Source organism: Devosia ginsengisoli, from assembly GCF_007859655.1.
Lineage (GTDB): Bacteria > Pseudomonadota > Alphaproteobacteria > Rhizobiales > Devosiaceae > Devosia > Devosia ginsengisoli.
The window spans coordinates 564,596-793,394 of sequence record NZ_CP042304.1; the positions used below are offsets into that span (position 1 = coordinate 564,596).

General features: G+C 63.7%; 217 protein-coding genes, 2 tRNA genes, 2 pseudogenes and 1 riboswitch (2 of these 222 cut by a window edge). Of the genes and pseudogenes, 114 read left to right on the top strand and 107 right to left on the bottom strand.

The window, feature by feature from the left end; translation table 11 throughout:
* The 9 genes from FPZ08_RS02785 to FPZ08_RS02825 form a co-directional block, all read right to left on the bottom strand.
* On the bottom strand, positions 1-361 hold the 5' portion of the coding sequence (locus tag FPZ08_RS02785) for an energy-coupling factor ABC transporter ATP-binding protein (protein ID WP_146288571.1). It extends 461 nt beyond the left edge of the window; the window shows 361 of its 822 coding nt (coding positions 1-361); the start codon lies at positions 359-361; its stop codon lies beyond the left edge, outside the window.
* Positions 362-1,108, bottom strand: a complete 747-nt coding sequence (gene cbiQ, locus FPZ08_RS02790; protein ID WP_146288572.1) for a cobalt ECF transporter T component CbiQ — start codon at positions 1,106-1,108, stop codon at positions 362-364.
* Positions 1,095-1,415, bottom strand: a complete 321-nt coding sequence (locus tag FPZ08_RS02795; RefSeq protein ID WP_146288573.1) for an energy-coupling factor ABC transporter substrate-binding protein — start codon at positions 1,413-1,415, stop codon at positions 1,095-1,097. Before FPZ08_RS02795 ends, cbiQ begins: the two co-directional genes overlap by 14 nt.
* A 3-nt stretch (positions 1,416-1,418) precedes the next feature.
* Positions 1,419-2,090 carry an energy-coupling factor ABC transporter permease gene (locus FPZ08_RS02800; protein WP_146288574.1) on the bottom strand — a complete coding sequence of 224 codons (672 nt, stop codon included), beginning with the start codon at positions 2,088-2,090 and terminating at the stop codon, positions 1,419-1,421.
* Between the two features lie 145 nt (positions 2,091-2,235).
* Positions 2,236-2,814 (bottom strand): hypothetical protein, encoded by a 579-nt coding sequence (locus tag FPZ08_RS02805; RefSeq protein ID WP_146288575.1) that lies wholly within the window; start codon positions 2,812-2,814, stop codon positions 2,236-2,238.
* A complete protein-coding gene (locus FPZ08_RS02810) occupies positions 2,811-3,350 on the bottom strand; it encodes a hypothetical protein (RefSeq protein ID WP_146288576.1) in 540 nt (179 codons plus the stop codon). The genes FPZ08_RS02805 and FPZ08_RS02810 overlap by 4 nt, the downstream gene beginning before the upstream one ends.
* Positions 3,351-3,354: 4 nt before the next feature.
* Positions 3,355-4,041 carry a HupE/UreJ family protein gene (locus FPZ08_RS02815; RefSeq protein WP_246132788.1) on the bottom strand — a complete coding sequence of 229 codons (687 nt, stop codon included), beginning with the start codon at positions 4,039-4,041 and terminating at the stop codon, positions 3,355-3,357.
* A gap of 328 nt (positions 4,042-4,369) precedes the next feature.
* Positions 4,370-4,888, bottom strand: coding sequence for an iron-responsive transcriptional regulator RirA (rirA, locus tag FPZ08_RS02820; protein ID WP_146288578.1), 519 nt, complete (start codon positions 4,886-4,888; stop codon positions 4,370-4,372).
* 29 nt (positions 4,889-4,917) lie between these two features.
* A complete protein-coding gene (locus tag FPZ08_RS02825; protein WP_186767184.1) occupies positions 4,918-5,550 on the bottom strand; it encodes a HupE/UreJ family protein in 633 nt (210 codons plus the stop codon).
* 209 nt (positions 5,551-5,759) lie between these two features.
* On the opposite strand from FPZ08_RS02825, the gene FPZ08_RS02830 reads away from it, so the two are divergent.
* The 11 genes from FPZ08_RS02830 to FPZ08_RS02880 all read left to right on the top strand — a co-directional run bounded on the left by FPZ08_RS02830 (position 5,760) and on the right by FPZ08_RS02880 (position 16,783).
* Positions 5,760-6,269 carry a hypothetical protein gene (locus tag FPZ08_RS02830; RefSeq protein WP_210246850.1) on the top strand — a complete coding sequence of 170 codons (510 nt, stop codon included), beginning with the start codon at positions 5,760-5,762 and terminating at the stop codon, positions 6,267-6,269.
* A gap of 128 nt (positions 6,270-6,397) precedes the next feature.
* A complete protein-coding gene (locus tag FPZ08_RS02835; RefSeq protein ID WP_146288580.1) occupies positions 6,398-7,009 on the top strand; it encodes an alpha/beta hydrolase in 612 nt (203 codons plus the stop codon).
* A 185-nt stretch (positions 7,010-7,194) separates the two neighbouring features.
* Complete coding sequence (locus tag FPZ08_RS02840; protein WP_146288581.1) at positions 7,195-8,100, top strand: helix-turn-helix domain-containing protein; 906 nt, start codon at positions 7,195-7,197, stop codon at positions 8,098-8,100.
* A gap of 148 nt (positions 8,101-8,248) precedes the next feature.
* Positions 8,249-9,310, top strand: a complete 1,062-nt coding sequence (locus tag FPZ08_RS02845; RefSeq protein ID WP_146288582.1) for a maleylacetate reductase — start codon at positions 8,249-8,251, stop codon at positions 9,308-9,310.
* Between the two features lie 38 nt (positions 9,311-9,348).
* Positions 9,349-10,677 carry an ABC transporter substrate-binding protein gene (locus FPZ08_RS02850; protein WP_146288583.1) on the top strand — a complete coding sequence of 443 codons (1,329 nt, stop codon included), beginning with the start codon at positions 9,349-9,351 and terminating at the stop codon, positions 10,675-10,677.
* An 84-nt stretch (positions 10,678-10,761) separates the two neighbouring features.
* Positions 10,762-11,487: an ABC transporter ATP-binding protein gene (locus tag FPZ08_RS02855; RefSeq protein WP_146288584.1), complete on the top strand. Its 726-nt coding sequence runs from the start codon at positions 10,762-10,764 to the stop codon at positions 11,485-11,487.
* Positions 11,484-12,188 (top strand): ABC transporter ATP-binding protein, encoded by a 705-nt coding sequence (locus tag FPZ08_RS02860; RefSeq protein WP_146288585.1) that lies wholly within the window; start codon positions 11,484-11,486, stop codon positions 12,186-12,188. Before FPZ08_RS02855 ends, FPZ08_RS02860 begins: the two co-directional genes overlap by 4 nt.
* 6 nt (positions 12,189-12,194) lie before the next feature.
* Positions 12,195-13,055: a branched-chain amino acid ABC transporter permease gene (locus FPZ08_RS02865; protein ID WP_146288586.1), complete on the top strand. Its 861-nt coding sequence runs from the start codon at positions 12,195-12,197 to the stop codon at positions 13,053-13,055.
* Between the two features lie 9 nt (positions 13,056-13,064).
* Complete coding sequence (locus tag FPZ08_RS02870) at positions 13,065-14,150, top strand: branched-chain amino acid ABC transporter permease (protein WP_146288587.1); 1,086 nt, start codon at positions 13,065-13,067, stop codon at positions 14,148-14,150.
* Positions 14,151-14,595: 445 nt separating this feature from the next.
* On the top strand, positions 14,596-15,567 hold the full coding sequence (locus FPZ08_RS02875; protein WP_146288588.1) for a ring-cleaving dioxygenase: 972 nt from the start codon (positions 14,596-14,598) through the stop codon (positions 15,565-15,567).
* A 190-nt stretch (positions 15,568-15,757) separates the two neighbouring features.
* Entirely contained in the window at positions 15,758-16,783 is a 1,026-nt protein-coding gene (locus FPZ08_RS02880; RefSeq protein WP_186767185.1) for an alpha/beta fold hydrolase, read from the top strand.
* Positions 16,784-17,049: 266 nt separating this feature from the next.
* Here FPZ08_RS02880 and FPZ08_RS02885 read toward each other — a convergent pair whose 3' ends face one another.
* The 4 genes from FPZ08_RS02885 to FPZ08_RS02900 all read right to left on the bottom strand — a co-directional run bounded on the left by FPZ08_RS02885 (position 17,050) and on the right by FPZ08_RS02900 (position 19,727).
* Entirely contained in the window at positions 17,050-17,559 is a 510-nt protein-coding gene (locus FPZ08_RS02885) for a DUF6644 family protein (RefSeq protein WP_146288590.1), read from the bottom strand.
* A gap of 14 nt (positions 17,560-17,573) precedes the next feature.
* Complete coding sequence (locus tag FPZ08_RS02890; RefSeq protein WP_146288591.1) at positions 17,574-18,080, bottom strand: DUF6644 family protein; 507 nt, start codon at positions 18,078-18,080, stop codon at positions 17,574-17,576.
* Between the two features lie 52 nt (positions 18,081-18,132).
* Positions 18,133-18,654, bottom strand: coding sequence for a DUF6152 family protein (locus tag FPZ08_RS02895; protein ID WP_146288592.1), 522 nt, complete (start codon positions 18,652-18,654; stop codon positions 18,133-18,135).
* A 68-nt stretch (positions 18,655-18,722) separates the two neighbouring features.
* Positions 18,723-19,727 (bottom strand): hypothetical protein, encoded by a 1,005-nt coding sequence (locus FPZ08_RS02900; protein WP_146288593.1) that lies wholly within the window; start codon positions 19,725-19,727, stop codon positions 18,723-18,725.
* A gap of 350 nt (positions 19,728-20,077) precedes the next feature.
* Between FPZ08_RS02900 and FPZ08_RS02905 the strand changes: the two genes are divergently transcribed.
* The 5 genes from FPZ08_RS02905 to FPZ08_RS02925 all read left to right on the top strand — a co-directional run bounded on the left by FPZ08_RS02905 (position 20,078) and on the right by FPZ08_RS02925 (position 24,778).
* Complete coding sequence (locus FPZ08_RS02905) at positions 20,078-20,971, top strand: helix-turn-helix domain-containing protein (protein WP_146288594.1); 894 nt, start codon at positions 20,078-20,080, stop codon at positions 20,969-20,971.
* A 174-nt stretch (positions 20,972-21,145) separates the two neighbouring features.
* A complete protein-coding gene (locus tag FPZ08_RS02910; RefSeq protein WP_146288595.1) occupies positions 21,146-22,015 on the top strand; it encodes an intradiol ring-cleavage dioxygenase in 870 nt (289 codons plus the stop codon).
* 4 nt (positions 22,016-22,019) lie between these two features.
* On the top strand, positions 22,020-23,765 hold the full coding sequence (locus FPZ08_RS02915) for an FAD-dependent oxidoreductase (protein ID WP_146288596.1): 1,746 nt from the start codon (positions 22,020-22,022) through the stop codon (positions 23,763-23,765).
* Position 23,766: 1 nt separating this feature from the next.
* A complete protein-coding gene (locus tag FPZ08_RS02920; protein WP_186767186.1) occupies positions 23,767-24,315 on the top strand; it encodes a carboxymuconolactone decarboxylase family protein in 549 nt (182 codons plus the stop codon).
* 49 nt (positions 24,316-24,364) lie between these two features.
* Complete coding sequence (locus FPZ08_RS02925; RefSeq protein WP_146288598.1) at positions 24,365-24,778, top strand: DUF6152 family protein; 414 nt, start codon at positions 24,365-24,367, stop codon at positions 24,776-24,778.
* Here FPZ08_RS02925 and FPZ08_RS02930 read toward each other — a convergent pair whose 3' ends face one another.
* Positions 24,779-26,794, bottom strand: a complete 2,016-nt coding sequence (locus FPZ08_RS02930) for a heavy metal translocating P-type ATPase (protein ID WP_146288599.1) — start codon at positions 26,792-26,794, stop codon at positions 24,779-24,781.
* Positions 26,795-27,039: 245 nt separating this feature from the next.
* Positions 27,040-28,485, bottom strand: a complete 1,446-nt coding sequence (locus tag FPZ08_RS02935) for a lipopolysaccharide biosynthesis protein (protein ID WP_146288600.1) — start codon at positions 28,483-28,485, stop codon at positions 27,040-27,042.
* 145 nt (positions 28,486-28,630) lie between these two features.
* On the opposite strand from FPZ08_RS02935, the gene FPZ08_RS02940 reads away from it, so the two are divergent.
* On the top strand, positions 28,631-29,782 hold the full coding sequence (locus tag FPZ08_RS02940) for a glycosyltransferase family 4 protein (protein WP_246132789.1): 1,152 nt from the start codon (positions 28,631-28,633) through the stop codon (positions 29,780-29,782).
* A 30-nt stretch (positions 29,783-29,812) separates the two neighbouring features.
* Here the strand turns inward: FPZ08_RS02940 and FPZ08_RS02945 are convergent, their stop codons facing one another.
* Positions 29,813-31,069 (bottom strand): glycoside hydrolase family 5 protein, encoded by a 1,257-nt coding sequence (locus tag FPZ08_RS02945; RefSeq protein ID WP_146288601.1) that lies wholly within the window; start codon positions 31,067-31,069, stop codon positions 29,813-29,815.
* Positions 31,070-31,167: 98 nt separating this feature from the next.
* Here FPZ08_RS02945 and FPZ08_RS22250 point away from each other — a divergent pair, with 98 nt between their 5' ends.
* The 4 genes from FPZ08_RS22250 (at position 31,168) to FPZ08_RS02960 (ending at position 35,341) form a co-directional block, all read left to right on the top strand.
* A complete protein-coding gene (locus FPZ08_RS22250) occupies positions 31,168-32,391 on the top strand; it encodes a heparinase II/III family protein (protein WP_246132790.1) in 1,224 nt (407 codons plus the stop codon).
* Positions 32,391-33,059 carry a heparinase II/III family protein gene (locus FPZ08_RS22255; protein ID WP_484068196.1) on the top strand — a complete coding sequence of 223 codons (669 nt, stop codon included), beginning with the start codon at positions 32,391-32,393 and terminating at the stop codon, positions 33,057-33,059. Before FPZ08_RS22250 ends, FPZ08_RS22255 begins: the two co-directional genes overlap by 1 nt.
* A gap of 90 nt (positions 33,060-33,149) precedes the next feature.
* Positions 33,150-34,151 (top strand): sterol desaturase family protein, encoded by a 1,002-nt coding sequence (locus tag FPZ08_RS02955; RefSeq protein ID WP_146288602.1) that lies wholly within the window; start codon positions 33,150-33,152, stop codon positions 34,149-34,151.
* Positions 34,148-35,341 carry a GNAT family N-acetyltransferase gene (locus FPZ08_RS02960; RefSeq protein WP_146288603.1) on the top strand — a complete coding sequence of 398 codons (1,194 nt, stop codon included), beginning with the start codon at positions 34,148-34,150 and terminating at the stop codon, positions 35,339-35,341. Before FPZ08_RS02955 ends, FPZ08_RS02960 begins: the two co-directional genes overlap by 4 nt.
* A gap of 49 nt (positions 35,342-35,390) precedes the next feature.
* On the opposite strand, the gene FPZ08_RS02965 is transcribed toward FPZ08_RS02960, so the two are convergent.
* Positions 35,391-36,788 (bottom strand): exopolysaccharide biosynthesis polyprenyl glycosylphosphotransferase, encoded by a 1,398-nt coding sequence (locus tag FPZ08_RS02965; protein ID WP_186767187.1) that lies wholly within the window; start codon positions 36,786-36,788, stop codon positions 35,391-35,393.
* Positions 36,789-37,009: 221 nt separating this feature from the next.
* Here FPZ08_RS02965 and FPZ08_RS02970 point away from each other — a divergent pair, with 221 nt between their 5' ends.
* Positions 37,010-37,540, top strand: coding sequence for a response regulator (locus FPZ08_RS02970; protein ID WP_146288605.1), 531 nt, complete (start codon positions 37,010-37,012; stop codon positions 37,538-37,540).
* Between the two features lie 41 nt (positions 37,541-37,581).
* Here FPZ08_RS02970 and FPZ08_RS02975 read toward each other — a convergent pair whose 3' ends face one another.
* Positions 37,582-38,688 carry a glycosyltransferase gene (locus FPZ08_RS02975; RefSeq protein ID WP_146288606.1) on the bottom strand — a complete coding sequence of 369 codons (1,107 nt, stop codon included), beginning with the start codon at positions 38,686-38,688 and terminating at the stop codon, positions 37,582-37,584.
* 5 nt (positions 38,689-38,693) lie between these two features.
* Positions 38,694-40,208, bottom strand: coding sequence for a GumC family protein (locus FPZ08_RS02980; protein ID WP_186767188.1), 1,515 nt, complete (start codon positions 40,206-40,208; stop codon positions 38,694-38,696).
* A 189-nt stretch (positions 40,209-40,397) separates the two neighbouring features.
* Here FPZ08_RS02980 and FPZ08_RS02985 point away from each other — a divergent pair, with 189 nt between their 5' ends.
* On the top strand, positions 40,398-41,603 hold the full coding sequence (locus FPZ08_RS02985) for a VpsF family polysaccharide biosynthesis protein (protein ID WP_146288608.1): 1,206 nt from the start codon (positions 40,398-40,400) through the stop codon (positions 41,601-41,603).
* 7 nt (positions 41,604-41,610) lie between these two features.
* On the opposite strand, the gene FPZ08_RS02990 is transcribed toward FPZ08_RS02985, so the two are convergent.
* A complete protein-coding gene (locus FPZ08_RS02990) occupies positions 41,611-42,993 on the bottom strand; it encodes a glucosamine inositolphosphorylceramide transferase family protein (RefSeq protein WP_146288609.1) in 1,383 nt (460 codons plus the stop codon).
* Positions 42,994-43,213: 220 nt separating this feature from the next.
* On the opposite strand from FPZ08_RS02990, the gene wecB reads away from it, so the two are divergent.
* Genes wecB through FPZ08_RS03005 form a run of 3 tightly spaced genes read left to right on the top strand, consistent with a single transcriptional unit; the run spans position 43,214 to position 46,474 of the window.
* Complete coding sequence (gene wecB / locus FPZ08_RS02995) at positions 43,214-44,365, top strand: non-hydrolyzing UDP-N-acetylglucosamine 2-epimerase (protein ID WP_146288610.1); 1,152 nt, start codon at positions 43,214-43,216, stop codon at positions 44,363-44,365.
* Complete coding sequence (gene wecC, locus FPZ08_RS03000) at positions 44,358-45,689, top strand: UDP-N-acetyl-D-mannosamine dehydrogenase (protein WP_146288611.1); 1,332 nt, start codon at positions 44,358-44,360, stop codon at positions 45,687-45,689. The genes wecB and wecC overlap by 8 nt, the downstream gene beginning before the upstream one ends.
* A gap of 2 nt (positions 45,690-45,691) precedes the next feature.
* A complete protein-coding gene (locus tag FPZ08_RS03005; protein ID WP_146288612.1) occupies positions 45,692-46,474 on the top strand; it encodes a WecB/TagA/CpsF family glycosyltransferase in 783 nt (260 codons plus the stop codon).
* Between the two features lie 396 nt (positions 46,475-46,870).
* On the opposite strand, the gene FPZ08_RS03010 is transcribed toward FPZ08_RS03005, so the two are convergent.
* A tRNA-Gln gene (locus FPZ08_RS03010) sits at positions 46,871-46,944 on the bottom strand.
* Positions 46,945-47,182: 238 nt separating this feature from the next.
* On the opposite strand from FPZ08_RS03010, the gene FPZ08_RS03015 reads away from it, so the two are divergent.
* Both FPZ08_RS03015 and FPZ08_RS03020 read left to right on the top strand, forming a co-directional pair.
* A complete protein-coding gene (locus tag FPZ08_RS03015; protein WP_246132792.1) occupies positions 47,183-48,367 on the top strand; it encodes a Ppx/GppA phosphatase family protein in 1,185 nt (394 codons plus the stop codon).
* Positions 48,357-49,097 (top strand): RlmE family RNA methyltransferase, encoded by a 741-nt coding sequence (locus tag FPZ08_RS03020; protein ID WP_146288613.1) that lies wholly within the window; start codon positions 48,357-48,359, stop codon positions 49,095-49,097. The genes FPZ08_RS03015 and FPZ08_RS03020 overlap by 11 nt, the downstream gene beginning before the upstream one ends.
* A gap of 37 nt (positions 49,098-49,134) precedes the next feature.
* Here FPZ08_RS03020 and FPZ08_RS03025 read toward each other — a convergent pair whose 3' ends face one another.
* Positions 49,135-50,520 carry an MDR family MFS transporter gene (locus FPZ08_RS03025; protein ID WP_246132793.1) on the bottom strand — a complete coding sequence of 462 codons (1,386 nt, stop codon included), beginning with the start codon at positions 50,518-50,520 and terminating at the stop codon, positions 49,135-49,137.
* A 24-nt stretch (positions 50,521-50,544) separates the two neighbouring features.
* The gene (locus tag FPZ08_RS03030; RefSeq protein ID WP_246132862.1) at positions 50,545-51,897 is read right to left on the bottom strand and encodes an MFS transporter; all 1,353 of its coding nucleotides are present in this window, start codon (positions 51,895-51,897) and stop codon (positions 50,545-50,547) included.
* A gap of 366 nt (positions 51,898-52,263) precedes the next feature.
* Here FPZ08_RS03030 and guaB point away from each other — a divergent pair, with 366 nt between their 5' ends.
* Positions 52,264-53,766 carry an IMP dehydrogenase gene (gene guaB, locus FPZ08_RS03035; RefSeq protein WP_186767189.1) on the top strand — a complete coding sequence of 501 codons (1,503 nt, stop codon included), beginning with the start codon at positions 52,264-52,266 and terminating at the stop codon, positions 53,764-53,766.
* A gap of 199 nt (positions 53,767-53,965) precedes the next feature.
* On the opposite strand, the gene der is transcribed toward guaB, so the two are convergent.
* The 4 genes from der to FPZ08_RS21825 form a co-directional block, all read right to left on the bottom strand.
* On the bottom strand, positions 53,966-55,417 hold the full coding sequence (der, locus tag FPZ08_RS03040) for a ribosome biogenesis GTPase Der (protein ID WP_146288615.1): 1,452 nt from the start codon (positions 55,415-55,417) through the stop codon (positions 53,966-53,968).
* A gap of 40 nt (positions 55,418-55,457) precedes the next feature.
* Entirely contained in the window at positions 55,458-56,252 is a 795-nt protein-coding gene (locus FPZ08_RS03045) for a tetratricopeptide repeat protein (RefSeq protein WP_146288616.1), read from the bottom strand.
* A gap of 79 nt (positions 56,253-56,331) precedes the next feature.
* Entirely contained in the window at positions 56,332-56,982 is a 651-nt protein-coding gene (locus FPZ08_RS03050; protein WP_146288617.1) for a 2'-5' RNA ligase family protein, read from the bottom strand.
* 128 nt (positions 56,983-57,110) lie between these two features.
* Positions 57,111-57,311 (bottom strand): hypothetical protein, encoded by a 201-nt coding sequence (locus FPZ08_RS21825; protein WP_186767190.1) that lies wholly within the window; start codon positions 57,309-57,311, stop codon positions 57,111-57,113.
* 96 nt (positions 57,312-57,407) lie between these two features.
* On the opposite strand from FPZ08_RS21825, the gene FPZ08_RS03060 reads away from it, so the two are divergent.
* Positions 57,408-58,100: a DUF899 domain-containing protein gene (locus FPZ08_RS03060; RefSeq protein ID WP_146288619.1), complete on the top strand. Its 693-nt coding sequence runs from the start codon at positions 57,408-57,410 to the stop codon at positions 58,098-58,100.
* 123 nt (positions 58,101-58,223) lie between these two features.
* A complete protein-coding gene (locus FPZ08_RS03065) occupies positions 58,224-58,481 on the top strand; it encodes a hypothetical protein (protein WP_146288620.1) in 258 nt (85 codons plus the stop codon).
* Between the two features lie 57 nt (positions 58,482-58,538).
* On the opposite strand, the gene guaA is transcribed toward FPZ08_RS03065, so the two are convergent.
* The 4 genes from guaA to FPZ08_RS03085 all read right to left on the bottom strand — a co-directional run bounded on the left by guaA (position 58,539) and on the right by FPZ08_RS03085 (position 62,447).
* A complete protein-coding gene (guaA, locus tag FPZ08_RS03070) occupies positions 58,539-60,110 on the bottom strand; it encodes a glutamine-hydrolyzing GMP synthase (protein WP_146288621.1) in 1,572 nt (523 codons plus the stop codon).
* 68 nt (positions 60,111-60,178) lie between these two features.
* Positions 60,179-60,664 (bottom strand): TspO/MBR family protein, encoded by a 486-nt coding sequence (locus FPZ08_RS03075; RefSeq protein WP_146288622.1) that lies wholly within the window; start codon positions 60,662-60,664, stop codon positions 60,179-60,181.
* A gap of 53 nt (positions 60,665-60,717) precedes the next feature.
* On the bottom strand, positions 60,718-62,010 hold the full coding sequence (locus FPZ08_RS03080) for an RsmB/NOP family class I SAM-dependent RNA methyltransferase (protein WP_146288623.1): 1,293 nt from the start codon (positions 62,008-62,010) through the stop codon (positions 60,718-60,720).
* Positions 62,010-62,447, bottom strand: coding sequence for an MAPEG family protein (locus FPZ08_RS03085; protein ID WP_146288624.1), 438 nt, complete (start codon positions 62,445-62,447; stop codon positions 62,010-62,012). The genes FPZ08_RS03080 and FPZ08_RS03085 overlap by 1 nt, the downstream gene beginning before the upstream one ends.
* Before the next feature lie 196 nt (positions 62,448-62,643).
* On the opposite strand from FPZ08_RS03085, the gene FPZ08_RS03090 reads away from it, so the two are divergent.
* Entirely contained in the window at positions 62,644-63,906 is a 1,263-nt protein-coding gene (locus FPZ08_RS03090) for a hemolysin family protein (RefSeq protein WP_186767306.1), read from the top strand.
* A 256-nt stretch (positions 63,907-64,162) separates the two neighbouring features.
* Complete coding sequence (locus FPZ08_RS03095) at positions 64,163-64,552, top strand: GFA family protein (RefSeq protein WP_146288626.1); 390 nt, start codon at positions 64,163-64,165, stop codon at positions 64,550-64,552.
* Positions 64,553-64,560: 8 nt separating this feature from the next.
* On the opposite strand, the gene FPZ08_RS03100 is transcribed toward FPZ08_RS03095, so the two are convergent.
* The 4 genes from FPZ08_RS03100 to FPZ08_RS03115 all read right to left on the bottom strand — a co-directional run bounded on the left by FPZ08_RS03100 (position 64,561) and on the right by FPZ08_RS03115 (position 68,261).
* Positions 64,561-65,166 (bottom strand): GNAT family N-acetyltransferase, encoded by a 606-nt coding sequence (locus FPZ08_RS03100; protein WP_146288627.1) that lies wholly within the window; start codon positions 65,164-65,166, stop codon positions 64,561-64,563.
* Complete coding sequence (locus FPZ08_RS03105) at positions 65,166-65,915, bottom strand: SDR family NAD(P)-dependent oxidoreductase (protein WP_146288628.1); 750 nt, start codon at positions 65,913-65,915, stop codon at positions 65,166-65,168. The genes FPZ08_RS03100 and FPZ08_RS03105 overlap by 1 nt, the downstream gene beginning before the upstream one ends.
* Positions 65,915-67,408: an amidophosphoribosyltransferase gene (gene purF / locus FPZ08_RS03110; RefSeq protein WP_425457568.1), complete on the bottom strand. Its 1,494-nt coding sequence runs from the start codon at positions 67,406-67,408 to the stop codon at positions 65,915-65,917. The genes FPZ08_RS03105 and purF overlap by 1 nt, the downstream gene beginning before the upstream one ends.
* Positions 67,409-67,634: 226 nt before the next feature.
* A complete protein-coding gene (locus tag FPZ08_RS03115; protein ID WP_146288630.1) occupies positions 67,635-68,261 on the bottom strand; it encodes a CvpA family protein in 627 nt (208 codons plus the stop codon).
* A gap of 165 nt (positions 68,262-68,426) precedes the next feature.
* Between FPZ08_RS03115 and FPZ08_RS03120 the strand changes: the two genes are divergently transcribed.
* On the top strand, positions 68,427-68,798 hold the full coding sequence (locus tag FPZ08_RS03120) for a DUF2200 domain-containing protein (protein ID WP_146288631.1): 372 nt from the start codon (positions 68,427-68,429) through the stop codon (positions 68,796-68,798).
* Here FPZ08_RS03120 and radA read toward each other — a convergent pair whose 3' ends face one another.
* The 10 genes and pseudogenes from radA to FPZ08_RS03175 form a co-directional block, all read right to left on the bottom strand.
* Positions 68,799-70,199, bottom strand: a complete 1,401-nt coding sequence (radA, locus tag FPZ08_RS03125; protein ID WP_146288632.1) for a DNA repair protein RadA — start codon at positions 70,197-70,199, stop codon at positions 68,799-68,801. It abuts the gene before it with no gap.
* Between the two features lie 241 nt (positions 70,200-70,440).
* On the bottom strand, positions 70,441-70,977 hold the full coding sequence (locus FPZ08_RS03130) for a DUF1697 domain-containing protein (protein ID WP_146288633.1): 537 nt from the start codon (positions 70,975-70,977) through the stop codon (positions 70,441-70,443).
* Positions 70,974-72,103 (bottom strand): annotated as a pseudogene (alr, locus tag FPZ08_RS03135) (alanine racemase). The gene FPZ08_RS03130 and the pseudogene alr overlap by 4 nt, the downstream one beginning before the upstream one ends.
* Positions 72,104-72,105: 2 nt before the next feature.
* Positions 72,106-73,590, bottom strand: a complete 1,485-nt coding sequence (locus FPZ08_RS03145; protein WP_146288636.1) for a replicative DNA helicase — start codon at positions 73,588-73,590, stop codon at positions 72,106-72,108.
* 202 nt (positions 73,591-73,792) lie between these two features.
* Positions 73,793-75,262, bottom strand: coding sequence for a GGDEF domain-containing protein (locus FPZ08_RS03150; RefSeq protein WP_146288637.1), 1,470 nt, complete (start codon positions 75,260-75,262; stop codon positions 73,793-73,795).
* Positions 75,263-75,405: 143 nt separating this feature from the next.
* Complete coding sequence (rplI, locus tag FPZ08_RS03155) at positions 75,406-75,978, bottom strand: 50S ribosomal protein L9 (protein WP_146288638.1); 573 nt, start codon at positions 75,976-75,978, stop codon at positions 75,406-75,408.
* A 220-nt stretch (positions 75,979-76,198) separates the two neighbouring features.
* Positions 76,199-76,453 carry a 30S ribosomal protein S18 gene (gene rpsR / locus FPZ08_RS03160; RefSeq protein ID WP_046169334.1) on the bottom strand — a complete coding sequence of 85 codons (255 nt, stop codon included), beginning with the start codon at positions 76,451-76,453 and terminating at the stop codon, positions 76,199-76,201.
* A gap of 17 nt (positions 76,454-76,470) precedes the next feature.
* Positions 76,471-76,866, bottom strand: a complete 396-nt coding sequence (gene rpsF / locus FPZ08_RS03165) for a 30S ribosomal protein S6 (protein ID WP_146292904.1) — start codon at positions 76,864-76,866, stop codon at positions 76,471-76,473.
* A gap of 273 nt (positions 76,867-77,139) precedes the next feature.
* Entirely contained in the window at positions 77,140-77,547 is a 408-nt protein-coding gene (locus FPZ08_RS03170) for a c-type cytochrome (protein ID WP_186767191.1), read from the bottom strand.
* Complete coding sequence (locus FPZ08_RS03175; protein WP_146288640.1) at positions 77,519-79,021, bottom strand: glucose/sorbosone family PQQ-dependent dehydrogenase; 1,503 nt, start codon at positions 79,019-79,021, stop codon at positions 77,519-77,521. The genes FPZ08_RS03170 and FPZ08_RS03175 overlap by 29 nt, the downstream gene beginning before the upstream one ends.
* Positions 79,022-79,228: 207 nt before the next feature.
* Here FPZ08_RS03175 and fabD point away from each other — a divergent pair, with 207 nt between their 5' ends.
* The 10 genes from fabD (at position 79,229) to FPZ08_RS03225 (ending at position 87,781) form a co-directional block, all read left to right on the top strand.
* The gene (fabD, locus tag FPZ08_RS03180; protein WP_146288641.1) at positions 79,229-80,176 is read left to right on the top strand and encodes an ACP S-malonyltransferase; all 948 of its coding nucleotides are present in this window, start codon (positions 79,229-79,231) and stop codon (positions 80,174-80,176) included.
* Between the two features lie 47 nt (positions 80,177-80,223).
* On the top strand, positions 80,224-80,961 hold the full coding sequence (gene fabG, locus FPZ08_RS03185; protein WP_146288642.1) for a 3-oxoacyl-[acyl-carrier-protein] reductase: 738 nt from the start codon (positions 80,224-80,226) through the stop codon (positions 80,959-80,961).
* Between the two features lie 245 nt (positions 80,962-81,206).
* Positions 81,207-81,443: an acyl carrier protein gene (locus FPZ08_RS03190; RefSeq protein WP_035100440.1), complete on the top strand. Its 237-nt coding sequence runs from the start codon at positions 81,207-81,209 to the stop codon at positions 81,441-81,443.
* Positions 81,444-81,485: 42 nt separating this feature from the next.
* A complete protein-coding gene (gene fabF, locus FPZ08_RS03195) occupies positions 81,486-82,748 on the top strand; it encodes a beta-ketoacyl-ACP synthase II (RefSeq protein ID WP_146292906.1) in 1,263 nt (420 codons plus the stop codon).
* Between the two features lie 146 nt (positions 82,749-82,894).
* Entirely contained in the window at positions 82,895-84,007 is a 1,113-nt protein-coding gene (gene mltG, locus FPZ08_RS03200) for an endolytic transglycosylase MltG (RefSeq protein WP_146288643.1), read from the top strand.
* Positions 84,004-84,897 (top strand): YicC/YloC family endoribonuclease, encoded by an 894-nt coding sequence (locus FPZ08_RS03205; protein WP_246132794.1) that lies wholly within the window; start codon positions 84,004-84,006, stop codon positions 84,895-84,897. Before mltG ends, FPZ08_RS03205 begins: the two co-directional genes overlap by 4 nt.
* Positions 84,898-84,907: 10 nt before the next feature.
* On the top strand, positions 84,908-85,546 hold the full coding sequence (gene gmk / locus FPZ08_RS03210; RefSeq protein WP_246132795.1) for a guanylate kinase: 639 nt from the start codon (positions 84,908-84,910) through the stop codon (positions 85,544-85,546).
* A 277-nt stretch (positions 85,547-85,823) separates the two neighbouring features.
* Positions 85,824-87,053 (top strand): MFS transporter, encoded by a 1,230-nt coding sequence (locus FPZ08_RS03215; RefSeq protein WP_146288644.1) that lies wholly within the window; start codon positions 85,824-85,826, stop codon positions 87,051-87,053.
* Between the two features lie 93 nt (positions 87,054-87,146).
* Positions 87,147-87,446 carry an AbrB/MazE/SpoVT family DNA-binding domain-containing protein gene (locus FPZ08_RS03220; RefSeq protein WP_056229423.1) on the top strand — a complete coding sequence of 100 codons (300 nt, stop codon included), beginning with the start codon at positions 87,147-87,149 and terminating at the stop codon, positions 87,444-87,446.
* A 32-nt stretch (positions 87,447-87,478) separates the two neighbouring features.
* Positions 87,479-87,781, top strand: a complete 303-nt coding sequence (locus FPZ08_RS03225) for a type II toxin-antitoxin system PemK/MazF family toxin (protein ID WP_246132796.1) — start codon at positions 87,479-87,481, stop codon at positions 87,779-87,781.
* 17 nt (positions 87,782-87,798) lie between these two features.
* Here the strand turns inward: FPZ08_RS03225 and rsmA are convergent, their stop codons facing one another.
* From rsmA to FPZ08_RS03255, 6 genes are all read right to left on the bottom strand, one after another.
* Entirely contained in the window at positions 87,799-88,641 is an 843-nt protein-coding gene (gene rsmA, locus FPZ08_RS03230) for a 16S rRNA (adenine(1518)-N(6)/adenine(1519)-N(6))-dimethyltransferase RsmA (RefSeq protein ID WP_146288646.1), read from the bottom strand.
* Positions 88,638-89,636 carry a 4-hydroxythreonine-4-phosphate dehydrogenase PdxA gene (gene pdxA / locus FPZ08_RS03235; RefSeq protein ID WP_146288647.1) on the bottom strand — a complete coding sequence of 333 codons (999 nt, stop codon included), beginning with the start codon at positions 89,634-89,636 and terminating at the stop codon, positions 88,638-88,640. The genes rsmA and pdxA overlap by 4 nt, the downstream gene beginning before the upstream one ends.
* 47 nt (positions 89,637-89,683) lie before the next feature.
* Complete coding sequence (locus FPZ08_RS03240) at positions 89,684-90,583, bottom strand: peptidylprolyl isomerase (RefSeq protein ID WP_186767192.1); 900 nt, start codon at positions 90,581-90,583, stop codon at positions 89,684-89,686.
* A 96-nt stretch (positions 90,584-90,679) separates the two neighbouring features.
* Positions 90,680-92,956 carry an LPS-assembly protein LptD gene (locus tag FPZ08_RS03245; RefSeq protein ID WP_186767193.1) on the bottom strand — a complete coding sequence of 759 codons (2,277 nt, stop codon included), beginning with the start codon at positions 92,954-92,956 and terminating at the stop codon, positions 90,680-90,682.
* Between the two features lie 26 nt (positions 92,957-92,982).
* Positions 92,983-94,053: an LptF/LptG family permease gene (locus tag FPZ08_RS03250; RefSeq protein ID WP_146288650.1), complete on the bottom strand. Its 1,071-nt coding sequence runs from the start codon at positions 94,051-94,053 to the stop codon at positions 92,983-92,985.
* Entirely contained in the window at positions 94,050-95,120 is a 1,071-nt protein-coding gene (locus tag FPZ08_RS03255; RefSeq protein WP_146288651.1) for an LptF/LptG family permease, read from the bottom strand. Before FPZ08_RS03255 ends, FPZ08_RS03250 begins: the two co-directional genes overlap by 4 nt.
* A 444-nt stretch (positions 95,121-95,564) precedes the next feature.
* Between FPZ08_RS03255 and FPZ08_RS03260 the strand changes: the two genes are divergently transcribed.
* Positions 95,565-97,046: a leucyl aminopeptidase gene (locus FPZ08_RS03260; RefSeq protein WP_146288652.1), complete on the top strand. Its 1,482-nt coding sequence runs from the start codon at positions 95,565-95,567 to the stop codon at positions 97,044-97,046.
* A 66-nt stretch (positions 97,047-97,112) separates the two neighbouring features.
* A complete protein-coding gene (locus tag FPZ08_RS03265) occupies positions 97,113-97,559 on the top strand; it encodes a DNA polymerase III subunit chi (protein ID WP_146288653.1) in 447 nt (148 codons plus the stop codon).
* Positions 97,560-97,562: 3 nt separating this feature from the next.
* On the opposite strand, the gene FPZ08_RS03270 is transcribed toward FPZ08_RS03265, so the two are convergent.
* From FPZ08_RS03270 to blaOXA, 5 genes are all read right to left on the bottom strand, one after another.
* Positions 97,563-98,477 carry an ABC transporter substrate-binding protein gene (locus tag FPZ08_RS03270; protein ID WP_146288654.1) on the bottom strand — a complete coding sequence of 305 codons (915 nt, stop codon included), beginning with the start codon at positions 98,475-98,477 and terminating at the stop codon, positions 97,563-97,565.
* An 83-nt stretch (positions 98,478-98,560) separates the two neighbouring features.
* Positions 98,561-99,424: a DUF4344 domain-containing metallopeptidase gene (locus FPZ08_RS03275; protein WP_146288655.1), complete on the bottom strand. Its 864-nt coding sequence runs from the start codon at positions 99,422-99,424 to the stop codon at positions 98,561-98,563.
* A 78-nt stretch (positions 99,425-99,502) separates the two neighbouring features.
* The gene (locus FPZ08_RS03280) at positions 99,503-99,934 is read right to left on the bottom strand and encodes a cupin domain-containing protein (protein ID WP_146288656.1); all 432 of its coding nucleotides are present in this window, start codon (positions 99,932-99,934) and stop codon (positions 99,503-99,505) included.
* Positions 99,931-101,790 (bottom strand): ABC-F family ATP-binding cassette domain-containing protein, encoded by a 1,860-nt coding sequence (locus FPZ08_RS03285; protein ID WP_146288657.1) that lies wholly within the window; start codon positions 101,788-101,790, stop codon positions 99,931-99,933. The genes FPZ08_RS03280 and FPZ08_RS03285 overlap by 4 nt, the downstream gene beginning before the upstream one ends.
* 142 nt (positions 101,791-101,932) lie before the next feature.
* Positions 101,933-102,733, bottom strand: a complete 801-nt coding sequence (blaOXA, locus tag FPZ08_RS03290) for a class D beta-lactamase (RefSeq protein WP_146288658.1) — start codon at positions 102,731-102,733, stop codon at positions 101,933-101,935.
* 179 nt (positions 102,734-102,912) lie between these two features.
* On the opposite strand from blaOXA, the gene ndk reads away from it, so the two are divergent.
* The 4 genes from ndk (at position 102,913) to FPZ08_RS03310 (ending at position 106,499) form a co-directional block, all read left to right on the top strand.
* Positions 102,913-103,335 (top strand): nucleoside-diphosphate kinase, encoded by a 423-nt coding sequence (gene ndk, locus FPZ08_RS03295; RefSeq protein WP_146288659.1) that lies wholly within the window; start codon positions 102,913-102,915, stop codon positions 103,333-103,335.
* The gene (locus tag FPZ08_RS03300; protein WP_146288660.1) at positions 103,335-103,541 is read left to right on the top strand and encodes a tautomerase family protein; all 207 of its coding nucleotides are present in this window, start codon (positions 103,335-103,337) and stop codon (positions 103,539-103,541) included. The genes ndk and FPZ08_RS03300 overlap by 1 nt, the downstream gene beginning before the upstream one ends.
* Positions 103,542-103,687: 146 nt before the next feature.
* Entirely contained in the window at positions 103,688-105,625 is a 1,938-nt protein-coding gene (locus FPZ08_RS03305; protein ID WP_146288661.1) for a DEAD/DEAH box helicase, read from the top strand.
* A 67-nt stretch (positions 105,626-105,692) separates the two neighbouring features.
* On the top strand, positions 105,693-106,499 hold the full coding sequence (locus tag FPZ08_RS03310; RefSeq protein ID WP_146288662.1) for a hypothetical protein: 807 nt from the start codon (positions 105,693-105,695) through the stop codon (positions 106,497-106,499).
* Here FPZ08_RS03310 and FPZ08_RS03315 read toward each other — a convergent pair.
* Positions 106,496-107,110: a MarR family winged helix-turn-helix transcriptional regulator gene (locus tag FPZ08_RS03315; protein ID WP_210246851.1), complete on the bottom strand. Its 615-nt coding sequence runs from the start codon at positions 107,108-107,110 to the stop codon at positions 106,496-106,498. The two genes, FPZ08_RS03310 and FPZ08_RS03315, sit on opposite strands and share 4 nt — an antisense overlap.
* Positions 107,111-107,249: 139 nt before the next feature.
* Here FPZ08_RS03315 and FPZ08_RS03320 point away from each other — a divergent pair, with 139 nt between their 5' ends.
* The 4 genes from FPZ08_RS03320 (at position 107,250) to FPZ08_RS03335 (ending at position 112,808) form a co-directional block, all read left to right on the top strand.
* Complete coding sequence (locus FPZ08_RS03320; RefSeq protein WP_146288663.1) at positions 107,250-108,845, top strand: MDR family MFS transporter; 1,596 nt, start codon at positions 107,250-107,252, stop codon at positions 108,843-108,845.
* 164 nt (positions 108,846-109,009) lie between these two features.
* Positions 109,010-109,324: a quaternary ammonium compound efflux SMR transporter SugE gene (sugE, locus tag FPZ08_RS03325; RefSeq protein WP_146288664.1), complete on the top strand. Its 315-nt coding sequence runs from the start codon at positions 109,010-109,012 to the stop codon at positions 109,322-109,324.
* 238 nt (positions 109,325-109,562) lie between these two features.
* Positions 109,563-110,189 (top strand): PH domain-containing protein, encoded by a 627-nt coding sequence (locus FPZ08_RS03330; RefSeq protein WP_146288665.1) that lies wholly within the window; start codon positions 109,563-109,565, stop codon positions 110,187-110,189.
* 519 nt (positions 110,190-110,708) lie between these two features.
* Positions 110,709-112,808, top strand: a complete 2,100-nt coding sequence (locus FPZ08_RS03335; RefSeq protein ID WP_146288666.1) for a molybdopterin-containing oxidoreductase family protein — start codon at positions 110,709-110,711, stop codon at positions 112,806-112,808.
* 52 nt (positions 112,809-112,860) lie between these two features.
* Here the strand turns inward: FPZ08_RS03335 and FPZ08_RS03340 are convergent, their stop codons facing one another.
* Positions 112,861-113,631, bottom strand: coding sequence for a sulfite exporter TauE/SafE family protein (locus FPZ08_RS03340; RefSeq protein ID WP_146288667.1), 771 nt, complete (start codon positions 113,629-113,631; stop codon positions 112,861-112,863).
* Between the two features lie 302 nt (positions 113,632-113,933).
* Between FPZ08_RS03340 and FPZ08_RS03345 the strand changes: the two genes are divergently transcribed.
* Both FPZ08_RS03345 and FPZ08_RS03350 read left to right on the top strand, forming a co-directional pair.
* On the top strand, positions 113,934-114,374 hold the full coding sequence (locus tag FPZ08_RS03345) for a glyoxalase superfamily protein (protein ID WP_146288668.1): 441 nt from the start codon (positions 113,934-113,936) through the stop codon (positions 114,372-114,374).
* A gap of 98 nt (positions 114,375-114,472) precedes the next feature.
* Positions 114,473-115,171, top strand: coding sequence for a glutathione S-transferase family protein (locus FPZ08_RS03350; RefSeq protein WP_146288669.1), 699 nt, complete (start codon positions 114,473-114,475; stop codon positions 115,169-115,171).
* A 4-nt stretch (positions 115,172-115,175) separates the two neighbouring features.
* On the opposite strand, the gene FPZ08_RS03355 is transcribed toward FPZ08_RS03350, so the two are convergent.
* On the bottom strand, positions 115,176-115,700 hold the full coding sequence (locus FPZ08_RS03355; RefSeq protein ID WP_146288670.1) for a DUF2147 domain-containing protein: 525 nt from the start codon (positions 115,698-115,700) through the stop codon (positions 115,176-115,178).
* Between the two features lie 165 nt (positions 115,701-115,865).
* Between FPZ08_RS03355 and FPZ08_RS03360 the strand changes: the two genes are divergently transcribed.
* Positions 115,866-115,956 (top strand) — tRNA-Ser (locus FPZ08_RS03360).
* Here the strand turns inward: FPZ08_RS03360 and FPZ08_RS03365 are convergent.
* The 4 genes from FPZ08_RS03365 to FPZ08_RS03380 form a co-directional block, all read right to left on the bottom strand.
* Positions 115,917-117,128, bottom strand: coding sequence for a LysR family transcriptional regulator (locus tag FPZ08_RS03365; RefSeq protein WP_146288671.1), 1,212 nt, complete (start codon positions 117,126-117,128; stop codon positions 115,917-115,919). The genes FPZ08_RS03360 and FPZ08_RS03365 overlap by 40 nt on opposite strands.
* 73 nt (positions 117,129-117,201) lie before the next feature.
* A complete protein-coding gene (locus FPZ08_RS03370; RefSeq protein WP_146288672.1) occupies positions 117,202-118,245 on the bottom strand; it encodes a 4-oxalomesaconate tautomerase in 1,044 nt (347 codons plus the stop codon).
* The gene (locus tag FPZ08_RS03375) at positions 118,238-118,909 is read right to left on the bottom strand and encodes a 4-carboxy-4-hydroxy-2-oxoadipate aldolase/oxaloacetate decarboxylase (RefSeq protein ID WP_210246853.1); all 672 of its coding nucleotides are present in this window, start codon (positions 118,907-118,909) and stop codon (positions 118,238-118,240) included. Before FPZ08_RS03375 ends, FPZ08_RS03370 begins: the two co-directional genes overlap by 8 nt.
* The gene (locus tag FPZ08_RS03380) at positions 118,909-119,637 is read right to left on the bottom strand and encodes a PIG-L deacetylase family protein (protein ID WP_146288674.1); all 729 of its coding nucleotides are present in this window, start codon (positions 119,635-119,637) and stop codon (positions 118,909-118,911) included. The genes FPZ08_RS03375 and FPZ08_RS03380 overlap by 1 nt, the downstream gene beginning before the upstream one ends.
* 380 nt (positions 119,638-120,017) lie before the next feature.
* On the opposite strand from FPZ08_RS03380, the gene FPZ08_RS03385 reads away from it, so the two are divergent.
* From FPZ08_RS03385 to FPZ08_RS03410, 6 genes and pseudogenes are all read left to right on the top strand, one after another.
* Positions 120,018-121,535, top strand: a complete 1,518-nt coding sequence (locus FPZ08_RS03385; protein WP_146288675.1) for an ABC transporter substrate-binding protein — start codon at positions 120,018-120,020, stop codon at positions 121,533-121,535.
* A 57-nt stretch (positions 121,536-121,592) separates the two neighbouring features.
* A complete protein-coding gene (locus tag FPZ08_RS03390) occupies positions 121,593-122,552 on the top strand; it encodes an ABC transporter permease (protein WP_146288676.1) in 960 nt (319 codons plus the stop codon).
* The gene (locus tag FPZ08_RS03395; protein WP_146288677.1) at positions 122,552-123,391 is read left to right on the top strand and encodes an ABC transporter permease; all 840 of its coding nucleotides are present in this window, start codon (positions 122,552-122,554) and stop codon (positions 123,389-123,391) included. Before FPZ08_RS03390 ends, FPZ08_RS03395 begins: the two co-directional genes overlap by 1 nt.
* Positions 123,388-125,112 carry an ABC transporter ATP-binding protein gene (locus FPZ08_RS03400; RefSeq protein WP_146288678.1) on the top strand — a complete coding sequence of 575 codons (1,725 nt, stop codon included), beginning with the start codon at positions 123,388-123,390 and terminating at the stop codon, positions 125,110-125,112. The genes FPZ08_RS03395 and FPZ08_RS03400 overlap by 4 nt, the downstream gene beginning before the upstream one ends.
* 2 nt (positions 125,113-125,114) lie before the next feature.
* On the top strand, positions 125,115-126,119 hold the full coding sequence (locus tag FPZ08_RS03405; protein WP_146288679.1) for a serine hydrolase domain-containing protein: 1,005 nt from the start codon (positions 125,115-125,117) through the stop codon (positions 126,117-126,119).
* A 2-nt stretch (positions 126,120-126,121) separates the two neighbouring features.
* Positions 126,122-127,201, top strand: a pseudogene (locus FPZ08_RS03410) (anhydro-N-acetylmuramic acid kinase); the annotation flags it as partial.
* A 328-nt stretch (positions 127,202-127,529) separates the two neighbouring features.
* Here the strand turns inward: FPZ08_RS03410 and FPZ08_RS03415 are convergent.
* From FPZ08_RS03415 to murQ, 9 genes are all read right to left on the bottom strand, one after another.
* Complete coding sequence (locus FPZ08_RS03415; protein WP_146288681.1) at positions 127,530-127,943, bottom strand: GNAT family N-acetyltransferase; 414 nt, start codon at positions 127,941-127,943, stop codon at positions 127,530-127,532.
* A complete protein-coding gene (locus FPZ08_RS03420; protein WP_146288682.1) occupies positions 127,940-128,827 on the bottom strand; it encodes an ABC transporter ATP-binding protein in 888 nt (295 codons plus the stop codon). Before FPZ08_RS03420 ends, FPZ08_RS03415 begins: the two co-directional genes overlap by 4 nt.
* Entirely contained in the window at positions 128,824-129,642 is an 819-nt protein-coding gene (locus tag FPZ08_RS03425; protein WP_146288683.1) for an ABC transporter ATP-binding protein, read from the bottom strand. The genes FPZ08_RS03420 and FPZ08_RS03425 overlap by 4 nt, the downstream gene beginning before the upstream one ends.
* Positions 129,639-130,517, bottom strand: coding sequence for an ABC transporter permease (locus FPZ08_RS03430; RefSeq protein ID WP_146292917.1), 879 nt, complete (start codon positions 130,515-130,517; stop codon positions 129,639-129,641). The genes FPZ08_RS03425 and FPZ08_RS03430 overlap by 4 nt, the downstream gene beginning before the upstream one ends.
* Before the next feature lie 12 nt (positions 130,518-130,529).
* Positions 130,530-131,507, bottom strand: a complete 978-nt coding sequence (locus tag FPZ08_RS03435) for an ABC transporter permease (RefSeq protein ID WP_146288684.1) — start codon at positions 131,505-131,507, stop codon at positions 130,530-130,532.
* Positions 131,508-131,706: 199 nt separating this feature from the next.
* On the bottom strand, positions 131,707-133,365 hold the full coding sequence (locus tag FPZ08_RS03440) for an ABC transporter substrate-binding protein (protein ID WP_425457590.1): 1,659 nt from the start codon (positions 133,363-133,365) through the stop codon (positions 131,707-131,709).
* A gap of 31 nt (positions 133,366-133,396) precedes the next feature.
* Positions 133,397-134,419: a glycoside hydrolase family 3 N-terminal domain-containing protein gene (locus tag FPZ08_RS03445; RefSeq protein ID WP_146288686.1), complete on the bottom strand. Its 1,023-nt coding sequence runs from the start codon at positions 134,417-134,419 to the stop codon at positions 133,397-133,399.
* Positions 134,420-134,421: 2 nt separating this feature from the next.
* Positions 134,422-134,913: a GNAT family N-acetyltransferase gene (locus tag FPZ08_RS03450; protein ID WP_146288687.1), complete on the bottom strand. Its 492-nt coding sequence runs from the start codon at positions 134,911-134,913 to the stop codon at positions 134,422-134,424.
* Positions 134,914-134,923: 10 nt separating this feature from the next.
* Positions 134,924-135,859: an N-acetylmuramic acid 6-phosphate etherase gene (gene murQ, locus FPZ08_RS03455; protein ID WP_146288688.1), complete on the bottom strand. Its 936-nt coding sequence runs from the start codon at positions 135,857-135,859 to the stop codon at positions 134,924-134,926.
* Positions 135,860-136,055: 196 nt separating this feature from the next.
* On the opposite strand from murQ, the gene FPZ08_RS03460 reads away from it, so the two are divergent.
* The 8 genes from FPZ08_RS03460 (at position 136,056) to FPZ08_RS03495 (ending at position 144,723) form a co-directional block, all read left to right on the top strand.
* A complete protein-coding gene (locus FPZ08_RS03460; RefSeq protein WP_146288689.1) occupies positions 136,056-136,910 on the top strand; it encodes a MurR/RpiR family transcriptional regulator in 855 nt (284 codons plus the stop codon).
* 320 nt (positions 136,911-137,230) lie between these two features.
* Complete coding sequence (locus FPZ08_RS03465) at positions 137,231-138,298, top strand: ABC transporter ATP-binding protein (protein WP_146288690.1); 1,068 nt, start codon at positions 137,231-137,233, stop codon at positions 138,296-138,298.
* A gap of 40 nt (positions 138,299-138,338) precedes the next feature.
* Positions 138,339-139,580: an extracellular solute-binding protein gene (locus FPZ08_RS03470; protein WP_146288691.1), complete on the top strand. Its 1,242-nt coding sequence runs from the start codon at positions 138,339-138,341 to the stop codon at positions 139,578-139,580.
* A 222-nt stretch (positions 139,581-139,802) separates the two neighbouring features.
* Positions 139,803-140,723 carry a carbohydrate ABC transporter permease gene (locus tag FPZ08_RS03475; protein WP_146288692.1) on the top strand — a complete coding sequence of 307 codons (921 nt, stop codon included), beginning with the start codon at positions 139,803-139,805 and terminating at the stop codon, positions 140,721-140,723.
* Entirely contained in the window at positions 140,720-141,583 is an 864-nt protein-coding gene (locus FPZ08_RS03480; RefSeq protein WP_146288693.1) for a carbohydrate ABC transporter permease, read from the top strand. Before FPZ08_RS03475 ends, FPZ08_RS03480 begins: the two co-directional genes overlap by 4 nt.
* Positions 141,580-142,245, top strand: coding sequence for an N-acetylmannosamine-6-phosphate 2-epimerase (locus tag FPZ08_RS03485; RefSeq protein ID WP_146288694.1), 666 nt, complete (start codon positions 141,580-141,582; stop codon positions 142,243-142,245). The genes FPZ08_RS03480 and FPZ08_RS03485 overlap by 4 nt, the downstream gene beginning before the upstream one ends.
* Positions 142,242-143,180, top strand: a complete 939-nt coding sequence (locus FPZ08_RS03490) for an N-acetylglucosamine kinase (protein ID WP_210246854.1) — start codon at positions 142,242-142,244, stop codon at positions 143,178-143,180. Before FPZ08_RS03485 ends, FPZ08_RS03490 begins: the two co-directional genes overlap by 4 nt.
* Positions 143,181-143,478: 298 nt before the next feature.
* Positions 143,479-144,723 carry an alpha-L-fucosidase gene (locus FPZ08_RS03495; protein ID WP_246132865.1) on the top strand — a complete coding sequence of 415 codons (1,245 nt, stop codon included), beginning with the start codon at positions 143,479-143,481 and terminating at the stop codon, positions 144,721-144,723.
* 4 nt (positions 144,724-144,727) lie between these two features.
* Here FPZ08_RS03495 and FPZ08_RS22260 read toward each other — a convergent pair whose 3' ends face one another.
* The 12 genes from FPZ08_RS22260 to FPZ08_RS03555 form a co-directional block, all read right to left on the bottom strand.
* A complete protein-coding gene (locus FPZ08_RS22260; RefSeq protein WP_425457569.1) occupies positions 144,728-144,994 on the bottom strand; it encodes a type 2 periplasmic-binding domain-containing protein in 267 nt (88 codons plus the stop codon).
* The gene (locus FPZ08_RS03505) at positions 144,900-145,655 is read right to left on the bottom strand and encodes a LysR family transcriptional regulator (protein WP_146288697.1); all 756 of its coding nucleotides are present in this window, start codon (positions 145,653-145,655) and stop codon (positions 144,900-144,902) included. Before FPZ08_RS03505 ends, FPZ08_RS22260 begins: the two co-directional genes overlap by 95 nt.
* A gap of 30 nt (positions 145,656-145,685) precedes the next feature.
* On the bottom strand, positions 145,686-146,300 hold the full coding sequence (locus FPZ08_RS03510) for a flavin reductase family protein (protein ID WP_146288698.1): 615 nt from the start codon (positions 146,298-146,300) through the stop codon (positions 145,686-145,688).
* Between the two features lie 13 nt (positions 146,301-146,313).
* Positions 146,314-147,675 (bottom strand): lyase family protein, encoded by a 1,362-nt coding sequence (locus FPZ08_RS03515; protein WP_146288699.1) that lies wholly within the window; start codon positions 147,673-147,675, stop codon positions 146,314-146,316.
* Positions 147,672-149,504 carry an ABC transporter ATP-binding protein gene (locus FPZ08_RS03520; RefSeq protein ID WP_146288700.1) on the bottom strand — a complete coding sequence of 611 codons (1,833 nt, stop codon included), beginning with the start codon at positions 149,502-149,504 and terminating at the stop codon, positions 147,672-147,674. Before FPZ08_RS03520 ends, FPZ08_RS03515 begins: the two co-directional genes overlap by 4 nt.
* Positions 149,505-149,506: 2 nt before the next feature.
* Positions 149,507-150,415: an ABC transporter permease gene (locus FPZ08_RS03525; protein ID WP_146288701.1), complete on the bottom strand. Its 909-nt coding sequence runs from the start codon at positions 150,413-150,415 to the stop codon at positions 149,507-149,509.
* Positions 150,412-151,329, bottom strand: coding sequence for an ABC transporter permease (locus FPZ08_RS03530; RefSeq protein WP_146288702.1), 918 nt, complete (start codon positions 151,327-151,329; stop codon positions 150,412-150,414). The genes FPZ08_RS03525 and FPZ08_RS03530 overlap by 4 nt, the downstream gene beginning before the upstream one ends.
* Positions 151,330-151,383: 54 nt before the next feature.
* Entirely contained in the window at positions 151,384-152,916 is a 1,533-nt protein-coding gene (locus FPZ08_RS03535) for an ABC transporter substrate-binding protein (RefSeq protein WP_146288703.1), read from the bottom strand.
* Positions 152,917-153,143: 227 nt separating this feature from the next.
* The gene (locus FPZ08_RS03540) at positions 153,144-153,776 is read right to left on the bottom strand and encodes a hypothetical protein (RefSeq protein ID WP_146288704.1); all 633 of its coding nucleotides are present in this window, start codon (positions 153,774-153,776) and stop codon (positions 153,144-153,146) included.
* A gap of 147 nt (positions 153,777-153,923) precedes the next feature.
* Positions 153,924-154,907 (bottom strand): helix-turn-helix transcriptional regulator, encoded by a 984-nt coding sequence (locus FPZ08_RS03545; protein WP_146288705.1) that lies wholly within the window; start codon positions 154,905-154,907, stop codon positions 153,924-153,926.
* A 125-nt stretch (positions 154,908-155,032) separates the two neighbouring features.
* Entirely contained in the window at positions 155,033-155,455 is a 423-nt protein-coding gene (locus FPZ08_RS03550) for a hypothetical protein (protein WP_146288706.1), read from the bottom strand.
* A gap of 13 nt (positions 155,456-155,468) precedes the next feature.
* Entirely contained in the window at positions 155,469-155,765 is a 297-nt protein-coding gene (locus FPZ08_RS03555) for a hypothetical protein (RefSeq protein ID WP_146288707.1), read from the bottom strand.
* Between the two features lie 221 nt (positions 155,766-155,986).
* On the opposite strand from FPZ08_RS03555, the gene FPZ08_RS03560 reads away from it, so the two are divergent.
* The 3 genes from FPZ08_RS03560 (at position 155,987) to FPZ08_RS03570 (ending at position 162,240) form a co-directional block, all read left to right on the top strand.
* Positions 155,987-156,967, top strand: a complete 981-nt coding sequence (locus tag FPZ08_RS03560) for a formylglycine-generating enzyme family protein (RefSeq protein WP_186767195.1) — start codon at positions 155,987-155,989, stop codon at positions 156,965-156,967.
* The gene (locus tag FPZ08_RS03565; protein ID WP_146288709.1) at positions 156,967-157,932 is read left to right on the top strand and encodes a DUF3592 domain-containing protein; all 966 of its coding nucleotides are present in this window, start codon (positions 156,967-156,969) and stop codon (positions 157,930-157,932) included. The genes FPZ08_RS03560 and FPZ08_RS03565 overlap by 1 nt, the downstream gene beginning before the upstream one ends.
* A gap of 108 nt (positions 157,933-158,040) precedes the next feature.
* Entirely contained in the window at positions 158,041-162,240 is a 4,200-nt protein-coding gene (locus FPZ08_RS03570; RefSeq protein WP_146288710.1) for an autotransporter domain-containing protein, read from the top strand.
* 7 nt (positions 162,241-162,247) lie between these two features.
* Here the strand turns inward: FPZ08_RS03570 and FPZ08_RS22135 are convergent, their stop codons facing one another.
* Together FPZ08_RS22135 and FPZ08_RS03580 are read right to left on the bottom strand one after the other, a co-directional pair.
* Entirely contained in the window at positions 162,248-163,492 is a 1,245-nt protein-coding gene (locus FPZ08_RS22135; protein ID WP_210246855.1) for an HAD family hydrolase, read from the bottom strand.
* Between the two features lie 184 nt (positions 163,493-163,676).
* Positions 163,677-164,705, bottom strand: coding sequence for a LacI family DNA-binding transcriptional regulator (locus FPZ08_RS03580; protein WP_146288711.1), 1,029 nt, complete (start codon positions 164,703-164,705; stop codon positions 163,677-163,679).
* 249 nt (positions 164,706-164,954) lie between these two features.
* On the opposite strand from FPZ08_RS03580, the gene FPZ08_RS03585 reads away from it, so the two are divergent.
* The 7 genes from FPZ08_RS03585 (at position 164,955) to FPZ08_RS03610 (ending at position 174,266) form a co-directional block, all read left to right on the top strand.
* On the top strand, positions 164,955-166,949 hold the full coding sequence (locus FPZ08_RS03585; protein ID WP_146288712.1) for an ABC transporter substrate-binding protein: 1,995 nt from the start codon (positions 164,955-164,957) through the stop codon (positions 166,947-166,949).
* 291 nt (positions 166,950-167,240) lie between these two features.
* Entirely contained in the window at positions 167,241-168,233 is a 993-nt protein-coding gene (locus tag FPZ08_RS03590; RefSeq protein WP_146288713.1) for an ABC transporter permease, read from the top strand.
* 241 nt (positions 168,234-168,474) lie between these two features.
* Positions 168,475-169,623, top strand: coding sequence for an ABC transporter permease (locus tag FPZ08_RS03595; protein ID WP_146288714.1), 1,149 nt, complete (start codon positions 168,475-168,477; stop codon positions 169,621-169,623).
* 5 nt (positions 169,624-169,628) lie between these two features.
* Positions 169,629-171,710, top strand: a complete 2,082-nt coding sequence (locus FPZ08_RS03600) for an ABC transporter ATP-binding protein (RefSeq protein WP_146288715.1) — start codon at positions 169,629-169,631, stop codon at positions 171,708-171,710.
* A 64-nt stretch (positions 171,711-171,774) separates the two neighbouring features.
* Positions 171,775-172,896: a Na/Pi cotransporter family protein gene (locus FPZ08_RS03605; RefSeq protein WP_246132797.1), complete on the top strand. Its 1,122-nt coding sequence runs from the start codon at positions 171,775-171,777 to the stop codon at positions 172,894-172,896.
* Entirely contained in the window at positions 172,880-173,449 is a 570-nt protein-coding gene (locus tag FPZ08_RS22265) for a PhoU domain-containing protein (RefSeq protein WP_246132798.1), read from the top strand. The genes FPZ08_RS03605 and FPZ08_RS22265 overlap by 17 nt, the downstream gene beginning before the upstream one ends.
* Positions 173,450-173,462: 13 nt before the next feature.
* Positions 173,463-174,266 (top strand): inositol monophosphatase family protein, encoded by an 804-nt coding sequence (locus FPZ08_RS03610; protein ID WP_146288716.1) that lies wholly within the window; start codon positions 173,463-173,465, stop codon positions 174,264-174,266.
* 197 nt (positions 174,267-174,463) lie between these two features.
* On the opposite strand, the gene FPZ08_RS03615 is transcribed toward FPZ08_RS03610, so the two are convergent.
* From FPZ08_RS03615 to FPZ08_RS03640, 6 genes are all read right to left on the bottom strand, one after another.
* Positions 174,464-175,297, bottom strand: coding sequence for a glycerophosphodiester phosphodiesterase (locus FPZ08_RS03615; RefSeq protein WP_146288717.1), 834 nt, complete (start codon positions 175,295-175,297; stop codon positions 174,464-174,466).
* 1 nt (position 175,298) lies between these two features.
* Positions 175,299-176,339 (bottom strand): ABC transporter ATP-binding protein, encoded by a 1,041-nt coding sequence (locus tag FPZ08_RS03620; RefSeq protein ID WP_146288718.1) that lies wholly within the window; start codon positions 176,337-176,339, stop codon positions 175,299-175,301.
* 10 nt (positions 176,340-176,349) lie between these two features.
* Positions 176,350-177,087, bottom strand: coding sequence for an ABC transporter permease (locus tag FPZ08_RS03625; RefSeq protein ID WP_246132868.1), 738 nt, complete (start codon positions 177,085-177,087; stop codon positions 176,350-176,352).
* Positions 177,088-177,205: 118 nt separating this feature from the next.
* On the bottom strand, positions 177,206-178,093 hold the full coding sequence (locus FPZ08_RS03630; RefSeq protein WP_146288720.1) for an ABC transporter permease: 888 nt from the start codon (positions 178,091-178,093) through the stop codon (positions 177,206-177,208).
* Positions 178,090-179,238: an extracellular solute-binding protein gene (locus FPZ08_RS03635; protein ID WP_146288721.1), complete on the bottom strand. Its 1,149-nt coding sequence runs from the start codon at positions 179,236-179,238 to the stop codon at positions 178,090-178,092. Before FPZ08_RS03635 ends, FPZ08_RS03630 begins: the two co-directional genes overlap by 4 nt.
* 588 nt (positions 179,239-179,826) lie before the next feature.
* Positions 179,827-180,309, bottom strand: a complete 483-nt coding sequence (locus tag FPZ08_RS03640) for an SRPBCC family protein (RefSeq protein ID WP_146288722.1) — start codon at positions 180,307-180,309, stop codon at positions 179,827-179,829.
* Between the two features lie 162 nt (positions 180,310-180,471).
* On the opposite strand from FPZ08_RS03640, the gene FPZ08_RS03645 reads away from it, so the two are divergent.
* Entirely contained in the window at positions 180,472-180,792 is a 321-nt protein-coding gene (locus tag FPZ08_RS03645; RefSeq protein ID WP_146288723.1) for a helix-turn-helix domain-containing protein, read from the top strand.
* Between the two features lie 23 nt (positions 180,793-180,815).
* Positions 180,816-183,239, top strand: a complete 2,424-nt coding sequence (locus FPZ08_RS03650; RefSeq protein WP_146288724.1) for a glycoside hydrolase family 2 protein — start codon at positions 180,816-180,818, stop codon at positions 183,237-183,239.
* Between the two features lie 86 nt (positions 183,240-183,325).
* On the opposite strand, the gene FPZ08_RS03655 is transcribed toward FPZ08_RS03650, so the two are convergent.
* Entirely contained in the window at positions 183,326-184,267 is a 942-nt protein-coding gene (locus FPZ08_RS03655) for an N-acetylmuramic acid 6-phosphate etherase (protein ID WP_146288725.1), read from the bottom strand.
* Positions 184,268-184,531: 264 nt separating this feature from the next.
* On the opposite strand from FPZ08_RS03655, the gene FPZ08_RS03660 reads away from it, so the two are divergent.
* From FPZ08_RS03660 to nagA, 3 genes are read left to right on the top strand one after another with little or no spacing between them, the layout of a single operon-like run.
* Entirely contained in the window at positions 184,532-185,293 is a 762-nt protein-coding gene (locus FPZ08_RS03660) for a GntR family transcriptional regulator (protein ID WP_146288726.1), read from the top strand.
* 41 nt (positions 185,294-185,334) lie between these two features.
* The gene (locus FPZ08_RS03665; RefSeq protein ID WP_146292923.1) at positions 185,335-186,345 is read left to right on the top strand and encodes an SIS domain-containing protein; all 1,011 of its coding nucleotides are present in this window, start codon (positions 185,335-185,337) and stop codon (positions 186,343-186,345) included.
* Positions 186,342-187,496 (top strand): N-acetylglucosamine-6-phosphate deacetylase, encoded by a 1,155-nt coding sequence (nagA, locus tag FPZ08_RS03670; RefSeq protein WP_146288727.1) that lies wholly within the window; start codon positions 186,342-186,344, stop codon positions 187,494-187,496. Before FPZ08_RS03665 ends, nagA begins: the two co-directional genes overlap by 4 nt.
* On the opposite strand, the gene FPZ08_RS03675 is transcribed toward nagA, so the two are convergent.
* Positions 187,497-188,240 carry an SDR family oxidoreductase gene (locus FPZ08_RS03675; protein WP_146288728.1) on the bottom strand — a complete coding sequence of 248 codons (744 nt, stop codon included), beginning with the start codon at positions 188,238-188,240 and terminating at the stop codon, positions 187,497-187,499.
* Positions 188,241-188,688: 448 nt separating this feature from the next.
* Here FPZ08_RS03675 and FPZ08_RS03680 point away from each other — a divergent pair, with 448 nt between their 5' ends.
* From FPZ08_RS03680 to FPZ08_RS03690, 3 genes are all read left to right on the top strand, one after another.
* Complete coding sequence (locus FPZ08_RS03680) at positions 188,689-190,065, top strand: hypothetical protein (RefSeq protein ID WP_146288729.1); 1,377 nt, start codon at positions 188,689-188,691, stop codon at positions 190,063-190,065.
* A 433-nt stretch (positions 190,066-190,498) separates the two neighbouring features.
* Positions 190,499-193,822, top strand: a complete 3,324-nt coding sequence (locus tag FPZ08_RS03685) for an OmpA family protein (RefSeq protein WP_146288730.1) — start codon at positions 190,499-190,501, stop codon at positions 193,820-193,822.
* A 138-nt stretch (positions 193,823-193,960) separates the two neighbouring features.
* Positions 193,961-194,521, top strand: coding sequence for an NADH-quinone oxidoreductase subunit E (locus FPZ08_RS03690; RefSeq protein ID WP_146288731.1), 561 nt, complete (start codon positions 193,961-193,963; stop codon positions 194,519-194,521).
* A 157-nt stretch (positions 194,522-194,678) separates the two neighbouring features.
* Here the strand turns inward: FPZ08_RS03690 and FPZ08_RS03695 are convergent, their stop codons facing one another.
* Positions 194,679-195,611 (bottom strand): alpha/beta fold hydrolase, encoded by a 933-nt coding sequence (locus FPZ08_RS03695; protein WP_186767196.1) that lies wholly within the window; start codon positions 195,609-195,611, stop codon positions 194,679-194,681.
* Between the two features lie 178 nt (positions 195,612-195,789).
* Positions 195,790-197,814: a lytic transglycosylase domain-containing protein gene (locus tag FPZ08_RS03700; RefSeq protein ID WP_146288733.1), complete on the bottom strand. Its 2,025-nt coding sequence runs from the start codon at positions 197,812-197,814 to the stop codon at positions 195,790-195,792.
* A gap of 253 nt (positions 197,815-198,067) precedes the next feature.
* Here FPZ08_RS03700 and dapA point away from each other — a divergent pair, with 253 nt between their 5' ends.
* Both dapA and smpB read left to right on the top strand, forming a co-directional pair.
* On the top strand, positions 198,068-198,943 hold the full coding sequence (gene dapA / locus FPZ08_RS03705; RefSeq protein ID WP_146292925.1) for a 4-hydroxy-tetrahydrodipicolinate synthase: 876 nt from the start codon (positions 198,068-198,070) through the stop codon (positions 198,941-198,943).
* Between the two features lie 6 nt (positions 198,944-198,949).
* On the top strand, positions 198,950-199,447 hold the full coding sequence (smpB, locus tag FPZ08_RS03710) for an SsrA-binding protein SmpB (RefSeq protein ID WP_146288734.1): 498 nt from the start codon (positions 198,950-198,952) through the stop codon (positions 199,445-199,447).
* 153 nt (positions 199,448-199,600) lie between these two features.
* Here smpB and FPZ08_RS03715 read toward each other — a convergent pair whose 3' ends face one another.
* Entirely contained in the window at positions 199,601-200,170 is a 570-nt protein-coding gene (locus FPZ08_RS03715; RefSeq protein ID WP_146288735.1) for a LabA-like NYN domain-containing protein, read from the bottom strand.
* A gap of 250 nt (positions 200,171-200,420) precedes the next feature.
* Between FPZ08_RS03715 and rpoZ the strand changes: the two genes are divergently transcribed.
* From rpoZ to recO, 8 genes are all read left to right on the top strand, one after another.
* Positions 200,421-200,789 (top strand): DNA-directed RNA polymerase subunit omega, encoded by a 369-nt coding sequence (gene rpoZ, locus FPZ08_RS03720; protein ID WP_056229435.1) that lies wholly within the window; start codon positions 200,421-200,423, stop codon positions 200,787-200,789.
* A 163-nt stretch (positions 200,790-200,952) separates the two neighbouring features.
* Positions 200,953-203,238, top strand: coding sequence for a RelA/SpoT family protein (locus FPZ08_RS03725; RefSeq protein ID WP_146288736.1), 2,286 nt, complete (start codon positions 200,953-200,955; stop codon positions 203,236-203,238).
* Complete coding sequence (gene pyrE / locus FPZ08_RS03730) at positions 203,225-203,815, top strand: orotate phosphoribosyltransferase (RefSeq protein ID WP_146288737.1); 591 nt, start codon at positions 203,225-203,227, stop codon at positions 203,813-203,815. The genes FPZ08_RS03725 and pyrE overlap by 14 nt, the downstream gene beginning before the upstream one ends.
* A gap of 160 nt (positions 203,816-203,975) precedes the next feature.
* The gene (gene acpS, locus FPZ08_RS03735; protein WP_146288738.1) at positions 203,976-204,392 is read left to right on the top strand and encodes a holo-ACP synthase; all 417 of its coding nucleotides are present in this window, start codon (positions 203,976-203,978) and stop codon (positions 204,390-204,392) included.
* Between the two features lie 87 nt (positions 204,393-204,479).
* Entirely contained in the window at positions 204,480-205,283 is an 804-nt protein-coding gene (gene lepB, locus FPZ08_RS03740; protein ID WP_146288739.1) for a signal peptidase I, read from the top strand.
* Complete coding sequence (gene rnc / locus FPZ08_RS03745; RefSeq protein WP_146288740.1) at positions 205,280-205,990, top strand: ribonuclease III; 711 nt, start codon at positions 205,280-205,282, stop codon at positions 205,988-205,990. Before lepB ends, rnc begins: the two co-directional genes overlap by 4 nt.
* On the top strand, positions 205,987-206,910 hold the full coding sequence (gene era, locus FPZ08_RS03750; protein ID WP_146288741.1) for a GTPase Era: 924 nt from the start codon (positions 205,987-205,989) through the stop codon (positions 206,908-206,910). Before rnc ends, era begins: the two co-directional genes overlap by 4 nt.
* Positions 206,911-207,207: 297 nt before the next feature.
* Positions 207,208-207,915 (top strand): DNA repair protein RecO, encoded by a 708-nt coding sequence (gene recO / locus FPZ08_RS03755; protein WP_146288742.1) that lies wholly within the window; start codon positions 207,208-207,210, stop codon positions 207,913-207,915.
* Here recO and FPZ08_RS03760 read toward each other — a convergent pair.
* Both FPZ08_RS03760 and FPZ08_RS03765 read right to left on the bottom strand, forming a co-directional pair.
* Positions 207,912-208,325: a hypothetical protein gene (locus FPZ08_RS03760; RefSeq protein WP_146288743.1), complete on the bottom strand. Its 414-nt coding sequence runs from the start codon at positions 208,323-208,325 to the stop codon at positions 207,912-207,914. The two genes, recO and FPZ08_RS03760, sit on opposite strands and share 4 nt — an antisense overlap.
* Before the next feature lie 63 nt (positions 208,326-208,388).
* Positions 208,389-208,844 carry a MarR family winged helix-turn-helix transcriptional regulator gene (locus FPZ08_RS03765; protein WP_146288744.1) on the bottom strand — a complete coding sequence of 152 codons (456 nt, stop codon included), beginning with the start codon at positions 208,842-208,844 and terminating at the stop codon, positions 208,389-208,391.
* A gap of 201 nt (positions 208,845-209,045) precedes the next feature.
* On the opposite strand from FPZ08_RS03765, the gene parC reads away from it, so the two are divergent.
* A complete protein-coding gene (gene parC, locus FPZ08_RS03770) occupies positions 209,046-211,316 on the top strand; it encodes a DNA topoisomerase IV subunit A (RefSeq protein WP_146288745.1) in 2,271 nt (756 codons plus the stop codon).
* On the top strand, positions 211,313-211,627 hold the full coding sequence (locus FPZ08_RS03775) for a Dabb family protein (protein WP_146288746.1): 315 nt from the start codon (positions 211,313-211,315) through the stop codon (positions 211,625-211,627). The genes parC and FPZ08_RS03775 overlap by 4 nt, the downstream gene beginning before the upstream one ends.
* A 135-nt stretch (positions 211,628-211,762) precedes the next feature.
* Here the strand turns inward: FPZ08_RS03775 and FPZ08_RS03780 are convergent, their stop codons facing one another.
* The 5 genes from FPZ08_RS03780 to hemB form a co-directional block, all read right to left on the bottom strand.
* Positions 211,763-212,752, bottom strand: coding sequence for an endonuclease/exonuclease/phosphatase family protein (locus FPZ08_RS03780; RefSeq protein ID WP_186767197.1), 990 nt, complete (start codon positions 212,750-212,752; stop codon positions 211,763-211,765).
* A gap of 120 nt (positions 212,753-212,872) precedes the next feature.
* The gene (locus FPZ08_RS03785) at positions 212,873-213,898 is read right to left on the bottom strand and encodes a hypothetical protein (RefSeq protein ID WP_146288748.1); all 1,026 of its coding nucleotides are present in this window, start codon (positions 213,896-213,898) and stop codon (positions 212,873-212,875) included.
* A gap of 151 nt (positions 213,899-214,049) precedes the next feature.
* A complete protein-coding gene (locus tag FPZ08_RS03790) occupies positions 214,050-214,778 on the bottom strand; it encodes an arginyltransferase (protein ID WP_146288749.1) in 729 nt (242 codons plus the stop codon).
* 59 nt (positions 214,779-214,837) lie between these two features.
* Complete coding sequence (locus FPZ08_RS03795) at positions 214,838-215,350, bottom strand: RDD family protein (protein ID WP_146288750.1); 513 nt, start codon at positions 215,348-215,350, stop codon at positions 214,838-214,840.
* A gap of 191 nt (positions 215,351-215,541) precedes the next feature.
* Positions 215,542-216,555: a porphobilinogen synthase gene (hemB, locus tag FPZ08_RS03800; protein WP_210246856.1), complete on the bottom strand. Its 1,014-nt coding sequence runs from the start codon at positions 216,553-216,555 to the stop codon at positions 215,542-215,544.
* Between the two features lie 97 nt (positions 216,556-216,652).
* Between hemB and FPZ08_RS03805 the strand changes: the two genes are divergently transcribed.
* Positions 216,653-217,042: a DUF6163 family protein gene (locus tag FPZ08_RS03805; protein ID WP_146288751.1), complete on the top strand. Its 390-nt coding sequence runs from the start codon at positions 216,653-216,655 to the stop codon at positions 217,040-217,042.
* Here FPZ08_RS03805 and FPZ08_RS03810 read toward each other — a convergent pair.
* Positions 217,039-217,776 (bottom strand): helix-turn-helix domain-containing protein, encoded by a 738-nt coding sequence (locus FPZ08_RS03810; protein ID WP_146288752.1) that lies wholly within the window; start codon positions 217,774-217,776, stop codon positions 217,039-217,041. The two genes, FPZ08_RS03805 and FPZ08_RS03810, sit on opposite strands and share 4 nt — an antisense overlap.
* 131 nt (positions 217,777-217,907) lie before the next feature.
* Between FPZ08_RS03810 and FPZ08_RS03815 the strand changes: the two genes are divergently transcribed.
* The 8 genes from FPZ08_RS03815 to nusB all read left to right on the top strand — a co-directional run bounded on the left by FPZ08_RS03815 (position 217,908) and on the right by nusB (position 224,597).
* A complete protein-coding gene (locus FPZ08_RS03815) occupies positions 217,908-218,312 on the top strand; it encodes a hypothetical protein (protein WP_146288753.1) in 405 nt (134 codons plus the stop codon).
* Between the two features lie 212 nt (positions 218,313-218,524).
* Positions 218,525-219,034 carry a transcriptional regulator LdtR gene (gene ldtR / locus FPZ08_RS03820; protein WP_146288754.1) on the top strand — a complete coding sequence of 170 codons (510 nt, stop codon included), beginning with the start codon at positions 218,525-218,527 and terminating at the stop codon, positions 219,032-219,034.
* A 306-nt stretch (positions 219,035-219,340) separates the two neighbouring features.
* A complete protein-coding gene (locus FPZ08_RS03825) occupies positions 219,341-220,540 on the top strand; it encodes a L,D-transpeptidase family protein (RefSeq protein WP_186767198.1) in 1,200 nt (399 codons plus the stop codon).
* Positions 220,541-220,640: 100 nt separating this feature from the next.
* Positions 220,641-220,853, top strand: coding sequence for a DUF6898 family protein (locus FPZ08_RS03830; protein WP_146288756.1), 213 nt, complete (start codon positions 220,641-220,643; stop codon positions 220,851-220,853).
* A gap of 48 nt (positions 220,854-220,901) precedes the next feature.
* Positions 220,902-220,984, top strand: a riboswitch (ZMP/ZTP riboswitch).
* A gap of 119 nt (positions 220,985-221,103) precedes the next feature.
* On the top strand, positions 221,104-222,408 hold the full coding sequence (glyA, locus tag FPZ08_RS03835) for a serine hydroxymethyltransferase (protein ID WP_146288757.1): 1,305 nt from the start codon (positions 221,104-221,106) through the stop codon (positions 222,406-222,408).
* Between the two features lie 9 nt (positions 222,409-222,417).
* A complete protein-coding gene (gene nrdR / locus FPZ08_RS03840) occupies positions 222,418-222,897 on the top strand; it encodes a transcriptional regulator NrdR (protein ID WP_146288758.1) in 480 nt (159 codons plus the stop codon).
* A complete protein-coding gene (ribD, locus tag FPZ08_RS03845) occupies positions 222,894-223,991 on the top strand; it encodes a bifunctional diaminohydroxyphosphoribosylaminopyrimidine deaminase/5-amino-6-(5-phosphoribosylamino)uracil reductase RibD (RefSeq protein ID WP_146288759.1) in 1,098 nt (365 codons plus the stop codon). The genes nrdR and ribD overlap by 4 nt, the downstream gene beginning before the upstream one ends.
* Positions 223,992-224,093: 102 nt before the next feature.
* The gene (gene nusB / locus FPZ08_RS03850; protein WP_146288760.1) at positions 224,094-224,597 is read left to right on the top strand and encodes a transcription antitermination factor NusB; all 504 of its coding nucleotides are present in this window, start codon (positions 224,094-224,096) and stop codon (positions 224,595-224,597) included.
* Between the two features lie 4 nt (positions 224,598-224,601).
* Here the strand turns inward: nusB and FPZ08_RS03855 are convergent, their stop codons facing one another.
* Together FPZ08_RS03855 and FPZ08_RS03860 are read right to left on the bottom strand one after the other, a co-directional pair.
* Entirely contained in the window at positions 224,602-225,630 is a 1,029-nt protein-coding gene (locus FPZ08_RS03855; protein WP_186767199.1) for a peptidoglycan-binding domain-containing protein, read from the bottom strand.
* A gap of 147 nt (positions 225,631-225,777) precedes the next feature.
* Entirely contained in the window at positions 225,778-226,227 is a 450-nt protein-coding gene (locus tag FPZ08_RS03860) for an outer membrane protein assembly factor BamE (protein WP_146288762.1), read from the bottom strand.
* A gap of 165 nt (positions 226,228-226,392) precedes the next feature.
* Here FPZ08_RS03860 and FPZ08_RS03865 point away from each other — a divergent pair, with 165 nt between their 5' ends.
* The 4 genes from FPZ08_RS03865 to FPZ08_RS03880 all read left to right on the top strand — a co-directional run.
* Positions 226,393-226,920, top strand: a complete 528-nt coding sequence (locus tag FPZ08_RS03865) for a ubiquinol-cytochrome C chaperone family protein (RefSeq protein WP_146288763.1) — start codon at positions 226,393-226,395, stop codon at positions 226,918-226,920.
* A complete protein-coding gene (locus FPZ08_RS03870; RefSeq protein WP_146288764.1) occupies positions 226,917-227,465 on the top strand; it encodes a YceD family protein in 549 nt (182 codons plus the stop codon). The genes FPZ08_RS03865 and FPZ08_RS03870 overlap by 4 nt, the downstream gene beginning before the upstream one ends.
* Positions 227,466-227,544: 79 nt before the next feature.
* Positions 227,545-228,615 carry a phosphate acyltransferase PlsX gene (gene plsX / locus FPZ08_RS03875; protein WP_146288765.1) on the top strand — a complete coding sequence of 357 codons (1,071 nt, stop codon included), beginning with the start codon at positions 227,545-227,547 and terminating at the stop codon, positions 228,613-228,615.
* On the top strand, positions 228,612-228,799 hold the 5' end (the start) of the coding sequence (locus FPZ08_RS03880) for a beta-ketoacyl-ACP synthase III (protein ID WP_146288766.1). The gene runs 790 nt beyond the window's last position; only the first 188 of its 978 coding nucleotides appear in the window; its start codon is at positions 228,612-228,614; its stop codon lies beyond the right edge, outside the window. Before plsX ends, FPZ08_RS03880 begins: the two co-directional genes overlap by 4 nt.

A 228,799-nucleotide genomic window follows, 5' to 3' on the forward strand; every position in this document is an offset into this window, starting at 1 on the left:
CAGTGCGCACCCGGGCGGCGGTGGCATGGTCGTCGAGGCCGAGATTGAGCGGGCCGAAGGATACGTCCTCGAAGACGCTGGCTGCAAAGAGTTGGTCGTCGGGATCCTGCAGGACAAGGCCGACGGCGCGGCGCCACAGCGCCAGCCCCTCGCGATCATAGCGGCCGGGTGCACCATCGATGCTGACGCTGCCGCTGCGCGGGCGAAGCGAGCCGTTGAGCGTGAGGAGCAGCGTAGACTTGCCCGCCCCGTTTTCACCCAGGATGGCGAGCCGCTCGCCGGCGGCGATATCGAGATTGATACCCGAAAGCGCGACATTGCCGCCTTCGTAATGGTAGGAGACATCCCGAACCGACAGCACTCACACCACCCATAATGCAAGGCCGGTCAGAGCCAGCGGCACCAGCGAAACCACCGACAGCCGGCGCCAGTTGGTCTGCTGTTCGATCGACACGAAACGCAGGTCGCCGGTAAAGCCGCGGCTGGCGAGGCCGTCATTGAGCCGTTGTGCCCGGCTCAGCACGCGCGGTAGAAGGGCTACCGCGAGACTGCCGCTCGACCGGATCGACCGCTTCCAGCCGCAATGGCCAAGCCGGTTTACCTGGCTGCGCCAGCCCGCATCGAGGCAATCGAGCAGCAACCAGATCATGCGCAGCATTAGCAGCGCGATATCGGAAAGATCGCGGCTGACTCCGATATGGCGCAGCAGATCAAGAATGCTGGAAAGCGGGGTAGTCAGCGCGAGAAACAGCAAGGCGGCGACGCAGGCCGTGCTGCGCAGGCCGATGAACAGCGCCTGGCCGACGCCGTCGAGGGACGTCAATCCGAACCGGGGCTCGTCAGCCGCGAAGCTGACCGTTATCAATTGCGCCAGCGTGCTGAGCGCGATGAAGCCAAGCGGTACGCTGGCGGCATGGCGCAGGTCATGCAGGGTGATGCGGGCGCCAGCCAGCGCCAGGCCAACCGCAAGCGCAAGGATGGCCGCCAGCACCAGCCAGTGGCTGGCCAGCAGAGCGGCGACCATCATGCCAAGCGCCAGCAGTCCCTTTTCCGCCGTCGGCAGGCGCCGCCAGCGGTTGGTGTGGGCGCTGCGATCAATGCTGCGCATGCTTTGCGGCCAGCGGGTGCGCGTCCGGCTCCTGGTTTTTCGGCGTTGCGCTGCGGCGGCCGAAATAGAACCCGACCAGACCGGCACCGAGTGCAGCCTGCAGAGCGAACAGCAGGCTTTCGATTTCCCCGCTCGGCGGTTCCCAGATGGCGGTGAACCACGGCTCGTAATCAGGCTGGATCTCGGTGATCAGCTCTTCCGCCTGCCCGTCGGCGCCGCTGAATTCCGCATCGCCCCCGTGATGGAGGACGAGTGGCAGGATGGCCAGCGCAACGACGGCCAGGATCATGACGACATTTTTGTTCATGGTTCAGGCCGCCTTGGGTGAGAGGATGTTGAGCAGGGACAGTTCCTTGCGGCTGTATTTCTGCAGCAGGTTCACCACAACCACGGTCAGCAGCCCCTCGCTGATCGCCAGCGGTATCTGGGTGAAGGCAAAGATCCCCAGGAATTTTACTGCCGCGCCGCCAACGCCCCCAACGGGGTCCGGAAAGGCGATGGACAACTGCAGCGCCGTGGTAACGTAGGTGGCAATGTCGCCCAGGCAGGCGGCAAAGAACACCGCGATGGATAGCCCGAAGCCGGCCTTGGTAATCGAGCGATAGAGGAAATAGGCAACGAACGGCCCGACGATGGCCATGGAAAACACATTGGCGCCGAGCGTCGTGATCCCGCCATGGGCCAGCAGCAATGCCTGGAACAGGAGGACGATGGTGCCGAGCACCGCCGTTACGGTGGGGCCGAACAGGACGGACGAAAGGCCGGTACCGGTGGGATGCGAGCAACTGCCGGTGACCGACGGAATTTTCAGCGCCGACAGGACGAAGACGAATGCGCCCGACGCGCCGAGCAGGAGTTTTACTTCCGGCTTTTCGCGGACCAGTTTGGTGATCCGGTGGGCGCCATAGAGCACGAACGGCGCAGAAACCGCGCCCCAGGCAATAGCGTGCGAGGCTGGAAGATAGCCTTCCATGATATGCATAAAATGTCCTCCCGATGCGTGACGGGAGGGCCGTTTTCCGGCTTTACCACTCCCGATCCTGCCGTCGATAGTCCGTTGGGCGTGAGCGCTAATCCTGCACGATCAGGTCCAGATATCTGCACAAAACTCGTTCTGCTGCCGCCGCTTAGCGTCCGCGGATTTCGCCGGGCTCAAGCCGGTAGTAACCGCTAAGGCGAATCTCGATCTCGACCGGTGTGTTGACGTCGCGGTTGAGAAAATACCAGCCATGGATGCCGTCGAGCGGCGCAGTGAAGGCGCCATTGACGCCGGCGGATGTACCGGCCTCATAATTCATCACGTTGATGGTGGGATCGTGCTCGGTCTCGAGCGTGTGGCCGTGAAACTCATAGTCAAGAGCATGGCTGGCAGTCCAGGAATAGACCAGCGTATCGCCGGGCTGCATGGTGACCTTGTACTCCATCTGCCCGTAATTATCTTCGAGCCCGCCCAGATGGATGCTGACGGTATCGCTGCGGAACGGCGTTGCGTAGCTGCGGGCGATCTCCGCCGGCGCTGCGCGGGTTTCGATGACGATTTCGGGTGTGGCCGCCAGTCGGTCGAGCCCGATCAGCTGGCCGAAGCCGGTCGGGTCGATGCGATATTCGGCCGGCAGCACGAAGAGCACGGTGACCGTGCCGGCGACCAGAAAGGTCGCGACGAGTTGCAGCCCGAGGCGGCTGGGTGGCGGCGCGGCGATGGTCATTCCGATGTTGCCGGCTGGTTGGGCTCGAAGGCCGTGCGGCCGGCTATGATGCCGGGTTCGAGCGTGTAGTGACCGGCCAGCTTGAGCTCGATCTCGATAGTGCGGTCAAAGCTGGGATTGAGCATGTACCAGCCATGGATGCCGGTCATCGGTGCGACCAGTGTGCCATAGGAAGTCGCGGCATCGTCGATCCGGTACCAGTGCACATCGGTGACCGGCTGGTCCGGCACGATCACGGAGTGTCCATGGAACTCGTAATGCAGGGGTTCCGAGGCCGTCCAGGCATAGGAGACGATATCGCCTTCTTGCATGGAAATCTTGTATTCGAGCTGACCGTAATTCTCCATCAGGCCGCCCACGCTGATGATGATCGTGTCGGTGCGGAACGGGGTTTCGGTGGAGCGGGCGACCTCGGGGCCGACGATCTCCTGCGCCTCGACGGCATCCTGGGAAATGCCCGGCTTGACGGCCAGTGGGGCGGCGATGGCGACCAGGGCGAAGACGACGAGGGCAGGGGCCCAGCTTTTGGCGGTCAAGGCATTACTCCGTGAAATAGCCGATGAGCTGGTATTGGAACAGCACGAAGCCGGCCACCATCAGCACCACATTGGCGGCAACTGCCTGGCGTGAAAAAGCCGGATGGCTGCGCCACCAGGTCATCAAGAGCAGGATGAAGGAGAGGGCGAGGATCTGTCCCAGCTCAACGCCGACGTTGAAGGCCACCATGTTGGGCACGAGGCCATCGGCGGACAGTTGCAGGTCCTGCAGCTTGGTGGCGAGGCCGAAGCCATGCGCCAGCCCGAAGCCCAGCACGGCAAAGCGCGGATCGAAATTCAACCCCAGCTGCCGGAAGCCGCCGAGATTGTCGATAGCCTTGTAGACGACGGACAGGCCAATCACCGCATCGACGAGATGGGGGCTGAGATGGATATGGGCCAGCACGCCCGTTAGCAGCGTAAGCGAATGTCCCAGGCTGAACATCGTCACATAGAGCGCCACATCGCGCATGCTGGTGAGGAAGAACACGACGCCGACGAGAAACAGCAGGTGATCATAGCCGGTCACCATGTGCTTGGCGCCCAGATAGAGATAGGGCCCGATCTGCCAGCCGCTGGCCGACGCGAGGAATGCTGCGTCGCCACCGCTGACGCCATGTGCCAATGCCGGGCTTGCCCAGGACAGGGCGACCGCGGCGGTTGTCGCGATAACGGCGGGGCGAAACGGCATTGATCCTCCCATGGCGGTCCGTTGTCCGGATATCATGGCCATCCCGGCAGGATTGTGCGCCGCGCTGGACGGCGCAAGAGCAGCAGAGCCCGCTTCATGCAGGAGATTGCGCGGCTTTGTGCAGGCATGGCGATTTCGTTGAAGCGCTCCAGGCTCCGCGCTTGCGGGCAACCCAAAACGGGATCGACGACCGGCGCCGATCCCGCCCAAGGGAGGAGAGAAAACGTGGCGCCCGGGAAATAGGACTGGCGCCAACGTCCTCAGGATGCTCGGAAATCGCGTGCAATACCTGCACGATCCGGACAAGTTTACGGCATGATCGGCGCGACTAGTCCACATCGTCGGCGCGCAGTCGCATGGCGACCGATCCCAGCCGCCCACCCCAGCGGATGGCCGATGGGCGCTTCTCGAGCTTGGATATTCCCAGCACCGCTTCGAGTGTGCGGGCATTCCGCGCCAGATCTGCGATCGTGTATTCGCCGACAACGTCGAGAAAGGCCGTCAGCGCCCGGTCCAGAACCTGGGTATAGAGGCAGTGGCCGCGCAGCGGACAGGCTTCGGGCTCGTGCTCCATGCATTCGGAAAGCGCGAAACTATCCTCGGTGATGCGTAGCACGTCGCCGAGATTGATCTCATCGGCCGGGCGGGCCAGCCGGACGCCACCGCGCCGGCCGCGCACCGTTTCGAGCAGTCCGTTCTTTGCCACCGGCAGGATGATCTTGAACAGGAACATCTCCGAAATGGCATAAGTGCGGGCGATATCGCTGACGCGGCTGAGCCCGGGTTCGTTGACCGCGCAATAGACCAGCGTGCGCACCGCGTAATTGGTCTGTTTGCTAAGGCGCATGGGCGGTGCTCCGGGTCATGGTCTGCCCATCACATCGGAAACAACTGGGTCAGGCCGGTCTGAACCATCACCGTCAGTCCGACTCCGGCCACCATGCCGCCAACAACACGGGCATTGGCATAGAGCTTGTCGCCGCACCACAGCCAGTAGGCGGCCCACATCGCCGCCAGCGCCACGACGACCTGAATGATGGCGAAGCCGAGCAGATAGCCAGTCAGCGAATTGATGCCGGTGCCGACGATGCTCTGCGCATAGGCGGCGCCATGCAGGAACCCGCCGGCGACGAACAGCCCCATTTCCAGATGGCCCAACCGGCGATGGCCCAGGGCCAGCGCCAGTCCGAGCAAAGCCACGGACAGCGCTACATACCAGGGTAGGAAGGGCAGCGTTACGCCTTGTACGACCGCCAGACACCCCACCACCGTGCCGGCGACGAACAATACCGGCAGCAACCGCGAACCCTGTGCCACCGCGGTCAGCACGCCCAGCGCCGCGACGAAGGCAAAATGCTCGAAATTGATCACCGGATGCGCCAGCCCTGAAAGCAGTCCGGTCGAGAAGCTATAGGGCAGCGTGCCGCCCAGGGCATGGTGCGCGAAGGCCTCGGTGCTGATCAAAATCAGCATCAGGCCCGCCAGGAGAACCGGACGGGTGAACTGCATATTTCCTCCAACCGCATTGGCCGGGTTGGTCGCGGCACGTATGCTGCCGCCAGCATGGCCAAGCCCCAAAGCCGTGGCAACATACCGTTCGACAGGAATGTGCAGGCATTGGCGCGGAAACGTGCAGGCATGGGTGGGAAATGAACCGGTGTCATGCCCACTCGGAACCGCCGCACCATGCGACGGCTCGCAAAACCATGGAGGATACCATGAAAACCGCATTCGTATCGCTTGCCGGCGCCCTGCTGCTCGTCGTCGCCCCGGCCATGGCTCAGGATGGTTTCAACGCCAGCTTTGCCGATCCCGCATGGGATGGCGTCACTGTCCCGGCAGGGCAGCACTGTCCGCTGCAGGGTGGAGCTGGCGCCACTCCGCCGCTCGACGTCAGCGGACTGCCGGAGGGCACCAGCCAGATCAACCTGTCGTTCAACGACGAGACCTATGAGCCGATGAACAATGGCGGCCATGGCGTGCTGGGCTTTGCCGTGGAAGCCGGTGCCACCAGCGCGAGCCTGCCTGCTGTGCCCGGCGCGACCGAGGACCTACCCGAGGGCGTGACCCTGGTCACCGCCAACAAGACCAGCGGTGGCTTCCTGACGCCGGGCTACATGCCGCCATGCTCGGGGGGCGCCGGCAATACCTATTCGGTTGATGTCATCGCCGTCGACAACGCCGGTGCCGAACTGGCGACCACGCGCGTAACGCTCGGCACCTACTGATCGCAAACCGGCGGTCCTGCACGATCCGACCATCCGATTCATGCAGGACCGCCCCTGGCCAAGCCCGCACCATCAAAGGAAAACGAGCGTAGCGGGAGCTGAGGGTGCATCAGAATAGGCCGGAAGAAATGCAGGTTGGCTCGCAGGCGGACCTGGCCATTGTCCTGGCGCATGGACGCGGGCGCAGCCCTGCCGACATGCGCGCGCTCGCCGACAGGCTGGCGCTCGACAATGTGCGTTATCTGTTTCCGGTAGCAGAAAACAGCACCTGGTATCCAAAGCTGTTCCAAGATGCCATCGCCGATAACGAGCCCTCACTCAGCGATGCCATCGCGCATTATGAAAGCGTCGTCGCCGGGCTTGAAGCCGAGGGCTTTCCTCCCAACCGTATCGTGGTTGGCGGCTTTTCGCAGGGTGCCTGCCTTACCGCAGAGTTTCTCGCGCGGCATCCGCGTCCCTATGCTGCGGCCGTGCTGTGGACTGGCGGTCTTATCGGTCCCGAGGGCACCCAATGGCCAGTGCGCAAACAGCTTGCGGATATGCCGGTATTCATTTCCACCAGTGAAACCGATCCTTGGGTGCCGCCGCCGAGGGTGCGTGAAACACATGCCTGGTTGCGTCAGTCGGGCGCGTCCGCCACCATGCTCATCTTTCAGGAGCGCGAGCATAGCGTGCTGGACGAAGAGGTCCGCGCCGTGCGTGCCATGATTGAAAGGGCGCGCCTGGGCCTTGCTGCCTAGTCATTATTCGGCCTGATATTTTGCTTAAATTGTCGGCATTGATGCATCTTGTATGGTAGTATCGATGTCCCCTAGTCTGATCGCCAAAGAGCAGATGGGGGCGGACCTGAAGCGGCGCCATGACCGTGATCCGCACCCAGCCGGCCTAGAGGATCGCCCTGCGGGGCGATGGAGAGGAGAAAGCCATGTCCGTGGCAAAGCCGTTCCGGGAGAACGAAACCCATTGTGTGCTCCCGCGCAGCGATCTCGAACCCAAGTCGAGCGCAAAGTATAACTGGACCTCGCTCTACGCATCGTCCCAGCGCGAGTCCCCGTACGAAGGCTATTTTCCTGCGGTAAAAGACCAACTGCTCGTGCTGCATCGCAGCGGTCCGGCGACCATTCAGCGCCTGGAAACCTCCAAGCCGGTCAATGCCGTCGTGCCCGCGGGCGGCATCCATCTGGTACCGGGAGGCATGTCGTTCAATTTCCGCCTGCTCAACCACCTGCAGACGCTGCATGTCTACGTGCGCCGCGCGGTGATCGAGGAAGTTGCCAGCGAGATGATCGATGGCGACCCCAGCAAGATCGAGATACCGCCGCTGATGCTGGACGAGGATCCCAAGCTCCTCAACCTGCTCAACGCCATCCTGCTGGCGCTGGACGATAGCGACTATGCCACCTCGATCTATATCGACTATCTGTCGCGGGCCCTGGCCTCCCAACTGGTGCGCAGCCACTCGCTGGCGACGCTGCGGCCGCAATCGGCGCTGAACCCCACAGGCCAGATCGGGCCGTCGATCGCCGAGGCCATCGCCTATATGCGTGAAAACCTCGAATTTTCCATCAGCCTGGCCGATATCGCCAAGGCCATCAATCGCAGCCCGAGCCACTTCGCCCGGCAGTTCCGCAGCGAATTGGGCATGCCCCCGCATCACTACCTGGTCAATCTGCGCATCGAAAAGGCGCAGATTCTGCTCGAACGCAGCAAGACCTCGATCGCCGAGATCGCCTTCGAATGCGGCTTTTCACACCAGGAGCATCTGACCCGCTTTTTCCAGCGGCGCGTCGGCACCACGCCGGCCGCCTATCGCCGTTCCAAGCAAAACTGACGCCCACGTCAGGTTTTGCGGGAGAGGGCTGGAAATCCGGTTGTTTCGTGCAGTTCAGCGAACTGAATCATGCAGGCGTGCGCTGACGGCAGGTTCTAGGACTTGACGACGGGCGGACCATCTGCCCGGTGCGGTTCTGGAGGGGTCCATGCAGGCCTTTGTCTACCAGGCCCTTTCCCAAAGAGTCGTCTTCGGGTTCGGGACGCTGGCTACCATCGGTGACGAGCTTGGCGCACTGGGATTGTCCCGCGCGCTCGTACTGTCGACGCCCCAGCAACGGGCCAGCGCCGAAGCCCTGGCCGCGCAACTGGGTAGCAAGGCCGTTGGTGTTTACCCCGATGCCGCTATGCACACGCCGACCGATGTCACGGAAAAGGCGATGGTGGTGGTTGGCCAGCTCAAGGCCGATTGCGTCGTCTCGCTCGGCGGTGGTTCGACCACCGGCCTGGGCAAGGCCATCGCTTTCCGCACCGACCTGCCGCAGATCGTCATTCCCACCAGCTACGCCGGCTCGGAGGCAACGCCGATCCTGGGGGAGACCGAGAATGGCGCCAAGGTCACCAAGCGCGATCCCAGAATCCTGCCCGAAGTCATCGTCTATGACGTCGACCTGACCATGACGCTGCCGGCCGCGATGACCGTGACCTCCGGCATGAATGCCATCGCCCATTCGGTCGAGGCGCTTTACACCCAGGACCGCAACCCGATCATCTCCATGCTGGCCCAACAGGGGATTGAAGCGCTGGTCCGCGCGCTGCCCGCTATCCGCGCCAATGGCGACGATCGCGAGGCGCGCAGCGACGCACTGTTCGGAGCATGGGCCTGCGGCACCTGCCTTGGCGCCGTCGGCATGGCTCTGCACCACAAGATTTGCCACGTATTGGGCGGCAGCTTCGATCTGCCGCATGCCGAGGTCCACACAGTCATCCTGCCTCACGCGACAGCCTATAACGAGCGCGCCGTGCCCGACCTGCTGGCGCCGGTCGCCCGCTCGCTCGGCGCGGCGAGCGCCGGGGGTGGGCTTTGGGATTTCGCCCAGGGCCTCGATGCACCGCTTACCCTCGCCGGCATCGGCATGCGCGAGAGCGACCTCGACCGGGCCGCGGACATAGCCTGCGCCAACCCATACTGGAACCCACAACCCATCGTGCGGGACGAAATCCGCCAACTGCTCGACGACGCCTATTTCGGGCGCCGGCCGGGCCGCTGACGGCCAACGACAACAAAGATCGACAATCGGAGGAAAACATGAAGATCAAGGGACTCGCAGACGGCAGCTATCTGCGTTCGATCAACCGCCGCACCCTGCTCAAAGGTGCTGCCGCTGGCGGCGCGGCCGTCACCATGGGGTCGCTGTTTGCCCCGGCAGTGCGTGCCCAGACCGCGATCAAGATCGGCTATGTAACGCCGCAGACCGGCCCGCTCGCCGCTTTCGCCGAAGCCGACGATTTTGTGCTCGGCGTCATTCGCGAACTCCTCGGCGGAGGGCTCGAGACTGCCAGCGGCACCATCCCTGTCGAAATCGTGGTGCGCGACAGCCAGTCCAACCCCAACCGTGCCGCCGAAGTGGCCCGCGAACTGATCGTCGATGAAGGCGTCAGCCTGATGGTCGTCGCCTCGACCCCGGAAACCACCAATCCGGTTTCGACCCAGTGCGAACTGGAAGAAGTCCCCTGCATCTCCACCATGGCGCCGTGGCAGCCCTGGTATATGGGCCGTCAGGCCAATCCGGCGGCCCCCGAAGCATTCCGCTATACCTATCACTACTTCTGGGGCCTCGAAGACATCATCGGCACCTATACGGCAATGTGGAACCAGCTCGACACCAACAAGTCGGTTGGCGGGCTGTTCCCCAATGACGCCGACGGCAATGCCTGGGGCGACGCCGCTCTGGGCATCGCTCCCGGGATGGCCGCCGCAGGTTACACCGTGGCCGACCCGGGCCGCTACCAGAACCTCACCGAGGACTTCTCGGCCCAGATCAACGCCTTCAAGTCGGCCAATGCCGAAATCGTCACGGGCGTGATCATTCCCCCGGATCTGACCACGTTCTGGACCCAGTCCAACCAGCAGGGCTTCAAGCCCAAGGCGGCGACCATCGCCAAGGCGATCCTGTTCCCGTCCGCCGTGGAAGCGCTGGGGCCGCTGGGCCACAATCTCTCCTCGGAAGTCTGGTGGACACCCAACCACCCCTACACCTCCTCGCTGACCGGCGAGACGGGCGTGCAGGTGGCCGATGCCTTCTCGGCAGCCTCGGGTCGGCCGTGGACCCAGCCGATCGGCTTCATCTATTCGCTGTTCGAGGTGGCAATCGACGTGCTGAAGCGCGCCGCCGATGTCAGCGATCCCGATGCCATCACCGAATCCATCGCCGCCACCAATCTGCAGACCCTCACCGGTCCCGTGCAGTGGGGCAAGGACGCCGATCTTGGCCCGATCGCCTCGAACGTCTCCAAGACCCCGCTGGTCGGTGGACAGTGGCGCCTCAAGGACGACGAGACATTCGAACTCGTCGTGGTTGAGAACGTGCTGGCGCCTGAAGTGGCGCTCGCTGGCGAGATGGAAGCCATCGCCTGATCGCGTGACGGGGCCCGGAACGCCTGGCGCGCTCCGGGCCCCCTCCAGTTATGACGGGCGGCATGCCGCCCGGGGGTAGTGACTATGTTGCTCAAACTGACCGCAGTCTCCAAGCGGTTCGGCGCTGTCGTGGCCGCCGACGCTGTGGACCTGCATGTCGCCAAGGGCGAAGCGCTCGGCATTATCGGGGCCAATGGCGCCGGCAAGTCGAGCCTGTTCAATCTCGTTACCGGCGTCATGCGCCCGGATTCAGGCTCGATTGAATTCGAGGGCAGGGACGTGACCCGCGTCGCGGTGCGCGAGCGCTGCCATGCCGGCATTGGCCGCTCGTTTCAGATCCCTCGGCCATTCGAGAGCCTTACCGTATTCGAGAATTTGATGGTTGCCGCCGAGTTCGGCCGCCTCGGGCGGACCGGCGACGCCGTTGCGGTCTGTGGTGGCGTACTGGAAGCCACGGGCCTATCGGCCAAGGCCAATATTGTCGCCGGAAGGCTGACTCTGCTCGACCGCAAGCGGCTCGAGCTGGCGCGCGCCATGGCGACGCAACCCAATGTGCTGCTGCTCGACGAGATCGCCGGCGGCCTGACTGAGGCCGAGTGTCACGAACTGGTGGCGCTGATCCGGTCGCTGCATGCCAGCGGCATCACCATCGTCTGGATCGAGCATATCGTACACGCACTTCTCTCGGTGGTCTCGCGCCTCGTCGTGCTCGAATTCGGCAAGAAGATCGCGGATGGCGAACCGCATGCCGTGATGAACGAACCTGCGGTCCGCCGCTCTTATCTTGGCCTGGAAGAGGTGGCGTCATGACCGCAATGCTCGAAACGCATGGGCTGGAGGTCTTCTATGGCGACTTCCAGGCTCTGTTCGGTATCGACGTCGCCATCAATGCCGGGGAGACCGTGGCGATCATCGGCTCCAACGGCGCAGGGAAATCGTCGTTTCTCAACGCGTTATCCGGCCTGGCTGGCTCCAAGCCCGACCACATCCTGCTCGATGGCAAGCCGGTCGGCGGCACCGCGCCATTCGATATGGTCAAGCTCGGTGTGGCCCTGGTTCCCGAAGGTCGCAAGCTGTTCCCATCGCTGACGGTCGAAGAAAACCTGATGATCGGCACGCATGGCAAGACCGTCGACCGCGGCTGGAACCTGGCCTCGATCTACGACATGTTCCCCATTCTCGAAGAGCGCCGCAACCAGATGTCGACCACCCTCTCTGGCGGCCAGCAGCAGATGGTGGCCATCGGCCGCGGGCTGATGAGCAATCCGCGCGTCCTACTCTGCGACGAGATCAGCCTGGGGCTGTCGCCGGCAGTGGTCAAGGACGTCTATGCCGCCATTGAGGTCATCAAGTCGCGCGACACCACCGTGCTCATCGTTGAGCAGGACCTCTCCGCCGCGCTCAAGGCGGCCGACCGCATCTATTGTTTCATGGAAGGACGCGTCAGCCTTCAGGGCCGCCCCGGCGAGCTGAGCAAGGACGCCATCCAGAATGCCTATTTCGGAGTCTAGCCACGCATGACCATGGCCAACACCATCATCCAGGGCATCCTGCTTGGCGGACTCTATGCCCTCTATGCAGCGGGCCTCTCGCTGATCTTCGGCGTCATGCGGCTGGTGAACCTGGCCCATGGCGACTTCATCGTCATGGGTGCCTTCATCCTGCTTGCCCTCAGCACCAGCATCGGCCTGCCGCTGCCTTTCGCATTGCTGATCGCCATGCCCTTCATGTTCGCCTTTGGCTGGGGGTTGCAGCGGGTCATTCTCAATCGCACGCTGAAGGGCGATCTGCTGGTGCCATTACTGGTGACCTTCGGCCTCCAGATCATCGTGCAGAACGGCCTGCTGCAGATATTCTCCGCCGACAGTCGCAAGCTGTCGCTGGGTGCCTTCGAGACCCAGTCGGTTTCGCTCGGCGGCGGCATTACCATCGGCGTCATGCCGCTGGTCACCTTCGGCGTCGCCATCTTCGTTATTTCGATGCTGAGCTTCATCTTCTACAACACCGCGCTCGGCCGCAAACTGCGGGCGACCTCGGACTCCACGACCTTCGTGCAGATCATGGGCGTCAATCCGCACAAGGTCTTTGCCGTCGCCATGGGCATTGCGTTCGTGGTCATCGCCATCGCCGCCTTCTTTATGGGCGTACGCTCCAATTTCGACCCCAGTGTCGGTCCCGCGCGCCTGCTCTACGCCTTCGAGGCGGTAGTGATCGGCGGGCTCGGCTCGCTCTGGGGCACATTGGCCGGCGGTATTATCCTGGGTGTCGCGCAGACCGTCGGCGGGGCCATCAACCCCGAATGGCAGGTGCTCAGCGGGCACATTGTCTTTCTCATCATCATCCTGGTGAGGCCGCGCGGCCTCTTTCCCAAGCAGTAGGGCCGCGCCATGCAGGACAATTCCACCGCCACCGCCACCGAATCCAAGCCGGCCGCCCGTTATGTGCTGACCATCGGCAATCGCTTTTCCAGCGCCACGCTGATCCTGTTCGGTATCCTCGTGGTGGTACTGGCCTTCGCGCCCACATTCCTGACGCGCTCCAACGTCCAGGACCTGATCCTGATCTTCCTCCTGGTGGCACTGGCCCAGTGCTGGAACCTGCTGGCCGGCTATGCCGGGCTCATTTCGGTGGGCCAGCAGGCCTTTGTCGGTCTTGGCGGCTATGCGCTGTTCGCCTTCATCATCACCCTGGGTGTCGATCCGTTGCTCTCGGTCCTCATCTCGGCTGTTGTGGTAGCGGTGATCTCCATCCCTGTCGGGCTCGTGGTATTCCGCATGCAGGGCGCCTATTTCGCCGTGGTGACCTGGGTGGTCGCCGAGGTGTTCCGGCTGCTCTCGTCGCAGTGGAAGGTGCTCGGAGGAGGTACCGGCACGTCGCTGCCCCGTTCGGTCAGCGAGAACTTCATCGGGCTCGATCTGGTGCGCGAACTGTTCGGCGTCCGGTCTGCCGCGGCACGCGAGATCATCATCTACTGGGCCGCGCTGATCGCCGCCGTCTTCGTCATCGCGGTTGCGTACCGCCTGCTGCGATCACGGCTGGGCCTGGCGCTCAGCGCCATCCGCGATGGCGAGGTCGCGGCCGAAAGCGTCGGTGTCGATATCAACCGCACCAAGTTCATGATCTATATCTTTGCCGCCTTCGGGGCCGGCCTGGTGGGCGCGCTATACTTCCTCCAGACCAGCCGCATCTCTCCCGACGCCGGCTTTGCGCTGCTCGACTGGACGGCCTACGTGATCTTTATCGTGGTCATTGGCGGCATCGGCACCATTGAAGGGCCTATCCTGGGCGCCATCATCTTCGTGGTGTTGCGCAGCCTGCTGGCCGGCTTCGGCCCCTGGTATCTCATCGTGCTCGGCATATTGGGTATCGTCGTCATGCTGTTCGCGCCCAAAGGGCTGTGGGGTGTCTTCTCGCAGCGCACCGGCATCGAACTGTTCCCCACGCGACGGAGACTCGAGCGCCGCGACGACTGACCACAGCCGAATGATTGCAACTAGGGCGCGTTGCGGCAGCGGCGCGCCCTCTGTGTTTTGGCCCCGGATTCGACCCTCCAAACAGGCCGATATTGTCTGTTCGAACTTCGCATCCCTCGGAAGTCACTGATCTTTTTGGCGTTTTTGGCTTGATCGTTTCATGCAGAAGTTGGGTTTGGAACATGCAGGGCACTCCATGGGGCCAAGCATAGGTTCAATCCCAAGCTGCCGGGCAGCAACCTGTAACGTTCTCGACTTGGCCGAAGCTGCTGCTGCGTCTCTCAATACAACGCGTCAGCCTGTTTCAATTTGGCGATCCGAAAACAGCGGTCCTGCCGGCAAGCCTCAACGGGCCAATACTGTCGTCAATCCCGGCAATAGTGGCTCATCAATGAGAACGACTGCTCGGCAATGCGTTGCGGGTCAGAAACGAAAGGGAGTTAAAATGCGCGAGGAACACAAGCTCGTCACCGGAATCCACCACGTCACCTCGTGCGTGGCAACGGCGCAGGAGGACATCGATTTCTTCACCCGTGTCATCGGGCAGCGGATGATCAAGCAGACGGTGCTGTTCGACGGCAAGGCGCCGATCTATCACCTCTACTATGCCAATGCGAATGCCGAGATCGGCACCGTGATGACCACCTTCCCCTACCGCCAGGATGGCCGCAAGGGTCGCCGCGGTTCCGGCCAGGTCGCCACGACAGCCTACAGCGTCAATGAGGATTCGCTCGACTTCTGGGTCAAGCACCTGAGCAAATACGGCGTCGCCCATAACGGCATCGAGAAGCGCTTCGGCAAGAACCTGATCCACTTCGCCCATCCCGCCGGCCTCCAATTCGAGATCATCGGCGACAACCGCGATACGCGCGGCGGCTGGACCACTGACGAGATCAACGAAGCCAATTCGGTGAAGGGCTTCCACAACGTCGTCATGTCGGTGCGCGAGACCCAGGCGCAGCACGACTATTTCGTCGATGCGCTCGGCTTCCAGAAGACCAACCAGGAAGGCGACTATATCGAATACAGCATCGGTGAAGGCGGGCCGGGCAAGACCATCGTGCTGCGCCACGATGCCAACCTGCCGCAGGGCAGCTGGACCTTCGGTGAAGGCACCGTGCACCACGTCGCCCTGGCTGTAGCCGACGATGAGCGGCAGAAGGAGCTCAAGCTCTGGCTCGAGGGGCTCGGCTATACCGATGCCTCCGAACAGAAGGACCGCAATTACTTCCACTCCGTCTATTGCCGCTCGCCGGGCGGGATCCTGACGGAATTCGCCACCTGTGACATCGGTTTTGCCACCGACGAGCCGCTCGCCGAACTCGGCCAGAAGCTGCAGTTGCCGCCGTGGTTCGAGAGCCGCCGCGAAGAGATCGTGGCGCCGCTCGAGCCCATCACCGTTCCCGCACCGCGCTGACCCCCAGGCGTGGCATGCAATCGGGGCCGCCATGGTGCAAGCCATGGCGGCCCCGAGCTTTTTCTGGCACCGGACAGTCGGGTTTGTGCAAAGGGTCGGGTCTGATTGTGCAGGCCCGCCAAGGCTCTACCTCATAGCGTGCTACCAGCGGCACAGACCGCGCTCGATACGAACGGGAGGACATGTTCGGATGAAATCTACCAAAATTCTCGGCGCCGCGGGGCTCGCCATCCTGTTGAGTTCAACTGCGGCCTTTGCCGCCGGCGAGGCCGGTCCGCTCCATCTGCGCGGCCTGGGCAATTTCTATGTCGGCGCCGTGGTCAGCGAGCCCGATGCCGAAGGCAATGTCAGCGTCACCAACCAGATGTATGTCGGCTACGCCCTGCCGGCCGAAGCCAAGCATGACATTCCGCTGATCCTCGTCCATGGCGGCGGCGGCCAGGCTTCGGACTGGTTCTCGACGCCCGACGGGCGTGACGGCTGGCGCAACTATTTCGTCAATGCCGGCTTTGACACCTACTGGGTCGATCGCCCCGGCTATGGCCGCTCGCCGACAAGTGCCAGCTATGGCGACGGTCAGATCGCTTCGGCCAATTCGGGCATCATCGCACGCCTCTCTGCCTCCGATAATTTCCCTGGCGGTGAAGTTACCCCGACCAGCGAAGGCGTTATTGGCTGGCTCAAGGGCTCGTCGTCTACGCCCTATGCCGGCAACGAGATCGCCGCCAAGGACCTCTCCGAACTGCTCGACAAGGTTGGTCCGGCCATCCTGGTACTGCACTCGGCCGGCGGCGGCAGCGGCTTCTGGGCCGCCGACCTCAACCCCGAAAAGGTCGCCGGCATCATCGCCATCGAAGCCTCGGGTTCCGATGGCCTGAGCCAGGCCCAGAGCCTCACCTTCGACCCCCCGCTGACCGCCGACTTCGTCCCGGTCGAGGGCGCCGATGGCTGCAAGCTGCAGCCTGAAGGCGCTGTCAGCACGCTGACCAACCTGGCCGGCATCCCGGTGACGCTGGTTTCGACGCCCAACAGCTTCCTCGGCGCGCCGCAGGTCTGTGCCCTGGCCTCGCTGCAGCAGGCCGGTGTTACTGCCGAGCTGGTCAAGATGGAAGATGTCGGCGCCCCCGGCACCGGTCACTTCCTGATGGCCGAAACCAACAATGCCGACTCCGCCAAGGCGATCATCGATATCGCCGAAGGCATGCTGGCCGAGTAATCGGTCAACAGCTTGAATGTGAAGGCCCGCCTCACGGCGGGCCTTTTGCTTTGCCCGCCCGCTGCGCGTCACCCTCGGGCTTAAGGGAGGGCACTGCATTTGCTGAGCGCGCCTTAAGGATAGAGCTCTCGGTCAGGCTCGAGGGTGACGCGCGCGATCCGGTGTGCGTGACGGTCGGTAAGCGAGGTGGCGGGACGTGGGGCGAGCCCCGTGCATGAAAAAGGCCCCGGCAGCGATGCCGGGGCCTTTCACCGATGCTAAAATTCTTAGAAGGGCAGGGCGTAGAGCGTGTAGCCGATCCAGCGGCCGGTTGCGATCACCGCGAGCCACAGGCCCAGCGACAGCAGGCCGGCGATGCGGGCGGCGGCGGGAACGCGCGCATCCGGCGCGTCCCAGTTGGTGACGCTGCGGGCCGTGACCAGTTCGAAGATGAACATGTTTATGCCGGCCAGCACCAGCAGGCCCATCTTCCACCAGAACAGCGTATTGCCGCCATAGGTCGTGGCGTTGGAGGCGAACATCAGCCCGCCGGTCAGCAGGGCAAGCACGAAGGCTGCCCAGGTCCAGTGCAGGCAATCATGGGCGACTTCGGTGAAGCGCCGGCTGCGCGAGGCCACCCCGAGCAGGCGCAGGTCGACGATTGCGATGACGCCGAAGACCAGCGCGATGGCGATGACATGCAGCGACTCGATGGTGGGAAACATCCAGGCCGAGAACTTGATTGCCTGCGACAACTGCAGTGCCTCGAGCCAGCGGAAAAGCGGAGAAAAGTCCATTTCAGCCTCGCCGGTCAGTAGACGGGTGGAAAGAAATTGTCGGCATAGGCGATGAACCGCCCGGCAAAGATGATGCCCAGCCAGACCAGCAGCGCCGCCACGGCGAGCACGCGCACGAAGCTGCGGCGCGCATGGGTTTCCTCCCAGATAGCCGGGTGGCTGCGCAGCGTCACCTGGAACATGGCGGTGGACAGCAAAGCCACGGCCAGCAACGCCATCTTGGTCCAGAAGAATACGTTGAGCAGGCTCCGCACCGGCTCGCCGATGATCAGCACCGTGCCGCTCAGCAAGAGGATGATGAAGCCGATCCAGACCCAGGGGATGAAGCGGCGGGCCGTCTCGGTCATGGATTGGCCGCGGCCGGTCAGGTTGAGAATGCGCATGTCGATCATGAAGACCGACGAGAGCAGTAGTGCGATGGCGACGATGTGGATTGTCTGCACCCAGGGCACGACCCAGAGCGTGTTCTGGATCCAAACGCTGAAAGGCGTCAGCGCGAGGGCATTGGCGAAACTGTCCATGAGATCTCTTCTCGAAAATGGCTGAGGCGGGCCGTGGCCCGCCTCGCCTTGATTATTGTGCCGGCGCTTCGGTGCCGGTCGGTGAGCTCTGGAGCGCCGATGGCGTTTCCTTGCCCTCGATCAGGTGCGCCTCGAAATTGGGCGCATTGTCGAGCCAGCCATTGTCCTGCCACAGCTTGACGTTGTCGCCGGCCGGGCAGCCGGCATCGTTCGGCGTAACCACCGTGCCGTCAGACAGCTTGACGAAGGCCATGTGCCCGCCATTGCGGCCGTCGCGCAGCGGACACATCACGACGCGGACGACATCGCCCGGCTTGAACGTGTCGCCGGTGATGCCACGGGAGATCTGGCTGACCGGCGCGGAGCCTTCAAAGCCCCAGCGCTGTGTCTCGCCCTCGTTCTCGACGGTGATGAACAGCCAGGCATGGGGGTTGTTGAAGGCCCAGGTTTCCACCACCCCCTCGACCATCACCTGCCTTGAGGTGTCGAACATGGCGAAGGAATGGTGGGCGAGAGCGGGGGCGGCGATGCCCAGCGAGAGGGCGAGGGCGCCCAGGATAGGAAGATGCTTCATTTGATACCTCGAAATCCTTGTGGTGGGAGCGGCAGGGCGCAAGCGTCTTGCTTGCGCCCGTTCGTGGCTCACTGGCCGCCTTCGAGCTCGGGCATGCCGTCGGCACCCAGGGCTTCATTATTGGGATCGCGCGACTGGCCGGGCAGTTCCGGAAAGGCCGTATAGCCGCGGGCGTCCTTGTAGCCGGGGTCGCCCGGCAGCAGGTAGTTGGTGTTGCCGTCTGCGTCCTCGTAGGAATTGGACGTGGTTTCGCATTCCCAGTTGCGGATGCGGGCGCCGGCATTCTCGAGATCGGGACGCCGGTTGTAGGTATAAATGGTGGTCACCGGCTTCAGCAGCGCATGCTCGTCATAGAAGGTGACGTTGACCTCGATGCGGTTCATGCCGTTATCGAGCGTCTTCATCTCCCAGATTTCGACGGTTTCGAGCTTATTGGAGGTGAGCGGCGCGCCACGGAGATAGTCGGCCGGCAGCACGTATTTGGTGTTCACGATCAGCTTGTTGCCGTTCCAGAACCCGATGCTGTCGCCGGTCGAGGAATGGGTGCCATAGGGGTTCATATGCTCCGCGCCGATATAGATGCGGCGGCTCTCGTTCATGAAGTCGTTCAGGAACCAGGACTGGTCGGGCGTATTAACGAATTCGCGGGTATAGGGCTCCCAGAACCAGCGGGCGAGGCCCGGATATTCGCAGTGCGTCAGCCGGTCATAGGGCTGCTCGCCGAATTCCACCATTTCGGCGCGACGCGCCTTGTAGGCTTCCTCATAGGCTGGCGTCAGCACGCCTTCCTTGACCACGGCATCGACTGGGGCCATCGCTGCGGCCATGGTGCCATCGACCAGGAACAGGCTGAACATGTTGTTGCCGCCCGGCGACCACTGGCCTTCCCACTTCGGTACCGATTCATAGGTATGCTTGGTGCCGCCATGGGCCGCATCGAGCAGATACTGGTAGTGCTGTTCGGATGTGGTGAAAGCGTTGATCGGTGGTGTGGCAGCTGGAATCGGCACGCCCTGGGCGACGGCGATGCTGACGGCGCTGGTCGCGAGCAACAGCCCCACGCCAAATGCCATTGCAATTTTCTTCACTCCCATAGTCTTCCTCCTCCGCCATTGATGGTTGGTCGGGCCGGCGGCAGGCACCTGCAATCACTCCTCCATGGATGATCCCTCCAACGATATTTCTTGTATCAAGATAGTTCCTGCATGTTTTCTGATAAATATATGCACGATCGAGCCTTAAAACTTGGCATCTATGAGAAGTATTTCAGATATATTTCCTGATCTGCAAAACTTGCTTTTGCATCGCAGGTTTTACGGTGGGCCGGTCATATGTTTTGGCTTGTCGCAACGGGATGTGCCGACTAGGCTGCCATCCCCGGTAACTGGCGCAGACCAGTGCGGGCGGATGGAGGAGGCGCAGCATGGCGACGGCGGCATTCGACGTGCGTGAGACACATGGCATCGTCATGCGGTCGGAAAATCGCATGCGCGTGTCATGCGACGGCCACGGCTGGTCATCCCTCTACGCCTCGGCGCAGCGCGAACAGCCCTATGAAGGGCACTTCCCTCCGGTGCGCGATCAGTTGCTTGTGCTGCACCGCAACGGGCCGGTGGCGGTGGAGCGGCTCGACGACGGGCGTCCGCAGCGGCATGTGGTGCCGGCCGGCGGCGTGCATCTGTTTCCCGGCGGGCTTCCCTTCAATGTGCGTCTGATGGGCGAACTCGACACGGTCCATGTCTATGTCCGCCGCAAGGTGATCGAGGAAGTGGCGGCCGATATGGTGGAGGGCGATCCGGCCTTGCTGGAAATTCCCGCCGATATTGTCGATGACGATCCGGCGCTGACCGGCATGCTCGATGCCATCACCCTGTCACTGGGCGATGGCGACTATGCGACGGCCATCTATATGGACCATCTGGCCCGCACCATCGCGGCGCAGTTGGTCCGCCGCCACTCCCAGGCGCGGTTGAAATCCAGCCGGCAACCCGATGTCGGCGCCGACGTGGTCCGCGCTCTTGAATACATGCAGGACAATATCGCCCGCTCCTTCAATCTGGCCGACCTCGCCAAGGCAGCAGGGCGCAGCCCCAGCCATCTGTCGCGGCAGTTCCGCGACGCCTTCGGGCGCCCGCCGCATGCCTATCTGATCGACCTGCGGCTCGACATGGCGCAGGCCCTGCTGCAGCGTACGCGGGAGCCGATTGCCGCGATTGCGGTCGATTGCGGCTTCTCCCATCAGGAGCACTTGACGCGGCTGTTCCGGCGCCGCTTCGAGACCACCCCGGCTGCCTTCCGGCGCCGCGCACAATCCTGAAGCAGTCTGGTTATTTCATGCAAGGAACCCGGCAAATCATGCAGGCCGGGGCTTACCGGCTTGGCTAATCCTCAATCTTGACGCCCGGGCTTTCTCCTGGGCGCAAGCAATTGCAGCGGCTCGCTTTTCGGATGACGGAACAACCGTCCCGGGCGCCGCGCAGAGGAGGCCGATTTGTCCACGCGCGACTTCGACGAGCATTCGATCACCCAGGCAGTGCTCGACCGCTTCGCGAACACCCCTGACCCGAGGCTCAAGCAGGTGTTGCAGAGCCTCGTCCGCCACGCCCATGACTTCGTTCGTGACGTCGATCTCAGCATGGACGAGTGGCTGGAGGCGATCATGTTCCTGACCCGCACCGGCCAGATCAGCGATGACAAAAGGCAGGAATTCATCCTGCTGTCCGATACGCTGGGCATATCCATGCTGGTTGATGCCATCAACCACCGTATGCCCGAAGGCGCCACCGAAACCACGGTCCTCGGCCCGTTCTACGTGCAGAACCCGCCCGAGCTGAGCAACGGTGCCGATATCTCGGGCGGCGAGGAAGGCGTGCCTCTGCATGTGGCCGCGGTCGTAACCTCGCCCGACGGCAAGCCGCTGGCCAATGCCGTGGTCGATGTCTGGCAGTCCGACGACGACGGCTTCTACGACGTGCAGCGGCCCGAGATCGAAGGCGCCAATCTGCGCGCGCGTTTCCGTACGGATGCCGCCGGCCGCATGGCGTTCTGGACCATCGTCCCCAAATTCTACCCCATCCCGGCCGATGGCCCTGTGGGCGATATGCTGGCCGCCACCAACCGCCACCCGTTCCGGCCGGCTCATATCCATTTCATGATTGCCGCCGCCGGCTACGAGACGCTCGTGACCCATCTGTTCATCGACAACGATCCTTATCTCGACAGCGACGCGGTGTTCGGCGTCAAGCAGTCGCTGATCGTGACGCTGGATGAACATGACGGTGGCAGCGCCCCCGAGAACCGCTCCATGGCTGGGCCGTGGAAAAGCCTCGAACACCATTTCGGCCTGAAGCCGCAGCGCTGAGGATATGACCATGCTTGAAACCGGCGTCCTCATTGTCGGCAGCGGCCCGGCTGGCTCCTCGGCAGCCGCTTTGCTCTCGACCTATGGCATCGACAACACCCTGGTCACCCGCTACCGCTGGCTGGCCGATACCCCGCGTGCCCACATCACCAATCAGCGCACTATGGAAGTGTTGCGCGACCTGGGGTTGGAAGAGCAGGCCATGCTCTACGCCACCCATCAGGAGTTGATGGGCAACAATGTGTTCTGCGCCAGCCTTGCCGGCGAGGAACTGGGCCGCATGCGCAGCTGGGGCAACGATCCGCACTCCAAGGCCCGCCACCTCAAGGCCAGCCCGACCGAGATGGTCGATATCCCCCAGGATCTGCTGGAGCCAGTGCTGTTCGGCGCCGCCGCCAAGCGCGGCACCAAGGCGCGGCTCTCCACGGAATATCTCAGCCATATTCAGGACGAGACCGGTGTCACCGTCACGGTACGGGACAGGGTGCTCGACCAGACGTTCGAGATTCGCGCCAAATACCTGATCGGCGCCGATGGCGGCCGTTCGCAGGTGGCACAGGATATCGGCCTGCCCATGGTCGGCAAGATGGGTGTCGGCGGTTCGATGAACATCACCTTCAAGGCCGACCTGTCTAGATATGTCGCCCATCGCCCCAGCGTCCTCTACTGGGTGCTGCAACCAGGCTCGGATGTCGGCGGCATCGGCATGGGTCTCGTCCGCATGGTGCGGCCTTGGGACGAGTGGCTTATCGTCTGGGGCTACGACATCGACCAGCCGCCCCCGGAAATGACCGACGACTTCGCCCGCAGCGTCGTGCATTCGCTGGTCGGCGACGATACGATTCCGGTGGAGATCACCGGCTATTCCACCTGGACGGTGAACCACATGTATGCCAAACGCTATTCCAGCGGCCGGGTGTTCTGCATGGGCGACGCGGTGCACCGCCATCCGCCGTCCAATGGTCTGGGGTCCAACACGTCAATCCAGGACGCCTTCAACCTCGCCTGGAAACTGGCGCTGGTGCTCAATGGCGCTGCTGGCGAAAAGCTGCTCGACAGCTACAATGCCGAGCGCGCGCCGATCGGTAAGCAGGTGGTGGATCGTGCCAACAAGTCCATCGGTGAAACCGGACCGATCTTTCAGGCGCTGGGTCTGCTCTCGACCAAAGATGTCGACCAGATGCGGGCCAATATGGAGTCGCGCAAGCGCCCCGACGTCGAAGGCCGGTCCCGCCGCAAGGCTCTGCGCGATGCCATTGCCTACAAGGTCTATGAGTTCGACGCCCATGGCGTGGAAATGAACCAGCGATATCAGTCCTCCGCGGTGGTAAGCGATGGCTCGGCTGCGCCGGCCTTCACGCAGGATCCCGAACTGATCTACCAGGCCACCACCTATCCAGGCGCGCGGCTGCCGCATGTCTGGCTGGAGCGTTCCGGCCGTCAGGTCTCTACGCTGGATCTGGTAGGGCAGGGGCGGTTCACCCTGCTAACCGGCATCGGCGGCGACGATTGGGTCGCGGCGGCCGAAGCCTTGGCAGCGGAGCTGGGTGTACCGCTGACGGCGGTTTCCATCGGTCCCGGCCGCGACTATGAGGACCCGTTTGGCGATTGGGCCAACAGCTCGGAAATAGCCGATGGCGGCTGCGTATTGGTGCGGCCCGATCAGTTCGTGGCCTGGCGTTCCATGGACACGACGGCCGACTGCCAGGCGGCCTTGCGCACCGCCCTTCGCGCCGTGCTCTCCCGCTAGCGTGGCCCGGGTTCCCTATCGTGGGCCGCAGGATGGCGATGCGGCCCTGTTCGACCGGCTGGCCCAGGAGCGTGGCGAGCCGGTCGAGAATATTTTTCTGGCGCTGGCGAATGCGCCGGCAGTAGCCAGCGCGGTGCTGACCATGGCCACGGCGCTGCGCCAGCAGACGGCGCTCGATCGGCAACTGCGCGAACTGGCTGTGCTGTCGGTCGGGCAGGTGCTTGAGGCAGAATATGAACTCGCCCATCACCACAATTCAGCGGTTCGGGCCGGACTGGGCGCGGCCAAGCTCGCCGGACTTTCACAGCCGGAACAATCCGGGCGCTATAGCGAAGCCGAATTGGCCGTGATCGACTATGCTCGTGCGGTGACGACGACTGGCCGAGCCGACGCGGCGCTTTGGTCGCGCATCACCCGGGCCTTGCCGCTGCAGGAGCAGGTAGAACTGGTGGTCACTGTGGCCTGGTACAACGCTGTCGTACGGATGATCCTACCGTTGGAGATCGATATCGAAGACTGGCTGGTACTTCTGGAGCCGGGCCAGCCCTGACGGCGGGATTGTGCAGGCCAGAGCCGGGACGAGCGGGCACACTGCCACCATGATCATGCATCGAAGGACATTCCTCGCCGGATCAGTGGCATTCTGCGCAGGCACGGCGGTTGTCCCCGTCTATGCCCATCCTTCCTATGCGTTGTTCGACCTCGAAAAAGTGGCGATTTTTGAAGGCACGGTCGTCAAGTTCGACTACCTCAACCCCCATTGCTGGCTTTTCATTACCGTGGTGGACGATGCAGGCGTTGAAACGCTGCGCGGTTTCGAGATGGATGGTCCGCCCGGCCTGATGCGGCAAGGTATCAGGCCCAATTATTTCAGTCCGGGCGAGCAAGTTGCCGTCAAATCCAATCCGCTGCGGGATGGTCGCCCGGCGGGCCTGTTCCGCGGTGTGCTCAAGGCAGACGGGGAAGGGTTCGGGGATGTCGAGGGACTGGTGCCCCCGCTCCCTCCCGGTTAGCTATTCGGCTGGTTGAGCGCTCGGCGCCGCGGCGATATTACGCTCTTCATGCGCATGGGCAGGTTTTTTGCCCATGGGTAGCAGGCGTGCCGAATTGAGAATGAAGGCCAGTTCCGAGCCGGTATGGATCATGACCGCCAGCACCGGGCCGACAAACCCGGTCATGACGAGCAGGATCCCGATCGCGTCGATGACAACTGTGCCCGCGAAGTTGAACCAGATCACGCGCCGGGTCCGCCGCGCCAGCGCGACCGTCTCCACGAAGCGCTCGAGATCGTTTCCGAGCAGGACGATATCGGCTTGCTCCCGAGCCACGGCCGTGCCGGAGCCCATGGCAACACCGACATTGGCGGCCGCCAAGGCCAGTGTATCGTTGACCCCGTCGCCGACCATTGCCACTGCGGCGTTGCTGGCCACCAGCGTCTTGATGTGTTCGAGCTTCTGCTCGGGCAGCAGGCGTGAGCGGACGTCGGCAATGCCGAGTTGCGCCGCCACAGCGTCGGCAACCTCTGCCGTGTCGCCTGTGAGCAAGACGGTGCGAATGCCCATCTCGCGCAGCGCGCTGACGGCGCGTGCCGCTTCGGGCCGCACCGTATCGGCGACGCTGATGCTGCCCAGATAGCGCCCGCCACGCGACACATGGATCGGGGTCGATCCGCGCGGCAGCTCGCCGGCTTGGACGGAGACCGAATTCTCCAATAGCCAGTCGCGATTGCCCACCAGCACCCGCTCGCCCTGACTGACCGCAGCAATGCCGCGTCCCGCCGTGTAGGAGAATGTCTCCGGCTCCGCGATGGTGATGCCGCGCGCTTGCGCTAGGCCGATGACGGCCTTGCCCAGGGGATGCTCGGAGCGCAGCTCGGCCATCGTGGCGGCGGCCAGCAGGTCGCCTTCCTCTATGCCGTCGGCGGGGTGTATCGCAACGACTTCGGGCTTGCCGAAGGTCAGCGTTCCCGTCTTGTCGAGCACCACGGTGTCGACGACTCCAAGAGTTTCGAGATGCGCGCCCCCCTTGACGATGGCGCCCAGCCGCGCGGCGCGTCCTATGGCCCCAAGAATGGCCAGCGGCGTTCCCGCCGCAACGCCGCAGGCGCCGGCGACGACGATAACCGAAATGGTGGAATTCACGTCGCCCTTGGATATCCAGTATTCAAGGACGGCAAAGGCCAGCGCGACATAGACGATATAGGCCGCCAGCCGGTCGGACAGATGCTGGATGGGTGCCCGCGACCGTTCGGCCTGCTCGATGGTCTCGATGATGCGGCCATAGCTGGTGTCCTTGCCGATGGAGCGCGCATCGATTTCCAGCGCGCCGGAGCGGTTGATGCTGCCGGCATAGACGTGGTCGTCCACCAGCTTTTCGATGGGCATCGACTCCCCGGTAATGCGGGATTCATCGACATGCGAACTGCCACCAATCACTCGTCCATCAACGGGGATCAGTGCGCCGGGAGCCACCAGAACGATATCCCCCGGCCGCAGCGTGCTGCTGTCCACTTCGGCGATCTGCCCGTTTCGGCGCACCGACACCTGCCTTGGCAGGAGTTCCAGCAGATTGCGGATGGCGCGCCGACCACGCTCCAGCGTCATGCCCTCCAGCACCTCTGCCACCAGCACGAAGAAGGTAATGATCAGCGCCACGAAGAAGTAGCCGGTATAGGCCGCGGCCAGGATGGCGATGCCCATGGACAGTTCCATGGTCATCTTGCGCCGAAGGATGCTTTCCCATGCCTCCTCCAGCAAGGGCCAGCCGCCGATGACGATGCCGGCCAGGGCCCACCAGCTGAACGGCAGGAAGACCTGGTCCCCAATCATCAGCAGCGGCGGGTTGGCGTCGGGCCACTGGAAATGGACAGCGACCGCGCAGAGCGCGACGAAGGCAATGCGGACGCCCATCAGCCAGTCGAAGGCGTGGTGATGGTGGCCATCATGGTCGTCATGGTCATGGTCGTTATGGTCGTCGTGGTGATGATGACCATGGTCGTGATGCCGATGGTCTGCAGCGTGGTCTGACATGGTACTCCTCCCGCCGCTGCTCGTGGCGCGGCTTTGCAGGATACTTCATGCCGACCAGGGCTCCGGCACAACCGGCTCCATGCAGGCTTTGTGCCGGACTTCGTACGTTTCGTGCAGGCACGAAAAAGAAGTTGCTGCCGCACGTCGAATTCCGCGCGATATCGCCGCCGTCCGCAGGCCATGCAGCAATTAGGCCCGCTCTTCGTATTCGAGGGTCGCAGCGGCGAGGAATTCTGGACGAGCTGTCAAGTGCTGAACCGCGCCAACCGTAAACGCAGCTTGAGCGCGAAATTACGGGTTGCCTTTGGGTTGAGCGCAGCATTGAGCGCGAGAAAGACCGCGCCGCCTGCCGTGCCGCCCGCCATGAGATGAACGATCGGCCAGGCCTCGCCGATGGAGGCACTTGCGAAATATGCCGCCAATCCTGAAGCGGCGGCGATTGCGAGCGACTGTCCGGCACTCTGCCACGGTATTGGTATCGGCGTGAGGCGTCGGCTGATGAACACCGTGATAGTCAGACTGGTCAATGTACCACCGGCCAGAGCCAGAGCCGCGCCGATCTCGACGAGTTGGGGAATGAGCAGGATCGAAAGGCCGATGGTGACGATGGAGGCCGCTCCATCGATATAGACGAGGAGCCAGGGGCGCTTATGCGCGTGGATAACGTTGGCGAAGGCAAAGCTGCCGATATTGGAGAACAGTACCGACGCGGCGATGATTGGAAAAAGCACCGCCACCTGTCTGTGATAGTCGGCCGGCAGGACCAGGGCGGCAATGTCGCTGCTGAGCGCGACCAGAAGCGCCGCGACAGGCAGGCAGAGCCGTAAGATGAGCGCCAGCATCTCCGAGAGATAGGAAGCAGCAGCATCCGGCCCTATCGTGTCAAAGCGGCTGACCATTTCAGGAAACGCGCCCATCTGGACTGCGTTGGAAACCATATCGATGGGCTGCCGGGCAAGGGCATAGGCCACGGCAAAGATAGCAACGGCACCCGCGTCATAGTAGGCATTGAGGAACAGACGTTCGCCATTGTTTACACCAAAGCTGACCACCGCCATGATCACCAGCGGGGTGCCGAAAGCGATAAATTCGCGATAGGTGAAACGGGACGGGCCCGGCACGACGTTGCGGAGCGCAACTGCCGCAGCCGCAAGCCCGGCAAGCAGCGTGCCGGCGCTGGACCCTAGGGAAACCACCGTGAAGGTTGCCGGAAAGACGAGCAGCGCCAGAACGGGCAGGCCAAGCTGCAGCACCGAGCGCAGGAATTCGAGAAGGGAATAGGCCGAGTGACGCTGCTGCATCTGCAGCACGGTGAGGGCAAGGCGGCCAATGGCGCCGACGACCAGATAGGTGGCGACTGCCGTGGCAAATTCCGCCCAGCGGTCCGGAGCCACGAACCGTGCGGCCGTGATGGAAACCGCAACGCCCAGAACCGTGGTGAGCACCAGAACACGACCGGCCACGACCAGACTGCCGCGAGAAATTCTGCCCTTGCCGCCCAGACGCAATAGAGAAATACGCAGCCAGTTGGTGACCGCAACATCGGTCATCTCGCCGATGGTGACCACCAGTGTCAGAAGCCCGTATTCGGTCTGATCGAGCAGGCGAGTAGCAATGACGATCAGCAGCAGCGCCGACAGGCGCGTGAACAAGATCGCCGGGGCATAGATGACGGTGGAGCGCAACAGCATGGTGAAACTTTAGATATTTCCGCCGCTACCGAACAGGACTTCCACCTGGTAATGTAAATTCTCACATTTTGAATAAAATTTTAGGCGTAAACCCCATATTGCTCTTCTTCTTCTGGGTCGTGATTTGCTGCATTAAGGTCGGGGCATGACGCAGAATTTTCAAATGACTCGTCCCTTGCATGTCATTGTTGCGACGCCATCGGGTACGACGGGCCAGGGCGGGATCGACCGCATTATGGGAACGCTCAAACAGGCGCTGATCGACTCGGACGAGAAGACGATGAACGTGCGTTTCCTGGAAAGCCGAGGATCAGGAAACGTCTGGCTCTCGCCGTTCCAGATGCTACGGTTTTGTGGCACCATGTTCGCATTGAAAAAGCGCGGTGAGCTCGATGTAGTCCACATCAATCTCTCGCAGAAGGGCAGCACGTATCGCAAGATGGTGATTGCCTGCGCCGCGCACCTGCTTGGAGTGCCCTACGTACTGCATCTGCATGGTGCCGAATACCAGACTTTCTGGAAGGCAAGCGGGCCCGGAAGCATGGCGATCCGCGCCCTGTTTGAAGGCGCGGCCAATGTGGTGGTGCTTGGCACGGTCTGGCGGGATTTCATCCTGAGCCGGACGCGTGACATCGGCGATCGCGTTACCATCGTGCCCAATGCCAGTGCGCCACCGACGCTGCCTCATATCGGCGGTGGCGAGGGGGTGCATATCCTGTTTCTGGGCCGTCTCGGCGACCGTAAGGGTGTTCCCCAGCTCTGCGAGGCGCTTGGCCGCATGCAGGGCAACCCGGCCTGGCGGGCAACCATTGCCGGCGACGGCAATGTCGACGCTGTGCGAAACGCCATCAGCCAAATGGAGCTGGCCGATAGGGTGGATATTCCCGGATGGGTCGGACCACAGCGCGTGGCGGAGTTGCTGTCGAGCGCTGATATTCTGGTGCTGCCTTCCTTTGCCGAAAACCTGCCTGTCTCCGTCATCGAAGGCATGGGGTCTGGCCTTGCAATTGTCACCACGCCGGTTGGTGCCGTCAGGGATATCATCGCCGATGAACATTCCGGCCTTCTGGTTTCGCCCGGAGACGTCGAGGCACTGACCAAGGCATTGGTGCGGCTGGTCGATGATCCCGACCTCCGCCGGCGTCTCGGCGAGGCTGCCCGCGCGACGCATCGCGACCGGCTTCATCCGGCGATCTTTGCCGACTCGATATGCAAGGTCTGGCGCCATGTGGCGGCACGGCAGAGATCGACCAGCGCTCTGGAGGTTGGCCGGATCACGGAAGCGGAAAGCAAATGACCGTGCCGCTGCGCCCGATTTAAGGCTGGGCTATCGGGCTTGGCTGAGGCCCAATGCCTGCAGCAGATCGGGATCCGCCTCGGCCGATCCCTCGGGCAGAATGACGGACATGCCATAGGGGTTCGAATATTCCCAGATCGACCAGGGTATGCCGAAACGCTCGGCCCCTTTGCGCAAGGCGGTGAGATAGCGCAGCCGATCCACGTTATGTGCGCCCATGCGCCCATCCGGCGTCATGAGAATGGTGCCAAATTCGCCCATGAAGAGCCGTTCGGTCGGGATATCGTGTTCTTCAGCCCATCGCACGGCCTGGTCGAGCAATGCATCGAGCTGCGCCTGTCCGGCATCGGCCGCAAAATAATCCGCGGCGATCTTTTGGAAAGCGGCCAGATTGAGCGCCTGGACAACAGGATCCACATTATCTGCCTGCATGCGCGCTTTCAGTTCAGCGATTGACCTCGTCAGGCTCCCCGTGGCCGCCGGCCAGGGCAAGCCGGACACAAAGCCGTCCGGATCGTCCGACCGCTGATGGGTAAAGCTGTGTGGCTGGTACATGTGGAAGCTGTAGCGGATGCTCGGGTCGTCAAAGCTAGGGTCGAGATCGATAAGGCCGGCGATACTGCCCCCGCAAGCACCAGTGGCAATGACAGTGAGGTCGGCCGAAACGGCGCGGATATCGGACACCACGGCGGCCATGATCTTTTGCCACTCACCCGAGCTGTCCGCTCCGCAAGGGTAGAAGCCAGGCTCGTTGAACGGTTCGAGGGCAACAGATGAGGTGCCGAACATCGCCAGCATTCCGGCGACATCGGCGACCATGCCACGATAGCGCCTGGTCCCTTCACTGTTCGCGTTGCTATCCAGCCCGGCAAGGCTGTATTCGGGTTTCTGTCCTACGGCATGCAGGTCAAGCACCGCGGCAAGACCGGCGCCGGTGACTTGCCCTACCGCGGCCCTGAGCACGTCGAGGGCCTCCTGCCGCTTCGCCCCCTGCGTGGCCAGAAGCGGACCGGGGTCGACGGACAGCCGCACGAAGTCAAAACCCATTTCACGGATACGTGTGAATTGATCGCCCGTTGGCCAGTCGGACAGCGGCCTGCCGCCGGAGAGCCATTCCTCGATCGAGCGGTACGGCGGCCAGCGGTAGCTACCGTCTTCTTCAAGCGGCGACCAGTTAAGCCATTCATGCACGCTCACACCGCGGCGCAGGGAAGGTCCGCTTTCCTGGGCAAAAGTCGCGGCGGCCAAGGTGAGGCTGGCAAGAAGGGCCAGAAACAGACGAACCATGAAACCTCCAAATGGCGGGCTGATATTAACCGAATAGGCATGGAGGACGCAGGCATTTTGGTATCGTGGTGTATGGAGGCCAAAACAACAGGCATGCCGTGAACCTTAGCTGGTACTTCAATCGTCTGCGCAGCATGGGACCTGCCGAAATCCTGCACCGCGTGCGGGAGAGGTGGCGCAAGACGGCTATAAAAAAACGGCACCAGGGATGGCACGGTTTTCCTTCTGCGCAGGCTCGGCCCATCTGGCAAAACCTGCATGCCAGGGTGATGTCCGCCTCACCGGGGCAGCGGGAGCAGATCGCGGCCTCGGCTGATGCTTTCCTATCAGGACGGTTTGAGGCGCTTGGGCAAACCTGGCCAGAGGCCGCCCTTGCTGCGCCCTACGACCAGCTGTGGCATCTCGATCCAGTCAGCCAGACGAGCTGGCCCGGTTCGGAAACCTATTGCTTTGACGTGCGGATCGACTATGGCGGCGGCAAGGGCGACATCAAATACGCTTGGGAAGTCAACAGGCTGCAGATTTTGCCTGTTCTGGCTGCCGATTATTGCCTGGACGGCACCTCGTCTCGCCTTTCGGCCATAGAAGAACTGCTGGCAAGTTGGTATGCCCACAATCCTCCTTTTCGCGGGATTGCCTGGATGTCGGGCATCGAGATTGCCCTGCGGGCCGTCAATATTCTCGCCATGCTCGACCTGGTGCAGGAAAAGCTTTCGCCGCAAACGCGCGAGCAGGCGACCCGGATCCTGGCGGCGAGCGCCCACTGGCTGGAGCATTTCCCCTCACACCATTCTTCCGCCAACAACCACCGCGTGGCTGAACTGGCTGGCCTCTATCTAATCGCCTTGTTCCGCGACCAGATGACAGCCTCTTCAGGGGCCTCTGCCGAGCTACGCGCTGAACTGCAGAAGCAGATTTTGCGCGATGGCACGGGCGCCGAGCAGTCACCAACCTATGGGGCCTTTACCGCCGAGCTGGTGCTGCATTGCGCACAGGCCGCCCGAGAAAGGGGCGATCCTTTCCCGCAAGACACTGACGACCGGTTGCGAGCCTTTGCCGACTTCATTTTCGTTCTGGGTGCGGGCCGATTTGGTGATGACGATGAGGGCAGGGTGGTCTGCCTGGGGCGCGAGGACGATTATCCCATAACCGTCGCCAGTGCGATCAACCGCTATTGCGGTGGATCTCCCGTCACCCATGAGGATTTTCGCGCCCTTTTCTTTCCTGCGGCAGATTCCGGGCCCGACGCGTCGCCGGAAGGACTTTTCGTCTATCAAGAGGGGGGCTATCTCTATGGAGGAGAAGGCTCGGAGACCATCTGATAGGCTTGCGCTTCGATCATGGCCCCCTGGGATATCTTTCGATCGCCGCTCACGGACATGCCGATGCGCTGTCGCTGTGTCTTGATCTCGACGGTGAGCCGGTGCTGATCGATCCGGGCACCTATCTCTATGGCTCGGGCGGGAACTGGCGGAGCTGGTTCCGCTCGACGCCGGCGCACAACACGCTCAACATTGCGGGTCAGAGTCAGAGTGTTATGTCCGGGCCGTTCAACTGGTCGAGCAAGGCCAAAGCGCGGCTGATTGAACGTTCGGAGGAGCCCGACTGGCTTTGGGTGGCCGAGCACGATGGTTATGAGAAGCGTTTTGGCGTTCGCCACCGGCGCGAGGTTGGCCATGACAGCGGCGCTATCCGGATCGTCGACCGACTGATCGGCCGGCACACTGATGTGGCGGAAATTGTCTGGCAGTGCGCGCCAGATATCGAGGTCGAGCTAACGGGAAATACGGCAGTATGTCGCCGCGCTGGCCAGGTCTGCCTGGCCATTGACCTGCCACAAGGCACGGTATCCGTGACCCAAGGAGGCCCGCCATCGGGTGGCTGGGCATCGACGCGGTTTGGCACCAAGGTTCCTGCGGTGAGGATTGCCTGGCGCGGCAATGTCGGCGCGACCGGCGTCATGACGATTTTACGACCATTTTGCCGTTAACTGAGATTTGGGTTGGCCGCCATTCGGGGGGAACGATCTGGTATGGCTTGTTTCAAACAAGGCTTACCTATTGATGGAGCCAACAATTCCATGATTGCAGAACTCTTTGCAAAGATCGCAGACAAACTGTCGCCGGAAAATCTTGTTACCGGCGGCTTGCTGCTCCTGACTGCCTTGGGCAGTGCGCTCTGGGCCTATTGGCGCACGGTGGAGAAGAAGTCCTTATCGGAGTTCTTCGAGTTTGCTCTGCCCAAGGAAGTGATCTTGCACCCATCCGCCAAGGCGGATTTTCTGTTCTGGATCACCAAAAAGCTCATCATGCCTTTCCTGCTGATTCCGGCCGGCGTGATTTTTGTGGCCGCAGGGGCCTGGCTGGTCAATCAGAGCCTGGGCGCGCTGTTCAATATTCATGAGCCGCTATTGGGTGAGGCAGACCCGTTGGTCATCGTTGTCTTCACGCTGACCATGCTGCTGGCCTATGACCTTTCCTATTACATCTACCACTATGCCCAGCATAAAATTCCCCTGCTTTGGGAACTACACAAGGTGCACCATTCGGCCGAAGTGCTGGTCGGTGTGACCAAGGATCGAGTGCATCCGCTCGACGATCTGATGAACCGCATTTGGGATGGTGTCATTCCGGGCATCTGCTTTGGCATCTGGACTCTGATTGCCCTTGATCCCGTGGAAGTGACGGTCTTCGGCATCAATGTCTATGTCATCCGCAATATCCTGATGATGGATTTCGTGCGGCATACCCACTTCAAGATTTCCTTCGGAGCAATGGACAATGTGATCCTGAGTCCCCACTGGCACCAGCTGCATCACAGCGCCAACCCCAAGCACTACGACAAGAATTTCGGGCTGCTGTTTTCCTTTTGGGACCGCATGTTCGGCACCGCCTGCGTCCCCGAGCCTGGCGAGGACTTCAAGTTTGGGCTGATGGACAAGGATCATGCCGAGTATCAGTCACTGTTCGGTCTCTATATTCTGCCGCTCAAGAAAATGGCCCGGATCCTGTTGCTTCCCCTGGCACGGCTGCGGCGTCGGCCGGTGCAAGAGTTGCCCCGTGTCGAGGGCGAGCACAAATGACCCGCTCCATGACACATGCGCGAGAGCGGCTTGAAATCGTCACCGACGCGGGACGCCTCGCGGCGGTGGGGCCTGCCTGGACGAAACTCTGGGAAGCGACCGGTGGCCTCATTTTCCAGAGCCACGCTTGGGTGTCGCGGTGGTGGCAGACCGCGCCGGATCGGGATGAGCGTCAATTGCGTGTCGGCTTGCTCTGGGTAGGTGACGAATTGCACGCGGTGCTGGCCCTCGCCACGCATCGCCGGCGGGGTCTGACAATCCTTGAATGGGCTGGTGTGAGCCACACCGATTATTGCGACATACTGAAATCGGATAGATGTGACACCGAAGCGCTGGAGCGCCTGTGGCATCAACTCCACCGGCAAGGGAGATTCGACGTCGCATTTCTGTCGCGTCTTCAGCCGGGCGCTGCAGCGCTGGGGCTTTCGGGCTCCGGTTTCTCGCACCTGCGCCGCGACCGGCGCACCGAACTCAGCCATCGCATTACTGGCTGGGCCGATGGTCAGGCCTGGTTCAATGGACTGTCCAAAAAAGCCCGAAAGAATTATCGCCGCAGTTGGAAGCTGCTCGAAGAACAGGGCCCGGTCAATTTCCATCTGCTTACGCAAGACGAGTCTGTCGAGCCGGTACTTGAACGCCTGATGGTACTCAAGCGCAACTGGCTGGAAGCCCAAGGGCTCAACTCGACTTTGTTCGTACAGGACATGAGCGCGCTCAGGGCGCTGGTTGGTGTTCTCGCGGATGCCGGGATGTTGCATCTCTTCGTGCTCAAATGCGGCGAAGATCTTGCTGCCATTTCCGTCAATTTCCTGCAGAACGGCACGATGATGGCCTTCCTGACTAGCTTCGATCCCGCCTTCGAGCGCGGATCGCCAGGGACCCTGCTGATCCAGGAATATACGCGCTGGTCGTTCGATCACGGCCTGACGGCGGTTGATTTTCTTTGTGGTGCCGAAGCGTTCAAAACGCGTTTCGCCACCGATGCAGTGAGCCTTGCGACGCTTTCGGCACCCGGCTCGCTCAAGGGGCGGCTGGCGCTAGCCATGGATGGTGCGCGTCACTCCATGCAAAAGGCGCGAAGGCATTTTGAGGGGAAGCCGGCAGGCGCTCCCCCGGCGGATGAGGCGGATGCGGAGGCCGCCTGGGCCTCTGGTCAACAGGTGACGGAAACGCCCCAGCGAAAGAGCTAACGCGCCTCCACACTCGGCCGCTTGCCAGTCGATGCAGGTTTCCAGCGCCTTATCGTGCGTTTTTGTGCGTGGTAGGTGAGAAGGCCGTGAGCCAGATGATCTTGATATCGAGCATAAGGCTCCAGTTGGCGATGTAGTCGAGGTCGTGGCGGATGCGCCCTTCGACCTGCAGCGGCGATATCAGCTCACCGCGATAGCCGTTAACCTGGGCCCAGCCGGTTATGCCCGGCTTGATCCGGCGCCGACCGGCATAATCGGCAAAATCTCGATCCAGCTCCCGATCTTGACTGTTGGCATGCGGGCGGGGGCCGACCATGCTCATGTCTCCGACGAGTACGTTGAGCAGTTGCGGTAGCTCATCGATGCTGGTGCGACGGATAAGCCTGCCCAGGGGCGTGATACGACTGTCCCCTTCCTTGGCGGGAGTGATCGTTCCCGTCGATTCGGTGACCCGCATGGACCGGAACTTCAGGATAGAGAAGGTTTCGCCATTAAATCCCTTGCGTTGCTGCCGGAAGAGGACAGGACCGCCCCCTTCCAGACGGATAAGCAATGCCACGAGAACAAGCACCGGCAGGGTGACCAGCAGTGCGCCGCTGGCTGCGACGATGTCGAACAGCCGTTTGGTCAGTTGGGCTCCATCATCAAGCGGGCGGGTCGACAGGCTCAGCATCTGGGCAGCGCCCGGGGGGAGCCGGGGCTGGGGAGAAAATGCTATACCCAGTGCATAGCCGCGGGCGGCATACAGTGTCTTCTTGAGCAGAAGAGTGTTCGATGGTGCGGCGTAGTCGCCGACGATGATGAGCCTGCTACAGCCCCTGGCTGTGGCTTCCGAAATGAACCGGTCCAGCGCCAGGGCATCCCGGTCGATCCCTGCGGGGTCAAGGCGAACTACCACCTGAGCGCCGTTCCGCCAGATCTTGCTGCGCTGTTCGAAGTGATGCAGGTCGTCCATGTGTCCAATCAGGCCGATCCTGTCGACCTGAAACTGGCCAACATGCATCATGGCTAGCACGTGCCGGTAGAGGGCCCAGCGCACCAATCCGAGCATCAGGCCGGCCGCCCCAAAGGCAAGCATGTCTGGGATGTCCGGCGCCGCGGGCGGCGCGTTGGCAAGCTGGGCAACAAGCCAGCCAAGGCTGACTGCCGCCAGGAAGGCAACAGGGGCGCCCAACACATCAAGATATCTGAGCCGCTGCTGATCCATGAGCGTTCTTGCCGCCGGAAAGCTGGTTACCCCGAAGACACAGGCCGAACACAGTGCAGCCAGCAGCGCGACTCCCCCCTCACCCCATGGCAGGCCGACGGTCATGAAAAGCAGGATGAGGGCGCTAACGAGCGCCTCGAGGGCCGTCAGGCCCAGGCTCATGGCTAGCCAGTTGGCGACGCGGAACCGGCGCCTGCGACGCATATCGGTAACGCGATGGGTAACGCTGTCCTGAAACACTGAAGGACCCATTCTTGCTAGCTAACGATCGGTTAACGCTTAGCAAGCCAGCGCGGGCCCGGCATTGGCCATTTGCGCAAAGGGTTAATCCGCCATCCGCATGTAGCCAGCCGCATGAGGCGCTCGTGGCGTTAAGCATTCGATCAGCTCGCGGCCCTGCCAGGCCATGTGCGTGTTAAGGTTTTGTTCATCATGACGCATCAACAACGCTCGGCCTGCTTATGTACAAACGAACAGTCGCAATACTGGCAACGAACCCGGCATTTTCTTCTATTTACGGGCGTTTCCTGACGGAGTCGTGCGGCTATAAAGTGCCCTGTTTCGAACATGGTGCGGCTCTTCAGACCTTTTTGCAGATTGCGCCCGTGCAGGTGATCGTCGTCGATGATGAGGCCCGCAGCGGCGGCATCGAAACGATGCGCGCGGTCCGTACCCATCCCAAGCTGGCTTATCCCGATCCGGGTATCATGGTGATAACGCGGGCACGACCGGCCGTGCAGCATTACTTCCGTGCAGCAGGCGCCGATATCGTTCTCGAAAAGCCCGTGAGACATGGCCGGTTGGCCGACGAAGTCCATCGATTGTTCGCGCTGGCTGGTCAAAGGCGTTTGCCGCTGGCACTGGGCGAAACCCATGGGTACCAGTTTGCGTCTCATGCCTCCGCTGACCGCGATTCACGGTCAGAAGCGAAGGTGATATCGCTTGATGCGTGGAAGCGCGCAAATCGCCAGGCGATATCACCACTCAGCTGAAGCCGGAAGCTCCTGACCGGCCATTCCGGCCCGCGCCTGGATCAGCGCAATAAGGCCTCATATTGCGCGGCGATTGTTTCAACGGAAAAGTCTGACGCTCGAGACATGAGCAATTCCCGCGGGGGTGGCCTGTCGAGGGTTTCCGCTATCGCCGCCGCCAAAGCGTCGGCGTCGCCGACAGGCACCAACGCCCCGTAGCGGCCATCTGCAAGGATTTCGCGCGGCCCATGAGGCGCGTTGGTCGAAACCACGGCAACACCATGTGCCATAGCTTCGATCAGCACATTGCCGAAACCTTCGCTCGTGGAGGTCAGCACGAAGAGATCCGCTGCCTGATAAATCGCGGCCGGTTCGTTTACATAGCCGGGAAAGAGCACCCGCTTGCTCACACCGAGCTGGTCAGCGTAAGCGCGCAATTCGCTTTCGAGTGGTCCTTCGCCAAAAATGGCCAGCCGGGCAGGGCGGCGGCTTGCCAATCGGGCGAAGGCGTCAAGAAGTGTCTTGTGATCCTTGACTTGCACCAGCCGTCCAGCCGTCACGATGAGCGGACCATCGCCCATGGCCTGCGCCGCGGCGTGCCAAGGGTAGTCCCGTTTTGCCGGCTGGGCAGGCGGGAGCGGATTATGGACGACGGCAATCTTGCTTGCCGGCAGCCCCCGCGCGACTAGATCGCGGCCAACGCCCGCCGAGACCGCAACGGCTCGAGTAGCGCGCTGTGCCACGATACGCGACAGGGCAATGGCGATCCTGGCGCCAAGATTGCTCGAGGGCAGGCTGTTGGCGGCGTGATAGGTGGGAAAGAACCGAGCCCTGCTGCGAGAAAGCACCAAGGCCAGCGCCGTCGTCAGATTGGCAAATTCGGGGGCCGAAAACACCGCGTCAGGCTTGGTCCGCCTGAAATATCGGGCACTTTTCCATATGCCTCTCAAGGTGGCGGCTTTGCCGAAGCCTTCACCGCGGATAGGCATGTCGAGAGAGACCAGTTGCACCTGGTCCGACAGCAACGCCAGATTAGGCCCGTCCGCATTCCAGGTGAACAGGGTGACCTGATGGCCGCGGGCCGCCATGGCATTGGCCATGAGGGCAAACACCCGTTCAGCACCGCCCCCGCGCAGGCTGGGAGTATGGAAGACGACGCGGAGTTTCATGGCGGCTAGCGGCGGGGCACCGGTGGATGACGCAGATCGCGAACGATCCCAAGACCAATCACCGCCAACATGCCCAGCGCGAAACCGGCAATGGCGCCAAGAGCGATCACCACCACCGTGCGGGGCGGCCATGACCGCGAGGCCGGCGGCACGGCGGTGGAAATCACGCGCACATTCGTTGTGTCGATCTGTTCGCGTTCGGTAATCTGGCGTGCCCGGGTCAGGAAGCTCTCGTAGACAGCCGATTTGGCGGCAGCGTCGCGTTCCAGCTCACGCAGATGGACCTGAAGCTCATTGTCCGAGAATACATCACTGGTGAGGCTATTGGCCTTGGTGTTCAGGGCGTCGAGATTGGCCTGTGCCTCAACCACCGCCGATTTGGCAGCGGCCACTGCCCGGTCCAGCTCGGTGCGAATCTGAGCCTCGGCCGCGTTGAGTTCGCCCGTGAGGTTGACGATGGTGGGGTGGCGTGGACCCAGCGTGGTGGATTGGGCGGTAAGCTGTTGGCGCAGGGACGCGGCGCGGTCCCGCAGGGTGGCCAAGCTGGTGGCCATGACGCCCGTCGTCGGAATGGCATCTAGGCCTGCGCTGCTCAGGGTCTGATAATTGGTCTGTGCTTCGATGAGGCGCGATTGCGCATCAACGACCTGCGCGTTGAGAGCGCTCATGGTTTGCACGCTCACCAATTGACCATTGGCAGAGGTGGAAAGATTGTTTTCACGGCGAAAGGCCTGAACGCGCTCCTCGGCGGTTTGCACCGTGGCCTTGAGCTCGTCGAGCCGGGAGGCCAGTGCCGCCGCGGCCTGGGCAGCGCCGTCGGCCTCGGCTTCGGCCAGTTCGGCCTTGAAGGATTTTATGATGTCGTCGGCGATGGCGATGGCCTTGCCGGTATCCTCGGAGGAGACCTGCAGGCTCGCCACAAAGGACTTCTCGTCCGCCGTGGCCGACACGTGCTCGCTCAGCGCGCGGAGCGCCGCAAGATGTGCCTCCTCGTCCGTGGGCGCGGCCTTGCTTCCAAACAGGCTCGACAGGCTGAAACCGGATGGAGAGGAATTGTGGAACTCGGGGTCGTTGACAAGATCGAGATTGGTAACGACGCGGTCGAGCACACTACGCGAGGTCAGGACGCGCAGCTTGCTGCCAACTGTCAGCAATTGCCCGTCGACCTGTCCGGGCTGGTTGAACAGGTCGCCCTCGACAACCTGCAGATTGCCCGGGTCGATCATGATGTCGGTGGTCACCGTGTAGCGCGGCTTGCTCAGCACGGCATAGGCACCGCCCCCCACAGCGCCGGTCGCGCCGAGGACCGCAGCCAGCAGCAGCCCCTGTCGCAGCCAGACGAACAGGCGGCCGAAATCGAGTTCGAGAAAATCGCCGATCTTGTCGAGCGTGATGGTGTTGTCCGGCGCTGTCGTGTGGTCAGTTGCGGCCTTCTGCGGATACCGGGGGGCGTCATAGTCAAGCCGCGAATAGGCACGGATGCCGGAGCGGGGTGGGGGGCTGCCAGCTATGTCGGCCATGGCGTTAACGTCTCGTTTTCCACACTGGGCTATTGTTAGGACCTTATACAGCATGGCTGCTGGCCCGCTTCCGGGACTCGATTTCTTGGTTAAGCGGCGGCTGGCCACATTCTCGTCTGGTGGAAAGTGAACCCTCCGGCATTCCAGTCAGATCAGCTCGTGCTCAGCCGAGATCGGCATGCCCGCGCTATGACGATGGTGCTGTTTCTGCTGGCGGCAGTTGCCTTTACCGTGCGCTTCGTCATCTCCCCCACGGTGATGGATAGGCTTGTCGCCTATACCGGCGAGGGCGGTGCCTTTTATGAAAAAGTGCATTTCGGCAGCTATCTGATCCTCCTGCTCCTGCCTGTCACGTTGATGGCGCGCCCGTTCCGGCTGGCCGGTGACGAGATTGCCAAGTTCAAGGCGCTGTTCTGGTTTATCGTTACCTTGCTCGCGATCGTGGTTGTTCTCTTCCTGGCCAAGCGTGCCGGCGCATCGGTGTTCCTGGTCGATACCTATGTGACTGCCGCCGCTGCCGGCCTCATTGTTCTGATTCTCGGACCGACCTCCCGGGTGGCCATGGGGCATTTTTTGCTCCTGCTGCTCATCCTCAGTGCCGTGATTGGCATTGGCGAGGCAGCCCTGGGTAAGCGTCTGATGCCCTACGACCTTGATGAGGTGATCTTCCGACCCTTGGGGCTCTCCGATCATCCGCTGGGGCTGGGCGCTCTCAGTGCCATGGCCATCGGCTTCGTGCCTCTGGCGCACTGGCGGCTCTGGGTGCGGATTGCGGCCATCTTCGTGCTGTTTGTGGGTGTTGCCGCCTCGGGCGCGCGCTTTGCGCTGCTCATCGCCGTGGCGGAAATCCTCGTCCTGCTTCTGTTCCTACCCTGGGGCGGCCTCAACCCACGGCAGACGCGGCAGGCCAAGCTGATCGTTTTCGTGCCGTTACTGGCGGGCGGCGTGGCACTGATCGGGCTGCTTGCCAGCAGCGGATTTCTCGGCCGGTTCGGCGGCACTCTTTTCGACGAGAACTTCTTCGCGCGCGTCACGGTCAATCAAGCTTTTTCGCTGGTAAGTTGGAAAGAGCTGCTGTTCGGCATGCCCCCCGCCGATCTACTGGCGCTGGTGAACAAGGAACTCAACCTTCCCTATATCGAAAGCGCGCAGGTGGTGATCGGCCTGACCTTCGGCATTCCCATGGCGTTGGTGTTTCTCGTGGCCTTTCTGCAAATCCTGGCCAAACTGCTGTACCGCGCGCCCATGGCGGCCTGGATCGGGACCGGCGCCATTATCCTGGCGGGCCTGTCGAACAATAGCTTTTCGAGCAAGGCCCCCACCATCATGATCCTGTTTGTGTTGCTGATGGCCTTTGGAGGAGGGACAGCGAGCGTGGCAGGCAGGAAAACCTGACTATTTCTCAGCCGGCGCTGTCCACCACCTCCAGGCCCGCCGCTGAATTGAACGTATGAATGGCCGCGAAGCGCGAGGTGATTGGCGCCGCGATGGGCAGAACCGGCCCCAGGCGCACGTCGTCAGCATCAAGCTGCAGGATTTCCCTTAGGCCCAGTCCGCCGCCATAGCGCTTGGTTCCATCCTGCACCTTGAGCCAGAACCGCCCGTCCTGAGACAGAATCGTGCCACCCGGACGAGCTCCGGAACGGTCGATGGCGATCGGATTGAGCCGGTGCGGGGTGTAGGGACCACGCAGGTCTGCTGCGGAATACACGACCATAGTATCCGAAGCGCTGCCGGGACCGACACGCATAGTAGCAAAGAGATAGAACAGCCCATCCCGCCTGATCAGGGTGGCGTCGTTGATGTCCACGCCTTCGAGCAGGACTGTGTCCACTACCCAACGCTCGGGAAAGGTCTCCGCACGATAGAGCACCAGTCGTTTGGCACCACCGCTTTCGGGAAGCATGAATATCTCCCCGGCATGGGCGATCACCTGTGGATAGGAGAGATGGTAGGCCTCCTCAAGTACGATCCGGGGGCGGCCGAAATGCCCGGCTGGCTCCAGCATGCTGACTGAGACCACGCCCCGCCCCAGCGCGTAAGGAAATTCCTCGACGAAAAGGAAGGTTTGGCCGTCATGTGCAAAGAGAAATGGGTCGGCGTAAAAGCGCTCACCATCGTCCGGTAGGACTGTAAACACTGCGGGCCCCAGGTCTGCTTGCTCGGGCGTGAAGCCAGCAGCCTGCCGATAGCCGACCTGCCAGTAGAAGGGCCGGCGGCGGCCGAGCCTGGCGCTGGCCTGACGAAAGGCAGCTCTCGCTGCGTGCGGCAGATAATGACGAAGAAAGCCGTGGCGTGGGGGCGGCGTGTCCGCAATCGCTACGGGGGAGAGCTTGCCAGCGAAATACCGATGGGTCGCCTGTTCAAGCAAGGCGGCTGCACCCGCTAACAGCTCATCGGCTGCACGTGAGAGCCAGAGCATATTCGAAATCATCGGGGTTGCGGATGCGACGGCTGCGCCGCCACGCCAGACCACCAGTTCGGGCAGGTCTCCACTGGCAAACATTTCCGCAAAGCCGGCGCTGACGCTACTTTGGCCGGCAATCGTCAGGCTCAGAGTCCTGCGGTCCTGGCGCGCAACTCTGCCCGTCAGATCGATGACCAGGTCGGCATCTGCACTGGACGTTGTGTCGGCCACCGACGCCCGGCTGGCAAGGCACGGCCCGAAGCGCTTCGCCTCAAGCGAAAGGATGCGGTTGAACACGGAAGCTCGGTGCGCGCCATTCTCGCCTTCGCATAAATCCGCCTGATACCCTTGGGCGCGCAGCCGGTTGCGCAGGAGCAAGGTCCAGTTCTCATAGTAAAACTTCGGAATGATTATTAAAATTTTGCTCAAATTTTAAGTATTAACCGCCGCTTGCCATGACAATGTCTTCGGTGCCTAAGAATTTGGGCTGTAGATATTAACCATTCGTTAATATTTCATCCTGCCCAGAGATTTAGGGAGCTATATCTCCGCTGCGCGCTGCTGAAGGGCAGGGCATCGTCGCGCGGCGGAACAGTTCATGAATCACATCACAACACAGCGTCGAGAGCGTAAGAAACTGCTGGTCGTGTTCGGCACGCGACCTGAGGCACTCAAGTGCTTTCCGGTGGTACGGGAGGCCCTTGCGCATCGGGACTTTCTGACAAAAGTCTGTGTCACGGCCCAGCATCGGGAAATGGTGGACCAGGTGGTTGCGCTGACCGGCATGCCCGTGCACTACGATCTCGACATCATGCAGCCCGGCCAGTCCCTGTTCGACGTCACCACAAGGGTGCTCCGGGGCATGGAAGCCATCCTGGACGATGCCAGGCCCGATATTGTCATGGTGCAGGGCGACACAACCACCGCAATGGCCGCATCTCTGGCCGCGTTCTATAAGCGCATTCCGGTTGCCCATGTCGAAGCGGGACTGCGCAGCCACAATATCGATTCTCCGTTCCCCGAAGAATTGAACCGCCACATCACGGGCAATATCGCGACCTGGCATTTTGCGCCGACCGAACAAGCCAGGAGCAACCTGCTGGCTGAGGGGAAGGATGCCAGCCGCATTTTCGTGACGGGAAACACCGTCATCGACACATTGCTGTATTTCTCGGGGAAGCTGGATACCGATCAGGCCTTGAGTGCTGCGCTGGCATCGGGTTTCCCCTTTCTCGATCCGGCTAAAAAGCTGATCCTGGTCACCAGCCATCGCCGCGAAAACCAGAATGGCGGGCTCCAGAGAATCTGCGCTGCGCTCAAGACACTGGCGGCCCGCGGTGACGTTCAGATCGTCTACCCCGTGCATCCCAGCCCTGCCGTTCGCACGACCGTGGAAGCGGAACTGAGCCAGGTGCCGAACATTTTCCTGATCGAACCGCAGGACTATCTGCCGTTCCTCTACCTGCAGAAGCAGAGCTACCTGGTCCTGACCGATAGCGGTGGCGTGCAGGAGGAAGCCCCATCGCTGGGCAAGCCGGTGCTGGTGATGCGCGACAATACGGAACGTCCCGAAGGGGTCGCTGCCGGCACTGCCCGCCTGGTCGGAACAGATACCGACGCTCTGGTCGCCCATTGCAGCGCTTTGCTGAACGACCCGGCGAGCTATCAGAGCATGGCCCAGCGCCGCAATCCTTATGGCGACGGTCTGGCAAGCGCCCGCATTGTCGAGGAGTTAACTGAAAATGTCTGAGATTCGGACTGTTTCCGTCATCGGCATGGGCTATATCGGCCTGCCGACCTGCGCCATATTTGCCAAGGCTGGGCTGGACGTTTTCGGGGTGGATACAAATCCCGCCGTTGTGAGCAAGGTCAATCAGGGCGAGATACATATTGTCGAACCCGACCTGGCGGGCCTGATCAGTCATGTCGTCTCTACCGGTCGCTTGAAGGCGTTTGAGACGCCGCAGACGGCAGATGCCCATGTCATCGCCGTGCCCACGCCCTTTACCAGCGACCACAAGCCAGACGTCAGCTATGTGATGATGGCAGCAGCGGCGATTGCGCCGGTGCTCAAGCGTGGCGATCTGGTCGTGCTCGAATCGACCTCGCCGGTCGGCACCACGCGCCAGATGGCCGACGTTCTGGCCGAGCTTCGCCCCGATCTAAATTTCCCGCATCTGCAGCCCGATGACGCCGACGTGTTCATCGCCTATTCGCCAGAGCGTGTTTTGCCGGGAAGGGTTCTTACCGAACTGGTCGATAATGACCGCTCAATCGGCGGGCTGTCACGGGCGTCATCGCAGCGGGCGGTGGAGCTCTATTCCACCTTCGTCGCCGGCGACCTCTACATTACGACTGCGGAAAGCGCCGAGATGGTCAAGCTCACGGAAAATGCCTTCCGTGACGTGAACATTGCCTTTGCCAATGAACTTTCGGCGGTCTGCCAGCATCTGGGCCTTAACGTGTGGGAAGTCATCGAACTGGCCAACCGGCATCCGCGCGTCAACATTCTCAATCCAGGCCCGGGTGTGGGTGGACACTGCATCGCTGTGGATCCTTACTTCATCATCGATGCCGCGCCTGAGCAGACGCCAATGATGCAGGCCGCGCGAAAGATCAATTCAGGCCGGCCACATGGGGTGATGCACGAGGTCGAGGCGCTTCTCGAACCGGGGCGCCGCCACACGATCGCGTGCCTGGGTCTGAGCTTCAAGTCCAATATTGACGACATGCGGGAAAGTCCCGCCGTCGAAGTCGTCAAGCTCATCTCGGAACTGCCAGATGCGACGGTGCTTGCCGCCGAGCCGCATGCGCAGGGCCTGCCCTCCGAACTCGAAGGGCGCGGCATCATCTTTATGGATGCCCTGTCGGCCATCAGCAATGCCGATATCGTCCTTCTACTGGTCGATCACCGCCAGTTCAGCTTCATCGATCCCGAAGCGCTCAAGGACAAGAAACTGATCGATACCAGGGGATTGTGGACCTGGCGCAAGTCCAAACGCACCGATAGCCGCATCGAAGGGCGCAACAGTACGCTCCGCCCGCGTCGGCGGAGCACGGACAGGGCCGCCTGATCATGAGTACAAACTGGCAAGCCCATCCGCTGCTTCTGGCGCGACGCCGTACCTTCCTTGGCGCGCCTATCCACGATCTGAGCATGGACGAAACGCTCGATCTGGCAATAGAGGCCATGCAGTCGAAACGGCCCATGCTGCACACGGTGATCAACGTCGCCAAACTCGTCAACATGGGCAAGAATGCCGAACTCCGCGCCGATGTTGCATCGGCCGACGTCATCAATTTTGATGGCATGGGCGTGCTCTGGGGCGCCAGGCTGCTTGGCGTGCCCGCCCAGGAACGGGTTCCTGGCGTCGACCTGATGAGCAATCTCCTCGCCCGTTGCGAGAAGCAGAACTTTCGCCCCTATCTTTTCGGCGCTGAGCGCCATGTGCTTGAGGCCATGGTCGTGGAACTGCGTCGGCGTCACCCCGGGTTGAGCATTGCCGGCATGCGCGATGGCTATTTCAAACCGGATGAAGAGCCCGCAATTGTCGAGGCAATCAATGCGTCCAAGGCCGATTGTCTTTTTGTCGCCCTGCCCACCCCGCATAAGGAGCGCTTCCTCAAACGGCACCGCGAGGCACTGACCCCGAGTTTTGTTATGGGGGTCGGCGGCAGTTTCGACGTTTACGGCAACAAGGTTCGCCGCGCGCCCAAATTCATGCAGGCGATGGGGCTCGAATGGCTTTTCCGCACCATGCAGGAGCCCAGGCGGCTCTGGCGCCGCTACTATGAAACCAATACCGCCTATGTGGTACTGCTTTGGCACGCCTATATGGATCGTCGCTCCGGGTTCTGAACGGGAAGTACCCCATTCCGACAATCAGCCTGGAAGCCGCCGCAAATTGTGCGCGCCGACAACTCTCCACTGACCGAGATTGCACCTAACCTATTGATTCAGTTCCATGACCGCCGCTATGCGATCAGTTGGCAGAAACCGGCAAAATTCGAACGTCTGCCCCCCAGATTCGCAGTCTGGCGCGAGCCATTGAAATATACAGACTTTTTCAGCCCGCACCGAGGGCGAGCCAAATAAGCCGGGCGGGGCCAGTCATAGAAATCGAGCGGTGTGCCCACCTGTTCGATGACGCCGTCACGCATGAAAAGCCTGCTTGTGTGAGGCTCTGTGTGCGACTTCCAGCACACGAAAAATCGTGTGCCGTTTTCTACTTGCCTTTGAAGGCTACGGAGATTTTGGCTGGGGAACCTGGATTCGAACCAAGATTGACGGAGTCAGAGTCCGCTGTTCTACCGTTGAACTATTCCCCAGCAAGGGACCGGGCATTGCCCGTCGGTTTGGCGCGGAGCGGTAACGCGTCCGGCGCGGGCACTGCATAGACAATGCGGATTGAGATTGCAAGCGCATCTGACATGCCGCCCACGCGCCACGGCAGCATTGCGCTTGCCGCCCCCTTGCACTACCGTCATCGGCGACACGCAATGAACAGTGCGCTCGGGCGCCGCCGGCTTGGCCGGTTCCGGCGACCGCGCACGACAGGAGACTTCTGTGACCGATTCCGATCGGTCCGCTGCCGGGCTTTCCTCGCTTGACGAGCCGGCAATCCGTGCCCCGTCCGTTCCTGGACTGGCGGGGAGGGCAGGGGGCAATGCCCCCATGCCTGCAGCGGACAAGCGGACGCCAGCCGCCCCGAATCCGCGCAAACATCGCGGCCCCATCTATGCCGCGCTCGACCTGGGCACCAATAATTGCCGCCTGCTGATCGCCCGCCCGCATGATCATGGCTTCCGCGTACTCGATGGCTTTACCCGCATCGTCCGCCTGGGCGAGGGCGTTTCCGTCACCGGGCGGCTGAGCGATGCGGCCATGGAACGCACCATGGAAGCCCTGCGCCAATGCCGCAACAAGCTGCGCGAGCACCAGCCCGCCCGCATGCGGCTGATCGCCACCGAGGCCTGCCGCGCCGCCGAGAACGGCCCGGCCTTTCTCGCCCGCGTCAAGGACGAGCTGGGGCTCGAGCTCGAAATCGTCGATCGCCGCACCGAGGCCGAACTGGCCGTTACCGGCTGTGCCGACCTCATCGAGGGCGCCGCCGCGGGCGCCTTGATGTTCGATATCGGCGGCGGTTCGTCCGAACTGGCCTGGCTCGATTTTCGCGGCGGCCGCCCCAGGGCGCAGGGCCGCATGTCCGCCTCGATCCGTTCCTGGCAATCGCTGCCGGTGGGCGTCGTCTCCATTGCCGAGAAATTCGGCGGCGTCGATGTCACCCCTGATGTCTTCGAGGCCATGGTGCTCCATGTGTCCGAGCATCTGCGCCAGTTCCGCGGCCGCGAAAAGCTGCGCCAGATGATCGCCACCCATCCGGTGCATCTCATCGGGACGTCGGGCACGGTGACCACGCTGGCCGGGCTCCATCTGGGGCTGGAGCGCTATGAGCGGCAGAAGGTCGATGGCCTCTGGATGAAGCGCAGCGATGTCGACGACACGCTCAAGGTGCTGCTGTCCATGCCGTTCGACCGTCGGGTGTCCCATCCCTGCATCGGCCGCGACCGTGCCGATCTCGTGCTGCCCGGCTGCGCCATTTTCGAAGCCATTAGGCGCGAATGGCCTACCGAGCGCGTGCGCGTCGCCGATCGCGGCCTGCGCGAAGGCATCCTGATTTCCCTGATGGACGCTGACCGCACCCAAAGTCGCGCGTCGCGCTATGTCCGGAGGAATGGCAATGGTGGATAAGGCTCTCGGTACGGGCGGCCGCAAGTCCGACAAGGATCTCAAGATCCGCGTGAAATCGGCCAAGGGCCGCAAGGTCAGCTCCACCAAGTGGCTGGAGCGCCAGCTCAACGATCCCTATGTGGCGCGCGCGCGCGCCGAGGGCTATCGCTCCCGTGCCGCCTTCAAGATTCGCGAGATGGACGAGAAGCACAAGCTCTTCCGCAAGGGCATGCGCGTGGTCGATCTGGGCGCCGCCCCCGGCGGCTGGTCGCAGGTGGCAGCCAAGGCTACCGGCTCCACGCCGGCCAATCCGCTGATCGTAGGCATCGACTATCTCGAAATGGACCCGATTCCCGGCGTCATCCTGCTGCAGAAGGATTTCACCGACGACGATGCGCCCGCCATGCTCATCGAGGCCATGGGCGGCAAGAAAGCCGACCTTGTCATGAGCGACATGGCCTGGCCCACCACCGGCCATCGTCCCACCGATCACCTGCGCATCGTCCAGCTCATCGAGATCGCCGCGGCTTTCGCGCTCGACGTGCTGGCGCCCAACGGTACCTTCGTCGCCAAGGTGTTTCAGGGCGGCACCGAGCATGAACTGCTGCATATGCTCAAGCGCCATTTCAAGACCACCATGCACGCCAAGCCGCCATCCAGCCGGCAGGATTCGGCCGAGGCCTACCTCATTGCCAAGGGCTTCAAGGGCAGTAACGACACTGTGCCAGGCGAAGGCGAATACGACCGCTAAGGCACTTCATCCCCCTGGGAGATGAAAGTGCCGGCCTTCAATGGGGATGCGGCGCCTTCGTCAGCTCGTGCCCGGCATTCTTCGGCAGCCGCATGAACATGACAGTGGAAATCGCGCAGATCGCGCCGACCACGAAGAATGCGGCGTGGAAGTCCGACAGCAGCAATGTGCCGTCGCCGCGGAAGACCTGCGTCGCCTCCAGCACGCCCCCGCCCACGGCGATGCCCATGGCCATTGTCAGTTGCGAACTCACCTGACTGATCACATTGGCCTGGCCGGCATCCTTGTCGTCGATATCGGCGAAGACGAATACGCTTGAGCCGGTCCAGAAGGTGGAGTTCCAGAACCCGGTGAAGACCAGGATGCTGATGATCAGCGGCACCGGCGTTTCGGGCGTATAGAGCCCCATCACCACGATGCCGAGTGCCGAAATGGCGGTCGAGATGATCAGCGACAGCTTGAAGCCGAGTTCCTTGAAGATCCAGTCGGCGAAGAACTTGGCGATGATGGCGCCCACCGCCCCGGCAAAGGTCACCATGCCGGATTCGAACGGCGTCATGCCGAAGATCAGTTGCAGCATCAGCGGAAACAGGAACGGTGTCGCCCCCTGTCCCAGCCGGAAGGCCGAGCCGGCCACGATGGCGCTGCGGAAATAGGGAAAGCGGAACAGCCGCACATCGAGCAGCGGATAGTCCGTGCGCAGGGCATGGCGCACATAGATCGCGCCGATTCCGATGCCGACCACGGTGGCGATGACCCCGATGACAGGCGGCAGCGCCGGCAGGCTGATCACCGACGTGCCGAAGGCGAAGAGCGCAAAGGCGGTGCCCGCCAGCACGAAGCCGCCCATGTCGATCCGCCGCGGCGCGTTGCGCTGCGTATCGGGCATATACCGCCCCACCAGCAGCACGCCGACAATGCCGATCGGCACGTTGATGAGGAAAATCCAGTGCCAGCTCAGGAAGGTGGTGAGAAAGCCGCCGAAGGGCGGCCCCATGATCGGGCCGATCAGCCCCGGAATGGTCAGCCAGGCCATGGCATTGACCAATTGGTGGCGCGGCGTCGCCCGCACCAGCACCAGCCGCGCCACCGGCGTCATCATCGCCCCGCCCATGCCCTGGAGGAAGCGGGCGACCACGAAAGCCAGCAGCGAGCCGGAAACCGCGCAGGCCACCGAGCCGACCATGAACACGATCATGGCGACGCGGAACACGTTGCGCGCCCCGAATCGGTCGGCCATCCAGCTCGAAACGGGAATGAAGATGGCGAGCGCCACCAGATAGGCGGTCAGCGCCAGCTTCAGCGAGATCGGATCGGTGCCGATATCCTCGGCAATGGCCGCCAGCGATGTGGCGATGACCGTCGCATCCATGTTTTCCATGAACAGCGCGGTCGCCAGAATGAGGGGCAGGATGCGTGACACGGCGTCTTGCCGGGAAATTCCCGGTCACTCCTTCTCGATAGCGGTGTTCCGGTGGCCCGAAACATTGCTGCCGGCATCGGCTGGCAGCCGGAAATAGATGAAGCCCGCAAAGGCGCTGAGCCCGCCGACCACGAAAAACGCGATCTGGAAATCGAACAGCGTCAGTTCCCCGCCATGGGTCCGCGTGCTGATCTCGAGGATGGCGCCGGCCACCGCCACGCCGAAGGCCACGCTGAGCTGCTGGGCCACCGCCACGATGGCCGTGGCCTGGCTGGCCTCTTCGTCGTCCACATCGGCATAGCCCAGGGCGTTGGAGCCGGTGAAGAACACCGACCGCAAGATGCCGCCCGCCAGCAATATGGCCATGATGACCGGCGTCGGCGTGTCGATATTGAACAGCCCCTGCGCGGCGATCAGCAGCCCGCCGAACAGCGATGCGAAGCCCAGCACGCGCGGAAAACCGAAGCGGGCATAGACCCGCTCGGCGATGAACTTGCTCATGATCGCGCCGATGGCCGAGACGAAGGTAATGGCGCCGGACTGGAACGGATTGAGCCCGAAGCCGAGCTGCAGCATGAGCGGCAGCAGGAACGGCACTGCGCCCACCCCGATGCGGAAGAACGAACCGCCGGTAATCGAGGAGCGGAACAGCCGATGCCGCAGCAAGGCAGGGTCGAGCAGCGGAAACTTGGTGCGCCGCGCATGCAGCAGGTAGAGAATGCCCGCCGTGACGCCGATCGCGATGGTCATATAGCCATAGATGATCGGCAGCGCCGGCAGGCTCACCACCGACAGGCCGAACACGCAGCCGGCAAAGGCCATGCCCGCCAGCACGAAGCCGACCGTATCGACCGGCCGCGGATTGCGCTGATCGGGCACGTTGAGGAACATGCCGGCCAGGATGATGCCGGCAATGCCGATCGGGATGTTGATCCAGAAAATCCAGTGCCAGCTCAGATAGGTCGTCAGGAACCCGCCGATCAGCGGACCGGTCAGCGGGCCCAGCAGCCCGGGAACGGTGAGCCAGGCCATGGCCGAGACCAGTTCGTTTCGCGGCGTCGAGCGCACCAGCAGCAGGCGCCCCACCGGCGTCATCATCGAGCTGCCGATGCCCTGGAAGAAGCGCGACATCACGAAGGTTTCGAGCGAGAACGAGAACGAGCAGGCCAGCGAGCCCAGCATGAACACGAAAATGGCCAGCCGGAAAATGTTCTTGGCCCCGAACCTATCGGCCATCCACCCGCTGATCGGAATGAAGATGGCCAAAGCCACGAAATAGGCCGTCAGCGCCAGCTTGAGCGCGATCGGATCGGTGCCGATATCGGTCGCGATCGCCGGCAGCGACGTGGCGATGACGGTCGAATCCATCTGTTCCATGAACAGGGCGACCGCCAGGATGAGGGGTGTGACGCGGATCACGGGGATGGGTCCGGGGAGGAATCGAGGCGACGACAGGCGACGCTGGCAGTATGGACGCCGCCACCGCCGCTGAAAAGGTCCAAACCTGATCTTGTATGGTAGATTTATGCGTTATCGACACGCCTTTAGTCCAACAGGCCGCCCCTCTGGCGCAGCGCGCCGCCCCGGCACGGACAGCAACGCTGCCATGCGCGTCACTCCCGCCCTTTCCAAACTGTCAACCCGGTGCTATTGACCCTCGCCAACCTGAGCCTGCGAGTCCTTTTCGCCCCGGCTCGTACTCCAACATTTCTGATTGCATCAGAAGGCAGGAAAGGTCTGGCCTTGGCGAAGATTATTACTACCGCAACCGGCGATTACGCCCTGACCTTCGACGACGTGCTGCTGCAGCCGGCGCGCTCCGATGTCCTGCCCACCGAAACCGACATTTCCACCTATGTCACCAAGGACATAGCGCTCAATCTTCCCATCCTCAGTTCGGCCATGGACACCGTCACCGAAAGCGGCATGGCCATCGCCATGGCCCAGGCCGGCGGCATGGGCGTCATCCACAAGAACCTCACCGCCGCCGAGCAGGCCGAGCAGGTCCGCCAGGTCAAGAGCTTCGAGTCGGGCATGGTGGTGAACCCCATCACCATCGGCCCCGATGCCACCCTGGCCGACGCGCTGGCCCTGATGCAGGCCAATCGCATTTCCGGCATTCCGGTCGTCGAGAATGGCGGCAAGGGCGGCCGCGCCACCGGCAAGCTGGTCGGCATCCTCACCAACCGCGACGTGCGCTTCGCCTCCCATCCGGCCCAGCCCATCCGCGAGCTGATGACCCACGAAAACCTGGTCACCGTGCGCGATGGCGTCTCCAAGGACGAAGCCAAGGTGCTGCTGCACAAGCACCGCATCGAAAAACTGCTGGTCATCGATGCCGATGGCCGCTGCACCGGGCTCATCACCGTCAAGGATATCGAAAAGGCCCAGCTTAATCCCAACGCGGTCAAGGATGTCCAGGGGCGCCTGCGCGTCGCTGCCGCCTCCACGGTCGGCGATCAGGGCTTCGAGCGCTCGCTGGCCCTCATCGATGCCGGCGTCGACCTGCTGGTCATCGACACCGCCCATGGCCACTCCGTGCGCGTCGCAGAGGCCGTCGAACGCGTCAAGCGCGAGAGCAATTCCACCCGCATCGTCGCCGGCAATGTCGCCACGGCCGAAGCCACCCGGGCATTGATCGATGCCGGCGCCGACTCGGTCAAGGTCGGCATCGGCCCCGGCTCCATCTGCACAACCCGCATCGTGGCCGGCGTCGGCGTGCCCCAGCTCGCCGCCGTCATGGCCTGCGCGGAGGAGGGGGCCAAGCACGGCGTTCCCGTCATCGCCGATGGCGGAATCAAATTCTCAGGCGACATGGCTAAGGCATTGGCGGGCGGTGCTTCCTGCGTCATGGTCGGCTCGCTGCTGGCCGGCACCGATGAAAGCCCCGGCGAGGTCTATCTCTACCAGGGCCGCTCCTACAAATCCTATCGTGGCATGGGTTCGGTCGGCGCCATGGGCTCCGGCTCGGCCGACCGCTACTTCCAGCAGGATGTACGCGACCAGATGAAACTGGTCCCCGAAGGCATCGAAGGCCAGGTGCCCTACAAGGGCGCCGCCGGCGCCGTGCTGCACCAGCTTGCCGGCGGGCTGCGCGCCTCGATGGGCTATACCGGCGCCCACAACCTGAGGGACTTCCGCGAAAACTCCGTCTTCGTGAAAATCTCCGGCGCCGCCCTCAGCGAAAGCCACGTCCACGATGTAACGATTACTCGTGAGGCCCCCAACTACCGCAGCGGGCGGTAAGTCCAAACTGAAGCAGCCCCACCCACGATGTCACCCCGGCCTTGAGCCGGGGCCTATCCCGAGATTTGCCCGCCGCCGCAAGGTGGATCGTGTTTCTTCAGAACATCTCAAGATGGATCCCGGCTCAAGGCCGGGATGACACCGAGTGCGGGAACGCACGGGGAAATCAAAAACCCGCTGCTCCCACCGCGGGTTTTCCTCACCCCATCTTCCGCTTGCTCTTGTCGTTATACGGGTTCTCGCTGCCCCCGCGCACCCACAGCCGGATCGGCGTGCCCTTGATGTCGAATGCCTCGCGCAGCCCGTTGATCAGGTAGCGCTGATACGCCATCGGCAGCACTTCGGGCCGCGACGCGAACAGGATGAAGCTCGGCGGCCGCGTCTTGGCCTGCGTCATGTAGCGCAGCTTGAGCCGGCGCCCGGAAACGGCCGGCGGCGGATGCCCCTCGACCATGCCCGCCAGCCACCGGTTGAGCCGCGCCGTCGATACATGCAGGTTCCAGGTCCGCTCGATGGCGAAAATGGCGTCCATCAGCTTGTCGATATTCTTGCCCGTCAGGCCCGACAGCGTCACCAGCGGCACGCCGCGCAACTGCGGCAGCAGCCGTTCGCACGCTTCACGTAGCGAAGCCAGCGCCGCATTCTTGTCCTCGATCAGATCCCACTTGTTGACCGCGATGACCAGCGCGCGGCCTTCGCGTTCCACGAGGTCCGCCAGCGCCAGGTCCTGCTTCTCGAACGGAATGGTCGCGTCGAGCATCAGCACCACAACTTCGGCATACTGGATCGACCGCAGGCTGTCGCCCACCGCCAGCTTTTCCAGCTTTTCGGTGACGCGCGCACGACGGCGGATGCCGGCGGTATCGACCAGGTTGATCACCCGGCCTTCCCATTCCCACGGCACCAGGATGCTGTCGCGCGTAATGCCTGCCTCGGGGCCGACCAGCACACGCTCCTCGCCCACCATGCGGTTGATCAGCGTCGATTTGCCGGCATTGGGCCGGCCGACAATGGCCACGTTGAGATAGCGCTTGGGATTCCAGCGGAGCGTGGCTTCGTCGCCTTCGCCCTCGAGCATGTCCTCGGTGATATCGACATCCACCTCGGGCAGTTCGTCGAGGTCGGCAATATCCTCTTCGCCCTGTTCGGCCGCCACGCGGTCGATCGCCGCCGACACGATGGAATAGAGTTCCGACAGGCCCAGCCCGTGTTCGGCCGAAAGCGGGATCGCCTCGCCGAAACCCAGCTTGAACGCCTCCACCAGCCCGGCTTCCGCCGCGCCGCTTTCCGCCTTGTTGCCGACCAGGTGCACGTCCTTGCCGGCCTTGCGCAACACCTGCGCAAAGCGCTGGTCCAGCGGCACCACGCCGGCGCGGGCATCGATCATGAACAGGATGACATCGGCTTCGCGGATCGCCAGCTCGGTCTGCTGGCGCATCCGGTCTTCCAGGCTCCCGTCGGTCACGTCCTCATAGCCGGCCGTGTCGAGAATGCGGAAGGTCAGGTCCGCAATGCGGCCCTCGGCCTCGCGCCGGTCGCGCGTTACGCCCGGCGTATCGTCGACCAGCGCGATCTTGCGGCCGACGAGGCGGTTGAACAACGTGGATTTGCCGACATTGGGACGACCGACAATGGCAACGGTGACGGTCATGCGAGCTTGTTCCGATCCGGCGTCAGGCGAAAGCGCTCGCTTATTCAGCGACCGGCTCGGCCTCGGTGGTGGCAGCAGGGGCATCTGCAGCCGGGGTTTCGGCGGCAGGGGCCTCGTCGCTGACGATTTCGTCTATGGCGCTGGCCGCGGCCTCGGCATCAGCCGCCGGCGCTTCGGCAATGGCGCCCTGCGACAGCAACTGCGCCAGGTAATAGCCCATGCGGTTGCGCGTATTGCTCTGGGTCAGCGGGTCATTCACCACAGCCTCGAAACTGGTCTGCGCGGCGGCGAAGTCGCCGGCCTTGTACTGCGCCAGTCCCAGCGCTTCGCGGGCCGCATTGCGCAGCGGACCGCCCTCGGCGGCAATGCTGCCGGCGCGCGAGTCGACATCGGCCAGGCTGCCGGCATCCACCATCAGCGTGGCGCCCAGCACCAGCGCCAATTCGCGCAGGCGCGGATTGGATTGGGTATTGGCCAGCTCGTCATAGGCGGCCACGGCATCGGCAGTGGCGCCTTCGCGGGCCATCACGCCCGCCTTGCGGAACTGCGCCAGCACCGGATAGCTGCCCGAACCGTCGGCAATCAGCGTGTCGAGCTGGCTCTGCGCGGCCGGCAGGTCGCCGCCATCGATCAGGTCGAACGCGGCATAGAGCTCGTCCGACGACTGGGCGGCATTGTTGGCATGATACCAGGACCAGCCTTCATTGACCGCCACCAGCGCCACCACGGCCACGGCAGCCCCGATCACATAGGGGCCAAACCGCCGCCATAGCGCCCGCATGCGGTCGCTGCGCAACTCCTCATCGATTTCCTGGAAGATATTGTCCTGGGACATGGCCTGCCTAAGGTCGTCTTTAATTTGCGCGCACGTTTAGCATGGCTCCCATGGAAAGCAAATGCGCCCCTGAGCCGCCTCACGGCGCGCCCGACAGGTCAGCAGCATCCTGCCCACCGCCCATGCGGCCCAGCGTCCACTCGGCCAGGTAATCCGGCCGTCTTATGCCCGGCACCGTATGCACCAGCCAGAACGAGCGCACCGCCCAGCGATAGGGCCGCCGCAATTGTCGTTCCGGCACCCGTTCGGGCCCATACCAGATGGTCAGATGGGGTACGCTGGACGGCCGTCCCGCCCGCAAGCCGCGCCGCTGCATCTCCCGCCCGATATCGCCGTACAGCCCCAACAGGTCCCGCGCCCCGTTCGAACAGCTCAGCACGGTCGGATATTGCGCCCGCCCGCCCGTCTTCGGCCGCGCACCGGCAAAGGTCTGCATCGTGTCGAACACGACATCGAAGCCCGGCCGCCGCACCGCTTCGCCCACTTCCAGCGCTTCGTCCAGCAAATCGCCGCCGATTTCCCGCCCGCGCTGCACCATATGCAGCGACACATGCTGCCGTTCGGCCCGCACCACATTGCGCACGCCGAACTGCCGTCCCAGCCGCTCGGCCCCGCGCTCGATCTCCTGCGCCAAAGCCGGCGGCGGCAGCAGTGTGAAATAATACCGATGCTCCAGCGCCTTCGCCTCCGCTACAGGCGCCCCACCGAAAAGCTCGAATTGCATCTCCATGACATGGCTCATTGTTCCCTGTTTGTTCTTTTTGTAGAACGGCCGACGGCAGCGGTCAACCACCATCGCTGAATCCCGCCACACTTGTAACTCCCGTCCCGACGCTCCACCGGGATAGCGTTCTCCCATCACGGCGGAGGAACGGACATGGCGGCATTTGCAACAAAGAGAACCGGCGCTTCGTTACGCGCATGGAAGCTCGATATATCAGGCATGCTCCGGCTCGCCGCCGCCCCGACCTTCGCCCTGATGAGCGGCATCGCTGCCCTCAGCACCCCCGGCATGACCATCTGCACCGCCGCCATGTCCTGGTCGCCGATCAGCGACATGGCCCTGATGTATCTCCTGATGGCCATCTTTCATCTGCCACCATGGCTGGCCCTCGTGTCAGCCCGTTTGCCGCGCCAAACCCAAGGAGACCAATAATGCAACATGCTGTAGTTTCACACGATGAGTGGCTGGCCGCTCGCCGCGACCTTCTGAAAGCGGAGAAGGAGGTCACCCATCTTCGCGACAGGGTCGCGCAACAGCGCCTTGCCTTGCCCTGGGTTCGTATCGACAAGGAATACGTGTTCGACACGCCCGAAGGCCCGCGCACGCTCGCCGATCTGTTCGAGGGCCGCTCGCAACTTCTGGTGCAGCATTTCATGTTCGCGCCGGGATGGAAGGAAGGCTGCCCCAGTTGCTCCTTCATGGCCGATCACACCGACGGCATGAACCAGCATCTGGCCCATCACGACGTGACCATGATCGCCGTGTCGCGCGCCCCGCTTGCCGATCTCGAGCGCTATCGCCACCGCATGGGCTGGCAATTCCGCTGGGTGTCCTCGAACGGCAGTCCGTTCAATTACGATTTCCGGGTCAGCTTCACCCCCGAAGAAGTGGCCAGCGGCCACATCGACTACAACTTCGGCGAGTGGGACGAGACCGGCGAGGAATGGCCCGGCCTGAGCGCCTTCATCAAGGACGAGGCGGGCGATGTCTTTCACACCTACTCCACCTTCGGCCGCGGCGTGGAGGTGATGATGGGCACCTACGCCCTGCTCGACCTCATGCCGAAAGGCCGCAACGAAGACGAAGGCATGGACTGGGTCCGCCGCCACGACCGCTACAAATAGCCATCGCGCGGCGGACTCTTGCGGGCCTACATCCGATGAATAACCGGCGAGTGGCTGAGCCGAATCTCTTTCATCCGATCTTCGTTCAGTATATGTTCTTTGTGCTACGGAGAAGGATGCCAAATGTACGAGGTCTTTGACAGCTTCTGCAAAATTCCGACGTGGGACACGCCGCATGCGCTCGATGAAGGGCGATTCAGGGCTGCGCTCAGCGAGGTCGTTCATCTGGCCGACTTCTCGCCAGAAGAAATGGGTCGCTACATTCAGCTAAATCACGCCGAGCCGATCTGGCCAAAGACCGCTGCTCAACTCGACAAGGTGATCAATCGTCTCGTGGAGTATGCAACGGTTGAACAGAAGCGCGCCCACCGCCGTGTCTAGCTCCTCGAACTGCTGCCAATAAGCGGGGACGCCGCTTGGTCTGCGTGCGTTCTTCCATTATTCCCATTCGATGGTGCCGGGTGGTTTGCTGGTGACGTCATAGACCACCCGGTTGATGCCGCGCACTTCGTTGATGATGCGGGTGGCGGTCTTGCCGAGGAAGTTCATGTCGAACTGATAGAAGTCGGCCGTCATCCCATCGACCGAGGTCACCGCGCGCAGCGCGCAGACGAATTCATAGGTCCGCCCGTCGCCCATCACGCCGACCGTCTGCACCGGCAGCAGCACGGCGAAGGCCTGCCAGATCTTGTCATACTGGCCCGACTTGCGAATTTCATCGAGATAGATGGCGTCGGCCTGCCGCAGGATATCCAGCTTCTCCGGCGTAATCCCGCCGGGGCAGCGGATGGCGAGGCCTGGTCCGGGGAAGGGGTGCCGCCCGATAAAGCTCTCGGGCAGCCCGAGTTCGCGCCCCAGCACGCGCACTTCGTCCTTGAACAGCTCACGCAGCGGTTCCACCAGTTGCATATTCATGCGCTCGGGCAGCCCGCCCACATTGTGGTGGCTCTTGATCGTCACTGACGGTCCGCCGGTAAACGACACGGATTCGATCACATCAGGATAAAGCGTGCCCTGCGCCAGGAATTGCGCGCCACCGAGCTTCCTGGCTTCTTCCTCGAACGTCTCGATGAACAGCCGCCCGATGATCTTGCGCTTGGTCTCAGGGTCCGATTGCCCGTCGAGCTCCCGCAGGAACACCTTGGACGCATCCACATGCACCAGCGGGATATTGTACTGGTCGCGGAACATGGTCACGACCTGCTCGCTCTCATTGAGCCGCATCAGCCCATGATCGACATAGATGCAGGTCAACTGGTCGCCGATCGCCTCATGGATCAGCACGGCCGCGACAGAGGAATCCACCCCGCCCGAAAGCCCGCAGATCACCTTGCCCGTTCCCACCTGGGCGCGGATTTTCTCGATCATCTTCTGGCGATATGCCGCCATGGTCCAACTGGCGTCGATGCCGCAAATCTTGTGGACGAAATTGGCATAGAGCCTGGCGCCATCGGGCGTATGCACCACTTCGGGGTGGAACTGCACCGCCCAGATGCGCCGCGCCTCGTTGGCGATCATGGCAAAGGGCGCATTGGCCGACGTGCCGACCACTTCGAACCCCTCGGGCAGGGCTACGACGCGGTCACCATGGCTCATCCACACCTGGCGCTCGGTCCCCAGGTCCCACACGCCGTCATAGAGCGCGGCAGCCTTCTCGACCTTGACTTCGGCCCGGCCGAATTCGCGGTGATGCCCCGCCTCCACCTTGCCGCCCAGCGCCATGCACAAAGCCTGCTGCCCATAGCAGATGCCCAGGATCGGCACGCCTGCGTCGAGGATTGCAGGATCGATGGTCGGTGCATTCTCGTCCAGCGTCGAAGCGGGCCCCCCGGACAGCACCACGCCGCGCGGCTGCATCGCCGCAAAGGCGGCTCCGGCGCTCTGGAAGGGGTGAATTTCGCAATAGACGCCGGTCTCTCGAATGCGGCGCGCAATCAGCTGGGTGACTTGCGAACCGAAGTCGACGATGAGGATCGATTGCGGGCGGTCGGACGTATCTGTGCTGTGCATGGCGAGCCATTATCGCCACGCCGCAGATTCCGCAAGCATCTCCCACGCAGACGAGGCCTGCAGCGTGGTTAGTTGAGGATCGCGATGGAGAGATTGAGCAGGCTGGCAAAGCTCACCCAGGCCAGATACGGCACGAACAGCCACGCCGCCGCGGTATCCAGCCGGAGCGCCGAGATGATGAATGCCACGATCAGCGCCAATATGGCCAGGATGACGGCAAAGGCCGGCCACAGCATCTGCCCGATGAACCAGATCGGCGACCACGCCCAGTTGAGTGCCATCTGCGCGAACCAGACCTTCATCGCCCCGCTGCCGGCGTCGATCATCCATATCCGCCAGCCGGCGACCGCGATCATCACATAAAGCGCAAACCACACTGGCCCGAAAATCCAGTTGGGCGGGTTGAATGGCGGCTTGGCCAGCCCTTCATACCAGGTACCCGGCACAGATTGCGTGCCGATCAGCGCCCCCACGCCAATGACCACGACGAGGAAAATGCCCAGCGTCAGCCAGGGGCGGGGAGTCTTGTAGTCGGCGAGGGAAGGTACGGTCATGGCTCGGGCTCAACGGGGCTATATTACCCCCAACGCGCGAGGCTGTCCGCGGTTCACTCCACCAGCCGCAAAGCGTTGAAATAAAACCCGTCCGTACCTGTCAGTCGCGGCGTCAGCGCAATCCCGCCCTTGCCGGTCGCCAGGCCCGCGGGCAGGGCGGTGCCAAAGGCGGCCGCCCACATATCTTCGGGCATGACGGAGGCAAAGCCCGGATTGCCCGCGAGAAAGCCTGCGATTTGCTCGTCGTTTTCTTCCGGCAGGATCGAGCAGGTGATGTAGACCAGCGTGCCGCCGGGTTTCAGATAGCGCTGGCCCTCCGCCAAAATCGCCGCCTGTTCGCCCACGCGCTGGCTCAGCAGCTCCGGCGTCAGCTTCCACTTGGTGTCCGGCCGCCGCCGCCAGGTGCCCGTCCCGGTGCAGGGCGCGTCGATCACCACGCGATCCATCTTCCCCACGAGATCGTCCAGCGCCCCCGGCTGCGGCGCCCGCACCTGCACATTGCGCGCGCCATTGCGCTTCAACCGATCATAGATCGGCGCCAGCCGGTTGCGGTCGCTGTCATAGGCAAAGATTTGCCCCTTGTTCATCATCGCCGCCGCCAGCGCCAGCGTCTTGCCGCCGGCCCCCGCACACAGGTCCAGCACCTGTTCGCCCGGTTGTGCCCCGGCAAGGGCCGCCACGATCTGGCTGCCTTGGTCCTGCACCTCGAACCAGCCCTTGAGATAGCCTTCATCCGTCGTGACATTGGGCGTCCGCGCATCGCGCGGCCCGGCCTTCATGGTCACGCCGAGCGGGGCAATCGCCGCTTCCTCGGGCGTGAAGCGCGCCAGCGACTTCATCACCCGCTCGCGGCTCGATTTGAGGCTGTTGACCCGCAGATCCAGCGATGGCCGCCCGGCCATGTCCTGCCCCTCGGCAATCCAGTTGTCGCCGAAGCCGCGCTCCAGCGACGGCGCCAGCCATTCGGGCACATCCGCCAGCACAAAGCCGGGCACATCATCGCCCAATTGACCGACGGCCCGCGCCATTTCCTCCGCGCTCAGCGCCTCGGGCGCATGATTATCCCCGGCAAAGCTCTCGCTCAGCGCCGCCGGGTCTTCGCCCCAGTCGCGCACCGCCACCGCCAGCACCAGCGCCCTTGGCGTATCGCTGCCCATCAGCGCCGCATGCGAGGCCCGCCGCCGCAGCGCGTCATAGACCAGGTTGCCGATGGCGGCGCGGTCGCCGGCCCCGGCAAAGCGGTTGTTGAGCCCCCAGGCCTTCAGCGCTTCCGAAACGGGGCGCTTGCGCGTCTCGACATCGGCAAGCACGGCAATGGCGGCAGAAAGGCGACCGGGGAGGCGCATCAGATACTCGGGGCTAGGATGATCAATCGCAGCACGAGCCATACCCACAGAAGCGCCAGCACCACAAGGCCTGCCGTATAAAGCGCAAACCGCCGATAGACCCGATTGCTGATCACATGCACGGCGGCATGGGCATAGCGAAGCGCCACGAACAGCCAGGCCAGCACCACCTCAGCCCAGCCGGCCCCGCCGCTCCATAGCGCTAGCAATGCCGCGACATAGAACAGCACCGGCAGTTGAAACTGATTGTCGAAACTGTTCGACAGCAGCCGCGCCCGCAGCGGGTAGGCGGCCCGGTCCGCGGCGATATCCTTGACCGCGATTTCGCCCCGCGCCACCCGCGGCACGCGTTCGAATCCCAGCCAGATCAGAATGCCCAGCGTCAGCAACACCTGCGCGGCGATAGCCAGGATCAGCAGTTTCTCGGTCAGTGGCATAATGAACTCCACCAGCAATTACGGCGCTTTGGCCCGATTGGTTGCATCGGCATGTGAAATCAGCGCCGGCCTGCCGCGACAAATTTTCTCTCCCCATGGTGCAAGCGGCCGATTTGGCCCTATATTGCGCCGGTCAAAGCGACCCGATGCTGAGAGCGGGGCCGCATTCAATGAAAAGACCTTGTTCGCAGAAATATTGATCGTCGTCGTCCTGACCATCGTCAACGGCTTGTTGGCAATGTCGGAACTGGCAGTCGTTTCCGCCCGCCCGGCCCGCCTTCGCGCCATGGCCGATCAGGGCAATAAAGGGGCCGCCACGGCCATCCAGCTTGCCGATGATCCCGGCAAGTTCCTCTCCTCGGTCCAGATCGGCATCACCCTTGTCGGCATCCTGTCGGGCGCCTTTTCCGGCGCCACTCTGGGCCTGCGGCTGACCGGCTGGCTCCAGTCGATCGGCGTGGCCGGCAATGTTGCCGATGTGCTGGGCGTCGGCGTCGTCGTGGTGCTGATCACCTATATCTCGCTCATCATCGGCGAACTCGTGCCCAAGCAGATCGCCCTGCGCGATGCCGAAGGCGTCGCCGCCCGCGTGGCTCCGGCCATGAAGCTGCTGGCCGCCATCGGTTCGCCGGTGGTCTTCGTGCTCGATGTGTCCGGCAAGGCCGTGCTGACCCTGTTGGGGCAGGGCGGCGAGGCCGAGGAAACCGTCACCGAGGAAGAGGTCAAGACCATCATCGCCGAGGCCACCACGGCTGGCGTCATCGAAAGCGACGAGCATTCGATGATATCGGGGGTCATGCGCCTGGCCGACCGCTCGGCCCGCGGCCTGATGACCCCGCGCCTCGAAGTCGACGTGGTCGACCTCTCCGACGATGGCGACGAAATTCGCCGCACCATCCTCGATACCCATCGCTCGCGCCTGCTGGTGCAGGATGGCGATGCGGATTCCATCATCGGCGTCGTGGCCATCAAGGACATTATCGGCGTCTTCGCCAATGGCCAGCCGCTCGATATCCGCAAATTCGTGCAGCCTGTCCCCGTGGTCATGGACCATGCCGATGCGCTGGACGTGGTCCGCGCCATCAGAAATTCCACCGTCCATATGGCGCTGGTGGTCGATGAATACGGCCATTTCGAAGGCATCGTCACCTCGGGTGACATCCTCGAAGTCATTACCGGCGTCTTCCAGGAGGAAACCGGCGACGACCCGGCCCTGATCCGCCGCGAAGACGGCTCCTGGCTGGTCGCCGGCTGGATGCCGGTCGACGAGTTCAGCGACAAGCTCAAGCTCGCCATCGCCCGCGACGCCAAATACGAGACCGTGGCGGGCTATGTCCTCTCCATCATCAATCGCCTGCCGGCCGTTGGCGAAATCTTCGAGCACAATGGCTGGAAATTCGAGATCATGGACCTCGACGGCCGCCGCATCGACAAGGTCCTGATGACGCGTTTGGATTGACGCCAGACCTCCGGCCAACCCTCTCCCCTTGTGGGAGAGGGTGGAAATCCGCGTTCAGCGGATTTCCGGGTGAGGGGGCTGCGCCATCCCATGCTTCACTGCCGATGGATAACTCGGCGCCCCCTCATCCGCCCTTCGGGCACCTTCTCCCACAAGGGGAGAAGGGAAAACTGCCCAAACATCCACGGTAGGTGCTGGCACCGTCCATAGTTGATATCATGCCCGATGAAGCCAGAAACCCCAGGGGAGATGCAGCATGGACACTTTCACCGGCGGATGCCTCTGCGGCCAGGTTCGCTTCGTGGCATCGGGCCGTCCCTACCGGGTCGGCATCTGCCATTGCCTTGATTGCCGCAAGCATCACGGCGCGCTGTTCCACGCCTCCGCGATTTTTCCCCAGGACGCTGTGACGATATCAGGCGATACCAGCGACTATGCCGGCCGGTTCTTCTGCCCCCGTTGCGGCTCTTCGGTATTTTCCCGCTCAGGCGACGAGATCGAGATCAATCTGGGCTCCCTGGACGAGCCGAACCAGTTCGTCCCGACCTACGAACTCTGGACCATCCGCCGTGAAGCCTGGCTGCCGCCCTTTCCGCTCAGGCATTACGAGCGCGACCGCGCCTCCAGCAGCCGCGCCGAGGAATAGCCGCCTCCTTACTCGGCCAGCGTCATCCCGAACCACACGGTGCGCCCGATGGTCTGCAGCGGCTCGAATCCGCTGCGCGTCCAGAATGCCACCCCGCCGGTATTGCCGGCACTGGCCCCCAGATGGATTCCGCTCACCCCGGCCTCCCGCGCCTGTGCGATCCACATCTGCAATAGGCCCGTGCCGATCCGCTGCCCGCGCAGGCGCGATAGCAGGTTCATATGGATATGGGCCGGATAGCGCGCCACGATATCGGGTGGATTGTCGCCGGGCTCGCGCATGGCCGCAACGCGCCCGCGATCCGCCGGCGTCAGCTCGGCCTCCGGCACCTGCGCATAATGCGCGCGCAAGGCGGGCCACCAGTCGCGCTCCAGCTTGGCGGCAAAGGCCCTGGTGTCATGCGTGCCCACGATATAGCCGGCAACGCCCTGTTCATCCTCGGCCACGAAGACCTGTTCGGGCTCGATCACCCCATAAGGCGCCGAATACAGATGGCCGATGGCCTTCCGGTCATTATGCAGCGGGCTCGCATCCTGTCCGGCATCCCCGGTCACGAGGCAGATCTCGTAAAGCGCCTCGAGATCATCAGCGCGATAGGCCCGCAGTTCGACCATCAGATCTCCTCGAAGGCGCCGGTCTCGATGTTGAACAGCTTGCCGCTTTCCTTCACCGCCGGGCTGATCAGGTCGATCAGCTTGGGGGCAATATCGGCCGGCGTGGGCAGCGTATCCGGATTTTCCCCCGGCATGGCCTTGGCGCGCATCGCGGTACGTACTGCGCCGGGATAGAACACGTTGACCTTGACCTTGGTCTGCGCCACTTCCCCGGCATAGGACTTGGCCATGGCGTCCACCGCCGCCTTGCTGGCGGCATAGAGCCCCCAATAGGGCCGTGCCGAACGCGCCGACGAAGACGACACGAATACGGCGCGTCCCGCCGTCGATTGGCGCAGCAGCAAGTCGGTCGCGCGCAACAGGCGATAATTGGCCGTCACATTGACCGCCATCACCTTCTCGAAATCTTCCGGCTTCACATGGGGCAGGGGGCTGAGCACGCCCAATTGCCCGGCATTGGCCACGAGGCCATCGAGGGCCCCCCAGCGCTCGAAGATCGCCGCGCCCAGCCGGTCGATGGCGTCGCCATCGCGCAGGTCGAGCGGCACCAGCGTTGCCGCCGATCCAAGATCCTGGATTTCGTCGTCGAGTTCCTCGAGCCCGCCCACCGTGCGGGCCACCGCCACCACATGGGCGCCGCGCCGGGCAGCCTCGATGGCCGATGCATAGCCGATGCCGCGCGAGGCGCCGGTGACGAGGACGACCTTGCCTGCCAGATCCTGGCCGGTTTGATCCTGATTTCCAGCCATTAACCGGCCTCTTTGAGCAGGGAAACTTGTTTCGGCTCGCTCTTGGCGCGCCCATTGAGATCGGTCAACTGCGTCGGATAGTCGCCCGTGAAATAGTGGTCGGTGAATTGCGGCGCCGCATTGTTGCGCTTTTCTCCACCTACGGCCTCATAGAGGCCATCGATCGACAGGAAGGCCAGCGAGTCAGCGCCGATGAACTTGCACATCGATTCAAGGCTCGCATGCTGGTTGGCCAGCAGCTTTTCCGGGTCCGGCGTGTCGATGCCGTAATAGTCCGAATAGAAGATCATCGGGCTGGCGACGCGGATATGCACCTCCGTCGCGCCGGCATCGCGCATCATCTGCACGATCTTGACCGATGTCGTGCCCCGCACGATGGAATCGTCGATCAGCACCACGCGCTTCCCCGCGATTTCGGCCCGGTTGGCCGAATGCTTGAGCTTGACGCCGAAGGCGCGGATCGACTGCGTCGGCTCGATGAAGGTGCGGCCCACATAGTGGTTGCGGATGATGCCCAGCTCGAACGGAATGCCGCTCTGCTGCGCATAGCCGATGGCCGCCGGCGTGCCGCCATCGGGCACCGGCACCACCACATCGGCTTCGACCGGCGCTTCCTTGGCCAGGTTCATCCCCATGCGCTTGCGCGCCGCATAGACGCTGCGCCCCGCCACGACCGAATCCGGCCGCGCGAAATAGACATATTCGAACAGGCACGGCCGTTCCGGCTGCTGCCGCGCCGGCTTGCGTGCCTCGATGGTGATCGAGCCATCGGGCTGGATTTCGCAGATCACCACCTCGCCATTCTCGACGTCACGGATATATTTCGCACCGATAATGTCGAGCGCGCAGGTCTCCGAGCAGAAGATCGGCTTACCATCGAGTTCGCCCATCACCAGCGGCCGAATGCCGATCGGATCGCGCGCCGCGATCAGCTTGGTGCGGGTCATCGCCAGCATGGCATAGCCGCCTTCCATCTGGCGGATGGCGTCGATGAAGCGATCGGTCGAGGACGAGTGGCGCGACCGCGCCACCAGATGCAGCACCACTTCGGTGTCCGAAGTCGACTGGCAGATAGCCCCGGTGGCGATGATCTGCCGGCGCAAAGTCAGCCCATTGGTGAAATTGCCGTTATGGGCGATGGCAATGCCGCCATCCTCCAGCTCGGCAAACAGCGGCTGCACATTGCGCAGGGCCACTTCGCCCGTGGTCGAATAGCGCGTATGGCCCATTGCCATCGAACCGGGGAGCTTCGCCAGCAAAGCCGGGTCGGTATAGTGGTCGCCCACCAGCCCCATGCGCTTTTCGGTGAAGAACTGCTTGCCGTCGAAGCTGACGATGCCGGCCGCTTCCTGCCCGCGATGCTGCAGGGCATGCAGCCCCAGCGCGGTCAGCGTCGCGGCGTCGCTATGCCCCAAAATGCCAAACACGCCGCACTCTTCATGCAGCGTGTCGCCTTCAAGATCATCGAAAGAGTTTTCGCTCGGATGGTTCACCGGGCTCTCCATGCCAATGCTGCCCAACCGCGGGCTTGAGCGTTTTCAGCAAAAGTGGACGCCACTTTCGCGGTTCGAAAACGCGCCTCATAAATGCGTGCCGCCAATGGCGACAGGGCTAGCGGATGAGGGGTTGCCCATCCCATAGCCCATTTTTCGTGTGCCGACCAATGCCCCGCAAGACGGTCAGACTTGTGGCAGGCGCGCCGCGCTCACCGTTTTATGATCAGGCCTGCGGCGCCGCCGCGGGCACGTCGACCGGCGGCGCCACCGTGCCGTCCTCGGTCGAATCCGTGCCTTCGTCCAGCGGGATGGCCGGCGATTCGGAATCTTCCGTCAGCCCCGTGCCGCCCTGCAGCAGGTCGGTCACCTGCTGTTCCAGGCCTTCCGGCAGCAGCGAGATCAGCGTCTGGCCCATGCTCTGCAGATGCGGCAGCGATTGCGATTCCGCGGCCCAGCTCGGCAGGTTGTTGGGCAGCAGCCAGGTGCCGAAAATGGTGATGACGATGGCGATCAGGATGCCGCGCAGCACGCCGAACACGAAGCCCAGCGTCCGGTCGATCGGCCCGATGCGGCTATCGACCACGAAATCGGCGATGCGCATGGTCAAAAGGTGCAGCACGATCAGCGCCACGATGAAGGTCACGACCACGGTGGCGATATCGGCCACGATCTGCTCGGCAATATATTGCCGCGCGATTTCGGGGTGGTACTGCCACATATAGATGGCGATAGCGGCCGAGCCGGCCCAGGTCGCCAGCGACAGCACTTCGCGGGTCAGCCCGCGCGCGGTGGCCAGGATCGCCGAAATCAGCACCAAAACACCAACACCAACGTCGAACGCTGTCAGCATATGTCTTCGCTAGCTCCGTTTGCCGCCCCGGCAGTGTGGCGCTTCGTTTAGCCGCTTTGTGGCGGGATGCCAAGGGCAGCGGGCCTGGCCGATGCCAATCTCCAAAAAAACTGTTAACCTGACGCCGCAGCACCCGCGCGACACAGCACAGGCAATGGAGACGTCATGAACAGCAAGAACAACCAGCGCGTCTATGCCATGAGCGTGGCCAGCGTCTATCGCCTCTATCTCGAAAAGGCCGAGAAGAAGGGCCGCACCAAGGAAGAGGTCGACGAAGTCATCCGCTGGCTCACCGGCCACAGCCAGGAATCGCTGGAGCGCGAACTGACCAACAAGACCACGTTCGAAACCTTCTTCACCCAGGCGCATCTCAATCCTGACCGCGCGCTCATCACCGGCTCGGTCTGCGGCGTCAAGCTGGCCGAGATCGAGGAGCCCCTGATGAAGGAAATCCGCTACCTCGACAAACTGGTGGACGAACTCGCCAAGGGCCGCCCCATGTCCAAGATCCTGCGGCAGCAGCCGGTCGACGCCTGATCACCACTCGTCGCGTTCCGGCTCCCGCGGCTTGCCCGCCGCCGCGATCCGCCCCACCAGCTCCGACAAAGCCGAAAATTCCGACACCGCCAGCCCCGAGGCCCGGTCCGCCGTGCCCAGCCGCCCGGTCGAAACCGATTTGAACCCCAACTTCTGCGCCTCGCGCAGCCGCAGCGAACCATGCGCCACCGGCCTGATCCCCCCAGCCAGTGAAATTTCCCCGAAATAGACCGCATCCTTGGGCAGGGGGGAACTGGTCAGCGACGAGATCAGCGCCGCCGCCACCGCCAGGTCCGCTGCCGGCTCGTTGATCTTCAGCCCGCCCGCGACATTGAGATAGATGTCATTGGCCCCGATCCGCACCCCGCAGCGCGTTTCCAGTACCGCCAGCACCATGGACAGGCGCGAAGAATCCCAGCCCACCACCGCCCGCCTTGGCGTACCGAGCGGGGAGGGCGCCACCAGCGCCTGGATTTCGATCAATAGCGGCCGCGTCCCCTCCATGCCGGCAAACACCGCCGAACCCGCCGCCCCCTCGTCGCGCTGGTCGAGGAACAAGGCCGAGGGGTTGGCTACCTGCTCCAGCCCCAGCTCGGTCATGGCAAACACGCCGATCTCGTCGGTCGCGCCATAGCGGTTCTTCACCCCGCGCAAAATCCGGAACGTATGGCTGGCATCGCCCTCGAAATAGAGCACGGCATCCACCATATGCTCGACCACGCGGGGGCCGGCAATCTGCCCGTCCTTGGTCACATGCCCCACCAGCACTACCGCCGCGCCGCTCTTCTTGGCGAAGCGCGTCAGCGCCTGCGCCGACGTGCGCACCTGCGTCACCGTGCCCGGCGCAGAGTCAACCCGATCAGTCCACAGCGTCTGGATCGAGTCGATGATGACCAGGTCCGGGGCAGGGCCGTTTTCCAGCGTGGCGAGAATGATCTCCACATTGGTCTCGGCCGCCAGCATCACATTGGCTTCGCCCAGCCCCAGCCTTTGCGCCCGCAGCCGCACCTGCGCCACCGCCTCCTCGCCCGAGACATAGACGACGCTTTTACCTTGGTTGGCCAAAGCCGCCGCCGACTGCAGCAGCAGCGTCGATTTGCCGATCCCCGGATCGCCCCCCACCAGCAGCGCCGAACCTTTGACGAACCCGCCCCCGGTCACCCGGTCCAGCTCCGCCAGCCGGGTCACCACCCGCGCCGCGCTCTCCGTCTCCCCGGAAAGCGGCACCAGATTGGTGGGTCGTCCATTGGCCTTGGCCGATTTCGGCCCCGCGCCGACTCCTGAGTCGGTGATTTCCTCGACAATGGTGTTCCACTCGCCACAGGCATCGCACCGCCCCTGCCAGCGCGTGGTCACGGCCCCGCAGGACTGGCAGACGAAGGAAGAACGGGATTTGGCCAAGACGGGTCTCTACACTTGCAACGCTATCAAGAAGCGTAGCCGGTCTGAGGAAATCGGGCAAGAACAAAAAGAGAACTTTTGGATGAACTATCCCACCCCGGATCGTCACCCTCGGGCTTGACCCGAGGGCTCTACACTTGCTGAGCGCTAGGTAAGTACAGTGCCCTCGGGTCAAGCCCGAGGGTGACGGCCGGTGGATGAGGAAGGATTGAGGGTGGGGCAACATGCGCTGAAGCTCTGGTTACCCCCGCGCCGCCGCTCGCTCGGCCAGCCCGCGCACCGTGTTCCAGTTCCGCGCTGTCACGGTGCCGGCGCGCTTCTCGATCAGCCCCGGCAGCCGCGGGCTCTGCGAGGCGCGCCCCGCATAATCCACGAACAGATGCGTGCCCTCGATATGCACCCGCTCCGGCCCCTCATAGTCGCCCAGCCACGAAAAATCCGGCCTGGCCCCGGCAAAGAAATAGACCGTCAATTCGCTGGGCCGCTCCGCTGCCGCCTCGGGGAGGGGATTGGCCTTGACCAGCCGGTGCAGTGTCGCCGCCTTGCGCACCACCGCCACATTGCCCGGTCCCAGCCCGAGCCCCCGCACCACCGCATTCATGTCCGCGGTGACTTCGGCAATCCCCTTGTCGCTGCCCACGATCATGTTGCCCGTCGCCACATAGGTCTGCGGCGCATCATAGCCTGCCGCCGCCACGGCATCCCGCCATTGCGCCATCGACATGATCTTGTGCGTGATCGGCCCGATGGCCCGCAGCAGGATGACGTAGATTGTCATTCCGGCGGCAGATTGCCGTCGCCGACATAATTGCGGCTATAGCGTCCCTTGAGCGAGGTCAGGATTTCGTAGCCGATCGTGCCGCCGGCATCGGCCTGCTCATCCACCCCGATGATGTCGCCGAGGATTTCCGCCCCTTCGCCGGGGCTCGGAATGTCAGGCCCCAATTCGGTAATATCCACCGTCACCTGGTCCATCGACACCCGCCCGAGCACCGGGCACGCCTTGCCGCGGATCATCACCTTGGCGCCCGGCCGCGTATTGCTGCCCGACAGCGAGCGGAAAAATCCGTCGGCATAGCCATGGCTGAGAATGGCCAGCCGGCTGTCGCGCGACAGCGACTGGGTGGCGCCATAGCCCACGCTTTCCCCGGTGCGCGCTTCCTTCACCTGCATGATCGGCACATGCAGCGTCACCACCGGCGCCATCGGGTTCTTGCGGCCATTCACCGCCCGCCCGCCATAAAGCGCAATGCCCGGCCGCACCATCTGGAAATGATAATCCCGCCCCGTCATCAGCCCGGCCGAATTGGCCAGCGATGCCGGAATCCCCGGAAACTGCGTCATGACCGAACCGAACAAAGCCAGTTGCGTACGGTTCTTCTCATGGTTCGGCGTGTCGGCGCAGGCCAGGTGGCTCATCACCATTTGCGGCGCATAGCCCAGCGCCTGGATGCGCTCGCGCACCATCGCCGCTTCGTTCAGCCGGAAGCCCAGCCGGTTCATGCCGGTGTCGAAATGGAAGGCGGACGGATAGGCCTCGTTGCGCTCCACGCATTTGGCCAGCCATTCCTCCAGCATCGCCATGGAGGAGATGATCGGCATCAGGTTCTGCCGCACATAGAGATTGGCCGCGCCCGGATAGAGCCCGTTGAGAATAAAGATATGTGCATCGGGCACCGCCGCGCGCACCGCCATGCCCTCGTCCGGCGTCGCCGCAAAAAGAAGCGCGCCCCGGCGGCATGCAGCGCCTTGCTGGCCATGGTCACGCCGGTGCCATAGGCATCGGCCTTCACCACAGCACCGGTCAGCGCGCCGGCGCTCACCTTGTCCAGCGCCCGCCAGTTCCGGGCCAAGGCCCCGAGATCGATACTGAGTTGCCCCCCAAGGCCAGACGTCAGCGCCATGCCTATTCCATACGCTCGGGCAGGTAGTCGGCGCGCGCCAGGTTGCCGAAGCGCGTGAACTGCGCCTCGAAGCTGAGCTGCACCGTACCGGTGGGGCCGTGGCGCTGCTTGGCAATGATGACTTCGGCTTTGCCGTGCACCTTTTCCATCTCCCCTTGCCAGGTCATATGCTCTGGCGTGCCCTCTTTGGGCTCCTTGTTCTTCAGATAATACTCTTCGCGGTAAACGAAAAGCACCACGTCGGCGTCCTGCTCGATAGAGCCCGATTCGCGTAGATCCGCCAGTTGCGGATGCTTGTCGTCGCGCGCTTCCACCTGGCGGGAGAGCTGGGACAAAGCCACGATCGGCACTTCCAGCTCCTTGGCCAGCGCCTTGAGCGTGGTGGTGATTTCGGTCAGTTCCTGCACGCGGTTCTGGCTCGATGCCTTGCTCGAGCCGCTCAGGAGCTGCAGGTAGTCGATGACGAGGAAATCGAGCCCCTTCTGCCGCTTCAGCCGCCGCGCCCGCGCCGCCAGCTGCGCCACCGAGATACCACCGGTATCGTCGATGAACAGCGGCAGCTTGCTCATCATGTTGGAGACATCAACCAGCTTGGAAAACTGGCTGTCATGAATGCGCCCGCGCCTGATATCGGACGACGAGATTTCCGCCTGCTCGGCCAGGATACGCGTGGCCAGCTGTTCCGAACTCATTTCCAGGCTGAAGAAGCCGACAACCCCACCATTGGTGGTCTTCTGATGGCCGTCAGGCGTCACCTCGCCCTTCCACGCCTTGGCGACATTGAAGGCGATATTGGTCGCCAACGACGTCTTGCCCATGGCCGGGCGTCCCGCGAGGATGATCAGATCGCTGCCCTGCAGGCCGCCCATCTGCCGGTCGAGGTCGTCCAGCCCCGTGGCAATGCCCGACAGGCCCCCATCGCGCTGATAGGCTTCGCCCGCCATCTGGATCGAGGCGCTGAGCGCGCTGGAAAAGTTCTGGAAGCCGCCATCATAGCGACCCTTTTCGGCCAGCTGGAACAGCTCGCCTTCGACCTTTTCGATCTGCTTGTTCGGCGTCATCTCCACGTCGCCGTCATAGGCGACCGACACCATTTCCTCGCCCACCAGGATCAGGTTGCGGCGGATGGCTGTGTCATAGATGGCCTGGCCGTAGTCGCCGGCATTCAGCACTGTCGTCGCTTCGGCTGCCAGCTTGGCGAGATACTGTGCCATGGTCACGTCGGGCAGCAATTGCTCGGGCAGGTGGGTCTTGATCGTGGTCGGATCGGCCGATTTGCCGGCGCGGATGATCTTGCCGGCGATTTCATAGATATCGCGGTGCACGGGCTCGTAGAAATGCACCGGCTCGAGAAAATCCGAGACGCGGTAGAATGCATCATTGTTGAGCAGGATGGCGCCCAGCAGCGCCTGCTCCGCCTCCACATTGTGGGGCGCCAGACGGAAGGACTTGTCTTCGGCCGGATGCAGCCGCGCGATCTCTGCCATAATGCCCCCGGGAACCGTTAACCTTTCTTAACCACGCGACTCGGCGTCGTGTCTTGGCCTATCGACCCGCTGGTTAATGTCCCGTGACCCACCCCTGTGAACTTTGTGGACAACGGGGAATGTGCCGCAATGACCTTGCATGTGAGCAAGGCAGGAGCATGGCGCGAGTCGGTCCCGCCGGGCTACCCCGGACGCACCCTGCCTATCCCACCCGCATCACGGGTTCGGCCAGCTCCGCCGGTGCCTGCTCGGCCTCAGTGGCCATGCTGAACGTGGCAACCACGCGGTTCCTGCCATTGCGCTTGGCCACGTAAAGCGCCGCGTCCGCGGCAGACAGGGTCGCGCCAAGCTCGGCGTGATTCTGGTGATCGGCCACCCCGATGCTGACGGTGAATCGGATATCCGCATCGCCGCAACCGGGAACCACCATCTGGCTGACCACGTGGCGTATCCGTTCCGCCGCGGCTTCGGCGGCAGCCGGTGTGACGGCCTGCAGGCCGATGGCAAATTCCTCGCCGCCGATTCTGGCGGCAAAATCGTCGGGGCCGACACTGCTGTTCAGCAGCGCGCCGATCGCCCGGATAACCGCATCACCCGCCGGATGGCCATGAAAGTCGTTGATGGCCTTGAAGTGATCGATATCGATCATCAGCACGCAGAACTGGCTGGCATTGCCCCGGGCGAGCGCCTTGCGCCCCCGGTCCATGAAGGCGCGGCGATTGAGCAGGCTGGACAGCTCGTCGCGCGTTGCCGCGACCTCCAGCGCCTCATTGCTCACGCGCCATGCCGCGTTGAGGCCGGCAACCGCGAACGGCCCGATGGCGATCATCGCCACGCCGAGCCGGTAGGATGACAGATCCCCCACCTCGCTCAGCACGAAACCGAACGGAATCTGGCCCGCCGGGCCGGCAATGAGCAGCCAGACAGCCGTCGCCATCGTCAGCGCGCTGGCCGTTGCCGGGCGGAAGCACACGGCGCACCACAGCAGCGCCGGGATGCTGAAGGCGATGGCGCCGGGTCCGCCGCTTACATGCATGAAGCCGACCGAGGCCAGCAGCGTCGCGATGGCCGCGCCCTGCCGCCAGGCGATCCCGCGATGGCCATAGACGGTCATCGAATCCGCGCGGTATCCCACATTCAGCGTTATGATCAGCGGCACGAAGATGGCGTAGTTGACAAATTCGGTGGTGAGCCAGAGGTCTAGCGCGCGGACCCCGCTCATGCCGAACAGCATTGGCCCGGCCACCATCCCGGCAAGGCCTGCCGCCGCGGATGCCGCCGCAAGCATCAGCATGATATAGATCGTATCCATCGGCCGGCGCAGCAGCAGCACGTTGCATGGCAGCAGCTTCGAGACCAGCAGTCCCGCGGCTACGCCCACCAGGTTGGTCCCGTTCAATATTGCGCTGGCGCCAAATGCGCCGCCCGTCAGCAGATCGGCGGTCATATAGGCGGCAGTGGCCACGATCCAGGTGAGGGGCCGGTTGGCTTCGGGCCGGATCAGCAGCAGGCTCAACAGCAGCGCATTGGCCGGCCACAAGCTCGCCAGGGAAAACAGCAGCCGCGTGTGAATGCCGACAAAGCAGGCGCCCAGAACAAGCACGCCGATGCAGAGCGATAGCAATGTCGGATTGGTCGGGAGCGGGTCCCATTTCGATCGGGGCGCGGTCAAATCTGGCACTACGTCTGAAACTACTTGAGCCAGTCTAGGCCGTGGCGGTTAACGATCCACGAGGCCGGTCCATACAAAGCAAACTCCACGCAAACAAAAAGGCCGGGCGCAGGGCCCGGCCTCTTCAATGCGTTGCGAGCCGATCAGACTTCGTCGTCGAAGCGATCGTCCTGCTGCGCGTCCTTCTGGCCGGCGGCGAAGTCGCCTTCCACGTCATCTTCATAGACGGTGACGGTCACGTCTTCACCGGCGCTCTGGCGGGCGGCTTCGTCTTCCGAGCGGGCGACGTTGACGGTGATGGTCACGGCGACTTCGGCATGCAGGTTCAGCGGCACGGTGTGCACGCCGACCGACTTGATCGGGTCGGTGAGGTCGACCTGGCTGCGCTGCACGGTGAAGCCATCGGTGGCCAGGGCTTCCACGATGTCGCGCGAGGCGACCGAGCCGTAGAGCTGGCCGGTTTCACCCGCCTGGCGGATGATGATGATTTCGCGGCCGTTGAGACCTTCGGCAATGCCGGCAGCGGCGTTGCGGCGGTCGTCGTTGCGCTTTTCGATATGGGCGCGTTCGGCTTCGAACTTCTTGCGGTTGGCTTCGGTGGCGCGGAGCGCCTTGCCCTGCGGCAGCAGGAAGTTACGGGCGAAGCCGTCCTTGACGGTGACTTCGTCGCCGATCGAACCGGTACGGCCGACGCGCTCGAGCAGAATGACTTTCATTTGGGTATTCCTTAGTAGCTGTCCCGTCTCTCGGACGGTTAGGAGCCCCGGACCATCCAGAACCCCAACGATGTGCCCTTTACAGGCACGGGCAGGCCAAACAGGAAGTCGTTGGGCTGGATGAGATAGTGGTGGTTCGCGAGAACCGGAGCGGAGCGTACCTAGGTACGTGAGCACCGGAAGCGCAGCGCACCGCCACTAGATCGCCAGCCCAGCGAACTTACTGGACGGCATACGGCATGATGCCGATGAAGCGGGCGCGCTTGATCGCCTGAGCCAGTTCACGCTGCTTCTTGGCAGAAACGGCGGTGATGCGGCTCGGCACGATCTTGCCGCGCTCCGACACGTAGCGGGAGAGCAGGCGCACGTCCTTGTAGTCGATCTTGGGCGCGCCCTCGCCCGAGAACGGGCAGGTCTTGCGGCGGCGCTGGAACGGACGGCGGGCCTGGGCGGTGGTGAGGTCTTTGATTGCCATAGCTTTGGGTCCTTATCTTAGAAACGGCGCGGACGGCGTTCGCCGCCGAAGCCACCACGGTCGGGGCGACCGCCATCGCGGTCATCGCGATCGCGCTTCTGCATCATGGCCGAGGGGCCTTCTTCCAACTCGTCGACGCGCACGGTCATGAAGCGCAGGATGTCTTCATTGATGCGCATCTGGCGTTCCATCTCGGCAACGGCCTGCGGCGCTGCTTCGATGTTCAGCAGCGTATAATGCGCCTTGCGGTTCTTGCGGATGCGGTAGGAGAGACCCTTGAGGCCCCAATATTCGTTCTTGGTGACCTTGCCGCCGCCAGTGGCGAGGATTTCGGTCAGCGCAGCGGTCAGTTCTTCGACCTGCTGCTGGGAAACGTCCTGGCGTGCCAGGTAGATATGCTCGTAGAGGGCCATGAATGCGCCTTCGTCAGTGGTTTCAAACACAGCAACATCTGGCGCGGAGCCTCCTTGAAGCCGAGAAGGGCATCAAAGCAGTCTTGCAAAGAGCGGGAACACGGGAGGCCGGGCCATCGCCCTATTTGCCGTTCTTTCAAACAACAAACCCTCCGTTCAGCCCCCGGCCAAACGAATTGCTGGCGCGGCTATAGGGGAAAGGGGCCGCCAGATCAAGCAGAAACGCCGCCAGCCAACGGCCGGCGGCGCAATAGGGGAGGCTGCAGGCAGTCGTTACTGCGCGAAGCTGATCGTCCCGCCCGATTCCGCCGTCAGCGGCTCCGTACCTGCCGGCAGTCCGTTCACCGACAGGATATAGGCCGCCATGTCGGCATAGACCTCGGCCGACAGCGAATCCGGCGCAGATGGCGGCATGGTATGCACCTTGGCCACCAGGTCGGCGGCCGCCGCACCCTCCCAGTTCTCGTGGAAGAACTCGCCGGCCAGCGGCGGGCCATAGGTGTTGTTGGTCAGCGTATCGCCATGGCAGACCGCGCAATTGGCGTCGAATGCGGCCTTGCCCGATGCGACCTGGGCCTCGGTGAAGCTGGGCAGGTCCCCAGCCGCCGCGGCATCCTCCGCCGGAGCCTCTTCCGTTTCGCCCGCGGCGGCCTCATCCCTGCCCGCGCAGCGACTGCTCATTGGGCGGCGGAACGGCGCTGGGGTCGCCTTCGCCCGCATAGGTATAGGCGATGATCTCGCCCGGATTGGCCAATTCGCTCGTCGTGCCGCCCTCGGTATTCTCGGCCAGGCCCGTCGCGTCGGTGGCAATATAGATGGTCTTGCCGTCGGCACTTACAGCCACGTCGCGATAGCGGTTATTGGTCTGGAAATAGCGCTCCACCGTGCCGTCCACGGCCTGCCCGTTCTCGTCGAGCGGCAGCACATAGATCGAGCCGCGCTTCAGCGTCGGCGCCAGCAGCACCTTGTCCCAGCCCGGAATGCGGTCATCGCCGCCCTGGTAATATTCGACGCTGGTAATGCCCACTGTCGGCCAGCAGATGAAGTCGGTGCCCTTGCAGTCCGGCACCACGAAATTCCAGCCGGTATCGACCGTGAACATGGTGGCGATGGGATCGACCATCGGCTCGGTGAAGGCGGATTCGGGTTCATGCGGCACATTGTCGGGAATGGCATATTCGCTGAACGTGGTCTCCGCGCAGGGCGGATTGGCGGCCAACTCCCAATTGGCATGCTCATAGGCCTTGTCGTCGTTGAGCCCCGCCACATTCGGCCAGCCGTAATTGCCGCCCGAGGTCAGGATATTCACCTCGTCATCGGTCTTGGGCCCATGCTCGGTGGCATAGAGCGTGCCATCCGGCCCGAAGGCGATGCCCTGCATATTGCGGTGCCCATAGGTAAAGACGTGGCTCTGCACGCCATCGAGCTCCGGATTGTCCTCGGGAATCGACCCATCCAGGTTGAGCCGCAGCGACTTGCCGACATAGGCGACATAATCCTTGGCGGCGATTTCATCGGCGGTGGGCAGGCGCTGCGCCTCGATCGGCAGGCACACATTGGCGCCCTGGTTATTCCCCTGGTCGCCCAGCGTATAATAGAGCGTATTGTCCGGCCCGAATTTCAGCCGCCCCGAATTGTGGTCATTGCTGGCCGGCAGTCCCGTGATCAGGTCCACCGGGTCGCTCAGCGTGCCATCCGCCTCGTTATACGAGAGCCTGATGATCTTGGTGTAGAGCATGTGATAGGGGCTGCTCGCGTCGGTAACCTGCGGGTCCGCGCCTTTTTCCTCGTCGACATAGCTATAGGCGGCATAGACATAGTCATTGCCGGTGCCCTGGCCCAGTTCGGGATGCAGCGCCAGCCCCATCAGCCCGTCCTGGCCACCCGGGGCCGAGATTTCATCGATCGTGATGGCGACATGCTGCTCACCCGTCGTGGGGTCGATGCGGCTGATGCGCTTGCCGGTCCGCTCCGTCGTCCACAGCATGCCGTCCGGTCCCAGCGTGATTTCCCAGGGATTGGCCAGTCCCGTAATCACCACCGATTGGGTGAATTGCTTGGCGCCGGTCACATACGAATCCGGGCTTTGTGCGACGCTGGGGCCGACCAGTGCGGTGCAGGCCAGCAGGGCGCAGATCGAAGTCAGGTTTTTCATGAGACGCTCCCTTGGTTGTCAGCGATCAACGCGTGGCCCGGCAAAACGTTCAACAGCGCCGGAACTGCGGATAAACCACTGATCTTGCTGCGTTTGATTTCTCCCTCTCGACATCCGCCTTGACTCCGCCACACACTCCCGGCAAACGCCGCGCAACTGGACAGTCTCCTTATGGATTGTCTAACTGATCGCAGAGGGGGCCACATCATGACCAGCTACGCATTCACCTTTCCGGGGCAGGGCAGCCAGGCCGTCGGCATGGGCAAGGACCTGGCCGCGGCCTATCCCGAGGCCCGCGCCGTATTCCAGGAAGTCGATGAAGCCCTGGGCCAGCGCCTTTCAGCCATCATGTTCGAAGGTCCGGACGATATCCTGCGCCTCACCGAAAACGCCCAGCCGGCCCTGATGGCCGTCAGCGTCGCCGTTGTCAGGGTGCTCGAAGCCAAGGGCATCCGTCTGGCCGATCACGCCGCCTATGTCGCCGGCCACTCGCTCGGCGAATATTCGGCCCTGTGCGCCGCCGGCACCTTCTCGCTGGCCGATACCGCGCGCCTGCTCAAGACGCGTGGTCAGGCCATGCAGAAGGCCGTGCCCGTCGGCCATGGCGCCATGGCTGCATTGCTCGGTCTCGATCTCGAAACCGCCAGCGCCGTCGCCGCCGAAGCCGCCCAGGGCGACGTCTGCGATGTTGCTAACGACAATGCCCCCGGCCAGGTCGTCGTTTCCGGCGCCACAGCCGCCGTGGAACGTGCCGTCGAAATCGCCAAGACCAGGGGCGCCCGCCGCGCTTTGCTGCTGCCGGTCAGCGCCCCGTTCCATTGCTCGCTCATGCAGCCGGCCGCCGAGGCCATGGCCGTTGCGCTGGCCGAAGTCACCATGAATGCGCCCGTCGTGCCGCTGGTCGCCAATGTGCTGGCCACCCCGATTTCCGATCCGGCCGACATCCGCCAGCGCCTGGTCGAACAGGTCACCGGCGTCGTCCGCTGGACCGAGACTGTCACCTGGCTAACTGGTCAGGGCGGAGTGACCCATCTGGCCGAACTGGGCACTGGCAAGGTCCTCACCGGCCTCGCCAAGCGTATCAATGCCGAAGCGACTGCCACATCAGTCGGCTCGCCTGCCGATATCGATGCCTTCGTTTCCGAACTCACTTGAATCAAGCCATTAAGCGCTTGAATCACTATCTCCATCGGGAGGACTAAATGTTTGATCTGACTGGCAAACGTGCCCTGGTAACCGGCGCCAGCGGTGGCATTGGCCGCGAGATTGCCAAGGCGCTCGCCGCCGCCGGCGCCACCGTGGCGCTGTCAGGCACCCGCCTCGGCGCGCTGGAAGATACGGCAAAGGAGATCGGCAAGGATTGCCCCATTCTTCCCGCCAATCTCAGCAAGCTCGATGAAGTCGACAAGCTCGTCCCATCTGCCGAAGCGGCCATGGGCGGCCTCGATATTCTCGTCAACAATGCCGGCATGACGCGCGACAATCTCTTCATGCGCATGAAGGACGAAGAGTGGGACGAGGTCATCGCCGTCAACCTCACCGCCGCCTTCCATCTCAATCGTGCCGTTTTGCGCTCCATGATGAAGCAGCGCTTCGGCCGCATCATCGGCATTTCCTCGGTCGTCGGCGTCATGGGCAACCCGGGGCAGGGCAACTATGCCGCCTCCAAGGCTGGCCTGATCGGCATGAACAAGGCGCTGGCCCATGAAGTGGCCAGCCGCAACATCACCGTCAATTCCATCGCGCCCGGCTTCATCGCCTCGGCCATGACTGACGAACTCAACGACAAGCAGCGCGAGTCGATCCTCTCGACGATCCCTTCCGGCCGCCTCGGCACCGCCCAGGAAGTCGCCGCCTGCGCCGTTTTCCTCGCCAGCGACGCGGCGGGCTACATCACCGGCCACACGCTCAACGTCAATGGCGGCATGGCCATGATCTGATCGGCCGGCCGGTCTTCCCTATGCGGGTTCTTCTGGGCAAAAGCCTTGGAAACGAGGCATTGAGCGGCTGGCGGAGCCCCATCAAGTGTGATACTCGCCGCCGCTGGCACCGGTGGTGGACTGCCTTGCAGACGCCCGAAAGCGCGCCTACATTGCCGCCAAGTCAGCCAAACGGTGCTTGAAGATTTGGCACTCCGCCAATAAGAAGCGAAACGAAACCTCGATTTCGAAAAAGGAAGTCTAATATGAGCGATGTCGCTGATCGGGTCCGCAAGATCGTTGTGGAACACCTCAATGTGGATGCCGAGAAGGTTGTCGAAAAGGCCAGCTTCATCGACGATCTGGGTGCGGACTCCCTCGACCAGGTCGAACTGGTGATGGCCTTCGAAGAAGAATTTTCGGTTGAGATCCCCGACGACGCCGCCGAGTCGATCCAGACCTTCGGCGATGCCGTGTCGTTCCTCACCAAGGCCGTCGGCTAAGCCCGTCGGGCTTGGGCCGGGTTAGGCAGGCACAGCATGGAATTGCGCCGCGTCGTTGTCACCGGGTTGGGCCTCGTTACGCCCCTCGGTACTGGAGTTGAAGCCACCTGGGCCAATATCCTGGCCGGAAAGAGTGGCGCCGTCAGGATCGACGACTTTCAGGTCGATGATATCGCCTGCCAGATTGCTCATCGCTTGCCGCTCGGCGACTATGCCGAGGGCAAGTTCAATCCCGATGAGTGGATGGACACCAAGGAACAGCGCAAGGTCGATCCCTTCATCGTCTATGCCATGGCTGCCGCGCAGCAGGCTATCGAGGATGCCGGGGTCGAGCCGAAAACCCAGGAAGAGCAGGAACGCACTGGCGTCCTGATCGGCTCGGGCATCGGTGGCGTGGGCGGCATCTACGATGCCTCCATCACCCTGCACGAAAAGGGTCCGCGCCGCATCAGTCCCTTCTTCATTCCCGGTCGCCTGATCAACCTGGCCTCCGGCCAGGTCTCCATCCGTTTCGGCCTCAAGGGGCCGAACCATTCGGTGGTCACCGCCTGCTCCACCGGCGCCCATGCCATCGGCGATGCCGCCCGTCTCATTGCGCTCGGCGATGCCGACGTGATGGTGGCCGGCGGCGCCGAAAGCTGCGTCAACCGCCTGTCGCTGGCCGGCTTCGCCGCCGCCCGTGCGCTTTCGACCGGCTTCAACGACAATCCCGAAGCCGCCTCCCGTCCTTACGACAAGGATCGTGATGGCTTCGTCATGGGCGAGGGCGCCGGCATCGTCGTCCTCGAAGACTATGAGCGGGCCAAGGCCCGGGGCGCCAAGATTTATGGCGAAGTGATCGGCTATGGTCTTTCCGGCGATGCCTATCACATCACCGCCCCGTCGCCCGATGGCGATGGTGGTTTCCGCGCGATGAGCGCCGCCATCAAGCGCGCCGGCATTGCTGCGTCCGATATCGACTATATCAACGCCCACGGCACCTCGACGCCGCTCGGCGACGAGATCGAGTTGGGCGCGGTCACACGCGTCCTTGGCGACTCGGCATCGAAGGCGGTGATGAGTTCCACCAAGTCGGCCGTTGGCCACCTGCTGGGCGCCGCCGGTTCGGTCGAAGCCATTTTCTGCCTGCTGGCGATGCGTGACGGCATCGCGCCGCCGACGCTCAACCTCGACAATCCCTCGGTCGACACGGTGATCAATCTGGTGCCCAAAAAGGCATTCAAGAAGGAGATCAACGTGGCGCTGTCCAACAGCTTCGGCTTTGGCGGCACCAATGCGACCCTGGTCATGCGCAAGGTCGGCTGATTATCCACGCTTTGATGAGAGGCACATCGCGTCACCCGCGATGTGCCTCTTGTCTTTGTCGCAGGGCATCAACAATATGCCGCAAAACCATTGAACAAGACCCGTCCATTCCCCAATGACACGGGCTCCGAGGGTGATCCAGCACGATGAATGATCGCAAGGTCCGGCGCCGCCGCCGCTCAAGCAACGGTTTCGTTGATATCCTCAACGGCTTGCTGACGCTGCTGGTTCTCGGCCTGCTGGTTGCCGGCGGCATCGTGCTCTACGGCGCCTCCCAGTTCTACGGCGAAGGCCCGCTCACCGCCGAAACCACCTTCCGCGTCGAAGCCGGCTCCGGCCTCTCCTCCATCGGCCCGCGCCTAGAGGAACAGGGCCTCATCTCCAATCAGTATATTTTCCAGGTCGGCAGCCGCGTCGCCAATATCGAAGGCACCGTCAAGCAGGGCGATTTCCGCATCCCCGCCGGCGCCAGCATGGCCGATATCCTGCGCGAGCTGATCGAGGGCAACCCGATCCGCTACGCCGTCGTCATCCCCGAAGGCTGGACCGCCTGGGAGGCCGTGCAGCGCCTCAATGCCGATGCCAATATCACGGGCGAAATCTCGACCCTTCCCGCCGAAGGCTCCATCCTGCCCGGTAGCTACGACTACGTGCCCGGCGATACCCGCCAATCCGTGCTCGAGCGCATGCAGGCCGCCATGACCAGTGAACTGGCTGCCGTCTGGGAAGCCCGCCAGCCCGACCTGCCGCTCGAAACGCCCGAACAGCTCCTGGTCCTCGCCTCTATCGTCGAGCGAGAAACCGGCGTCGCCACTGAGCGGCCCCAGGTCGCCGCCGTCTTCGTCAATCGCCTGCGCGAAGGCATGCGCCTGCAGTCCGATCCCACCATCATCTATGGCATCACCAAGGGCCAGGGTTCACTGGGCCGCGGTCTGCGCCGCTCCGAAATCGAGGCGCAGACCCCCTACAACACCTACCAGATCGATGGCCTGCCGCCGACGCCCATCGCCAATCCGGGCATCGATTCCCTCAAGGCCGTCGCCAATCCCGACACCCACGACTACCTCTATTTCGTGGCCAAGGGCGCCTCGCCCCGCGAGGGCCATGTCTTCGCCGAAACCTATGCCGAGCATCAGGACAATGTCGCCCAATACCGCCGCATAGCCGCCGAAGCCGCTGCCCAGGCAGAAGCCGATGCCGAAGCCGCCCGTCAGGCCCTCGAGGCCGAGCAGGCTGGCGAAGCCCCGGCAGCCGAGTGACCCAGCCCCTCGCCAGCATGACCGGCTATGCCCGCGCCACCGGCGCGGTGCCCGGCGCGTCCTTCGCCTGCGAGGTGAAATCGGTCAACGGCCGCGGCCTCGATATTCGCCTGCGCCTCGCCCCCGGCTTCGATGCGCTCGAAAGCGACATCCGTCAGCGCATCGGCAAACAGGTCACCCGCGGCTCGCTGACCCTCAATCTCTCCGTCGAGCGCGACGGGGCAGGGGGCGACCTGCTGGTCAACCGCCAGGCCCTCGCCACCGTCCTCGCTGCCATCGACGACCTGCGCAGCGCCGTACCCGCCGCCGCCCCGCCCAGCCTCGATGGCATTCTCGGCCTCAAGGGCGTACTCGAACAGCGCGACCGCCCCATTTCCTCCGATGCCGAGGAATCCCTGACATCAGCCATTCTCGACGCCGCGTCCCGGGCGCTGTCCGATCTCGTCCTCGCCCGCCGCCAGGAAGGCAGCCAGATCGCCGCTGTCCTGCTCGACCGCCTCGACGAAATCGAGACCCTGGTGCAGCGCGCCGAGGTCCACCCCGCCCGCAGCCGCGACACCATCCTCGCCAAACTCCGCCAGCAGGTGGCCGACATCGCCGCCGATATCGCCATCCCCGAGGATCGCCTGGTGCAGGAAGCCCTGCTGCTCGCCACCAAGGCCGATATCCGCGAAGAACTCGACCGCCTCACCGCCCATATCGCCTCGGCGCGCCAGCTCATAAACGGCGGCGGCGCCGTCGGCCGCCGGCTCGATTTTCTCGCCCAGGAATTCAACCGCGAGGCCAATACCCTGTGCAGCAAATCCAATGCGGTGGAGCTCACCGCCATCGGCCTTGACCTCAAGGCGGCGATCGATCAACTACGCGAGCAAGTGCAGAACATCGAATAGGATCTGGCTGATGGAATTTCAGCGCCGTGGCGTCATGCTGGTCATCGCTTCGCCCTCGGGCGCCGGCAAATCTTCCATCTCGCGCGCTTTGTTCGGCGCCGATCCCAATATCAAGCTGTCCGTTTCGGTCACCACCCGCGCCCGCCGCACCGACGAGGTCGAGGGCAAGCACTACTATTTCATCGACATCGAGACCTTCAAGCGCATGCAGGCCGATGGTGAATTGCTGGAATCGGCCGAAGTCCACGGCAATTTCTACGGCACGCCCCGCGCCCGCGTCGAAGAACAGCTCGCTGGCGGCAACGATATCCTCTTCGACATCGACTACCAGGGCACGCTCCAGCTCTACAAGAACAGCCGCAAGGACATGGTGACGGTCTTCATCCTGCCGCCCACCATCAAGGAACTACGCGCCCGCCTCGAACGCCGCGCCCAGGACAGCGTCGGCACCATCGAAAAGCGCCTGCACAACGCCCGCCGCGAGATGGAGCACTTCAACGAATACGACTATGTCATCGTCAATGAAGACCTGGAAAAATCCGTCGCCCGCGTCCGCTCCATCCTCGTCTCCGCCCGCTTGGAGCGCGAACGCCAACTGAACTTGTCCAGCTTCGTCAAGGACTTGCAGAGCCAGATCGATTCTCTTTGAGAAGGTGAAGCGCGGGATGAACTACGAATATCCCGCTTGCGGCCCCACCCCACCCTCGATCCCTCCCCATCAAGGGGAGGGAAGCGCATGGGCCATGTCAGTGTTCCAATACCACCCCGGCCACCGGACAGGCTTCCCTCCCCCTTGTGGGGAGGGGAGTGAGGGTGGGGGTGTTTGGCCCCGACATAAGTACGCTTGCTCCCCCTCAGCCCTACGCCTTCACTGAATACTCAGTAGCCCTCATGGTGAGCCTGTCGAACCATGAGGGCGTGGCGCAATGACCCCACCCGCCATCCGCCGCGGCACGCCGGCCTTCCTGCGCGCCAACATCGCCTTCTTCCTCTCGGCCTTTTCGGTCTTCGCCTCGCTCTATTCGGTGCAGCCCCTGTTGCCAATGTTTGCGCAATATTGGGTGCGCGATGCCGGCACCGCCTCGCTGGCCCTCTCGGCCACCACAGCCACCATGGCCGTGGCCCTCATCCCCGCCAGCCTGCTCGCCGACCGCCTCGGCCGCCATCGCCTGATTGTCGGCGCGCTGCTCATCACGGCTATCCTTGGCATGCTGCTGCCCTTCACCCAGGTCTGGTGGCAACTCATCACCCTGCGCACGCTGATGGGGCTGACGCTGGCGGGCATCCCCGCCGTGGCCATGGTCTACCTGTCAGAGGAAATGGCCCCCGAAGCCCTGGGCTATTCCATGGGCCTCTATATCGGCGGCACGGCCATTGGCGGCATGGCCGGCCGCGTCATTTCCGGCATTCTGTCCGATTTCCTCGGCTGGCGCCTCGGCACCGGCATTCTCGCCGGGCTGATCCTCGCCGCCGCCATTGCCGTCGCCATCCTGCTGCCCAAGCCGCGCCAATTCGTCCGCGACCCCATCGGCCTCGCCACCCTCTGGCGCCGCTGCCGCGCCAGTTTCGACGATGCGGCTCTGCCCTGGCTCTTCGCCAGCGCCTTCCTGCTCATGGGCGGCTTCGTGACGCTCTACAACTATGCCGGCTTCCGTCTGGCTCTGCCGCCCTTCCTGCTCAGCCACTCGGCCATCGCTGCGATATTCCTTGTCTACCTGCTGGGCAGCGTCAGCTCCACCTGGGCCGGCGGCCTGTCGCAACGGCTAGGCCGCAGAAGGGTGTTCTGGGCGCTGGTCGCGCTGATGGGGGCAGGCATGGCCGTCACCATGTTCGACAACACCATCATCGTCATTCTCGGCCTCGCCATCGCCACTATGGGTTTTTTCGCCGCCCATGGCGTGGCCAGTGCCTGGGTCACCCGCCGCGCCCGCATCGGCAAGGCCCAGGCCTCGGCCATCTACCTCGTCGCCTATTATCTCGGCGCCTCGATCCTCGGTACGCTGGGCGGCTACGCCTGGACCGCCTGGGCCTGGTCCGGCGTCATGCTGGTCAGCGGCGGCGCCGCTCTGCTGGCGCTCCTAGTCGCCATCAGGCTCGCTTTCGTGCCAGCTTTGCCCATGCCGGAACATCCGCCGGAGCCGCCAGCGGGGGCGTAGTCCGCCCAGATTTCAGCACTCTGCCGAGCTGTGGCCTTGTCGCCCTCACAATGCGATGTTACATAATAGTTCAACATTTCAGGATTGAATGTCATGGCGAAAACCATACGTGCGGCGCTATCTCCAGGCATTTTGAGCCATACCCGGCTCAAGAAGTCGGGCGGATCGCTGGTTATGACCGTGCCGGCAGCGGCGCGTGACACGCTGCATCTGCACGAGGGCCAGGAATTGACCGTCAAGGTCGAAGACCAAAAGCTCGTTTTGGAACCAGCAGTGCGGCGCCCGAAATATACGCTTGAGGAACTGCTGGCTCATTGCGATTTCGACGCCCCCCTTAGTGAGGAAGAACGCGCCTGGCTTGACGCTCCTCCCGTTGGTCGGGAACTCCTGTAGCAATGGAGCGAGGGGAGATATGGCATTGCGACTTGTCACCGGCCGCCGGCCGCGAGCAGAAGGGTCCGCACTATGTGCTGATCGTGTCGCCTCGGGCCTTTAACAAGGGCGGTGTACCTCTGGTCTGTCCGATAACCACCGTCGGGAATTATAGCCGTATGAGGGGCTTTGCTGTGAACCTCTCTGGTGCCGGCACTGGCGTAACCGGCGTTATCCAGGTGGACCAGTTGAGTGCATTGGACATGATTGCACGCAAGGGCAAGCCCTCGGGTGATGTGGTCCCTGACTTTATCATGGAAGATGTCTTGGCGAAGATTGCCACGATAGCGCAATAGGCTGGGATGAAGCGGGGTTACCGCAACCCCGGCAGCGCCCTTGCCATGGCCAGAAACGCCTCCACCGGCAGCTCCTCGGCCCGCTCGTCCCCCTTGAGCCCGCCGGCCGCCAGCAGGCCGTCCACCGGCACCCCCGCTGCCTTGAGGCTCTGCCGCACCATCTTGCGCCGCTGGCCGAAGGCCGCACGGGTGATGTGTTCGAGATTTTTCACCGTCACGTCATCGCCCACCGGCTTGGGCACCAGATGCACCACGGCCGAGGTCACATTGGGCGGCGGCACGAAGGCCTGCCGTCCCACATTGAAGGCAATCCGCGCCTCGCTGCGCCATCCCGCCAGCACACCCAGCCGCCCATAGGCGTCGTCGCCCGGCCGGGCACAGATACGCTCGGCCACTTCCCGCTGGAACATCAGCGTCAGGCTGTCGAAAAAGCTCGGCCACGGGTCCAGCGTCAGCCAGCCGGTCAGCAGCGGCGTCGCGATATTATAGGGCAGGTTGGCGATGATCCGCGTCTTGCCGTCGGCCAGCGCGCGATAATCCATTTCCATGGCATCGCCGCTGATCACGGTCAGCCGGCCCGGATAGGCCTCTGATATCTGCGCCAGCGCCGGCAGCGCTCGCGCATCGCGCTCAATGGCGATTACCTCGCGCGCACCTTCGGCCAGTAGCGCCCGCGTCAGCCCGCCCGGTCCCGGTCCCACCTCGATGACGCGCACACCCTCCAGCGAGCCCGCCACGCGGGCGATGCGTGCCGTCAGGTTCAGGTCGAGCAGAAAATTCTGCCCCAGCTCCTTCTTGGCGCGCAGGCCATGCTCGGCGATCACTTCGCGCAAAGGCGGCAGCCTGTCGATCTGGCTCATCGCGCCGCCGTCATCGCATCGGCCATTCTGATGGCCGCGAGGAAACTGGCCGGCGAGGCGCGGCCCGTGCCGGCCAGGTCGAAGGCCGTGCCATGATCCGGCGAGGTCCGCACGATGGGCAGGCCCAGCGTCACATTGACGGCATCCTCGAAGGCCACCGTCTTGATCGGGATCAGCGCCTGGTCGTGATACATCGCCACCACAGCGTCATAGCGCGCCCAATGGGTCGGGTAGAACAGCGTATCGGCGGGCAGGGGGCCTTCCACCCCGATCCCCTCGAACTGCAACTGCGCCACCGCCGGCCCGACGATTTCCAGCTCCTCCCGCCCGATGCCGCCACCTTCGCCCGCATGCGGGTTGAGCCCGGCCATGCCGATCTGCGGATTGGCAATGCCGAAGCGATGCTTGAGGTCATGCGCCACCACGCGCACGGTCTCGACGATCAGCTCTTTCGTCAGCAGCCCGGGCACGTCCTTGATCGGCACATGGATGGTGACCGGCACCGCGCGCAGGCCTCCATGCGCCAGCATCATCACAGGCAGATGCGGCTTGCCGCCATTGGCGCACAATTCGGCGAGGAATTCGGTGTGGCCGGGATGCTTGAACCCGGCATGGTAGAGCGCGCCCTTGTGGATCGGCGCCGTCACCAGCCCGCGGCAGGTTCCCGTCAGCGTCGCCGCCACCGCCATCTCGATGGCGCCGATCACCGCCCCGGCCGAAACCTGCGAGACCTGTCCCGGATGGTCCTGCACCAGCCCTTCGACCTGTGCCACCGGCAGGGCATGGGCGAAGACCGCCCCGGCACCCGCTGCCCCGACATCGGCGATATCCACGTTCAGCCCCAGCCGCAGCGCCCGCGCCCGCAGGAAGGGCGCATCGCCGAACAGGCAGAAGGGTGGCAGCTTCAGTTCATCCCGCCGCGCATAGAGCGCCAGGACGATATCGGGACCAACCCCCGCGGGTTCGCCCATGCTGATGGCCAGCGGCATGTCCATCTCGGCCCCCAGGCAAGAAGACCTCGGGCCCCGCGGGGCCCGAATGCTTAGTTATAGATGATCTTGGCGCGGGCGCGCAGGTCCGCCAGATAGGTCGAAACCTCGCCTTGCAGTGCCTGGTTGCCCTGTTCGGCGCGCAGGTCGCTCTTGAGGAAGGTCAGGTCTTCGGCCTGCGTCTTCTCGCACACGGCCAGCATCGACACGCCCGATTCAACCACGCGCGGCTTGGTGATGCCGCCAACATTCAGGCCCGCCAGTTCCTTGGCAATGGCTTCCGGCATCTGCGTGGCATGGCGCCGGCCCACATCGATGACGGCCGCGTCGGTATAGCCGAGCGACAGGTCCACCGCGCTGTCGCAGCCGGCGAATTTCGAGCGGTAATTATTGGCCTGGCCCGAGCGTCCGCTCGAACCGGCACCCACGAAGATGATTTCCTTGAGGATATAGTCAAAGGTCTGGAAGGCCTGCACCTGGCCCGCCGCCTGCTGGTCCAGGGCAAGTTCCGAAATCTGCACCTGCGGCATGATCGCCCGCTCGGTCACTGCGTTCCACGCAATGGCGGCGCGCAGGCGGTCCTGCAGCGTCTCGGTGCTGACGCCACCCTGCTGCAACAGCGCGACCAGCTTGTCCTGGCTGACATTCATGTTGCGGGCGATTTGCAGCAGCGCCTCGTCGATCTGCGCATTGGAAACGGTAACGCCCAGCCTTTTGGCCTCTTCGACCTGCAGGGCTTCGGTGATCAACTGTTCGGTAGCGCCGCGCGAACCGGTCTTGTTGCCTTCGATGGCGAACAGCTTAACGCGCGCCGCGATCTGCAGGTCGGTAATGGGCGTGCCGTTGACCGTCACGCGCACATTCTGCGCCATCGCCGGCAGTGCCGCGGCAAGGCTCAGGACCATGCCGATGATCATGGCGCCGGCAGCGCGCCCCCAAACAGTCTTGGCCATTGTCAGTATCCGCCTCGCGTCAATCCACCCGCCCTCAATGGGGCGGGAATAGCGCGCTGTCAATTGCCCCATGATTGAGGCCAAAATCCGATAATCCTAGAAATCCGGAACCGCCACGGCGCCCGAATAGCCGACATTGAGCCCCGCCGGTGCCTTGAGTCGGAACGTGGCGGTGAGCCGCGTGTCATTGGGCGAGGTATGCGTCGGCCCGGTGCGGGTCGCATTGGCGCCGATCACCAGATAGCCATCGTCATAGACCACGCCACCGCCCACCTGCAGCCAGTTATTGGCCGTCAGGTCCCAATAGCTGTTGGCTTTGATCGACCAGTATTCCGCCACCGGCACGGTCACTTCCCCGCCGATTTCCTGCCGCGGCAGCACCATGCCCTGGCCCGGATTGGCTTCCATATAGGTATAGCCCAGCGCCGCGCCCCAGCCGTCCTGGTTGTAGCTGGCGCTCAGCCCCGCCCGCGCCACCTGCAGATCGGCCGGATCCACCTGCAGCTTGCCGCCGACTTTCACCCCCGGCATGAACGAGCCATAGGCTCCCAACACCGCATAGGACGCGGTCGCATCCATGCCCGAACCCACGGCCGTATTGGCCTGTCCGGGCGTGGCAAAGGCATTCGCCCCCGCGATATGGAACGATTGCCCCGCGATCAGCTCGATATAGCCGCCATCGGCGAAATTGGCCTGGTAGCGCCCGCCCACCGTGGCCCGCAGCCCGGTCTCCTGCCGGTCGCCGCCCGAAAAGCGGTTATAGCTGAACAAATTCGTGTCATCGAACACGAAGCTCTGCGCATCGTCATTGGTAATGCCGACACTGGTCGTGTCCGAGCCACGCCACGCCACCTGCGCAATCGGCTCGATCAGGTGCACCGTCGAGCCATCGCTGGCCGCCATCGGGAAGCGCACATCCATCGCCGCAATGGGCGTCGCGCTCCACAGCGTCGTCGCCCCCGGCAGCAGCGGGCTGGTGCCGTCGTAATAGGCCACATCCGCCCGCCCGCCGAGATAGGGCGTCGCGACGAACCCGCCGCCGCCGATCCACTGCGTCTGCCAGCCAGCCTGCAGGCTCAGATGCTGCTTGTTGCCCTCGTAGCCATAGACATAGGGCACGCCATTGACCGTCCTGGTCGCATCGGCGCCGCGCTGCACGCCCAGCAGGCGCCCGCTGATCTCGACCCGCCCATTGCCCGGCCCCAGCTCCTCGATATGGGAGAAGCGCAAGGCCGGCAGGGTCGAGCCCTGCTGCGCCTGCGTCGACGCCGCCACATCGCCCAGCAGGTTGAATTGCTGCACCCGCGCATCGATGAACGTGTCGTCATTCACCTGCGTCGCATAGACCTGGTTGACCGTCGATTTGCCGACAGTGAGCAGGTAATCCTTCAGATAGGCCGCGTCGGTGAAAGCCGTATAGCTCCAGCCGACCGTCCAGTCCGTCACCGGCTTGAATTCGCCCGAAGTCTGGATCGCCCCGCGCCAGTCGCGCTTGGCTTCGGCAAAGGTGAAAGCCGTCTGGTCGAGCTGGTACAGCCCCGAAGCCTTGATCTGGAACGAGCCGCTGTCGAAGCGCTGGATCCATTCCGCGCCCATCAGGAAGCCCTGCCGGCTCATCAGGGTCGGCGTCAGGATGATGTCGGTCCAGCGGCTGGCATAGGCGTAATAGGGCACTTCCAGCACATGCCCGGTCTTCTCGCTATAGTCGTAGCGCGGCATCCGCAAATTCGCGAGCGCCGACTCGCTGGTGTCGGGCAGCCACAGATAGGGCAGCCACGCCACCGGTATCCCCAGCAGCGACAGCGTCGGCTGTTCGAGATAAAGCGAGCCGTCCTCGGCATTATAGGTGATGCGTGATGCATTCACCGACCAGCCGATGCGTCGTCCCGCATCGTCGATACACTCCCCGCAGGGGGCGTAGCTGGCCTGTTCCATCAGCGTCCGCAGGGCGGCGTCATAATCCACGCTGTCGGCGGTGATCCGCGCCCCGTCATAGGTGGTGATGGTCAGCGAGTTGAGGAAGGCCTGCTTCATCCCGCCGGTTATGTCGAGATCGGTCATGTCGGCGACATTGCCCGACGGGTCGCGCACACTGACTGCGCCGACGAATTTTACCGAATTGCTGGCCCGGTCATACACCAGGTTCTGCCCGGTCACCGTATAGCCGCCCTGGCTCAGCACCACATCGCCATTGGCGGTGATGATGTTGGTGCGGCTGTCGAAAGTCAGCGTATTCGCCTCGACCCCCACAGGGGCGGCGGGGTTGACCGGGGCGCTGAAAAAATCGCGTGGAACAATGCCTTGGGCGAAAACGCTTGTGCTCAGGGTAAGCGCAAGCAGCGCGCTGGCCCAGGCCAGGCGGCGCGGCGGCATCCCCCTTCTCGCCTTCGCCTTCATATTCACGCGCGCCCGTCTTCCTTGTGTAGCAACACCGTCACGCCGATGACGATGGCCACGAACGCCGGTCCGACTGCCGCAAACGTGGGATCGAGAACGCCGGTCGACCCGGCACGGTCGGCCATCTCGGTAATCACGAAAACAACGAACCCGAGCACGATCCCGTAAAGGACCGCTGGACCATAATTAGAGCCTCTTCGATAACCTGCGGTAAACGCAAAAGCAATGAACAGCGAGCCCGTCAGCACCAGCGGCAGCGCCAGGAGCTTGATGAGGCGCATCGTCGCAGCGGTCCTTACGCTGCGGTCGGAAACGCCGGTTCGCAGCAGTTCGGCCAGTTCGAAGAAGGTCAGGTCTTCGGTGGAGGACAGTTTCAGCCCCAGTTCGGCCGCCGACGAGCTGGTGGGCACCCGGTAATTGAACACCCTTTGCGCCGGCTTGTCCGGGTTACGAACCACCGCCTCGGGAAATACCCATTCCCCACCTTCGAGCACCGCTTCGCTGGCCTCGACACGCTCTTCGGCGCTGTCCCCCAGGTGAAACAGTGTCACTTGGCCCAGCACCGAGCCGCCCGGCCGCATGCCGGTGGCCATCATCACGTAATGCGTGTCTCCACTGCGCTGCTCGAGCCACACTTCGCCCGGCGGCGTCAGCAGCGCCGTCTGTCCCGGCGGGGTCGGGTAGAGCTGCCGGTTGAGCTGCGTGCTGACCGTTTCGAGCCCCAGTGCCACCACCAGGCTCACCAGCGCCAGCGCGATGACCGGCGCCCGTACGATGCGCCAGATCGACAACCCGCTGGCCTGGATCACCGTCAGCTCATGCTTGGCCTTGAGGTCGAGAAAGCCCAGCGCGGCGCCCATCAGCACGGTCACCGGCAGCGTCTTGATCGTCCATTTCACCGCGCTCGCCGCCACCATGACCAGCGCCATCGGCACGCCATGCGCATCGGCCACGAAGTTGAACCGCCAGGTGTCGAGCGACTCCACCAGCGCGATCAGCCCGTAGAACACGAACACCGTCACCCCGATGCGGCTGCCGAGCCGGTTGAGCACCAGCCAGTCGATCCGTGTCATGGCGCCACCGCCACGGGCAGGGCGCGGGGCCGGGTCCGCACCAGCAATGCGACACCCGCGATCACGATCATCGCCAGTGCGCCCGTTGCCGTGCCCAGCGGGCTATAGGCGCTGATGCCCCGCTCGCCAAAGGCGATCAGCAGCACGCCCGCCTCCATCGGCACCGGGATGCGCGCCCGCCTGCCGCTCGGAAAGCCCATCAGCGCCAGCATCATCATCGCCATGCCGATCACCCGCAGCCCCTCGGCCATACGATTGGCCAGTAGCGTCAGCAAAGCAGGGCTCCACCGCCCCGTCGCCATCGCCTCGCCGACCAGCGACGGCGTGTCCCGCTCCAGCATCGGATTGCTCTGGCCGATCGGTTGCGACAATTGGTCGACATTCACGTCGTAGCGCCCGAAGGTGATCTCCGAAAACCGCCCCTTGTCGCTGTTATATTGCAGCGTGCCATTGCGCAGTTCGAGCACATAGGTCTGCCCGTCGCTCGCCACCCGCGCGGAGTCCGCGATATAGGTCCGCCGCATTTCGGGGTCCCGCCGGTCATCGGCAAAGAATTCGCGGATTTCCCCATCAGGCCCGCGCCCCCCGATCAGCAGCACCACGCCCGGCGTCACCTGGGTAAACCGCCCCGGCCGCAGCGTCGAACTCACCAGGTCCGCCGCGATGCTGGCGCTGAGGGCATTGAGCTTGCGATAGGCATAGGGCTCGACGAAATTCGACAGCAACAGCACCCCGACCACGCCCGCGCCGGCTACCACAGCCGTCGCCCGCCACAGCGATCCCAGCCCGTAGCTGGTATGGATGATATGCAATTCCCTGTTAGCCTGCAGCGCCTGCAGCGCCCGCGCCAGCCCGATGCCGACGCAGACATAGAAAAAGGCAATGGCCAGCGGCGGCATCGTATAAAGCGCCTGCACGCCCAGCACCCAGATGCTCTGCCCCTTCACCGACACTACGTCGAACGAGCGCAGGCAGTTGACCAGCCACAGCAGGAAGCACACCACGCCGAACAGGATCAGCGCGTCCGTCACGAACAGGCGTGCAAGATAGGCTGTCAGTCTCTTCATGCGGTCGGCCAGTATCTCCGGTGCGAGCCGGACCTTGGTGCAGTTCGCCGCCCCAGACAAGCGCACACAACCTTATACGCGGAATTGTCCGCAGCCCTGTTGCCCGATTGACGCTGCGATACCCGTCAGGAAACCGTACGGTACGGCTTTGCCCACCCTCCCCCTTGAGGGGAGGGTAGCGGCGCTCAGCCCAAAGGGCCGTAGCAGAGCTGGGGAGGGGGTAATCTTGCGACCGCAGTACCCAGTGCCCGGGCTTTCCCCTTCTCCCCTTGAGGGAGAAGGTGCCCGAAGGGCGGATGAGGGGTGTCGAACTCTCCCGACGCTCGGAAGCATCGCTTGAGGACAACCACCGCCACCCGCTTTTGCGCCAACGGCCCGCTAGTAGTATGGAATACTCCAATCTCACCACCGCGCGAATCTCGCCCGCTCTGCCCAAGGCCCCCAATGTCCCAGTCCATCACCATCCGCACCGCCGCTCATGCCGGCGTTCCTGCGGGTCTCACCGTCATCTACGCTGCCGAAAACGAAGCGCCATCCGGCGCCGCCGCCACCGTCTGGGCTGCGACCGGCCTCGCCTGGGCCGAAACCGCCGAAGCCGGCGCCTTCAAGGGCAAGCAGGGCCAGGCACTCGATGTGCTGGGGGCAGGGGGCAAGCGCCTGCTCGTCCTCGGCCGCGGCAAGAGCGATGCCGATGTGCCCCTCAATGGCTGGACCGACCGGGGCGGTTCGCTGCTGGCCAAGATCGCCGCCACCCGCGCCGAAACCGTCGCCGTCGTCATCGACGAGCCCGGCGCCACACCAGCCGCCATCGGTGAACTCGCCGCCGGCCTGCGCCTGCGCCACTACCGCTTCGACAAATACAAATCGGCGAAATCCGACGACGCCCCCGCCGCGCTCGCCGTCACCCTCCACGTCGCCGATCCCGCCGCTGCCGATGCCGCCATTGCCGATCGCGGCGCTACCGTCGATGGCACGCTCCTCGCCCGCGACCTCATCAACGAACCGGCCAACGTCCTCGGCCCGGTCGAATTCGCCGCCCGCGCCGCCGAACTCGCCAGCCTGGGCGTCGATATCGAAGTGCTCGAACCCGAAGCCCTCGAAAAGCTCGGCATGGCCTCGCTGCTCTGCGTCGCCCAGGGTTCCGACCGTCCGGCCCGCCTCGTCGTCATGCAATGGCGCGGCGGCGATGCCGGCACCGCCCCGCTGGCCTTTGTCGGCAAGGGCGTCGTCTTCGATACCGGCGGTATCTCCATCAAGCCCGCCGCCTCCATGGAAGACATGAAGGGCGACATGGGTGGCGCCGCTGCCGTCACCGGGCTCATGCTGGCGCTGGCCACCCGCAAGGCCCCGGTCAACGTGGTCGGCGTCATCGGCCTGGTCGAAAACATGCCTTCGGGCAAGTCCGTCCGCCCCGGCGACATCGTCAAGGCCATGAGCGGCACCACGATCGAAGTCATCAATACCGATGCCGAAGGCCGCCTCGTTCTGGCCGACGCGCTCTGGTACACGCAGGACCGCTTCAAGCCCCACTTCATGATCAACCTGGCGACCCTGACCGGCGCCATCGTCGTCGCCCTCGGCCACGAACATGCCGGCCTCTTCTCCAACAATGACGAACTGGCCACCCGCCTGCTCGGCGCCGGCATCGCCGCTAACGAAAAGCTCTGGCGCATGCCGTTGGCCCCGGCCTACGACAAGCTGATCGAATCCAAGTTCGCCGATATCCGCAACTCGGTCGGCCGTCCCGCCGGCTCCATCACCGCCGCCCAGTTCCTGCAGCGCTTCGTCAACGACACGCCCTGGGCCCATCTCGACATTGCCGGCACCGCCTTCGGCGCCGGCAATTCCGAGGTCAACACCTCCTGGGCCCCCGGCTTCGGCGTCGCCCTCCTCGATCGTCTGGTCAGGGATCACTACGAACGGTAAAGCTGTAACCTCAATAGACCTCATGGTGAGCTTGTCGAACCATGGGGTCGTGGCATGGAGCCTTGTGTGGCTGACGTCCTCTTCTATCACCTGGAACCTCGCCCGCTCGAAGCGGTCCTTCCAGCCCTGCTGGAAAAGTCCATCGAGCGCGGCTGGCGTGCTGTGGTGGAAGTCGGCTCCACCGAGCGGGCCGAAGCGCTCGATTCCCATCTCTGGACTTATCGCGAAGACAGCTTCCTCGCCCATGGCCTTGCCGGCGACGAGACCGACGCGCATCAGCCCGTCCTCCTCACCACGGGGTCAGACAATCCCAACCACGCCAATGTGCGGTTTTTCGTTGACCGGGCAGTGCCCCAGTCAGCCGACGGCTACGAGCGAATTGTCTATATGTTTTCAGGACACGACCCCGACGCCGTGGCCGAAGCGCGATTAGCCTGGGTAGCTCTCAAAGCTAACAGTACGTTAACCTATTGGCAGCAGGAAGCGAATGGCCGCTGGGTCAAGAAAGCCTGACCGTTAGGCCATCTTGCCGTAGAGTTCGTCCACCATCTGCGCCACCTTGATGGCCGAATAGATGCTGCCATAATTGATATTGCCGTTCGAAGCGACCAGCGCTCCGGCAGCCACGGCCGGCAGGCGCTGCCACATCGGCTCGCCATCCAGCAGGGCCGCGCCTTCCGGCGACGTCGTCGCCAGGATGATGCCATCGACCTGGCCCAGCGTGTCGCCAAACGCTTCCGCAGGGGTCTCGCCCGCATCATAATCCTGCCCTTCGGCCGGCGGGATCGTCCTGGCGCCAAGATCGACAAGTACCTGCGGCTGCAGCATTTTTGAGCCGTTCATCATGTAGAATACGCCCTCGGCCGGCTGCACGCTGACCACCGTTCTGCTTGCCAGTTTCTCGCCATGCCGCGCCTTGATATCGGCGATCAGCGCGTCGTATTCGGCAAAGGCTGCCTCACCTTCTCCCTCCCGGCCCAGCAGGATCGCCAATTCACGGAACGCGTCCTTCCAGGGCTTGTCGTTCGAGGTGGTCACCACGGGCGCTATGTCGCGCAGCCGGTTGGCCGGCCACCATACGCTGTCCGGATCATAATCGGCGCAGATGATCAGGTCAGGATCCGAAGCCAGCACCTGCTCGATGTTGATTTCCGAACCATAGAACTCCAGTCCAGCGGGAACCGGCACCCAGCTTCCCGGCGTGGAATGGCCATAGCCCACCACCGGCAGGCCCAGCGCCAGCGCCGGCTGCAGGTCGAGCCGCGAGTCGATGGCGACGACACGCTTGGGCGAAACCGGGATGTCATAGGTACCGTAAATCGTTGTGACCGAACGGGTTTCCTGCGCAAAGGCGCGGCCCGGCAGCATGGCGCCGAGCGCCAGCCCGGCGGTTCCGAGCGCGAAATTACGACGATTGAGCTTGATGGACATCGGGATCGTTCCGGAGCGTTTTCACTAGCCCGCTACTGGATCCACTTTTAGTTGAGTGTCAATATCAACTTATAGCCGAAGCGTCAGAATTTGGAGGTCTTTTCCTTGCCCGCACCCGTCTGGCGCGGCACCGGGGCCACCGCCTCGGGCATGTTGGCCTCGTAGAGTTCCATGAAGTCCTGCATCATCTCGTAGCAGAAGATGACTTCCACCGTATCCGGATCGTAGAAGGCATTGGCCTCGCCGCAGCGCTTGGCGGTGAACTGCACCGGGTTGCGCAGGCTGTAATTGTTGCGCAATTCGTCGGCCACCTGATCGAACACGCCGCTCGATTTGAAAGCGTCTGCCGCTGCTCGCAGCCGTCCGCCGGCATCGCGATAGGTCACGGTAACCTCGGTGCCGCGCCCATTCTTGTTGCCGCGCCCGCCCAGCAGGCCCTTGAAGGCCCGGTCCACCGTTTCATAGTCCCAATAGCAGCTGTCCTGCCGGTCGCGCTCCATGCGGTATTCGTTGGCGATGGGCCGGAACGCCGTCTCATCCATGCCCACCATCAGACAGACGATCTGGTAGGCGCGCTGCTTGTCGAGGCTGTGCCCGGCGGCATAATCGCTCTCGTCGCCACCGCTGTCATAGGCAACGCCCGACAGGATCCAGCCCTGCGCGGAATCGGCCAGCGCCCGGTCGCTTTCCGGCGTCCGCTTGTTGAGCAGGGTCCAGGTGGCCATGTTGTCCGCCGCATCCTCCTCCCGGCCCAGAATGGGCAGGTCGAGCTGGTGGAACAGTAGATGCGCTACTTCGTGATAGAGCGTGAACAGGCTGTTATTATAGGCAAAACGCCGGATTTCCGCGCGCTGCGCCTTGGTCACTTCCTGCGCCTGCGCCAGCCCGGGAATCCAGAGCAGGCAGACGAGGAGGGCAAGGAGCAGCTTGGAACCAGGGCGGCGCATGATGCACTTTCGATGGCGTCTTGGGCTGCCAGCAAATGGCAACCGCGTGTCACTGTCAACGGGCAGCCGGCTTCAGGGTTAGTGCTTTCCCGGCGCCCAATCCTTGTCGGCCAGCTCGAAGCCCGAGAACTCGAATCCCGGCGCGACCGTACAGCCGACCAGTGTCCAGGCCCCCGTGCTGACGGCCGATTGCCAGGTTCCCGTGGGCACCACGACCTGCGGGCGCTGCCCGGCATCGAGGTCCGGCCCCAATACATGTTCATCCACGCTTTGGCCGTCGGAAATCCGCAGCTTCAGCGGCGAACCGGCATAGAAGTGCCACACCTCGACCGCGTCGATCCGGTGCCAGTGCGACGCATCCCCGGCCTCGAGCAGGTAGTAGATCGCCGTCGAACGCGCCCGGCCGCCGGCCTTTTCGCCATCCTCGAAGGTGCGCGCAAACCAGCCCCCTTCGGGATGCGGGCGCATCCCCAGGGTAAAGATCACGTCCTTGGCGGCGAGCTTGCTCATGCGCGCTCTGCTTCCTCCAGCTCGGCGCTCAGCACCAGCCATTGCTCTTCGGTGGTCTCAAGATCGGCCGCAAACCGGGCCTTGTCCTTGCCCAGCGCAATCAGCCGGTCGGGTGCGCCGTTGTAGACCTTGGGGTCCTCGAGCTGGGCATCGATTTTGTCGATTTCCACCTTCAAACGGGCAATCTTGGTTTCCGCATCCTTAACGGAATTCTTGAGCGGGGCGATCTCGGCACGCCGCGCCGCGGCTTCCTGCTTGCTCAGCTTCCCCTTTCCCGCGGAGCCCTTCGGCTCCTTGGTCGAGGTGATGTTGCGCTGATAAGTGTCCAGATCCTCGTCCAGTTCGCTGATCGTGCCGCCCTCGGCGATCCACAGCGTATCGCAGGTCGCCTCGATCAGGTGGCGGTCGTGGCTGATGATCAACACCGCGCCCTCATAGTCGTTGAGCGCATGCACCAGCGCATCGCGGCTGTCGATGTCGAGGTGGTTGGTCGGCTCGTCGAGGATCATCATCCCCGGTCCGTTGAAGGTGATAATGCCCATCAGCAGCCGCGCGCGCTCGCCGCCGGAAAGGTTCTTGGCCTTGGTGTCCATGCGGCTGGTGGTCAGCCCCATCTGGTTGAGCCGGCTCCGGCGCCGCGCTTCATTGTCCTTGGGCATCAGGTCGACCATATGCTCGAGCGGCGTCCATTCCGGCTGCAGCTTGTCCATCTGGTGCTGCGCAAAATGCGCGATTTCCAGCTTCTTGCCCTTGTTGAATCGCCCGGCCATCGGCGCGATGTCGCCCGCCAGCAGCTTGGCAAAGGTCGACTTGCCATTGCCGTTGACGCCGATCAGCGCGATGCGGTCATCGGGATCGATGCGCGTCGTGATGTTCCGCAATATGGTCTTGTCGCCATAGCCAGCGGCCACGCCATCCAGCGTGATCATCGGGGTAGGGGGCTCGTTTTCCGGCTGCTGGAATTTGAACGGCGCCGCATATTCGTCGAACATCGCCGCGGGCGGCTTGAGCTTCTCGATCATCTTCATGCGCGACTGGGCCTGCTTGGCCTTGGTCGCCTTGGCCTTGAAGCGGTCGACGAATTTCTGCAGATGCGCAATCTGGTCCAGCGATTTCTCGCGGCTCTTGTTATTGAGCTCCATCTGCAGCCGGCGGGTATTCTCGAACGTGTCGTAATTGCCCTTGTAGAAGGTCAGCTTGCGATGCTCGAGATGGATGATCGAGCTGACCGACTTGTTGAGCAGGTCGCGATCGTGGCTGATCATGAAGACGGTATAGGGATAGGTGGCGAGATACTTTTCCAGCCACAGCGTGCCTTCGAGATCGAGATAGTTGGTCGGCTCGTCCAGCAGCAGCAGGTCGGGCTGGCTGAACAGCACGCCGGCCAGCGACACGCGCATGCGCCAGCCGCCCGACAGCTCATGCGTCGGCGCATTCTGCCGGTCCTGCTCGAAGCCCAGGCCCTTGAGAATGGCCGAAGCCCGGCCCTCCGCCGAATAGGCATCGATATCGGCCAGGCGCGTATAGACCTCGCTGATGCGGTCCGGGTCGGTTGCCGTCTCGGCTTCCGCCAGCAGCGCCGTGCGCTCCTTGTCGGCCGCCAGCACCACGTCGAGCACGCTTTCATTGCCGGCCGGCGCTTCCTGCGCCACCGCTCCGATCCGTGCCTTCTTGTTGAGCTCGATCGATCCGGCATCAAGGCCGATATGGCCCTGGATCAGGTGGAACAAAGTGGTCTTGCCCGTGCCGTTCTTGCCGACGAATCCGGTCTTGGAGCCAGTCGGCAATACCACCGAGGCGTCTTCGAACAGTTCCCGGCCCTGGATGCGATAGGTGAGGTTGTTGATGGTGAGCATGGTCAGGCAATCTGAGGAGAAAGCAGGCTGCAGCAAGCAACGGACGAAACCGTGGCAACCGGCCTGCGACAAAAGTGTTGCCGTTGGATAGAGTTAAGCGACCCTTATGGCAACCGGCTTTGCCGCATGGCCGCTGCCCGCATCAGGGCAATAGAGCCGGCAGCTCCGCCAGGAAACCCTCGCGCACCACCGGCCCCAGATTGTCGGCGGTCCGCTTCCCGTCCACCCGCAACCGCGCGAACACCACGACATCCTCGCCCCGCTGCGCCCAGCCGACGAACCAGCCCAGCGGCTGGTCGCGATAATAGAGTCCCTGACCATCCGACACCCAGCCGCTGCCGGTCTTGCCGCTGACCGACCAGTCTCCGGCCTCGAAAGCAGGCAGGATCGCCGCCGCCCAGGCCTGCGCATTCGTATTGAACGGCAACCCGCCCTGCAGCAGCCGGCGTATAAAGGCGACCTGCTCGTCCGGCGAGATGGTCAGCGATGCGCCGAGCCAGCCATGCGTCAGCCCGTTGTCCTTGCCCGGTACGCCGGACACGTCCCCATTGCCATAGCCGAGTTCGGCGACATAGCGGCCGAACGCCTCGCTCCCCAGCAGGCGCGTGATCTCGCGCGAATACCACAGCACGGAGTCCCGCTCCCACATGGTCGGGTCCACCGGCTTGTGGTCGCGCTCCGGCGCCGTCAGCCCGGCATGCCATTCCCAGCGCGGCGTCTCGCCATCGATGAGAATGCCCGCCTCATAACCGATCACCGCCAGCGGCAGCTTGAAGGTCGAGAATGGTGCGAAACGCTGGTCGCATATGCCCTCCCGCACCAGTGTGGTCCCACTATGCCCATCGAGGATAACAGTACAATTGACCGGTTCCGCCGCCATGGCGCTGCCGGTGGTCAGGCCGAGGGCAATGATCGGCAGGATATGAAACAGGCGGTGGACCATGACGCTTGGTTTCCGTTGAACGCTTTTGTCGGGCGACTAACGCAACCGGCATGTCGAAAATGTGGAGCCTGTGCCGCAGCCGCCGGGAATGTGCCGCACACGGCCCGTCTTGCGCCCGTCAAACTCTCCCGTTACAAGGCGCCACCTTTTCCAACAGACCCATTCAAGGATCGACCCTCATGGCGCTCGAACGCACCTTCTCCATCATCAAGCCCGATGCCGTCCGTCGCAACCTCATCGGCAAGATCATCGCCAAGTTCGAGGAAGCCGGTCTCCGCCCGATCGCTCTCAAGAAGATCCACATGACCCGCGCCCAGGCCGAAGGCTTCTACGCGGTCCACAAGGAACGCCCCTTCTTCGGTGAACTGGTCGAGCAGATGATCGCTTCGCCCGTCGTCGTGCAGGTGCTGGAAGGCGAAGGCGCCATCCTCAAGAACCGCGAAGTCATGGGCGCCACCAACCCCGAAAATGCTGCCGAAGGCACCATCCGCAAGGAATTCGCCCTCTCCATCGGCGAAAACTCGGTCCACGGTTCGGACGCGCCGGAAACCGCTGCCACCGAGATCAAGTTCTTCTTCAACGACGACGAACTGGTCGGCTGATGCCCTACGTCAACGTTCGTATTCTTGAAGACAACGTCACTGCCGAACAGAAGGCCGACGTGATTGCCGGGATTACGGACGTGCTCGTGCGTGTTCTGGGCAAGAACCCGGAAAAGACGTTCGTCGTGATCGATGAAGTTCCGCTCGAGAACTGGGGTCTTGGCGGCAAGTCCGTCGCCGAGCTGCGCAAGCAGCCCAAGGCCTGACCGGCCCCCGGATCGAAACACCAGGCCGCCCGCCGGGCGGCCTTTTTGCTTTGATTGTGCTATACCCATCCAACCGCGAAGGCCGAGGAATTTTCTCGGTGCGGCAATGACGCCAAATGATTGGTCGGCGTCCAAGAAAGCCAAAAATGTCCCTGCCTGAAACCATTCTCCCCCCGCTCGCCCGCGCGCTCGCCGCCAAGGGCTACGAAACCCTGACGCCGGTACAAGCTGCCATCATCGAAGACGAAACCGCTGGCCGCGACCTGCTCGTCTCCGCCCAGACCGGCTCCGGCAAGACCGTCGCTTTCGGCATGGCCATCGCGCCGACTTTGCTTGAAGACGCCGAGCGCTTCACCGAAATCGGCGCGCCTTTGGCCCTCGTTATCGCACCAACCCGCGAACTGGCGCTCCAGGTCCAGCGCGAACTCGATTGGCTCTATGCCGAAGCCGGCGCCCGCACCGCATCCTGCGTCGGCGGCATGGATGCCCGCACCGAGCGTCGCGCCCTCGAACGCGGCGCCCATATCGTCGTCGGCACGCCTGGCCGCCTGCGCGATCACATCACCCGCGGCGCCCTCGATATGTCGGCTTTGCGCGCCGTCGTGCTCGACGAGGCCGACGAAATGCTTGATCTCGGCTTCCGCGAAGACCTCGAATTCATCCTCGACGCCGCCCCCGAAGACCGCCGCACCTTGCTCTTCTCCGCCACGGTCCCCAAGCCTATCGCCCAACTGGCCAAGACCTTCCAGCGCGATGCCCTGCGCGTCGCCGCGACCAGCGCCAGCGAGCAGCATGCCGATATCGACTACAAGCTGATGCTGGTTCCCGCTGCCGAGCGCGAAAACGCCATCATCAACACGCTGCTCTATTTCGAGGCCGTCAACACCATCGTCTTCGCCTCCACCCGTGAGGGCGTGAAGCACTTGTCTGCCCGCCTGCACAATCGTGGCTTCGACGTCGTCACCCTCTCGGGCGAACTCTCCCAGGCCGAGCGCACCAATGCGCTGCAGGCCATGCGCGACGGTCGCGCCCATATCTGCGTCGCCACCGACGTCGCCGCGCGCGGCATCGACCTGCCCAATCTCGATCTGGTCATCCATGCCGACCTGCCGACCAATCCCGATACGCTGCTGCATCGCTCCGGCCGCACGGGCAGGGCGGGGCGCAAGGGCACCTGCGTCATCATCTCGCCGATGCATCGCCGCAACGTCGCCCAGCGCATCCTCAAGACCGCCCGGCTCGACGTGTCGATGATGCAACCGCCCTCCGCCGAGGAGATCGAGGCCCGCTACCGCGAGAGCATTCTGTCGAGCGAGGCGCTCACCGCGCCGGCCACCGAGGAAGAAACCGCCTTCATCGCCCAGCTCATGGCCCGCCACACGCCCGAAGCCATTGCCGCCGCCTATCTGCGCCAGCAGCTCGCCGCCCGCCCGGCGCCCGAGGATGTGTCGGACGCCCCGGTCTTCGACAAGCCCGGCGACAAGGACCCGCGCACCCGCGAACGCTTCGAGGGCGGCACCTGGTTCAAGGTTTCCGTCGGCCGCAAGCACAAGGCCGAGCCGCGCTGGCTGCTGCCCATGCTGTGCAAGGCCGGCGGCGTCACCAAAACCGCCATCGGCTCCATCCGCATCTTCGACACCGAATCCATCTTCGAGGTCGCCGCCCAGAAGGCCGATGCCTTCGCCAGGAGCATCGAGAAGAACGGCTCCGGTGAACGCGGCGTCACCATTTCCGCCGTCGATGGCCCCGGCGAACGCCGCTCCGGCCCGCCGCCGTCCCAGCGCCGCCCGCCCGGTCCCATCGAGCGCTACGACCCCAACGCCCCGCGCCCCGAGCGCGCCGACCGCAAGGCGCGCTACGGTTCGGCTGGGCTCCGGCCCGGCGATTTTGCCGAACCGGCCACCGGCGCCTGGGACCCCGCCGCCGAACCCGCTCGCGCGCCAAAGCCGGATACCGACAAGCCCCGCGCGCCAAAGGCCCCCAAGGCCCCACCCAACAAGGACAAGGGCAAGCCCAAATGGGCCGGCAAGGACGGCGCCAAGGCCAAGAAGGACCACAAGCCCAAGCGCAAGCCGCAAATCTGATCTCTGAGGCCTCATGGTGAGCTTGTCGAACCACGAAGCCGGTCCCCCGACGTCCGGAGAGAAAACCTTGCTCCCCACCATCTTCAGCTTCTGGCATGGGCCGATGAGCTGGCTCGAGGCGTTGTCCATCGCCTCGTTCAGCCGCCGGGGTCATCGCGTCGAGGTCTATTCCTACGATCCCATCCCCGATCTGCTGGCCGGCGCTGTGGCCTGCGATGCGGCCGACATCCTGCCGCGCGAGCGGCTGATGTTCTACAAGGGCAGGGGAACACCCGGCGTCTTCTCCGATCTCTTCCGCATGACCGGCCTGCGCCAGCAGCGCGGCGTCTATGCCGATCTCGATGTCTATTGCGTCCAGCCGATCGTCGGTCCGCCCGACTATCTCATGGCTTACGAGCGTCCCGGCTCGGTCAATGGCGCGGTCCTCCACATCCCGGCCGATGCCCCGCTGCTCGATGACCTGCTCGGCATTTTCGTCGCCGGCCCGCGCCCCCTGTTCGAGCCGCACCTGCCGATCTTCCGCCGCCTCGAAGTCGCGGCGCGCCGCCTGATGGGCCAGCCTGTCCCGCCCGAATACATGCAATATGGCGCCACCGGCCCCATGGCCCTGACACATTATGTGCGCCAGCGCGCCCTGTCCGGGCATGTCCTGCCCAGCTCCGCGCTCTATCCGATCCCTTATGAGGGCATTCCGGCGCTCATGCAGCCGGGCTCCAGCACCGACACGGCCATAAAGCCCGATACGCTGGCCATCCACCTCTGGCGCAGCCAGCTCACCAATCGCGGCCGGGCCGATATGCCCTTGCCACCACCCGACAGCGCCATGGCCGAACTCTGCCGGCGCGAGGGCCTCAACCCGGCGGCTTTCTCCTAAGCGGGCTCAGCCTGTTTCCGGCTGGCCGCAATCTGCTTTGCCAGCAGCGCAATATCGTCCGCGAACTTGGTGGCCCCGGCTTCCATATGCTCGGGCCATTGCCCGAACTTGCGCAATAGCGGCACGAAACGCGCCACATCGGCCTTGTCCCATTCGCTGAGGAAATCCCCCAGGATCAGAAATTTGTAGGCGCGCACCGCCTCGATGATCGCCCGGCCGGCATCGGTCAGTTCGATGATCGTCCGCCGCGCATCCGCCTGGCTCACCGCCCGGCGCGCATAGCCCGCCTCGACCATTTCGCTTACCACGCGGCTGGCCCGCGACGGGTCGATCCCCAGCCGTTCGGCCACGGTCGCAACCATAGTCTCGCCCGCGCTGTCGCCGAACTGCGCCGCCGGCGCCTCTATGGCCACCAGCACATCGAACTGCGCCAGGTCGATGCCCACCTTGAGCTCCACCAGCGCGCGATGCCCCAGCTCGCGCCGCATGGCGCGGCGCCGCCAGTTCTGCATCAGCGCATCGATGCTGATCACCGCTTCCACGGTTTCCGCATCCACGCCGGCCTTGCGCAGCAGGGCATTCATATCGGTCTTGCCACCGGATAGGGGCATGGCAGTCCTCGCAATTTCACATGCTTTCGACAATTACGTGCTATTGACATGCAATTGTCGGGGGCAGATATATGCCGCAATAATTCATACTGCAAGTGGGCGCGACTCCCCGCGATCACCTTGCGCCAAAGGATATTCAATGTCTCAACCTGCACAATCCGCCGCTGCGCCGCAGTCGGCCGCCGCTGCGCTGCAGTCGGCCAGCGAAGAGCCGCAGGCTCAATCCGTGGGCCTCATTATCGGCGCTGTCGCCGTGACTTTGCTGCTGGCCTCGCTCGGTCAGACCATCGTCTCGACCGCTCTGCCCACCATTGTCAGCGAATTGGGCGGCCTCGAACACCTGACCTGGGTGGTCATCGCCTATCTGCTCAGCTCCACCGTGGTTGCCCCCATCTATGGCAAGCTCGGCGACCTCTACGGCCGCAAGATCGTCTTGCAGGCCGCCATCGTCATTTTCCTTATCGGGGCAGGGCTCTCCGCCTTCGCCAATTCGATGAACTTCCTCATTTTCGCCCGCACCGTGCAGGGCCTCGGCGGCGGCGGCCTCATGGTCGTGGCCATGACCGTGGTGGCCGACGTCATCCCGCCGCGTCAGCGCGGCAAGATCCAGGGTATTTTCGGCGCTGTCTTCGGCGTGGCCACCGTGGTCGGCCCGCTGCTCGGCGGCTTCATCGTCGAACACCTGACCTGGCAGTGGATTTTCATCATCAACCTGCCGCTGGGCATTCTGGCTCTGGCCGTCATCGGCTTTGCCCTCAAGCCCAAGGTGACGCGCGTCGCCCATAAGATCGACTATATGGGCTTCGTCCTGCTCACCGCGGCCCTTTCGTCCTTCGTGCTGGCCACCAGCCTGGGCGGCAATACCTTCCCCTGGTTCTCGGTGGAAATCATCGGACTCGTCGTCCTGTCGCTGGCCGCCCTCGTCACCTTCGTCTGGGTCGAGTCCCGTGCTGCCGAGCCGGTGCTGCCGCTGCAGCTCTTCCGCAACAATACCTTCCTCGTCACCAATGCGGTCGGTTTCCTGGTCGGCATGGCCATGTTCGGCTCCATCACCTTCCTGCCGCTCTACCTGCAGATCGCCAAGGGCATTTCGCCCACCAATTCGGCCTTCCAGCTCCTGCCCATGATGATCGGCCTGATCAGCGCATCGACGCTGTCAGGTTTCATCATGAGCAAGACGGGCCGCTACAAGCTGTTGCCCATGCTGGCCTCGGCCGTGCTGTTCTGCGGCCTGCTGCTGCTGGGCATGATGCAGCTCGATACGCCCGATTGGCAGATCGCGCTCTACATGTTCATCGTCGGCCTGGGCATCGGCCCCATCAATAGCGTCGGCGTCACCGCCACGCAGAATGCGGTGCCGCGCGAACTGGTCGGTGTCGCCACCGCCGGCAGCACCCTGTTCCGCCAGATCGGCGGTTCCATCGGTGTCTCAGTGTTCGGCGCCATCTTCTCCAGCGGTCTTGCCAGCCAGATTGGCGGGACCATGCCGTCCGGCGGCGGCGCCTTCAACGCCCAGGCCATCCAGGCGCTGCCCGAAGCGGCCCGCGCCCAGGTGCTCGAAGGCTTTGCCGCCGCCTTGCACCCGGTCTTCCTCACGGCGGCTGGCGCGGCCATCATCGCCTTCGGCCTCTCCTTCCTGCTCAAGGAAATCCCGCTGGCCACCACCCTGCGCAAGGAACCCGAGGCCGAAATCGAGGCCGAGGAAAACGCCACCGCGGCGGCCGTTGGCGCCTGATCCATGCATCTCCGGACCATAAGATGGTCCGGGGACGCACTTCACCTTCGCTCCGATATGGCCTATCTAAAGACCGCGCGTGGACGACCTCGCGCGGTCTCCATTTTCCCGGCTGGGACGACCCGCCACAAGACGCCATCGAGCGTCGTCAGGAGTAAAATCCCATGGCATGGGTCTATCTCGTCATTGCCGGCATTTTTGAAATGGGTTGGGCCATCGGTCTCAAATATACCGAAGGCTTCACCAAACTCGTCCCCACCTCGCTGACCGTCATCGCCATGGTCATCAGCGTTGCCCTGCTGGGCCTTGCCCTGCGCGACCTGCCGGTCGGCACCGGCTACGCTGTCTGGACCGGCATCGGCACGGTCGGCACGGCTTTGCTCGGCATGTATCTCTTCGGCGATCCGGCCACCGCCGCGCGCCTGGCCTGTATCGGCCTTATCGTCGCCGGCATCATCGGCCTCAAGGTCCTGAGCTAGCGCCGGTCACTTTCGAGTAAATTTCTGGAATTTCAAACACTTGCGCGCGGTGGCGGAATCACCCTGCCATCGCCCTGAATCACTTTCTCAAGCGACCGCACTGTTGCAGGAATGCTCGGGTTCCGCGCCACCGCATCCGCTCCCGGAATTGTTAATGGTCAAATCACCGAACCTTGCTAGATTCGCTTCATAGATTGCCGATCTAGCGTCGCCGGCCCCCATATCTCGGAGAGCAATAGTGCCCTTGCGCTGGCAGGAAGTGGCTGTGCCACTCGTCGTTATCGTTTCGCTGATCGTCCTCAAATATCTCCCCATGACATCCGGTCTGCCGCTCGCCCGCGCCGCTGGCGTCGTCGCCTTCGGCTATGCTGCCTTCCTCGCCCTCCGCCTGGTGCAGAGCGAAGAGGCGGTCAGCGTCGATGGCTGGTCCGAATTGCGCCCCTCCATGGTGGAATATTTCGCCTGCTACGGCGCGGCCGCGCTGGCCGTGGTGCTGATGAGCGCCATCATCGTCATCGGCGGTGTCAGGCATGTCGAACCCACCCAGATGATCGCCACCTTCATCGCTTCGCTGCTGCTGGGCGGCGGAGCTGTTGCCATCGGTCTGGGCGGGCTGTTCACCCGCGTGCGCTGGAACAACAGCCAGGTCGAACACCGCAACGCCTTCGGCCGCGAAACCACTTTGGCCTGGTCCGATGTCCGCTCCGTCCGCCCCAACTGGCGCGGCGTCACCATCGCCACCCACGACAGCAGGCGCGTCACCTTCTCCCAGTTCCACTCCGGCGCCGCCCAGCTTGCCAAGCACGCCACCAACCGCGCCCGCCGCAACACGGAAACCGCCGCCAAGGCCTTCGCCACGCTCTGAGCCGAGAATGACGCCTCGTGGGCACAACGCTGCCCCACGCTCGATGTCATCCCGGCCTTGAGCCGGGATCCATCCCGAGATCGCGCCACAGCCGCAAGGTAGGTGGGCCGCGACCACCGACTTATCCATCTTGTCCCCTCCCACCCAACCGCGCGTATCATCCTGCCATCTTCCGGGATACGGGCGGCGCTGCAGCGACGGGCGTCCGGAAGCCAGCCGGGGGAGTGGAGGTCGCGCTCCGCTCCGGGTCGAGCGGACGAGGCATTCGGGCGGGAGCTACGGTGAACGCTGGGGTCTGCGATCGCGCCGTCCGAGCAAGTCCCGGCATCCCGAGGCGGCTTCCGTCTCATTTTATTACTCAGAGGCGATAGCCGTCTCGGGGTCCGCCCCTGCCATCCTGGCATGCGACTATCCGATAACCGCGTTGCAGGCGGCGCTCGCGCACGCATTCACGCCGCAAATATCATCCATCACCCCAATTCAATTGAGCCCCGCCCCGCCCTCCGGTAACCTCGTGCCATGAACCAGCCCATCGCCATCCGCACCGCCCGCTCGGTCTGCCCGCATGATTGCCCCTCCGCCTGCGCGTTGGATGTGGATATCGTGGACACGCACACCATCGGCCGCGTCCGTGGCGCCAAGGACGATCCCTATACGGCCGGCGTCATCTGCGAAAAGGTCGCCCGCTACGCCGAGCGCGTGCATCACCCCGAGCGTCTGATGCACCCCCTGCGCCGCACCGGCCCGAAAGGCAGCGGCCAGTTCGAGCGGATCACCTGGGATGAAGCGCTGGACGAAATTGCCGCCCGCTTCACCGCCATCCAGGCCGAGCACGGCGCTGAATCCATCTGGCCCTACTTCTATGCCGGCACGATGGGTCACGTGCAGCGCGACGGCATCGACCGCCTGCGCGCCGCCAAGGGCTATTCCCGCCAATACGAGACTATCTGCATCGGCACGTCATGGCCGGGCTATATCGCCGGCACCGGCCTGCTCGGCGGCGTCAATCCCGAACAGATGGCCGAGAGTGACTGCGTTGTCATCTGGGGCACCAATGCCGTGCATACCCAGGTCAACGTGATGACCCACGCCATGCGCGCCCGCAAGGAGCGCGGCGCCAAAATCGTCGTCATCGACGTCTACGAAACCGCCACCATGGCCCAGGCCGATATGGGCCTCATGCTGCGCCCCGGTACCGATGGCGCCCTTGCCGTCGCCGTCATGCATGTCCTGCTGCGCGACAATCTCGCCGACCGCGCCTATATGGAAAAATACACCGATTTCAGCCCGGAATTCGAAGCCCATCTGGCCACCCGCACGCCCGAATGGGCGGCTGAAATCACCGGCCTCAGCGTCGCGCAGATCACCGAATTCGCCCATCTCGTTGGCACCACGCCGCGCAGCTATTTCCGCCTCGGCTACGGTTTCACCCGCCAGCGCAATGGCTCCACATCAATGCATGCCGCGCTCTGCATTCCCGCCATGACTGGCGCGTGGCAGCATCGCGGCGGCGGCGCCTTCCACTCCAATTCCGGCACCTGGCAGCTCGATAAATCCGCCATCAATGGCGCCAGGATGCAGAAGGGGGAGCCGCGCTGGCTCGACATGTCCGAGATCGGGCCCATCCTCACCGGCGACGCCAAGGCGCTGAAGCATGGCGGCCCGGTCAAGGCCATGATCGTGCAGAACACCAATCCGGCTGCCGTCGCGCCCGACCAGACGCTGACCCATCGCGGCTTCGCCCGCGAAGACCTGTTCCTCGTGGTCCACGAGCAGTTCATGACCGAAACGGCCGAATTCGCCGATATCGTCCTGCCCGCCACCATGTTCCTCGAGCACAACGACTACTACACGCGCGGCGGCCACACCCGCGTCCTCTATGGCCCCGCCGTCATCCAGCGCCCCGGCGAAACCCGCTCCAATCACGAAGTCATCAACGCCATCGCCCTGCGCCTCGGCCTCGACGACGATATCTTCAAGACCATCGATCGCGATGTCGTCGCTGAAACTTTCCGCCGCTCCGGCTATCCGGCCTTGGAGGAGGTCGAAAAGACCGGCTTCGTCGATCGCGAGCGTCCCGACGCTGCCGCGCGCTTTGCCGATGGCTTTGCCTGGCCCGACCGGCGCTTCCGCTTCGCGCCGAACTGGCAGGATGTCGCCGACAGGAAGGGCTATCTCTGGACCTGCGATCCGGCCGAGCTGCCGCGCTTTGCCGATCACTGGGCCATCAACGAGCCGACGGATGCCGACCACCCATTCCGCCTCGCCACCAGCCCGGCCCGCGCCTTCCTCAATTCGACCTTCAATGAAACGCCCGGTAGCCAGAAGCGCGAAGGCGTGCCTTCGCTCTTCATCCACCCCGGTGATGCGGCGCCCTTGGGCATTGTCGATGGCGAATTTGTCGCCGTCGGGAATATCAGGGGGTCGGTGGATCTCACCGCCCGCATCCGCACCGGCCTGCCCAGGGGCGTCGTCATTGCCGAGGGCCTCCACCAGAACAAGGCGCATCGCAAGGGCAAGGGCATCAACACCCTCACCAACGCCACCCCCGCCCCGCCCTTCGGCGGCGCCACATTCCACGATGCAGCAGTCTGGGTCAGGCGGGCGGACACCCAGTAGCCCTCATGGTGAGGTGCGCTTCTTTAGCGCCTCGAACCACGAGGGCGTGGCACTAGGCGAGGTAAGCACCCCAAAAGAAATACCCGGTCATGATGACCCCATATACAATCACCGCCGAGCGTATCCACTGCGTCGGAATTCGATGGGCATTCTTCGCCGCGACATAACCACCAATGGTCACCCCCACCAGCGCAATGGAGCCATGATACCAGTCGATCGACCCGCTCAGCGCAAACCGGGCCACGGCCACCACCGCCACGATGCTCGACACATAGAGCTTGAGCCCGTTCATGGCATGGATATCGCTCATCCCCGCCGTTGCGAGGAACGCCAGCAGGAGAATGCCCAGCCCGGCATTGAAGAACCCGCCATAGATGCAGACCCCGGCCAGGAATGCCATCAGCAGCACACTGCCCAACGCCTTCATGCCGCGCCCGCCGCCGCTCCTGGCCGCCACGAAGCCGTTGATCTGGTTGCCGAAGACGAACAGCAGCACGGCAAAAGCCATCAGCCAAGGCACGACCAGGTCGAACAACTCGTCCGACACCACCAGCAGCAGTTCCGCCCCGACATAGCCGAACACCGCCGCAATGATGCCATAGAGCACCAGCCGGTCCTTGTACGGCGCCATGGCATGCCAATAGCCCGCGGCCCCGCTCGCATAGCCGGGTAGGGCGGCGTAGGTGTTCGACGCATTGGCGATGACGGGGGGTATGCCGACAAACAGCAACGCCGGAAACACGATGAACGAGCCGCCACCAGCAAGCGAATTCACCGCTCCGCCCAACAGGCCGGCAATCAGCAGGAACAGCGTCTCGATCATCGATATCCCCAATATGAGCGACACAGGCTGCATACGCCGTGGGCAAGGCGTGGCCCAACGCATTTGTCTGATCGCCCCATCACCGGGATTGATCGCATACCCGCCATGCCGTTGACAAAAGCCACCCTCACGCGCATATCCCACTCAGGTCGCTGGCACCCGCCGCTCGCCGGAAGCAATTCCGATGGTGAAGTCCAGTCTCCGAGCAGAAGAACGAACCATTGGTTCATCTTTGCAAGGCGCATCATGGCAAAGCGAGCCCCCATGGAACAGTCGCCTCATTGCAGATGAGAGGACCTATCATGTCGTTTTCACTCGATACCCCTTCCGCCCAGACTCTCAAAGCCGAAGCCAGGGACCTGCGCCAGCAGCGCGCCACTCTCGGCGAAACCCTGTCGCATGGCGCCGCCCTCGAACAGGTCGCCCGCGCCCATGGCTATCGGGACTGGAACACCGCCCGTGCTGCCCTGCCGGATCGCGTCGTCGCGCCCTGGCAGGTCGGGATGCGCGTCAAGGGTCTCTATCTCGATCAGCCCTTTGCCGGCATGCTGATCGGTGTCCAACTCCTCGGCAACATGCAGAGCTACACCGTGACCATCCAGTTCGATACCCCGGTGAACGTCACGCCGACCTTCATGTTCGCCGCCTTGCGCCACCGCGTGGTCTCGACCGTGGATATCCACGGCATTTCCAGCGCGACGCGCGGCAATGGTAACCCGCAGATGGTCCTGCGGCGGGCCTGACCATGACAATGATTGCGGGCAAGGCGGCGTCAGGTCGCCTTGCCTTTCATCGTAAGGTGCCGATATATGATGCGACGTCAATCTAACGGAAGCCGGCAATGACCACCCAGACCAAGCCGATCGAGGCCTATTCCCTGCCCACGCCAAATGGGCAGAAAGTCCACATCATGCTCGAAGAGCTCGGCGTCCCGTGGAATTACCACCGTATCGATATCGGCAAGGGCGAGCAGTTTACCCCCGAATTCCTGGCCATTTCGCCCAATAACAAGATCCCGGCCATCGTTGACCCGGAAGGGCCGGGGGGTGAACCGATCTCGATCTTCGAATCCGGCGCCATCCTCAAATATCTCGGCCTGAAATTCGGCAAGCTCTATCCCACCGACCTGCGCCAGCAGGTCAAGGTCGATGAATGGTTGTTCTGGCAGGTCGGCGGCTTCGGTCCCATGCTGGGCCAGAACAATCATTTCAACGTCTACGCGCCCGAGAAAATCCCCTACGCCCAGAAGCGCTACACCGATGAAACTCATCGCCTGTTCCGCGTGCTGAACACCCAGCTCGCAGGCCGGGATTACATTGCCGGTGACTACTCCATCGCCGACATCGCCTCCATCGGCTGGGCCCAAAGCTGGGAGCGCTACGGCATTTCCAAGGCCGAAATGCCCAACTTCGCCGCCTGGATCGAGCGTCTCAACGCCCGTCCGGCCGTCGAGCGCGGCCTGAACTGGGGCAAGGACACGCCGCAGAAGAGCCTTGCCGACGACAAGGATGCCCAGAAGGTCCTGTTCAACCAGCGCTGATCGGTTACTCGGCCACGGGTTCGGGGATCACCCGGACCCAGTCCTGCCCCTGGCAGATGATGTTGTAGAGCACGCAGCCATTGAGCCGGATCAGGTCCGGCCCCAGCATCTCGACATAGCCCGAATAGGTATTGCCATCCTCGGGATTGTAGATCGCCCCATCATAGACATGCGGCTTCTGGCTAGGCAGCAAAGTCAGGATTTGCAGCCCCAGCATCGGCCGGCTCCGCAGCGCGGGGTCGGGGTTGCGGACGTCGGGAAAGCTTTCCACGGGCATCGCCATGGCCGCGGCATATTCCTCCTCCGTCAATCCCTCGCGCGGCACCACGATCTTGCTGAGCGTGCCGCAAAAGCCCTCCGGGCACAGCGCGATGGTGATTTCGGACAGCTCCAGCGTCTGCCAGATGCCCTCGATCGGATCGAGAATGCGGTTGGGGTCAGGCGCGAAGGGTTCCTGGGCATTGGCACCCGCCATGCCGGCCAGGATCACGCCCGCGCCGATACAAAGTCTCAAGCCGCCGTTTGCCATGCGCTCCACCTGCCGCCGGAGGGTCAATCGCGATTCGTCGCGCCACACGATCTAGCCGCCATTCGTGGCGGCCATAAAGCAAATACCGTAACAATCGCACCGCGCGGCATGCTGGGCCAAAAACCGCTTGCCTTCGCAACCCCCGCCCGCTATCCACCCCCTGCCGGAGAGGTGGCCGAGTGGTCGAAGGCACGCCCCTGCTAAGGGCGCAGGGCTCTAAAGGTCCTCGTGGGTTCGAATCCCATCCTCTCCGCCATCCCCCCAAATATCAGCGGTCGCTGCGCGGATATCGGCAATCAGGTCACGCTGCGCGCTGGTAGGCACCCAGTCGGCGCGGAAGGTCAGCCCGATGGGCCGCGTCGTGTCCGGCAATCGGGCGGGCAGGCGCACGACCATGCCCTGCAGCAGATCGGAGCGGATTTGCAGCCCCGAAATGAAACCGAGATGATCCGTCACCTGAAGGAGTTCGCGCATCAGCACCATCGACCCTGTCTCGACTAGGCTGCTGGGGCGGTTTGGTGCCGAAAATACCTTTTCGAACATGTTTCGCGCCGGTGTGCCTGGGATATTGACCACCCAGGGGAAGCTGGTCAGCTGCGCTGGTTTCAGATCGGCTTCGTCCAGCAACGGATGTTCCGGCCGGCACACCACGATCAACTCGTCTTCGAATAGCGCCTCCTGCACGACCTCACCGGCGGGCGGGGGAATGCGCATGGCGCCGAGCAGGAAATCCACCTCGCCGCGCCGCAATCCAGCGATCAGGTCGTCATAGGGCCCGTCCAGGGCCTGGATGGGCAGGTTGGCACGGCGCCGGCGGAAGCGGGCAATGGCATCGGGCAGGATGGACGACCGCGACAGCGGCATGGCGCCAACGACGATCCGCCCCACCTCGCGACCGGAAAGCTCGCCCAGTTCAGCCTCCGCCTGATAAATTTCGGCAAAGGCCAGTTGCACCGCCTGGGCCAGCCGCAACGCCGGCCGCGTGGCATGCATGCCGCGGGACGAACGTTCGAACAGCTGCCGTCCCGCATCCTTTTCGAGGTCACTGATGGAGCGGTGGACGCTGGGTTGGGCCAGGCCGAGCTTCCTCGCGGCCAAGGTGAAGTTTTCCGTTTCGACCGCAGCGGCCAACGCAGTCAATTGCGAGGATGTGGCGGTCAGGTGCAGGCGAGGGGAGAGATCGCCCAGTGTCGGGTCGAGCAGCGCAAAGGCGCGCCGCACGCGGTTGGCCAGCAGGCCCCCGGCCGCAGTCACCAGCAATCCCTGCGGACTGCGATCGAAGAGCTTGCTGCTGAAATGCTCTTCCAGTTTGCGGATGGATTGGGTTGCGGCTGGCTGTGAGACTGAGCAAAGGCCGGCTGCCTGGGAGATCGATCCGCTATCGACAGCGGCGAGGAATACACGGAGATGCCGCAGATTTGGCTTCATCTCCGTCGCCCGCCCTTGCCATGCCTGATTGTGCGACATCATAGGCTTTGTGCGCTGCCTGGTCCACGCGGTCCTAGAACACGAACCCGTCGAACAGCTTGCGTGCCGTGCGCAACACGGCCGCATTGGTCACCACACCGTTCACGACGCTGGCGATGACGCTCATCTCGCCGGTCGGGTGCTCCACCGAAATCAGCTTCTCTTCGCCATCGGGCACCTTGGCCAGTTCGGCGGCTGGGCCCTCGGGCAACAGGCATGCCGTGGCGACACTGACCGCGCCGAGTACGCCGATGGCATCGTGGCAGCGATGGGGAATGAAGGTGCGGGTGGAGATGGCGCCGCCCGCCACTGATGCCGAGACCATGGTCATCTTGGGCACCGAACTCTTGGTCACGTCACCGAGATTCATCAGCGGCCCTGCCTTGAGGCGGATGGCTTCGAGTTTTTCGCGCAAAGCCGCGTTGGCCTCCAGCGTCTGTGGGCTTTCATTGCCTGATATGCCAAGATCGGCGGCCCGCATGACGACGCAGGGCATGCCATTGTCGATCAGCGTGCAGTCCACGCCCTCGATCACATCCACCGCCTTGCCCGTCGGCAGCAATGCGCCGCAGCTTGAGCCGGCCGTATCGGCAAAGGTGATGGGAATGGGCGCAGCGGTGCCGGGCACGCCATCGATGCGCGCTTCGCCGTCATAGGTGACTTTTCCGCCCGGCGTTTCGACACGCGCCTCTGCCACCTGGCTGGTATTTTCCATGAAGATGCGGACCACGGTTTGCCCATCCCTGGCTTCAACCAGCCCGCGCTCTATGGTGAAGGGACCGACGCCGGCTAGGATATTGCCGCAATTCTGCTGGTCGGTAACCGTGGGCTGGTCGACGAAAACTTGCAGGAACAGGTAATCGACATCGATGCCTGGGCGCTTGGAGCGCTGCACCACCGCGACCTTGGAGGTCAGCGGATTGGCGCCGCCCATGCCGTCGATCTGCCGCGGATCGGGCGAGCCCATGATGCGCAGCAGGAAGGCGTCGCGGTCCTCCGGCAGGTCTTCGGCCAGGAAGTACCCGCCCTTGGACGTACCGCCCCGCATCCACATGCAGGGGACGCCGGGACTAGACATATTTCAGCCCCTTCTCGGCCAGCTTCTCGCGCATCTTGTAGATATCGAGGCCCAACTCCCCCGCGGCAAGCCGCTTGCGCTTGTCCTCCTCGGCGGCGACGCGCGCCTCGGCCTTCTGCGCTACGGCCTCCGCCTCTTCGCGGCGTACCACGCAGACACCGTCGTCATCGGCCACGATGACATCGCCGGGGTTGATCAGTGCGCCGGCGCAGACCACAGGCACGTTCACCGAGCCCAGCGTTTCCTTGACCGTGCCCTGCGCGAAAATGGCCTTGGACCAGACCGGGAATTTCATTGCCGCAAGGTCGGCCACATCGCGCACGCCCGCATCGATGATGAAGCCTTTGCAACCGCGTGCCTGTGCCGAAGTGGCCAGCAGGTCGCCAAAATACCCGTCTTCGCTGGGACTGGTCGGGGCCAGCACCATGATGTCGCCCGCCTTGAGCTGCTCGATGGCAACATGAACCATCCAGTTATCGCCGGGAGGCGCCGAAATGGTCACCGCGCTGGCCGCCAGCCGTGCGCCCGCATAGATCGGCCGCATATGGCTGGCCAGCAGCCCCTTGCGCCCCTGCGCCTCGTGTACGGTAGCGACGCCACAGGCGGCAAGGCGCTCGACGACAGCAGGGTCAGCCCGCTCGATATTCTGGACAACGACGCTCATCACAACTCATCCACGGTGCGCGGATAGATCGACTGGAAACCCTCGGCATATTTGGCCGGACGCCCGCCGGACTGACCGCCGGAATTGCGCGTGAAGTGATTGGCCCGGTTCTCGGCGACGTTCTTGTAATAGTGCCAGAGGTGTTCCTGCCCCTCCATGGCCTGGATGGCCGCCCACTTCTTGTCCCACACATCAGTGATGTCGAGAAACACGTCCGGCTTCCAGTCCATCTGCTCGGTCTGGTGCGGTTCGAACAGGTAGACCTGCGGCGCCCCGAGAATCTTCTGCCCCGGATTGTGCCCCCAGGCCTGACCGATGGCGCGGCATTCGAGCGTCCACTGCGACACATACATATGGTCGGTATTGTAGGGGTCGTATTTGGAATGGGTCATGATGAAGGCCGGCTGCACCGCCCGCATCACATCCACCAGCCGGTCCTTGGCCTCCCGCGTCATCTCCAGCGGGTAATCCCCCAAATCGAAAAACTGGATATCGTGTACGTCGAGCGCCTTGGCTGCATTCTCCGCCTCGACACGGCGACCGGCCTTGACCTTGTCCAGCGTCATCCCTGCCTGCTTCCACAGCTTGGCGCTCTCGCCGCGCTCGCCATAGGAGAGGCAGACCACGGTCACCTCATAGCCTTTGGCGGCGTGGGCGGCGATGGCGCCACCACAGCGCCAGACGAAATCTGCCGAATGGGCACTGACGATAAGGGCTGTCTTGGCCATGAATGCCGATCCTTCCTGCCTGCGGGCATGTTCACGCCATGCTAGGAGATGCGGCAGCAGAAGCACAATTCGAATAGCTGTCGATGATATAAGTTTTGGCTATAGCGCGGCAGATTTCATCGCCGCCGCAATCGAGCGTTCATGCCGCTGTCGAACCGCATGCTCCCGGCTGGCTGCGCACCCAATCTGCTATCAAATTCAGACCATTGTGATACCACTCTCGACAAGTCCGGGCGAACGCCCCTAAGCTCTCTTTAGATGGCTGCTGCCTGCCCCAAACGAGCGGTGCAAAGACCCGCCCGCAGGCCGGCATCCAACGCGTCACGACCATCGGGGTGCGGCTTGGCGCGATAGAAACAGACACCTCAAAGGGAGTTGCAATGTATACGAAGCTTTCCCGGACCGCCTTTGCCGGCCTGGCAGCGGCCCTTCTCGCGACGGCGGCTTTGGCTCTGCCGGCCCAGGCGACAAATCTGCGCATGGCCTGGTCGCAGGATGCCACCGGCCTCGATCCTCATGCCCAGACGGCGTTTTCGTCGCTGCGCCTGCTCGAACTCATCTACGAGCCGCTGGTGCGGAACGATACCAATCTCGACGTGGTCCCTGCCATTGCAGAGAGCTGGGAATTTTCCGCCGACGGGCTGACCCTGACTTTCAAGCTCGATCCCAACGCCAAGTTCAGCGATGGCGCGACCGTGACCTCGGCCGACGTGAAGGCCTCCTTCGAGCGCCTGCTTGATGAAGCCACCGGCGCCGCAGCGCGCTCCAACTTCCTCTCCATCGCCTCGATCGATGCGCCCGATGACGCGACCGTGGTGTTCAACCTGTCCCAGCCTGATGCGCCGCTCCTGGTGGCCATGGCCTCGATCAATGCCGCCATTGTGCCCGCCAAGGCGATTGCCGACGGTTCGGTCGCCACCACCGCATTGGGCTCCGGCCCCTTTGTGCTGGATAGCTGGGAGCCCAATTCCCGCGAGGAACTGAGCGTCAATGCGAACTGGGCCGGCGGCGACATCGCCTACGATGGCATTACCATCTCCGTCCTGCCCGACGAAACCGCCATCCTGGCCTCGCTGCGCGCCGGCCAGACCGATTTCGCCCTGATCAACGATCCGCTGGTGGCGACGCTCGTTCCCAACGAGCCCAACCTGCAGCTCAATGCCGTGCCGGGCCTGGCCTATAACGTGCTCCAGCTCAACCCGTCCCGTCCCCCCATGGACAATCTCAAGGTGCGCCAGGCCATGTCCTGTGCCGTCGATCGGCAGGACATTCTCGATACCGCCCTGGTGGGCGAGGGCAAGGTCACCGGTCCCCTGACCATGCCGGCCTATGCCAGCGATCCCTCGACGCTGTTCTGCTACGAGCAGGACCTGGAAAAAGCCAAGGCCCTGATGGCCGAAGCCGGCGTTGACGGCTTCTCCGCCAAGGTCATCGCCGCCACCGGCGAACCCCCGGTCGCTTCGGCCGAGGCGCAGGTGCTGCAGAGCCAGCTGGCGGAAATCGGCATCAAGCTCGAAATCGAACTGATGGAACTCAATGTCTATGTCGACCGCTGGCTAGCCGGCGATTTCGACATGGCGGTAGCCCTCAATGGCGGTCGCACGGACCCCTATCCGATGTACAACCGCTACTTCACCAAGGACGGCAACCTGCTGAAAGTGTCCAACTTCACCGATGACGAGATCGACAGCCTGCTCCAGCAGGGGCGGGTGGAGACCGACATTGCCAAGCGCAAGGAAATCTTCCAGCAATTCGAAGCCCGCCTGACCGAACTGTCGCCGTGGATCTGGCTGTCCACGTCCAATATCTACACGGCGCAGCTCAAGACCATTTCCGGCTTTGAATCCTCCGCCACCGGTACGCTCTTCGGGCTGACCAAGGTGACGCTGGGGCAATAGCCTCGCATTGGGCGGGCCTGCGGGCCCGCCTTTCTCCTGCCTCCACGGATTGACACCATGACCTATCTGGCGCGGCGGCTCGTCACCTTTCCGCTGATCCTGCTCGGCGTTTCGCTGCTGGTGTTCTTTTCCATCCGCATGATTCCGGGCGATGCCATCACCGCCATGCTGGGCACCGAGGCGGGCCTGCTGACCCCGGTGCAGCGCCAGGCGTTGGCGGAATATTTCGGCATCGACCAGCCCGCCGTCGTGCAATATGGCCGCTGGCTGTGGGGCGTGCTGCAGGGCGATCTCGGCCTGTCGGTGACCTATGGCAAGCCGGTGCTATCAATCATCCTCGATCGCTTTCCGCTGACGCTGGAACTGGCTCTTCTTTCCATGGTTATCGCCCTGGGCGTGGGCATTCCGGCCGGTGTGCTGGCGGCAACGCGCAGCGAGCGGCCCGCCGATGTCATGGTGCGCATCCTCGCCATGCTCGGCCAGTCGACGCCCGGCTTCGTCATCGGCCTCGTCATCATCTACGTGCTCTCGGTCTATTTCGGCTTCATTCCGGCCATGGGCAGCTTCGCCTCGCTGTGGAGCGACCCGCTGGCCAATCTGGGCCAGTTGATCTTCCCCGCCATCACCCTGGGCTTCGCCTTCGCAGCCTCGGTGACCCGCATTTCGCGCGCCTCCATGCTCGACGTGCTGAGCGACGATTATATCCGCACCGCCCGGGCCAAGGGCGCGTCGGCGCGCAGCGTGGTCTGGCACCATGCCCTGCCCAATGCGCTGATCCCGGTGGTGACGCTGAGCGGGGTGGAATTCGGCTACCTGCTCGGCGGCGCCGTGATCGTCGAGCAGATATTCGCTCTGCCCGGCCTCGGCCGACTGACGCTCGACGCTATCGGCCAGCGGGATTATGCGCTGGTGCAGGGCTGCGTGCTGTTCATTGCGCTCAACTTCCTCGTCGTCAATCTGCTGGTCGATCTCGCCTATGCCGCGCTCGACCCGCGCATAAGGCTGGGAGCGCGCTGATGCGGATCCTGCGCGCCATCGCCGCCCACCCCACCGGCCGTATCGGCGCCGGCATCATCCTGCTCTATCTGCTGCTGGCGCTATGCGGCACCATCGGCTTCACCCCGCACGATCCGCTGCAACAGTTCCGCATCGACCGCCTGCAGGGCCCCAGCGCCACCTATCTCATGGGCACGGACCTGTTCGGCCGCGACACGGCCAGCCGCCTCATGGTGGGCATCGGCCAATCCTTCCTCATCGCCTTTGCCTCGGTGGGGCTGGCCAGCCTTGCCGGCACCATTATCGGCCTGCTGGCCGGCTGGTGGGGCGGCTGGCTCGACGGCGTCTTCATGCGCTCCATGGACGTGCTGCTGGCCTTTCCGGCAATCTTGCTGGCACTGCTGATCATCGCCATTGTCGGGCCGGGCACCTTTACCAGCGTCGTGGCTATTGCCGCGGTCTATACGCCGATCTTCGCCCGCGTCGTGCGCGGGCCGACCCTGTCACTCAAGCGCCGGGAATTCGTCGATGCCGCACGGACTTTCGGCAGTTCCGAGCGCTATATCCTCAGCCGCCACCTGCTGCTCAACCTGGTGGCGCCTCTCACCGTACAGGTGACGCTGGCTCTGGCCTGGGCGCTGCTGACCGAGGCGGGCCTGAGCTTCCTCGGGCTGGGCACCCAGCCGCCCGCGCCCTCTTTGGGGCTGATGATGAGCGAGGCGCGCAACCTCATGCAGCAGGCGCCGTGGCTGCTGGTCTTTCCGGGCCTCACCATCATGCTGGGCATTCTCGGCTTCAACCTGTTCGGCGATGCCCTGCGCGACATTCTCGATCCTCGTACGCAGGAGCGGCCGGCATGACCTCGCTCCTTTCGGTCCGCGACCTCAGCGTGGGCTTCGGCCGCGATCCGGCCACCAACCCGGTCGTGCGCGGCGTCAGCTTCGATCTGGCGCCGGGCGAAACCATCGCACTGGTGGGTGAAAGTGGCTCGGGCAAGTCGGTGACGGCGCTGTCCATCAACCGGCTGGTGGATTTCGGCGGTGGTCGCATCGTCGGCGGCACCATGGCCTGGACAAGGCCGGACGGTTCGACATTCGATCTGGCACAGGCCGATGAGCGGGCGCTTCTGGGCCTGCGCGGCCGCGAGATCGGCATGATCTTCCAGGAGCCGATGACCTCGCTCAACCCCGTCCACACGGTGGGTGCACAGATCGAGGAAGCCTTCCGGCTCAATCGCGGCCTCGAAGGCCGGGCCGCCTCCGACGCGGCGCGCGAGGCGCTGGACCGGGTGCGCATTCCCGATGCGGCGCAGCGCATGAAATATTACCCGCATCAGCTCTCCGGCGGCATGCGCCAGCGCGTGATGATTGCCATGGCTTTGGCCGGCAATCCGCGCCTGCTGATCGCCGACGAGCCGACCACTGCGCTTGATGTGACGGTGCAGGCCCAGATCATGGCTTTGCTGGCCGAGCTCAAGGCCGAGCTGGGCATGGCGATGATCTTCATCACCCACGATATCGGGCTGGTTGCTGGCATAGCCGACAGCGTCATGGTCATGCAGGATGGCCTCGTGGTGGAGCAGGGGCGGCTCGACGCCGTGCTCGACGCCCCGCAGCATGACTATACGAAACATCTGCTCGGCGCTGTGCCGCATTTCACCGGTGGCCAGGCGGTGCGCCGCGACCACCAGCGGTCGCCTGACGTAAAGCCGGCCGTAAAGGTCGATGACCTTGTCGTCCGCTTTCCCATCGGCGGCGGCTGGTTCTCGCGTGATGCCGGGGCCATCCATGCCGTGGAGGGCGTTGGCTTCGACCTCGTGCCGGGCGAAACACTTGCCATCGTTGGCGAAAGCGGCTCCGGAAAATCCACCACGGCCCGCGCCATCCTGGGCCTGACCGAAGCCACACGCGGCGCTATTGTCACCGCGCCGGGCCGCCATGGCCGGCCGGTACAGATGGTGTTCCAGGACCCCTTTGCCTCACTGAACCCGCGGCTCGATGTGGCTGCCCTGCTGGCAGAGCCAGCCATTGCCGCCGGCATGAAGGTAGATGCCGCCCTGCGCCAGCGCATGCTGCAATTGCTGGAGCGGGTCGGGCTGCCCGAGGATTCCCTGTCGCGCTATCCGCACCAGTTTTCCGGGGGGCAGCGGCAGCGGCTGTGCATCGCGCGGGCGCTGATGCTCAACCCCGATGTGGTTGTGCTGGACGAGGCCGTGTCGGCGCTCGACGTGTCGGTGCAGGCCAAGGTGCTCGACCTGCTCATTGATTTGCAACACGAATTCGGCCTGGCCTATCTGTTCATCAGCCATGACATGGCGGTGGTCGAGCGCATCGCCCATCGGGTGGCGGTGATGTATGCCGGGCAGGTGGTGGAAATCGGCGCTGCCGCCGCAGTACTGGCGCAGCCGCAGCACAGCTATACCAAACGCCTGATCGCGGCGGTGCCCGGCATCGAGCGGCGGCGGCAGCGCTATAATGTGGATACGACGGCGGTGCCGTCGCTAATCAAGCCCAAGGGCTACGAGCCCGGCCCGGCACAGTGGGTCACGGCGGGCGACGATCATCTGGTTAGAGTAGAATAATCATGGGTTTAGATGAAAAATTCGACCGCGCTTTCGCCCTGCTGGCCGAGGCGGTTGCGGCAGGAAAAATCCCCGGCGGGGTGCTGGGGCTGGTCGATGCGTCCGGCAAACGGGTGACGCGGGCCATTGGCGAAGCGCAGAAAATTCCGGTTTCCCGGCCGATGACGGAGGACACCTGGTTCGACCTGGCCTCGCTGACCAAGGTGCTGTTCACGACGCCTCGTATTCTGGCTTTAGCGGCGGAGGGACGGATCGATCTCGATGCGTCGCTGACGACTGTTATTCCGGATTTCGCGCAGTACAATCCCGATAACTGGCAACGAAAAATCACGTTCCGCCAGTGCCTTGGCCACCAGACGCCGTTTCCGGGTGTGTTTCCGCTCTATACCTATGGCGACGATCCCAACCGGCTGCGGCATTTCGTTTTGCAGCGGGATTGGAAGGCGGGACCTGCGGTTTATTCGGACATCAATTTCATTCTGCTCGGCATTGCCATCGAGCGGCTGGAGGGCAAGACGATCAGGAATATCGAGCCGGGACAGGGGTTTGCTTGGAGTGTCGACCCCGACAACGCGGCGGCGACAGAGCATGATCCGTGGCGGGGACGGGTGCTGTTCGGGGAGGTGCATGACGAGAATTGCGCTGCCTTGCAGGGCTCGGGCCATGCCGGACTGTTCGGCACGGTTTCGTCCGTGCTGGCGTTCGCATCTGGGGCGCTTAATGCTAACGGACTGTTAGCATTAAGCGTGCCGCTGATGCGAACACCGCTTTCGGCGCGCCGCACCCATGGCTGGGAGCGGCCCTATGAAGGCTGGTCGGGCGGCGAGCGGAATTCGCCGGGCACGATCGGCCATACCGGCTTCACCGGCACCGGCCTGTGGCTCGATTTCGATCGCGGCCACGCCTGGACGCTGCTGACCAATCGCGTTCACCCGACCCGGCATTTCGACAGCGGCATCTTCGCCCTGCGCCGCGCCGTGGGCGACGCCATCAATAGCGAGGAATGACCATGGAGCCGATCTGGACGATAGGGCTGATGACCGGGACGGTGCTGGACGGCAATATCGACATTGCCATGGTCCGCACCGATGGCGAGACCATTGCCGAATTCGGACCCTATACTTTGGCGCCCTATAGCGCCGAGGTAAGGGCGCTGCTGGAGGAGACGCTGGCGGCGGCGCGGGCGTGGAATTTCGTGGGGTCGGACCCGGAGATTTTTACGCGGGCGGAAGAAGCGCTGACGCGGGCGCAGTCGGAGGCGGTGCTGGATTTCGTCGCGGCGCAGGGCATGGCGATGGGCGATATCGGCGTGGTGGGCTTTCACGGCCAATCGGTGCTGCATCGGGCGCCGCAGCCCGGGCGGATCGGCGAGACGCGGCAATTGGGCGATGGCGCGCTGATGAGCCGGATGCTGGGGACCAAAGTGGTCTACGACTTCCGCAGCGCCGATGTCCGTGCAGGCGGGCAGGGGGCGCCGCTGGCGGCGGCCTATCATCAGGCGCTGCTGCGCAAACTGGGCAAGACCGATGGCGCGACGGCGGTGCTCAATCTGGGGGGCGTCGCCAATGTGACCTATTGGGGTGGGGCCGATACGCTCATTGCTTTCGATACCGGGCCGGCCAATGCGCCGATCAATGATTTCATGAAGGCGCGGGGTCTGGGCGAGATGGACCGCGACGGGGCACTGGCGGCGAGCGGGACGGTGGACGAGGCGCGGCTGGCCAAGCTGCTGGAGCATCCGTATCTGACGGCGGTCTATCCCAAGTCGCTCGACCGGTTTGATTTCCCCGCCAGTATCGGTGACGGGCTGGACGATGCGACCGGGGCGGCGACGCTGACAGCGTTTACCGCTGGGGCGGTGGGCAAGGCGCTGGATATGCTGCCGAGCCGCCCGACGCGGCTGATCGTGTCCGGCGGCGGGCGGCATAATCCGACGCTGATGCGGATGCTGGCGGAGCGAGCTGGCGTCGAGGCAGTGGATGCCGATGCGGTCGGCTGGCGCGGGGATGCGGTGGAGGCGGAGTGTTTCGGGTTTCTGGCGGCGCGGGTGCTGCGGGGGCTGCCGATCAGTTTTCCCACGACGACGGGGGGTGAAGGCGGCTATGACGGGCGGGAGGGTTGTGGGGTAGGGGGGAACCGAAGCGCCTGTGGCCCCACCCCACCCTCGGTCCCTCCCCATCAAAGGGGAGGGAGGCGCATGCCGACATTCCCGGTTTCACTCAACGCTCCGCAAACACCGAACGGGCTTCCCTCCCCCTTGTGGGGAGGGAATGAGGGTGGGGGTGTCGAGCTCTCCGCGGACTCGGTGTTTGTGGAGTCTTCGACACCCCCTCCCTAGCTCTGCTACGGCCCTTTGGGCCGAGCGACGCTACCCTCCCCTCAAGGGGGAGGGTGGGCAGGAGCGGAGGTTTTCGTGCCTATAGAGCCTTCTGTAGGAACGTCCGTGTGCGGCCCTTGGGAAAATCTGGGAGGGCACCGAACGGCATGTAGCCGGCGCGCTGGTAGGTTTTGAGCGCCACCGGATTGAACGTGTCGATCCATGCGGCGTGACAGCCGCGGTTGCGGGCTTCGGCCTCGGCACTTTCGAGCAGGCGGGCGGCCCAGCCCTGGCCGCGCTGGCTCTCGTGCAGCCAGAGCCATTGGATATAGAGCCAGCCCCAGGCGGTGTAGCCGGAGAGGCCGCCCAGGATGGTGCCGGCTTCGTCGCGCAGGAGGACGGCGAGGGGCTGGCGGTTGGCGGGGCCGACATCGCTCTCGTTGAAGGCGGCTAGGCCGTCGCCGATGGTGGCGAGGTCTTCCGGACTGGGGCTGGCGGTGAGGGTGAGGTTCACGGCATGGGCCGGATGAAGTGGTTGTCCGCGATCCGCACGATTTCCGGTTGCGGCAGCGCCGATTGGCGGCGGATGGTTTCGATCTGGCTCAGTTCCTCGCCGGCTTCGGAGAAGCGTTTGTCGGGATCGGGCACGGCGGAGAGCAGGAGGCGCGTGTAGGGGTGCTGGGGATTGCCCAGTACGGCTTCCATGTCGCCCCATTCGACGATCTGCCCGGCATACATGACCATGATGTCCTCTGCCACATAGCGGGCGGTGGCGATGTCGTGGGTGATGTAGAGTAGGGCCAGGCCAAGCTGGGCTTTCATGTCGTTGAGCAGGTTGAGGATGCCCAGGCGCACCGAGACGTCGAGCATGGAAGTGGGCTCGTCGGCCACGATGACCTGTGGGTTCACCGCCAAGGCGCGGGCGATGGAAATGCGCTGGCGCTGGCCGCCGGAGAGTTCGTGGGGGAACTTGGCCATGAGCTGGGCCGGGTCAAGCTTGACGCGCTGGAGCAGTTCCTCGACGGCGGCGCGGCGCTGGGCGCGAGTGAGATTGCGCTGATGCAGGCGCAGGGGGCGGTCGAGATGATAGTGGATGGTGTGGGCCGGATTGAGCGAAGCGAACGGGTCCTGGAACACCATCTGCACCGAGGAGCGGTAGGCCTTGAGGGCCTTGCCGTCGGCTCGGCCCATGGGCGCGCCGCGAAACAGCAACTGGCCCTGGTCGGGCGTATATTCGCGCATGATGAGGCGGGCGGCGGTGGTCTTGCCGGAGCCGGATTCGCCGACCAAAGCCAAAGTGCGGCCGGAATGGAGGGCGAAGGAGACCGCGCGGGCGGCATAGACCTCGCCGAACACCTTGGAGACATTGTCGAGGGCGAGAATGGGCGCGTCAGTCATGGAGCCACCTCGCCGGTGATCTGGACGCCGTGCAGGCGCGGCATAGAGGCCCAGAGCTTGCGCGTATAGGCGTGCTGGGGCGCGTGGTAGATGGTCTGCGCATCGTTGACCTCGACCAGCTCGCCTTCGAGCATGATGCCGATGCGGTCGCTGACCTGCACCATCAGGCTCAGGTCATGGGTAATGAACAGGACCGAGAAGCCGAGCTGCTTGCGCAGCACGTCGATGCGCTGCAGGATTTCGCGCTGCACCACCACGTCGAGCGCGGTGGTGGGCTCGTCCATGATCAGCAGCTTGGGATTGAGCGCCAGGCAGATGGCGATGACGATGCGCTGGCGCATGCCACCCGAGCATTGATGCGGATAGGCAGAGAGCCGGTCGGGCGAGATATCGACCAGCTTCAGGAGTTCGGCGGCCCGGGCGCGCGACGTGGCGCGGGATGCCCCTGTATGGGTGCGCAGGACATCGTAGAACTGGTCTTCGATGGTCAGCACCGGATTGAGCGAATTCATGGCGCTCTGGAACACCATGGCGACTTCGCGCCAGCGGAATTTGCGCAATTCGGCATCATCGAGCGTGAGCACGTCGCGGCCATCGACCAGGATCTGGCTGCCCTTGCGGATGAGCGCGGGCGGGCGATGCAGGCGGCTGACGGCGAAGGCGATGGTGGACTTGCCGCAGCCGGACTCGCCGGCCAGGCCGAAGAGTTCGCCGGGGGCGATGTCGAAGCTCACATCCTTGACCGCATGGAAGTCGGTTTCGGCGCCGATATAGTCGATGTTGAGATTGCGGACGGAGAGGACGGGACTGGTCACAGCTTGCCCTCCCCAGCACTGACAAGGCCGACCCAGCGGGCGAGCATGCCGCCGGTCCTGAGGCGCGGATTGGCGATTTCGTCGATGGCGAAATTGACCAGCGCTAGGCCCAGGCCGAGCAGCGCGAGGGCGAGGCAGGGCGAGAGCAGGTCCCACCAGGCGCCGACCGAGAGGGCCGAGGCATTCTGCGCATTGTAGAGCATGATGCCCCAGGAGACGGTGTTGGGATCGCCCAGGCCGAGGAATTCCAGGGTGGCTTCGGCGATGACGGCGAAGATGATGCTGCCGATGAAATTGATGCCGACGATGGAAATGAGATTGGGGAAAATCTCAAAGGCCATGATGCGCCAGCCGGGCTCGCCCAGCATTTCGGCTGACTTCACATAGTCGCGCTGGCGAATGGAGAGGGTCTCCGAGCGGGTGACGCGTACGCCCCAGGCCCATGAGGTGAAGCCCAGGATGACGGCGATGACCAGCGGGCTCGCCTGGCCGATAAAGGCGGCCAGCACCAGCAGCAGCGGCAGGTTGGGGATGACCAGGACCATATTGGTGAAGAAGTTGATGACCTCGTCGATGACGCCGCCCTTATAGCCGGCGATGATGCCCAGCACCGTGCCGATGACGGTGATGAGCAGGCCCGCGCCGATGCCGACGGCGAGCGATACGCGGGCGCCGTGGACGAGGCGGGAGAAGACGTCGTGGCCGAGGCGGGTCGTGCCCAACCAATGCTCCCATGACGGCGGCTGGTGCGGGCGGCCGACGCGCTTGACTGGGCTGTATTCGGTGAGAACAGGCGCGAAGATCGCCACGAGAATGATGAGCACGAGAATGGCGAGGCCGATGACGGCCTTCTTGTTGTGGAGCAACTGGCGCAAGAGGGTCATGGCTCAGGCCTTCTTGAGGCGCGGATCGAGCAGGACATAGCTCAGGTCGACCACGAAATTGGAAACCAGCATGGCGCCGGTCATGATGAGCAACTGGCCCTGGATGACCGGGTAATCGCGGGCGAGGATCGCCTGGTAGAGCGTGTTGCCGAGGCCGGGATAGTTGAACACGACCTCGATGATGAGCGAGCCGGAGAGGATGGTGCCGATGGCGATGGCCAGGCTCGATACGGTGGGTAGCAGCGCGTTGCGGGCGGCGTACCACAGCATGACATTGCCATCGCTGAGGCCCTTGGCGCGGCCCATGACGATATAGTCCTCGCCGAGCAGGTTGATCATGTTGTTGCGCATGGTGACGGCGAAGCCGCCGGTCAACACCGTGACCAGTGTCAGCATGGGCAGGGTGCCGTGATAGATGACGCTGGAAATATAGGTCCAGCTGAAGGCCGGATCGAGCATGGGGTCGGCGGCATAGCCGTTGGGGAACCAGCGCAGGGTGTAGCCGAAGACGAAGAGCACGATCAGCGAGACGACGACGGCGGGGACGGAGCTGGAAAAGATGGCCAGCAGCGAGGCGATGGAGTCGAACAGGGTGCCGCGCCGCCAGGCGGCCATGACGCCCAGGAACGTGCCGAGGGTGAAGCTGATCAGGGTGGCGATGCCGACCAGGCCCAATGTCCAGATCAGGGCGCGGCCGAGCAGGTCGGTGACGGGCAGGGGGAAGTATTTAATCGAGCGGCCGAGATCGCCGGTGAAGACGCTTTTGAGATAGGAAAAATACTGCTCATGCAGCGGCGCATCGATGAAGCCGAAGGTGAGCTTGAGGGCGTTGAGATTTTCGAGTGACAGTTCGGAGCCGGCGCTGGCGAACATGATCTCGATCGGATCACCCGGCATCAGCCGCGGCAGGAAGAAATTGATGGTGGCGGCGGCGAGAAAGGCCGCGAGGTAGAACGCCAGTCGCCGCAGCAGAAAGGCCATGGTGATGTGTTCCTTTCGGTTGCGAGGGTGGCCCTCTCCCCTTGAGGGAGAGAAATCCGCGTCCAGCGGATTTCCGGGTGAGGGGTTCTGCGCTCGCCTATGCTTCAATGCACGTGGATAGTGCAGGACCCCTCATCCGCCCTTCGGGCACCTTCTCCCTCAAGGGGAGAAGGGGACAGTGCCGAACGCCGCAGTCTGCCTATTCCACCGGATCGAGATCCAGCAATTGCAGCAGGCGGGCCGGGTTGGCGTTGGAGACGACGGGCGAGTATTTCGGATCGTCCGCATCGGCCCAGCCGGTGAAGCGGCTGGTATTGTATTCGTAGAAGCTGGGGCTGTTATAGACCGGGATGACCGGCATGGCCTCGGCCACAATAATCTGCAGCTTGTCCATCAGGGCCTTCTGCTCGGCGGGGTCCTTCACCTGGGTATATTGCCCGAGCAGGTCCATCACCTCGGCATTTTCCCAATGCGGGGCGGTGAAGCGGCTCTTGCCGAAATCGTCCGGATTGAACGAGCGGATATAGGGGAAGTAGGGATTGGCCGCCGAGGCCAGGGCGTTGAGCGTCATCGAATAGTCGCCGGCGATCAGACCAGAGGTCCAGACAGCGGCTTCCGGGGTGCTCATCTTCACGTTGAGGCCGGCTTCGGTGAGCGATTCCATGGAAATCTGCACCGCGTCGATCCAGTCGGTCCAGCCGTTCGGCACCATGATGTCGATGGCGATGGGCGTGCCGTCAGGATTGTCGCGGAAGCCGTCGCCATCGGCGTCGACATAGCCGGCCGCATCGAGCGCAGCGATACCGGCATCGAGGTCGAACTGGCCGTACTGGCCGTATTGGGTGGCGACCTCAGGGTTGGCGAAGCTCTTGTAGAGCTCGCCCAGCATGGAGGGATCGTCATTGACCAGCGGATAGCCGTAGCCGGCAATGTCCACGATGGTCTGGCGATCGATCAACTGGGAGAGGGCGCGGCGAAAATTGACATCGTTGAACGCCTTGCGGTTGTTCTCGTCGGGCGTGACCATGCTGAGCTGGAATGAGACCAGGCTCGACGGGGTGAACCAGTATTTGTGGTGTTCCGGGTCCTTGGCGACGAAGGTGTTGTCGATATCCGGGATGAAGCTCGTGGCCCAGTCCAGCGTGCCATCGGCGAGGGCCGCGAGTACCTGTGGATTGTCGGCCAGCTGGGGCAGGCGCAGGCAATCGACCTTGAGATTGTCGGCATCCCAGTAATTGGGGTTGCGGCACTGCTCGTAGACCTGCGGGGTGAAGCGGGTGATCTCGGTCATGGGACCGGAGCCGACGGGGTTCTCGTTGGCGAAGGTCACGGGGTCGGCGACATCGGCCCAGATATGCTCGGGGACGATGGGCATGCCCACGATCGTGTTGGCGATCAGCGAGTTCGGCTCGTTGAGGTTGAACCTGACCGTGCGGTCATCGACCTTCTCGACCGAGGCGAGCTGGGCCGAGACGGAGATGAAATCGAGCGCCGGGAACTGCTTGATGTAATCGTAGGTGAAGACCACGTCGTCAGCGGTCAGCGGCTCGCCATCGGACCATTTGAGGCCGTCGCGCAGGGTGAAAGTGATCGACTTGAGGTCGTCGGCCAATTCGAAACTCTCGGCGAGGCGATAGTTGGCCTCGTTGCTCTTGAGGCGGTTGAACACGACCAGCGGCTCGTAGATGAAATCGAGCGTGGTGGCGCGGGCCGAGGTCTGGCCGAAGGGGTTGAAATTGCGCACATAGGTCGTGGTCTGTTCCGAACTCACGGTCAGCACGTTCTGGTCCTGCGCAATGGCGGGGGCCGCCATGGCGAGAGCCGCGGCCGAAACGGCCACGATCAGCGAAGACTTCAGCATTGCATTCCTCCTCTGCATAAGCCCGGCTTCACGCCAGACCATTATCCCTGAAAATCCGTTCGACGTCCGCATGGAGTGCATGCACATCCACGCGCTTGCTGCCGAGCCTTTGCTGGGCCCGGGCAATTCGGTTCTGGCTCGCCGCGCTCAGCGGGCGTGCGGCCCGGGCGGCGGCCTGGCTGGCGGCGAGATCGCCCTGGCTGTGCAGGGCAATGTCGTAGCCGGCGTCGAGCGCTGATGTGACCCGCTCGGGCCAGGTGCCGCTCAGTGCCTCCATTGTGAGGCAATCGGTGATGATGACGCCATCATAGCCCAGCTCGCTCCGGATGAAATCGCACACGATGGGCGAAACGGAGGCGGGGCGGTCGGGGTCGAGCCGGGTGAAGATGAGATGGGCCACCATGGCCCATGGCGAAGCGTCCCTGAGGGCGACGAAAGGGCGGAAGTCGCTGTCGCGCATGTCCTCGATCGCGTCTTCGACTACCGGGCAGGCGAAATGCGGATCGACGGTGACGCGGCCATAGCCGGGAATGTGCTTCATGATCGGCATGGCGCCGACTTCGAGCATGGCCTCGATGACGACGCGGCCCATGGTGGTGACCAGTTCCGGATCGTCGCCGAAGGACCGCTGGCCGACCACGTCATGCGTGCCCTTGCGGGCGAGGTCGACGACCGGCGTTGTGCCGCTGCCCAGGCCCAGTTCGACCAGCATCGTGCCCATGGCCAGGGTCGACAGACGCATGGCCTGCTTGCCGGCTTCGCGGTCCTTCCGCGCTAGGGCGCCGAAACTGCCGAGACTCCGGAACAGCGGCCAATTGCCATTGTCGAGCCGCTGCACACGGCCGCCTTCCTGGTCGATATAGACGGGGGCATCCTCGCGACCGACGGCCTCGCGGAACTGCGCGCAGAGACGCCTGATCTGCTGGGGATTGTCGAGATTGCGCTTGAAGAGGAAGAGGCCGAAGGGGTTGGTCTCGCGGAAGAAGGCGATCTCGTCGGCGGAGAGTTCATGGCCGGGCATGCCGACGAACAAAGCGAGGGGCGTGGACATGGTCAGGCTCCGGCCTCCGCTTTCGGCTTGAGGCGCAGCAGGCCCTGATAGATGTCTTCCTTGTCCGACGGGATCGGCATGGCGCCGGCCGCCTTGACGTAGAAATCCACCGGCCCGGCCGAGCCGATGACGGCATAGGCATAGCCATGCGCCTTCATGGCTGTCAGCGCGTGATAGAACAGGGCGAGGCCGATGCCCTTGCCGCGCTGGTCTTCGGAGACGCCGGTGGGGCCGAAAAAGCCGCGTGCCGTGGCATCCCAGCAGGCAAAGCCGACCAGGGTGCCGTCAATGGTGGCGACGAGGCAGCCCGGCGGCTGGTGCGCCATGGCGGCGCTGACTTCGCTGACCCAGTATTCGGAAAAATGCTCGCGCACCCAGTCCTTGATGATGTGCTGTTCGGGGGGCAGGGCGGTGCGGATGGTCGCTTCCACGCCTTCGGCGCGCTGGCGGAGCTCATCAAGCTTGCGGCTATAGAGATTGACCAGCAGGTCCATCGCCGCGCTCCTAGCTGGCCGCGCGCGGCTGGTGCTGGGCGGCAGCGCGACGCAGAAAGCCGCCGGATTCGGTCAAAGCCGCTTCGCCGGCCGCCGCATCCAGCCCGGTTAGCGCCATGAGGATGGCGAGCTTCACATTGTTATTGGCCTGGACAAGATAGTGCTCGGCCTCTTCGGTCGTGCAATCGGCCACCTCGACCAGGATGCGCGTGGCGCGGGCCGCCAGCTTGGCATTGCTGACCGACAGGTCGACCATGAGGTTTTCATAGGACTTGCCGATGCGGATCATGCTGGCCGTGGTCAGCATGTTGAGCACCAGCTTCTGCGCCGTGCCCGACTTGAGGCGGGTGGAGCCGGTCAGCGCTTCTGGGCCGACAACCGGCGAAATGGCGATCTGGGCGATATCGGCAATGGCCGAAACCGGATTGCAGGATAGCGCGACCGTGGTGGCGCCGACCTGATTGGCATATTCGAGCCCGCCGATGACATAGGGCGTGCGGCCGCTGACGGCGATGCCGACCACGACATCGCGGGCTGCCAGATTGACGCGCTCCAGGTCGCGGCGACCCTCGTTGCGGTCATCCTCGGCGCCTTCGATCGGATGGCGCAGCGCATGATCGCCACCGGCAATCAGCCCCACCACCATCTCTTCGGGCACGCCGAAAGTGGGCGGGCATTCGGAGGCGTCGAGTACGCCGAGCCTGCCACTGGTGCCGGCACCCATATAGATCAGCCTGCCGCCGGCCTTGAAGGCATCGACGATCTTGTCGACGGCGGCGGCGATATGGGGCAGCACCTGCTGGACGGCGCCGGCAACCTTGGCGTCCTCGTCATTCATGGCTGTCAGTATCTGGCTGGTCGACATGAGGTCGATCTGCATCGTGGCCGGGTTTCTGGCTTCCGAAACCAGTTGTCCCAGCTCGGCCATCAGAACGCTTTTTGCCATCGTATCCTCGCGTCAAATCCGGTCGGGATGCTAGGAGCGATTATTCCAAGTGTCAACGAAGTGTGGAATATTGTATTCCTAAATGGCGCGGCCTGTGCACAATGCGGGACGACGACGAAAGCAAGCCCATTGCAATCGGTCGGCCATCGGCCCTAGTGCTGCTGGCCCGTCCGGTTCGCCTCACAAGGGAAATGGCATGTCGATACTCAAAGCGCTCAGCGCGCAACTCGATTCCCTGACAGCGGCCGACCGGCAGATCGCCCAGTTCATCATCGACAATCCCAACGAAATGCTGGCCATGTCCTCGGCGGCCCTGGCTGCGGCGACCGGGCGCAGCCAATCCAGCGTGGTCAAGTTCAGCCAGAAGCTGGGCTATGGCGGCTACCAGCAACTCAAGCTGGCGGTGAACAAGGCCAAGGCGCTGGAATGGCACGCGCCGGGCGGGGTGATCCACGGCACGATCGACGCCAGCGACAGCTATGTGACCATCCTGCAGAAGCTGATCGGCAGCAAGCTGCTCTCCATGCGCGAAACGCTGGCCGCCAATAATGAACACACGATCGATCTGGCGCTGGACGCGCTGGTGAATGCGCGCAAGGTGCAACTGGCCGGGGTGGGCGCCTCCTCGCTGGTGGCCAAGGACTTTTCCTACAAGCTGCTGAAACTGGGGCGGACGGCGCTGATCGACAGCGACAGCCATATCCAGATTTCCAACGCTTCGGCGCTCAACGAGGCCGATGTGCTGCTGGCTTTGTCGCATTCGGGGCGGAGCCTGGAGCCTTTGCGCATTGCCGAAGTGGCCAAGAAGCGGGGGGCTACCGTTATCTCGATGACCGGGCTGCATCCCAATCCACTGCTGGACCTGGCCGATATCCACCTGTTTACCGTAGCCGACGAGGAAAGGGTGCGCTCCTCGGCCATCACCTCGCGCGATGCGCAACTGATGCTGATGGACATGCTGTTCATCCTGCTCATCCGCCGCCAGGCCGATTCCCACGACTATATCCACAATAGCGAGACGGCCGTGACCGTGCTGAAGGCGCGGGGGTAGGGAGAGTCCTCTGCCTTGTGCGCGTAGCCCCACCCCACCCTCGGTCCCTCCCCATCGAGGGGGAGGGAGGCGCCAGATCGACCGTCAAAGATTATCCCGGACATTTTTCCTGTCACTGGACGGCTTCCCTCCCCCCTTGTGGGGAGGGAGTGAGGGTGGGGGTGTCACACGCATCGGATCTGCTGCAGATGACGAGTTTGTAATATTCTATTCTTGACATAGACCATTTTTGGAATTCAGTATTCCAATGTCGGCATTCGCGTGGGCGTGGTGCCGGCACGGGAGCGGCCGCGCTGTCGCGGGACCCCGGAGGAGGAAACTTGGCTCAACTGTCTCTCCACGGCATCAAGAAGCGCTTTCGGGAAACCGCGGTGCTGCACGGGATCGATCTCGAAATCGGGGATCGGGAATTCGTGGTGTTTGTCGGACCGTCCGGTTGCGGCAAGTCCACCCTGTTGCGGCTGATCGCCGGGCTCGACCCGATTACCGATGGCGAATTCTTCCTCAACGGACAGCGCATGAATGACGTGGCGCCCTCCAAGCGCGGCATCGCCATGGTGTTCCAGTCCTATGCGCTCTATCCGCATATGGACGTCTACGAAAACATGGCCTTCGGCGCCCGGCTGATGGGCCTTTCCAAGGACGAGGTCGAGGCGCGCATTGCCGAGGCGGCGCGCATGCTGCGGCTCGAGCCGCTGTTGCAGCGCAAGCCGCGCGAACTCTCCGGCGGCCAGCGCCAGCGCGTGGCCATCGGGCGCGCTTTGGTGCGCAAGCCGGCGGTGTTCCTGCTCGACGAACCGCTGTCCAACCTCGACGCGGCTTTGCGCTCGGAAGTGCGGCTGGAAATCGCCCGGCTGCACCGCCAGATCGGCGGCACGATGATTTATGTCACCCACGACCAGGTCGAGGCGATGACGCTGGCCGACAAGATCGTGGTGATGAATGCCGGGCGCATCGAACAGGTAGGCTCGCCCCGCGAACTCTACGAGACGCCGGCCAATACGTTTGTGGCCAGCTTTATCGGCTCGCCCCGCATGACGCTGATCGATGTGACGCGCGAAGGCGATCGCCTGAGCATGAAAGATGGTGGCGGATCGCTGGCGCCGGGGGCATTGCCCGATGCGGCCGCGATGAAGCTGGGCGTGCGTTCCGATGCCGTGCTGCTGACGCGCGGGCAGGGGGGCGAGGGCTTTGCCGGGCAGGTCGTCTACACCGAATATCTGGGCGACAACGCCTATGTCTATGTGCGCCTGAGCGACGGCACGCTGCTCGCCGCGCGGGTTGGGCCCAATGACGGTTTCGAGCCCGATACGCCGGTGACGATGACCGTCGCGCCGGGCGCTGCGCATTTCTTTTCCGCCGAGGATGGCCGGCGGTTGGCCCCATAGGGCCGGAGGAAACATGTCCATACCGAACAGAGAGGGAAGAATGAAAAGCAACATGATCCGCATCGGCGCTGCCCTGGCCGCGATGGCCGTGGCCGCCCCGGCCTTGGCCCAGGACCTGACCTTCTGGAGCTGGCGCCAGGAAGACCGCGCTGCCTATGAGCAGTTCATCGATACGTTCGAGGCGGCCAATCCCGGCATCACCGTGAAGTTCGAGACCTTCGAGGCCGCGAACTACAACACCATCCTCGCCACGGCTTTGGCCGGCGGCACCGGGCCTGACGTGATGATGGTCCGCGCCTATGGCGGGTTGGAGAATGTGGCGACGGCCGGTTATCTCGAGGAGCTGACTACCGACAGCGTGCCGGCTCTGGCCGATTTTGCTCCGTCCGCGCTGGATGCCGAACGGGTCCGCGCCGATGGCAAGCTCTATGCCGTGCCCTTTGCCAGCCAGACGCAGCTCGTTATCTACAACAAGGCGATTTTCGACGCCAATGGCCTGGCTGAACCGCAGAGCTGGGACGAACTGGTGGCGCTGAGCCAGAAACTCAAGGATGCCGGCGTCATCCCCTTCGCCAACGGCACCGCAACGGCCTGGCAGAACGAGACCGTGACCTTCGGTCTGGGCTCCTCGCTGATGGGCCAGGACTTCTATGACGCGCTGATGGCCGGCGAGGCCGACTTCACCGACCCGCGCTTCACCGATGCGCTGGGCTCGATCGCCGAAGTGGCCGCGGAATACTTCCCCGATGGCTTCATCGGCCTCGACTATCCCTCGGCCCAGCAGTTGTTTGCCTCGGGCATGGCCGGCATGTTCATCGGCGGCTCCTATGAAATGGCGACCTTCCAGGGCCTCAACCCCGATATCGAAATGGGCGTGTTCGCCGCGCCGGGCAAGACGGCCGAGGATGCCAAGCTGGTCGGGCTCTATTTCGACGGCGGCTATGCAGCCAATGCGGCCGGCGCCAACAAGGAAGCCTCGATCAAGTTCCTGAACTATCTCGCCAGCCAGGAATTCGGCCAGGCCTTCGCCAATACGCTGAGCAATATCTCGACCGTGCCGGGCGTGACCTTCGACAACCCGCTGCTGTCAGAGGTCAATGACCTCAACAAAAGCTCGATCCCCTACCTGATGCTGGCGCATTTCCGCTATGGCGAGCCCTCCGGCTCGGTGCTGATCCAGGGCGAAATGCAGAAGCTGTTCTCGGGTGAGACCACCCCGGCAGCCATCGGTGAAGCGCTCACGACCGGCCTTGCCGCCTGGTACGAGCCCTTCAAGAAATAAGGCGGCTCTCCCTCCGCCTGGGTGGGGGCCCTGTCCCCACCCTGACTGCCTGAGGGTGACCATGCGACGCTTCGTGCGTGTGGCCACCCCCACCCTTGATCCCTCCCCACAAGGGGGAGGGAGACGATGAGCATCGGCCTCCCAGCCTGCGCCTCCCTCCCCTCGATGGGGAGGGACCGAGGGTGGGGTGGGGCCAAGTGAACCGAGCCAAGCGAGCCCTCCATGCCCAAACTCAGGATGACCGGCCGCGGCCTGTGGATCACCATACTCATCGTGCCGCCACTGGTCTTCGTGGCTTTGTTCATCGTCTATCCGATCGTTTCGGCCTTCGCCTATGCCTTCTTCGACTGGCAGGGCCTGCGGCGCGGCGAATTTGTCGGGCTGGACAATTTCTGGACGGTGCTGTTCGTCGAGCCCTACCGGAGCTGGACCATCAATGCCTTCTCGCACAACATCATCGTGTTCTTCGCGCTGATGGTGCTGCAGAACGGGCTGGGGTTTATCCTGGCCTATGCCTTGTGGCGGGAATTGCCGGGCGCGCGCTTTCATCGCGTCGCCGTGTTCCTGCCGGTGGTGCTCTCCACCATCATCGTGGCTTATCTCTTCAAGCTGTTCCTCCACCCGTTGTTCGGCGTAGTCAATATCAGCCTCAAGGGCATTGGCTTGGGCTGGATGGCGCAGCCATGGCTGGGGCAGGGCGGGACGGCGCTGTGGTCGCTAATCATCGCGCAGGCCTGGCACATGGTGGGCTTCCCCACACTGGTCTTCCTGGCCGGCATGCAGCGCATTCCGGGGGAAATCCTCGATGCCGTGCGCATGGAAACCGAGAGCGAATGGGTCAAGATCACAAAGGTGGTCTGGCCGCTCGTGGCGCCCAGCGCCACTATCGTGTTTACGCTGCTGTTCGTGGGGGCGTTCAACTGGTTCGAGCTGCCCTATATCATGGCCGGGCTCGACGGTTCGCCCTTCGGCTCGACTGACGTGCTGGGGCTGTATTTCTATCGCACCGCCTTCGGCAACGTGTCCTCGGGGCAGCAGGATTTCGGGCTCGGCAGCGCGTTGGCCGTGTTGATCTTCCTGTTCATTGCCGTTATTGCCGGCGTCATCACCACGCGGCTGCGGGCGCGGGAGATCCAGCTATGAGCGCCGCCGCCAATACCTATTACGACCGCCGGGGCATCATGGGGACGTTGGGCCGCGACGGGCTACTGCAGATCATCCTGATCGCCAATACCATCATCATGCTGGCGCCCATCGTCATCATGGTGTTCTCGGCCTTCAAGACCACGCCGCAAATCTTCCAGTCGCCGTTTGCCATTCCCGATTTCACCCATGTCGGGAATTTCCTCAAGATCTGGACGCAGACCAATTTCCTGCGCTACCTGCTCAATTCTTTCGTGGTGACCGGCGCCTCCATGGTGCTGATCCTGACGCTGGGGACCATGGCTGCCTATGCCATCGGGCGCTACCAGTTCACCGGCTCGACCTTTATCCTGATGTTCTTCCTGGCGGGGCTGACGCTACCGCTCAAGCTCGCCATCATCCCGCTGTTCATGCTGATGCGCGACCTCTCCATCCTCAACAACCAGCTCAGCCTGATCTTCGTCTATACGGCCATGGGCCTGCCCACGACGGTCTTCATCATGACCGGCTTCATCCGCACCCTGCCCAACGAGCTGGAAGACGCCGCGCGGATGGATGGGGCGAGCGAAGCGCGGATCATGTGGGCCATCATGCTGCCGCTGGTGCGGCCGGCCATGGTGATTGCCGGCATCCAGAATGTGGTGCCGATCTGGAATGACTTCTTCTTCCCGCTGGTCTTCATCCAGAACGATGACCTCAAAACCCTGCCGCAGGGGCTGACGACGTTCATGGGCGAATATACCACCGACTGGGGCGTGCTGTTCTCGGGGCTGACGCTCTCGGCGGCGCCGATCATCCTGATCTATATCGTGCTGTCCAAGCAGTTTATCGCCGGCATGACCTCGGGGGCCGTGAAGTGAAACTGCCATCCGGACTCATCGTCTCCTGCCAGGCGCGGGCAGATAATCCCTTGCATGGGCCGCAATTCATGGGCGCCATGGCTTTGGCGGCGCGCGATGGCGGGGCCGTGGGCCTGCGGGCCAATGGGCCGGAAGACATTGCGGCTGTGATCGCGGCGGGGCTGCCGGTCATTGGCATTCACAAGGTGTTTTCGGACGATTATCCGGTTTATATCACGCCCGATTTCGCGGCGGCCGAGGCCATTGTGGCGGCGGGCGCTGATATCGTGGCGCTCGATTGCACCGAGCGGCCGCGGGACGGTGAGCATCCGAAAGTGCTGGTGCGGCGCATCCGCGAGGAATTGGGGGCGGAGGTTTTCGCCGATATTTCCACTGTGGATGAGGGGCTGGCCGCGGCCGACTGGGGCGCGACCTATGTGGCGACGACGCTGTCGGGCTATACCGAGGCGACCCAGCCCAAGCCGGACGAGCCGGATTTGAAACTGCTTGAGACGCTGGCGCGCAGATTGAGCGTGCCCGTGGTAGCTGAAGGGCGCTACAATAGTCCGGCATTAGTGCGGCAGGCCTTTGGGGCCGGCGCCCATGCGGTCGTTGTCGGAACCATGATCACCAATCCCCGCGAGATCACGCGCATGTTCGTTGCCCAGGGTGTGCCTCTTTGAGCCGTAGCGCCCATATGGGGCTCGATATCGGGGGGACAGCCAGCCGCTGGGTGCTTTGTGGCGATGATGGGCAGGAACTGGCCCGCGGCAAGGCGCAAGGCGCCACCGGGCATGTGTTCAACCCGGCCGAGAAGGACAAGCTGCGCAATGCGCTGTCGGCTATCTCCACGGACGTCGCGGCGGCGGGTTTTGCCCTCGTCAGTGTGACGGCGGGGCTGACCGGCTATGGCGCGGCGGTGTCCGGCGAGGTGAAGGCTCTGCTGGGTGACGCATTCGGCGTGGCGCCGGACAAAACCATCGTCATCGACGATGTGGCTTTGGCCTATATGGCCAATTTCGCGCCGGGCGAGGGGCATCTGGTTTCGGCCGGCACCGGCTCGATCGGCATCCATATCGACAAGGATGGCGCTCTGGTTCGCGTCGGCGGGCGCGGCATATTGATCGACGATGCCGGGTCGGGCAGTTGGATCGCCTTGCAGGCGCTCGACCGGATGTACCGGGCGCTCGACCATACCGGCTCTTTCGACAGCGTGCGCCGGCTGGCCGATCATCTGTTCGCGGCTGTCGGTGGCCGGGACTGGAGCGATATCCGCCAATTCATCTATGCCGGGGATCGTGGCCGCATCGGCACGCTGGCCGTGGCCGTGGCCAAGGCTGCCGCCGAGGGTGATGGCGTGGCGGAAACTATCCTGCGCGAAGCGGGCGGTGAACTGGCGGCTTTGGCCGGTGCCCTGATCGCACGGGCGGGCGCGCGGCCCGTGGGCTTTATCGGCGGCGTGCTGGCGCTGCACCCGGCCATTCTCGCCGAAATCCGGCACCGGCTGGCTGGGCAGGAGGTGCGCCTGCTGGACGCCGATGCAAGCCTGGCAGCGGCCCGGCTGCAGGCATTGCGGCAGGGCGGCTGGATAGAGGTGTTGGCGGAGCCGGCGCGGTAGTTGTCCGGCCTGTATCGGTGTGTGTGGCTCCACCCCACCCTCAATCCCTCCCCATCTAGGGGAGGGAGGCGCCAGCTCCAATGCCGGTGTTCATCGTCTCCCTCCCCTAGATGGGGAGGGATCAAGGGTGGGGGTGGGCCGCGCTTGCTGAACTTGCAGCATCCGCCCCCTCTGTACCGATGCTTTCGCCGAAATGGGAAAGACTCTAGGCTTCGGGGCGGTTCGAGTTCGGGAGGACGATGTGGTGAATATTGGCGATAGCGAGGGCAAGGCCTGGTTCACGCAGGACCGCTTCGGCATGTTCATCCATTTCGGGCTCTACGCGTTGGCGGCGCGGCATGAATGGGTGCAGAACCATGAGGAAATCGCGCCCGAGGACTATGTCCGCTATTTCGAGCGTTTCGACCCGGACCTGTACGATCCGCGGCAATGGGCGCGGCATGCCCGGCAGGCGGGGATGAAATATGTGGTGCTGACGGCCAAGCACCATGAAGGCTTCTGCCTGTGGGACAGCAAGTTCACCGACTACAAGGCGACCAACACGCCCTATGGCAAGGACCTGCTGAAACCCTTCGTAGAGGCCTTCCGCGCCGAGGGGCTCAAGGTGGGATTCTACTATTCGCTGCTCGACTGGCATCATCCCGAATTTCCCATCGACGGCATCCACCCGCTTCGCAACCACCCCGCTGCGCTGGCGCTGAACAAGTCGCGCGATGTGCGGAAATATGCCGAATACATGCGCAATCAGGTCACCGAACTGCTGAGCGATTTCGGCGAGATTTCCGTTATCTGGTTCGATTTCAGTTATCCCGACCGCGACTATCGCGGCATGGCGGGCAAGGGCCGCGCCGATTGGGAGAGCGAGGAACTGATCGGCCTGGTGCGGCGCCTGCAGCCAGACATCATCGTCGGCGACCGCCTCGACCTGCCGACCGACGGCAATTTCCCCAAGGACCTGGCGACGCCGGAGCAATATACGCCGCGCGTGGCGCCGACGGCGAGCGGCAAGCCGGTGCGGTGGGAAGTGTGTCACACCTTCAGCGGGTCCTGGGGCTATCACCGCGACGAAAGCACCTGGAAGGATGCAGGCCAGCTCATCAACCTGCTGGTCGATACAGTGGCGCTGGGCGGCAACCTGCTGATGAATGTCGGGCCGACCGGGCGCGGCCTGTTCGATGCCCGTGCCGTCGAGGCACTGCAGGTCTATGGCCGATGGCTGGACATGAATGGCCGCGCCATTTATGGCGCCGGTGCTTCGGCCCATGTGGCGCCCAATGGCTACCGCTTCACCCAGAAGGACAATCGGCTCTACCTGCATGTGCAGACCTGGCCTTTCCGCCATATCCATATCGAGGGATTGGCGGGAAGGGTGAAATATGCCCAGTTCCTGCACGATGCCAGCGAGATCCGCTGGCTCGACCCGGATGAGGCAGTGGAAACCAATACGGGTGTCGCGGTGGGTGACGGCATCCTCACCCTGGAGCTGCCGGTTATCAAACCGGACGTGGTGGTGCCGGTTATCGAGCTGGTCCTGGGGGATTGAGTGGCTAGATAAGACGCAGCATGTCTCTGGCCTGGCTGCGACCCATTTCGGCGCGGATGAAGTCGCGCATGGCTTCGATGAACCGGCCGCTGCGGGCTGGCCTCGGGCCATTGGGGTGGATCGTGGCGTAGGTGATCCACTTTTCGATGGCCAGGGGCTTGAGCACCAGCGGTTCGTCATCGGCGATCCGGCCGCAGATGCAGTCCACTACGGTGAGGCCGGCGCCATCGCGGACGAGGTTCTTGACCACCGGCGTCGATGTCGTTTCCACGCGGATCTCCGGCGTCAGGCCGGAGGCCGAGAAGATGTCGTCCAGCCGTTCGCGCCAGCGCTGGCCCCTTGGTCAGGGCCACGATGGGGTAGCGGGCCAGGTCGTCGAGGGTGATATCGGCCTGCTGCGCCAGTGCATGATCGGTGCGCATCAGCACGCCGAGGCGGGTTTCGAGAAAGGGCTCGATGGTGAGGTCGAGAATGCCATTCTCGATGGGCAGGGAGATCACGCCCACATTATAGGCACGCGCGGCGACCTTGCTTTCCAGATCGAACCGCGTTTCTACATTGATCACGCAGTCAAAGGCCTCGTCGCGCTGCTGCATGAGGACAAGCGAGGGCGAAATCAACCCCATGGCCAGCGGCGCCGCGGTCACCAGGCTCAGCAATTCATTGGTCTGGGCACGGATTTCGGCGGCGATGAGCTCCATCTCGTCGAGACCGCGCAGGATATGCTCGGTCTGCCGGTAGAAGCGGTCGCCTTCCTCGGTCAGTTCGAGCCGGCGCTTGGAGCGGGAGAACAGGTTGAGCTTGAGTTCGGCCTCGAGCAGCGACAGCAGGCGGCTGGCGGCGGAGGGCGATATGTTGAGATCCTGGGAGGCCTGGGCGAGCGAGCCCGTCGTCACCACGCGGCGGAAAATCCTGAGCGAGCGCAAATTCACCGGGCAACCTCCCCGCAGACCGCGTCAGTCCTAGCGTCCCGGCCGGATCATTTCAAATGTCTCGCCGGCCTCGACATAGTCACCGCGATAGCCACAACGGGCGATGGTCCGGGCGCGGGTGATGTCGAACAGGCCATCGACCAGGCAGGCCTGATTGATGTGAACCTGCACGACCTGCCCGATAACCAGATGGGTATCGACCGGCGCACCGGCCAGGTCGGTGAGCTGTTGCACCTGCACCAGGCGGCATTCCATGGCCGCGGCCACGCCGGCGACCCGCGGCGGCGCCACCTTGTCCGAGGGCAGCTTGGCGAGTCCCGCCAGCTCGAATTCATCGATATGGGGCGGCAGGACCGCCGATGTCTGGTTGACGGCCTCGGCCAGATCCCGCGTCGCCAGGTTGAAGACGAATTCGCCGGTCTGTTCGATATTGCGCACGGTGTCCTTGCGACCCTCGCTGCCGAAGATCAGGATCGGTGGCTGGTGGCTGAACATGTTGAAATAGCTATAGGGCGCCAGGTTTGCCGTGCCGGCGCTATCCAGCGAGGAAATCCAGCCGATGGGGCGGGGCCCCACGATGGCCTTGATCGGATCATGCGGCAGCCCGTGACCCTGCGCCGGGTCGAAGGAATGATAGCTCGTCATGCGGCGGCGCTTGTCATCGTGCGGGCCAGGCCTCCGATCGGGATCGCATCGCGGTGGCGGTTGCGGCAGCCAGCGAGGCAGCCTTGCGCGCAATCGCTATGCTGTCGCCCAGATAATGCGCCGGCACAAGAGCCGCTTCCATTTCGGCCCGGCTCATCGCGGCGCTGACCTGGCTGTCTTCCAGCAGGGTATCGGCAAGGCCGGCGGCGCCATCGTCGCTATGCAGCACGGCATGGTGCACCAGATCATGCGCGGTGGTGCGGCCGATCTTGCGGGCGAGGATCATCATCAGGTTTTCGCTGGCGATGACATTGGCGTTGAGCTGCAGGTTCCGCGCCATGCTGTCAGTGCGGACATCGATATTGGCGAGCGTGTTTTCCAAGCGCTCGGCCAGCTCCCATGCCAGTGCCGAGGCGCTTTCTATCGTGCTCGACATCAACTGGTTGCTCGATGCGTCGCCCTCATGCGCCGGCATGCCGGCTTCGAGGGCCGGGGTAACCTTGGAGCGCAGATGGGCGGCCGCCGACACCAGATGCACGACATGCTTGGGATTGACCTTGTGCGGCATGGTGGAGCTGCCGACCACTTCCATGCCGAGCGTTTCGCCGATTTCGTCGATCTCGTCGGCCATGAGGCGGTAGAGCTCCGAGCCGATGCGGCCGACACTCATGCCGAACAGAGCCAGGCTCGCCACATATTCGGCCTGGCCATCGAGCGAGGCGCGATCGGGCACCAGCACCGGGGTCAGGTTGAGGCGGCGGGCAATGGCGGCGTTGAGGGCTTCGCCCTTGCCCTCGAAGGAGTGCATGGCGCCGATGGCGCCGCCAAAATGCAGCGCGAAGACGCGTTTTTCGGTCGAGAGGAACCGCTCGTTCTGGCGTGCCAGTTCCTCTATCCAGCCGGCCACCTTGAAGCCGAAGGTGATGGGCAGGGCCTGCCGGTGGTTGGTGCGGCCTACCATGACGGTTTCGGCATGCTGGTCGGCCAGGGCGCCGAGCCGGTCGATGGCGCGGGCCAGCGCATTGAGCATGGCGCGGTGGGAGCGGCGGACCAGCAGCAGTCTTCCTGTCGACATGATGTTCTGCGTCGTGCCGCCCCAATGCACGAACCGGCCGGCCTCGCCGCAGATATCGGACAGCGCCCGCACCAGCGAAACGATGGGCGCCATGGTTTCGGCCACCGAGAGTTCGAGTTCGGCCGTGTCGAAATTGTCCAGCCGCGCCTTGCTCGCGATCTCGTCGGCGGCCCATTGCGGGATCATGCCGATTTCGGCCTGGGCCAGCGCCATGGCCGCTTCCACATCGAGCCAGGTCTGCCAGAGATTGGCGCGGGAGAAGACGGTCTGCGGGGTGATCATGGTTTCGCCGGCACTCACTTCCTGTCGCTCCCGGCAGTGGCCAGTTCAGGCACCGAGGAGAGGAGGAGCCGGGTGTAATCATGCTCCGGCGCGCGCAGGATTTTGCGCGCCTCGCCCATTTCGACGATCCTTCCCTGATGCATCACGGCGATCCGCGAAGCGACCTGATGCACGACGGCGATATTGTGGGTGATGAGCAGGTAGGTGAGGCCCAGGTCTTGCTGCAGGTCGGCCAGCAGGTTGAGAATCTGCGCCTGCACCGACACGTCGAGCGCCGAAGTGGGCTCGTCGCAAACCAGCAGAGCCGGCTTCATGATGAGGGCGCGGGCAATGGCCACGCGCTGGCGCTGCCCACCCGACATCTGGCTGGGGTAATTGTGCAGCACACGCTCGGGCAGGCCGACGCGGTCCATGACATCAAGCACCGCCTGTTTGCGCGAAGCGGCGTCGCCGATGCGATGCACGTCGAGCGGCCGGGCGATGATCTGCGCGATGGTGTGGCGCGGATTGAGCGAGGAATAGGGGTCCTGGAAGATCGGCTGCATCAGCCGCGCGCGCTTGCGGCCATCCATGGCGTTGACCGCCTCGCCATCGAGCAGCACAGCACCGCCATCGGCGGGGCTGAGGCCGAGCAGGATTTTGGCCAGGGTGGTCTTGCCCGATCCGGATTCACCGACCAGCGCGAAGGTTTCGCCGCGGCGGATCTGCAGCGACACGTCATTGACGGCGTGCAGGGTCTTGGTCTGGCCGAACAGGGTCTTTTTCACGCGGTAGAATTTATGGATGCCCTGAGCCTCGATCAGCGCCGGCCCTGTCGTCACCATGGGCGGGGACATTTCCTCGGTTGGTTGCGCCGGGGGCAGGGTGGCGATCTCGGCGGGGGTGAGGATGCAGCTATAGCTGCGTGCGCCGTCGCCTTGCAGCGGAGGGCGCTGCGTGCGGCAGATGTCGCGGACATGGGCGCAGCGCGAGGAAAAGACGCAGAAATCGACCTCACCGAGCAGCGCCGGCACGATGCCGGGAATGGCGCCCAGCCGGCGGGGCGTGCCGTCCATCTTGGGCACGCAGGCCAGCAGGCCGCGCGTATAGGGGTGCATGGGATTGGTCAGCACCTCATGGCACGGCCCTTTTTCGACGATCTCGCCGCCATACATCACCGCCACCTTGTCGACAGTCGAGGCGACCACGGCCAGGTCATGGGTGATGAGGATCATGGCCATGCCGAATTCGCGGCGGAGTTCGGCCAGCAGCTCCATGATCTGGGCCTGCACCGTGACGTCGAGCGCCGTGGTCGGCTCGTCGGCGATGATCAGTTCAGGTTCGTTCATCAGCGCCATGGCGATCATCACGCGCTGGCGCTGGCCGCCGGACAGTTGGTGCGGATATTGTTCGAGCCGGCCGACGGGGTCGGGTATGCCCACACGCTCCAGCAGTTCGATGGCCCGGGCTCGTGCAGCCTTCGGCGAGAGGCCGGCGAACTGCACGGCGGCCTCGGTCAACTGCCGGCCGATAGAATAGACCGGATTGAGCGATGTCATCGGCTCCTGGAAGATCATGGAAATCTTCTGCCCGGCGATGGAATGGGCGAATTCCCGATCATTGGCGGTATCGATGGCCACGCCGTCCAGCGCGATGGCATTGGCCCGCAACTGCGCGACGCGCGGCAGCAGCCGCATCAAGGCGAGGGCGGTCATGGACTTGCCCGAGCCCGATTCCCCGACAATGCCGATGGCCTCGCCGGCCTTGAGATCGAAGCTGGTGCCCCGCACGGCCTTGAGGTCGCCGACCGCGGTGTGGAGGACGACTTCGAGGTCATCGACGCTGAGGATGGTGCGTTTGTCGAGCATGCTCAGTTCCTCCCCTGCGGCGAGGTGATGTCACGCAAGCCATCACCCAGCAGGTTGGCGCCGATCACCAGCAGGAACAGCGACACGCCGGGCAGAATGACCAGCCAGGGCCGGTAGAACAGGGCCTGCTTGCCCTCGGCGATCATCAGGCCCCAGGACGGAGTGGGCGGCTGGATGCCGACGCCCAGGAAGGACAGCGAGGATTCGGCCAGGATCGAAATGCCCAGCTCGAAGGTGAAGATGACGATGATCTGGCTGGAGAGATTGGGCAGGATTTCGGTGCGCAGGATCTGCCAGCGCGTGGCGCCCATCGCCTTGGCGGCGGCCACGAAATCCTGCGACTTCAGCCGCTGCGTCGCCGAGCGCGTGACCACGAGGAAATAGGTCCAGTGCAGCACCCCGATTATGCCGATCACCACCCAGACCGACGGGCCGATGATGAACACCAGCGCCATGGCTAGCAGCAGGCCGGGCAAAGCGAGCTGGGCCGTCAGCAGGAAACTGACCGAATGGTCGACCCAGCCGCCGAAATAGCCGGCGCAGACGCCCAGCGTGACGCCGATCATCATGCCGATCAGCGCGGCGCCGAAGCCGATGGTCAGCGATACCCGCGCGCCATAGATGAGCCGGCTGAGATAGTCGCGGCCCACCTGGTCGGTGCCCAGCAGATAATCCCAGTTGCCGCCTTCGGCCCAGACGGGCGGCAGCAGCCGGTGGGGCAGGGATTGCGCGAAGGGATCGTGCGGCGCCAGCCACGGGGCCAGCAGGGCAACGAGAATGAGCGCGCCGACGATGACCACGCCGGCAATGAAGCCCTTGTGTTCAAAGGCCCGGCGCAGCATCAGCGCGCGCGGCGTGGGGGTTTTCGCTTCCGAGGCGGCGGGCAGGTCGGCTTGTGAGGAGATGGTCATGTGATGCGGATCCTCGGATCGAGCGCTGCATTGAGCAGGTCGGCCAGCAGATTCATGAGCACGAAGATGAGGGCGAAGATGAAGATCAGCATCTGCACCGTCGGGATGTCGGAGCCCAGGATCGACTGCAGCGCCAGCCGGCCCAGGCCATTGATGGCGAAGACGCTTTCGGTGATCACCGAGCCGCCGAATTTCTGGCCGAGCTGCACGGCCAATACGCTCACCACAGGCAGCAGCGCATTGCGCATGGCGTGGCGCCGGAGCAGGGCAAAGCCGCGATAGCCCTTGGAGCGGGCGGTGCGGATATAGTCGGATTCCATGACCTCGATCAGCCCGGTGCGGGTCAGCCGCATCACGGCAGGGACCGAACTGGCCCCCAGCACGAAGGCCGGCATGACGAAATGCTGCCAGGAGCTGTCGCCCGAAATCGGCAGGATGGGGATCATGACCCCGAGCAGGATGATCAGCATCAGGCCCAGCCAGAAACTGGGAATGGCCTGGGCCGAAACGGCGAAGGTGAGGGCCAGGCGGTCGGCCCAGGAATTGGGCCGCAGCGCGGCAATGGCCCCCAGCGGAATGGCGATGACGATGGTGACCATGAGCGCCGACAGGGCCAGGGCTATGGTCACCGGCGCCCGCTCGAGCACCAGCGAGGCCACATCCTTGTTCCAGTAATAGCTCTCGCCGAAATCGCCGCGGGCGACACCGCCCAGCCATTCGAAATAGCGGACGAAGACCGGCCGGTCGAAGCCATAGGTCTGCCGGATCTGCTCGACGATCTCGGGGGTGGCATCCTCACCGGCCAGGGCCGAGGCCGGGTCCGTCGCATAGTTGAGCAACATGAACGTGGCGAAGGAGACGACAAGCGCCACGGCAAGCGCCAGCGCTGCCCGCTGCAGGATGTATTTGAGCATAGCATCAATCCTTGTTCGAGCCGGCACCAGGCCGGCTCGATGTTTGGAACTCGCCTATTTCCAGCTTGCCGAATAGAGGCGGGGCAGACCATCCGCATTGAGCGGGAAGTTCAGTTCCGAATTGACCAGATAGTTGACCGAATAGGTCACCAGCGGAACCCAATAGGCTTCATCGGCGATGATGGTCAGGGCCTCGGTATAGAGGCGGCGGCGCTCGTCCTGGTCGCTGGTGGCTTCGGCGGCAAGCACCAGCTCGGTGAGCTTTTCGTCGCCCGACAGGTTGCGGTCGGTCGTGGCGTTGAAGTGGATATTGGCGATCAGCGCCGTATCGGCCGTGCCCCCCGAGCCCCAGGTGCCGATATAGGCCGGGATTTCCTGGTTGGCACGGGCCTGATCGAGCGAGGCCAGCTGCACATAGCGCAGGTTGACGTCGATGCCGATCTTTTCGAGATCGGCGGCCACCGCCTCGGCCATGGGCCGTTCGCGATAGGCCCACAGATCGAGCGGGAAGCCATCGGGATAGCCGGCCTCGGCCAGCATTTGGCGACCGAGTTCGGGATCGTACGGATAATCCTGGATGCTGGTGTCGCAGCCGAACTGTGCCGGATGGCACGGCGTATGGATGGGCTCGGCCGTTCCGCCGACCAGATACTGGGCGATGTCGGCCTTGTTGACCGCATGGTTCATCGCCTGGCGCACCTGGCGGTTGGTCAGCGGGCCATCCGGATCGGTATAGCCGGCGGCATCGAGCACGATGAAGGATACGCGCAGGTCGGGGCCGGAGAGGTGCTCGACCATGGGCAGGCCCTGGACGCTCTGGGCCACGTCCAGCGGCACATTGTACATCCAGTCGATGCCGCCGCTCATCAGCTCGGCCTGCTGGGTTCCGATATCGGGAATGGTGCGGATGACGATGTTTTCTATCGGCACGTCGCCCTTGGGGCTGTTGGAGTAGTAGCCGTCATAACGCTCCAGCACGAGTTCCTGGCCCGGCTTGAAGCTGGCCACGCGATAGGGGCCGAGGCCGACCGGCTCCAAAGCGGCGGCGTTGCGCACGACCTTGCCGTCCACGTGATAGGTGTTTTCCGGCCGGATGCTGACGCGCGTGGCAAGGTCGCGGATGGCCAGCGGGTAATCGTTGAGCAGGTGGAAGCGGACGGTGTAATCGTCCACCACTTCCGCCGATTTGAGCCATGTGGCATGGCCCGGCCCGGGATGGCTCTCGCTTTCCGGATCGATGATCCAGTTATAGGTATAGGCCACGTCGCGGGCGGTCAGCTTCTGGCCATTGTGGAAGGTGACGTCGTCGCGCAGCTTCACCTCGATGGTGAGCGGATCGATATATTCGTATCCGGTCGCGACGGCCGGTTCGAAGGCGTTGGTCTCGGGATTGATCTCGAAGAGGTTCTCGTCGATCAGGTCCGCGATGATGATGTATTCGCGCTTGGTCGTGTAGTTGTAGTCGAGTTCGAGGATTTCCTCCACGAAGGCGACGCGCAGCGTATCATCCGACTTGCCGGCAAGCGCCGGGTTGACGACAGCCGTGCCCAGCAGGGCCGCAAGCGTGATGGCTTTCAAGAAATGCATTGGTTCCTCCCTAACACTTCGGCGTAGCCTTCCCAAATTTCCGTCTGTTCCAAAAGTCGAAACATTGGAGCTATAGATGCGAAATTTCGCAGAGTCGCAGCTGTCGCGAACGGGAAGGGAGACGCGGCGCCATAGCCCGTCTCGGGACGAGCGGGGCAGGGCAATGATGTTGGGACTCTGCCGGCCTGGCAACCGCCTGGCCCACATTTAATGGGGCCGGATGCGCCTCAGCGGCGGGCTTTGCCGGTCGCCGGAACCCGGCTGGCAGACGGGCGGTCGGGGTAGGGCGATGACGCGGCTTTTTCTGCGAGAGCTCGGCGGCGCCATTCGTTGAGCAGCCGGACCAGTTCCTGCCGGCTGAGCCTGGGATTGCCATAGAGGTCTGGCAGGACCTGGGGAGCCTGCGGCTTGCCCTGTTTGTCGACGGCGCCCGGATTTTCATACAGCACCTGTTCGACCCGGCCGCCATATCGGAAGGGCAGGAGAGACCGCTTCATCAGGGCGAACTCGCTCACCTCCTGCCAGGACAGGCGGATGCGGTGGAAGACATGGCCGATTTCGAAGCCCTCGGCATGGAGCTTCAGGCTCGCCGCATCCGGGAATACCAGCATCAGGATGGCCCGCATGGCCAGCATGCCCCAGAACAGCAGCGAGATGATCACCAGCATCATGTCTTTCCCGCCCGACATGTAGCCGCGGACCCGCGCATAGTCAGAGGATAGCAGCCAGATCATCAGGGCCAGGGCACCGAGATAGACGGCCAGCATGATCAGGATCCGCCGGCGGTTGAAATGGAGCAGCACCGGCCCGGGAAACCGGGCGAGGATGGCTTCGGCCTCACGCTTCGACGATGTGGACACGCCGGTCCCCCTTTTCACGCGCAGCGAAGGCCAGCCGCTGGTATGCGGCCAGCCGGGTGCCGTGTGACAGCGTCAGGATAGGGCAGGCGTGGATGTTGCGCTTGGACTGGGGCGAAGCCCGGTCTGTCTTCCGGCGAAATGGTGCCGTCAGTGGCGCGCGGCGTGAATTGTCCTGGCCCGCACATCCGAGGGGGTTTCGCCGAAGGTGCGCCGGAACACGCGGTTGAAGTAGGACAGGTCGCCGAAGCCGGCATCGAGCGCGATCGTGCTGATCGAGCGGCCAAGGGCGGCGGGGTCGCACAGGGTGCGCATGGTCCAGGCCAGCCGTTCGCGCAGTACGAATTCCGAGAAGGTCGTGCCCTCGCTTTCAAAGAGCATCTGCACATAGCGGGTGGTCACACCCTGCTGGGTGGCGACCTGCTGCACCGACAGGCGGTGATCGCCGAGATTGGCCAGGACGTGCTGGCGGATCGTATTGAGGCGGGCGGCCTGGACGCCACGGCCGCGCACGATCTCGGCAACGTCGCGGCCGGGGCCCATGGCCACCGCGACCAGATCGTAGATGTGGCTGACAATGGCATGTTCGGCCTGCGCCGACAGCGGTTCGTCGGTGTACCGCAGCAGGTCGAGATAGCCGCGCAGCAATTGCAGCACGCCACGATCTGCCGGCAGCATGCGCATCTGGAAGTCGCCGGCATTGGAGACGAGATGGGCGAGCCGGGCGTAATCGAGCCGCAGCGTGACATGGCGGCAGGCCGATGCGCATTCGGCGGCCAGCGCCTGCTCGGTCGAGACGATCAGGGCCGAACCGGGCGTGATGTCGTCTTCGCCGGCCCGATGCCTGACATGCAGGTCATTGTCGAACAGGCTCATCATGAATGTGTCGCTGCCGCCGTAGCGCGTCGGGTCGATCTCCATCCGATGCGGCGAATTATGGCCCCACATCACATTGAGGCCGGGCATGGCCCGCAATTCGGCATCAACCACCGGGGCCTCGGTGAGGGGGATGAGCTCCATGTTGCAGATGCCGCGCCCGAACACCTCGCGCAAAACCGTGTTGCGCTCGATCTCCGGCAGGTTGGCGCTGGAAAACCGCATCAGGGGCGATGGCCCCGACCGCTCGATATCCATGATAACTCCCACGCTATTCGAATGTGATCCGGATCGCCGCAGTCGTTGGTCGGGGCGGAGGATAGCATCGGTGGCGGCGCTGGTCACGCGTCCCGATAGAGGGGCGGGTAGGGGATGAAGGAGTGTCAGTCGGGCGCTTGGCACAGGCCGCTGCTATAGCCGGTGGACAGCACGCCGTCATACCAGCCTTGATCGGACCGGACGGCGGGGTAGCCGCCATTCTCCCAGGTTCTGGATATGGTGACGGCGCCCGCGCTGAGGCCGGCAAATTCGTAGCTGAAACGAAGGACTGGCTCCAGAATTTCGAGCCGGGCCGGCACGGTCTGGTCGGTAGATGTCATGGTCGCGGCGCCGGTGGCGGTATCCGTGACGGCGAAGCTGATGGGCACTGGGGTCTGCACGAAGGTCTCGGGCGCAATGATTTCGCCCGAGACCAACTGTCCCCCGACATAAGGCTTGAACAGGCAATCGAGGCGCGCCGGCACAGTGTCGTCGGCCGCCGTGGCGATGGGCAGGAGCATCACCGCACCCCACAGGGCCGCGCGCATCATTGCCATCCGATCAGAATGCGCAGCCGAATGCGGCGACGGCCGTCTTCATCTGCTCGGCGGAGGTGACGCAGGCCGCCTCCAGCGTCGGCTTGGTCTGCGGATTGGCGGCGAGCGAAATCCAGCCTGACCGCAACTGCTCGATCTGCCCCTTGAAGGCGTCCTGCTGGGCAGCGGGAATCTTGTCGGTCACACACATCTCGTACTTGGTCAGGAAGTCGTCGCAGGCGGCAATGCCGATCGGCTCGGCGGCAAGGGCGGCGGTGGCAAGGGCGCACGGCAATACGAAAGTCAGGGCGAAACGAAGCATCGGGAATTCCTTGGGTTTTCAAGTGACCTGATCATTGTACCGACCGGCTTCGGCCGGGGCTTGGACTGGAGCGAAACCCGGCATGTCCCGATGCGAAATGCGGCGCGGCGGCCCGGCTTCGCATCAGGCCAAAGCCCGCTTCGCTGCAGGCCAAGCCACAATGGAAGCCGCTGTCTATGGTGGCGCGGACCGGGCTTGCCCGGGTGGAGGTTTCACTGTTGATGCACCGCTTTTTCGCCGCCTATATCGCGCTGACGATCCTGTGCGCTGCCCCGGTCGCGGCCGCTCCGGCGGTGCTGTCGCTCGAACAGGAGCAGGGGCTGGAGACGGGCGATTCCTTCAGCGAATGCGAGGGCTGCCCCGAAATGGTGGTCGTGCCGGCGGGCACGTTTGTGATGGGTTCGGAGGCGAATGTATTCGCCCAACCGCTCCATGACGTTCGCATCGCGGCGCGTTTCGCGGTGTCCAGCACTGAGGTCAGCGTCGCGCAATACGAGGCCTTCATCGAGGCAACCGGGCATTCCTCCGAGCCGGGATGCTCCGTCGTGGAGGACGTGTACAACGGCTATATAGAGCGGCGCGAAGAGCTTTCCTGGCGCGATCCGGGTTTTCCGCAAACCCCGGCGCACCCTGTCACCTGCGTGACCTGGAATGATGCAGAGGCCTATGTGGCCTGGCTCGCCCAGGTGACGGGCAAACCCTATCGCCTGCTCACCGAGGCGGAGTGGGAATATGCGGCGCGCGGTGGTACGACGACGCCCTATGCTTTCGGCGCCGATACCAGCGATATCTGCCTTTATGGCAATGGCGCCGACAAGACCATGCAATATTCAGCCGAGCGTCCTGACGTCATCACCGACATCCACGATTTCGCCTGCAGCGACGGGTATGTCTTTACGGCGCCTGTCGGCAGCTTTGCCGCCAATCCGTTTGGATTGTACGACATGCAGGGCAATGTCTACGAATGGTTGGTGGACTGCTCGGCCATGCTGGCGACGGGCCGGGGTTACCAGGATGCCCCGGCTGATGGCTCGGCCTGGATGCTCGACGATTGCCGCAGCCATGCCATGCGTGGCGGCGGCTGGGCGTCGGCGGCCCGGGAACTGCAGGTCGCAGACAGGGCCGAAGGCGCCCTGCCCATGGATGATACGGGTATCCGCGTTGCCCGGGATCTCCTGCCGTACCGGGAGGGGCCGCAATAATGGAACTGCTGCTCTGGTTCGCACTGGCCATCGACGCCGCCATCCTGCTCGCCGCTGCCGTCAAATGGCAAAAGGTCGCCGCGGCCAGGCACTGGCAGGCCACCGTCGGGCGCATCGTCTCGTCGCAGGCCGAGGCGCGGCTGATCAGAAAATCCCCCATCGGCGAAAACATGGTCGAGAACAGCGAGATCCGGAACTTCGCCGCCGTCACCTATGCCTTCAATGTCGGGCGGGCCAAATTTCATGGCAATCGCCTCAGCTTCGGAACCGATACCGGTAATGCCGGGGTTACCGAAGCGCTGAAGTGCTACCCCGAGGGCATGGAAGTGACGGTCTACTATGATCCGTCGGATCCAGAAAATTGCGTGCTCGACCGCGATCCGCCCAGCGCCGGCTTCTTCCGCACCATGTTTGGCGGCGGCCTTGCCGCGGGGGCCGTCATTGTGGTGCTGCTGCTCGGGCTGAATGGCAGGTTCAACCTGGGATCGATCATCCGGCACGACCTGCAATGGACGCCATCACTGGCCGCCGCCGTGGCCCTGGCCGTCGGTGCCCTGGCCCTGGCCTCGGCCGCGGTCAAACTGCAGAACATCCACCGGCACTGGCAGACGACCAGCGGCACGATCGTATCGTCCGGCGCCGTCAAGCTCGCTGCGCATGCCAAGCTGCTGGGCCCGAGCAGGTATTTCCAGGACCGCACTGTCTACGACTATGTGGTTGACGGTGTGCGCTACCAGAGCAACCGCATCAGTTTCGGCGACCTGGCCTTCTCCAACAGTCGCCATTTCGCCGAGGAGCAGGCGGCCCGTTTCGCGCCGGGCAACCGGGTCGATGTGCATTACGATCCGGCTGCCCCATCGTCGGCGGCGTTGCAGATCGGCGATCCACGGCTCGTCTGGTGGTGGTCGGCCGCAGCCCTCGCCTTGCTGCTGCTCGCCCTGGCGCTGACCGGCATACTGGCCTGAACCCGCCTTGGCCGGTGCTTCGTTGCACGACAATATCGGCTTCGCCCCAGCCCAAGCACAGCTCTTCCGCCGACGCTATCAAGTAGTGCGGCAGGGAGCGAAACGATCATGATGGCAATGGTTTGGCGGGCAAGAAAACCGCGCCGGGAATATGTCTGCCTTTTGGCCATGGGGCTTGTCGCCCTGCCTGTCCTCCCCCGGCAGGCCGTTGCTGCCTGCATCCCGGCCGGCGGCACGGACTATGCCTGCAGCGCCTCCAACACTGCTCCGCAGGTGATTGTGGCCGATGACGCCAACGTATCCACAAATGCCGGCTTCAGCGTCGATACGACCGGCACGGCTGCCAATGCGCTCGATATCAGCGGAATGGGTGCCATTACCTATACCGACCTCAATGGTTCACCCCTGACCGCCGGCGGCATCGGGCTCGCGGTCCTGTCAGGCGGCGACATTGTCGCGGGGTCGGACGGGGTAGTCACGATCGATACCAATGGCGTCATCAGCGGCGACCTGGAGGGGATTTCTGTCGTGAATGAGGGCACCGGTGCGACCAGTATCACTGCGCATAATACGGTCACCTCCGCGAATGGGCGTGGCGTTTACGCCGGGCACACCAATGCCGCCAATGCCAGCACGCTGAGCATCGATGTCCAGACGGTAACCGGCTTCCACGGCATCTTCGCACACAACATGATCGGCGCGATCGACATCACTGCAGCAGGATCGGTCACCGCCACGACCGGCAACGGCATCGTGGCATCGAACCCCTTCGGCATCGCTACCGGAGCCGTGACGATCAATGCCGAGGCTGTCAGCGGCGCAGTGCACGGCATTCTGATCGAGAATGAAGGCACGGGCGCAACCAGCCTCACCGCGACGGGCTCGGTCGTCGGGACCGACGGGCTCGGTATCCATGTCAGCACAGACAATGCCGCCAACACGAACGGCATTGTCGTCAATGCCCGCGATGTCAGTGCCGGCACGGACGGCATCTCGGCCCAGAGTGACGGCACAGGGATGACCAGCCTCACCGCGAGTGGCGCGGTTGTCGGCGCCGACGGGAGCGGCTTTCTGGTCGAAAGCACCAATGTCGCCAATACCGGCGGCGTTGCCATCAATGCACAGGCTGTCAGCGGCGGCATGCACGGCGTTGTCGTTTACGATTCCGGCCTCGGTGCAAGCCGCATTGACGCACAGGGAACCGTCAATGGCACGGCCGGCAGCGGCATCTTCGTCCGCAGCGACAATATAGGCAATCTGGGCGGGATCGACATCGACGCGGTGGCGGTCAATGGCAATGTGCACGGCATCTATGCCGAGAACCATGGCCTAGGCGCGGCCACCATCACGGCGACGGGGGACGTGACCGCGCTCGTCGACAAGGGTATCGCCATCGGCAACGACCACGTCGACAATATCCATGCGGTCACTGTCGCGGCGCAGGCCGTCACCGGTGGTGACTATGGCATCTATGTCAACAATTCCGGCCGTGGCGTGATCGATATCCTTGCCGCGGGCACTGTCACGGCGACGAATGGCGCAGGCGTTGTCGCCTGGGACAGCACGGCGACCAATACCGATGGCATGACCGTCCAAACGCAGGCCGTCAATGGCGCCACGGACGGCATTGTGGTGGAGAATGTCGGCACGGGCGCGACGAGCGTCACGGCATCCGGCGCCGTCGTCGGAACCGACAGATTCGGCATTATCGGCGTGCTGACGAACGCGGCCAATGCCAGCGCTCTTGCCATTGATGCCCAATCTGTCAGCGGCGGCGTGGACGGCATGCGGATCCGCAATGCCGGCACTGGTGCGACCAGTATCGTGGCGTCTGGCGCTGTTGTGGGGACCGACGGGGCCGGTATTTCCAGCATCCTGGGCGCCGGCAATTCAGGGGGCATTGCCATTGATGCTCAGGCTGTCAGCGGCGGCACGCATGGCATTGTCGTCTACGATCCTGGCCTGGGCGCAGCGCGCATTGATGCACAGGGCACTGTCATCGGTACGGCAGGCAGCGGTGTATTCATCCGCAGCGACAATACCGCCAATCTCGGTGGCGTGGACATCGACGCGGTGGCGGTCAGCGGCAATGTGCACGGCATCTATGCCGAGAACCACGGCCTCGGCGCGACGACCATCACGGCGACCGGCACCGTCACGGCGATCATCGACAAGGGCATCGCTGTGGGCAACGACCATTCCGGCAATTTGAATGCCGTCACCGTCAATGCCCAGGCGGTCAGCGGTGGCAATAACGGAATTTTCGTCAACAACCAGGGGCAGGGCGCGATCAATATCGTTGCCGGCGGCGCTGTCGCGGCGAGCAATGGCATCGGCATTGAGGCGAGCAACCATGCGGCCGGCAATACAGGCGGCATCATGATCGACGCACAGTCCGTGCGGTCCGACGGCAGCGGTGATGCCGGCATCTTCGCGCTCAATAACGGCTCGGGATTGACCGATATCGCCGTGGGCGGGCTCGTCGAGGGCAGCGGCGGCGGCATTGTTGCCCTGTCGGCCAATGGCGCCGCCATCGACATCAGCATCGCTGGCGAGGTGCGAAACCTGTCGCAGGCGTCGCAGGACATTGCCATTGCAACCACGGGCGGCGCGGCAGTGATTGCCAACACCAACCGCCTGCTCGGCGTGGTGCAGCTGGGCGACCTGGCCGACAGTCTGAGCAATGCCGGGACATGGAACAGTGCAGGCGGCACCAATAGTTTTGGCGCCGGCATGGATAGCGTAACCAACCAGGCGGGGGCAGCGCTGATCGCCGCTTCACTGGCCGGCGCTGTCGAGACGACGCGGTTCGATGGTCTCGAGGTCTTCGACAGTTTCGGGCGGGTCACGCTGGCCGATGGCGGGGCGTCGGACCGGCTGGAGATCGATGGCAATGCGGTCTTCAAGGCGGGTTCAGTCCATGCCGCCGACACCAATGCGACCGGTGCGGCCGATCTGGTGCTGATCGCCGGCAGCGCCGATATTGCCGGGGCAGTGCTCGATATTGCCAATCAGGGCGGCTACCTGCCGGGTCAGACATTTACCGTGCTTACCGCCGCGGGCGGCCTGTCCGGCGAGTATGCCGCGATTACGGGCGTGGTGCAGTCCGCTTTTCTCAGCCTCGAGGACAGTTACGACGCCAACAATGCCTATCTGACCGTGGTGCAGAGCCAGGCGCTGAGCGACGTTGCGGGGACGCCGAACCAGATGGCGACCGCTGCCGGGCTGGAGAGCCTGGCGCCCGGCCATCCGGTTGTCAGCGCCGTTCTGGCTCTGCCCGATGAGGACCAGGCGCGCGCCGCCTTCGACCAGCTTTCCGGCGAAATCCATGGCTCGCTCCAGACGGCGCTGCTCGACAATAGCGGCTTCGTTCGCGATGCGATGGGCGACCGGCTCCGCGCAAGGCTTGGTGCGCCCGAGGTGGCCTATGTGCCTGTGCTGGCCTATGCGCCGGGTGCGACGCCCATTCTGGTCGCGCCCGAGCGTGTCGAGCCGGTCTTCTGGGGGCAGGGCTTCGGCGCGTGGGGGGCGGCCGATGGCGATGGTAATGCCGCCGGCCTCGACCGCCAGAGCAAGGGCCTGCTGATCGGCGCCGATGGGCTGCTCGGCGACTGGCGCATCGGCATGCTGGCCGGCTATGGCCATGTCGGCTTCACCGCGGCGGATCGTGTCTCATCGGGGTCGAGCGAGGACTACCATCTCGGCCTCTATGGCGGCACGGAATGGGGCGACTTCGCCTTCCGCGCCGGCCTTGCCCATAGCTGGCACGATATCGGGACCGACAGGGCGGTGGCCTTTCCCGGCTTTGCCGGCAATGCCACGGCCCAATACGGCGCCGGGACGCTGCAGGCTTTCGGCGAGCTCGGCTATGGCATCGAGGCCAGTGGCATGCGCTTTGAGCCCTTCGTCAATTTCGCCCATGTGCGGCTGAGCCATGATGGCTTTACCGAACGCGGCGGGGCGGGGGCTCTTGCGGTGCAGGGCACGACGAGTGGCGTCACCTTTGCCACGCTGGGCCTGCGCGCGGAACATCATCTGGCGCTCGGCACGGTCGAGGCCACGTTGCGTGGCATGGTCGGCTGGCGCCATGCGCTGGGCGATACCACGCCCACCAGCAACCATGCCTTTGCGGGTGGTAGCTCCTTTGCGATTGCCGGGGTGCCGCTCGCCAGAAACAGCGCCCAGGTGGAGGCGGCGCTCGATCTGGCGCTGACGCCGAATACCAGCTTCAGCCTGGCCTATAAGGGCCTGCTATCGGCTTCGGCACAGGACCACGGCTTCACGCTCGGTCTCGCAGGCCAGTTCTGAGACGGCCTCAGACCGGCGAGGGGTTGGACTTGGCACGGGCCATCTGGCGTTCGATATCGGCCAGCAAAGCCGGCAATTCGCCGGGGGAGCGGATGGTGTAGCGCGGCACTTCGATGGCCTCGGCCGGGATATGGCTGCGCTTCCGGGACCAGTTCTGCCAGATGCTGATAATGCCCAGCCGGTTGGCGCCGCCGATATCGCGCTCCAGGTGATTGCCCACCATGACGATGGCCTCGGCGTCTGACGTGCCCAGCCCCAGCGCGGCCATGGCCTTCTGGAACATGCGCTGGTCGGGCTTCTCGCAGCCTTCCGCCTCGGAAATGACCTGGGCGTGGAAATGCGGGCTGATGCCGTGGCCGCCCAATATGGTGGCAAAGCTGCGGACGCGGCCATCGGCCACCAGGGCAATGCGATAGCCGTCCTTGGCCAGGGACTGCACCATTTCCAGCGCGCCGGGGATGAGCCCGGCCTCGATGACATAGCCATCGGCATCGAACTTCTCGCTGGCCTCGTTGACCAGCGTATCCCCGCTGTCGAGGAAGACGGCCTTGAGCAAAGGCTGCTCCTGCCGCACCTGGGCGAGGACGGTTTTCACACGGCCCGGAATCCAGGCCGCCAGGTCGTCCCAACTGCTGAATTCCGCTGTGGCCAGATCGAAAAGCTGGTTGAAGCCGAAGGTGGGCAGGAAGGCGCGGGCCTGCAGGTAGCGCTTGACGGCGCGGTGGTCTTCCGGCGTCACCGCGCCCAGATGTTCGCGGAACATGTCGTTGATGAGAATACCGGCACGCCCGGCCAGTTCCTGGCAGGCCACTGCGGTGCGTTCGGCCCCCGGCAACTGCTCCTGGGCAGTGGCGGTGAAGGCATGCTTGCCCGGCGTCGAAACCAGCACGACCCGGCCGGATTCCAGCGGCAGGGCGCCATCGGGCAGTTGCATGGCGAACTTGCCGCCATGGGCGCTGGCCTCGATCGCGACGACACTGTCATCGGCAGCGAGCTTGAGCCAGATATGCTCGAGTTCGTAGAGGTGCTGGATGTCCCAGTCCCACCAGATGGCATATTCGATGACCTTGGCGACGCCGGGCTCGAAGGCGATGGGCAGGCCGGTCGAGGGCGAACGGGCCGGGGCGTCCAGCACGGTGATGCCGACATGCGAGGGCAGGAAGGGCTCGTTGTCGCAGAAGCGAATGACCGGCGCCAGACGGCGCGCCAGTTCGATATCCGCGCTCGTGGTGGGTCGGACAGATGGCGACATGAGGGCTTCCCCGAAACCTGAAATAAACAGCTTGCAATCTTGTAATCGTTTTCAGGTTCAAACCGCAAGTCGCCTCCAAGGGTAAATTTTCAACGAGAGAAAAGAGCGGGCATTTGGCAGGAAAATCGCCGGCATGCCCGTGACTTCTCCCGATTATGCCCGTGCCGGTGCCTGCGGGGATAAATCAGGGCAGGGGAATGGTGGAGGCGCGGTGGATGAGGGTGTTTTCCAGCACCACCTGGCGCGGCGACTTGCTGACCCCGGTCATGTGGTCGATCAGCGTCGTGGCGGCGAGCTGGCCCATTTCGTGGATGGGCTGGGCGATGGTAGAGAGGGTAGGGAAGGTGACTGCCGACTCCATGATGCCGTCATAGCCCAGGATGGAAAGGTCCGTGGGCAGGTCGAGGCCCAGCGCATGGGCCGAATGCATCACGCCGATGGCCAGCATGTCGGTGGTGGCGAAGATGGCTGTCATGCCCGGATTGGCGCGGATCATGGTGTCGCCGATCTCGCGGCCGATCTCGAAGCTGGCAATATCGAAAGGCGGCGACCAGATGATCTCTACATCGGTGGCCAGATCCGCGGCGGCCTGGCGGATGCCGCGGGCGCGCTCGCTGCCTACATCGGCCGCGCCGCCCTTCTGCGCCACGATGCCGGCGGCCACGCCGATACGGCGGTGACCCAGCTCGATCAGGTGGCGCATGCCCTGGTAGCCGCCGGAAAAGTTGTCGCAAACCACCGAGCTGACGGCGGCGATCTTCGGCTTCATGTCGACGAAGGAGACGGCAATGCCCCGGTCGCGCAGCAGGTTGACCTGCTTGATGGTGCGGGCCGTGGCGGCCGAGGGGCGGATGATGACGCCCTGCACCCGCATTTCCAGCATGGTGTTGAGATAGGCCTCTTCGCGATCGGCATCGCCATTGGTCGAGCAGAGCAGGACGCGATAGCCCTGGTCGAACATGGTGTTCTCGATGGCATAGGCCAAAGCGCTGCTGAAGGGCGTGCGCTGCTGGCGCAGCAAGACGCCGACGATGTTGGATTGCTGGGTGCGGAACGACGAGGCCAGCCCATTGGGCCGGTAGCCCAGTTCGGCAATGGCCTTGGTGACGGCTTCGCGCACCGCCGGCCGCACATGGGCATAGTTGTTGACCACGCGCGAGACGGTCGCAATCGACACATTCGCCAGCCGCGCAACGTCCTTAATTGTTACCACACTGTTAACCTTGAGAGTGGCCGAAGGGGCCGATTAGCGGCTTACGCGGTAACAGTTTTTCACCGTTCCGACCATGTCGGCTTTCATATCTTGTTTTGAAAACGTTTACAAGATACCGTCACCCAATCGATATGCGTGGGTAATAGTTACGAGGTGCATCAAGCACCCTTGGACGTGAGGCTTCCGGCGCAAACCCACCGGCCGGACCTCGGAGGATGTGACCGTTTTCATTTCGTGGGAGGGAAGCATATGCAGAAGGATCGTTTCGGCGTAACGCGGCTGCTGGCGACGACGTCAGTGCTGCTCAGTGCAACGGCTCTGCCCGGCGCCATCGTGCTGCCGGCGCAGGCCCAGGACGCAGCCAATGTCTGCGCCAGCGGCTATACGGAAGCGCCGCAGCTCAAGGCCATGGTCGATGCGGGCACCTTGCCCCCGGTGGCCGAGCGCCTGCCGCTCGAGCCACTGGTTGTCGAGCCGGCCGAGGAAATCGGCGTCTATGGCGGCCAGTTCATCGATAGCTGGGGCGGCGGCAATGTCGCCGATATCCGCCAGTTCGGCTACGAGCCGCTGGTGCGCTGGAGCGTCGATGGCTCCGAAGTCGTGCCCAGTATCGCCAAGAGCTGGGACATCAGCGAGGACGCCCGCAGCTATACCTTCCACCTGCGCGAGGGCATGAAATGGTCCGATGGCCAGCCCTTCACCGCCGACGACATCATCTTCTGGTGGGAGCGGGTGGAGAACAATCCCAAGGTCATGACCGGCGGGCCGCGTGGCGAGCTCAAGAATAACGGCGCGGTGCCCACCGTCACCAAGGTCGACGACTATACGGTGACCTTTGCCTATGAGGAGCCCAACGGCCTGTTCCTGCAGAACATGGCCGGCCCCTATGGCCAGCGCGTCGTGATGTTCCCCAAGCATTACATGGAACAGTTCGATATCGATCTGAATCCGGACGGTGTCGCTGACATGATGCAGGCCGCCGGCGCCACCGACTATGCTGCCTGGTGGAAGGGCAATGTCGGCTCCTATGGCGATGCCGCCCAGTTCAACGATCCCAAGCGGCCGTCGCTGCTGGCCTGGATCGGCCAGGATTCCATCCTGGGCAAGGAGCGCGTGACGTTTGTCCGCAATCCCTATTATTTCAAGGTCGATCCCTCCTGCCAGCAGCTCCCCTATATCGACGAGCGCGTCTGGACGGCGGCGGCCGACCCGGAAGTGACGCTTCTGCAGTCCATCCAGGGTCAGATCAGCATGTCGCCGCGCAATGTGTCGACGCCGCAGAACCGTGCCGTGTTCTTCGACAGCCAGGAAGCGGGTGATTATCACCTCGTGCCGGCCACCAGTTGCGACTACAACACGGCCGTGCTCGGCTTTTCGGTGAACCATCCGGATCCGGTCAAGGCCGAGGTGTTCGGCTCCAAGGATTTCCGGGCCGGCGTGTCGCTGGCCATCAATCGCCAGGAAATCATCGACACTATCTATCTGGGGCAGGGCGAGCCCTTCCAGCCGGCGCCGCTGCCGAACTCGCCCTTCTACAACGAGAAGCTGGCCAAGGAATTCACCGAGTTCGACCTGGCTGCTGCCGCCGAGCATCTCGACAAGATCATCCCTATGGGTGCCGATGGCGTCCGCGTCGGGCCGGACGGCAAGCCGTTCAAGTTCTCGGTCGAGATCAATGCCGACTTCAAGCCGGACACGGTCGACGCCTTCCAGCTCATCGAGCGTACCTGGAAACAGGCCGGGCTCGACGTGACCATCAACTACCATTCGGACGAGCTGTTCGGGAATGCCCGCGCCAAGCCCGATGCCGACGCCGCCGTGTGGGTGGGCGAGAATGGTTGCGGGCAACTGCCGCTGCTCAATCTTGGGCGCTTCATGAACGACTATGGCTATTGGTCGCTGGGCAACTGGAGTGGCTGGGCCGCCTGGGACATGCTGCGCCTCAACCCCGATGCCGAGCTGCCGGAAGGCTGGTCGCCCGTCGAGCCGCCGGCCAATGTGCAGCGCCTCTACGAGCTGCGCTCGACCATTCCGACCACGGTGGGCGAGGAACAGGCGACGCTGATGGGTGAATTCACCGACCTGCTGGCCGAGGAATTCCTCACCATCGGCATCGCCAACCCGGCGGGCTATTACCGTTCGGTCAAGAACGACCTGCACAACGTGCCGGCCGAACTGATCGAGGGCTGGCTCTATCCCGGCCCGGCCCCGGCCAACTTCGCCACCTTCTTCTTCAAGCCCTAAGCTCTCCCAGAGCCCGGATGGCCCCGCTGGGGCCATCCAATTCCTGGCCGGCTTCGTTCATTCCCTTTGCGGAGCCGGCTATTTTATCGATGTGGGGCAAGGGACGGGCATCGTGTTCGTGACTCCACCCCACCCTCACTCCCTCCCCATCGAGGGGAGGGAAGCCTGGCCGGTGACTGAGGCGGCATCGAGCGAAACGCGGAATGCGGTCATGCGCCTCCCTCCCCCTTGTGGGGAGGGATTGAGGGTGGGGGTTGCTTCCGCAAACGCCAGACGGAAAGGAGACCGCCAATGGGATCATTCATGCTGCGCCGGATCATCTATGTGATCCCCGCGCTGATCGCGGTCTCGCTGATCTCCTTTCTCGTCATCGCCATTCCGCCCGGCGATTTCATTACCCGCACCGCCGAATTGCGCGCGGCGCAGGGCGATATCATGCCGCTGGCCGAGCAGGAGGCGATGCGCCGGGCCTATGGGCTCGACCTGCCCATCATGGTGCAATACTGGAACTGGATATCGGGCGTCGTGCTGCGCGGCGACTTCGGCTATTCCTTCTCGTTCAACCTGCCGGTCAAGGACGTGATCTGGCCGCGGCTGGGCCTGACGGTGGTGCTGTCGGTGGCGAGCCTGCTGTTCATCTGGGTCGTGGCGATCCCCATCGGCATCTATTCGGCGGTGCGGCGCTATTCGGCCGGCGACTATATGGCGACATTCCTGGGCTTTCTTGGGCTCGCCATCCCCAATTTCCTGCTGGCGCTGGCGGTGATGTATGTCGCCTTCGCCTGGTTCGGCATGAATGTCGGCGGGCTGTTCTCGCCGGAATTTCTCGAAGCGCCGTGGAGCTGGGCGCGGGTGCTGGACCTGCTCAACCATCTCTGGCTGCCGATGATCGTGCTGGGCACGGCGGGCACCGCCAGCGTGATCCGCATCATCCGCGCCAACCTGATGGACGAGTTGCACAAGCCCTATGTCACGGCCGCCCGCGCCAAGGGCAAGGGCGAGTTCGGGCTGCTGATGAAGTACCCGGTGCGCCACGCGCTCAATCCGTTCGTTTCCGGGCAGAACGACATCTTCGTCGAGATCGTCTCGGGCGGCACCATCGTCGCCATCGTCATGGGGCTGCAGACTACCGGGCCACTGCTGCTGGATTCGCTGCGCACGCAGGACATGTACATGGCCGCCAGCTTCATCCTGATGCTGAGCGTGCTGGTGGTGGTGGGGACATTGCTGAGCGACCTGCTGCTGGCGTGGTTGGATCCGCGCATCCGGTATCAGCAGGGGTAGGGGTGATGGCAGTTTCATTTGAGATGCGGAAGCGTACCCCCCTCCGAGCGACGCTAGGCGCTGCGCGCCAAGCTCTGCTTGCCTCCCCCACAAGGGGGGAGGTGGGCTCCACTCAGTGGCACGATCTTGCCCAAGCCACCGCAATCACCCTCCCCCTTGAGGGGAGGGTAGCGAAGCTAGGTCCGCAGGGCCGTAGCGTAGCTAGGGAGGGGGTGTTGCTGCGCTCCCAAGGAGCTCCCCCATGAGCATATTCGACGAAACCACCGGGCAGGTTACCCCCATTGCCCCCATCCACCAGCGCGGGCGGGGCTATGACGGGCATTGGGCGCTGGTGTGGCAGAAATTCCTGCGCCACAGGCTGGGCGTGGCGGGCGGCATCGTCGTCATCCTGGCCTATATCGTGGCGTTGATCCCCGAATTCCTCGCGCCGGTGACGCTGGAAGCCTATAATCCCAGCTACAGCTATGCGCCGCCGCAGGCGATCCAGTGGGGACTTGATGAGGGCGAGGGCTGGCGCTTCCTGCCGCATGTGAATGCCTACAAGACCGAGATCGACTACAATTCCGGCCGGCGGCTGTTCGTCGCCGATCCGGATACGGTGATCCCCATCGGCCTGTTCGTGCAGGGGGAGAGCTATAATCTGCTGGGCTTCATTCCCACCGACCGGCATCTGTTCGGGGCGGTCGAGGAGGGGCAGCCGTTCTTCATTGCGGGGGCGGATCGGCTGGGTCGCGATATCCTGAGCCGCACCATCTATGGCACGCGCATTTCCATGACGATCGGGCTGATTGGGGTGGCGCTGAGCCTGCTGTTCGGCATCCTGATCGGGGGCATTTCGGGCCTGTTCGGCGGGGTGGTGGACAACATCATCCAGCGCTTCATCGAATTCATCCAGTCCGTGCCGGCCATTCCCCTGTGGATCGGGCTGGCGGCGGCCATTCCGCAATCCGTGCCGCCTTTGCAGGTCTATTTCCTCATCACCATCATCCTGTCGGTGCTGGGCTGGACGAGCCTGGCGCGGGTGGTGCGCGGGCGGTTTCTCGCCATGCGCAGCGAGGATTTCGTCAAGGCGGCGCGGCTCGATGGCTGCGGGCCGGTACGCATCATCTTCCGGCATATGCTGCCCAGCTTCCTGAGCCACATCATCGCTACGGTGTCGCTGGCCATTCCGGGCATGATCCTGGCGGAAACGGCGCTGAGCTATCTCGGCATCGGGCTGCGCACGCCCATCGTCAGCTGGGGCGTGCTGCTGCAGGAGGCGCAGAATGTGCGCACCATCGCCTCGGCGCCCTGGCTGCTGCTGCCGGGCGGGGCGGTGGTCATCGCCGTGCTGGCGCTCAATTTCCTCGGTGACGGGCTGCGCGACGCGGCCGACCCCTATTCGGACTGAGGCGCATGGACAATCTGGTAGAAATCCGCGGCCTCACCATCACCTTTGCCGGGGCGGTCGATGTGGTGACCGAACTCGATCTCGATATTCCCGCCGGCAAGACGCTGTGTCTGGTGGGGGAATCGGGCTGCGGCAAGTCGGTGACGGCCAAGGCGATATTGCAGGTCATCGACCATCCCGGCCGGGTGTCGGGCGGAGCGATCAACCTGCGCCAGGCCAATGGCGATGTGCTCGATATTGCGGCCACCAAGCCGACCAGCAAGGTGATGCGCCATGTGCGCGGCGCCGATATCGCCATGATCCATCAGGAGCCGATGAGCTTCCTTTCGCCCCTCTACACGATCGGCAACCAGATCAGTGAGGCGCTGACGCTGCATCGCAAGGTGAGCGAGAAGGCGGCGCGGGAAGAGGGCATCCGCATGCTCGAACAGGTCGGCATGCCCGACCCCGCGCGGCGCTATGACAGCTATACGTTCCAACTGTCGGGCGGCCAGCGGCAGCGGGCGATGATTGCCATGGCGCTGATCAACCAGCCGCGCCTGCTGATCGCGGACGAGCCGACCACGGCGCTGGATGTGACCACGCAGGCCAATATTCTCGACCTGCTGGCGCAATTGCAGCGCGACAGCGGTATGTCGGTGCTGTTCATCACCCACGACCTGGGCGTGGTGGCCGAAATCGCCGATGAAGTGGCGGTGATGTATCTCGGGCGGATCGTCGAGCGCGGGCCGGTGAAGGAGGTGCTGGAAAATCCCAAGCATCCCTATACGCGGGGGCTGCTGGCTTCGATGCCGCGGCTGGATGGGGATTTCAAGGCGCCGCTCAAGGCCATTCCGGGCATGGTGCCGCCGCCGGTTTTGCGGCCGACGGGATGCTCGTTCCATCCGCGCTGTGAATGGGCGGTGCCCGGCTTCTGCAACATGATTTCGGTGCTGGAGACCGAGCTGGGCAATGACCACATGGTTGCCTGCCATGCCTATGGTCCGCAGGCGGGCCGGATCGACAAGAGCGCTGCTCGGGTTGGCGCGAATGTTGCTGCGGTGGAAAAGCGTGCCGAAAGCACCGAGCCGCTGCTCAGCGTGCGCGACCTGCACAAGCATTTCCCCATTCGGTCAGGCTTCTTCCAGCGCCAGACCGGAGCGGTGCGGGCGGTCAACGATATCTCGCTCGATATCTATCCCGGCGAAACGTTGGGCCTGGTGGGGGAGAGCGGCTGCGGCAAGTCCACTTTGGGGCAGACCATTGTCGGCCTGCACCGGGCCGATAGCGGGGCGATCCGCTTTGCCGATGGCAGTCATGAGCCGGTGGACCTGCTGACCGCGCATGGCGCCACGGCCAAGCGCCTGCGCACTGATATCCGCATGATCTTCCAGGACCCCACCGGCTCGCTCAATCCACGCATGCGGGTGCGCGACATCATCGGGGAAGTGCTGCAGGTCAACAGCCGGTACAGCGCTGGCGAGATCGAGGGCCGGGTGCAGACACTGCTATCGCGGGTCGGGCTGAGCCCTGATTATGCCGAGCGCTATCCGCATGCCTTTTCCGGCGGGCAGCGCCAGCGCATCGCCATTGCCCGCGCGCTGGCATCGGACCCGCGGCTGGTGATCGCCGACGAGGCGGTGTCGGCGCTCGACGTGTCGGTGCAGACCCAGATCATCAACATGATGAAGCAGCTCCAGGCCGAAATGGGCCTGACCTATCTGTTCGTCAGTCACGACCTTGGCGTCATCGCCAATATCAGCGACCGCGTGGCGGTGATGTATGCCGGGCGGATTGTCGAGATCGGCAGCACCGAAGCGATCTTCCACAATCCGCGCCACCCCTATACCGAGGCGCTGCTGGCCGCCATTCCGGGGCGCGGCATGGGCAAGAGCACGGATCGCATCCGGCTCGGCGGGCATGTGCCGAACCCGAGTCGGGAGGTCGCCGGCTGCGCCTTTGCCGACCGCTGCCAATATGCCCAACCCGCCTGCCGTGCGGTTATGCCGCCCCTCGACGGAACGCCGGATCATCGTTTCGCCTGCATCCGGGCCGATGAATTGCGGTTGCGCACAGTTACCGGCCAGCCGGAACTGCTTGGCGCGTAAATTCAGTCGACAGATCAGGGAACTGGCGTACAATGCCTGTTCTAAATTGGTGCGATAAGGGAACATGCATTCCACGATACAGCTGATCGACCTGCTTGGCGCGGGGGCATTGCTGCTCTGGGGTCTGCGGATGATCAAGACCGGCGTCATGCGGGCCTTCGGGGCATCGCTACGCCTGTGGATTGCCAAGGGCACGGGCAACCGCTTTGCCGCGGTCCTGTCAGGCATCATGGCCACGCTGGCGCTGCAATCGTCCACGGCGACCGCCGTCATCACCGCGAGCTTTGCCAGCAATGGGGCCATCAATCCGCGCATGGCGCAGGCGGTGATGCTGGGCGCTAATGTCGGCACGTCGATCGCCGCGGTGATCCTGTCGCTCGATGTGCACTGGTTCGCCTCGGCCATGATCCTGATCGGGGTCACGGTGTTTTCGCTGAGCAAATATGCCCGCGGCAAGGGCGTCGGCCGCGCGGTGCTGGGGCTTGGCCTGATGCTGCTGGCGCTGCAACTGGTGGGCAATGTCACCGATCCGCTGCGCGAATCCGAGGTGATGATCGCCATCCTGTCCGGGCTGGCCGACGCGCCGGCCTTTGCGCTGATCCTGGCGGCCGTATTGGCTTTCGTATCGTCATCGAGCCTGGCCGTGGTGCTGTTCGTGGCTTTGCTGGCTTCGGCCGGCATCGTGCCGCCGGCGCTGGCGGTGACGCTGGTGGCGGGCGCCAATCTGGGCGGCGCCATTCCGCCGCTGCTGGCCGTGCTGCGCGAGGGCACCGAGGCGCGCCGGCTGACCTTGGCAAACCTGGTGGTTCGGGCCATCGGCGCCATCGTGCTGACTATTTTCGCCGTGCCGGCCGCGGCGCTGCTGCAGACCATTTTGCCCAATGCCAACGCGCTGACCATTGCCGCCCATATCGGCTTCAACCTGGCGCTGCTGGTGCTGTTCCTGCCGCTGCTGGGGCCGATCGGCAAGCTGGCGGCGCTGGCCATGCCCAAGCCCGCCACGCCGGAGCGCGGCACCCGCTATCTCGACGATACCGTGCTCGACACGCCGACCATTGCGCTGGCGGCGGCGGAGCGCGAGACGCTGCGGGTCAGCGATATCGTGCTGCGCATGCTGGAGGGGGAGCCTCGACGCCCTGCGCAAGCCCGGTCCGGCCAAGCGCAGCTCGGTGTCTCTGCTCGATGACGATGTGGATGCCTTCAACCAGGCCATAAAACTCTACCTGACCCGGCTCGACCAGACCGAGCTGGACGATGACGATGCGCGCCGTTCCGCCGAAATCATGAGCTTTGCCATCAACCTGGAACATGTCGGCGATATCGTTGAAAGCGGGCTGTGCGACATTGCCGGCAAGATCGCCAAGCGGCAGTTGAAATTCTCGGCCGATGGCCTGGCAGAGATCGTCGCGCTCTATGAAAAGACCATCAGCAACATGCAATTGAGCCAGACCGTGTTCATGACGCGCGATCCACAACTGGCCCGCCAACTGGTGGCCGCCAAGGTCGATGTGCGCCGGCTCGAGGCGCGTTCGGCCAGCACGCATATCCAGCGCGTGCGCGAGCGCGTGCCGGCCTCGGTGGAAACCAGCTCGATGCATCTCGACCTGTTGCGCGACCTCAAGCGCATCAATGCGCATCTGGCCTCGGTGGCCTATCCCATCCTCGAAACCAAGGGCGAACTCGATGAAAGCCGCCTGCGGCCCAATGCCGTCCTCGAACCGAAGCCGGTCGTGAAATAAACTGGAGCCAGCAATGAACTACGATGCCATCCTTGCGGACATGGTTGCCGTCGCCCGCGAGGCAGGAGCCCTGACGCTGCGCTATTTCGAGCGTTTCCGCGACCTCGAAATCGGCATCAAGGGACCGGCGGATTTCGTCTCCGACGCCGACAAGGAAAGCGAATTGCTGATCCGCAAATTCCTGTTCGAGCGCTATCCGGACTGGAGCTTTACCGGCGAGGAATTCGAGCCGGTCCACAAGAGCGACGAATATCGCTGGCTGGTCGATCCGATCGACGGCACTACCAATTTCATCAACGGCATGCATTACACGATCTCGATTGCCCTGCGCAGGGGCAATGAGACGGTTTGCGGCGTGCTGTACAACCCATCCGCCGACGAGATGTTCACCTCGATCAAGGGGCAGGGCGCCTTCATGAATGGCGACAGGCTCAAGGTCAGCGAGCAGGCCGATATCGGCCTGTTCAATATCGGCACCGGCCTGCCGACGCCGGGCCTGTCGCTCTATCCCGGCGCCTATGAGCGGCTCGATGCTATCAGGGCGCCTGTCGGTGCCGTACGCATCGTCGGCAGCGCCGCCAATAGCTGCGCCTATGTCGCGATGGGGCGGCTGACCGGCTACTACGAGGAAACCGGGTTTGTCGATACGGCGGCGGGGATTTTGTTCGTCGAGGAAGCGGGCGGCATTGTCACCGACTGGTGGGGGCGTGGGCCGGAAGTGTTCGAGCGTACGGGTACGCTGCTGGTCGCCAACAAGGCGACGCATGCGTTTTTGCTGGAGAAGCTGAAGGATGTGCCGCGGAAGGAGCCGAAGTAGAGGGGCGCGGAGGGAGCAGTCGTCTCCCTCCCCCTTGTGGGGAGGGATCAAGGGTGGGGGTGTCGAGCGTTCCGCATCCGCTGAGTTCGGGGAGCCTTCGACACCCCCACCCTGCTCGATTCAACGGACTTAGCTGACGCTAAGCCCTATCTCGCTTCCCTCCCCACAAGGGGGGAGGGTGGGCTCCACTCGTGACATCACCCCATCAGCGCGATCAACCCTTCCGGGTCATCCGTGGTGATCTGGTCCACCCGCAATTCCAGCAGGTGCTCGACATGGGGTTTCATCTCGGCGCTGGCTTCGCGGATAGTCCAGGCGTCAATGCGTTTGCCGTGGCGGTGGAAGGCTTCGACGATGTCGAAGCCGGCATCGGCCGAGCGGGTGACGATTTCCCAGTAGAGATAGATCAGGTCGGTGCCATCGAGTGCGGCGACGGCGTCGTCGACGAAGGTCTGTAACGTGCCGCCGGCCAGGGCGGCCTTGAAGCGCTCGCCGTCGCTGGCATCGTAGCCGCTGCGCATGCCGGGTACTGCGGCAGTGAGCAGCTTGAGCGCTGGGGCCGAGCCCGAGGAGATGATGATATTGCCGGCTACCGGGCCGGTTGCGGCGGCGAATTTGGCGATGGCTTTGCTGTCGAGGACGGTTTCGTCCTCCTTGTAGTCGAGCTGCAGCAGCGCATCGGGATGTACCTTGCCCTTGGCCATCAGGGCGCAGAGGTCGTCGAGCAGCATCACCTTGTCGGGGATCGGCGCGCCATCATTGCCGCGCAGGTGAAGCGTGCGGATCGTGGCGTCGCTGGTTGCGGCGACCGGGCCGTGGCCGGTGGTTTCGCGGTCGAGCGCCATGTCATGCAGCACGGCCATGCCCTTGTCCGCTGTGACGACGAGGTCCACTTCGACACTGGCGCCCAACCGCATGGCTTCGAGAATGCGTGCGCCGGTAAAGACCGGATCGGACGCCTTGCGGCGACCGCGATGCCATTTGAGCCAGGTGCGGTGGCCATTGCGGGTGATGGCGATGGGGTCGGTCATGTCAGGTCCGATGGATGACGGCGCCGTCGCGATAGGCGGCGACGGCCGTGGCGGCCAGCGTGACGCCCTGGCCGGCTTTGAACAGGTCGGGATGGGGCACCATCACCTTGATGCGGGTGGCGTCGTTGAGATCGAGGTCCACCAGGCCATGCGTGCCGTAATCGGTGACGCGATGCACCTTGCCCTGGCTGCCCTCGCTCGCCACGGTCAGCTCGAGCGCTTCGGGGCGGATGGCCAGGATGGCCGGGCCGTCGCTGACGGGCAGGGGCGCCGAATAGCCCGCCCGGGTGAAGGTGCCATTGGCCACAGTGCCCTCGATGAGGTTCATCGTGCCGATGAAGCCGGCGACGAACGGCGTCTGCGGTTCGCGGTAGATGATGTCGGGGCGGTCGACCTGCTCGGTCTTGCCATCGCGCATGACGACGATGCGATCGGCCATGGACAGGGCCTCGTCCTGCCCATGGGTCACGAACAGGGTGGTGATCTTGAGGCGCTGCTGGATATCGCGCACCTCTTCGCGAAGTCTTTCGCGCAAGTGCTGGTCCAGACTCGCAAAAGGCTCGTCGAGCAGCAGGATTTTCGGCTCGAGTACCAGCGAGCGGGCAAGGGCCACGCGCTGCTGCTGGCCGCCCGACAACTGGTTCACATGGCGCGTGCCATAGCCGCCCAGGCCGACCAGTTCGAGCACGGCCTCGACACGCCGCTTGATCTCGTCAGCCGGGATGCGCCGCAGCTTGAGGCCGAAGGCCAGATTCTTGAACACATTCATATGGGTCCACAAGGCATGGCTCTGGAACACCATGCCGGTGGGCCGTTTTTCGGGCGGCAGGTGCGTGATGTCTTCGCCATCGATGGTGATGAGGCCGCCGGTGGGGCGCTCGAAGCCGCCCACCATGCGCAATAGGGTGGACTTGCCCGAGCCGGAGGGGCCGAGCAGGCAGACCAGCTCGCCATCGGCCACATCGAGCGAGAACGTGTCCACGGCCACCACATTGCCGGCGGCGAAGACTTTGGTGACATCGGAGATTTTGAGAACGGACATATGCAGTTTCCTAGCCGCCGAAGCCGCGGGCAAAGGCGCCGCCGCCAATGACGCGCCGGGCGAACATCAGGGCAATGAAAGAGGGGACCCAGAGCATCACCGAAAGCACGGCGCCATACTGGATGACCATCTGGTTGTTGATGAAGGAAATCATCAGCACCGGCATGGTGCGGATGCCGGGCGCGCCGATGAGCCAGGCGCCTTCGGTTTCGTAGAAGGTGCCGACGAAGCTCAGCAGCACGGCCGCGGCAATGGTCGGGCCGGCCTGGGGCAGGGTGACCGACCAGAAGACGCGCAGCGGTCCGGCGCCCACATCGCGCGCCGCCTCTTCCATGCGCCGATCGACCGACTGGAAGGCGGCCACCGGGATCCAGATCATGAACAGCAATGTGCCTACGAGCTGGATGAGGACGACGCCCCAGAAGGTGCCAATGAGGTTGAGCTGCAGGAAAATGGCAGCAATGGCGATCAGCAGGCCGAATTTGGGGAAGGCATGCCCGGCCAGGAACGAGAAGAACAGGACATTGCGGCCGGGAAAGCTGAGCCGGGCGAAGGCATAGGCCGCCGGCAGGCAGATGGCCGCCGAAAGCAGGGTGACCACGGTGGAAAGCTGCAGGCTCAGTGTCAGCGCCGACCACACATCGGGCCTTGTCAGCGTCTGGTTCCAGAAGCGCAGGCCGAATTGCTGCGGCACTACATTGGGATAGCGCCAGACCTCGGTGAAAGCCCAGGTGGCGACCACCAGCATGGGCAGGATGATGGCCGCCGAGAGCAGGGCGGTAAAGGCTATGCCGGTCCAGTCGATGGGCACGCGGTTCGGCGCAGGCCGGGGGGCGGCGGTGGCGGCAGGAGCGAGTTGTGCCATGCTACTTCCCCTGGTTGCGTGCGACCGAGCGCACATAGAACAGCCCGAAGGCGATGCAGAAGCAGAAGGTGATGACCGCCTGCGTGATGGCATTGAGCGGGTCCTGCACCTCGCGGAAGGTGCGGTTCATGAACGGCCCCATCATTTCCGGCGCGGCCGGGCCCAGCAGGTAGGGCAGGGTGAAGGACGAGAAAATGCCCAGCACGGCAAAGGAAATGGCCACCAGCATCGAATTGGAAATGCGCGGCAGCACGATATGCCAGAACACCTGGAACCGGTTGGCACCGACATCGCGCGCCGCCTCGATGGCGTGATTAGCGACATTGCCCATGCCCGACAGCAGGATGAGCACGGTCAGCGGGATATTGTCCCAGACCAGCCCGATCACCGGCCCCCAGGGCGTGAGATAGGGCGTGCGGATCTTGGGCAGGCCCACCGCATTGAGCAGGATATCGACCATGCCGTTCGGGCCCAGCACGCGGATGAACGCATAGGCCAGGATGATCGAGGGCACGAACATGGGGAAAATGGCCAGCGCCTGCACATAGGCCGGCATCCGCCCGGACGAGAAGCGCAGGTAAAGCGCGATCGGCAGGCAGATGACGAGGAGCAACAGGGCGCACATGCCCGTGGTCCACAGCGTCACCAGCAGATTGTTGATGCTGTACTGGTCGGAAAAGAAGAAGACGTAGCTCGACAGCGTGAAGCCCGGAACGCCTTCGGCATCGGGTCGCCAGATGGTCCGGCCGATGGCGCTGAAGATGGGCCAGATGATCAGCCACGCCATCAGCAATACGGGGATGGCGACGAGCAGGAGGCCGGTTGGCCTCCTGCTTTCACCCGTGGTTTCGATGAGCGGGCGTGCCGCTCCCTCAGACAGTTCGGTCACGAGTTGCGATCGACGTTCGGTGCGACGTTGCGGTACCAGCCATCATTGATGGCGGCTTCCCATGCGCCCGACGGGAAAGTCGGGATGGTCTGCGGCACGATATCGGCAAAGCGTTCGCGCAGTTCGGGCGAGATATAGTCCCACGATACGCCGGGGAAGCCGCCGAGTTCGGTCAGGATGGCGCTCTGGATGTCTTCGGACAGAATGAAGTCCGCCAGCTTGAGGGCGGCATCGCGGTTGGCGCCATTTTCCAGCACGATGCTGCGGGTAAACCCGCCCACCAGCGCCAGGTCCTGGAGCTGGACGAGGCCGGTCGTATCGGGCAGCACGCCCTGATCGATGGCCTGGAGAATCTGGTCCGACCAGACCGGGGTCATGGTCACCACGCCCTGGGCCAACAACTGGATGGACTGGGTGTTGCCCGACGAATAGGCGCCATTGTCATAGAGCGACGGCGCGATATCGGCCAGCAGTTCCCAAGCCTTGCCCAGCGCTTCGTCGCCGAATTCCTGGGTATAGTTGTCCACGGTGAACACCGCGGGATCGAGCCCGTTGGCCTGGTGAATGGCCCGGCGCACGAAATTGCCGCCCGAACCGCCCTTGTCGGGGCGGTTATAGACGAACTGGCCGGGATTGGCCTTGATCCAGGTAACCAGGTCGTCCCAGGTCTTGGGGGCGTCTGCGGCGCTCAACTTGGTGCCGTCATAGGCCAGCAGCACCTGGCTGCCGCGATAGGGCAGGCTGTAGTCGCTGTCGAAAGCCAGCGGGTTGACCTTGGAGAAGTTGGAAAGGCCGGCTTCCTTCATGTTCACATAGATGCCGGCATCGATGGCATCCAGCGGCAGCTGGGCATTGCCGGATTCGAAGAAGTCCGCCTGCGGGTCGGTATTGGTCTGCTTGGCGGCAATGGCGCGTTCGCCAATGGCGATGATGCCGGCGCCGTCGCCAGCATCGACCAGGTTAATCGACAGGCCCGGATTGGCGGCCTCGAAGGCCGGCTTCACCGTATTGGTCCAGAAATCGAGAATGTTGCTGTCCGAGCTGGTGTACCAGTCGATGACGCCTTCGGCACCGAAGGACATGCGGGGCAGCATCAGGGCGCCGGCAGCAGTACCGGCAGCAAGCATGAAATCACGCCGTTTCATTGTAATCTCCCAAAGTCCGTTCATTGGAACGGATGTTCCACGAGGCGGTCAGTTCCGCCTTTAGGTTTCATCGATCTTGCGTCGACCTCTCCCGGCCGGAAGCTAACTACCGGTCGGAAAATTATGCAAGCGGAAACCCGCCGATCCACGACACAACGATCCGCGCGTAGAAATCACAGCTCTGCGACAGTCGTGTAACAGTCGCCCGAAACCCACATTCCAGCGCGGCGTGGCGCGTCAGGTTGTGTGGTGTATCATATTGAATTCAATGAATATAATTTGGAACAATGGCGACGCCTCCACACGAGCTGCGATATTGCGACGGCGTCATGTCGCGGCGTTTCGGCGTAGCGCGGCGCGGGCACGGGCGCGGAAGAATTTGTGTCGGAGAGACCCGGTCGGATGGTTTCGGGCGGCGGCGGGGCAGTTTCGAATGAAGCGCGCAAGTCGTTCCAGTAATAGAATTGACGTTCTATTATGACAGTGCGGGCATGGATGGGGAGATTCTGGATCGACTCGCGGAAACCAAGACGCTCCCGGATGGGATCCGGGAGCGACGGATAGAAGAATCAAAAGTTGTGTTGGGACCTAGACGCGGCTGGCCAGTTCTTCGAGCTGGGCGGCGCACATGCCCCAGCCTTCGTGGAAGCCCATCTGCTTGTGGGCGGCGGCATCTTCGGCGGTCCAGTGACGGGCAATGGCGGTGTAGCGCGTCTTGCCCTCGCCGGCATCCTCGAAGGTCAGGATGGCGGTGAAGAAGGGCTTGGCTGACGGCGCCCAGTCACCGGTAAAGGCATCGGTGAAGACCAGCTTTTCGTTGGGCACGATTTCGAGATATTGCCCGGCATTGGGATATTCGGTGCCGTTCTCGTCGGCCATGGTCATCACATTGCCGCCGCCGGGGCGCAGGTCCATCTCGACCTTGGGCGTGGTCCAGGGCCTGGGGGCAAACCACTGCTTGATGAGATCAGGCTGGGTCCAGCACTGAAACACCTTGTCGCGCGGGGCATTGAGCAGGCGGGTCAGCACGAGGTCGCGGTCGGTATCCTGGGTGGGAAGCGCGTTGGTCATTGTAGTCCTCCTTGATGGGCAGTTTCATCATGGCGACGAGCGGCCGGACCGGCTTTCGACACGTCCCTTGTTGATTTTGATCTTTTTTGTGCTGCGGCGATGTCCCGGCTTGGCAGGCGGGCCCGGAGGATGTTTGCTGTAGCCAGCCCTAGGAGACCTGCCATGACCGAGCCAGTGCCACCCATTACCGCGCCGCAAAGCCGGGCCGGCCGGGCCCTGGTCGGCTGGTCGATTTCCGGCCTCGCCGAAGCGACCAATGTGCCGGCCAGCGAAATCGAGCGTTTTGAAGCTGAAACGCTGCGACCCGACGCCAATTGCCAGCGCGCCATCCGCGCCGCGCTGGAGGAGGCTGGCGTGGTCTTCCTGCCCGAGCAGGACGGGGTGGGCGCGGGGGTGCGCCTCAAATTCCCGCGCCAGACCGTCAAGCGCATCCAGACCTGGGAAGGCGAGGGCGGCACAACCGGCGAAGACGACATCGCCTGACCTCTCTATAGCGAAAGCCTGCAATGCCCCTTTCCCAACGGACCCTCGAGCAGGGCTGGACCCTGACCTGCGCCCGGCCGCGCGGCGCGCCGGCTTTGCCGGACACTATTCCGGCGACAATGCCGGGCACGGTGCATACCGACCTGCTGGCGGCGCGGCTGATCGCCGACCCCTATCTCGACCTCAACGAGATAACCGTCGATTGGGTGGGGCGCTGCGACTGGCGCTATGAACTGGAATTCGAGTGGCAGGACGATGGTGCCGATCATGTCGAGCTGGTCTGTCCCGGGCTCGATACCTTTGCGCAGATCGTGCTCAACGGCGCGATAGTGGGGGAAACGGCCAATATGAACCGGGAATACCGGTTCGATGTCCGCGGGCTGCTGCGGGCAGGGGCCAATACGCTGACGATCCTGTTCGAATCGGCCTGGACACGGGGCGAGGCGCTGGCGGCACAATATGAGCCGCGACCCAACAACTATCCCGGCCCGGCCAACCTGATGCGCAAGATGGCCTGCAATTTCGGCTGGGACTGGGGTCCGACGCTGGTCACGGCAGGCATCTGGAAGCCGATCCGGCTGGAAAGCTGGAGCAGGGCGCGCATTGCCAGCGTTCGCCCCGAGGTGACGCTGGAGGGTGCGGATGGTCGCGTGCGGGCGCATGTTGATGTGGAGGGCGGCGCGGGTTTGCGCCTACGGGCCAGTGTGGCCGGGATAGTCAAAGAATTGCCGGTGGGTGCGGTGCTTGATCTTGTCGTGCCCAGTCCCGCTTTGTGGTGGCCGCATGGGCTGGGCAGCCAGCCGCTATATGAGCTGGTGGTGGACCTGTTGGATGAAGCGGGCGCCGTAACCGATTCCTGGCGCAGGAAAATCGGCTTTCGCTCGCTGCGGCTCGATACGGCGCAGGACGATAAGGGTACCGCCTTCACCTTCGTCATCAATGACACCGAGGTCTATATCTGCGGCGCCAACTGGATCCCGGACGATTGCTTCCTGCCGCGGGTGACGCCGGAGCGCTACGCCACCCGCATCGCGCAAGCCAAAGCCGCCAATATCAACATGCTGCGCGTCTGGGGCGGCGGTATCTACGAGACCGAGGCGTTCTACGAAGCCTGCGACGCGGCGGGCATGCTGGTCTGGCAGGACTTTTTGTTCGCCTGCGCCGCCTATCCGGAAGAAGGTGACCTGCCCGATGAGATCGAGGCCGAGGCACGGGACAATATCGTGCGGCTCATGCCGTATCCGTCGCTGGTGCTGTGGAACGGCAATAACGAGAATATCTGGGGCTGGTTCGACTGGGGCTGGCAGGACGTGCTGGAGGGACGGAGCTGGGGGCTCGGCTATTATCTCGACCTGCTGCCACGCCTGGTGGCGGAGCTCGATCCGACAAGGCCTTATTGGGCGGGGAGCCCCTATTCCGGGTCGATGGATATCCATCCCAATGATCCCGCGCATGGCTGTTCGCATGTCTGGGACGTGTGGAACGAGGTCGGCTACGAGCATTATGCCGACAGCGTGCCGCGCTTCTGCTCCGAATTCGGCTGGCAGGCGCCGCCGACTTGGGCGACGCTGAGCCAATCGGTGCATGACCAGCCGATGACGCCGACCTCGCCGGGTGTGTGGCATCACCAGAAGGCGACATCAGGTAATGACAAGCTGCTGCGCGGGCTGGATGGGCACCTGCCGGCGCCTGGCAATATGGATGACTGGCACTATGCCACCCAGCTCAACCAGGCGCGCGCCATCCGTTTCGGCGTGGAGCATTGGCGCAGTCATCGCGGCACCAATATGGGCGCTATCGTCTGGCAGTTGAACGATTGCTGGCCGGTGACCTCATGGGCCGCCGTGGATGGCTATGGCCGGCGCAAGCCGCTCTGGTATGCGCTGCGCGCCGCCTATCATCCGCATCTGCTGACGATCCAGCCTCGTGGGGAAAGGCTGCATGTCTTTGCGGTCAACGAGCGGACCTTGTTCTGGCGTGGGCCGGTGACGGTGAAGCGGGTGCGTTTCGATGGCACGGTGCTGGCGGAATGGACGCATTGGCGGCTGTGTGCCGACCGGCTGGATATCGCCGCGCTGGCCATCCCGGACGACGTGGCAAAGCCTCATAATCCGCGTGATGAAATGCTGGTGGCGACCATGCATGACAGCGTGGCGCAGTATTATTTCAACGAGGATGTTGACCTCGACCTGCCGGAGGCGCGGGCGGATATCGTCGTGGCGCGAGATGGCGGGGACTGGCTGGTGACGGTGACGGCGCGGAGCCTGCTGAAGGATCTGTGCCTGTTTGTGGACCGTATCCACCCCGATGCCAGCGTGGATGAGATGCTGGTGACGCTGCTGCCGGGGGAGAGCAGGGTGTTTCGGGTGAGTTGTGCTGTGGAGCTGGATGCGGGGATGCTGGGAGCGAGCCCGGTGTTTCGCTGTGCCAATCAGTTGGTGAGATAGCGCGCCACCGCCACCGGCCGTCACCCTCGGGCTTGACCCGAGGGGGTTACACATGCCGAACGCGCCGTAAGTGCAGAGCCCTCGGGTCAAGCCCGAGGGTGACGATCGGTGGGTGGGACAGGTGAAGCGCTTAGCACCCCTATCGCCTTCAGCGCGGGCCGCAGCCGGCCTTCATTCGCCGCCAGTAAGCGTTCCGCGCCATCGACGCTATCCGCCCCGGCCGCCAGCAATATCGCCGTCTTCACCGCGCCGCCGGCCTGTTCCAGCGCGGCGGCGGCCTGGTCTTCCGACACCTGGCTTACGGCCATGACAATGCGTCTCGCGCGGCCGCGCAGTTTCATGTTGTCGGCGATCAAGCTGACCATATAGCCGTCATGCACATGGCCGAGATGGATGGCCATCATGGTAGAGAGCATGTTGAGGGCGATCTTCTGCGCGGTGCCGGCGCCCATGCGGGTCGAGCCGGCAATCACTTCGGGCGGTGTCGGCAGGCAGATGGCGACGTCGACGCGATCGAATAGCGGCGCGCCGCTATTATTGCTGATGCCGATGGTTTTGGCGCCCGCAGCGCGAGCTGCCTCGACGGCGGCCATGGGATAGGGCGTGTAACCGCTGGCGGTGAGGGCGATGACGCAATCGCCCGGGCTGACCTGGACCGCCGCGATTTCGGCGCGGGCCGCATCGGCATCGTCTTCCGGGCCGCCCACCATGTCGATGAGGCCGGCAACGCCACCGGCCAGCAGGACCTCGATACGATCGCGGGCCAGGCCATAGGTGCCGGGCAGTTCGAGTGCATCGGCCAGCGCCATCAGCCCGGAACTGCCGGCCGCGACATAGACCAGCCTTCCGCCACAAGTGAGGCAATCGGCGGCCAGTTGCGCCGCCCTGGCGATATCGGGCACAGCCTGCTGTACCGCTGCGGCGGCCTCGGCCTGCGCGGCCGCGAGAATCGCCAGCGCCTCCTGCGGGGGCAGGGTATCGAAGCCCCTGGCGCGGGCATGCGTCATCTCGGTTCGGGTTGCGCTCATACCGGTCTCCAGTCGCCGCAATAATGCCAAAAAAATACCACTTGTCTATATGACGGCCGGAATCGGGTTGCTCAACCAGGGATTTGCCCACCAAAACCCCAATTGCACCAGAGCCATGCCCCGATTGTGCAGAAACGTGATTTGGGGCTTGGTAAATGGTATTTTATTGGTATCATATTGCCGGGAGGATGGGCGACTGGTCAAACGACGGATTTTTAGTGATATGCAACGCGATGACGGGCGCCACAAGGCGAGGGGGGAAGAGTGACCGACGTGTCGAACAGTTTCTTTGCCGACGGCCCTGTCGTGCTGCCCTCCGGCGGCCCGCTCTATCTGCAGCTCAAGCGCTGGATCGAGGATGCCATCCATAGCGGCGCCATCAATCCCGGCGACGCGCTGCCCTCCGAACGCGATCTGGCCACCAAGGTGGATGTCTCGCGCGTAACCGTGCGCAAGGCCGTGCTGCAGCTGGTCAAGGATGGCGTGCTGGTGCAGCGCCACGGCTCGGGCACTTTCGTGGCGCCGCAGACGCAGCGCGTCGAGCAGTCGCTGTCGCAACTCACCTCCTTCACCGAGGATATGGCGCGGCGCGGCATGGCGGTGCGGGCCGAATGGCTCGATCGTGGACTCTATCTGCCGTCGCCGGAAGAAACCGTGATTCTGGGACTTAGCTCGGGCGAGCAGGTGGCGCGCATTTCGCGCCTGCGGCTCACAGGCGATACGCCGCTGGCTATCGAGCGGGCGAGCCTGTCGTCGCGCATCTTGCCCGACCCGGCGGGTATTGGTGACAGCCTCTACAAGCATCTCGATAAATCGGGCAATCGACCCATCCGCGCCATTCAGCGCATCCGGGCCGCCAACCTGGCCGATGAGGATGCCCATCTGCTGCAGGTGCCGGCCGGCTCGGCCGGGCTCAATATCGAGCGTACCTCCTACCTCGCCTCCGGGCGGGTCATCGAATTCACCCGCTCCATCTATCGGGGCGATACCTATGATTTCGTCGCCGAACTGCGGATTGGCGACTAGTCCGGCAATGGAGGCGGGAAGACGTGAGCACTGAGACCTATATGCGCCAGGAAGTGGAGGCCATTCCCGGCGTCGTTGCCAATTTCCTCGACCAGTCCGGTTCGGTACTTGATGCCGCCGCTGCGGCTTTGCGCGAGCGCGACCCGGCTTTGGTCGCCACGGTTGCCCGCGGTTCGTCCGATCACGCCTGTTCCTATCTCAAATATGCCATCGAGCTGACGCTCGGCCTACCGGTCGCCTCCATCGGGCCGTCAATTGCCTCGATCTATGGCAAGGATCTCAAGCTCGGCCGCGCTGCCACCATTGCCATTTCGCAATCGGGCAAGAGCCCCGATATTGTCGGCATGACGCAGTCGGCCCGCCGCTCGGGCGCCGCGACCATTGCCATCACCAATACGGCGGGCTCACCTTTGGCCGAGGCCTCCGATTTCACCATCGACTTGCATGCGGGGCCGGAAAAGTCGGTTGCGGCCACCAAGACCTTCGTGACTTCGGTCGTGGCAGGGCTGTCGCTCATCGCCCGCTGGAGCGGCGATACCGCGCTCGATGCCGCCGTCAATGCGCTGCCCGAATCCCTGGGCCAGGCCGTGGCCTGCGACTGGTCCGAGCTGGTCGGCGCGCTGGACGGACATAATGCGCTTTATGTGCTGGGGCGCGGGCCGGGCTTCGCCATCGCCAATGAGGCGGCGCTGAAATTCAAGGAAACCTGCAATATCCAGGCCGAATCCTATAGCGCGGCCGAAGTGATGCATGGGCCGGTGGCCATCGTCACGCCGGGCTATCCGGTGCTGGGGCTGGCGGCGCGCGACGCGGCCGAGGCCTCCGTGGCCGACATGGCGCACAAGCTGGCCGGGCAGGGGGCTCTCGCCTTCCTCACCAGCGACCGGCCCGGCGCGGCGAAGGCCTTGCCCTTCGCTGCCACCGGCCACCCGATCACCGACCCGCTGGCGCTGATCGTTTCCTTCTATGGTTTCGTCGAAACGCTGTCGCGCCATCGCGGGCTCAATCCCGATGTGCCGCCGGCCCTCAAGAAAGTGACGGAAACGGTATGAGCGACCTGCTTGCCATTAGCGGTGCCCGCATTTTCGACGGGCACCATTGGCATGATGACGCCGCGCTGCTGGTGGAATTTGGCCATGTTGCGGGAATTGCGGATGCGGTTCCGGCCAATGCCGAGCGAGTGCGGCTCGACGGTGGCATGCTCGTGCCCGGCTTTATCGACCTGCAGGTCAATGGCGGCGGCGGCGTGCTGTTCAACAACGATCCGTCAGTGGACGCCATCCGCACCATCTGCGCCGCCCATGCGCAATTCGGTACCACGGCGCTGCTGCCGACGCTGATCACCGATACCGTGCCGGTCAATATCGCCGCCATGGCCGCCGGCAAGACGGCGGCGGAGCAGGGCGTGCCCGGCTTTATCGGCCTGCATCTGGAGGGGCCGCATCTCTCGCTCGCCCGCAAGGGGACGCATGACCCTGCGCTGATCCGGCCGATGGACAGCGAGGATCTGGCGCGACTCGTCGCGGCGCGGGCCGGCCTGCCCAACCTGCTCTGCACGGTAGCGGCCGAGACCGTGACGCAAGATCAGGTCGCTGTCCTGGCCGATGCGGGGATCATCGTCAGCATCGGCCATTCCGATGCCGATGCCGCCACAACAGGCGCTGCCTTTGCCGCCGGCGCCAGCATGGCGACGCATCTGTTCAATGCCATGAGCCAGCTGGGCAATCGCGAACCCGGCGTGGTCGGCGCGGTGCTGACCGGCGACGGCGTTTCCGCCGGGCTGATTGCCGACGGCATCCATGTCCATCCGGACGCGATCCGCATTGCCTTGCGTGCCAAATCCGGGCCGGGCCGCATCTTCCTTGTTACCGACGCCATGTCGCAGACCGGCACCGATATCAAGACGCTGACGCTCAATGGCCGCACGATTACGCGCGCCGACGGCGCCCTGCGCCTGGCCGACGGCACGCTGGCCGGCGCCGATCTCGACATGATCGACGCGGTGGAATTCATGCATAGCCGCATCGGCCTCCCCTTCGAGGAGGCGGTGCGCATGGCCTCGCTCTATCCGGCCGAGGCCATGGGCATCGAAGGCGAATTCGGCCATTTGCGCCCGGGCGCTGTCGCGAGCTTCGTGCACCTGTCGGACGAGCGGAAGGTGCGCGCGACGTGGATCGGTGGTGCGGAAGTGTTTCGCGCCTGACTAGCCCCGCCCGATATAGGGCATGGTGGTCGCCATGACAGTCATGAACTGCACATTGGCCGAGAGCGGCAGGCCGGCCATGTAGAGCAGTGCGTCGACGACATGGCGCAGATCGAAGGTCGGCTCCGGCATGATTGTGCCATTGGCCTGCAGCGAGCCGGCATTCATGTGGCTGGTCATGTCGGTGGCCGCGTTGCCGATATCGATCTGTCCGCAGGCAATATTGAAGGCGCGGCCATCGAGCGAGATCGCCTTGGTCAGCCCGGTAATGGCGTGCTTGGTCGCCGTATAGGAGGCGGCGCCCGGCCTGGGCACATAGGCCGAGATCGAGCCATTGTTGATGATGCGCCCGCCCTGGGGGTTCTGGTCGCGCATGGCGCGGAACGCTTCGCGCGCCACATAGAAGGCGCCGTTGAGATTGGTATCGACCATTTCCCGCCAGGTGACGACATCGAGATCGCCGAAGGAAACAGCCGGTGCGAAGCGGCCTGCATTATTGAACACCAGGTCGACCCGGCCATAGCGCTCTTTGACCCCGGCGAAGAAATGCGCCACCGCCGTCGGGTCGGTCACGTCGCATTCGGCCCAATACCCCTTGGTCTCGACCGCCACGGTTTGCAGCGCGTCGGCCCGCCGCCCGCAAATGGCGACATCGTATCCCGCCGCGGCCAGGCCCAGCGCCGCGGCCTTGCCGATGCCCGAACTTCCCCCAGTGATGACGGCAACCTTCTTCTGGCTTTGCATGTTCGCTCCCAATTGTGGCGAGGCGGAATCGCCGCCTCCGGCTTTTCGAATTTCCGGCATGATTCCGCCGCATCCTCGCTGCGTCTATGGCAGGCGCATTGCTGGACGCCGGGCCGAATATAACGCCGTCGGCGCGCTTGCGCGCTGTAACATGCCCGCAAAACGGGCGGATTTTAACGCTTCCTTCAGCCGGGTTAACAGTCGGTTTCCGTCTGTGTGCTGAATCTGCAACATCCGGTTCCCAACCATGTTGCGCGGCGGCAAAACGGCTTTTGCGCGATTGCGTCATTTTTCGTCATGCGTAGAGTGGGCCTTGCGAATCCATGCATGGGATCGTTTGTCGGTCGCAGCGCGACGGCAACACACTGCACCACGAATAGTGTGGTCGCGTTTCGACAAACCTGCCGGGAAACCGGTACCAAGAATGACTGACTTTGGAGGTCAACTAATGAAACTCAAGAGCCTTATCCTCGGTTCTGTTGCTGCTGCCGGTCTCTCGACCGCCGGCTTCGCTGCCGATCTGGGCGTTCTCACCTCGCTCGACGTCTGCGACGAACTGGGCCTGTCGGGCCTGACCATCTCGTCCGACACCAACTGCCTGCAGATCTCGGGCGCCGTGAACTACACCTTCGAATGGGGTAACTTCAACGGCGGCGGCCATGTCATTGCCAACACCCCGTTTGCCGGCGCACCGAACACCGACGGTGTCGTTTCCGTCGACACCCCCAGCAACCTCGTTGGCGTGTCCAATCAGGATTGGGACTCCAAGGTTGAGACCCTGCTGAAGTTCGTCGGCACCGCTTCGAGCGATTTCGGCCCGGCTTCGGTCGTGATCAACCTGCGCCAGCGTGACTACCAGCGCGCTCGTGATGCCATCGGCGTCGTGAACGGCGATGCGCATCCGCTCCGCGCCCAGGACGCCTATGTCCAGGTCGGCGACACCACCATCCTCAGCGCTGGTAAGAAGGGTTCGATCTTCAACGAAGGCGATGACGAGCCGTTCAACTTCACCGGTCTGTTCATGTCCAAGGATGCTGACGTCGGCGTCTGGGAAGGCCCGGTTCGTAAGGGTGGTCATGTCATCCAGCTCGAATCCAGCTTCGGCGAAGGCCTGGTCGGTAAGATCGGTCTTGAAGCTCTCGACCGTACCGACAACGAAGCTGGCAGCCTGATCGGCGTGCTGCAGTATGCCGGCGAAGGCATCACTGCTCACATCAGCGGTTCCGTTGGTGGCCTGCTCGACGGCGTTCAGACCGTTGGCGATACCTATGCCGTGCATGCTGGCGTGACCAGCACGTTCGACGCCTTCAAGCTCCGTGCAGCCCTGGCCGCTGGCGGCGGCTACAACCCGGCCGGCAACTGGTCCTACTGGAACGGCCTGGTTTCGGGCGAAGCCAAGTTCGACATGTTCAAGGTTGCTCTGTCGGCTGAAGCTGCTGGTGGCACCGCCGTTGGCGGCGCTGCTCTCGACACCGACTTCGGCTTCGGCGGTTCGTTCGGCGCCACGGTTACCGATGGCATCGAAATCAACATCGGCGGCCGTTACTTCAACGACGGCACTGCCGGCGTGGGCGATGGCTACCAGGTTGCTGCTCAGTTGATCGCTTCGCTGACCGAAACCGTCAAGCTGACCACCGAAATCGGCGTCTACGGCCATGCCGCCGACGTTGCTCCGGCTCCGGTTGCTGCTGCCTACTCCGACTTCTACGGCAAGGCCGAACTCGGCTGGACCCCTGGCGGCGGCTTCTCGTCGTCGGTTGGCGCCACCGTTCAGCAGAACGGCGCTTACAAGGTCACCTTCAAGGCCTCCAAGGCCTTCCAGTAATCCTCGGATTACGACCTGCTACGGAAAGGGCCCGGCTCACGCCGGGCCTTTCTGCTTTGGGGGAGAGTGTGGACACCCGGCCGAGGATGGGCGGTGGGGGTGGCGTATCGCCGCCCACCCTCATCGCGCGCCTAGCCCCGGACTGTCACGTCAGGCCTAACCTGAGGGCTCTGCACTGGCGGACGCCGGTAAGTATCGTGTCCTCGGGTCCAGCCCGAGGATGACGCGCAGCGGGAGTGGCGCCGCCACCGTTGCTAGCGATCGTCGGGTGGACTTGGCGTGATTCTTCGCATTTCCATGGACCTGCTGCGGACGACCTGGCATCTGCTGAAATTCGCCCACAGAAACAACCACTTACTCCCTCCATTTTCGTTCCCTCGCGCCGCGAAATGCAATAGCCTCGCCGAAATTGCGGACATTCACTGGAACGGGAATGATCAGGGACCTCATCAAGTGGGTCGTGCCGGGACTCGCCACTGTCCTGGGCGGCACGACTTTGTGTCTGGCGATGACATCGACCTATATCGCCGACGATCTGGCGGCGCGTAGCGCCACGGCTATGAGCGCAGGCGGTTACGATTGGGCTGAACTGTCGCTCGACGCGCGCGACCTGACATTGACCGGCACCACCACCGACCAGGCGCAACTGGACTCTGCCGTCACGCGGCTGGCCGGATTGGCCGGCATCCGCTCGGTCGCCACTGATGTGACGCTGGCGCCGACGGCCCGGCCTTATATATTGCACGCCGAACTGGACCAGGGCGCGATCGCACTTTCCGGCGCCGTGCCGAATGAAACCACGCGGCAACGCCTGTTGGCGCTGGCCGGGTCGGAGCAGGGCGCACTGGAACTGCGATCCGGCATGCCGGAGCGCCGGCTCTGGGTGGCCGGCGCCGAATTTGCCATCGATCGGCTGCAATATTTCGACCAGGGCGAGGCCGTCGTGTCCGACCTGACCGTCAGCCTCAACGGCAGGGCCAAATCCGAGCGCGCTTTTCGTGACCTGCTGATCGTGCTGCGCGCCGGCGCGCCGACGGGGCTGGAACTGGGCGAGGTCACCATCGCTCCGGCGCTGGTTTCGCCCTATGCGTGGAATGCCGCTTTCGATGGCAAGCGGATCGATGTTTCCGGTTACGTGCCCGATGATGCCCTGGTCGAACGCTATCGCACCGCCGAGGTGTCCGGTGCGCAGGTGGCGACCGGGCTGGCGCTCGGTTCTGGCGAACCTACTGGTTTTGCTGAGCTTTCCCAGACCCTGCTCGAACAACTGGCGCGGCTCGAATATGGTGCGGCCAGCATCACCGATGGGCAGAGCACGCTATCGGGTGCGCCGGCTACGCTCGAAATTGCCCAAGGCATCGTCGAGACGCTCGAACCATCGGGCACGATCGTGGTGCTCGAGCCGCCGCGGATCGCGGATTACTGGATGAGCGCCACGCGGCAGGCCGGGGGCGTCGTGGTGTTCGACGGCTATGCGCCCGACGAGGCCACGCGCGAAGCCTTCAGCCTGCGTGAGGGGGCCGATACCAGCTATCTCAAGCTGGGCCGCGGCGCGCCCGAGCGCTATCGGTCAGGTGCCGATTTCGGGCTCGATGCGCTCGAGAAGATGAGCGAGGGCCGCATCGCCCTGCGCGACAATGTGCTGACCATTGTCGGTACTGCCCGGTCGGGTGTGGACTATGACGCGCTGCTGGCCATGATGGCGGGTGAAGCGCCGCAGGGTCTGGTGCTGGCGCGCGCTGAAATTTCGGCGCCCCGCGCCGCCACCTGGTCCTGGTCCGTGAGCAAGGATGCTGATGGCGCTGTGGCGCTGTCAGGCCTGGTGCCCTCAGCGGCCGACGAGGCCGCCTTGCTGGCCGAAGCCGGAGAAGGCGCAACAACAGCAATGACTTACGCCTCTGGCGAGCCCAATGGCTTTGTCGCTTCGGCGGATACGGCCATCGACTTACTGCAATGGCTGCGCGACGGCACTGTGACCTATGACGGCATGGGCTGGACGGTGACGGGCACCGCCAATTCGGCCATCGACAAGGGCGCTATCGAGGCCGATTTCACCACGCGACAATTGGCGGGCGCGGGCTGGTCCATGGCGATCGCCGTGCCGCCGCCGGCAATTCCCGAAATTGCGCCCTATCTCTGGTCCGCCACGCGCACGGCTGATGGCGTCACGTTGATCGGGCATGTCCCCACGCCGAGCTTCAAGAGCTATCTGGCAGTTCATGCCGGCGATGCCGTGGTGGATTCCACCGAACTGGGCCTTGGTGCGCCGAGTGATTTCGTGGCTGCCGCGACGGCCGGGCTCGATGCGGTGCTGGGACTCGTTGAGGGCGAAGTCAGCTTCGACGGTACGGCGTGGTCGCTCAATGGGCGCGCCGAGTCCGAAGCCCAGCGCGACACGGTTCTGGCGGCGCTGGCCGCTGCGACCGACAGCAGCGGTTGGGCGATCGATATCGCCGCGCCGGCGCCTGAGCCGATTGCCACCACGCCCTATATCTGGTCGGCGACCAAGGCCGCCGACGGGGCGGTGACGCTGCGCGGCCTGGTGCCGGTGGAATCGCTGCAGCGCTTCCTCGTGGTGCGGGCAGGGGGCAATGTCAGCGATGAGACGAGCATTGATGCCACGGCGCCCGAGGGGTTTGCCGAGGACCTGCTGGCCGCGCTCGGCGCGCTGGCCGGGCTGTCCGAGGGCAGCGTGAGCTATGACGGCGCCGGCTGGACGGTAAGCGGCACGCTTGCGAATGCCGAGGCGGCAGGGGTGATCGATAGCGCTATCGCCACGGCGAAGACGCCTGTTAGGGGCTGGACGCTGGCACTGACCAGCCCGCCGGAACCCGAGCCCGTGGCCGAACAGGTCGTCGAGGCAGAACCTACCGTGGAGGCTGAACCCGCGGCTGCTGAGGCCGAAGCCGCTGTCGAATCGCAGCCTGCGCCCGCACCGGGTGTCGAGACTGTCGCGCCGGTCGAACCGCCCGCTGTTGTCGATCCGAATTACGCTTTCTCGGGGCAGCGTTCGGCCGGTGGCGAGGTGGTGCTGAGCGGTCAATTGCCGTCTGATCCGGCTCTGCGCTATTTCGCGTCGATCAGCGGCGGCGATATTGCGGCGATCAGCATTGCCGAGGGTGCGCCCGAAACCTTCCTGCCCAGCGCCGAAACCGGCCTACGGGCGCTGCTCTATCTGCTCGAAGGCCAGCTTGATTTCGCCAATGGCGCTTGGTCGCTGCGCGGCATTGCTGCCGATGACGGGGCCCGCACCGCCGTATTGGCGGCCATCGCGGCCGATCCGGGCGCGGCGGATTGGACGACGGCAATCGACCTGCCGCCTCCGCCGCCAGAACCCGAACCGGCACCACCGCCGCCGCCTGTGGCGCCGGTTCCGGTCGACATAACCGCCTGCGCAGCGCCGATTGCCGAGTTTTCGGCGCGCAATTCAATCCTGTTCCAGTCGGGCGCGGCGCTGATCGCGGCCGAGTCAGATGCGGCGCTGGATGAATTGGCGCTGGATCTGGCGGCGTGCCCCGATGCCGTGGTGCATATCGAAGGCCATACCGATGCCGATGGCGATGAAGGCCTGAACATGGCGCTTTCGGTGGCGCGCGCCGAGGCGGTTGTGGAGGCGCTGGTGACGCGCGGCGTCGCGCCGGCCCGGCTCTATGCGGTCGGCTATGGCGAAACCGCGCCCATTGCCGACAATGACACGGCGCAGGGCAAGCGGCTCAACCGGCGTATCGTGGTGAGTGTGCAGCCGGAGCATTATTGAAGCGGCGGGATATGGCGATGAACTGGACTTCGCTGCTCTATCTGCTTGAAGTTTATTGGCCTTATCTGGCGGGGGCGGGGCTGATCGGCCTCGTCGTCGGCTGGCGCAGTTTCTCGCCGCCAAAGCCGTGAGCGCGTGATGACCAACCTGGCCCATATCGCTGAAACCGCTTTGCTGCTGCTGGCGGCCTATATGCTGGGTTGCATCATCGGCTATGCCGCTCGCCGCATTCTCCATGCCGGCCGGGGTACGCGGCAGGTTACGGCCGTCGCTCCGGTTGTGGCGGAGCCGTATCGGCCGCGCAGCACGGCGGCTCGTCTCGCCGCCAGCGTCGAGGATGTGCCCGATGATGTTAAGCCGGTGGTCGCCGCCAGGCCTGTTGCAGCGCCCGAAAAGCCGGTGGTGGAAAAGCCTGCCAGCCGGCCGCGTCGCAAGACGAAATCGAGCGATTCCAGGCCTGCTACGCTGTCCGAGCCGCGCAATGGTGGTGCCGACAACTTAAAGCAGATCAAGGGAATCGGCCCGAAAATTGAAGCATCGCTTCAGGCTATGGGCATTTTCCACATCGACCAGATTGCCGGCTGGAGCAAGGCCGAGGCGGAATGGGTCGAGGGGCAATTGGCGTTCAAGGGCCGGATTCGGCGTGAGCGCTGGGTGGAGCAGGCGGCGGAACTGGGCAAGGTCAGCGTCGGCGCTTAGGGGCGGGTTTTTCTGAAATCTCCTGAAACCTCATGGTGAGCTTGTCGAACCACGAGGTTGGGTGAGTGGAGCCATGGTGCCACGCCCTCGTGGTTCGCCCTTCGACAAGCTCAGGAGGCTCACCATGAGGGCTACTGGTTGATGGTGCGCGCGGCGGCTAGGCCGCTTTTCCCAGCAATTGCGTATTGGTCTGCAGGACGAATTCGGCCACGGCTTCGATTTCTTCGCGCTGGTCGAACAGAGCCGGCGAGCCCTGGCCGGCAATGGTCAGGGCGACAGCGTCGGGGCGGCGGCGGACCATTTCGTCGAAGGTTTCGCGGCGGAGCTGGTCGGTCAGTTGTGTGCGCAGCAGCATGAGCGGGGCACAGCTCAGCGCGTCGAAGAGCGGCCATTGCGCCATCAGCACGTCATCGAAATTGATGCTGGCCAAGGCCTCGATCAACCTGATGTCATAGAGCGGGCGGGCGCGGCCGCGCTTGTCGATGAAGTGGCTGCGGCCCATCAGAGCGTCGAGCCGGTCATCGGGCAGGCCGGGATAGTCGCCGCCGAGAATGCGGTGGAAGCCCGCTTTCACCAGCTTGGCCCCACGCAGCGCCTCGACATGCGCCAGATTGCTGCGCAGCCGCACAATGCCGCGTGAATCGGTCACCGGGCCGGAATCGAGCAGCACCGTGCCGGCAACCAGCAGGGGACGGTGGGCCGCCAGCGCCATGGCGACCTGGCCGCCATGCCCCTGGCCCAGTACGATGGCGCGGCCGATGCCCAGCGCGGTTATGACCGAGGCCACGTCGTCGGCATCGGTCAATGAGCTGTAGTCGCCGGGCTTTTTCCGGTCGTCGGCGCGGCCGCGGCCCGGCAGGTCGAGCAGCACGACCGGCCAGTCGCCGCCGCCGACCCGACGGAAATAGGCCGCGAATTCGGTGAAATCGCTCATATTGCGCTGATAGCCGGGCAGGCAGACCACCGGCAGTCGCCGGCTCGACAATTGCCCCGCCACATGCACGGCGGCGCGGATGCCCGCTGCCAGTGGCACATGGGTTACGGGCAGGGGCGCGAAAGCGGGATGATCGGCGGGGACGGTGCGCGGCATGGGCGCCATTTAGGGGCAGGGGGACGATAGGCTCAAGGGGTTTTGTCGGCTGAGACAGCAATGCAGGGAGTAGCCCTCATGGTGAGCTCGTCGAACCATGGGGGCGTGGCACGATGCCTCCACTCGCTCGACCTCGTGGTTCGACAAGCTCACCATGAGGTCTCCGATATGAAATCCGCTACCGGATGCTCCGCAGCGCTTGCTGCAATGTCACCGGGCTGTCCCCCAGCCGTTGACGATAGACCAGGTAGTTGCCGAGCACGCGCTTCACATAGGTGCGTGTCTCCTGGAACGGGATCAGCTCGACCCAGATCACCGGGTCGACATTGTCGGCGCGGGGGTCGCCATAAGCCTTGATCCATTTATTGGCATTGCCCGGGCCGGCATTGTAGGCGGCAGCGGCCAGCACCAGCGAGCCGTCATAGCGGTCGAGCTGGGCGCCGAGATAGGTCGAGCCGAGCAGGGCATTATAGGCCGCGTCGCTCACCAGCCGGCTGGCCGAATAGTCCACGCCCACCTTGCGGGCCACATCCTGCGCCGTGCCCGGCATCAACTGCATCAGCCCGCGCGCGCCGGCCGATGAGACGGCGTCGATCTGGAACATCGATTCCTGCCGGGCAATGGCGTAGACGGCCGCCCGGTCGGCGGCCAGTTGGGCATTGGTGGGCAGGCCATCCTCGGGGAAACTGAACAGGTCGAGCGGCGTGCCGCGCTGATCGGCCGTGTTGGCAATGGCGATGGCCACATGATGCGCGCCGATTTCCTGCGCCAGCCGCGCGGCCAGCAGCATTTCGGCGCCGCCGGTCAGGCCATTGCCGAAATTGCGCAGTAGCGGCACCGCCATATTGGCCTGTCCATTGGCGGCCAGCAGGCGCACCGCCCGCACGATCGGATTGCTGTCGAACAAGGCTTCGCTCTGCCGCCAATCGGGCAGGGGGCGGAGGTCGACCCCGGCCTGGCCCAGTTCGGTGCGCGCCAGTTGTCCGTAATAGACATTGCCATAGCGGGCTGCTGCTTCGAAGGCGGCCTGGGCGGCGGCGGTGTCGCCGAGCTTGAGATTGGCGCGGGCCAGCCAGTAATTGGCCTGCGTCACGCTGTCGGGCAGGGTGGACAGGCCGGCCATGGCGGTGAAATGGGTCTTGGCGGAAGCGGCGTCATCGAGGAAGGACAGGGCGATCCAGCCGGCGTGGAAACGGGCTTCCACCAGCCTTCCTTCGGGGCCTTTGTCGTAATCGGCGGCGGCTCGATAGGCCAGCTGGGGCTCGCCGACATCGAGCAGCTTGCGCAGCAGCGTGCGGCGCTCATACCACCACTCGGCGGCATCGGGCACCACGTCGGGCGCCTTGGCCAGCCAGTCGACCGCGCTCTCCCACAACTCGAACTGTCTGGCGCGCTGCGCCCGCGAGAAGATGAAGACCGGATTGGACTGCATGGAGGGATCGACGCTGTCGAGCCGCGCCTTGGCATCGGCATCGTTGCGCGATACCGCCGCCCGCGCCACGACCAGCGATTTCTGCGCGTCCGACAGATAGGGCAGCAGGCGCTCGCTGCCGCGCGCCCGGTCATGCATCATCAGGTGCATGGCGCGCGCCCAATGGGTGTCGCGGTCGAGCAGGCTGCCGAGCGTGTCGAGGACCTCTGTCTCCTGCTCTTCGGTCAGGAAATTGTCGATCCAGATGCTTTTGGCGATGCTGGTGGCGCGGCTGGTTTCGCCCTGCGCCAGATAGGCCTTTGCCAGCATGATCTGCCCGTCGATCGTATTGGGCATGGTGCCGCCCAAAGCCGCGACCACTGCGTTGGGGTCGGTTTCGGCTTTGGCCAGCGATTGCTCGATACGGGTGCGATAGATGCCTTGCGTGGCAAAGTCCGGTGCGTCAGCGGCGAAACGCTGCACGGACTGGTAATCGATCTTGCCGGCGTTGAAATAGATGGCCGCCCACTGGATGGTGCGACGCTCCATGGCGTCGGGCAGGGCGCGGGCCTTGGTATAGGCGGCCACGGGATCACCGTCGAGCAGCTCATCCAGCGCAGCGCGGAACGCGGCTGAGCCGCGCGCATCGGCTGCGGGCGCACCGGCATTGGCCTGCACCGTGCCGGTGGTTATCGGGTCGATCGTGTCATTGGCCGTCGCATGCGAGATGGGGGCAAAGCTCAGAAGGCCCAAAACCGCCGCGATGAGGCCGGCGCGAAATTGCCGCATCATCTGGTGTCCTGCTGGTACGCAAGTTACATGGCCAGCAAGGAGCCCCCATCCTCGCGGTTAACCCATCCTTACCCTCTGGGGGTAAATATCAGGTTGCCGCTGCGACGATCCCTGCCGGCTGCCGCCAACGAAAATATTGTCGTGGCAGCCAAGTGTACGTATGGTGCGCCAACTCAAAACCGGCCGCACCCATGCGGTCTATGCCATCCCGCCACGGCTGAACTGTGGCACCCAAACCAAGGACATCTCGACAATGCTGCGAGGATCGATAACGGCGCTCATCACTCCCATGCTCAATGGGAATGTGGATGAGAAAGCCCTCGCGAGCTTTATCGACTGGCAGATAGCCGAGGGCACGCATGGCCTGGTGCCTGTCGGCACGACCGGCGAAAGCCCCACTGTCAGCCACGAAGAGCATCGCCGCGTGGTCGAAATCGCCGTCGAGGTCGCTAATAAGCGCGTTCCTGTCATTGCCGGGGCCGGGTCCAACTCGACCGCCGAGGCGGTGGAACTGGCAAAGTTTGCCGAAAAGGCCGGCGCCGACGCGGTGCTGTCCATCGTGCCCTATTACAACAAGCCCAATCAGGAGGGCATGTTCCAGCACTTCTCGGCCGTGGCCAAGGCGATCGGCATCCCGGTCATCCTCTACAGCGTGCCCGGCCGCACCGTGGTCGATCTCACCATCGACACCATTGCGCGCCTGCACGAGGCCCATGCCAACATTATCGGCGTCAAGGACGCGACGGCCGATCTGGGCCGGGCCAGCCTGCAGCGCGACAGGCTGGGCAAGGATTTCATCCTGCTTTCGGGCGAGGACATTACCGCGCTGGCCTTCAACGCCCATGGCGGCCATGGTTGCATTTCGGTGACATCCAATATCGCGCCGCGCCTCTGCTCGCAGATGCAGGAACTCTCGCTTGCAGGGGACTTCAAGGGGGCGCTCGCTATCCAGGACAAGCTGGTGCACCTGCACAAGAACCTGTTCATGGAGCCCAATCCGACGGCGGTGAAATATGCCGCCAGCCGGCTCAACCGCTGCGCCAATGAGCTGCGCCTGCCGCTGGTCCCCGTCGCCAAGGCGACCGAGGAAGCCGTGGACTTTGCAATGCGCCATGCAGGGCTTATCTAAGAGCCTATGAGCCAGAAGAACGACAAGAACAAGAACGGCATCATCAGCCACGGTCTCGTGGCTGAAAACCGTCGTGCGCGCTATGATTACGCGATCGGAGAGACGCTGGAAGCGGGCCTGGTGCTGACCGGCACCGAGGTCAAGTCGCTGCGGCTGGGCAAGGCGCAGATCACCGAAGCCTATGCCTCGCCGGAAAAGGGCGAGCTCTGGCTGATCAACGCGCATATCCCCGAATATCTGCAGGCCAACCGCTTCAACCACGAAGAGCGCCGTCCCCGCAAACTGCTGGTGTCGCGCAAGCAACTGGCCAAGCTCGACCAGGAAGTCTCCCGCGCCGGCAATACGATCGTGCCGCTCAAGCTGTTCTTCAACGACCAGGGCCGCGCCAAGGTGCTGATCGGCCTGGGCAAGGGCAAGAAGAATTATGACAAGCGCGAAACCGAGCGCAATCGCGACTGGAACCGCGACAAGTCACGCATCATGAAAGAAGGCGGGCGGGGGTAGGGGGCCAGATCGTGCCACGCCCTCGTGGTTCGAGGCGCTGAAGAAGCACCTCACCATGAGGGCTGTTGCTACACCGAGTTCCCAGTAGCCCTCATGGTGAGGTGCGAGCCCTTCGCGAGCCTCGAACCACGAGGGCGTGGCACTTATGGTGCGCTATTCCTCGGTCGCTACCGGCGCCACTACCGGCCGCGTGCTTGGCGGGCGCCCCACCGTCTTGGCAAGTTCGGCCACGTCGATGAAGAAGTCGGCCTGCCGGCGCAGGTCGTCGGAGATCATCGGGGTTGCGGTGGTGAGGGTGGAGACCACGGTGACGCGCTTGCCCTTGCGCTGCAGCGCGGCGACCAGGGCAGTGAAATCGCCGTCGCCCGAGAACAAAACCATGTGATCGTAGAACGGGGCGAGTTCGAGCGCGTCGACAGTCAGCTCGATATCCATATTGCCCTTCACCTTGCGGCGCCCCGTGGCATCGGTGAATTCCTTGGCCGGCTTGGTGACCACGGTGAAGCCGTTATAGTCCAGCCAGTCGATCAGCGGGCGGATGGAGGAATATTCCTGATCCTCGATCAGCGCGGTGTAGTAATTGGCGCGCAGCAGATAGGCGCGGGCATTGAAATCGGCCAGCAGGCGCCGGTAATCGATATCGACGCCGATTGCCTTGGACGTGGCGTAGAGATTGGCGCCGTCGATAAACAGAACGATCTTTTCCCGCGGGTCGATGGGCATCTCTCGTCTCCCGTCAGCGGCCTGGCCGCCCAAATCATTGCGCTGCAAAAGCAGCCAAAAGGTTTATTTAAATTCCGCAGAGGGCATTAACTTAATTTCGGTATTCGCATGTTTTCCGATGTCCGGCAAGACATCGCCCCTTCCGCAATCAAGACATGGCTAATGCGCGCCCAGCGGTGCAGGGCAACCTTGTGCCCATGGGACCACTGGTGTATGGGAGGCGTTCATTCCATAAGTTTTGGAGACGTCTGTGGCACGCGTCACCGTTGAAGACTGCATCGAAAAGATCGACAACCGCTTCGATCTCGTTCTCATGGCGGCCCATCGCGCGCGCATGATTTCGTCCGGCGCGCAGATCACTGTCGCCCGCGACAACGACAAGAATCCCGTTGTGGCCCTGCGCGAAATCGGCGACGGCGCCATTTCGCCGGAAGACCTGCGCGAGGACCTGATCCATTCGCTGCAGAAATATGTCGAAGTCGACGAGCCCGAGAGCCATGCGGCTCCGTTGATCGAAAGCGCCGGCGACGACGATTCGATCAATTTCGACACGATCAGCGAAGAAGAACTGCTGCGCGGCATCGAAAGCCTGGCCCCGCCGGAGCGCCGCGACGACTGATTTCGGTTGGTTGCTTGAGTTCAACACCCTCGGCAAGTCCGGGGGTGTTTTGTTTTGGGTATTCTCTTCCCAAGCGCCCGCAACTCAGATACGCAACCCGAACCCTTCCCATTTTCTTTCAAAACGCTAAGCTCTTTCCTTCGAGCGAGCGGCGACACCTCCCATGATGCGTCAGTACGAGCTTGTCGAACGCGTTCAGGCCTACAATCCTGATGTCGACGAGCAGTTGTTGAACAAGGCCTATGTGTACGCCATGCAGAAGCATGGCTCGCAGAAGCGTGCCTCGGGCGACCCCTATTTCAACCATCCGCTCGAAGTCGCCGCCATCCTGACCGAGCTCAAGCTCGACGACGCCTCCATCGCCGTCGGTCTGCTGCATGACACGATCGAGGATACCGACGCGACGCGGGCCGAGATCGATCAACTGTTCGGCGCCGAAATTGCCGCCATTGTCGATGGGCTGACCAAGATTGACCGCCTCAACCTGGTGTCGCGCGAGGAGGCTCAGGCCGAGAACCTGCGCAAGCTGCTGCTGGCCATCAGCCAGGATGTGCGGGTGCTGTTGGTCAAGCTCGCCGACCGGCTGCACAATATGCGCACGCTGCAATTCATGCCGCCGGAAAAGCAGCAGCGCATCGCCCAGGAAACCATGGATATCTATGCCCCGCTCGCCGGGCGCATGGGTATGCAGGACATGCGCAACGAGCTGGAAGATATCTCGTTCCGGATTCTCCAGCCCGAGCATTACCAGGCCATCGTCGCCCGGCTCGACGAAATGCAGGCGGAATATCGCGAGACGATCGCCACCATTTCGACCGAACTGAGCGAGCGCCTGGCCGTCGAGGGCATCACCGCCCGGGTCAAGGCACGGGTGAAATCGCCCTTCTCGATTTTCAACAAGATCGAGCGCAAGTCGATCGCGCTGGAGCAGCTCTCCGACATGATCGGCTTCCGCGTCATCGTCGGCTCGGTCGAGGAATGCTACCGCACGGTCGGCGTGGTCCATACGCAGTGGAAGGTCGTGCCGCTGCGCTTCAAGGACTATATCTCGGTCCCCAAGCACAATGACTACCAGTCGATCCACACCACCATTGTCGGCCCCGGCCGCCAGCGCGTAGAGCTGCAGATCCGGACCGAGGACATGGACCGCATCGCCGAATTCGGCATTGCCGCCCATGCGCTCTACAAGGACGGCGCCTCGGCCAATCTGGGCCGTATCGAGCAGGAATCGCAGGCCTATGGCTCGCTGCGCCAGACCATCGGCCACCTGACGACCGGCAATTCGTCGACCGAGGATTTCCTCGAATATACCAAGCTGGAACTGTTCCAGGACCAGGTGTTCTGCTTCACCCCGCGCGGGCGGCTGATCGCGCTGCCGCGCGGCGCCACGCCCATCGATTTCGCCTATGCGCTGCATACCGATATCGGCGATACCTGCGTCGGCGCCAAGATCAACGGCTCCATCCTGCCGCTGGTGACGCAGCTCCGCTCGGGCGACGAAGTCGAGATCATCCGCGACCAGAACCACTCCCCGCCGATGAACTGGCTGGGCATTGCCGCTACCGGCAAGGCCCGTGCCGCCATCCGCCGTGCCGTGCGCCTTGCCGCCACCCAGCGCGCTTTTGCCCTGGGCGAACATGTGCTGCTCATGATGCTCGAGCGCGAAGGCGTCATGCTGGACGATGGCGAGGCCAAGGCGCTGGCCGAGGCTTTGGGCACGCCCAGCCGGCGCGACCTGCTGATCGCGGTGGGCGAGGGCAAGATCGGCTCCGAGCCCCTGGCGGCCGAACTGGCCAAGCTCAAGGGCCTGCGCAAGCGGCGCCGCAAGCTCGACCTGCCGGTGGCCGACACGGCCGATGGCTGGTTCGCTTTGCGCGCCACTGACCTGTTCCGCTTCCGCGTGCCTGGCGGCCAGCGCTCCGGTCCGCGCGCCAAGGCGGCTTTGGCCCAGCTCGATTTCCATATGCCGGTGACGGTTTCGGGGGAGGGCGTCGTGCCGGGCGACCGGCTGGTCGGCATTCTCCAGCCGGACTCTCCGATGCTGGTCTATCCGATCCATTCCGAAGCGCTGATCGACCTGCATGACAGCGACGTGGCCTGGGTGGACGTGCGCTGGAACCTGACGGGTGAGGACAAGCTCTATGCCACCGTCATCACCATGGAGAGCGTCAACAAGCCCGGTTCGCTGGCGCAGATTTCCTCGGCGATCGCCGCCTGCGATGCCAATATCAACAATCTGGTGATGCGGATGATTTCGCCCGACTTTCACCAGATGATCTTCGAAATCGAGGTGCGCGACCTTGCGCAACTCACCGATGTTCTGGCAACGCTCAAGCGCAGCCCGGGTCTGTCAGCCGTCCAGCGCGCCGGCATCCGCGAAGCGGGCATGATTTCGACCCTGGAATGGGACGGCAATGTCGACCGGAGATTTGTTGATGACGAAAGATGACGTGCTGACCATTTTCCGCGAATGCGGTGCCATGCTCGAAGGCCACTTCATCCTGTCATCCGGCCTGCGCTCGCCGATCTTCCTGCAGAAGGCCAAGGTGTTCCAGTATGCTGCGCAGACCGAAAAGCTGTGCAAGGCGCTGGCCGAACGGATCCGCGCCGAAGTGCCCGGCGTGACCAAGGTCGTTTCGCCGGCCATTGGCGGCATTATCCCCGGCTATGAAACCGCCCGCCAGCTTGGCGTTCCGGCGCTCTATACCGAGCGGGTCGACGGCAAGTTCGAATTGCGCCGCGGCTTCGAGATATCGGCCGACGACAAGGTGGTGGTGGTGGAGGACATTGTCTCGACCGGCCTTTCCATCCGCGAATGCGTCGAGGCCTTGCGCGGCATCAGCGCCAATGTCGTGGCCGCCGCCTGCCTGATCGACCGATCGGGTGGCGAAGCCGATGTCGGCGTGCCGCTGGTGAGCCTGATCGAATTCAAGGTGCCGGCCTATCCCGCCGACCAGCTGCCGCCCGAACTGGCCGCCATCCCGGCCGTGAAGCCGGGCAGCCGCGGCATCCAGGGCGTGAAGTGAGTTTGGACATCGCCACGAACGCGGTTTCCCCTTCTCCCCTCGTGGGAGAAGGTGCCCCGAAGGGGCGGATGAGGGGGGCAGTGCGCTCCGCATCCCCCTCATCCGTCGGCTGCGCCGCCACCTTCTCCCACGAGGGGAGAAGGGAAGAAGGAGCCCCTCCATGATCATCGGCCTCGGCTCCGATCTCATCCAGATCCATCGCGTCGAACAGACGCTGGAGCGCTATGGCGCCCGCTTCACCAATCGCTGCTTTACCGAGATCGAGCGCCGCAAATCCGATCGTCGCGCCCAGCGCGCCGCCTCTTATGCCAAGCGCTTCGCTGCCAAGGAGGCCTGTTCCAAGGCACTGGGGACCGGCATTTCCTGGGGCGTCTACTGGCGCGACATGGGCGTGGTGAACCTGCCATCGGGCAAGCCGACCATGCATTTGACCAATGGCGCGGCAAAAGCGCTGGCCCGCCTTGTGCCCCCGGGCCACGTGCCCCACATCCACCTGACCATCACCGACGATGCCGGGCTCGCCCAGGCCTTCGTCATCATCGAAGCGCTGCCGCAAGATGACCCCGGAAAGTTGTAGACTTTTCGGATCGGGTCATCGGTCACTCCGATTGACCCGGCGGGCTCAAACGCCTAACGCTTCGACACCGTCTTTCCGGGGAATTCCATGAGCCAGCCCGCCGACAAGTCCATCAAGAAATCAGCGGCCAACGAGTGGTGGGAAACCATCGTCGTCGTGGTCGAGGCTTTGCTGATCGCCATCGTGCTGCGCTCGTTCCTCTACCAGCCCTTTTCCATTCCCACCGCCTCCATGCAGCAGACGCTGATGATCGGCGACTATTTCGTCGCCAACAAGTTCGTCTGGGGCTATGGCAAGCATTCCTTCTCGCTCGGCCGCTATGGCGATTTCTCGCTGCTCGATTTCGAACTGCCGATCAATAACCGCATCTTCGGGCGCGAGCCGAACCGGGGCGATATCGCCGTGTTCCGGCCGGTGCCGCAGAATATCGAATATATCAAGCGCGTGGTCGGCCTGCCGGGCGATACGATCCAGGTCAAGGCAGGGCGCCTTTACATCAACGGCACCATGGTGGAGCGCGAGCAGATCGGCACGGCGCAGGATACCGACAGCAATGGCGATACCCGCGAAGTCACGCTCTACCGCGAGACTTTCCCGGAGGGTACGACCCACATCATCCAGGAAATCTCGGACAATGCGCCGCTCGACAATACGTCGGAATATGTCGTGCCGGCCGGCCATTATTTCATGATGGGCGACAACCGCGACCGCTCGGCCGATAGCCGCGTGCTCAGCCAGGTCGGCTATGTGCCGGCGGTGAACCTCATCGCCAAGGCCGAAGCGCGCTTCTTCTCGATCAAGGACAATATTCCGCCCTGGCAGCTCTGGCAGTGGCCGGCCAATGTGCGCTGGGACCGCATGTTCCAGGGCGTTGATCACCAGCCTCTATGAGCCGAGGCGCGCGCAACCATGACAAGCTGCAGTTCCGGCTCGGCTACCGCTTTGCCGACCCGGACCTGCTGGGCCGCGCGCTGACCCATTCCAGCGCCGTCTCGCCCGCCAAGCGCATCGAATATTCCTACCAGCGCCTCGAATTCCTCGGTGATCGCGTGCTCGGCCTGGTCGTCGCCGACATGCTCTATCGCCGCTATCCCAAGGCCAATGAGGGCGAGTTGAGCCGCACGCTCAATTCGCTGGTGCGCAAGGAAACCTGCGCCGTCATCGCCCGCACGCTGGACCTTGGCTCCGAAATGCATCTGGGCGACAGCGAAGCCCGCACCGGCGGCGCCGAGAAGGAAGCCATTCTCGGCGATGTCACCGAGGCGGTCATCGGCGCCATCTATTGCGACGGCGGCATGGCCAAGGCCTATGAATTCGTCGAGCGCATGTTCGAGGAATTTCTGGCCGACGGCTCGGCCAACAAGGCCGACGCCAAGACCACATTGCAGGAATGGGCCCAGGCCCGTGGGCTCGAGCCGCCCACCTATACCCAGACCGACCGGCGCGGCCCCGACCACGCCCCCGAATTCACCATAGCAGTCACCCTTGGCGACTATGATAGTCTCAGCGCCACCGGCCCTTCCAAGAAGATCGCCGAACACAAGGCCGCCGAACTGTTCCTGATCGCCCACAAGGTGTGGAAGGAAGCCTCGAGATGAATACGCCCGAACAACTGTCCGACACCTCCTGCGGCTTCATCGCCCTGGTCGGTGCGCCCAATGCCGGCAAGTCGACCTTGCTGAATTCGCTGGTGGGCACGAAAGTCTCCATCGTCACTCACAAGGCCCAGACCACGCGCAGCCAGGTGCGCGGCGTGGTCACGCTCGACAAGGCGCAACTGGTCTTCATCGACACTCCAGGCATTTTCGCGCCCAAGCGCCGGCTCGACCGCGCCATGGTCGATAGCGCCTGGGGCGGGGCAGGGGATGCCGATATCGTCGCCCTGATTGTCGATGTCGACAGGGGGGTGACGCCCGAGCTCGAAAAGCTGCTGGAAGGCCTCGAAAACGTCAATCATCCGCGCATCCTGATCCTCAACAAGATCGACACGGTCAAGAACGAGGAATTGCTGGCGCTGTCGGAATCGATCAACGCCAAGCTCCGCTTCGAGGCCACTTTCATGATCTCGGCGCTCAAGGGCTATGGCGTGCAGGACTTCATGGATTGGTGCGTCAAGCACATCCCGCCCGGCCCCTGGCACTTCCCCGAGGATCACCTGACCGACCTGACCATGGCGATCACGGCGGCCGAAATCACGCGCGAAAAACTGTTTCTGCGCGTCCATGACGAGATCCCGTACAATTCCACGGTCGAAACCGAGAGCTTCAAGATCCAGAAGGATGGCTCCTACAAGATCGACCAGGTGATCTATCTCTCGCGCGAGAGCCACAAGAAGATCGTGCTCGGTGCCGGCGGACAGACCATCAAGGCCATCGGTGCGGAATCGCGCAAGGAATTGATGGCCATGTACGAGGTGCCGATCCACCTGTTCCTGTTCGTGAAAGTTCGCGAAAAGTGGGGCGACGACCCCGAGCGTTACCGCGAAATGGGGCTGGAATACCCGCATGGGAAGAATTAGCGCACTACGTGCAACCCCCTCCCTAGCGACGCTACAGCCCTTCGGGCCTAGCTTTGCTACCCTCCCCACAAGGGGGAGGGTGAGATCGAGCTTGTGGCACGATCCAGCCCAAACCACAGCACCCACCTCCCCCTTGAGGGGCTTGGAGCCGGCCGAAGGCAAGATCGCTCCAGTGGAGCGATCTTAGGCGACAAGGCCACGAGGGCTATGCCCGAATGGCCGACAAGCAAAGCTTGGCGCGTAGCGCCTAGCGGCGCTCGGAGGGGGGTGTGCCTCCGCGTACGCCAAATCCCGTAAATGGAATGGACCGGTGAAGCCCTGCTGATCGGCGTGCGCCGCCATGGCGAGAGCAGCGTCATTGCCGAAGCCATGGTGGCCGGCCGTGGCCGCCATCTCGGCCTTGTCCGCGGTGGCCGCTCGACCAAGCTCGCCGCTGCGCTCCAGCCCGGCAATACCGTCCAACTCACCTGGCGGGCGCGGCTGGAAGACCATCTGGGCACGTTCACGGTCGAATTGCTGCAGGCCCGCGCCGCCGAACTGATTGCCGACCGCACCCGGCTCTATCTCAGCCAGCTCGTCTGCGAACACCTGCGCCTGCTTCCCGAGCGCGATCCGCATGATCGCCTGCTCGGCATGGCCCTGCGGCTGATCGAAAGCGCGCCCGATGGCGCCGCCCTGGCCCGGTTCGAACTAGCACTGCTTGACGATCTCGGCTTCGGCCTCGATCTCAACTCCTGCGCCGTGTCAGGCACGCGTGATGATCTCACCCATGTCTCGCCCAAATCGGGCAGGGCGGTGTCCCGCGCCGCCGCGGCGCCCTATCTCGACCGCCTGCTGCCGCTGCCGAGCTTCCTCACCGCGAGGGGCAATGCCAGCCCGCATGACATTGAAGACGCGCTGCGTCTGACGGCACATTTTCTCCAGATTCAGGTCTGGGGGCCGCGCCGTCTCACCGTGCCGGCAATACGCGACACGATTGTCAAGCAACTGTCTGCGGAACCCTAGAAGAAGCGGGAGATGACCATGGTTATGACCGTGATCGTCAGCAACCCGGCCGCCGCGCGATGGGCGCCGGCCATCCGTTGATGCAGGGCGCTTTCGGCGCTATTGCCGCCGGCAAGGGCGCGGCGCGCCGGGCCGACAATGCTGCCCTGGACAGCGCCGGCAATAACGGCGGCCAGGATTCCGAACAGCAGGATCAGTTCCGACGTGCCCAGGGCGCCACCGCGCCAATAGGCCCAGAGCGCCAGGCCAGTCAGGACCGTCAGCCCCGCCGAACCCATCTGGAAGGGAAACAGCCGCTCGGCCGAACTGCCGGCATTCGGGCCGAGATTGGCCAGTGTCGCGGTGGAGCCGGCCCAGAAGACTCCGGCGCTGGCGTGAATCACGATCACGACGATCATGAGAGTGTCCATCAAAACCTCCATTCGATCGGAGCCGATCCTACGCCGGTCAGTTAGATGGGTCAATATATTGGATTACTCAAATGAATTATCGGCCGGGGTTTTGGTCAGTTTTGCCAGCAGCGCCTGGAAGGTTTCCAGCTCCGCGGCGGTGAGATTGTTCAGCATGTCCGGTGGCTCGTGGAATTCGGCGAGCAGGTCATGCATGGTTGTGGCGCCCTGCGCGGTCAGCGCCACCAGCTTGACGCGGCGGTCGGTGGGCGAGGGGCGGCGCTCGGCAAGTCCGGCCTTTTCCAGCCGGTCCACCACCCAGGTTGCGGTGGACGGGTCGCAGCCCCATTGCCGCGCCAGCGCCCCAATGGCCTTTCCCTCGTCGCGATCCAGCGTGTAGAGGGCCCGCGAGTCGTTGGGCGTCAGGTTGCGCCGGCCCAGGCTTTCCTGGCGGCCGGCATTTGTCTGCATCAGGATATCGAACATCAGGCGCCACGCCTGGCGCGCAGCATCATTTCGGGCGGAGGAGGGCGAGTTCATGCCAATAGTCACCAGACGGAATTTTGCTCTTTGGTCCTGTCATATACTTTGATGGATCGAAGGACCAAATGTTCGCCCATCCGTCCCAAGGAAAATGGCAGTGTAGTGCGCCATAACCCGTGCAAAACCGCGTGTTTGCGCACAAAGCCGGCCTCGCCCGCTATACTGCTTTCCTGATTCGTTCCCCCGGAATGCCTGCCTATGTCTGATAGCGATACCCTCCCGCCTGCCGACGACCAGCGCGTCGTCGACCTGAAGCAGGCCCTTGAGGAGCGGTACCTCTCCTACGCTCTCTCCACCATCACCCAGCGGGCGCTGCCCGATGCGCGTGACGGGCTCAAGCCCGTGCATCGCCGCATCATTCATGCCATGCGCCTGCTCAAGCTGGCGCCGAACGAGGGCTACAAGAAATCCGCCCGTATCGTCGGCGACGTGATCGGCAAATTCCATCCGCATGGCGACCAGTCGATCTATGACGCGCTGGTGCGCCTGGCGCAGGATTTTGCCCAGCGCTATCCGCTGGTCGATGGGCAGGGCAATTTCGGCAATATCGACGGCGATAGCGCCGCGGCCATGCGCTATACCGAAAGCCGCATGACCGACATCGCCATGCGCCTGCTCGAGGGGATCGGCGAAAACGCCATCGACTTCAAGCCGACCTATGACGGCGAGGACGAAGAGCCCGTCGTCCTGCCATCGAACTTCCCGAACCTGCTGGCCAATGGCTCGACCGGCATTGCCGTGGGCATGGCGACCTCGATTCCGCCGCACAATGTGTCCGAGCTGTGCGATGCCGCTTTGCATCTTATCAATGTCAATCCAGCGGCTTCCGCCCACGACCTGACTCAGTTCGTGAAGGGGCCCGACTTCCCCACCGGGGGCATCCTGGTCGAGTCGCCATCGTCCATCGCCCAGTCCTACGAGACCGGCCGCGGCTCGTTCCGCCTGCGCGCCAAGTGGCAAGTGGAAGAAACCGGCCGCGGCGTCTATCTCATCGTCGTCACCGAAATTCCCTATGGCGTGCAGAAGTCGCGGCTGGTCGAAAAGATCGCCGAATTGCTGCTGGCCAAGAAGCTGCCTCTGCTCAAGGACGTGCGCGACGAAAGCTCTGACGATATCCGCCTGGTGCTCGAACCGCGTGCCCGCACCGTCGATGCGGTCATCCTGATGGAGCAGTTGTTCAAGACCACTGATCTCGAAACCCGCTTCCCACTCAACCTCAACGTGCTCGACAAGGGCGCCGTGCCCAAGGTGATGGGGCTGGCCCAGGTGCTCAAGGCCTGGCTCGAGCATCGCAAGGAAGTGCTGGTCCGCCGCTCGACCCATCGCCTGGAACAGATCGCCCACCGGCTCGAAGTGCTGGCCGGCTATATCATCGCCTATCTCAACCTCGACGAGGTGATCCGCATCATCCGCGAGGAGGACGATGCCAAGGCCTCGCTGATGGCGACATTCGAACTGACTGACGTGCAGGCCGAAGCCATCCTCAACATGCGGTTGCGCTCCCTGCGCAAGCTCGAGGAAATCGAGCTGCGCAAGGAGCATGCCGACCTGACCGAGGAAAAGGCGCATCTCGAAGGCCTTTTGGCCTCCGACAAGCGGCAATGGGGCAATATCAGCAAAGAAATCGAGGCGCTGAAAAAGGCCTATCCGCTCACCAATGCCGATGGCACGCCCCATGCGCTGGGCGCCCGCCGCACCATTCTGGGCGATACGCCGACCGCCGACCTGGCCGAAGTCACCGAGGCCTTTATCGAGCGCGAGCCGATCACCGTCATCCTCTCCGAAAAGGGCTGGATTCGCGCGCCGCGCGGCCATGGCACCGATGTCAACGACGAGCGCGGCTTCAAGAGCGGCGACCGGCTCAAGATCGCCATCAAATGCGAGACCACCGACAAGCTGCTGATGCTCACCACCGGCGGCAAGGTCTATACTTTGGCCGGCGACAAGCTGCCGGGCGGGCGCGGGCAGGGCGAGCCGGTTCGCATCATGGTAGATATCGAAGAGGGGCAGGATATCGTCGATATCTTCGTCTATCGCCCCGGCCAGAAGCGCATCGTCGCCTCGTCTGCGGGCTATGGCTTTATCGTCGGCGAGGACGAGATGATCGCCAATACCCGCAAGGGCAAGCAGATCCTCAATGTCGGCGCGCCGGACGAGGCGGCCCTGCTGGTGCCTGTGGCCGGTGACCGGGTTGCCGTTATCGGGCAAAACCGCAAGCTGCTGGTCTTCCCGCTGAGCCAACTGGCCGAGATGAGCCGCGGCAAGGGCGTGCGCCTGCAGCGCTACAAGGATGGCGGCATTTCCGACCTTAGGACTTTCTGGGCCGCCGATGGGCTGACCTGGATGGATTCGTCGGGCCGGACCTATACCAAGCCTACCGAGGAACTGACCGACTGGCTTGGTGACCGTGCCGCCGCCGGCCGCCAGCCGCCCAACGGTTTCCCGCGCAACAACAAGTTCGTCGGATGATCCGCCACTGCGTCTTCGTCAAGTTCCGCAGCGATGTCGGCGCCGACGAGCGCGCCGCAATCTATGCCGGGCTCGGCGCCCTGGTGGGGCAGATCGAGGGCCTGCTCGCCTTCGATTTCGGCCCCAATAGTTCGCCCGAGGGGCGCAGCCAGGGCTTCAATGACGGGTTCATCATGGATTTCGCCGATGAAGCCGCATGTGACCGCTACCTGCCGCATCCGGCCCACAAGGCAGCGGGCAGCCGGCTGGTGGCGGCGCTGGAAGGCGGCCGGGACGGGCTGATCGTGTTCGATTTGAAGGTGGGGGCTTAGTGCCACGCCCTCGTGGTTCGAGGCGCTGAAGAAGCGCACCTCACCATGAGGGCTACTTCTGGCTTGGTGTATCAGTAGCCCTCATGGTGAGGTGCGAGCCCTTGCGAGCCTCGAACCACGAGGGCGTGCCCCCGATCACTCCACCGAAAACGTGAACACCACCGGCAGGTGATCGCTCGCGGTTTTCTGGCCGGCATGCAGGTCGTGCACCACGACGCCACCGCGTGTCATCACATGGTCCAGCGGCAGGAACGGGATCGTGTCGCGCCAGGCGCCGAAATAGAACCAGCTCAGTGGGTAGGTCACGAGGTTCACGGTCTCGCGGGTAAACCCGTTGCGGGCCACGAAGTCGCGCAGCGAATAAGACCACGGGGTCGAGTTGAAATCCCCCGCCAGGATCATCGGTCCCTCGATCTTGTCCACCACCTCGGACAGCGCGTCGAGCTGCTCATGCTGGCGCGCGACGGGGATCGGCCAGTCCATATGGGTGGTGATGACCGAGAAGGTCTTGCCATCCTCGGTCTGGAAATCGGCGAGGATATGCGCGGTGCGGGTCGTGCCATAGGCATTGTTGGGGCAGGCCCCGTCATCCACCTGCGCGAAGGGAAGGCGGGAATAGAGCCCCAGATTGGCCCGCTTGCCGCCGCGGCAGCGCACGAAGAACGGGTAATCCGCCAGTAGCAGGGGATGCAGGTCCGTCGCCTGTTCGCCGAAATATTCCTGCAGCACGATGATATCGGGGTCTTCGGCCCTGATCGCGGCGATGACCTTTTCCATCTCGTAATTCATGCCGAACAGATTATGCGTCATCATGGTGACGGTGCCGCTTGCGGGCGCCGTCGGCCGGGCCTGCTGCGAGCCGATGAATTCGGGCAGCATCACATTGGCCGATGCGGCCAGCCCGACCAGAACCACGATGACCGCAACGCTGCGCAGCGTGCCGCGCAGCAGCACGGCGACGATAACGAGACCGAGCAGCGTGCCCGGCAGTAGGAAGATCTGCGCATGGTTCAGCAGGTCGAGTTCTGGCACGGCAAAGCCGAACAGTGCGAGGATGGCGAGCATGGCCACGCCAAGCGCGCCCAGCACGAGACCAAGCCGGATCAGCTTAAACAACAAAGACATGGCAGGTCCGGCAGGTGGGCATGAGGGGCGATGTCGCCGAGACATATGGCGCAAGCAAGGCCGGGGCAACGAAAAAGGGCGACCCGGGGGCCGCCCTTTGCAGCAGGATTGCGGGCTTGCTTACGCGCCGAACAGGTTCGACGACAGCAGGCCGAACAGCGTCGCCAGCGAGCGCACCACTTCCACCGGCACATTGGTACCGACGAACTGGCCCGAGGCATCGACCTGCGACGGGGTTTCGGTGAGCACGCCATCGATATCGATGGTGACGTGCTTGGATTCCTTCATGATGATCTGCGCGGTAATGCCGTCGGCCGCCGCGAACAGGTCGCTATTGGCATCGCCCACGACGAACAAGGCATCGTCGCTGGCGGCACCGGCAGTGGGCAGGGTGAGCGTCAGGTCATACTGGGTCTGGGCATCGACACCGGGCGAGTCGGTCCAGGGCATGTTGCCCTTGAGCACATATTCCTTTTCGGCGCAGCTCGCCTTGAGGTCGAGGAACCAGCTTTCGGTCTGGTAGGCGAACACCATATTGCCCGACCAGGTGCAGCCCGTATCGGACGGCAGGCCGGCCGAGGGGATGAAGAGGCGCGTCAGGTCGACCGTATCGACGCGGTCATCGATGACCGACCCGCCGGAATTCTGGCCGAGATTGGCCATGATCGAATCCTTGAGCGCCGAGGCGCCGCTGGAGGTGACTTCCGGCTTGAGGTTCATCGAGCCGGCAAAGGCGCCGGCCGAGGGCGCGACCTTGCCGAGGGCCAGGTAGTTGACCGCCATGCCGGAGCCATCGGTATAGCCATCGGCATTGACCGTGTAGCCGCCCGAATACTGGGTGCGCGGCAGCAATTGCTGGTTGGCCGGATTGACGATCGAGCCGCTGCCGGCCACGGCACAGGCCTTGTCCGAGCGCACGACGAGGAACTGGGTATAGCCAGCCGAGCAGGTCAGCTCGAGCTGGGTCTTGACCTGGGCATCGCCGATGGTGACGGCGAAAACGTCCTTGCGGGACGGGTCCTTGAGCGAGGGCATGGTCGCCCCGGCGGTGAAATCGACATTGGGCGGCACGGCGGCCTGCGCAAAGGCGGTGGCCGGCAGGGCGGCCAGCAGGAGGGACGCGAGGTAGATGCTTCTGATCTTCAACGAGGTTCTCCATGGACAAAGGATGGAAGAAGAGGGCGCCCCGTTTCCCATCGGTCCACAGCCGCCCGCGCTGATCACTGTCAGTAAACGGCTGAACGATAGCTGACGGTCTGCGTCAGAAACAATTCAGCTTCGAAGTAACGTGATAGTCTTAGTCGAGCGAACACCAGCCCAGCGTGCCCCGCTGGACTTCCAGAGGCTTGTACAAAGCCTTGTAGGCCATCTTCGGCGAATCCTTGACCCAATAGCCGAGATAGACGTAGCGCAAGCCCGCCGAGCGGACCTGCGCGATATGGTCGAGGATGAGGTAAGTCCCCAGGCTGCGCGAGGCGAGGTCGGGGTCAAAGAAGGAATAGACCATGGAGAGCCCGTCGGGCATCACATCGGTCAGGGCCACCGCCACCAGGGTCTGGTCGGGGTGGTTGCGCAGGCGGTATTCGACCAGCACGGACTGCACCGGCGTATCCTCGACCATATATTCGTAGTCGACGAAGCTCATCTGGTTCATGCCGCCACCGGCATGACGCGATTCCAGATAGCGCTTGAACAGCTCGTATTGCTCGCTGGTCGCCGTGATGGGCCGCACTTCGACCGACAGGTCGTCATTGTGGCGCAGCACGCGGCGGAAGCGGCTCGACGCCACGAAGTCATTGGCGACGATGCGCACCGACTGGCAGGCATTGCAGCCTTCGCAGGCCGGCCGGTAGATCAGGTTCTGGCTGCGGCGGAAGCCGTTCTCGCTCAGCAGGTGGTGCAGGTTCGCCGCGCGCCGCCCCGTCAAATGGGTAAACAGCTTCCGCTCCTGCTTGCCCGGCAGGTAGGGGCACGGCATGGCCGCGGTCAGGAAGAGCTGCGTGGTTTCCGGCGTCTGGTCGGTCATTCATGACCCTTGAGTGCAATCAGGAGAATGTACTCCCGCGCCTCAGACCCGGCAATGACTCAATATGCGCTGCTGGCCTGCGGCGAACGCGCCTGCCGCCAATGGCGCACCATGGGCGAGCGCCGCACCATCAATGTGCCGGTGATCAGGTCGTGGATCATCTGCCGGCGCGGCGTGAACAGCGCGAAGAGCAGCGACAGCGGCCAGGAAATCCAGGTGGTCAGCCAGAAGACGGCGGCATGGATGATGGCCATCCACCCGTCGAGCGGCTGGCCACGCGTCGGGGTCAGCACGATATCCATCATCTGCATGCCCATGGTGGCGCGCCGGGGCGAGCCGAGCGTCGCGCCATAATAGAGCACGATAGTGGCCGGAACCACGAAGATCAGCGCCAGCCAGGCCAGGCCAAAGGTCAGGAAGCCGGCGATCAACCCGACAAAGGCAAAGGCCAGAATCATCAGCCCCATGACAAAGAGGTCGATGAAGAAAGCCAGCACGCGGCGGGTCAGCACGCCCTCGAACAGTTCGGGGGCCGTGGCGGGATCGGGCAGGGTGGTCTGGTTCTGGTTCATGAGCAGAACATTGTCACCAATGGGGCAGGGTGCAAGGGGAAGGATGTAAAATCGTGCCACGCCCTCGTGGTTCGAGGCGCTGAAGAAGCGCACCTCACCATGAGGGCTGTTGATACGCCGAGTCCCAAGTAGCCCTCATGGTGAGGTGCGAGCCCTTCGCGAGCCTCGAACCACGAGGGCGTGTCCCAGACCTACCGCGCCAGTTCCCGCGCCACTTCCAGCGCGAAATAGGTGAGTACCCCATTGGCCCCGGCGCGCTTGAAGGCGTGGAGGCTTTCCAGGATCGCCCCGTTGCGGTCGATGGCGCCGGCCGCGGCCGCCAGCTCGATCATCGCGTATTCCCCGCTCACCTGGTAGGCGTAGATGGGGATGTTGAAGCTGTCCCGCGCCCGCCGCACGATATCGAGATAGGGCAGGCCGGGCTTGACCATGACGCTGTCGGCGCCTTCGGCAATGTCCTGCTCGATCTCGCGCATCGCCTCGTCGGAATTGGCATAGTCCATCTGATAGGTGCGCTTGTCGCCCTTGAGCCGGCTGCCCGAGCCGACCGCTTCGCGGAACGGTCCATAGAAGCAGGAGGCATATTTGGAGGCATAGGCCATGATCTGGACCTGCTCGTGCCCCTCGTCGTCCAGTGCGGCGCGGATGGCGCCGACGCGGCCATCCATCATGTCCGAGGGGGCAATGATGTCGGCGCCGGCCTGGCTCTGCACCAAGGCCGAGCGGATCATGACGTCGACGGTCTCGTCGTTGAGGATTTCGCCGTCGCGCACCAGTCCGTCCTGGCCGTCGCTGGAATATTCGTCCAGCGCCACATCGGCGATCAGCCCCACTTCGGGCACGGCGCTCTTGATGGCCGATAGCGCCCGGCACATCAGATTATCAGGGTTATAGGCCTCGGCGCCGTTCTCGCTGCGCAGATGGTCAGGCGTATTGGGAAACAGCGCCAGTGCCGGAATGCCCGCGTCGCGCGCTGCCTTGGCCGCCTCGACGCAGAGATCGACACTGAGTCGCTCAACGCCGGGCATGGTGCGGATCTGCGTCTTTTCGTTCTGCCCCTCGATGACGAAGAGCGGCCAGATCAGGTCGGATGGCGTCAGCACGGTTTCGCGCACCATGGCGCGGCTCCAGGCGGTGCGGCGCGTGCGGCGCAGCCGCTGTCCGCCGAGAAATGCCATATCGTGCTTCTGCCAGGTGTCGGCCATGGAGTGGCTCCTTGTCTGTGCGTTCCGTTTAGCAGCGCCTGTCCGCCCGTCCAAGCTCCGGCTTGTCGCATCTGTTGCATGGGGATAGAAAACCGGCATGGATTTCAGCTCCCCACCCATTGCCATCTATATCCGCATCGTCGCCATCATCAGCCTGCTGCTGGGGCTCAACGATGCGGCCCGCCTGCTCGGCGTCAATCTGGGCGCCGTCAGCCCTATCGAGACAATGGGCATGACCGGCTTCGTCTATCTCGCCATTTTCGCGCTGGCCCGGCTGTTTGCCGCCGTCGGCCTGTGGATCAAGGCGAGCTGGGGCGCCGTATTGCTGGTTGGGGCGACAGTGCTCGAACTGGCGCTTTACCTGCTCGGCAATCCCGATGTCCGCATGACCGCCTTCGGCTTTGCCGTGCGGCTGGTGCTGCTGGTGTCGATCATTGTCATCTTCGTACTGTCCATCCGCCTCAACCGGGCTCGCGCTGCCGACTAGACCACGTTCGGGTGAAACTGCTCGATGGTGATTTCCTCGGCCATCGCATCCTGTGGCGCCCCGAAGCTGATGACGGTGGTGAACCAGCGCGTCACTTCGCCATTGAGCCGGAATTCCAGCGGCAGCAGCACCGATCCGCGCCAATGGCTGCGCACGGTGGAGAGTTCCGCGGCCCCCGGTTGTGCCATGGCGCGCCGCAGGACGGCGCCCATGGCCGATTGTGGCCCGTGCCGCCGCACACCCTCGCGCATCCGATGCAACAGATATTCGGCCACATCGGTCCAGTTGACGATCGACTCGCGCACGGTACCCGGCTTGTAGACCAGGTCGACCAGGTTGACCCGGCCCAATAGCTCCCTGTCGGCGCCGATCATGTTCAGGGCCGGCGGATTGGCGTCGAGGATATTGAAGGCCATGTCGAGCACGATGGCGGGGTAGGGCTCATGCGCCTTGAGCAGCAGGCCTGCCGCCTGGCGCACTTCCGCCATCGCCTTGCTGTGCCAGTCGCTGTCGCCGAATTGCGGCGCGAAGCCCGCGGCGACCAGCATGGCATTGCGCTCGCGCAGCGGCAGGGTCAGTGCCTCGGCCAGCCTGAGCACCATATCCACGCTGGGCTTTGACCGTTCGGACTCGATGAACGAGACGTGCCGCGCCGAGACGTCCGCACTCAGCGCCAGCTCGAGCTGGCTCATGCCGCGCAGGCCGCGCCACTCCCGCAATATCGTGCTGAACATCATTGCCCTCCATTGGCTCGCCACCATGAACCGGGTGGAGCCGCTATTCCATTACCTTGCACGTAATTGAAACCATGACCTCAGCCGCGGCACCCTCGGGCCATCGACAAACCCGAACACGGAGTGCCGTCATGACTACAATGATCCAGACCTCGCCCCGCCTCGATCCGCATCTTGTTTATGGCGTGGATGCCATCGTGTCGGCTGCCATGGGCATCGCGCTGCTGGTGCTGGCCGAACCGCTGACGCAGATGGCCGGCTGGAGCCTGCCATCAGGCTTCCTGTGGACCATCGGTCTGCTCCTGCTGCCCTGGGCCGCCTTCAATGCCTGGATAGCGCGGACCGGGCATCCGGCGCAGGGCGTGGTTCGCGGCAATATCATGGGTGATATCGCCTGGGTGGGTGGCAGCATCGCGCTCATTCTGCTGCACGCCCCGAGCCTCAGCCCGCTTGGCCTGGTACTGCTGGCGGGGCAGGGGATTGCCGTTGCCGGCGTTCTCGCGCTCAAGCTGGCGGGTGCCCGCGCCCTGGCCTGACGCTGGCAGGTGAAGGGCGGCCCTGCCGCTCTTCACACCCTCGTAAGGTTACAAATTTATGCACTGGTGTAACGAAGAATAAAGCCAAATTCTCATTGTTTTCCAGTAAGATGTGCTTAATCACGTCGCTTAGGGCGATCTTAGTCCGCACGCCGTAGTTTGGCCTCATGAGATGCGAAAAATCGCACAGACTGCAAAACAGTGAGGCACAAATGGCAATCAAATCCAACGCAGCCGAGGCCATCGTCCCGGAACGTCCGCAGAGCCTGAAGCCGCTCTATCTGGAAGCGGTTTCCCGTGTGGAACGTCTCCACCGCCGCCTGCTCGATCTCATCAAGGATGAGTTCGACCGCATGGGGTGGGACGATATCAACCCGGTTCAGGCCCTGCTGATGTTCAATATCGGCGATGCCGAACTGACCGCCGGCGAATTGCGCTCGCGCGGCTACTATCTAGGCAGCAACGTCTCGTACAATCTCAAGAAGCTGGTCGAAACCGGCTACATCTTCCAGGAGCGCTCCCGCTCCGACCGCCGCTCGGTCCGCATCCGGCTGACCCCCAAGGGCGAGGAAGTGGCCGAAGTGATCGACGAGCTCTATGACCGTCACCTGAAATCCATCGATAAGGTCGGTGGCCTGGGCGACGACGAATTCGACGGCCTCAACAAGGCCCTCGCCCGCCTTGAGCGCTTCTGGGTCGACCAGATCCTCTACAAGCTCTAAGGCCGCTACTGCCTCTGTTGCAGTCGTGCCACACCGTTATGCAAACGCCGGTCCCCTGGGGCCGGCGTTCACATTTGTGCCGCAAACACGCGTGAACTGCATGGTTAGTGGTTTGCAACCATTTCCTGCGTATTAGTGGTTCATGAAGTCCTTGCCGGGTTCACATGCGGTTGAGCGCGTTGTGACCTGGGGGATGCGATGGTAAAAAACCGGCCTGCTTCGCGGCTGGAAATTTCGGGTGAATTGATGCGGCTGAATCGACGTTCTCTGCTCCGGTATACGGCTCTGGCCGGGGCATCGCTGGCTATGCCTGCCCTGGCGCGCGGGCAGGAATCGATCTTTGACCTGATGAATCGCGGCAATGTGCTGCGCAATGTCGACAAGGACGGCAATACGGCGGCCGCCGAAGCGCTGATCGCCACCAATGAGCCGATCCTGTCCTACGACACGGTCCACAACCTGCAGCTCGCCATCTCGCAATACGAGCCTTTCGTGGCCAATGGCGGCTGGGAAGAAATTCCCCAGGAAGCCTTCCGCCTGATGATCGGCAAGTCCAGTCCCGCGGTGATCGCACTCAAGCGCCGCCTGATCTCGTCGGGCGACATGCCGCTGGTGCCCAATGTCAACGACCTGTTCGACGAAGAAACCGATCGCGGCGTCCGCACCTTCCAGGCGCGCCACGGCCTGGTGCTCAACGGCCAGGTGGACGAGGCGACCTGGTATGCGATGAACGTGCCGGCCACCACGCGCCTGCAGCAGCTCTATCTGAACTTCACGCGCGTCCAGAGCATGGCCGCCAACCTCAATCCGCGCTACGTCGTGGTCAACATCCCGGCGGCGACCATCGAGGCCGTCAATGACGGCATGGTCGAGCAGCGCCACACGGCCGTCGTCGGCCGCGTCGATCGCGCCACCCCGATCATGGCCAGCAAGATCAGCCAGATCAACTTCAACCCCTATTGGCACGTGCCCAAGTCACTGGTCGAGCGCGACCTGACCAAGTACATGCTGGAAGATCCTGAATACCTGGCCAAGCAGAACATCCATATCTATGACGGCAGCGGCACCGAGATTTCGCCCGCCAGCATCGACTGGAACAATCTCGGCAACGCCATCAACTACATGTATCGCCAGGAGCCCGGCGCCGAAAACTCGATGGGCCACTGCAAGATCAACTTCTACAATCCCTATGACTGCTACCTGCACGACACGCCGACCAAGGCGCTGTTCGGCGAGAATGCCCGCTTCCATTCGTCGGGCTGCGTGCGCGTCGAGGGGGTGAACCAGCTGGTTGCCTGGCTGCTGCGCGACAATGGCGACTGGGACCAGACCAAGGTGGACATGACCTTCGAGTCGCTGCAGCGACTCGATGTGGAATGCAAGGCCCGCGTGCCGATCCACACCACCTACATCACCGCCTGGGCCAATCGCCAGGGCACGGTCAGCTTCCGTGACGACGTCTACAAGTTCGACGAGCAGGGCAAGGTGTCCTTCGAACAGGCCTGAGTCTTTTGCGGTTCAGCGATTTGCAGCGCCCTCCCTTGCGGAGGGCGTTTGCTTTTGGCGCGCATGGAATCCTGCTAATGTGGCGGCGGGGGAATGCGCCATGGCCGACAATGAGGTCTATTTCGAATTCGTGCAGGTCGGCCAGCAGATGCGGGTCGCTGCCATCGACGCTGCCACGGGCACCGAAGTCATCGTCATCACGCCCGTATCAGCCAACAAATACCAGATGCAGCAGATTGCCATGGCCAAGCTGCGCAAGAAGCTGGGGGAGGCCGCGCCGCCACCGCCGGCCAGTTCCGGCAAATTTGCCTGAATGGCCGGTTTGCTCACTTCCCCTGCAGCGCGTTCTGGGCCATAACTCCCTCGTTCGCGCGACTGGCGAGAAAAGATGGGGAACCATCGGGGAACGCGAACCTTAGAGAGCCGCTCGCCTGGGCACCCATCCGCAACCAGGGAGCCCCTATGTATATGTCCCTTCCTTCCCGGCCTTGGAATCGCAGTTCGCGACATGATAAAGCCATGGCCATGTCGACCCATTTCGTCTCTTGCGAGGTCATTGTCCCATGAGCGCCGCTACGTCTTCCTCGCTCTTTCCCAAGTTCTTCTCCAACACGCTGGCCGAAACCGATCCCGAGATCGCCGAGGCCATCCAGAACGAGCTGGGCCGTCAGCAGCATGAGATCGAGCTGATCGCCTCGGAAAACATCGTCTCTCGCGCCGTGCTTGAAGCGCAGGGCTCGATCATGACCAACAAATATGCCGAGGGTTACCCCGGCAAGCGCTACTACGGCGGCTGCCAGTTCGTCGATGTGGCCGAAACCCTGGCCATCGAGCGCGCCAAGCAGCTGTTCGGCGCCAAATTCGCCAATGTGCAGCCCAATTCCGGCAGCCAGATGAACCAGGCCGTGTTCTTGGCGCTGCTGCAGCCGGGCGACACCTTCATGGGCCTCGACCTCAATTCGGGCGGCCACCTGACGCATGGTTCGCCGGTCAATATGAGCGGCAAGTGGTTCAATGTCGTCTCCTATGGCGTGCGCCGCGACGATCACCTGCTTGATATGGACGAGGTCGAGCGGCTGGCCCATGAGCACAAGCCCAAGCTGATCCTGGCCGGCGGCACGGCCTATTCCCGCGTCTGGGACTGGGAGCGTTTCCGTCAGATCGCCGATTCCATCGGCGCTTATCTCATGGTCGACATGGCCCATATCGCCGGGCTCGTGGCCGGCGGCGTGCATCCTTCGCCGGTGCCGCATGCCCATGTCACCACCACCACCACGCATAAAAGCCTGCGTGGCCCGCGCGGCGGCATGATCCTCTCCAATGACGAGGATATCGCCAAGAAGATCAATTCGGCCGTGTTCCCGGGCCTGCAGGGCGGGCCGCTGATGCATGTCATCGCCGCCAAGGCCGTGGCCTTCAAGGAAGCCTTGCAGCCTGAATTCAAGACCTATGCCCGTCAGGTGGTGGACAATGCCCGCGCCCTGGCCGAAGCCCTCAAGGCCCACGGCCTCGACGTGGTTTCCGGTGGCACCGACAACCACCTGATGCTGGTGGACCTGCGTCCCAAGAACGCCACCGGCAAGCGGGCCGAGCAGGGCCTGGGCCGCGCCTTCATCACCTGCAACAAGAACGGCATTCCCTTCGATCCGGAAAAGCCCTTCGTGACTTCGGGCATTCGCCTCGGCACGCCCGCCGGCACGACGCGCGGCTTCGGCGTTGCCGAATTCCAGGAAATCGGCAGCCTGATCGTCGAAGTGCTCGACGGGTTGCGCGAAGCCAATTCCGATGAGGGCAATGCTGCCGTGGAAGCGGCTGTCGGCGCCAAGGTGAAGGCGCTCACCGCGCGCTTCCCGATCTACGCCAGCTAGGATTTTTCGATGCGCTGTCCCTATTGCGGCAACGACGATACGCAGGTCAAGGACAGCCGCCCGACCGAAGATTCTGGCGCTATCCGCCGCCGCCGCGTCTGTAATGGATGCGGCGGCCGCTTCACCACCTTCGAGCGCGTCCAGCTACGCGACCTGACAGTGGTGAAAAAGAGCGGCCGCAAGGTGCCGTTCGACCGCGAAAAGCTGGCCAAATCGGTCTATACAGCCCTGCGCAAGCGCGCGGTGGAGTCCGAGCGCACCGAGCGCATGATTTCAGGCATTGTCCGCCAGCTCGAAAGCCTTGGCGACGTGGAAGTCACCTCCGACCAGATCGGCGAATATGTCATGGATGGCCTCAAGGGCCTCGATGACGTCGCCTTCGTCCGCTTTGCCTCGGTCTACAAGAATTTCTCCGCCGCAGACGACTTCCGCAACTTCCTGGCCACCTTGGCCGAAGGCGGCAAGAGCACGCTGCGGGACGACGAGTGAGCGGCCTTTCCGCCGAAGACCGGCGCTGGCTCGATGCCGCCGTCCGCTATGCCGCGCCCTTCGCCGGCACCACTGCGGATAATCCGGCTGTCGCCGCCCTGGTGGTCGATCCGCGCATGCAGGCTCTGGTTGCCCGCGCCGTGACCGCCAAGGGTGGGCGCCCGCATGCCGAGGCCGAGGCGATTGCCAAGGCCGGGTTCGAAGCCGCGGGCTGCACGCTCTACGTTACGCTGGAGCCCTGCCATCACTGGGGCCGCACGCCGCCTTGCGTCGATGCCATCATTCGCGCCGGCATCATGCGGGTCGTCATCGGTGCGACTGACCCCAAATCGGCCGGTGGCAGCATGGCCCAGCTCGAATCCGCCGGCATCGAGACTGTCCTCGCCCGCCACGCGCCCTCGCAGGCGCTGCATGCCGGCCATATTCTACGACATCTTGCCAATCGGCCCTTCGTCACTGCGATGCTGGCCGTTTCGGCCGATGGCATGATCGGTCGTCAGGGCGAGGGCAGGGCGCCTGTCGAAGGCCCAGCCCGGACCTGGATCGAAATACTGCGCGCCCGGTCCGACGCCGTTCTGGTCGGAGCAGCCACGGCACGCGCCGACAATCCCGCGCTGACGGTGACGCTGCCCGGCCTGCCCGGACGGACGCCGCTTCGGGTCGTGCTGGCCGGTGCGTCCGGCGTCGATCGCAAGGTGAATCTGATTGGTGGCTTTTCCGGCTATCGTACTGTGATCATTGCGGAAACATCAACTTCGATCGATGCGCCGGTCTCGGTCGAAACCATGCGTGTCACGGGCAAGGCAGGCCGCCCCGATCTGGCCGCGACGCTGACGAGCCTGGCGGAGCGGCATATCCAGAACCTGCTGGTCGAACCCGGTCAGCGCCTCGCCGCTGCCCTGCTCGAAGCCGATCTGGTGGATCGTTTCGCCCTGATCACGCGTGCCGAAACCATTGGCGCCGACGGGGTTCCGGCCAGCGCGGATGGGCCAATTGCCGATGTCCTGGCCGCAGCAGGCCTGGTCGAAGCCGGCGGGCAGGCGCTTGGCGATGACCATTTGACGCTCTATGAGCGGCCTGCGCGGACAGATTGAACCGCCACCCCTGTTGAAGTTCCTCCCGTGGAAGATTATGGGGTTGCGACGCCCGTCCGGGCAGCGCGGCCCAGCGGCCACACAGCAAAGTTGAAAGTTCGAATGGCCGACGCCCCCAAACGCGACCCGCAGACCGACCGCCCCGCCAATCAGCGCGGAGCCGCGCGTCTGGCCGCCGTGCAGGCGCTCTACCAGATGGATGTCGGCCGGGCGACGCTCGAGGATACGCTGGCCCAGTTCGGCGCCTTCCACCTCGGCCGCGAAATCGAGGGCGAGCAGTATCTGCCGGCCGATGCCGATTTCTTCCGCCAGATCGTCACCGGTGTTGCCAAGCATCAACTGGCCATCGATCCGGCCGTTGATCGTGCCCTGGCCGAGGGCTGGCCGGTCGAGCGGGTCGATGCCACCTTGCGCGCCATCCTGCGCGCCGCGGCCTTCGAACTGCTGCGCCGCAAGGATATCCCGCCCCGCGTCGTCATCACCGAATATGTCGACGTGGCCAAGGCCTTCTACGAGGACGACGCCAGCGGCCTCGTCAATGCGGCGCTCGACGCCATCGCCCGCGAAGCCGGCGTGGATTTGACCGAAAGCGGCAAGCCGAGCTGATCTTCTACTCGGGCATCGCCCCGTCCCCGATATGGACCTCTTCGCGCGGCCCCAGGCTGGACGCGTATTTTTCCTTCGCCCTTACCATCTGGAACAGCGCATCGACATCGGCCGCCCCGAAGGCCTGGACCGCCTGGTAGAGGTCGGCGCCGTAAACGCCATCCACTGCGCCATCGTATCGCCCCAGCGCCTTGAGCGCGGTTTGCAGCGCCTCGACCGTCGCCACTGTGTCCAGGGCATCGCCGCCCCAGAAATTGTCGTAGTTATTCTGGCTCCACGCACTCTTGGTGCCCCAATAGGCCAGCAAAAGCCAATATCCCGCCCGCTCCGCATCCTGCCGGGCCGTATATTGCCCCTGCAACTGGGCTCCGATCTCGGTAGATCCGGTGCCGAAAGCGTAGAATAGACCAAGCAGCGTCATCGCGGCCGGGTCGCCATGCACGGCGGCATAGCGCGCATACTCGCCCAGCGGCAGCGGCAGGTCGCTCGCGCTGGCATAGCCATTCCAGACCATATTGGCGAGGTAGCCGGCGCAGACATAATTGTCATGGGCCGCGCTCTCCGCGGCCGCGACATCGTAGTTGGGGCCATTGCCGTCGAGGTCGCTATATCCGAACGTGCGCAGCGCTTCGCAACTGATGGAAACACCGAATTCGCCATCACGGGCGCGTTTCATATAGTCCAGTGCGTCCTCGGTGCTGACGCCTGAATCTTCGTCGAACATGGTGCTGAGTGCATATTGTGCTATCGGCAGGCCTTGCTCGGCCAGCCTGCGATAGGCAGCGGTGGCATAGAGATTGTCCTGCTGGTCGCCCCCGCGCTCGGCAAACTGATCGCGCGCCACGGCATTGTAGAACTGCACGTCCGGGTCATCGGGAAACCACCCGATGGCGAACTGGCAGGCGGATAGGGCATTTTCCAGCCCCATCCGGGGAACCCAGTCGAAATGATCGTGGTCGCCAAAGGCGCCGATGCAGGCCTGCCGTGCGGCCTCCTGCTGCGGCTTGGCCTTGGCGAAAGCCGGCCCGCTCATGAGGCCGGTACATGCAATGAGGGCTGCGATCCGCAGCGCCTTTCCAGACGTCGTTCCATGCAACATGCAAAAGCTCGCTACCAGAGGCCGCCAGATCGGCGACCAGCTTAATGCGCGCTATGCGGGCTGTCGATGCGGGCGTTACGCCTAGAACGACTGCAGGATCTGGTCGATGAAGCTGCGGTCTTCGCCGAAGGACGGGGTGCGGCGGCTTTCGATGGCGATCGTCTTGCCGTCCTGCAGGCCATAGACAGCCTTGTCGACGACCTTCTTGTTCTTGTCGAAATAGACCACGAGAACGGTGCGCGAATCGATCATCGTCATGCCGAAGGCGGTCTGGCGCACCTTGGTCTCGACATAATAGAATGCAGACTGATCGCCGAACGTATTGGTCGACTGCGGCGAGCCGAGCACCAGTGTCACAAGCTGCTGGCTCTGGCCCGGGCGGATTTGCGCCATGGCGCTTTCCGAGATTTCATATCCCTGGGTCCGCTTGGTGATCAGCGACGTGCTGCTCGTGCATGCTGCCAGAGTCACGGCAAGCAGGGCGGCGGCGGCAAGCGGCACGATGGAACCGGAAACGGTACGCAGAGGCATGAATTTGACTTTCCCGATGGCTCTCGACTATAGGCACGGCAACAAGGCGGCGACCCCAGGGTCGCCGGAATGTTTAGCTGCCAACCTGTCCCTCTGGCAAGCTGGCATTGGCCCGGTCGGGCCGTTTGCCCTTGTTAGGCCGATCAAGATGCTGAGCGCAATCCCATGATCCTGTCCCTGTTTCGCAAGAATACAGCAACCGAACCGGTTTACGCCGTCTATAGCGCCATTGTGGCGCAATCCCGGCAACCACGGTTCTATGCGGAGTGGCAGGTGCCTGACACAGTGACCGGGCGCTTCGACATGATCAGCCTGCATCTGGCGCTGCTGTTCCGCCGCCTGCGCGCCGAAACCGGCGAGCAGAAGGACTTCAGCCAGGCCGTGTTCGATCTGTTTTTCAAGGATATGGACCGCTCCCTGCGCGAAATGGGCGTCGGCGATCTCGGCGTGCCCAAGCGCATCCAGAAAATGGGCAATATCTTCTTCGGCCTGCTGGCGGCGATGAGCGAGGCCATGGACCGCAACGACGCAGCGGCGCTGCAGGCCGTGCTGTCGCGCAATATCTTCGATGGCGCTACGGGCCCCCATGTTGCGGCGCTGGCCGATTATCTGCTGGCCGAGGACAAGGCGCTCGGCGCCCAGCCCAGCACGGCCATCACCCAGGGCGCCCTGAGCTTCGAGGCGGCCGCGTGAACGCTACCGAAACGCCGCTATTCGACGCCGTCGTCCGGATCGACAGGCTGCCCGCCACCGGCCGTGACCTCACTGTGTCCCTGGACGAGCCGACTCGGGCCGCTCTGGCCGAGATGCTCAAGCTCTCCGCCGTCGATTCCTTCAGCGCCACGCTGACCGTTGTGCCCCTGCGCGGGGGCATCAGGGCGCAGGGCCAGTTGGTGGCCGACATCGTCCAGCCCTCAGTGGTGACCTTCGAGCCGGTGGGCCAGCATGTCGAGGAAGTGGTCGACCGTGTCTTCCTGCCCGAGGCCCATGCGCACAAGCCCACACCGGGCTCGGAAGTGTTCGTCGATCTCGAAGACGAGGACTTTCCGGACCATATCGATGGCCCCGAAGTCGATCTCAGCGCCTTGCTGATCGAAACGCTGGCTTTGGCGATCGATCCCTATCCGCGCCTGCCGGGGGAAAGCCTCGACTCGTTGGGCATCGATGTTGCCGGAGCGCCTGCCGGCCCCTTCGCCGCGCTCGAAAAGCTCAAGAAGTCCACCGATATTGACCGCTAGATCAGGGATGCAGGGCTTGCACCGACTCCCTGATGGGATATGTTTGGCTGCCTCTTCGTGAGGCGCAGAACGGGCTGAAATGACCGATACTATAACAATATCAGTGGATGCCATGGGCGGCGACAATGCCCCCCGCGCAGTCATCCACGGAGCCTCCCTGGCCCTTCGCGAGCGCAAGAATACCCGCTTCATCTTTCATGGCCGGCAGGAACAGATCGCGCCTTTGCTCGATGAATTCCCCGAATTGCGGCCCGCCTCCACCGTGCGGCACTGCGAGACCGTCATCGCCATGGACGAAAAGCCCAGCCAGGCCCTGCGCAAGGGCAAGGGCACCTCTTCGATGTGGATGGCGATCCAGGCGGTGAAGGACGGCGAAGCCGATGTGGCCATTTCCGGCGGCAATACCGGCGCGCTGATGGCCATGGCCACCTTTTGCCTGCGGCCGATGAAGGGCATTTCGCGCCCCGGCATCGCCGCCATCTGGCCGACCCTGCGCAGCGACATCATCGTGCTCGATATGGGTGCCACGATCGGGGCCGATGCCAAGCAATTGGTCGACTATGCGATTCTCGGCTCCGCCCTGGCGCGCTGCCTGTTCGACGATGACGCGCCGACGGTCGGCCTGCTCAATGTCGGCACCGAGGAGGTCAAGGGCCTCGACTATATCAAGGAAGCCGGCCGCGTGCTTACCGAGGCCAGCGGCTCCGGCTTCACCTATCACGGCTTTGTGGAAGGCGACGATATCGGCAAGGGCACGGTGGATGTCGTGGTCACCGAAGGCTTTGTCGGCAATATCGCGCTCAAAACCGCCGAAGGCACGGCCCGCCAGGTCGGCTCCTACCTGCGCAGCGCGCTCAAATCCAACCTGATGAGCCGCATCGGCGCGCTGTTCGCCACCTCGGCCCTCAACGCCCTGCGTCGCAAGATGGACCCGCGTACCGTCAATGGCGGCGTGTTCATGGGCCTCAACGGCATCGTCATCAAATCGCACGGTGGAACCGACGAAATCGGTTACAAAAGTGCATTGAGTCTCTCCTATGAAATGGCGCGCAGTCGCCTGATCGACAAGATCGGCGACACCATGCAACGCTTTCCCATCAAGGTGGCCTCTGAAGCCCCTGAAGCAGAACCCGAGGCGAATTCGGCGTGACCAAGACGCGTACCATCATCCGCGGTGTCGGCAGCTACCTTCCCGAAAAGGTGCTCACCAACGCCGAACTCTCCACCATGGTCGAAACCTCCGACGAGTGGATTCAGCAGCGTGTCGGCATCAAGCAGCGCCATATCGCTGCCGAAGGCCAGTTCACCTCCGATCTGGCGGTGGAAGCGGCCAG

Coding starts and splice junctions, on each gene's coding strand:
- FPZ08_RS02895 (WP_146288592.1), bottom strand. CDS start 18,654: ATGAAGCATCTTCCTATCCTGGGCGCCCTCGCCCTCTCGCTGGGCATC.
- FPZ08_RS03530 (WP_146288702.1), bottom strand. CDS start 151,329: ATGCTCAAATACATCCTGCAGCGGGCAGCGCTGGCGCTTGCCGTGGCG.
- FPZ08_RS03495 (WP_246132865.1), top strand. CDS start 143,479: ATGTTCATCCATTTCGGGCTCTACGCGTTGGCGGCGCGGCATGAATGG.
- glyA (WP_146288757.1), top strand. CDS start 221,104: ATGAGCGCCGCTACGTCTTCCTCGCTCTTTCCCAAGTTCTTCTCCAAC.
- smpB (WP_146288734.1), top strand. CDS start 198,950: ATGAGCCAGAAGAACGACAAGAACAAGAACGGCATCATCAGCCACGGT.
- FPZ08_RS03475 (WP_146288692.1), top strand. CDS start 139,803: ATGCCCAAACTCAGGATGACCGGCCGCGGCCTGTGGATCACCATACTC.
- FPZ08_RS03145 (WP_146288636.1), bottom strand. CDS start 73,590: ATGGCAGAGATCGCGCGGCTGCATCCGGCCGAAGACAAGTCCTTCCGT.
- FPZ08_RS02880 (WP_186767185.1), top strand. CDS start 15,758: ATGAAATCTACCAAAATTCTCGGCGCCGCGGGGCTCGCCATCCTGTTG.
- FPZ08_RS03075 (WP_146288622.1), bottom strand. CDS start 60,664: ATGACCGTACCTTCCCTCGCCGACTACAAGACTCCCCGCCCCTGGCTG.
- FPZ08_RS03065 (WP_146288620.1), top strand. CDS start 58,224: ATGTACGAGGTCTTTGACAGCTTCTGCAAAATTCCGACGTGGGACACG.
- FPZ08_RS02940 (WP_246132789.1), top strand. CDS start 28,631: ATGACGCAGAATTTTCAAATGACTCGTCCCTTGCATGTCATTGTTGCG.
- FPZ08_RS03520 (WP_146288700.1), bottom strand. CDS start 149,504: ATGCTCGACAAACGCACCATCCTCAGCGTCGATGACCTCGAAGTCGTC.
- FPZ08_RS03645 (WP_146288723.1), top strand. CDS start 180,472: ATGACCGAGCCAGTGCCACCCATTACCGCGCCGCAAAGCCGGGCCGGC.
- FPZ08_RS03620 (WP_146288718.1), bottom strand. CDS start 176,339: ATGTCCGTTCTCAAAATCTCCGATGTCACCAAAGTCTTCGCCGCCGGC.
- FPZ08_RS03080 (WP_146288623.1), bottom strand. CDS start 62,010: ATGCGCCTCCCCGGTCGCCTTTCTGCCGCCATTGCCGTGCTTGCCGAT.
- FPZ08_RS03615 (WP_146288717.1), bottom strand. CDS start 175,297: ATGACCGACCCCATCGCCATCACCCGCAATGGCCACCGCACCTGGCTC.
- FPZ08_RS03480 (WP_146288693.1), top strand. CDS start 140,720: ATGAGCGCCGCCGCCAATACCTATTACGACCGCCGGGGCATCATGGGG.
- FPZ08_RS02855 (WP_146288584.1), top strand. CDS start 10,762: ATGTTGCTCAAACTGACCGCAGTCTCCAAGCGGTTCGGCGCTGTCGTG.
- nagA (WP_146288727.1), top strand. CDS start 186,342: ATGAGCGACCTGCTTGCCATTAGCGGTGCCCGCATTTTCGACGGGCAC.
- FPZ08_RS03305 (WP_146288661.1), top strand. CDS start 103,688: ATGTCCCTGCCTGAAACCATTCTCCCCCCGCTCGCCCGCGCGCTCGCC.
- plsX (WP_146288765.1), top strand. CDS start 227,545: ATGACCGATACTATAACAATATCAGTGGATGCCATGGGCGGCGACAAT.
- FPZ08_RS02825 (WP_186767184.1), bottom strand. CDS start 5,550: ATGCAGTTCACCCGTCCGGTTCTCCTGGCGGGCCTGATGCTGATTTTG.
- FPZ08_RS03695 (WP_186767196.1), bottom strand. CDS start 195,611: ATGCCGCGCACCGTCCCCGCCGATCATCCCGCTTTCGCGCCCCTGCCC.
- mltG (WP_146288643.1), top strand. CDS start 82,895: ATGAATGATCGCAAGGTCCGGCGCCGCCGCCGCTCAAGCAACGGTTTC.
- wecB (WP_146288610.1), top strand. CDS start 43,214: ATGAATCACATCACAACACAGCGTCGAGAGCGTAAGAAACTGCTGGTC.
- FPZ08_RS02835 (WP_146288580.1), top strand. CDS start 6,398: ATGCAGGTTGGCTCGCAGGCGGACCTGGCCATTGTCCTGGCGCATGGA.
- FPZ08_RS03370 (WP_146288672.1), bottom strand. CDS start 118,245: ATGTCTAGTCCCGGCGTCCCCTGCATGTGGATGCGGGGCGGTACGTCC.
- FPZ08_RS02945 (WP_146288601.1), bottom strand. CDS start 31,069: ATGGTTCGTCTGTTTCTGGCCCTTCTTGCCAGCCTCACCTTGGCCGCC.
- FPZ08_RS03285 (WP_146288657.1), bottom strand. CDS start 101,790: ATGCTCACCATCAACAACCTCACCTATCGCATCCAGGGCCGGGAACTG.
- FPZ08_RS03190 (WP_035100440.1), top strand. CDS start 81,207: ATGAGCGATGTCGCTGATCGGGTCCGCAAGATCGTTGTGGAACACCTC.
- FPZ08_RS03605 (WP_246132797.1), top strand. CDS start 171,775: ATGCATTCCACGATACAGCTGATCGACCTGCTTGGCGCGGGGGCATTG.
- FPZ08_RS03215 (WP_146288644.1), top strand. CDS start 85,824: ATGACCCCACCCGCCATCCGCCGCGGCACGCCGGCCTTCCTGCGCGCC.
- FPZ08_RS03595 (WP_146288714.1), top strand. CDS start 168,475: ATGAGCATATTCGACGAAACCACCGGGCAGGTTACCCCCATTGCCCCC.
- FPZ08_RS03060 (WP_146288619.1), top strand. CDS start 57,408: ATGCAACATGCTGTAGTTTCACACGATGAGTGGCTGGCCGCTCGCCGC.
- FPZ08_RS02900 (WP_146288593.1), bottom strand. CDS start 19,727: ATGGCATTTGGCGTGGGGCTGTTGCTCGCGACCAGCGCCGTCAGCATC.
- sugE (WP_146288664.1), top strand. CDS start 109,010: ATGGCATGGGTCTATCTCGTCATTGCCGGCATTTTTGAAATGGGTTGG.
- FPZ08_RS03100 (WP_146288627.1), bottom strand. CDS start 65,166: ATGGTCGAACTGCGGGCCTATCGCGCTGATGATCTCGAGGCGCTTTAC.
- hemB (WP_210246856.1), bottom strand. CDS start 216,555: ATGGCCGACACCTGGCAGAAGCACGATATGGCATTTCTCGGCGGACAG.
- FPZ08_RS03765 (WP_146288744.1), bottom strand. CDS start 208,844: ATGAACTCGCCCTCCTCCGCCCGAAATGATGCTGCGCGCCAGGCGTGG.
- FPZ08_RS02915 (WP_146288596.1), top strand. CDS start 22,020: ATGACCATGCTTGAAACCGGCGTCCTCATTGTCGGCAGCGGCCCGGCT.
- FPZ08_RS03085 (WP_146288624.1), bottom strand. CDS start 62,447: ATGCCACTGACCGAGAAACTGCTGATCCTGGCTATCGCCGCGCAGGTG.
- FPZ08_RS03340 (WP_146288667.1), bottom strand. CDS start 113,631: ATGATCGAGACGCTGTTCCTGCTGATTGCCGGCCTGTTGGGCGGAGCG.
- FPZ08_RS03680 (WP_146288729.1), top strand. CDS start 188,689: ATGAAACTCAAGAGCCTTATCCTCGGTTCTGTTGCTGCTGCCGGTCTC.
- FPZ08_RS03855 (WP_186767199.1), bottom strand. CDS start 225,630: ATGAGCGGGCCGGCTTTCGCCAAGGCCAAGCCGCAGCAGGAGGCCGCA.
- FPZ08_RS03790 (WP_146288749.1), bottom strand. CDS start 214,778: ATGACCGACCAGACGCCGGAAACCACGCAGCTCTTCCTGACCGCGGCC.
- nrdR (WP_146288758.1), top strand. CDS start 222,418: ATGCGCTGTCCCTATTGCGGCAACGACGATACGCAGGTCAAGGACAGC.
- FPZ08_RS03315 (WP_210246851.1), bottom strand. CDS start 107,110: ATGCCCCTATCCGGTGGCAAGACCGATATGAATGCCCTGCTGCGCAAG.
- FPZ08_RS03045 (WP_146288616.1), bottom strand. CDS start 56,252: ATGTCCCAGGACAATATCTTCCAGGAAATCGATGAGGAGTTGCGCAGC.
- FPZ08_RS03130 (WP_146288633.1), bottom strand. CDS start 70,977: ATGACAATCTACGTCATCCTGCTGCGGGCCATCGGGCCGATCACGCAC.
- FPZ08_RS03245 (WP_186767193.1), bottom strand. CDS start 92,956: ATGCCGCCGCGCCGCCTGGCCTGGGCCAGCGCGCTGCTTGCGCTTACC.
- FPZ08_RS03775 (WP_146288746.1), top strand. CDS start 211,313: ATGATCCGCCACTGCGTCTTCGTCAAGTTCCGCAGCGATGTCGGCGCC.
- FPZ08_RS02925 (WP_146288598.1), top strand. CDS start 24,365: ATGATCATGCATCGAAGGACATTCCTCGCCGGATCAGTGGCATTCTGC.
- FPZ08_RS03815 (WP_146288753.1), top strand. CDS start 217,908: ATGACTACAATGATCCAGACCTCGCCCCGCCTCGATCCGCATCTTGTT.
- FPZ08_RS03715 (WP_146288735.1), bottom strand. CDS start 200,170: ATGCCCATCGACCCGCGGGAAAAGATCGTTCTGTTTATCGACGGCGCC.
- FPZ08_RS02860 (WP_146288585.1), top strand. CDS start 11,484: ATGACCGCAATGCTCGAAACGCATGGGCTGGAGGTCTTCTATGGCGAC.
- FPZ08_RS21825 (WP_186767190.1), bottom strand. CDS start 57,311: ATGTCGCTGATCGGCGACCAGGACATGGCGGCGGTGCAGATGGTCATG.
- FPZ08_RS03275 (WP_146288655.1), bottom strand. CDS start 99,424: ATGCGCCGCCCTGGTTCCAAGCTGCTCCTTGCCCTCCTCGTCTGCCTG.
- FPZ08_RS22135 (WP_210246855.1), bottom strand. CDS start 163,492: ATGTCGCCATCTGTCCGACCCACCACGAGCGCGGATATCGAACTGGCG.
- rsmA (WP_146288646.1), bottom strand. CDS start 88,641: ATGAGCCAGATCGACAGGCTGCCGCCTTTGCGCGAAGTGATCGCCGAG.
- blaOXA (WP_146288658.1), bottom strand. CDS start 102,733: ATGGTCCACCGCCTGTTTCATATCCTGCCGATCATTGCCCTCGGCCTG.
- rpsR (WP_046169334.1), bottom strand. CDS start 76,453: ATGGCAATCAAAGACCTCACCACCGCCCAGGCCCGCCGTCCGTTCCAG.
- FPZ08_RS03640 (WP_146288722.1), bottom strand. CDS start 180,309: ATGACCAACGCGCTTCCCACCCAGGATACCGACCGCGACCTCGTGCTG.
- ldtR (WP_146288754.1), top strand. CDS start 218,525: ATGGCAATCAAATCCAACGCAGCCGAGGCCATCGTCCCGGAACGTCCG.
- FPZ08_RS03675 (WP_146288728.1), bottom strand. CDS start 188,240: ATGCAAAGCCAGAAGAAGGTTGCCGTCATCACTGGGGGAAGTTCGGGC.
- FPZ08_RS03400 (WP_146288678.1), top strand. CDS start 123,388: ATGACCTCGCTCCTTTCGGTCCGCGACCTCAGCGTGGGCTTCGGCCGC.
- FPZ08_RS03725 (WP_146288736.1), top strand. CDS start 200,953: ATGATGCGTCAGTACGAGCTTGTCGAACGCGTTCAGGCCTACAATCCT.
- nusB (WP_146288760.1), top strand. CDS start 224,094: ATGGCCGACGCCCCCAAACGCGACCCGCAGACCGACCGCCCCGCCAAT.
- FPZ08_RS03355 (WP_146288670.1), bottom strand. CDS start 115,700: ATGGCAAACGGCGGCTTGAGACTTTGTATCGGCGCGGGCGTGATCCTG.
- dapA (WP_146292925.1), top strand. CDS start 198,068: ATGCTGCGAGGATCGATAACGGCGCTCATCACTCCCATGCTCAATGGG.
- rpsF (WP_146292904.1), bottom strand. CDS start 76,866: ATGGCCCTCTACGAGCATATCTACCTGGCACGCCAGGACGTTTCCCAG.
- FPZ08_RS02870 (WP_146288587.1), top strand. CDS start 13,065: ATGCAGGACAATTCCACCGCCACCGCCACCGAATCCAAGCCGGCCGCC.
- FPZ08_RS03170 (WP_186767191.1), bottom strand. CDS start 77,547: ATGAGCAGTCGCTGCGCGGGCAGGGATGAGGCCGCCGCGGGCGAAACG.
- FPZ08_RS03860 (WP_146288762.1), bottom strand. CDS start 226,227: ATGCCTCTGCGTACCGTTTCCGGTTCCATCGTGCCGCTTGCCGCCGCC.
- FPZ08_RS03625 (WP_246132868.1), bottom strand. CDS start 177,087: ATGCTGGTGGTCGCCACCTGGGCTTTCACCGAGGTCTGGCGCTATCCC.
- FPZ08_RS03115 (WP_146288630.1), bottom strand. CDS start 68,261: ATGCTGACAGCGTTCGACGTTGGTGTTGGTGTTTTGGTGCTGATTTCG.
- FPZ08_RS03535 (WP_146288703.1), bottom strand. CDS start 152,916: ATGCATTTCTTGAAAGCCATCACGCTTGCGGCCCTGCTGGGCACGGCT.
- cbiQ (WP_146288572.1), bottom strand. CDS start 1,108: ATGCGCAGCATTGATCGCAGCGCCCACACCAACCGCTGGCGGCGCCTG.
- der (WP_146288615.1), bottom strand. CDS start 55,417: ATGACCGTCACCGTTGCCATTGTCGGTCGTCCCAATGTCGGCAAATCC.
- FPZ08_RS02830 (WP_210246850.1), top strand. CDS start 5,760: ATGAAAACCGCATTCGTATCGCTTGCCGGCGCCCTGCTGCTCGTCGTC.
- FPZ08_RS03020 (WP_146288613.1), top strand. CDS start 48,357: ATGGTGGATAAGGCTCTCGGTACGGGCGGCCGCAAGTCCGACAAGGAT.
- FPZ08_RS03120 (WP_146288631.1), top strand. CDS start 68,427: ATGAACAGCAAGAACAACCAGCGCGTCTATGCCATGAGCGTGGCCAGC.
- guaA (WP_146288621.1), bottom strand. CDS start 60,110: ATGCACAGCACAGATACGTCCGACCGCCCGCAATCGATCCTCATCGTC.
- FPZ08_RS02980 (WP_186767188.1), bottom strand. CDS start 40,208: ATGGCCGACATAGCTGGCAGCCCCCCACCCCGCTCCGGCATCCGTGCC.
- FPZ08_RS03105 (WP_146288628.1), bottom strand. CDS start 65,915: ATGGCTGGAAATCAGGATCAAACCGGCCAGGATCTGGCAGGCAAGGTC.
- fabG (WP_146288642.1), top strand. CDS start 80,224: ATGTTTGATCTGACTGGCAAACGTGCCCTGGTAACCGGCGCCAGCGGT.
- FPZ08_RS03510 (WP_146288698.1), bottom strand. CDS start 146,300: ATGACGAGCTATCATTCCTTCGACCCGGCGCAGGGTCACGGGCTGCCG.
- FPZ08_RS03095 (WP_146288626.1), top strand. CDS start 64,163: ATGGACACTTTCACCGGCGGATGCCTCTGCGGCCAGGTTCGCTTCGTG.
- FPZ08_RS03050 (WP_146288617.1), bottom strand. CDS start 56,982: ATGGAGATGCAATTCGAGCTTTTCGGTGGGGCGCCTGTAGCGGAGGCG.
- pyrE (WP_146288737.1), top strand. CDS start 203,225: ATGACGAAAGATGACGTGCTGACCATTTTCCGCGAATGCGGTGCCATG.
- FPZ08_RS03405 (WP_146288679.1), top strand. CDS start 125,115: ATGGGTTTAGATGAAAAATTCGACCGCGCTTTCGCCCTGCTGGCCGAG.
- FPZ08_RS03565 (WP_146288709.1), top strand. CDS start 156,967: ATGGAACTGCTGCTCTGGTTCGCACTGGCCATCGACGCCGCCATCCTG.
- FPZ08_RS03450 (WP_146288687.1), bottom strand. CDS start 134,913: ATGGACCTGCTGGTCAATCTCTATAGCCGCAAGCTTGATGAGCTCCGC.
- FPZ08_RS02975 (WP_146288606.1), bottom strand. CDS start 38,688: ATGAAACTCCGCGTCGTCTTCCATACTCCCAGCCTGCGCGGGGGCGGT.
- rnc (WP_146288740.1), top strand. CDS start 205,280: ATGAGCCGAGGCGCGCGCAACCATGACAAGCTGCAGTTCCGGCTCGGC.
- FPZ08_RS03300 (WP_146288660.1), top strand. CDS start 103,335: ATGCCCTACGTCAACGTTCGTATTCTTGAAGACAACGTCACTGCCGAA.
- FPZ08_RS03385 (WP_146288675.1), top strand. CDS start 120,018: ATGTATACGAAGCTTTCCCGGACCGCCTTTGCCGGCCTGGCAGCGGCC.
- gmk (WP_246132795.1), top strand. CDS start 84,908: ATGGAATTTCAGCGCCGTGGCGTCATGCTGGTCATCGCTTCGCCCTCG.
- FPZ08_RS03655 (WP_146288725.1), bottom strand. CDS start 184,267: ATGAGCGCAACCCGAACCGAGATGACGCATGCCCGCGCCAGGGGCTTC.
- FPZ08_RS03610 (WP_146288716.1), top strand. CDS start 173,463: ATGAACTACGATGCCATCCTTGCGGACATGGTTGCCGTCGCCCGCGAG.
- FPZ08_RS02840 (WP_146288581.1), top strand. CDS start 7,195: ATGTCCGTGGCAAAGCCGTTCCGGGAGAACGAAACCCATTGTGTGCTC.
- FPZ08_RS03365 (WP_146288671.1), bottom strand. CDS start 117,128: ATGAAGCCAAATCTGCGGCATCTCCGTGTATTCCTCGCCGCTGTCGAT.
- FPZ08_RS03345 (WP_146288668.1), top strand. CDS start 113,934: ATGTCGTTTTCACTCGATACCCCTTCCGCCCAGACTCTCAAAGCCGAA.
- FPZ08_RS03600 (WP_146288715.1), top strand. CDS start 169,629: ATGGACAATCTGGTAGAAATCCGCGGCCTCACCATCACCTTTGCCGGG.
- FPZ08_RS03435 (WP_146288684.1), bottom strand. CDS start 131,507: ATGGCCTTTCTGCTGCGGCGACTGGCGTTCTACCTCGCGGCCTTTCTC.
- FPZ08_RS02845 (WP_146288582.1), top strand. CDS start 8,249: ATGCAGGCCTTTGTCTACCAGGCCCTTTCCCAAAGAGTCGTCTTCGGG.
- FPZ08_RS03030 (WP_246132862.1), bottom strand. CDS start 51,897: ATGGAACAGATGGATTCGACCGTCATCGCCACGTCGCTGCCGGCGATC.
- FPZ08_RS02815 (WP_246132788.1), bottom strand. CDS start 4,041: ATGCCGTTTCGCCCCGCCGTTATCGCGACAACCGCCGCGGTCGCCCTG.
- FPZ08_RS02885 (WP_146288590.1), bottom strand. CDS start 17,559: ATGGACTTTTCTCCGCTTTTCCGCTGGCTCGAGGCACTGCAGTTGTCG.
- FPZ08_RS03005 (WP_146288612.1), top strand. CDS start 45,692: ATGAGTACAAACTGGCAAGCCCATCCGCTGCTTCTGGCGCGACGCCGT.
- FPZ08_RS03250 (WP_146288650.1), bottom strand. CDS start 94,053: ATGACACGGATCGACTGGCTGGTGCTCAACCGGCTCGGCAGCCGCATC.
- FPZ08_RS03830 (WP_146288756.1), top strand. CDS start 220,641: ATGGCCGACAATGAGGTCTATTTCGAATTCGTGCAGGTCGGCCAGCAG.
- lepB (WP_146288739.1), top strand. CDS start 204,480: ATGAGCCAGCCCGCCGACAAGTCCATCAAGAAATCAGCGGCCAACGAG.
- parC (WP_146288745.1), top strand. CDS start 209,046: ATGTCTGATAGCGATACCCTCCCGCCTGCCGACGACCAGCGCGTCGTC.
- FPZ08_RS03585 (WP_146288712.1), top strand. CDS start 164,955: ATGCAGAAGGATCGTTTCGGCGTAACGCGGCTGCTGGCGACGACGTCA.
- FPZ08_RS03220 (WP_056229423.1), top strand. CDS start 87,147: ATGGCGAAAACCATACGTGCGGCGCTATCTCCAGGCATTTTGAGCCAT.
- FPZ08_RS03795 (WP_146288750.1), bottom strand. CDS start 215,350: ATGAACCAGAACCAGACCACCCTGCCCGATCCCGCCACGGCCCCCGAA.
- FPZ08_RS03825 (WP_186767198.1), top strand. CDS start 219,341: ATGCCTGCCCTGGCGCGCGGGCAGGAATCGATCTTTGACCTGATGAAT.
- FPZ08_RS03545 (WP_146288705.1), bottom strand. CDS start 154,907: ATGGATATCGAGCGGTCGGGGCCATCGCCCCTGATGCGGTTTTCCAGC.
- fabD (WP_146288641.1), top strand. CDS start 79,229: ATGACCAGCTACGCATTCACCTTTCCGGGGCAGGGCAGCCAGGCCGTC.
- FPZ08_RS02930 (WP_146288599.1), bottom strand. CDS start 26,794: ATGTCAGACCACGCTGCAGACCATCGGCATCACGACCATGGTCATCAT.
- recO (WP_146288742.1), top strand. CDS start 207,208: ATGGAATGGACCGGTGAAGCCCTGCTGATCGGCGTGCGCCGCCATGGC.
- FPZ08_RS02890 (WP_146288591.1), bottom strand. CDS start 18,080: ATGGACAGTTTCGCCAATGCCCTCGCGCTGACGCCTTTCAGCGTTTGG.
- FPZ08_RS03700 (WP_146288733.1), bottom strand. CDS start 197,814: ATGATGCGGCAATTTCGCGCCGGCCTCATCGCGGCGGTTTTGGGCCTT.
- rplI (WP_146288638.1), bottom strand. CDS start 75,978: ATGAAAGTCATTCTGCTCGAGCGCGTCGGCCGTACCGGTTCGATCGGC.
- FPZ08_RS03380 (WP_146288674.1), bottom strand. CDS start 119,637: ATGGCCAAGACAGCCCTTATCGTCAGTGCCCATTCGGCAGATTTCGTC.
- FPZ08_RS03255 (WP_146288651.1), bottom strand. CDS start 95,120: ATGAAGAGACTGACAGCCTATCTTGCACGCCTGTTCGTGACGGACGCG.
- FPZ08_RS03685 (WP_146288730.1), top strand. CDS start 190,499: ATGATCAGGGACCTCATCAAGTGGGTCGTGCCGGGACTCGCCACTGTC.
- wecC (WP_146288611.1), top strand. CDS start 44,358: ATGTCTGAGATTCGGACTGTTTCCGTCATCGGCATGGGCTATATCGGC.
- FPZ08_RS03280 (WP_146288656.1), bottom strand. CDS start 99,934: ATGAGCAAGCTCGCCGCCAAGGACGTGATCTTTACCCTGGGGATGCGC.
- FPZ08_RS03445 (WP_146288686.1), bottom strand. CDS start 134,419: ATGTCCACGCCCCTCGCTTTGTTCGTCGGCATGCCCGGCCATGAACTC.
- FPZ08_RS02935 (WP_146288600.1), bottom strand. CDS start 28,485: ATGCTGTTGCGCTCCACCGTCATCTATGCCCCGGCGATCTTGTTCACG.
- FPZ08_RS03780 (WP_186767197.1), bottom strand. CDS start 212,752: ATGTCTTTGTTGTTTAAGCTGATCCGGCTTGGTCTCGTGCTGGGCGCG.
- murQ (WP_146288688.1), bottom strand. CDS start 135,859: ATGGCAAAAAGCGTTCTGATGGCCGAGCTGGGACAACTGGTTTCGGAA.
- FPZ08_RS02795 (WP_146288573.1), bottom strand. CDS start 1,415: ATGAACAAAAATGTCGTCATGATCCTGGCCGTCGTTGCGCTGGCCATC.
- rirA (WP_146288578.1), bottom strand. CDS start 4,888: ATGCGCCTTAGCAAACAGACCAATTACGCGGTGCGCACGCTGGTCTAT.
- FPZ08_RS03350 (WP_146288669.1), top strand. CDS start 114,473: ATGACCACCCAGACCAAGCCGATCGAGGCCTATTCCCTGCCCACGCCA.
- FPZ08_RS03420 (WP_146288682.1), bottom strand. CDS start 128,827: ATGACTGACGCGCCCATTCTCGCCCTCGACAATGTCTCCAAGGTGTTC.
- FPZ08_RS03460 (WP_146288689.1), top strand. CDS start 136,056: ATGTCGATACTCAAAGCGCTCAGCGCGCAACTCGATTCCCTGACAGCG.
- FPZ08_RS02865 (WP_146288586.1), top strand. CDS start 12,195: ATGACCATGGCCAACACCATCATCCAGGGCATCCTGCTTGGCGGACTC.
- FPZ08_RS02875 (WP_146288588.1), top strand. CDS start 14,596: ATGCGCGAGGAACACAAGCTCGTCACCGGAATCCACCACGTCACCTCG.
- FPZ08_RS03560 (WP_186767195.1), top strand. CDS start 155,987: ATGCACCGCTTTTTCGCCGCCTATATCGCGCTGACGATCCTGTGCGCT.
- FPZ08_RS03810 (WP_146288752.1), bottom strand. CDS start 217,776: ATGTTCAGCACGATATTGCGGGAGTGGCGCGGCCTGCGCGGCATGAGC.
- FPZ08_RS03690 (WP_146288731.1), top strand. CDS start 193,961: ATGACCAACCTGGCCCATATCGCTGAAACCGCTTTGCTGCTGCTGGCG.
- FPZ08_RS03650 (WP_146288724.1), top strand. CDS start 180,816: ATGCCCCTTTCCCAACGGACCCTCGAGCAGGGCTGGACCCTGACCTGC.
- FPZ08_RS02800 (WP_146288574.1), bottom strand. CDS start 2,090: ATGCATATCATGGAAGGCTATCTTCCAGCCTCGCACGCTATTGCCTGG.
- FPZ08_RS02985 (WP_146288608.1), top strand. CDS start 40,398: ATGACGATGGTGCTGTTTCTGCTGGCGGCAGTTGCCTTTACCGTGCGC.
- FPZ08_RS02960 (WP_146288603.1), top strand. CDS start 34,148: ATGACCCGCTCCATGACACATGCGCGAGAGCGGCTTGAAATCGTCACC.
- FPZ08_RS03760 (WP_146288743.1), bottom strand. CDS start 208,325: ATGGACACTCTCATGATCGTCGTGATCGTGATTCACGCCAGCGCCGGA.
- pdxA (WP_146288647.1), bottom strand. CDS start 89,636: ATGGACATGCCGCTGGCCATCAGCATGGGCGAACCCGCGGGGGTTGGT.
- FPZ08_RS02970 (WP_146288605.1), top strand. CDS start 37,010: ATGTACAAACGAACAGTCGCAATACTGGCAACGAACCCGGCATTTTCT.
- FPZ08_RS02905 (WP_146288594.1), top strand. CDS start 20,078: ATGGCGACGGCGGCATTCGACGTGCGTGAGACACATGGCATCGTCATG.
- FPZ08_RS03665 (WP_146292923.1), top strand. CDS start 185,335: ATGCGCCAGGAAGTGGAGGCCATTCCCGGCGTCGTTGCCAATTTCCTC.
- FPZ08_RS03175 (WP_146288640.1), bottom strand. CDS start 79,021: ATGAAAAACCTGACTTCGATCTGCGCCCTGCTGGCCTGCACCGCACTG.
- FPZ08_RS02955 (WP_146288602.1), top strand. CDS start 33,150: ATGATTGCAGAACTCTTTGCAAAGATCGCAGACAAACTGTCGCCGGAA.
- FPZ08_RS03555 (WP_146288707.1), bottom strand. CDS start 155,765: ATGCTTCGTTTCGCCCTGACTTTCGTATTGCCGTGCGCCCTTGCCACC.
- FPZ08_RS03635 (WP_146288721.1), bottom strand. CDS start 179,238: ATGAAACGGCGTGATTTCATGCTTGCTGCCGGTACTGCTGCCGGCGCC.
- FPZ08_RS03375 (WP_210246853.1), bottom strand. CDS start 118,909: ATGAGCGTCGTTGTCCAGAATATCGAGCGGGCTGACCCTGCTGTCGTC.
- FPZ08_RS03320 (WP_146288663.1), top strand. CDS start 107,250: ATGTCTCAACCTGCACAATCCGCCGCTGCGCCGCAGTCGGCCGCCGCT.
- FPZ08_RS03395 (WP_146288677.1), top strand. CDS start 122,552: ATGCGGATCCTGCGCGCCATCGCCGCCCACCCCACCGGCCGTATCGGC.
- FPZ08_RS03390 (WP_146288676.1), top strand. CDS start 121,593: ATGACCTATCTGGCGCGGCGGCTCGTCACCTTTCCGCTGATCCTGCTC.
- FPZ08_RS03260 (WP_146288652.1), top strand. CDS start 95,565: ATGTCCCAGTCCATCACCATCCGCACCGCCGCTCATGCCGGCGTTCCT.
- FPZ08_RS02850 (WP_146288583.1), top strand. CDS start 9,349: ATGAAGATCAAGGGACTCGCAGACGGCAGCTATCTGCGTTCGATCAAC.
- FPZ08_RS03590 (WP_146288713.1), top strand. CDS start 167,241: ATGGGATCATTCATGCTGCGCCGGATCATCTATGTGATCCCCGCGCTG.
- FPZ08_RS02805 (WP_146288575.1), bottom strand. CDS start 2,814: ATGACCATCGCCGCGCCGCCACCCAGCCGCCTCGGGCTGCAACTCGTC.
- FPZ08_RS03550 (WP_146288706.1), bottom strand. CDS start 155,455: ATGCGCGCGGCCCTGTGGGGTGCGGTGATGCTCCTGCCCATCGCCACG.
- FPZ08_RS03570 (WP_146288710.1), top strand. CDS start 158,041: ATGATGGCAATGGTTTGGCGGGCAAGAAAACCGCGCCGGGAATATGTC.
- FPZ08_RS03240 (WP_186767192.1), bottom strand. CDS start 90,583: ATGGCCAAGACTGTTTGGGGGCGCGCTGCCGGCGCCATGATCATCGGC.
- FPZ08_RS03525 (WP_146288701.1), bottom strand. CDS start 150,415: ATGACCATCTCCTCACAAGCCGACCTGCCCGCCGCCTCGGAAGCGAAA.
- acpS (WP_146288738.1), top strand. CDS start 203,976: ATGATCATCGGCCTCGGCTCCGATCTCATCCAGATCCATCGCGTCGAA.
- FPZ08_RS03865 (WP_146288763.1), top strand. CDS start 226,393: ATGATCCTGTCCCTGTTTCGCAAGAATACAGCAACCGAACCGGTTTAC.
- era (WP_146288741.1), top strand. CDS start 205,987: ATGAATACGCCCGAACAACTGTCCGACACCTCCTGCGGCTTCATCGCC.
- FPZ08_RS03470 (WP_146288691.1), top strand. CDS start 138,339: ATGAAAAGCAACATGATCCGCATCGGCGCTGCCCTGGCCGCGATGGCC.
- FPZ08_RS03270 (WP_146288654.1), bottom strand. CDS start 98,477: ATGTCCATCAAGCTCAATCGTCGTAATTTCGCGCTCGGAACCGCCGGG.
- FPZ08_RS03335 (WP_146288666.1), top strand. CDS start 110,709: ATGAACCAGCCCATCGCCATCCGCACCGCCCGCTCGGTCTGCCCGCAT.
- ndk (WP_146288659.1), top strand. CDS start 102,913: ATGGCGCTCGAACGCACCTTCTCCATCATCAAGCCCGATGCCGTCCGT.
- FPZ08_RS03805 (WP_146288751.1), top strand. CDS start 216,653: ATGGATTTCAGCTCCCCACCCATTGCCATCTATATCCGCATCGTCGCC.